Source organism: Bradyrhizobium sp. LLZ17 (assembly GCF_041200145.1).
Classification (GTDB): Bacteria; Pseudomonadota; Alphaproteobacteria; order Rhizobiales; family Xanthobacteraceae; genus Bradyrhizobium.
Map to the genome: position 1 here is coordinate 5,241,900 of NZ_CP165734.1, position 227,363 is coordinate 5,469,262.

The window sequence follows — 227,363 nt, forward strand, 5'->3', positions numbered from 1 at the left end:
CATGATCGCCAAGGTGATCAGCCATGGCGCGACACGCGAAGAGGCGAGGGGGCGGCTGATCGCCGGGCTGGAGCAGATCACCGCGTTCGGCGTGATCACCAACCAAGCGTTCCTGATGTCGTGCCTGCGCCATCCCGGCTTTGCCAGGGGTGAGGCGACCACCGCGTTCATCGGAGCGCATCGCGACGAACTGCTTGCGCCGCGCGGGGACGCTGCTTTCACCGCCGCGCTTGCGGGTCTCCTGCTCTACGTCACCAACCCGCAGGCGCCCATATGGCGCAGCGGCCGGAGTTTGTCGGCAACGTTCGCACTGCCTGTGAAATTCGAAATCGCCGGCCACACAGTTGAACTCGAAGTCACCCGCGAGCGCGATGGCGGGTACATCGTCGCCGTCGGCGAGCGCCAGGACAGGTTCGAGATCGACCAGCTCGATCACGATGTTGTCCGCTTCCGCCACAATGGCGTGATGGACAGCGCAAGATTCTTGCGCGACGGGGACCAACTCTACCTTCAGCACCGCGGCATTCCGCTCGCGGCTAACGATCTCACTCTCGCCGCACCAAAGGCTGTCACCGCGAACGGCGGCGACGGAAAAGTCCGCGCCGTGCTGAATGGTCGCGTCGTCGCCGTGCTGGTCAAGCCCGGCGATCGCGTCACCGCCGGGCAGCCGGTCTTGACGCTGGAAGCGATGAAGATGGAGCACGTCCACAAGGCCGGCATCGACGGCCTGGTCGCCGCGATCGACGTCGCCGAGGGCGAGCAGGTGACGACGGGGAAGATCGTGGCGGAGATCGGGGCGGGGTAGCGGCGGCTCCGTCATTGCGAGCGCAGCGAAGCCAGAGTCTTTCCGCGGAGGGATTCTGGGTTGCTTCGCTGCGCTCGCAATGACGATGTGGGGGCGGTGTTGCCTCAAACCCAACTCGTCCGGACGGCGGCGGACTTACTGCCCCCGCCCTGTCCCCTCGTTCAACAAACACGCCACCTGGTGTCCATCACCCGCTGCCACCAGCGCGGGCCGCTCCGTCTTGCACCGCTCCATCGCAAACCGGCAGCGCGTGTGAAACGCACAGCCCGGCGGCGGATTGACCGGGCTCGGCACATCGCCGTCGACCAGTGGTGCGAGCTTCCTGGCAAGTGGGTTGGCAACAGGCACGGAGGCCAGCAGCGCCTGCGTATAGGGATGGCGCGGGTTGCGGAATAGCTCGTCCTTGCCGGCGATCTCGACGATGCGGCCGAGATACATCACGGCGACGCGGTGGCTGATATGGGCGACCACGGCGAGGTCGTGCGCGATGAAAAGGTAGGAGAAGCCGTGCTGCCGTTGCAGGTCGATCAACAAATTGATCACCTGCGCCTGGATCGAGACGTCGAGCGCGGAGACCGGCTCGTCGCACACGATCAGGCGCGGCTCCAGTGCAAGCGCCCGTGCGATGCAGATGCGTTGGCGCTGGCCGCCGGAGAATTGATGCGGGAAATTGCGCATCTGGTCGGGCCGCAGGCCAACCTGCTCGAACAGTTTCGCGGTGCGCGCCTCAAGCGCCTTGCCGCTCGCGAGGCCATGCACAGCCAGCGGCTCGCCGACAATGTCGCCTGCGGTCATACGCGGATTGAGCGAGGCGAACGGATCCTGAAATACGATCTGCATCGCGCGGCGATGCGAGCGCAACGCGGACTTGGAAAGATGCGTGATGTCCTCGCCCTTGAGGCGGATTTGGCCGGAGGTCGGCTCGACCAGCCGCAGCACGCTGCGCGCCACCGTCGACTTGCCGCAGCCGGATTCGCCGACGAGCCCCAGTGTTTCCCCGACGCCAACCGAGAACGAGACACCGTCGACCGCATGGACGGTGCCGACCTGTCGGCGCAGCACGCCGGCGCGCACCGGATAATGCTTTTTGAGATCGGTGATTTCGAGCAATGCCTCCGTCATGCCACCTCCGCCACTTCGGCCGCACGCCAGCAGGCGGCGAGATGGCCACCGCCCCAATCCGTCAGCGGCGGATATTCGGCCTCGCAGCGCTTGATCGCGAGCTTGCAGCGCGGCGCGAAGGCGCAGCCCGGCGGCAGCCGGACCAGCGACGGCACGGTGCCGGGAATTTCGTTGAGCCGCGCCTGCGCCGCGACGCCGGTTGCCGGTACCGCAGGGATCGAGGCCATCAGCCCGCGCGTATAGGGATGCTTTGGCGCGGCGAACAGCGCCTCGACGCTGGCCTCCTCGACCTTCCTGCCCGCATACATCACGATGACGCGCTGCGCGGTCTGCGCGACGACGCCGAGATCGTGGGTGATCAGCACGAGGCCGGTGCCGAGTTCCTTCTGGAGGTCGAGGATCAGCGCCAGGATCTGCGCCTGGATGGTGACGTCGAGCGCGGTGGTCGGCTCGTCCGCGATCAGCAGCGCCGGCCGGCAGGCCAGCGCCATCGCGATCATCGCGCGCTGGCGCATGCCGCCGGAGAGCTGATGCGGATATTCCCGCGCGCGCCGGGCCGGCTCGGAATCCGCACCAGCCGCAGCATCTCGACCGCGATCTCGTGCGCTTCTCTGGTCGGCATCGCCCGATGCAGCCGCACGGCCTCGACGATCTGGTCGCCGATCCGCATCACCGGATTGAGCGAGGTCATCGGCTCCTGGAAGATCATGGAGATGCGGTTGCCCCGGATCGCACGCATCGCCGTCTCGTCCAGCGCCAGCAGATCGGTGCCTTCGAGCGAAACCGAGCCGCCGACGATGCGCCCGGGCGGGTCGGGCACCAGCCGCATCAACGACAGCGCCGTGACGCTCTTGCCGCAGCCGGATTCGCCGACGATTGCCAGCGTCTCGCCGCGCCTGACAGTGAACGAGATGTTGTCGACGGCCTTGAACAGCCCCGAATTGGTGAAGAACACCGTTCTGAGGTTCTTCACCTCGAGCACGAGATCGGATGTATCAGCCATCAGCCGCGCTGCCGGGGATCGAGGATGTCGCGCAAGGCGTCACCGAACAGGTTTGCGCCGAACACCGCGAGGCTGATCGCGATGCCCGGAAAGATGACGAGCCAGGGCGCGGTGCGGACGTATTCGGCAGCGGATTCGAGAGCATGCGGCCCCAGGATGGGTAGGGCTCGGGGATACCGAGGCCGAGGAACGACAGCGACGCTTCGGTGAGGATGGTCGAGCCGAGCTGGGCTGTGGCCAGCACGATCAGCGGCGCCAGCGTGTTCGGCAGCACATGGCGAAGCGCGATGCGCACCTCGCTCATGCCGATCGACTTGGCGGCTTCGACAAACGGCTGCTCGCGCAGCGCCAGCGTATTGGCGCGGGTGACGCGAGCAACTGTCGGGATCAGCGGGATGGCAATGGCGATGATGACGTTTGGCAGCGATGGTCCGAGCGCGGCCGTCATCACCAGCGCCAGCACCAGCAGCGGCAGCGCCTGGAGAACGTCGGAGACGCGCTGGAACACGAGATCGACCCAGCCGGAGAGATAGCCGGAGGTGAGGCCGACGATGACGCCGATCGAGCCGCCGAGCGCGGTCGAGCCGATTCCGACCGCCAGCGAAATCCGCGCGCCATGGATGATGCGGCTGAACACGTCGCGGCCGAAAGAATCCGTGCCCATCCAGTGCGCCAGGCTTGGGCGGGCAAGCGCATGCGCCGAGTCGATCGTCAGGGGATCGTAGCGCGCGATGACGTCCGCGAAGATCGCGGTGAGCACGAACGCGATCATGATGACGAGCCCGGCCGCGCCCAGCACATGCCGCTGCGCCAGAAACAGCACGCGCCGCCATCCACCGGTCGCATGCGCCCCGGCGCGCCTCAGTTCGAGATCATAGTCGATCGTTGCCAAGCAGGTCTCCTAATCCGTGTACCTGATCCGCGGGTCGAACACCGCGTACAGCATGTCGACGATGAAATTCGCGCTCACCACCACGACGGCAATCAGCATCACGAGGTTCTGCACGATCGGATAATCGCGCCAGCGGATCGCTTCGACCAGGAAGCGTGCGACGCCAGGAATGTTGAACACGGTCTCGGTGACGATCAGCCCGCCGATCAAAAATGCCGCCTCGATGCCGATCACGGTGATGACGGGCAGAATCGCGTTCTTGAGCGCGTGCTGATAGTTCACGGCGGCTTCCGACGCGCCCTTGGCGCGCGCCGTGCGGATATAGTCCTGCCGCAGCACCTCCAGCATCGAGGAACGGGTGATGCGCATGGTCAGCGCCGAACTGCGGAACCCGACCACCATCGCCGGGATGCAATAGGTCGCAAACAGCTCGCCAAAACTCTGCGGGTTGGGGTTGAAGAGAGGCATCTGACCGAACATCGCCACCGAGACGGTGAGGACCAGCAGCCCAAGCCAAAATGACGGCAGCGACAGGCCGGAGAGGCTCACCACGCGCAGCGCATAATCCAGGCGCGTGCCCTGCTTCACCGCGCTGATCACGCCAAGCGGAATGCCGATGGATGCGGAGAACAGCAGCGCCAGCCCGGCGAGCCGTGCCGTGATCGGAATCCGCGGCAATATCTCCTGAAGCGCCGGCTTCTCCGAGACGTAGGAGTAGCCGAAATCGCCGCGCAGGAAGCCGCTGATCCAGTGCCAATATTGTAGGATCAGCGGCTGGTCGATGCCGAGCTCCTTCTCCAGATTGGCCTTGTCGGCCGGATCGACATAGCCGGCCGCGGCGAACAGGATGTCGACGATGTTGCCGGGCACGACGCGCAGCAGGAAAAAGATCACGATCGAGATCCCGAACAGGGTCACGAGCATCAGGAACAGGCGCCGCACCAGATAGGCAAACATCATTCGCCTCCGTCGAGCCTGCTAGCCGCCCACCCGGCTCGTGCTACTTGTCGAGCCACAAATCCTCAAAGCGAAAGCCGTTATAGGAGCTGTTCGACATGATCGTGACTCCCTTGACGTAGGGCTGCCAGCAGGTGCCGGCCCGCGCGTGGAAGATGATGGGGCGGGCGACGTCCTCCTGCAGTTTCTTGTCGATCTCCCAGACCAGTTGCTTGCGCTTGCCGAGGTCGGTCTCCTGCGATTGGAGGTCGAACAGTTTTTCGATGTCCTTGTTGCAGTAGTTGGTGTAGTTGCGCTCCGAGCCGCAGGAATAGTTCTCGTAGAAGGACTGGTCGGGATCGTCGACGGCATTGCCGGTCAGATTGAGGCCGAGCATGTAGTCCTTGCGTGCAACTTTCGGGAACCAGTTCGCGGTCTCCACGACGTCGAGCTCGCCGTCGATATAGATGCTCTTGAGCTGGTCGATCAGGATCACCGCGGGATCGCGATATTCCGCGAGGTTGCGGGTGGAGACCTTGACCGCAAGGTGCTTGTCGGGGCCGTAGCCCGCCTTTTGCATCAGCTTCTTTGCTTCCTCGCGGTTCGCCTTCACGTCCGGACCGTAGCCCGGAATGGTTTCGAGCATGTTCTTGGGCATGCCCCAGATGCCTTGCGGCGGCGGCTGCATGGTGCCGCCGATGTCGGCCTGACCTTCGAACAGGATGTCGACGAAGGCCTTGCGGTCGAGTGCGAGCGCCATCGCCCGGCGGATATCGATGTTGTCGAACGGCGGCGAGCTCGAGTTGACGATGATATTGGTCGAAACGTTGTCCGGCTCGACGACGCAGACCGCGTTCGGCGCCTGCGATTTGATATCCTTGAGCAGCGGAATCGTGATGTGCGTCGGGAAGGTCATGTCGAACTTGCCGGCGACGAAGGCGAGAATGGCGGTCGAGCGGTTGGGGATGATCGTGTACTCGATGCCGTCTAGATACGGCAGGCCCTTCTTCCAGTAGTCCGGGTTTCGCGTCAGCTTGATCGATTCATTGGCTTTGAACTCGACGAACTTGAACGGTCCGGTCCCGATCGGATGGGTGCGCATCTCCGCCGGCGAGACATGGCAGGGATACACCGGCGTATAGCCGGAGGCGAGCATCGCCAGCAGCGAGGGTTGCGGCCGCTTCAGCTCGAACGACACCTCGAAATCGCCGTTGGGCGTGACGTCGTTGACTTCGTTGTACCAGGATTTGCGTGGATTCTGCCGAAGCTTCTGCTGCGATTTGCCCATGAGCAGATCGAAGCTGCACTTGACGTCGGCTGACGTGAACGGCTTGCCGTCATGCCACTTGACGCCCTGGCGCAGCTTGAACGTCAGCTTCTTGTTGTCGCTGCTCCATGACCAGCTCTCGGCCAGCTCGGGCCTGATCGTGTCAGGGCTGTTCTGCGCCATATGCTGGTCGTAGATGACAAGGTTGTTGAACACGCCCATGAACGGCACGTTGACCGAATAGGTCGCGCCCTCGAGAATGGAGGCGTTCGCCGGGCTGTCACGGTGGTAGATCCGCAGGATTCCACCCTGCTTGGGCTCGCCGGCATATGTGTTGGTCGAAAACGCCAGCAAAGATAGCGCCGCCGTCGCGGCGAGCGCCCATACGCTCCGCATCCTCGGTCCTCCCTGGACATCTGCCTTTTTGGCCTGTTTGTCAGAACGATAGCCACGCACGCGCGGCGAGGCAACCGGCAAGGCCGCTCACTCTCTTGGCAATTCGGATGACGAAGGGCCGCAGAGGTTTCCTCTGACAATGTGAGGATGCGGGGCGTCGGCGAGTTCCTGCGCCGGTGTGGGTCTCCAATTGTCTCAACAAGCCTCGCCGTCGTCCCGGCGAAGGCCGGGACCCATACCGCGTGATCTATCGGTTGCGGTAGGTCCAAGTACCGAACCACAGATCTTCGCCAAACCACTCCCTGAGATTATGGGTCCCGGCCTTCGCCGGGACGACACTGATTGTTTGGTTACGACCTCACACGATCCTGGACGTCTTGTTCCCCCAGTACCGATCCCGCAGCAGCCGTTTGTACAGCTTGCCGGTCGGCAGTCGCGGCAACTCCTTCTCGAAATCGACCGAGCGCGGCACCTTCTGCCGCGACAGGGATTGGCTGCAGAAGGCGATCAGCTCTTCGGCAAGCGCCTCGCCCGGCACCACGCCCGGCATCGGCTGCACCACCGCCTTCACCTCTTCGCCGAGATCGGGATTGGGCACGCCGAACACGGCGGCATCCGCGACCTTCGGATGGGTGATCAGCAAGTTCTCGCATTCCTGCGGATAGATGTTCACCCCACCCGAGATGATCATGAAGGTGGCGCGGTCGGTCAGATAGAGGAACCGATCCTCGTCGACATAGCCGACATCGCCGACCGTGCTCATGCTGCCATCGATCGAGCGCGCCTCTCGCGTCTTCTCGGGATCGTTGAAATATTCGAATGGGGTTGCCGTCTTGAACCACACCTGGCCCGGCGTGCCGGTCGGGCACGGCCTCATGTTCTCGTCGAGAATATGGAGATCGCCGAGCAGCACCTTGCCGACCGTGCCGCGATGGGCGAGCCATTCCGCGCTGTTGCAGGCCGTGAAGCCGAGGCCTTCGGTCGCGCCGTAATATTCATGGATGATCGGCCCCCACCATTTGATCATATCGTCCTTGACCAGCGCCGGGCAGGGCGCGGCGGCGTGGATCGCGATCTCGAGCGACGACAAATCGTAGCGGCCGCGCACTTGCTCCGGCAGCTTCAGCATGCGCGAGAACATTGTCGGCACCAGCTGGGTGTGGGTGATGCCCCATTGTTGCACCAGCTGGAGATACCGCTCCGGATCGAAATTCTCCATGATGACCACGGTGCCGCCCATGCGGATCGTGAGATTCACGGCGGCCTGCGGCGCCGAGGTGGTAGAGCGGCGCCGGTGACAGATAGACCATGCCCTCGCGGTACAGCCAAAGCTTGGTCAGGAAATCGAACAGCGGCAGATTGTGCTTCGGCGGCTCCTCCGGCAGCGGCCGCAAGATTCCCTTCGGCCGTCCGGTGGTCCCGGACGAATAGAGCATCGCCGTGCCCAGCCACTCATCTGCGATCGGCGTCTTCGGCATGTCGGCCGTCACCTCTGCAAGGCCGACGATGCGGTCGCTCTCGCCCGGACCGTCGGCGACGATGCAGAGCTTGACCTCAGGACACGCCTGGATCGCCTGGCGGGCGATCTCGAGCTTTGCCACTGAGGTGATCAGGACCTTGGACTGGCTGTTGACGAGGAGATAGGCGAGCTCGCCCGCGGTCAGGAAGGAATTGATGCAGGTGTAATACAGCCCGGACCGTTCGCCCGCGCCGCAGGCTTCGAGGTAGCGGGAATTGTTCTCCATGAAGATCGAGTAGTGATCGAGCCGCTTCAAGCCCAGCTTGCGGAACAGATGTGCCAGCCGGTTGCTGCGCGCATCGAGCTCGCGATAGGTGACGGTCTCGCCCGTCGCCGCCATGATGAACGCCGGTTGCAACGGGCGCAGGCGGGCATGCTGACCTGGGTACATCAATCCTCCGGCTAGAAATTATGCGGCGAGAAGCAGGATTTCGCGCAGCTGCGCAGGGCTGTCGATCTTGCGCGGATTGCGCGGCACCCACGGCGTGCGCATCGCCTGTTCGGCGATGGTGTCGAAATGCTCGGGCGAGACGCGCACGTCCGACAGGCTGCGCGGCATGCCGAGCGAGCGGATGAAGGCATCGAGCACGTCGGCGGCATCGCGGCCGGGAAATCCCATCGCTGCGGCGACCACCATCTGCTGCTCGGCGTTGTCGCGCGCATTCCAGCGCATCACCGCGGGCAGCATGACGCAGGAGGTGTAGCCATGCGGCACGTCGAAGGCCGCGCCGAGCACGTAGCCGATGCCGTGGCTTGCTCCCATCGGCACGCCGGCCGAAAGCGCGCCCATCGACAGCCACGTGCCGATCTGCGCATCCATCCGCGCGTCGAGATCGGCAGCGTCGGCCTTCACCCGCGGGAGCGCGTCGGCGAGCATGGCCAGACCCTTCACCGATTGCGCGTCGGCGTAAGGGTGGGTCTCGCGCGAGCAGATGGCCTCGACGCAATGGTCGACCGCACGGATACCGGTCGAAAGAAACAGCCATTCCGGCGTATGCACGGTCATGGCGGGATCGAGGATGGTCGCGCGCGGCACCGTGAGCGGGTGCCGCAGCATCTGCTTGACGTGGGTGGCGCGGTCGGTCACCCCCGCAATCGAGCTGAACTCACCGCCGGCAATCGTGGTCGGCACGCTAATCTGGCGCACGGCCGGCGCCTTCATCTCGGGAGCGACGCCCTTGTGCACGCGGATGCGCTCGATGCCTTCGATATCGTCGATGCCGTTGGCGAGGCAGAGTTGCACCGCCTTGGCGCCGTCAGTGATTGAGCCGCCGCCGACGGTGACGATGAGGTCCGCGGCTGCCTCGCGCGCCGCATTGGTCGCCGCGATCACCGCCTCGCGCGGCGTATGTGCCGGCATCGCGTCGAAGACCCCAGCGCAGCGGGAGCCCAGGGCGTGTCTGATCTTCTCGATTTCGCTGGTCTGCCGGTTCAGCGTGCCGGAAACCATCAGGAAGGCCCGGCGCGTCCCCAGCCGGTCCATCTGCGCGACAATGGCCTCGGCCGCGGGATGGCCGAAAACAACCTCTTCGATCGCGCCGTAAACGACACGTCCCTGATACACGCCTGTCCTCCCGGGACAATTGCTCTTGTTTTGTGGGACTAATCTAGCCGAGCGGCCCGCCTTCGTCATGTGCGAAGGCGCTGGCTCACGCGCGCTCTCTCCCTCTCCCCGTTCTTACGGGGAGAGGGTCGGGGTGAGGGGCTGCCTCCGCAATCACGGTCAGCCGGATTCGCGGAGGCTCCCCCTCACCCGGATCGCTGTCGCGCTCCGGCCTCTCCCCGCAGGCGGGAAGAGGCGAAGAAGACGTCCCTGTCAACCCATCATCCGGCTAGGGCATTTCCCCAAGCATTGCGCTCGGCGTCGCCTTGAAGATTTCATCATGCTGACCCATCTTGTGTCGCCCGCAGGTACGCGCGTACCCTGATGTTTCTGCGGCTTTGATGCGAGGACCTGGGATGGGCGGACCGGACGGAAGCGAGCAATTTGTCAAAACGCACGATTTCGTTCAGCCGCGGCCCCGCGCAATCGCCGGACTTCTGGCCGCGGCATTCGCCCTCGCCGGCTGTGGACAGCCCGCCTCGCAGGCGGCCGCCCCGCCGCCTCCGGCGGTGACAATTGCCCAGCCGGTCAAGCGCACGGTCACCGATTGGGACGAGTTCACCGGCCGCTTCGAGGCGGTCGAGGAGGTGCAGGTCCGCCCGCGGGTCGGCGGCTATGTCAACTCCGTCGAGTTCCAGGACGGCGCGATCGTGCACGCCGGCGACCTGCTCTATGTGATCGACCCGCGTCCGTTCGAGGCGGTGGCGGAGCAGGCCGACGGCCAGCTCTCGGACGCCCGCGCCAAGGTGGAGCTCGCCAAGCGCGAGCTCGACCGCGGTCTCAACCTGGTGCAGACCAGCGCCGTCTCGGAGCAGGTGGTCGATCAGCGCCGCCAGGCCTTGCAGGCCGCGCATGCCGCCGAGACGCAGGCCGAAGGTGCGCTGAAGGCGGCCAAGCTCAATATCGAGTTCACCCATGTCACCGCGCCGATCACCGGGCGCGTCAGCCGCCATCTCGTCAGCGCCGGCAATCTCGTGCAGGGCAGCGATAGCGGGACTTCGACGCTGCTGACCTCGATCGTGACGCTCGATCCGATCTACGTCTATTTCGACATGGATGAGACGACATTCATGAAATACAGCAAGCTGTGGTTCGAGGGTAAGCGTCCAAGCTCGCGCGATACCGCAAATCCGGTGCAAGTGACGCTCGCCGGCGAGACCAAGCCCTCGCATGACGGCACCATCAACTTCCTCGACAACCGCCTTGATGTCTCGACCGGCACGCTGCGCAGCCGCGCCGTCATCAAGAACACCGATCTCTCGATCCTGCCCGGCCAGTTCGGCCGCGTCCGCCTGATCGGCAGCGCGCCCTATGAGGCGCTGCTGATTCCGGACGTCGCGGTCGCAACCGACCAGTCGCGCAAGATCGTGTTCGTGGTCAAGCCGGACGACACTGTCGAGGCGCGTCCTGTGACGCTCGGGCCACTGGATGATGGCCTGCGCGTGATCCGCGAAGGATTGAAGGCGGACGATCGCGTCATCGTCAACGGCATCCAGCGCGCCCGTGTCGGAGCCAAGGTCGCCCCGTCTCCCGCCCAGGCACCGGCTGCTGGCAAGCCCGGTGACAAATCATGAATCTTGGCCGTCTCTCCATCAACCAGCCCATTCTCGCGATGGTGCTGTCGATCGTGCTGCTGATCGTCGGCGCGCTCGCCTACACCACGCTGCCGGTCTCGGAATATCCGCAAGTGGTGCCGCCGACCGTCGTCGTCACCACGCAATATCCCGGCGCCTCGGCGCAAACCGTGTCCGACACCGTCGCCGCCCCGATCGAGCAACAGATCAACGGCGTCGAGGACATGCTGTATCTCTACAGCCAGGCGACCTCGAACGGCCAGCTCACCATCACCGTCACCTTCAAGCTGGGGACCGATCTCGACAAGGCGCAGGTGCTGGTGCAGAATCGCGTCGCGATCGCGCAGCCGCAACTGCCGGACGAGGTGCAGCGCAACGGCGTCGTCACCCGCAAGAACTCGCCCGACATCCTCATGGTCGTGTTCATGCTGTCGCCCGACGACACCTTCGACCAGCTCTACATCTCAAACTACGCGCTGCTCCAGGTTCGCGACCAGCTGCTGCGGATCGACGGCGTCGGCGACATCCAGATCTTTGGTGCGCGCGATTATTCGATGCGGCTCTGGCTCGATCCCGACCGGATCGCCAATCTCGGTCTGACCTCGGACGAAGTGCTCGGGGCGATCCGGGCGCAGAACGTGCAAATCGCAGGCGGCCAGCTCGCCGAACCGCCGATCGCCGACCGCGCCTTCCAGCCGAACCTCACCTTCACCGGACGCTTGAAGGACAAGAAACAGTTTGAGGACATTCTGATCAAGGCCGGCTCCGACGGGCGGACGGCGCGGCTGCGCGACGTCGCCCGCATCGAGCTCGGCGCGCTGGCCTACTCCACCAACAGCTTCCTGTTGCGCAAATCGGCGGTCGCCATGCTGGTGACGCAGCGGCCGGGATCCAACGCGCTCGCGACCGCCAAGCATATCTCGGACACGATGACGAAGCTCAAGGAGAGTTTCCCGAAGGGCCTCGACTACAATATCGGCTACAACCCGACGGAGTTCATCGCTCAATCCGTCCACGAGCTGATCAAGACCATCTACGAGGCCATGCTGCTCGTGGTCGTCGTGGTGCTGGTGTTCCTGCAAGGATGGCGGCCCGCGATCATCCCGATCATCGCGATACCGGTCTCGCTGGTCGGCACGTTTGCGGTGATGGCGGCACTCGGCTTCTCCATCAACAATCTCACGCTGTTCGGGCTGGTGCTCGCGGTCGGCATCGTGGTCGACGACGCCATCGTCGTGGTCGAGAATGTCGAGCGGCATCTCGAGCACGGCATGAGCCGGCGCGACGCTGCGCTGAAAACCATGGAGGAGGTTGGCGGTGCGCTGGTGTCGATCGCGCTGGTGTTGTGCGCCGTGTTCGTCCCGACGGCGTTCCTGGGCGGCATATCCGGGCAATTCTTCCAGCAATTCGCCGTCACCATTGCGGTCGCGACCGCGATCTCCTGCTTCTGCTCGCTGACGCTGTCGCCGGCCTTGGCTTCGCTCCTCCTCGTTCCGCACGAGGAGAAGCGGCCGCCTGCGCGCTGGAATGTCCTCGCGCGCGGCTGGGGCGCGTTCACCGGCGCCTTCAACCGTGTGTTCGAGCGGCTGGCGCATGGCTATGCCGGCGTCGCCAATTTCGTGATCCGGCACTCGGTGGTGATGATCCTGGTCTATGTCGTGCTGATCGGCAGCGCCGGCTGGCTGATCGGGACCACGTCGCAGGGCTTCATTCCGGCGCAGGATCGCGGCTACGTCATCATCTCCGTGCAATTGCCGGGCGCGGCGTCGCTGGCGCGCACCACGGAGGTCGTGCGCGAGATCGAGCGGATCGCGCTGGACACGCGGGGCATCGTCCGCGTCGCCGCCTTCGCCGGCTTCTCGGGCGCGACCCGCACGCAGGCCGGCAACGCGGCGGCGCTGTTTCCCGTGTTCGACGAACCCGAGGCGCGGATCAAGAAAGGACTATCCGCCAACGCCATCACCGCCGAGTTGCGCAAGCGCCTCGCCACGATCCAGGGCGCCTTCATCATCGTCATTCCGCCGCCGGCGGTGCCCGGCATCGGCACCGGCGGCGGCTTCACCATCCGCATCCAGGATCGCCAGGGCCGCGGTCCGGAGCTGCTGGCAGCGGCGACCGACGAACTCGTCGCCGCCGCGCGCAAATCGCCCTCGCTCTTCGCCCCCTCGGTGTTCTCGCCGTTCTCGGCCAACACGCCGCAGCTCTTTGTCGATATCGATCGCACCAAGGCGCAGAAGTTAGGGGTGCCCATCGCCAATATCAACGACACGATCCAGACCTATTTCGGATCGACCTATGTCAACGACTTCAACCTGTTCGGCCGCACCTATCACGTCACCGCCCAGGCCGATTTCCCGTTCCGCAAAGAACCGGCCGACCTCGCACGCTTGCGCACGCGAAATGCCTCCGGCGACATGGTGATGCTGGGCAGCGTGGTCGACTTCAAGGATGTTTCGGGTCCGGACCGCGTCGCACGCTACAATCTCTACGCGGCGTCCGAATTGCAGGGCGAGCCGGCGCCGGGTACCAGCTCGACCACCGCGCTCAACGCCATCAAGAAGCTCGCCGACGAGACCTTGCCGAGCGGCTTCAGCTTCGAATGGACCGATCTGTCCTATCAGCAGATCACCGGCGGCAATGCCGGTCTTTACGTTTTTCCAATCTGCGTACTGTTCGTCTATCTCGTACTCGCCGCGCAATATGGCAGCTGGACACTGCCGTTCGCGGTGATCCTGATCGTACCGATGTGCCTGTTGGCGGCCACCATCGGCGTGCGCATCATGGGCCAGGACGTCAACATCCTCACGCAGATCGGCTTCGTCGTGCTGGTGGGGCTGGCGGCAAAGAACGCGATCCTCATCGTGGAGTTCGCGCGCGACATCGAGCTCGAAGGCAAGCCGCGGCTAGAGGCTGTGATCGAGGCCTGCCGATTGCGCCTGCGGCCGATCCTGATGACGTCCTTTGCCTTCATCCTCGGGGTGCTGCCGCTGGTGATCTCGTCCGGCTCCGGCTCGGAGATGCGGCAAGCCGTCGGCGTCGCCGTCTTCTTCGGCATGATCGGCGTCACTTTGTTCGGCCTGGTGTTCACCCCGATCTTCTATGTCGTGGTGCGGAACCTGGCGGAGGGGCGGAACGAGGGGAAGCCGAAACCTGAGGTCGCTGCCTGATTGCCGTTGGTTGCAGGCGCTTCAACACCCACGGTGTCGTCCCGGCGAAGGCCGGGACCCATAACCCCAGGGAGCAGTTGTGACGCGAATCTGGTCACAACGAGTCTTCGCCAAATCCAATCCTGTGGCTATGGGTCCCGACCTTCGCCGGGACGACACGTTTTGTATGGCATCCGCCCATACTAACCGCCTATCTGAAATGGATGGGCAGCGACGGCGTTCTTCACTACTATTCGCGCGATTTCAAAACAGAACAATGCTGGGAGACAACAGATGAAATCAGCACTTTTGGCCGCTGTCGCAATGTCGGCGCTGTTGCTGGCCGCGCCGGCCTCCGCGCAAGGCGTCAAGATCGGCATCCTCAACGATCAGTCCGGCGTCTATGCCGATTACGGCGGAAAGTATTCGGTCGAAGCGGCCAGGATGGCGATCGAGGATTTCGGCGGCGAAGTGCTCGGCCAGAAGATCGAGATGGTCACCGCCGATCACCAGAACAAGCCTGATCTGGCCACCTCCATCGCGCGGCGCTGGTATGACGCTGACAATGTCGACATGATCACGGAGCTGACGACGTCGTCGGTGGCGCTCGCCGTGCAGGACCTGTCGAAGGAAAAGAAGAAGATCGACATCGTGGTCGGCGCGGCCACGTCGAGCATCACCGGCAGCGCTTGCTCGCCCTACGGCTTCCACTGGGCGTTCGACACCCATGCGCTCGCGGTCGGTACCGGTGGCGCGCTGACCAAAGCGGGCGGCGACACCTGGTTCTTCCTCACCGCCGACTACGCCTTCGGCTATGCGCTGGAGAAAGACACCAGCGAGATCGTGACCCACAATGGCGGCAAGGTGCTGGGCTCGGTTCGTGTGCCGCTCAACTCGTCGGACTTCTCCTCGTTCCTGCTGCAAGCGCAGAGCTCGAAGGCGAAGATCGTCGCCCTCGCCAATGCCGGCCAGGACACCACCAATTCGATCAAGCAGGCGGCCGAGTTCGGCGTCGTCTCCGGCGGTCAGAAGCTTGCAGGCCTGTTGATGACACTCGCGGAGGTGAACGGGCTCGGCTTGCAGGCCGCGCAAGGCCTGGTGCTGACGGAAGGCTTCTATTGGGACCATGACGACACCACGCGCGCGTTCTCCGAGCGGTTCTTCAAGCGCACCGGCCGGATGCCGAGCATGATCCACGCCGGCACCTATTCGGCGACGCTGAGCTATCTGAAGGCGGTGAAGGCCGCCGGCACCAAGGACAGCGACGCGGTCGCCAGGAAGCTGAAGGAGCTGCCGGTCGACGACGCCTTCGCCAAGGGCAAGGTGCTGGAGAACGGCCGCATGGTCCACGACATGTATCTGTTCGAGGTCAAGAAGCCCTCGGAGTCGAAGAAGCCGTGGGATTATTACAAGCAGCTCGCGGTGGTCCCCGGCGACCAGGCCTTCTTCACCGCCAAGGAGAGCGGCTGCCCGCTGACGAAGTGAGAGGAAGGGGCGGCGCTGGCCCTACAGCCGCCGTGTCGTCCCGGACAAGCGCGCCACAAGCGCGCACAGATCCGGGACCCATAGCCACAGGTGGAGTTGGTTGTGGAGACTCTGAGTGACCAGTTCGAGCCACGACTCCCCTCCGTGATTATGGGTCCCGGACATGCGCTTCGCTTCGCTGCGCTTTTCCGGGACGACAGCGGTGATTAAGGCTACACCAACCTTAACACCACCGCCCCCAGAGCTCCCGCCCACAACACGATGGCCGCGATGCCCTGGATGAAGAATCCCGGGCCGCGCTTCGCGGCCGCCTTCGAATAGCCGATGAAGTAGACGATACGGCCGATGATCCACACCGCGCCGATCCCGCCGGCGGCGGCGTCGCCGATATAGACCGCGAACAGCCACAACGACGGCAGGAAGATCGGCATCCACTCCAGCGTGTTCATCTGGATGCGGAAGGCCCGCTCGAAATCCGGGTGGCCCGACATCGCCGGCGCCTTGACGCCGGTCCTGGTGCGCGAGCGCGACACGTTCATGGATGTGAAGAAGAAAAACAGGATCGCCAGCAGCGTGACGAGCGCAGTGAGGTGGTACATGGCACATCCTTTTGAGCAGACTGCGGTTCAATAGCCGGTCAGCTCGAGATAGCCAACGCCATTATGCGTGCCGGCGAAGCTGATCGGTCCTTCCCAATAGGAGAAGCCGGTCCCCATCCAGGCCTTTGGGTTGAGCGGCTTGCAAACGATCGAGAATGATCGCGACGGGATCGTGATCTGCCATTGCACCGGCAGCCTGCGTCCCGCGACATCCGCCGTTGCCTTTGGTGTCATCTGAATGTCGTTGCCCGCAATCATCTGCGTTCGGCCGTCGGCGAAAATCCAGTTGCCGAACGGATAGTCCTTGCCATCCTTTTGACGGAGCCGGTACAGCATCAGCTTGTCGCCGGAGGCGAGATGCAGCGACAGCCAGTCCCAGCCGGTCTGGTCGGTGTCGAGCGGCTGGCTGCTCCATTCGCGGTCCATCCAGGCCTGGCCCGAGACATCGACCGGCTTGTCGTCGATCGTGATGCTGCCGCGAGCGTGAAAAAACGGTTGGCTGTAATAGTAGGACGCCTGGCCGCGCTCCGACTTGCGGCTGTAGCCGCCGTCACCTTGCAACACCACCGGACGATCCGCTTCGAGCGTCAGCGCATAGCTGAAGTCAGCGCCCGCGGCTTTCAGGGTCAGCGGCGACAAGGTGCGATCGTCGGTGCGGTCAGTTGCTTTCATCTCCCAATCGTCGATCCATGCCGCGAATGGCTTTGCCGCGACGCCGGCCTGGCCGATGCCGCCGCGCGAAAACCGCTCGTTGAAACGATGGGTATCGGCCCGCGTCACCGCGGCATGCGCCATCCAGATCTGTTGATTGGCCCAGCCCTCGCCCTGCGGCCCCGGCCGGGTCGCCTGGCGGAACAGCGTCCATTGCAGCCCGCAAGGAGCGCCGTTGCTGTCGACGAGGTTCGCGGTGAGATACCACCATTCGATGCGAAACGCCGGATGCGGCCCGTGATCGGCCGGAAAGGAGAACATCTTTCCCGGCGTCACCTGCGCGAAGCCGTCCGCCTTCTCGCCGAGCCCGGCATAACCTTGCGCGGTTGGGCGGCGCGCAAGCGCGAGCGCCGCGATGCCGCCGACAAGGGCGCGTCGCGAGATGCCGTCAGCGCTCATTGGCGAACACCTTGACGAGCGCCGCCGGCTGCATCCGCGCCAGCCGGATCATCGGCAGCAGCGCCGCAAGCAGCGACGCGACCAGTGCGACCGCGACCAGCTCGACCAGTTGCAGCGGAAACACGTGGAACGGCAGTCGCCAGCCGAACGCCTTCACGTTCACGATCGCAATCAGGCACCACGCCACCAAGAGTCCGAGCGGCACAGCCAGCAGCGATGTGAACAGCGCAACCGACAGCGTCTTGGTCAACTCGATCGCGGCGAGCCGCGGCCGCGTGATGCCGATCGCCCAGAGCGGCGCGAGCTGCGGCAGGCGCGAATTCGCCAGCGTCAGCAGGCTGGTCAGCAGCGCGATGCCGGCAACGCCAAGCGTGAAGGCGTTCAGCGCCGAGGTGACCGCAAAGGTGCGGTTGAAGATCCGGATCGACTCCGCCTTCACCGTCGCCTGGTCGGCGACGCTGCGATCGTCGAGCGAAAATTGCGCCTGCAATGCTGCGATCAATCCGGCAATCTTGTCGCGCGGAACAATAAGGCCAATCCGCGTCTGCGGCGTCTGCGGAAACTGCCGGATCAGCGCCGCGACATTGACGGCAAGCTGCCCCTTGGGATTGCCGTAATCGGCATAGATGCCGACGATGTCGAGCTCCCATGTTCCGCCCGGCGCCGGCACGTCGATGACATCGCCGACCCGGACATTCAGCCGCCGGCTCAATTGCTCGCTGATGAAGGCGGCATTGCCCGGGATGAGCTGCGTCCAGGCGCGCGGCGCGGTCTCCAGCAGCGGCCAGCGCTCGCGATAGAGCGCGTGATCGGGCAGGCCGAGCAATTCCACCGGCTGGCCCTGAACTTGAGTCTCCGCGCGGCCGCCCGACAGAATGGCTTGCACGTCGTTGCGGTCCTTCAGCCAGTTCCGGATCGCAACGGCTTGGGCGTTGTCGGAGGCGCTGATGTAGACATCAGCGGCAAGCCGCCCGTTGAGCCAGCCGACAAAGGTGCGGCTGAAGGTTTCCACCATGGTGGAGACGCCGACATTGACGGAAAGCGCGAGCAGCAGCGCCATCAGCGCCAGCGATAGTCCCGAAAGCTGTTGCCGGCTATCCGCCCAGAACCACAGCGCGAGCGGCCCTCGCGCGGTGCGTTGGCCCACGCGCAGCATGATCTCGAGCAAAGCCGGCAGGATCAGCGCTGCCCCCAGCATCAGTGCCGCCAGCACCCCGAAGCCCGCGATCAGCGAGTAGCCATAGCGCAGCAACAGCAGCGCCACCGCGAACACGGCGCAAGCAGCGACGCTTTGCAGGATCAGCCAGCGGCGCTGCCGTTGCTGCCAGGCATACGGCTGCGCCGTCGCCAGCACCGGCATCCGGATCGCCTTGATCAGGCTGGTTGCCGCCGCAACAAGCGCGCCCGCAATGCTGATGCCGATGCCGGCGAGCCACCATTCAGGTCGGAGCGTGAGCTGCCCCGGAATCTGCGCGCCATAGAGCCCGCGCAGCGACGCCGCGACGTCGGGCAACAGGGCCGCCGCGATGAAATAGCCGCAGACCAATCCGATCAGGCCGGCGACCAGTGCCAGCGCCACCAGCTCGACCACGAGCACCGTGTTGACCAGCCGCGCCGAGGCGCCGCAGGCGCGCAATGTGCGCAGCATCGGCAGCCGCTGCTCGAAGGCGAGGCCGACGGCCGAATTGACGATGAAGAGACCGACGAAGAACGACAGCAGTCCGAAGGCGGTGAGGTTGAGATGGAAGCTGTCGGTGAGGCGTTCCAGCTCGGTCTCGGCGTTCGGCTCGACCAGCTGCAGCTGGTCGCCGACGACGCTTGCGAGCGGCGCGGGCTTGCCCTTTGGCTTGCCGATCAAAAGCCGCGACACCTGATCCGGTTTGTTGAGCAGCCGCTGCGCCACGCCGATATCGACGACCAGCACCTCAGGCACGAGCTGGGGCTGCACGTGCAGCGGCGGCAGTTTTGCGCCATTGCTGATGGAGGGTGTTGCGCCTTCCGGTTGCTGCAAGTCCGTCAGCGTCTCGCGCGCCACCAGCGTCTGGCCCGGCGCGTCGACGAAGCTGCTCAAATCCGCGGCCCCAAGGCGCGGCGCATTGCCGACATCGCTCGGCAGCGTCACCGGCTCGATGCCGAGCAGCCGCACCGAGCGGCCGTTGAGCTGCACGCGGCCTTCCAGCACCGGCGAGACCGGCCAACCCGCGCGCCGGAGCTTGACGAAAAACTCTTGCGGGAAGGTCGCCGCATTCGGCACGACCAGCATCGCCGTGCGCACGCCGCCAAATGTCGCCGCCGCGCGGTCATAGGCGTTGCGGGCCTGCTGATTGATCGCCTGCACTCCGCTCCACAACGCAGTCGCCGCGATCAGCCCGATCAGCAGCGTCGCGAACTGCATCTTGTGGCGCCGCCAATGGCTGAGCAGCACGGCGAGCACCCACAGCGCGCGCCTCATGCGATCCGTCCCGCATGCAGGATGACGTGGCGGTCGAGCGTACCGGCGAGATGCAGGCTGTGCGTCACCATCAGGAAGCCGCAGCCGGTGCGCGCGACGAGGTCGCGCGTCAGCGCCAGCACGTCATTGGCGGTGGCTTCGTCGAGATTGCCGGTCGGCTCGTCCGCGAGCAGCAGCGACGGCTTTGTCGCCAGCGCCCGGCCGATCGCGACCCGCTGCTGCTGGCCACCGGACAGTTGCTCGGGGTAACGCTTCAACAGGCCGCCGAGCCCGAGGCGCTCGACCAGTTCCGTGTGCCAGCTCGCATCATGCCGTCCGGCGATCCGGGCCTGGAAGGCGAGATTGTCCGCGACCGAGAGGCTCGGGATCAGGTTGAACTGCTGAAAAACTAGGCCGATCCGGTCGCGCCGCACTGCGGCGCGGCCCGCGTCCGACAGCTTGCTCACCTCAATGTCCTCCAGCCGGATCGTGCCGTCATCAGCGGCATCCAGCCCCGCGATCAGGTGCAACAGCGTGCTCTTGCCGCTGCCGGATTCGCCGGTCAGCGCAACGCGCTCACCGGCCTTGAGCTCGAGATCGACGCCGCGCAACACGTGCACCGGCTCGCCGGCCGATGCGAAGGTTTTTGAGAGGTTTTTGATGCTCAGCAAGATGAATGGCGCCGGACGGAATTAACGGAAATGCTGCGTAGCACAGTTGATGCGGAAATGCCGGGGTTGCGTTGCCGTTCAAGCCGTTGTTAGCTTCAACAACGGCCAAATCAAAAAGTACCAAAGACAGACGGGGAGAATGATGAGCGCTCAGGGAACGCCCATGGTGGCGGGCAAGACGGCGGGGGCAGCTGCGGCGACTCCGAAGCACGCTTGGACCGTTACCTTTCTCCTGTTTCTGTTCATGCTGGTGAACTTCGCCGACAAGATCGTCGTCGGCCTCGCCGGTGTTCCGATCATGACCGATTTGAAGCTCGATCCGGAGCAGTTCGGCCTGCTCGGCTCCTCGTTCTTCTTCCTGTTCTCGATCTCCGCCATCGTGGTCGGCTTTATCGTCAACAAGGTGGCGACGCGCTGGGTGCTGCTGACCCTGGCGGTGATCTGGGCACTGGCGCAGTTTCCGATGGTCGGTACCGTCAGCTTCACCACGCTTCTGATCTGCCGCATCGTGCTGGGTGCCGGCGAAGGCCCGGCGGCTGCGGTGGCGATGCACGCCGTCTACAAATGGTTCCCCAACGAGAAGCGCACGCTGCCGACCGCGATCCTGTCGCAGGGTTCGGCCTTCGGTGTCATCCTGGCGGTGCCGGCGTTGAACTGGGTGATCGTCAATCATTCCTGGCACTATGCTTTCGGTGCGCTCGGCGTTGCCGGCCTGATCTGGGTCGCGGCCTGGCTCGCGCTCGGCAAGGAAGGTCCACTGGACACCGATGAATCCGCGGTTGCCGAGCCCAAGATCTCCTATGTGCAGCTCCTGACCTCGCGCACCTTCATCGGCTGCGTGGCCGCGACCTTTGGCGCCTATTGGGCCCTGTCGCTGGGCCTCACCTGGTTCACGTCCTTCATCATCAAGGGACTCGGCTTCTCGCAATCGAACGCCGGCTGGATCTCGATCCTGCCCTGGGTGTTCGGCGCGACCATCGTGATCCTGACCGGCTGGATATCGCAGGTGATGACGGCGCGCGGCTACACGACGCGTGTCTCGCGCGGCGTGCTCGGCTCGGTGCCGCTGATCATCGGCGGCCTGATCCTGGCGGCAATGCCGTATGTCCCCGGCGTGGGCCTGAAGATCGTGTTGCTCGTGGTGGGCCCCGGGCTCTGCGGCGCGATCTATGTCGTGTGCCCGGCGATGCTCGGTGAATTCACGCCGACGTCGCAGCGCGGTGCGATCCTCGCGATCTACGGCGCGCTCTATACGCTCTCGGGCATCATTGCACCCAGCGTGATGGGCACCGTGATCCAGCGCGCCGGCAACATGGTCGACGGCTACATGACCGGCTTCACCATCAATGCCGTGATCATGGTCGGCTCCGGCCTGCTCGGGCTGCTCCTGCTCTGGCCGAATACAGAGAAGGCCAGGCTGACGCGCGGTGCGGTTCCGCAGGCCGCAGCGCTGAAGGGTGTGGTGTCGCCGACGTAAGAAGGCTTGGCGCCGCCTCAGACCTCCTGTCGTCCCGGACAAGCGCAGCGAAGCGGAGCGCAGATCCGGGACCCATAACTACAGGGGAGGTGTTTGGCGAAGACTCAGAATTGCCAGTCTCGCGCCACAACTGCTCCTTGGGGTAATGGGTCCTGGCTTTCGCCAGGACGACCACTGAATTTGTAGCTACGCCTTGCCCTGCGCCCGCCGCTCCGTGAACGGCGACAGCACCACCGTTGCCACCATGAAGATCACCGAGGCGCCGAACACCCAGTGCGGCGCACTCTGGTCCATGATCCAGCCGAACAGCAGCGGGCTGACGATGCCGCCGAGATTGAAGCCGGTGGAGACGATGCCGAAGGCGCGCCCCGCAGCACCGGGAGGCGCGGCATTGCGCACCAGCATGTCGCGCGAGGGGGCGATCACGCCGGAGAGGAAGCCCGCGGCGGTCATAGTCGCGGTGAGCGCCCAGCCGGGCAGCGCCACAAGCGCGATCAAGAGCACGATGGCCGCATTCGCGGCAAAGCAGGCGGCTGCGACATAGCCGTGGCGCTCGGTATGATCGGCGAGGAAGCCGCCCGCAAGCACGCCGGCGGCGCTGGCTGCGAGAAAGGCGGTCAGCGCGACATTGGCGGCGGAGTAGGACGCGCCATAGCCGCTCATCAGCGCCACCACGCCGAAATTGTTGATGCCGGCAACCGACAGGCTCAGCAGCATGAACAGCGCGGTCAGCGTGATCAGCGCCGGGGTGATCACGGCCTGCTTCGGCGCGTTCGCGCTGGCCGGCTTGTTCTTGTGCGCGCCGGCATCGGGAATGTTCATGGTGACCAGCAGCAGGGCCACCAGCAGGCCGATGACACCCGACGCGATCAGCGCGCCGACGCCGCCAGACACCGTGACCAGCGCAGCGACGATCGCGGGTGCAACCGCGCCGCCGAGATAGCCGGCAAAAGTGTGGATCGAGAAGGCGCGGCCCATCCGCGCCTCATCCATGTGCTCGGCCAGGATTGCGTAATCGGCGGGATGATAGACGCTGTTGGCGAGCCCAAGCAGCACGGCGCAGGCGATCAGCGAGGCATAGCTCAGGTGCACACCGAGCAGCATCAGCGCGAGCCCGCCAAGCGTCAGTCCACCCAGCAAAATCCTGCGCGCACCGAAATGATCGACCAGATAGCCGGTCGGCGCCTGCGTCAGCCCGGATACGACCGCAGATACGGTCAGCGCGAAGCCGAGCTCGACATAGCCGACCCCAAGCTGGCTCTTGAGGAACGGAAACAGCATCGGCAGGACCAGCAGATGGAAATGGCTGACCCAATGCGCGATCGAGATCCCGGTCAGCGTGCGCAGCGCGCTGTCCGCCTTGCCCTGTTGCGGTGCAGCGAGAACGTCGACCATTGCAGTTCCGTTTCACTCCCGAGGGAGCGGAAACTATCGGGCAGAGCGGTTATTTGTCCATGAACGCGGGCGCATGGCAGGTAGTGCGGGTGGGGGCGTGAGGGTCGACTGGTCGCCTCCACATCGCCCCTCCCGGCGAAGCGCGAGCTCCATCCTCAATGTCGCCCCGGCGAAGGCCGGGACCCATAACCCCAGGGAGCGGTTTGGCGAAGACTCGTCGTTCGGTACTGCGACCGACCTCAATCGAAGGATCACGCGGTATGGATCCCGGCCTTCGCCGGGACGACACGGAAGATGTCGCGCGAGCGCGTTGTCAAAACGCGCGTCGCCGCTAGCCTCACAACGGCTCGTCATCCGGCCCGTATCGATCGCGCTTCGGCGTGGCGATGTCGCCGTCCTCGTACTCGTCGTCGTTGTCGCGCGGCGGCGGAGGCTTCTTCGCCTTGTCGTCCGGCCTCTTGGGCGGTTCGGCTGGTTTGGCGGTCTTGGCCATGGCTGTTCCGGACGGTGATGCTGCATCCGATGCTACCCGCAAAACATATGCGGTTGCTGACTTATCTCAAGCCGCGATCACAGCGGTCAGGTGCACAGCACCGGCCCACCCGCCTTCTTCCAGGCGTCGATGCCGCCGGCGATGTGGGCAGTATTGGTGAGGCCGGCGTCCTTGGCCGCAGCGACGGCCATCGCCGAACGCTCGCCGAACGCGCAGAAGAACACGATGCGGCGACCGGTCGCGGCCGCGACCTCGCGCAGCATGCCGCCGGGCTTGAGGCTCTCCTCGACGGAGGGATAGGGCGTGTGCAGCGCGCCCTCGAGCGTGCCGTGCTTGGCGCGCTCGTTGCTCTCGCGCAGATCGACCAGCAGCAGGTCCGGCCGGCCGAGGATGCGAATCGCCTCCGCCGCGCTGAGCGCGCGCCCCTCTTTCTCCAGTTCCTCCTGATGCAGCCCGACATGCATGTTGGCCGGCACCGCCACGTCCATCATCTTCGGATTGGGCAGCTTCAGATTGGCCATCAGCTCGATATATTCGTCGACCGATCGCACTTGCAGCCGCGGATTGTAGCGCTTCTCCTCGCCGATGGTGGAGACGGTGTCGCCCTTGTAATCATGCGCCGGGAACACCATCGTCTCGTCCGGAAGCTTGAGCAGACGGTTGAAGATCGATTCGTATTGCGCGCGGGAAGAGCCGTTCTGGAAATCGGTGCGCCCAGTGCCGCGGATCAGCAGCGTGTCGCCGGTGAAGACGCGGTCGCCCATCAAATAGGAATAGGAATCGTCGGTGTGGCCGGGCGTGTACATCACGTCGAGCGACAGGCCCTCGATGGTCACCTTGTCGCCGTCGGCAACTCATGGCCACCACGTCGGCCTTGGTCTGATCGCCCATCACGGTCATGCAATGGGTGCGGTCGCGCAGCTCGCCGAGGCCGGTGACGTGGTCGGCATGCAAATGGGTGTCGACCGCCTTGACCAGCTTGAGGTCGAGCTCGCGCAGCAGCTGGCAATAGCGGTCGACCTTCTCCAGCACAGGATCGAGGATCAGCGCCTCGCCGCCGGCGCGGCTGGCCAGGACGTAGCTGTAGGTGCCCGAAACGCTGTCAAAGAGCTGGCGGAAGATCATGGCAAGGCCCGGCGTGAATTGATTTCGAAATTCTACTACGGGGCGGGCCAGAAAGAGAAGCAATGTGCTGTTGAAACAGGATAGTTTAGAAGATTATTGTTGCACCGCCCACGGCCGTCATTCCCCGCGAAAGCGGGGAATCCAGTACGCCGCGGCCTCTCCGTATCCCTCGCTGTCTCTGGAATACTGGATCGCCCGGTCAAGCCGGGCGATGACGGCGAGTGTGTTGCGCGGGCGTGCCCTGCCCCAGCGTGCCGGAAGACCCCTACGGCCTCACTACCGTGTAGCCATTCTCCGCCAGAAACAGGATCTGCCCGACCCCGACCTGCACCGGCGCGGCAGCGGGAATGAAGTCCGGCCGCTTTCCGGTTTCCCGTTCGATGGTGTCGACGGTGTTGAGGCAGATGTCGAAACGGACGCCCTGGGCGATCAGGCTTTCGACCTGCTTGCGGCGGTCGCTGCCGGCGAGCAGAAGGTCGATGCCGGGACCGAACGTCACCACTTCGATCGCGACCTTGTCCGGGTCGTAGAACTTCAGGAGGTTGTTGGCGACGCTCAGCACCAGCGCCTGCTTCTTCGCGTCATTGTCGGACAGTTGCAGCACGATCTTGTGCTCTGCGAACGGCTTGTCCTGGAGCGGCACCTGTTGCGCCAAGCTCTGCTGCGCCAACGCCCGATGGCTCACGGCCAGTAGCATCGCGCTTAAGGACAACAGCGCCAGCATGATCGCGCGAAAGAGTTGCAAGCGCGTCACCCCTGTCCCACAATTCCCGGATTGCCCTCGACGCCCTTCAGAGTGACGCCGGATCCGAGCCGCTCCGGCATCATCCGGCCGGAGCGCAGATAATTACTCACCACATCCCAAGCCGGCGCGCCCTGCTGCGCGTTGACGGAAGCCCAGCCCGCGACCTTGTAGCGATGGGCGGCGAGCAATGTCTTGCCGCTGTCGAGCTTCAGGTCCGAGATGTGGCTGCCGATCGCATTGGTCGGCGTGCAGGTGTAGCTGAGACCGCCGGCGCGGACCATGTCGCCGCCCTGCTGGTAGTAGGGATCGGTGTTGAAGAGATTGTCGCAGACGTCTTCCAGCACGTTTTTGATCTCGGCGCCGGTCATCTCCTGCACATAGGTCTCGGAATAGGTGATCGCGGTTTCCGCGAGCAGATCCTCCATCGTCAGCGGCTGGCCGGGCAGTGCGGTGACGCCCCAGCGGAAGCCCGGCGACAGCGCGATCTCGGCGTCGAGCTCGGTGCGCAGCGCCGTGCAGATCAGATCGTCCACCGGGCCGGCGAAATTGTCGCGGCGATAGAGCAGGCGGTCGGGTGTTGCGATCTTCTCCGACCAGTCCGTCGCGAACGGCGCGCGCACCCGGCCGATCAGCTCGGCCATCGCGGGATCGGGTTTCAGCAGCTCGGAATAGACCGGCAGCAGATGATATTTGACGTCGCGGACCTTGCCCTTGTCGAGCGCGAGATCGAGCACGGCCAGGAATTTTCCGTTGGAGCCGGCATTGGTGACCAGCGTCATGCCGCTCGGGTTCTTCACCGCAACAGGCTGCGGAACGGCGTCATGGGTATGGCCGCCCAAGATGACGTCGATGCCGGTCACGCGGCTCGCGAGCTTGAGGTCGACATCCATGCCGTTGTGCGAGAGCAGGATGACGGCATCGACCTTGTCGGCGCCACGCAACGCATCGACGTGCTTCTGCAACTCCTCCTCGCGAATGCCGAAGGTCCAGTCCGGCGTGAACCGCTTGGGATGCGCGATCGGCACGTAAGGAAAAGCCTGGCCTATGATCGCGACGCGGTAGCCGCCGAGCTCCTTGATCGTCGAGGGTTTGAACACGCGGCCGCTCGCTCTGTCGAAGGCGGGGGCGTCGTTGAACGCGGCCTCCTCGGTCAGGAACACATTCTGCGCCAGAAACTCGCCCTTGAAGCGCTCAAGATTGTTGCGCAGCGTCTGCTCGCCATACGTGAATTCCCAATGCCCCGTCATCGCCTCGACGCCGAGCAGGTTGGCGGCCTCGACCATGTCGCGGCCCTGCATGATGTTGGCAAGCCCCGTGCCCTGCCAGAGATCTCCGCCGTCAACCAGCACGGAGTGCTTCTCGCCGGCATCGCCGCGGAGACGATCGATCAGGGTCTTCAGATGCGCGAAACCGCCGAGCTTGCCGAAGCGGGTTGCGGACTTCTCGAACTCCACGCAGGTGAACGCATGCGCATCCGCACTGTCGGGCCGGATTCCGAATCGCTCCAGGAACGCGCGGCCGACCAGATGCGGAGGCCGTCCTGCCATCTCGCCGATACCGATATTGACGCTGGGCTCGCGGAAATAGACCGGATTGAGCTGCGCATGAGTGTCGGTGAGGTGCAGGATGCGCGCATTGCCGAAGCGCTCGATGTCGTAAATGCTCGCGGCCTCGGCGGCACGCGCAAGCCGCGGCACGCCGAGCGTTGCGGCGGCAGCGGCTGTGCTCTTCAGGAAATCGCGGCGGCGGATCGCCATCCAAGTTTCTCCGCGCCTATTCTCGGCAGTTCGACGGTTCCATCGCGATTTAGTCTAGCGGATTTCCATGGCCTTCCAGGCCTCTTTTTCAGACCTGGCCTGGAAGATCGACGCTTTCGCCAGAGCTTCGGCCTCCTTGGCGGCCGCCAGGGCGCGGTCGAAATCGCTGCTGTCGGCGGCCTTCTTCGCAGCAGCCAGGGTCGAGACGGTGGTGGTCCACTGGTTGCGCAGGTCTGCGGCCTCCTTGAATGCGGCTTCTGCGGCGGCATAGGCCGCCTTGTAGTCCGTCTCGTTTGCGGCGCGCGCGGGCGGCGCGACGGTCAGCGCCAGCAGCATGGCGAGAGCAAGTGACCGCTTCATGGCCGCGCTCCCGGCCCCGAAATCGGCAGGCCATTGGCGACGTAAGAGAGGAAATATTCAACGTCCCGATATTCATCCGCCTGCGGCTCCAGCGGGACCGCGCGGGTCTGGCTGTTGCAGGTGATGAAGCGGCGGCTGGTCGTGCCCATGCCGCTCCATTCGGAGCGGTAGATCGGCATTGCGTTGAGAATGCCGAGAGCCGGCGCCAGCACCTCGGCGCGGATGCGCTCACCCGGGCTCTGCACATGACAGCTCGCGCAGGAGAAATTCAGCTGGCCGCGCCTTGTGTAGAAATAGCGCTTGCCGTTCTCGAAGGCCTCGAGCGCGCGGGGATCATCGGGAATCCTGATGTCCATCGGCTTGCCGCGCGAGGTGAAGGCCATGTAGGCGGTCAGCGAGGCCATCTCGTCCTTCACATAGGAGTAGGGCGCCTCGCCATTGGCCTCGCGGCAACGGTTGAGCGCGAGCTCCAGGGTGACGACCTTGCCTTCTTTCGTGTCGAAATAGGGATAGTTCTGGCGAATGCCGATGCCGCCATTCGGGAAGCAATCGGCGTAGGTTTTGCCGTTCTTGAACGGTGTCGAAAACATCTCCTTGCCGGCATCGAGCGCGAACTCGTAGGGCGGAAACTCTTCCTTCTCCTGCCACTGCCGCTTCATGTCCTCGTTCATGGAATAAGGACCGTTGACGAAATCCTCGTGCTTCACATTTGGAAATTTCCGGAAGAAGAAATTCTGGAACGCCTTTGCGTCGGCGGCAGGGTCGACCTTGTCGGCGGCGCTCACGCCCGCAGAGGCGAGCGCGACCGCGACAAGGGCGGCGCTCAAGGAGCCAAATAGGAGAGTGAAGCGGGCCTTCATCACGAAATCTTCGCGGTGGTCGTGTCCGACCCACCCTTGTTGTCGGTCCAGGAGATCTTGAGATCGTCGCCCTTCTTGGCGCCCTTGAAGCTGAACTTGACGTAAGGGTCCTTGGAAACCGCGGTGCCCCAATTGGCGACGAAAACGTCCTTGCCGTTACATTCGAACTTCAGCTCCTGGATGTAGTGCGCGGGGATCAACTCGCCCTTGGAATCCTTGACCAGACCGGTATCCATGGGGTGCTGGATCAGCGTCTGCACCTCGGTGATATCGCCGTTGGACGTTGCGCGGACGCGAATGGTGGATGCCATCTCGGTTCTCCTTAGCCGCCACAGCCGCCGACGGTGACCTTGACCTCTTTGGTCGCGCTGTAGAGCTTGCCGTCGGCTTCCACGATTGCGACCACGTTGCTGGTCTTGGCCATCTTCAGGCGGTTGGCGACGCTCGGCACCGTGCCGTCGGGAATCCTGTAGGACGCCGCAAGTGCGTTCGGGTTTTCGGCGACGAAGAACGAGATCGAGGTCACCTTGTCGAGCGTCGTCGTCACCGAGATCGGCACCACAGCGCCATTCTCGGCGATCTCGGGCGCATCGAGCTTGACCTTGTCGGAGGGCTCGGCGGTCTTGCCGTAGAGCGCCTTGATCGCGTCGGCCTCGTTCTTGAGCTTGAACGCCTCTTCAGGATATTTGTCGTTGGCTGCGGCGTGCGCGGGCGCGAACGGCAGATTGCCGAGGCCGATCAGCGCGACCGAGGCCGCGCCCTGAAGGATCAGGCGTCGCGTCGGATGAGGGCCGGTGGGTGTGGTCATCTAAACTCTCCTGGGCCCGCCGTTACAACGTTTGCAGGAAATCAACGATGGCGTTGATCTCCTGTTCGGTCAGAATGCGGTTGCGGCCGAACGGCGGCATCATGGTCTGCGGATTGCGCTTGGTCTCGTCGAACAGGATCGCGACCAGCTCGTTGCGATCGGGGTATTTCGCCTTGAGGCCCTTCAGCTCCGGCCCGATCGTTCCCGGCAGGTCGCCGCCCTTGATGACATGGCAGGTCAGGCAATTGCCCTTGCCGCGGTCGAACGCGAGTTTCTGGCCCTCGGCCACAGCGGACTGGGCCCATGCCGGTGCGGCGGCCAAGTTGGCGAGGGCGACCAGCGTGAGCAGCAGGGCCGGCTTGCAAGGAAAGGCGGTCAAGGCGTCGTCCTGAAGCGTTATGGGTACGGAAAACATAGTGCTCAAAAGCACACCCGGCATGTCCTGACAATCAAGACTATGCGGGCTGCAAAATGGAGTTAATATCTTCCGCATTGCAATTGAAGGGATTATTTTGCTCAGGATTCGGTCCGTGGGCGCGGGCCGGTGATTTTGGAGCGTTTGGGCGCTCGTTCTGTTTTCATCTTCGTTCTCCAGTTTTCAGGGGACCTCAATTGGCTGATTATGTCGTCGAATTTGGCCGGGACGGCGGTCGGGTCGAATCCGACGGCCGGCTCGATGCGCCGGCCTTTCACCGCAACCACGAGCCGCTCTGGGCGGTGCTTGAAAAGCACCTTGCCGGGAGCGCCGGCGACGCAGTCGAAGTCGGCAGCGGAACCGGCCAGCACGTGGTCTATTTCGCCCGCCATACGCCCGATCTCGTCTGGTGGCCCAGCGACCTCAACCAGCGGCACGTCAAGAGCATCGAGGCGTGGCGGGTGCATTCCGGCCTGCAAAACATCCGCACGCCGCTGCGGATTGATCTGTCCGATCCCGACTGGTGCCCGGAGATGAACAGCGGGCAGGGACCGAAGAGCCTCGCGGCCGTGTTCTGCGCCAACGTCATCCACATCGCGCCCTGGGCCGTGGCCGAGGGCCTGTTCGCCGGCGCCGGCCGTTACTTGCGCCCCGACGGCAAGCTGTTTCTTTACGGCCCGTTCAAGCGCGACGGCAAGCACACCACGCTCAGCAACGCGGTGTTCGACACCTCTTTGCGCGACGGCAATCCCGATTGGGGCGTGCGCGATCTCAGCGACGTCGAGAAGCTGGCGCGAGGCGTCGGCCTCAACCTGATCGAAGCGACAGACATGCCCGCGAACAATCTGACGCTGGTGTTCGGGCGCTAAGCCACGAAGGCAGTGATCTCCCTCCCCCGCCTGCGGGGGAGGGCTGGGGAGAGGGTGTCTCAACAACGGGACATCCCCTAGAGGAGAAAACCCTCACCCGCCGCGCGCGGGACGATGCTTCGCATCGCCCGGGGCGCGTCGACCTCTCCCGCAAGCGGGAGAGGTAAGCGGCGCCCGCGGCCTGCACTTTTCGAGACGCCGTCACGCCTCGCCATCGCGCCACCCGATCTTGTCCTTCAAAAACTGAAATCCAAGCACCTCGAAGCCGGCGCGTTCCTTGTTGTCCTTGCCGTAGCCGTGGCCGCCTGCTCCCGGCTCGTAGAAATAAGCCTCGTAGCCCATCGCCTGGAGCTTTGCCGCCATCTTGCGCGCGTGGCCGGGATGGACACGGTCGTCGCGCCGCGTGGTGGCGATCAGGATCGGCGGATAGGGCTGTCCGGGCTTTGCATTGTGATAGGCGGAGTAGGTCTTCAGCCAGTCCCACTGCTCGGGCTTGTCGGGATCGCCATATTCCGCGATCCAGCTCGCGCCGGCGAGCAGCCTGGTGTAGCGGCGCATGTCGATCAGCGGGATCGTGCAGAACAGCGCGCCGAAGCGCTCGGGGTAGCGCACCAGCATGTTGGTGATGAGAATGCCGCCGTTCGATCCGCCCTGCGCCGCGATGCGTTTCGCTTTGGTGACGCCGCGGCGCACGAGATCGGCGGCGACCGCCGCGAAATCATCGTGCGACAATGTCTTGCCGGCGAGCCGGCCGGCATCGTGCCAGCGCGTGCCGAACTCGCCGCCGCCGCGCAAATTCGCCTGCACGACGGTGCCGCCGCGCTCCAGCCACAGCTTGCCGAGAGCGGAGTTGTAATAGGGCTTCACCGCGAGTCCGAAGCCGCCATAGGCGGTCATATAAACCGGCGCATCGCCGGTCTCCTCAGCGGGACCGGTCTGCACATAGGGAATGCGCTCGCCGTCGGTCGAAATGGCCTCGTGCTGCGTCACCACGAGGCCCTCGGGATTGAACGTCTTCGGCGCCTGTTTCAGCACGGTCGGGCTTTCGACGCCGCGCTCGATCAGCAGCAGCGACGCCGGCGTCAGCGGGTCCTGCACATTGGCAAGCAGATCGCCATTGCTCTCGGATTCGTGGTGATCGAGGCTCCAGACGTCGACCACGCCAATGTCGGGCAGTCCTTGCAGCCGCTGCCGGTTCCAGCCTGCTGCCGACGGCGTGCAGATCTCGAACACCGGCCGCAACTCGTCGAGGATGGACAGCACAAGCCTGCCGCCGCTCCAGGAAAACCCCTGTAACGCGCGCCGCGATCCCGGCTCGAACAACACGGTGAAGTCGCGGCTGCCGGCCAGGAACGCGGAGAGCGAAATGCCGAGCATCGCGTCGGCGGCGTAAGTGTGTCCCGCGACCGACCAGGTCTCGCGCGGCTTGATCGACAGCCAGTCCTGGTGCGCTTGCATCCAGATGTTGCTGGGCAGGTCGAGTTTTGCGATTGCGCCGGCTGTGGTGCCAATCGAGGAGCGAAAATTGAAGAAGTCGGATTGGTCGATGAACCAGATACGCTGTGCCGGCACGGTGTCGTCGACGTTGCTATAAACTCGCATATGGTCGGGCGTCGTCTCGAACACCACTGGCGCCTGGTCGACGCTGCTCCCGCGCCGCCACAGCCGCACCGTCCTCGCGTAGCCCGATGTCGTGGCCATGCCCTCGCCAAGCGCGCTGGAGAGCAGCAGCGTGTCGGCGTCGACCCAATCGACGCTGCTCTTGGCTTCCGCCAGAAAGAAGCCATCAGCCACGAAGCTCTTCGTCTCGACCTCGAATTCGCGCAACGTGACGGCATCGCTCCCGCCGCGCGACAGGCTCAAAATGACTCGAGAGCTTCGGGGTCGCGCGGCCACGCCGCCAAAGAGCCAGTCCTCGCCCTCACTCGCGGCGAGTTGGTCGATGTCGAGCAGGATCTCCCAGGACGGTTCAGGCTTGCGAAACTCTGCAAGCGTGGTGCGCCGCCACAGCCCGCGTGGATGGCCGGCGTCCTTCCAAAGATTATGGAGCCAGCCGCCGCGACGCCGCACATAGGGAATGTTGTCGGGACGATCGTAGATCGCGGCGAGCGCGTCGCGGTCGCGCTCGAATGCTGCGCCACCGAATGCTTGCAGCGTCAGACGGTTCTGCCGCTCGACGAAATCCAGCGCCGGTGCGCCTTCGATCTCCTCAAGCCAGAGCCAGGGATCGTCGTCGGGCTTGTCAAGCGTAGGCTTGTCGTCGATGGACATGATCGAAACTCCGAAACGTCGCGGCGGATAGGATTTGATCGAGCGCAAGCCGTCAAGACCGCGGCCCGGTATCATCGGTCCGATTGCGTCAGAGGCATGGCCTGCGCCCATTTGCGCCGGTTGCTCACCCTTCCACGCCTCTCCATAGTGCCGGGAATCAACGAGCCCCTTGAAGGCCCTTTGGGGCGGAAATGCCGATGATCGACCTGACCTCAGCCGACGAAATCGCCGACGACGCCCGCGTGCGCACCAATGTGGTGCGCCTTGCCGCGGCCCAGGCGCTGACCGGCGCCAATTCGGCGGTGATCTTTGCCACCGGCTCGATCGTCGGCGCCACGCTCGCGCCCGACATGTCGTTCGCGACCGTGCCGATCTCGATGTATGTGGTGGGGTTGGCCGCCGGCACGCTGCCGACCGGTGCGATCTCGCGCCGGTTCGGCCGCCGCGTGGCTTTTATCGTCGGCACCGGCTGCGGCGTCCTCACCGGCGTGCTCGGCTCGTTCGCGATCCTGCATGCCTCGTTCGCGCTGTTTTGTGTCGCGACCTTCCTCGGCGGCCTCTACGGCGCCGTCGCGCAGTCCTATCGCTTCGCCGCCGCCGACGGTGCCAGCGCCGCCTACCGGCCGAAGGCGGTGTCGTGGGTGATGGCGGGCGGCGTGTTCGCCGGCGTGCTCGGTCCGCAGCTCGTGCAGTGGACCATGGATGTCTGGTCGCCTTATCTGTTCGCCTTCAGCTTCCTGGTTCAGGCCGCGGTCGCGCTGGTGGCGATGGGCATCGTCGCGGGCGTCGACATGCCGAAGCCTGCGCCCGCGGATCTCCGCGGCGGGAGGCCGCTGCTGACGATCGTCCGCCAGCCGCGCTTCATCGCGGCCGCGCTGTGCGGCGTCATCGCTTATCCCATGATGAATCTGGTGATGACGTCGGCGCCGCTCGCCATGAAGATGTGCGGCCTCAGCGTCAGCGATTCCAATTTCGGCATTCAATGGCACATCGTCGCGATGTACGGCCCGAGCTTCTTCACGGGCGCGCTGATCGCCCGTTTCGGCGCACAGAGGATCGTCGCCGCGGGCCTGCTGCTCGAAGCAAGCGCTGCCACGATCGGTCTTTCCGGCATCACCGCGATGCATTTCTGGGCGACGCTGATCGTGCTCGGTGTGGGCTGGAACTTCGCCTTTATCGGCGCCTCCGCGCTGGTGCTGGAGACGCACCGGCCGCAGGAGCGCAACAAGGTGCAGGCCTTCAACGATTTCCTGGTGTTCGGGATGATGGCGATCGGCTCGTTCTCGTCGGGGCAGTTGCTGGCAAATTACGGCTGGTCGGCCGTGAACATGGTGGTGTTCCCGCCGGCGGCGCTCGGCCTTGCGGTGCTCTCGTTCGCCTCCTTTGCCCGCCGCCGCAGGGCCCGGCTGAACGCGGCCATGGGTGAGTTCCCGGATGCGATCTAGCGCATGATCCGGAAAAGTGCGTAGCGGTTTTCCGAAAAGATCATGCTCAATAGGTTGGCAGGAGGCTGTCAGCAGGGTTGATAGTTCGATCGCTGTCGAAGTGATTTTCGGATGCGAGTTATTAGTTGATGCGTCATGGCCGGGCATAGGCGAGCGGAAGCGACGCCGTCCTTCAGACGGCTATGCCCGGGCATGACGGAGTACGCGGCAATGCTCGACAACCCTCAACACCCAGCCCTCGACGAATCCTCCTTCCGCTACGAAGGCTGGCGCATCGTTGCGGTCTGCTTCCTGCTCGCGACCTTCGGCTGGGGGCTCGGCTTCTACGGCCAGAGCGTCTATGTCGCCGAGCTTCAGCGCGCGCGGGGCTGGCCGGCGTCGCTGATCTCCTCGGGCACGACGTTCTTCTATCTGTTCGGTGCGCTGCTCGTCGTCTTCGTCGGCGAGGCCGTCAGGACATATGGCCCGCGGCTCTGCCTGATCGCCGGCACGCTGGCGATGGCGGCCGCCGCGGTCGCGATCGGCGCGGTGCGCGAGCCCTGGCAGCTCTATCTCGCCAACGCGGTGCTCGCCTTCGGCTGGGCCGGCACCAGCCTGGCCATGATCACCAACACCATCAGCCTGTGGTTCGACCAGAAGCGCGGCATGGCGATCAGCCTGGCACTGAACGGCGCCAGCTTCGGCGGCATCGTCGGCGTGCCGCTGCTGGTGAGCTTGATTGGCCATATCGGCTTCGAGAACGCGATGTTGATCGTTGCCGGCGCCATGCTGGTGCTGCTCGTGCCGGTGATCCTGTTGGCGATCGGCCGTCCGCCCGAACTCCATCGCTGGCAGGCGGCGACGAAGCTGAAGCCGCAATCATCGGCGGAGATCCGTAAAGCTGCACTGCGCGACGTCGGCTTTCTCACGGTGACGATCGCCTTTGCCTTGGTGCTGTTCGCCCAGGTCGGCTTCATTGTGCACCTGATCTCGTTCCTCGATCCCATCATCGGGCGCGAGCGTGCCGCCGTCGCGGTCGCGGTGCTGACGGCGATGGCAGTCATCGGCCGGGTGCTGTTCTCGCTGGTGATCGACCGGCTCAACCAGCGCGTGGCCTCGGCGCTGTCGTTCCTGAGCCAGGCCGCGGCGCTCCTCGTCGTCATCAATTTGCACAATGACTACTTGCTGATTGCGGCCTGCGCGGTGTTCGGCTTTTCGGTCGGCAACCTCATCACGCTGCCGTCGCTGATCGTGCAGCGTGAGTTCGATTCCGCCGCGTTCGGTGTGCTGATCAGCCTCAACACCGCGATCAACCAGGTGACCTATGCATTCGGCCCGGGCGTCGTCGGCTTGCTGCGCGATGTCTCCGGCGGCTATGCGCTGCCGTTCTATCTCTGCATTGCGCTGGAGGCGGTGGCGGCGGGGTTGATCATGGTGCGTGGGAAAAAGGTTTCGTAGGGTGGGCAAAGGCGCATAGCGCCGTGCCCACCATCTCACTCACCGCTGACGCTGCAAGAAATGGTGGGCACGCTGCGCTTTGCCCACCCTACGGAAGTCATAGAGACGCGACGGCGCCCCAACACACGCCGTCATTGCGAGGAGCCCTTGCGACGAAGCAATCCAGGCTGTCTCCGCGGACACGATTCTGGATTGCTTCGCTGCGCTCGTAATGACGCGGGGAGACAGCGGAGCCTCACACTTCCCGCTGTCGCAGCAGCTCCTCCACGTCCAGCCGCTTGGTGATCATCGCAAGCTTGCCGTCCGGCCCGAACGGCCACTGCTCCTTCGGCCGGTCCCGATACAGCTCCACGCCGTTCTGGTCCGGATCGCGCAGATACAGCGCTTCGGACACGCCGTGGTCGCTCGCCCCGTCCAGCGCGATGCCGGCCGAGAGCACGCGATGCAGCGCGTCCGCGAGCGCAGGGCGGGTCGGATAGAGGATCGCGGTGTGATAGAGCCCGGTCGTGCCCGGCGGCGGCGGCGAGCCGCCCTTGCTCTCCCAGGTGTTGAGCCCGATGTGGTGATGATAACCGCCTGCAGAGATGAAGGCCGCGCCGGAGCCCATCCGCTGCATCAGCTCGAAGCCGAGCACGCCGCAATAGAAGCCGAGCGCACGATCGAGATCGGCGACCTTGAGGTGGACGTGACCGATCCTGGTGCCGGGATTCACGGGTGGATTCTGGGACATGTGGCTGCTCCATTGATCAACTCCAGATAGGGCGAACCCCGGGGCGGCGCTACAGGCCAATCCCGAAACCCAGTGTTTCCTAATCCGAAACTGCGCATCGGGTCAGGCCATCAAGCGAGCTCCGACACCTCGCCCTCCGGCAGCCCGAACTCGAACGTGTTCAGCGTCATCGACACCAGCGTGTAATAGCCGCACAGCCCGATCACCTCGACGACGCCGCGCTCGCCGAGCAGCTTCACGGCCTCGTCATAGAGGCCTTTCTCGACGCCGTGACCCTCATGCAGCGACTTTGCCACATCGTAGATCATCCTGGCCACGGGATCGTCGAACTCCGGCGTGCGGCGGTCGCGGATCGCGTCGATGATGTCCGGCTTCAGGCCGCCCGCAAGGGCGAGGCGCTTGTGCGCGTACCATTCGTAATGCGCGGTCCAGTGCCGTGCCGTCACCAGGATCGCGATCTCCGAGAGCTTGGCGGGAAACATCGTGTCGAAGCGCAGCACTTCGCCGAGCCGCGTGGCATGCCGGGCCATCTCCGGGCTGTTGAGCCAGGCCATCATCGGCGCCGGCGGCTTGCCGCGCTTGCCGGCAATCGATTCGTCATAGGTCTGCCGCTGGCTCTCGTTCATTTCGCCAGGCGAAAGAAATTTCAGGCGCATCGTTGTTTCCTCTTTGTTTTCAACCGTCGCCGCGGCGGAGAGTATAGCCGAATGCTGTCGGGCGTGCGCAGCCGTACGGCATCGAAGAGGTTGAATTCCGCAGTGCGATGGCTCAGAGTCGTGCGCAACAAGTCGATTGCGATGGATGGAAACGACCCATGACTGACCTAAAAGCCAGCGATTCCGAGACCGCCGATCTCGAAGAATTCCGCAAGCAAACACGCGCTTGGCTCGAGGCCAATTGCCCGCCGGAAATGCGCAAGCCCGCGACGTCGGATGCCGACGTGTTCTGGGGCGGGCGCAACGCGAAATTCGCCTCCGAGCCGCAGCGCATCTGGTTCGAGCGCATGCGCGACAAGGGCTGGACCGTGCCGGACTGGCCGAAGCAATATGGCGGCGGCGGCCTGAGCGCGGCCGAGCACAAGGTGCTGCGTGCGGAGATGGCAAAGATCGGCGCGCGCCCGCCGCTGTCGAGCTTCGGCATCTGGATGCTCGGGCCGGCGCTGCTCAAATATGGCAACGAGGCGCAGAAGCAGGAGCATCTGCCGAAGATTGCAGCGGGCCTGATCCGCTGGTGCCAAGGCTATTCCGAGCCCAATGCCGGCTCCGATCTCGCTTCGCTCCAGACCCGCGCCGAGAGCGACGGCGACGATTTCGTCATCACGGGGTCGAAGATCTGGACGTCCTACGCCAACTACGCCGACTGGATCTTCTGTCTAGTGCGTACCGATCCAACCGCGAAGAAGCATGACGGCATCAGCTTCATCCTGTTCGACATGACCTCGAAGGGCGTGACGACCAAGCCGATCCTGCTGATCTCGGGGTACTCGCCGTTCTGCGAAACCTTCTTCGACAATGTCCGCGTGCCGAAATCGCACGTGGTCGGCACGATCAATCGCGGCTGGGACGTCGCGAAATATCTGCTGCAGCACGAGCGCGCGATGATCTCGGGCATGGGCGAGCGCGGTGTCGGCCGCCCGCTCGGCCAGATCGCCGCGGACTCCATCGGCACCGATGCGCAAGGCAAGCTCGACGATGCGATGCTGCGCGGCCGGATCGCCAGCTTCGACGTCGACGAAGCCGCACTCGCGGCCTGCGCCGAGCGCGCGGTCGATCTCGCCAAGGCAGGACAGGCGCATCCGGCGTTTTCATCGGCGATGAAATATTACGGCACCGAGCTCAACAAGCGCCGCTACGAGATTTTGATGTCGGCCGGCGGCGTTGATGCGCTGGAATGGGAGAGCGAGCGTTCCAGGCAAGGCGCCCGTCCGCGCGCCTGGCTGCGCACCAAGGCCAACTCGATCGAGGGCGGCACCACCGAGGTCATGCTCGGCATCGTCGCCAAGCGCATTCTCGATCTGCCGGGGGCGTGAGGCACACTCTCACCACACGTCATTCCGGGGCGCGACGGAGTCGCGAACCCGGAATCCATTCGTCCACCAACTCTGCTGCTTGATGGATTCCGGGCCTCCGCCTACGGCGCAGCCCGGAATGACCGAGACAAAATAATTTTCGGAACCGGAAACATCACCATGGCCCTCGTCCTCACCGAAGAACAATCGATGCTCCGCGACAGCGCGCGCGGGCTGATCAGCGACAAGGCGCCGGTGTCGCATCTGCGGCATCTGCGCGACGCTAAGGACCCCACCGGCTTCTCCAGGGAGCTTTGGCATTCCTTCGCCGAGATGGGCTTTGCCGGCCTGCTGGTGCCGGAGGAGTTCGGCGGCAGCGGCCTCGGCTTTGTCGAGGCCGGCGTCGTGATGGAGGAGATCGGCCGCACCTTGATGCCGTCGCCGTTCCTCGCCACCGGCGTGGTCGCGGCCTCGGCGCTGAGCCGCGGCGGCAACGCCGCGCAGAAGTCGGAGTACCTGCCAAAGATCTCCAATGGCTCGCTGCTCGCGACCTTGGCGATCGACGAGGGTGCAAAGCATCGTCCGCTGCAGACCAGTTTGCAGGCCGTGCGCGCCGGCAACGGTTTCAAGCTGTCCGGCGCCAAGGCGCTGGTGGTCGACGGTCATGTCGCGGACCTCTTCATCGTCGCCGGGCGCACCGCAGGCTCTGCCGGCGAGCGCGACGGCTTGACGCTGTTCCTGGTCAATCCCAAGGCCAAAGGCGTTGCGATCGAGCGCACCATCATCGTCGACGCGCACAACGCGGCGCGCATCGAGCTCGCCAATGTCGAGGTCAATGCCGACAGCGTGCTCGGCGAGGTCGACCAGGGCGCTGCCTTGCTCGACGGCGTGCTCGACATCGGCCGCGGCGCGGTCGCCTCCGAAATGGTGGGCTTGAGCGAAGAGGTGTTCAACCGCACCGTCGAGTACCTCAAAAGCCGCAAGCAGTTCGGCAAGCTGATCGGCGAATTCCAGGCGCTCCAGCACCGCGCCGCCGAGCTCTATGTCGACATCGAAATCACCCGCGCCGCCGTGATGAAGGCGCTGCAAGCGCTCGATACGGATGTCGCCAAGGCCGCATCAAGCGTCGCAGTGGCAAAAGCCCGCGCCGGCACCACCGCCACGCGCGCGGTGCAGGAAGGCGTGCAGATGCATGGCGGCATGGGCATGACCGACCAGTTCGACATCGGCTTCTTCATGAAGCGCGCGCGGGTGTGCGAGGAGCTGTTTGGCGATGCCAATTACCACACCGAGCAGCTGGCGCGCGCGGGGGTATTGAGGCGCGGAGCGTCGTTTAACACGCGGTGTCGTCGCCCGGCTTGACCGGGCGACCCAGTACGCTGCGGCCCCTCGATTGATCACAGCCGGGTCTGGAATACCGAATCGCCCGGTCAAGCCGGGCGATGACAGTTGAGAGGGGGAAAGCGCCTGCCCCAAGCTCGTCATTACGAGGAGCACTTGCGACGAAGCAATCCAGACTTTGTCCGCGGAAAGACTCTGGATTGCTTCGCTTCGCTCGCAATGACGGCGGAGGGGACTCCTACCGCATCGGCGGTGCGTACTGCACGCCGCCGGCATTCCACAGCTGGTTCATGCCGCGCGGGATCTTCAGCTTCGACTTCTCGCCGATGTTGCGCTCGTACATCTCGCCGTAATTGCCGACGTGGCGGATGACGCGGACGGCCCAGTCCTTGGTGAGGCCGAGCTGCTCGCCGTAATTACCCTCGGTGCCGACCAGCCGCATCACCTCGGGCTTCTTCGACTTCAGGGCCTCGTCGATGTTCTGCGAGGTGACGCCGAGCTCTTCCGCGTTGATCATCGCGTAGAGCGTCCACTTCACGATCATCATCCAGTCGTCGTCGCGCTGGCGCACCACGGGAGCGAGCGGCTCCTTGGAGATCACGTCCGGCAGGATCATGTGGTCGCCGGGCTTGCCGAGGTTGAGCCGCAGCGCATAGAGCTGGGAAACGTCGGCGGTGAGCGTGTCGCACTTGCCGGTGTCGTAGGCCTTCACGACGTCTTCCAGCTTGTCGAACTTCAACTCTTCATACTTCATGTTGTTGGCGCGAAAATAGTCGGCGAGGTTGAGCGCCGTCGTGGTGCCCGACTGCACGCAGACCTTGCTGTCGGCGAGGTCCAGCGACGTCTCCTTGTTGCGGGAGCGCGGCACCATGAAACCTTCACCGTCGTAATAAGCGACGGCGGGGAAATAGAGGTCATAATCGAGCTCGCGCGCCATGCTCCAGGTCGAGTTGCGGGAGAGAATGTCGACCTTGCGGCTCTGCAATTCCTTGAAGCGCTCGCTGGCGTCGAGCGGCACGAACTTGGCCTTGCCCGGATCGTCGAAGATCGCGGAGGCGACCGCGCGGCAGAAATCGACGTCAAAACCAGTCCAGTTGCCCTTGTCGTCGGGGATGGAGAAACCGGGCAGGCCCTTGTTGACGCCGCACAGCACTTCGCCGCGTCGGACGGTGCGCTTCAAGGTGCGGGTGTCATAGAACTCGTAGGTGATGGCGAAGGCGGCGACCAGCACGGCGACCGCGAGCCCGATCAGCAGGCCGCCTCGAAATGTGCGCATCATGTTGCTCTCTCGAAATAATCGGGAAAAGGAGTTTTGGCGAAGGTGGGACGCATGATCCGGAAAGTGCGAAGCGGCTTTCCGGAACGATCATGCGCGAACGAGTGGCGTTAGAGTTCAGGCTTCTGCCGGATGACCACCTTGGTCCCGACCGGGACGCGATCGTAGAGATCGGCGACATCGTGGTTGACCAGCCGGAAACAGCCCGAGGAGACCTTGGTGCCGATCGTGTCGGGGCGGTTGGTGCCGTGGATGCGATAAACGGTGGCGCCGAGATACATGGCGCGGGCGCCGAGCGGGTTGCCGGGGCCCCCGGCCATGAAGCGCGGCAAATAAGGCTGGCGCTGGATCATCTCCGGGGGCGGCGTCCAGTCCGGCCACTCCTTCTTGTTGCTGATGCTCACCAGCCCCTGCCACTGGAAGCCATCGCGGCCGACGCCGATGCCGTAGCGGATCGCGCGCCCGCCGGGCTGCACCAGATAGAGGTGGCGCTCCGAGGTCGAGATGATGATGGTGCCCGGTGCTTCGGTCGTGCGGTAGTACACGACCTGCTTCTGCCATTCCGGATCGAGCTCGTAAGCATCGTCGGCGACCAGGCCGGGCTCGTCGCCGCGGTCGGGCTGCTGGGCGAAAGCTTGCGGCGCAGACAGGATCAGGCCCATCGCAGCCAACAACGCCCCGGTCAGGCGACGAAAATCCGTCATTTCAAGCTCTCCCCGCTGCCACAGCGCAAATCGTTAGGATCCATCTGAACTCAGGGGCAGCTTCGTGGCAAGTTGATGGCGCGCCAAATCGTTATGTCACGAGAATGCTTTGGTTTTTTGACGGAGCCGGGCAATGCCACAAACAGGGGATGGCGCGAAAAGCGCAGAGTTGTGCTCGCTGCGCTCTCCCCGCCTGCGGGGGAGAGCGGGGGAGAGGGTGTCTCCGCAACGGGGCACTCCCGATGTGGTGAGAACCCTCACCCGGCGCGCGGGACGATGCTTCGCATCGCCCGGACGCGCCGAGCTCTCCCGCAAGCGGGAGAGGCGCAGACCGAACTCGCGGTGAGATCAACGTGCACCATAGGCCACTGTGTGCCAGTTAAATCCGGTTGCTTTCCGCCCCAATCCCGAGTCGCCGGACGATTTCGGCCGCCACCGCACGCGCCTCGTTGCGCGAGCCGATGCGGGGACTGCGAAACCTTTGTCCCGACCGCAATCGGATCACGACGATGCAGTGCTCGTCCTCGGACCGGCCGCGCCGCTCGACCGTGATCGTCTTCACATCGTGTCCCTCGATATGGTCGGCGCGCGGCTTGCCGTCTCCCGACAGGCGTTCAACGCGAATATCGCGTCGCCGGATGATCCAGAAGGCGCCGGTCGCGAGATTGGCAAACCTGTAAACCGCGAACGCGGCAATCGCGCCGAGCGGCAGCAGCATGAGGTCGATCGGGCCCGGTGACAGGCCACGCCAGAGCCGGTAGGCGTAGGGAACGGCAGACAATGTGGCGACGATCAGCGCAACGATCCGGATGTCCCTTGCGGAAAACGGCTCGACGGGGTCGCCGAGATGCATCTCGGGATTGCTGGCGTCGAGCGGATTGGCCGGCGCCTCGACGTCGGGAACGTCGAATTGCGCGGCGATCCGCGCCACTGTATCGCAGACATGCGTGACGTCGGAAATCGGCGGCGAGGTCAGGCGCTCCCCGAGGCCAGCGTGAAGGCCAGTTGGAAACGGGCCTTGGCCGCCTTGCTGCCGGCAACCTTCAATCCCCGGATGTCGTCTCTTGCGACGATCCTGGTGCGGAGCTTGCCGAAGGGACGTTGCTGCCCGATCAGGATTTCATCCGGCGTGATGATCCACACCACCGCGGGCGCCAGCATGATCCCGCCGACAAACGCCGCGCCGAGCAGCAGCGCCGCCGCGGAGATGACAACTTCCAGGGCATCGTGCGTGAACAGTCCCGGCGTGAAGCACAGCGCAACGGCCGCCGCAGAGCCGGCTATGACCAGCCGCTGCGCGATCGAGGCGCCTTCGCGAAGGCGAATGTCGTTGCTGGCGGTCGTGTCGTCCATTGCGGGCGGCTGATTTTTCGGTTGCGAACCTCCACGGACCGGTCCGTGGAGTCAAGCAACATCGGCGGCCGCCGCATGCGACGTCAGCTGTTGGCGTTCAAGAGCCGCGCCACCGTACGGTCGATCTCGTCATAGCGGCCTTCGCCTGCGTGCTGGAACACGATCTTGCCGTTCTGGTCGATGATGTACTGTGCCGGCCAATACTGGTTGCTGTAGGCATTCCAGGTCTTCGAATCGTTGTCCTGCGCCACCGGATAGGTGATGCCGTGGCGCTTCAGCGCGGCCTGCACATTGGACGCCGAACGCTCGAACGGGAATTCCGGCGTGTGCACGCCGACCACGATTAGGCCCTTGTCCTTGTACTTGGCGTAGAGGTCGGTGACGTGCGGCAGCGTGTTGACGCAGTTGACGCAGCCATAGGTCCAGAAATCCACCAGCACGACCTTGCCGCGCAGGTCGGCGAGGTTCAGCGGTTTCGAGTTGAACCAGTTATTGATGCCGGTGAAGTCGGGCGCGGTCTGCTGGCTTGCGGCAGCGACGGTGATCGGCGCCGCGCTGGCGACCTCGTCGCAGATGCCGGGAATGACGGCGCCGGTCACGGCAAAGGCCAGCAGCGCGGCGGAGACGGCGAGTAGCTTGGGCGTCATGGAACATTCCTCCGGTGGGTTTGGGATGATCACAGGCCGATCTGACCGGTGGGATAGAATCCGGTGAGCCACGCCACGATCAGCGTGTCGTACTGGAAGTAGGCGGCGGCCGCGAAGGCGATCACGATGACGCCAAAGCCCTGTTGAAGCCTGGGCGAGATGCGCGCGAGGCTGCGCACGCGCGTGGTCGCGGCCTGCCCGCCGTAGGCGATCGCCAGCATCGGAATTGCGGCGCCGATTGCGTAGCCGATCAAGAGCGTGCCCGCCCAGCCGGCGTTGTTCGAGGTCGCCACCAGCGTCAGGATCGAGCCGAGCACCGGGCCGGCGCAGGGCGTCCAGACCAGACCGAGCGTGGTGCCGAGCACGAGGCCGCCGAGCGCGCCCTCGCGTTGCGTGGCGCTGGAATTGCCGAGATCGAGCCAGCCATTGAGCCGGATCGACAGCCATTCGAACGGCGCCGGCCACAGCATCAGCAGGCCGAAGCCGAGCAGCAGGATCGAGGCGGCTTCGCGCAGCACGTTCGGATCGAAATCGAACAGCCGTGTGAGCGCGCCGAGCAGCAGCGCCGTTGCGGAGAACGAGAGCACGAAACCGAGCGCGATCATCGCGGGCCGCAGCCGGCCGGCGTGGCCGATCGAGGCGCCGAGCAGGATCGGCAGCATCGGCAGCGTGCATGGCGCGGCAATGGTGAGGATGCCGGCAAGGACAGCGAAGATCAGGTCAAGCATCGGGCCACTCGTGAAGGGGGTCACGAGGGTTGTTCGGGGTGGGTGCGCGGATTGTTACGAGCGTCACGCGTTCGTGACGGCGGTCGTGCCGCGACCTCGGTGCGCTCCCTCCCCCGCTGGCGGGGGAGGGCAGGGGAGAGGGTGCCTCCGCAATGGGACACTTCCCAAGAGGAAACAGCCCTCACCCCCGCGCGCGGGACGATGCTTCGCATCGCCCGGGGCGCGTCGGCCTCTCCCGCAAGCGGGAGAGGCGGGAGCCTGCCGCTACGTCTTTGCCCCCAAATACAAAACGACCCGGAGGGGGGCATCCCGTCCGGGTCGTTGGAGGTCTTGGGAGGTTTAAGCGAAACCGTATGTGAGCTTTATAGGGATGAAGTTTTTCCGCCTGATGTTGTGTTTTGTTTCAATTGTTTCGTCGGCGGTAACTCTTTTGTGTCCGGTGATGGGGCCCGAAATCCGGTCCTATCTCCTTGAAATCTTTGTGTTTCAGGCGGCGAAGCGTTCGACGCCACAGCTCTTGAGCAACTCGGCCAGTTGCTTGCGGGCGTAGAACATCCGGGTCTTCACCGTGCTCTGGGGGATGCCGATGATCTGCCCGACCTCCTCCACCGACTTCTCATGGTAATAGACGAGGGTGATGATCTCGCGATGCGCGGGCGACAGTTTTGCCACGCAGGCGCGCAGGATCGCGCTGGTGTCGCTGCGGTCGAGCGAGGTCTCCGGCGTCTCCGCGCCATCGGGAATCTGGCGCACGTCTTCCTGGTCGATGTCCTCGAAGCGGCGCTGGCGCATCGCGGTCAGCGCCTTGAAGCGGGCAATCGAGAGCAGCCAGGTCGAGACCTGCGAGCGGCCCTGGAATTGGCCGGCGGTCCGCCACACATCGAGAAACACCTGGCTGACCAGGTCTTCGGCCGCGGTCGCATCACGCACGATGCGCAGGATGAAGCGGTAGACGCGCACGTTGTGACGGCAATAAAGGATGTGCATCGACGTCCGGTTGCCGTCGGCAATGCTTTCGAGAAGCATATCGTCCGAGGTCGCCTGAGCGGCAATGATGCTCTGGCTGGCTTGGGCGTTGATGGCGATGACGTTCGGCATTGACCTGGCTCCCCGTAGCGCCGCAACCGAGCGGCGTTTCCTTGGACCAAAGTGTTAATGAGCCAACGTTTCGGGACGTCTGCACCAAAAGCGGAAAATGGTTTCGTGCGCCGTCAAATTGTTTCGTCGGAGACGGGCCGACGAAACATCCGGGGTAAAAAAGCGTGGAATTTCAACGTACGGGAAATACGGGGCGGGCGGTTTTGCGGGTGAGGAACGAAGTTGGGGTGTTTGTGTTCGCCGCCGCACTAATCCCGACGTCGTCCCGGCGAAGGCCGGGACCCATAACCACAGCGAGACGTTTTGCGAAGACCGGTCGTGAAGAGCCTTTGCCGGTACCGGCACATGCAATTCACCGATAGATCACGCGGTATGGATCCCGGCCTTCGCCGGGATGACGGCGGAATTTGCCGCGCACGCCTTACGCCCTCGCGTCCCCTACGCCTTCTCGCCCGCGGGCGAGAACAGGTAGCCGCCGCCGCGGATGGTGCGGATCACGGCGGGCTTGGTCGGGTCGGGCTCGATCTTGCGGCGGATGCGCATGATGCGCAGGTCGACGGCGCGATCGAACGCTTCGGCGTCGCGCGCATTGGCCAGTTCCAGCAGGCGCTCGCGTGACAGCACGCGCTTCGGATTGGCCGCGAACACCTTCAACAGCCCGAACTCGGACGCGGTCAGCGGATGCTCGTTGCCCTCGTCGTCGCGCAGCGCTTGCGCTTCGAGATCGAGCCATTTTGTCCCAAAGCGTACCAATTGATCCTTGTCGGATTTCGCAGGCGCCGCTTCGGATGCGGCGAGCTTGAGCGGCGTGCTCCGCCGCAGCACCGAGCGAATGCGCGCCATCAGTTCGCGCAGCTCGCACGGCTTGGCCACGTAATCGTCGGCGCCGAGCTCGAGCCCGACCACGCGGTCGATCGGGCTCGCGGTGGCCGTGAGCATGATCACGGGAACGTTGATGCGGCTCTTGAGGTCGCGGATGATCGAGAGACCGTCTTCTTCGGGCATGTTGAGGTCGAGCACGACGAGATCTGGCATGCTGCCGTCGATCGCGGCGCGCAAGCTCTTTCCGCCGTCGCACAGCGTCACGGTGAAGCCGTGCATCTTGAGGTAATCGCCGACCATCTCCCGGGCCGGGGCCTCGTCGTCGACGATCATGATGTGCTGGCTTTGGGTCATGGGGTCATAGCATTTCGGCTCAGTGCATTTCAGTCGCGGGAAGCGTGATGGTGAAGGTCGATCCCTTGCCGGGTCCGTCGCTCTCGGCGGTCACCTCGCCGCCATGCATGTCGATAATACGCTTGACGATGGACAACCCAAGCCCCGTCGAACTCTCGCCGGCGGTCGGTTTTGCCGACAGTCGCTGGAATCGGCCGAACAGGCGGCCGAGATCCTCCGGCGACAGCCCGGCGCCTTCGTCGGTGACGCGGATGACGGTGTCGTTGGCCTCATGGGTCACCGCGACAATGATCTTGCCGGCCATCGGTGAGTATTTGATGGCGTTGCTGATGAGATTGTCGATCGCCTCACGGATGCGGTCGGTGTCGCACATGGTGACGATGTTGGACGGCGCGGTGACGCTGATCGTCTGCTGCTTGTTGACGGCGAGCGGCTGGTTGGCTTCGGCGACCTCTTTCACCAGGGCCGCGACATCGACCGGCTCGCGGCGAATGGTGATGTCGAAGGCATCCGCCATCGCGTCCGAGATCAGGTGATCGACCATCGTGGTCAGGCGCTTGGTCGCATCGCGGATGTGATCGACTTGGGCGCTCACGCCGCTCGCGGACGCGCCGGTCGAGATCAGCTCCTTCAGCATCTCGGTGCGGCCGAGAATGACGCCGAGCGGGTTCTTGAGGTCGTGGGCGACGGTGCCCAAAATCTCGTTCTTGAAGCCGTTGGCGCGCTGCAGCCGCAGCCATTGCGCCGAGAGGCGGCGGTTGGCCTGCATCAAGGCGCGGGTGCGCTGGGCCACGCGGTCTTCCAGCTGCGTATTGGCGTCCTGGAGCTGCTGATAGAGGATGACGTTGTCGAATGCGATCGAGAGCCGGCTGGAGAAGATCTCGACCAGCGAACGGTCGGTCCCGGACAGCTCGCGTTCGGCCTGGAGCAGCACCACGACCTCGCGGCCGCTACCGGTGCGCAAATAGATCACGCTGCGGTGGTCGGCGAATTCGTTCTTGCGGCCCTGGAACGCCGCTTCCACCATCGCGCGCAGATCGGGGTCGAGCGCCTTCGACGAGGTCGTGCCGATGAAGCGGCTGTAGCAGCCGCTGCCCGCAAGCACCGACAGCTCGGGATCGACCCCGCCATTGTCGCGCAGAACCAGGATGCCGGCGCAATCGACATTGAGCAGCGAGGCGAGCTGGGTCAGCACGCCCTCGGCGAGCCGCTGCATCGACTTGAAGTCGTACAGAGTCGAGGCGGCGTCGATGATGATCTCCAGCCCGCGTCGGGTCTGCACCATGCGCTCGAGCTGCTGGTAGGAGCGCAGCGCCGCGGTCAGCGAGGTGAACAGTTTGTCGGCGGTGAGCTCGGTCTTGGCCTTGTAGTCGTTGATGTCGTATTGCACGATGACGCGGCGCTCGGGCGCCTGGCCGGGCTGTCCGGTGCGCAGGATGATGCGCACGGTCTCGTTCTTGAGCTCGTTGCGAATGAACTCGACCAGCTCGAGCCCCGCGACATCCGTCTCCATGATGACGTCGAGCAGCACCGCGGCGATGTCGCCGTGCGCGGCCATCAGCTTGCGACCTTCGGCCGCGGAATGCGCCGAGAGGATTTCCAGGCCCTGGCCGTTGAGAGAATAGTCCGAGAGCGCAAAACGCGTGCCGTCATGCACGGCCGGATCGTCGTCGATGACGGCGATCTTCCACTTCCTCGTCTCCGTATCCTCCGACGCGGTCCCGGTATCGTCGATCAGGTGGAGGACATCGTCCTGTTCGGCCATTGAGAGGTCCCGTCAGTCTCTGTGCTTTGCGTGGCGCCCTTGGCGACCCGGGGCATGATAATGCGAAAAGTAGTGCCTTGTCCCAGCTTGGATTCCAGCATCATCCGGCCGCCGAGCTGCTGGGTGACGAGGTTATAGACGATATGCAGGCCGAGTCCCGTGCCGCCTTCATTGCGCCGGGTGGTAAAGAAGGGGTCAAAGGCCTGGCGCTGCACGTCGGGGGTCATGCCGGCGCCGTCGTCGGCGAAGATGATCTCGATGTCGTCGGTCCCGCGCGGTCGCGCCGAGATCGTGATGGTGCCGGCCCGCCGGTCGGCAAAGGCGTGGTTGGCGGCATTGAGGAACAGATTGGTCAGGATCTGGCCATAGGAGCCGGGATAGCCGTCCAGCAGCAGCCCCTCGGGCACGTCGACCTGGAGCGTGGTCGGCGAGCGCTTCAGCACGGGCCTGAGGCTCGCGATGATCTGGTCGGTAGCTTCGCTCAACGAGAATTGCCGGCGCTCGGCATGGGAGCGGTCGACCGCGACCTGCTTGAACGACTGGATCAGCTCGCCGGCGCGCGTGAGATTGGCGACGAGCTGCTGCGAGGCGTCGCGCGACGACTGCACGAATTCCTCCAGCTGCGAGCGGCGCAGCCCGCCATCGCCCTTGAGCTGGGCCTCGAACATTTCGCTGCGCCGGGCCAAACTCGAGGCCACGGTCAGGCTGATGCCGATGGGGTTGTTGACCTCGTGGGCGACGCCGGCAACGAGGCCGCCCAGCGCCGCCAGCCGTTCGGCGTCGATCAGATTCTGCTGCGCGGCATTGAGCTCGAGCAGCGCGCTCTCGGCCTTCTCCTTGGATTCGCGCAGCTCGTCCTCGGTCTGGCGCTTGGCGATGGCGTTCTCGCGGAACACCTCCACCGCGCGCGCCATGGCGCCGACCTCGTCGCGGGCGCCGGTGCCCTGCACCGCGCGGCCGAGATCGCCGAGCGTGATCGCGCGCATCGCCGCCATGATCTGCTGCAGCGGCAGCCGGATCGACAGCGCGATCAGCACGCCGGCGGACAGGATGATGCCGAGGAAGATCACGGCGATCGACAGCACCCGCCGCGAAATGTCCGCCAGCGTGCGGTCGAAGGTTGCCTGCGCCTTTTGCTCGCGCTGGCGCATCTTGGTCGAGAGGTCGTCGATGGCGCCGATCGCCTCGGCCTGACTGGCGTCGATGGTGTTGCGCAGCAAGTCGGTGCGGCTGGTCAATTGCTCGGAGAGTTTTGCAAAGCCCTCGCGCAGCGCCGTGGTGCGGGTCGCGAGCTTTTGCAGCGCCATGCGCTGGAGGTCGTTGTCGGCGAGATCGATCATCACCGGGATGGTTTTCTCGATGGTCTCGGTGTTGCGGCGCGCGTCGTCGGCGGCACCCGGCGACAGCGACAGATAGTAGGAATTGGCCGCGACCAGCATCGCCGTGAAGGCCTCGCGGGACTTGCCGAGCGAGGGCCAGATCAAGGCGTCGCGATGGCCGGTGGCGCCCTCGATGATGGAGTAGAGCCCCGCCATGTCCCTGGCCGGGCCCTGCACCTGCTCCTCGTAGGTCTTGGCGATGGTCGCCTGCACGGCGCGCAGCTCGCCAAAACCGTTGAGGAAGCGGTCGGTGGTGCGCTCCAGCTCCTCGACCGAGCCCGCCAGCATCGGGTCCTTGGCGGCGCGATCGGTCAGCGTGCCCAGCACCGCCTCGCGCAGCAACAGGATTTCGGCGAACAGGTCCGGACTCGGCTGGTTGATATAACGGTGGATCAGGTTCTGGAGGCGCCCGGTCTCGCTTTCGAGCAGCGCCAGGATCCGGTCGGATTCGCGCACCTGGCGCACGTCGTCCCAGGCCGAGCCCAGCACCTGCGCGCCGTTCCAGATCATCGCCACCAGCACGATCACCACGGCGGAGTTCAGCGCCGCGATCGACAGGATGCGCCAGCGGATCGGCACCGCCCGCAGCAGGCCGACCAGACGCGCGCGCAGCCGCCCGATCGGGCCGGGCGGCCTGTCTGCGAGCTCGCTGTGTCCGGGCGCAGCCAAAAACCTCACTCCACCTTGCGAATGCGTTCGATCAGCGCGGCCGCGGCGGGATCGCGCCCGGCCTTGGCGTAGATTGACGCCATCGCGTCCTCGAACGGCTTGCGGTCGATATCCCTGACGATGGTGACGCCCGCGGCCTGCGCCTTGCGCTGCGACTGCTCCTCGAGGTCGCGCCATTTCTCGCGCATGAAATTGCCGGAGCGCGCCGCGGCCTCCCTGAAGATCTGCTGGTCCTCAGCCGACAGGCTGCGCCAGGCCTTGAGCGAGATCACCAGCACCTCCGGGCTCATCGTGTGCTCGGTCAGCGTCAGGTAGCCGGCATATTTGTAATGGTCCGTGGTCACGAAGGAGGGCCAGTTGTTCTCCGCGCCGTCGATCAGATGGGTCGCAAGACCCGTGAGCACCTGCCCGTAGGGCAGCTCGACAGGCTCGGCGCCGAGCGAGCGGATCATCTCACTCATCAGCTCCGATTGCTGCACCCGGATCCGCAGGCCCTTGAGGTCGGCGATGCTCTTCACCGGCCGAACTCCGTTATAGATCGAGCGCGCCCCCGAATCGTAGAAGGCGAGCCCCACGAAGCCGTAGGGCTCGAAGCTGTTCAGGATCTCGCCGCCGATCGGCCCGTCCAGCACCTTCTGCATGTGCTCGATGGACCGGAATAGGAACGGCATGGCCAGCACGTTCATCGCCGGAACGAAATTGCCGATCAGCGCCACGTTGGTCCGGTTGAGGTCGATCGCGCCGGCCCGGGTCTGCTCGATCGTCTCCTTCTCCTCGCCAAGCTGGCGGGAGTGAAACACCTTGATCTCGTGGCGGCCGGCGGTGCGCTCGGCGATCAGGGCGCTCATGTAGCGCAGCGCCTGCACGGTCGGGTAATCCTCAGTCTGGGTGTCGGCAGCGCGGAACTCGCGCGCAATCGCGCCCGTCGCGCACATGCCCATCGAGACTGCGGCGAACAAAAGCGCGACGAACACCATCCCGGTCCGCGAGAATTCGGCACGGTTCAACACTGGCACACTCAACCCCTTGGTGATGGAGTCTAGGGCGGAAGGAAAAGGTTCAATCCAATCTAGCAGATGGTAAAGGGAAGGCCATCCCGGTCCGCCGGCAGCGCGATTGTGCGGCGCGGCCACGGCTCATTCCCGGTTGAAACCGCGAATGCCGCGCCTTAAGCAGGATCGGTCGCCTTTTGCCGCGCGAGAGGGAAGAGCCAAATTGATTTCAGCATTGCGCCTTTTGCAGATCGCCGCCCTCTCTTTCTTGGCCCTCTCCTTGGCGCCGCTCGCGCCGGCGCGCGCTACCGACATCGCGCTGTGGCACGCCATGTCGGGCGAGCTTGGCAAGCAGCTTGAAAAGCTCACCTCCGACTTCAACGCCACGCAGCCGGATTACCGCATCGTACCAACTTACAAGGGCAGCTACACCGAGACGGTGACGGCTGCGATCTTCGCCTTCCGCTCGCGCAGCCAGCCCGCGATCGTCCAGGTCAACGAGGTCGCCACCGCCACCATGACCGCGGCCAAGGGCGCGATCTATCCCGTCTACAGCATGATGCGCGACATGGGCGAGCCGTTCTCGCTCAGCGATTATCTTCCCGCCGTCTCCGGCTACTACACCGACGCAGCCGGCAATCTGTTGTCGTTCCCGTTCAATTCGTCGACGCCGATCCTCTATTACAACAAGACCATGTTCCGCGACGCGGGCCTCGATCCGGAGACGCCGCCGAAGACCTGGCCCGAGCTCGGCGCCGCCGCAAAGCGCCTGCGCGAGCACGGCGCGGTCTGCGGCTTCACCACGTCGTGGCCGTCCTGGATCCATGTCGAGAATTTTTCGGCGTTTCACAATCTGCCGCTGGCCACCCGCGCGAACGGTTTTGCCGGCCTCGATGCACAATTGACCATCAACAATCCGGTCGTGGTCAAGCACGTCGCCCAGCTCGCCGAATGGCAAAAGACGAAACTGTTCGACTATAGCGGCCGCGGCCAAGCGGCCGAGCCGCGTTTCCAGAACGGCGAATGCGGCATCTTCATCGGCTCCTCGGCGACGCGTGCCGACATCAAGGCGAATTCGAAGTTCGAGATCGGCTACGGCATGATGCCGTATTGGCCCGACGTGAAGGACGCGCCGCAGAACTCGATCATCGGCGGCGCCACGCTGTGGGTGCTGCGCGATCGGCCGCGCGACGAATACAAAGGCGTGGCGCGGTTCTTCGCCTATCTGTCGCAGCCCGGCGTGCAGGCCGCCTGGCACCAGAACACCGGGTACCTGCCGGTCACCCGCGCCGCCTTCGAGCTGACGCGGGCGCAGGGCTTTTACGAGCGCAACCCGGGCTCCGCGATCTCGTTCGAGGAGATCACGCTGCATCCGCCGACCGAGAATTCCAAGGGCATCCGGCTCGGCTCCTTCATCTTGATCCGCGGCGTGATCGAGGACGAGCTGGAGCGAGCCTTTGCCGGCCAGAAGGGCGCGCAAGCCGCGCTGGAGTCCGCCGTCGAACGCGGCAACAAGCTCCTGCGCCAATTCGAGCGCGCCAGCCCGGAGCGGTAGCGATTTTGCCATTGGATTCCGCTATTGCCGCCGACGAGGTGCGCTCCCTTCCCCGCCTGCGGGGGAGGCATAGGCGGCCTACGGCCGCCGTTCTTAAAGGACGCCGATGCGAAGCATCGGCTATGGGAGAGGGTTGTCTCCGCAACGGGACACTCCCCAGAGGAGAAAACCCTCACCCGACGCTACGCGTCGACCTCTCCCGCAAGCGGGAGAGGTGCAGCGCGTCCTGGGCTCGCATCGAGATCAACGAAAACGCTCCGGGGTGAGCGGGCAACGATGACCAATGTTATGTCGCAACACCTGCCGGCATTCACCGACTCAAAAACCTTCCGCGCCTTTCGCTCCGATCCGGCGCGATGGCTGCCGATCGCGCTCGACATCGCCCGCAGCCACGGCATCGACGTCGGTTCGCCGCAGGTGTTTTCGACCGGCACCAACCTCGTCGCAGGCCTCGATGATAAGCTGATCGTGAAACTCTTCCCGCCGTTGTTGCGCGCCCAGTTCGTCTCCGAGCGCGGCTCGCTGACACAGCTTGCCGGTCGCCTCCACCTGCCGATTCCCGAGATCGTTGCCGAAGGCGAGCGCGACGGCTGGCCTTATCTGATCATCACGCGCCTCGCCGGCACGCTCGGCTCGGAGATCTGGCCGCAGCTCGCGGAAGCACAGAAGGAGCGCGTGCTGCGCCAGATCGGCGCGACCATCGCCGCCGTGCAGCGCGCACCGCTCGGCCCGCTGGCGCAGCTCGACCCGCGCTGGGATGCGTTCACGCGCGCGCAGATGCAGGGCTGCCGCGACAGGCACGAACGGCTCGGTCTTGCGCCGAAATTCCTCGCCGGCCTCGACGATCTCCTGCGCGATGCCGCTGAGCTCATTCCCATGGACGCGCCGCCGGTGATTCTGATCGGCGAGTACATTCCAGAGAATTTTTTGCTGGCCTGCGACAACGGCGATTGGTCGCTCGCCGGCCTGTTCGACTTCGGCGACGTCAAGGCGGGATGGCGCGACTACGATCTGCTCGGCCCCAGCGCCTTCATGGCGGCGGGACGGCCCGGCCGCGTGCGCAGCCTGCTCGAAGGTTTTGGCTATGCGAAGCCGGACTACGCACTCAAGCGGCGGCTAATGGCCCTGATGCTGCTGCACCACGCCAGCGATCTCAACAGCCACATCTGCATCGAGGGCTGGCAGGAGAGGGCGAATGATCTGATCGAGCTCCAGGAGCTGATCTGGGCGGAGTAATTCACCGCTGCCGACCTCATCAACGCCGTCGTCCTGGACAAGCGAAGCGCAGATCCAGGACCCATTACCCCCGGAGGGGTTTTGCGAAGACTCGTGGTTGCCAGCTTGGCGCCGCAACTTCTTCCTGGGGTAATGGGTCCTGGCTTTCGCCAGGACGACGGCGGTTCAATAAGCCGCCTGCCAAACAAGCGAAGCTCGATTCAGCTTATTTTATAAGCAAATGCGTATCTTTGTATGCAACGCCCCAAAGCTTGGCCTTTGATCGACGGTCCGATCAATAGCTGTTTCATGTAAATATATCAGCGGCTTATGCTGGTTCAAACCCTCATTAAGCCTTGGCATGAACCTTGCGAATCCAGTTCCAACCAGAAACTTTTGCGTTGGAGCATTTTCATGAAGCGCCGCGATTTTCTGAAATCCGCCACCGGATTGGCCGCTGGCGCGGCGCTTCCGGCGATGCCCGCCGTGATCTCTTCGGCCAGGGCCGATGCGCGCTCGGAGACGCTGCTGATCGTGTCCGAGGGCGGCCCCAACAATCTCGACATCCACGGTGTCGGCACCAACGTGCCCGGCTATGAGGTGTCCTGGAATTGCTACGACCGGCTGATCAGCCACGAGATGAAGAGCGGCCCCGGCGGCGTACCCTATTACGACCGCGACAAGTTCAAGGGTGAGCTCGCCGACGACATGAAGATCGACGACATGTCGGTCACCTTCAAGCTGAAGAAGAACGCCAAATTCCACGACGGCGCGCCGGTCACCGCCAAGGACGTGAAGTGGTCGCTCGACCGCGCCGTCACCGTCGGCGGCTTCCCGACCTTCCAGATGAGCGCGGGCTCGCTGACCAAGCCCGAGCAGTTCGTCGTGATCGACGACAACACCGTGCGGGTCGATTTCGCGAAGAAAGATCGGCTGACGATTCCCGATCTCGCCGTGATCGTGCCCTGCGTCATCAATTCCGAGCTCGTGAAGAAGAACGCCAGCGAGAAGGATCCCTGGGGCCTCGAATGCACCAAGCAGCAGACCGCCGGCTCCGGCGCCTACAAGGTGACGAAGTGGACCGCGGGCACCGAAGTCGTGATGGAGCGCAACGAGGATTGGGTCGGTGGCCCCTTGCCGAAGATCAAGCGCGTGATCTGGCGCATGGTGCCGCAGGCCGGCAACCGCCGCGCGCTGCTGGAGCGCGGCGACGCCGACATCTCCTACGAATTGCCGTTCAAGGATTTCCAGGAGATGAAGGCGAGCGGCAAGCTCAACGTGGTGTCGCTGCCGTTCTCCAACGGCATCCAGTATATCGGCATGAACGTGACCAAGCCGCCGTTCGACAATGTGAAGGTGCGGCAGGCCATCGCCTATGCGCTGCCCTATCAGAAGATCATGGACGCGGTGCTGTTCGGCCTCGCCAATCCGATGTTCGGCGCAGCTGCGGACAAGCCGACCGAGGTCGCCTGGCCGCAGCCGCACAAATACAACACCGACATGGCGAAGGCGAAGGCGCTGCTCGCCGAGGCCGGTTACGCCAACGGCTTTGAGACGACGATTTCGTTCGACCTCAATTTTGCCGGCGTCAACGAGCCGCTCTGCGTGCTGGTGCAGGAATCACTCGCGCAGCTCGGCATCAAGACCACCATCAACAAGGTGCCCGGCGCCAACTGGCGCACCGAGTTGAACAAGAAGGAGATGCCGCTCTTCACCAACGTGTTCTCGGGCTGGCTCGATTACCCCGAATACTTCTTCTACTGGTGCTATCACGGCAACAATTCCGTCTTCAACACCATGAGCTACAAGTCGGCGGCGATGGACAAACTGATCGATGGCGCGCGCACCGCCGCCGCGACCGGCGACATGGCGACCTACGACACCGACGTGAAGGGCTTCGTCGATCTCGCCTATGCCGACATCCCACGCATCCCGCTCTACCAGCCCTTCGTCAACGTCGCGATGCAGAAGAACATCAGCGGATACGAATACTGGTTCCACCGCCGCCTGGATTATCGCGCGATGGCGAAGGGGTGAGGCGTGATGAGCGCGCGCGACAAGGCCGCGTCTCCAGGTTTTTGCCGATCAGGTGAGGCGAGTGCAGCTCTCTCATTCCCTCTCCCCTTGTGGGAGAGGGTGGCTCGCCGCGCAGCGGCGAGGTGGGTGAGGGGTAGCCGCGAACTCCGATCTCGCTTGGGGTTACCCCTCACCCCAACCCTCTCCCACAAGGGGATAGGGGGCGCAGCGGAGTATGCGGCGCTATCTCATTTCCACATCAGGAGTGCAGCCCCATGCTGACCATGATCGGCAAGCGGCTGATGTTCGCGATTCCGTCGCTGATCGGGGTCATCATCGTCACCTTCCTGCTGACCCGCGCGCTGCCGGGCGATCCGGCCGCGTATTTCGCCGGCCCCGCCGCCACGAAGGAAGCCGTCGAGCAGATCCGCAAGAAGCTCGGCCTCGACAAGCCGCTGATCGAGCAGTTCTTTCGCTACACCAACGATCTCGCCCATGGCGATTTCGGCAATTCGCTCACCACGGGCCAGCCGGTCGCGGCGGAAATCCGCAATCGCCTGCCGGCCTCCGCTGAACTCACGCTGATCGGCCTGATCGTCTCGATCGTGATCGCGATCCCGCTCGGGGTTCTTGCGGCGACGCGGCCGGGATCATGGGTCGATCATCTCTGTCGGGTGACGACGACGGCCGGCGTCTCGCTGCCGGTGTTCTTCACCGGCCTGGTGCTGGTCTATGTCTTCTATTTCCAGCTTGGCTGGTCGCCCGCGCCGCTCGGCCGTCTCGACGTGTTCTACAGCGCGCCGCCGACGCTGACCGGCTTCTACCTGATCGACACGCTGATCGCCCGCGACTTCGAGGCGTTCCGTTCGGCGCTGAGCCAGCTCATCTTGCCGGCGACGACGCTGGCGATCTTCTCGCTGGCGCCGATCGCGCGCATGACGCGTGCCTCGATGCTGGCGGTGCTATCGTCGGAATTCGTGCGGACCGCGCGCGCCAGCGGCCTGTCGCCGGCAACCGTCATCGTCACCTACGCCTTCCGCAACGCGATGCTGCCCGTCATCACCACGCTCAGCATGGTGTTCTCGTTCCTGCTGGGCGCCAACGTGCTGGTGGAGAAAGTGTTTGCCTGGCCCGGCATCGGCTCCTACGCGGTGGAAGCATTGATCTCGTCGGACTTCGCGCCGGTGCAGGGCTTCGTGCTGACCATGGCGGTGATGTACGTGCTGCTCAATCTCGTGATCGACATTCTCTATGGCGTAATCGATCCACGCGTGCGGCTGGAAGGGTAGAGCATGATCCGGAAAAGTGGGCACCGGTTTTCCGATCAGATCATACTCAAAAGGATAGAGTCATGAGCACCGTTGCGCCTGCTGTTGAACCCGTTGGTCCCGCGCGGACGTCGGGATTTGCTGCGCTCATCGAGCAGACCCGCTACGTCCTCGGTGAGAACAAGGTCACCGGCTTTGCCTTCGCGCTGTTGATCGTGATCCTCATCGCCGCGATCTTCGGGCCCTATGTGGTGCCCTATGATCCGCTGGCATCCGATACCGCGGCGTCGCTGAAGCCCCCGTCCGCCGCGCACTGGTTCGGGACCGACCAATTGGGCCGCGATATCTTCAGCCGCGTCGTCGTGGCGACGCGCCTCGATACGTTCATTGCGGTCGCCTCCGTCGTGCTGGTGTTCTTGATGGGCGGGCTCGCCGGCATCGCCGCCGGCTACTTCGGCGGCTGGACCGACCGCATCGTCGGCCGCGTCGCCGACACCATTATGGCCTTCCCGCTGTTCGTGCTGGCGATGGGCATCGTCGCGGCGCTTGGCAACACCGTGCAGAACATCATTCTGGCCACAGCCATCGTGAACTTCCCGCTCTATGCCCGCGTCGCGCGCGCCGAGGCCAACGTCCGCCGCAACGCCGGTTTCGTGCAGGCCGCGCGCCTCTCCGGCAACGGCGAGTTTCGCATCCTGCTGGTGCACATTTTGCCGAACATCATGCCGATCATGATCGTGCAGATGTCGCTGACCATGGGCTACGCCATCCTCAACGCCGCCGGCCTCTCCTTCATCGGCCTCGGCGTCCGCCCGCCGACCGCGGAATGGGGCATCATGGTCGCCGAAGGCGCGGGCTTCATGGTCTCCGGCGAATGGTGGATCGCATTGTTTCCGGGGCTCGCTTTGATGATCGCCGTGTTCTGCTTCAACCTCCTCGGCGACGGCCTGCGCGACATCGTCGACCCGCAGCGGAGGACGTGATGGCTGGGTTGCGCGTAAATTTCCGCTCAAAATTCTCCAATAAAATCAATCCAGTTCTACTGTGCATGGGGTTGTTTTCGACCTTCTTGCTTGGGAGGCACCCGTGACCGCCCAGCCTCTGCTCGACGTTCAGGACCTCACCGTCGAATTCACCACCCGCCGCGGCATCGTCAAGGCGGTGCGGCACGTCAACATCTCGGTCGCGAAGGGCGAGACGCTGGCCATCGTCGGCGAGTCCGGCTCGGGCAAGTCGGTGACGTCCTACGCGGTGATGCGCATCCTCGAGCGTGCGGGCCGGATCGCCGAGGGCTCGGTGATGTTCTCCGGCATCGACGTCAAGGCCGCGAGCGAAAACCAGATGCGCGATCTGCGCGGTCGCGAAGTCTCGATGATCTTCCAGAATCCGCGCGCCGCGCTCAACCCGATCCGCAAAGTGGGCGACCAGATCGAGGACGTGCTGCGCACCCATGTGCAGCAGGCCATGGTCGCCGATCGCGGTGAGAAGGCGATCGAGGCGCTGGAGCAGGTCAAGATCGCCCGGCCGCGCGAGCGCTACCACGCCTATCCGTTCGAGCTTTCGGGCGGCATGTGCCAGCGCGTCGTCATCGCGCTCGCGCTCGCCTGCAATCCGCAACTGCTGATCGCGGACGAGCCGACCACCGGCCTCGACGTCACCACGCAGAAGGCGGTGATGGACCTGATCGTCGAGCTGACCAAGCGCAAGTCGATGTCGACCATCCTGATCACGCATGATCTCGGGCTCGCCGCCGCCTATTGCGACCGCGTCGTGGTGATGGAGAAGGGCCGCGTGGTCGAGACCGCGAAGGCCACCGACATCTTCGCCAACCCGCAGCACCCCTACACCAAGAAGCTGATGCGCGCGACGCCACGGCTTGGCGTCAGCCTGCGGGATCTGTTGCCGGAAGAGGAAGGCGCTGCACCCACTGTCGCGAGCGTTGCGCCCGCGGAATCCGCTCCGACCGCCGCAGCCGGCCAGACGCCCCTCCTCCTCATCGAAAAGCTCATCAAGGAATATCCCCGCCAGGGCGCCACCGCGACGCTCGGCAAATTGTTCGGCCGCAAGCCGCCGGTCGAGCCGGATGTCTTCCGCGCCGTCGACGGCATTAGCTTCTCGATCGGTCATGGCGAGAGCGTCGGCCTGGTCGGCGAATCCGGCTGCGGCAAATCGACGACCTCGATGATGGTGATGCGGCTGCTCGACCAGACCTCCGGCCTGGTTCAGTTCGACGGCGAAGACATCGGCGCCATTCAGCCCGCCTCCTTCGCCCGGCTGCCGCAGCGCAGCCGGATCCAGATGGTGTTCCAGGACCCGACCGACAGCCTCAACCCGCGCTTCACCGCCGTGCGCGCCATCGCGGACCCGATCATGCAGCTCGGCGACATCAGGGGCCGCGACGCGCTCCGCGCCCGCTGCGAGGAGCTGGCCACCATGGTCGGCCTGCCGCTCAACCTGCTGGATCGCTTCCCGCATCAATTGTCCGGCGGCCAGAAGGCCCGCGTCGGCATCGCGCGGGCCATCGCCCTGCATCCCAATCTCGTCATCCTGGACGAGCCGACGGCGGCGCTGGACGTCTCGGTCCAGGCGGTCGTGCTGAACCTGCTGCAGGCCCTCAAGGCGCGGCTAGGTATGAGCTATCTGTTCGTCTCGCATGATCTGAACGTAGTGCGCTTGTTGTGCGATCGTGTCATTGTCATGCGGTCGGGTCGAATCGTCGAGGAAGGGACTTCCGAGAGGGTGTTGAGCGATCCGCAGGACGACTACACCAAGGAGCTGCTGACGGCGATCCCGCATCCGCCGTTGCGAGTCCACTGAGAGCCTGTTTGGGAGCGTGATGGCCGAACCGCTGGACGATTATATCGACGCTGTCGCGAAAGCATTGGCGTTGCCGGTCGAGGAGGCCTGGAGGCCTGCCATTCGCGCCAATCTCGATGTCTCGTTGCGGCTCGCCCGCATGGTCGACGATTTCGCGCTGCCGGACGAGACCGAGCCGGCGCCCGTGTTCGCGCTGCCATGACCACCAAGCCCGATGCAACGGCTGCCGAGATCGCCAAGGCGGTGGCCGGCGGCAAATTGTCCGCGCTCGATTCGATCGATGCCGCGCTGGCGCGGATCGAGCAGCACGACGGCGTCCTCAATTCCTTCACCGCCGTCACGGCCGATCGCGCCCGCACCAAGGCGTGCGCGATCGATGCCGATATCGCCGCCGGCAAGACGGTCGGCCCGCTCGCCGGCGTTCCCTTTGCGGTGAAGAACCTGTTCGACGTTGCTGGCCTTTCGACCCGCGCCGGCTCGAAGATCAACCGCGATCTCGCGCCCGCCAAGCGCGACGCCACTTTGATTGAACGTATGGAAGCCGCCGGCGCCGTGCTGGTCGGCGCGCTCAACATGGGCGAATACGCCTATGATTTCACCGGCGAGAACGTGCATGACGGCCCCTCGCGCAATCCGCACGACACGACGCGAATGAGCGGCGGCTCCTCCGGCGGTTCGGGGAGCGCCGTCGGCGGCGCGCTGGTGCCGATCGCGCTGGGATCGGACACTAACGGTTCGATTCGCGTGCCGTCGTCGTTCTGCGGCATCTTTGGCCTGAAGCCGACCTATGGCCGGCTGTCGCGCGCGCGCTCGTTTCCGTTCGTCGCGAGCCTCGATCACCTCGGTCCGTTTGCGCGCAACGTCACCGACCTCGCGCTCGCGTATGATGCGATGCAGGGGCCGGATGCCGACGATGCGGCCTGCACCAATCGTGGTCTCGAACCGACGACGCCGCTGCTCGCCAATCCGGTTTCCGACCTGCGCATCGCGATCGCCGGCGGGTACTTCCAGAACAATTTGTTTCCGGAAGCCGTAGAAGCCGTCGCTCGCGTCGTCAAGGCGCTCGGCGCAACGCAGATCGTCGAGATCCCCGAAGCCGCGCGCGCCCGCGCGGCGGCCTATGTCATCACCACCACCGAAGGCGCCTCGCTGCATCTCGATCGCCTGCGCAAGCGCCCGAACGATTTCGATCCGGCGGTGCGCGACCGGCTGATCGCGGGCGCCATGGTGCCGGCACCGATGGTCGATCGCGCGCAAAAATTCCGCCGCTGGTATCGCGCGCAGCTCGCCGAAATCTTCAAGTCGGTGGACGTGCTGATCGCGCCGGCAACGCCCTGCACCGCGCCGAAGCTCGGTCAGGTCAATTTCAATCTCGGTGGGGTCGAATTGCCGGTGCGTGCCAATATCGGCATCCACACCCAGCCGATCTCGTTCATCGGCTTGCCCGTGGTGGCGGTGCCCGTGCCGCTCGAGCCGCTGCCGATCGGCGTGCAGATCATTGCCGCGCCCTGGCGCGAGGACATCGCGTTGCGCGTCGCATACGCATTGGAACAGATGGGCGTTGTGTCGGCGCCCGCGCCGAGAGGATTTTGAGATGGAGGTCGATCTCCCGGATGTGCTTGCGGAAGTGAAGGCGGCGTTCGAGCGCTACGAGCAGGCGCTGGTCACCAACGACGTGGCTGTGCTCGGTGAGCTCTTCCGCAATGATCCCCGCACGCTGCGCTACGGCGTCGGTGAAAATCTCTACGGCTACGACGCGATCTCCGGCTTCCGCGCCGGACGCTCGCCGATCGGCCTCAACCGCCGCACCGCGAAAACCGTGATCACCAGCTACGGCCGCGACACGGCCGTGGCCTCCACCCTGTTTTATCGGGACACCTTGCCCGGCAAGGTCGGCCGGCAGATGCAGACCTGGGTCCGCTTCCCGGAGGGCTGGCGCGTTGTCGCCGCCCATGTCAGCATCATCGACGAGCCGAAAGAGATTTGACCGTATGACGCTTGACGATCTTCCGCCCGGAACGCTGCCGACCGAGCCGGTGGTGCCGCGCGTCGACCGGGCGTCGCCTTCGGTGCAGAAAGTCACGCGCGCCGAGGAACTGCGTCTTCAGCTCGCGGACGAGATCGTGCGCGGCGCTCTCGCCCCCGGCGCGCCGCTGGACGAGACCGATATCGCACGTCGCTTCAGCGTGTCGCGTACGCCTGTGCGCGAGGCGCTGCGTCAACTGGTCGCGAGCGGCCTGGTCGAAGCGCGCGCCCATCGCGGCGCGGTCGTCGCGCAGCCCTCGTTCGAGCGGCTGACGGGCATGTTCGAGGCGATGGCAGAGCTCGAAGCGCTCTGCGCCGGCCTCGCCGCCGAGCGCATGTCTGTCACCGAGCGCCACGGCCTCGAAGCCATCCATGAAGAGCTGCGCGTGTTGAGCTACGCCGGCAATCCCGATCGCTTCCACGAGGTCAACGAGCGCTTTCACAATGCGATCTATGCCGGCTCGCAGAACGGCTACATCGCCGAGATCACGCTCGCTACGCGCGTGCGCGTGCAACCGTTCCGCCGCGCCCAGTTCCGCAATCTCGGCCGCCTCGCCAAATCGCAAGCCGAACACGACCGCGTCGTCGTTTCCATTATGCGCGGCGACAAGCAAGGCGCCGCGGCCGCGATGCGCGCGCATATCGAATTGGTGCGCGGGGAGTATGAGATTTACGCGGTGTCGGTGTAGGCTGCGCGCTCGGTGCCGTAGGGTGGGCAAAGGCGCAAAGCGCCGTGCCCACGATCCATCCGCACCGCTGGTGTAAAGGGTGGGCACGCTTCGCTTTGCCCACCCTACGAGAGCTACGCTGTCGCGGCTTCCGCCATATACTTCCGCCACCCACCATACGCGCTGATGTCGCGGGCTTCGCCCAGCACCTCCGGCTCGACAAGAAAGCCCTTGACGCTGCGGCCATCGGCAAGTCGGATCGTGCCGATCGCCATCGGCGCAGGAATCGCATTGACGAACTTGCCGAAGGCCGATGACGACAGCGACCAGATCTCAAGCTCGATCGATGCGCCCTTGCCGGCCTTGACGCGCAGCATGCCCGGCTTTGGCGGCGTGGTCTGCAGCGCATAGAGCTTGTAGTCGGGCGCAGTCGTGGTCGCCTCGATCAGCTTTCCGTTGAGGGCCTTCAGCTCGCCGTTCAGCGCCATGCCGGAGAGATGCGCGCCCACCACCGCGATCGGAATCTCGTCGGCCACGTGTTCGGGAAGCGGCGCCAGCGGGCTTGCGCCACGCCCTTGGCGCCAAGGGTCAGTCTGGTGTCGGCGTGGAAGACGCGGCCGATGCTGGCGAGAAGCGCGTCACGTCCTGCGGGGGCGAGCAGCGTGATCCCAAATGGAATGCCGTCGCCACGAATCGCAGCCGGCAGCGCGAGGCCGCAGAGATCGAGCAGGTTGACGAAGTTGGTATAGGTCCCGAGCCGGCTGTTCAGCTCGACGGGATTGGCAAGCACCTGTGCGGTCGTATACGCCGTCGGTGCCGTTGGCAGCACCAGCGCGTCGATATTGGTGAAGGTGCGCTCGGCGATCTTGCGCAATCCCTGCAAGCGGTAGAGCGCGGAGAAAGTTTCGGCTGCCGTCAACCGCGCGCCGGCAGCGGTGATCTCGCGGGTGACGGGATGGATCGAGTCCGGTGCCGAGGCGAGCAGATTGCGGATCACGAGATAGCGTTCGGCGACCCACGGCCCCTCATAGAGCAGCCGCGCGGTTTCGTAGAACGGCTCGAGGTCGAACTCGACCAGCGTTGCGCCAAGTGACGTCCAGCGCTGCAGCGCCTCGCCGTAAGCCGCTTCCGCTTTTTTGTCGCCGAAGAAGATCAGTTGCCCGTTGCGCGGCACGCCGAGACGCATCCTGGCCGGGAACGGCGTGATGGCGCCAAGCGGCCGGTCGCGCGAGAACGGATCGGCCTGGTCCGGCCCAGCCATGACCGACAGCGCAAGCGCGGCATCGTCGACCGTGAGTGCGAATACCGAGATGCAGTCGAGCGTGCGGCAGGCCGGCACGAGGCCCGCGGTCGAGATCATGCCGAGGCTCGGCTTCAGCCCGACGATGTTGTTGAGCATGGCCGGCACGCGGCCGCTGCCCGCGGTGTCGGTCCCCAACGAGAGCGGCACGAGGCCTGCGCCGACGGCGGTCGCCGATCCCGAGCTCGAGCCGCCGGGAATGAGATCGTCGCGGATCGCGTTTTTGGGAATGCCATAGGGCGAGCGGACGCCGACAAGACCGGTCGCGAACTGGTCGAGATTGGTCTTGCCGATGATGATCGCGCCGGCAGCGCGCAGGCGCTGCACCGCGGTGGAATCATGCGCCGGCGTGTAGGAGAAGGCCGGGCAGGCCGCCGTGGTCGGAAAGCCCAGCGCGTCGATATTGTCCTTCACTGCGACCGGGATGCCGTAGAGCGGCAGGTTTGCTGCGTCTGGCCGCGCAGCAAGCTTCTCGGCCTCCGCGATCGCGTCCGTCTCGTCGCGCAGGCTGATGAAGACGGCGGGATCGTTGTGGTCGCGGACGCGCTGGTAGGTTCGCGCGACCGTCTGCGCCGGCGTGACCGTGCCTGCGCGATGTGCGGCCACAATCGCGGCGATCGTTTCAGGCTGCTCAGCCCCCATGGTGACAAAACTCCGGCAACGTGTCCTCACCTGGATTGAAGCAAGCGATGTGCCATTGTGTACAGAATCCGGGCACGCCCGCCGTTCCGGATATTATAGAAGGATCAGTGACTTGGTGGATATTTCGATTGTCCCATGCACTATCGGGCCGACGCCCTGTTCCGGGCATATGCTCAAATCGTGGGCAGTCCGGATCAGGTGAAGCAGGCGTGCATTTCGAGCCGCCGCTGCTGGTTCGTCGTTCGAGGTTGGCGAACAGACGTACCAGCCGGGCGCGCTCGATCCCCAGCCCGCTGGCGCTGATCCCGCTGTGGACGACAATAATTGCTATACTCAACTTCATGGCCAAGCAGCCCGGGACGAGGCTGCGGCCGCTCCCGGCTCGCCGGGCGAGGAGGAAACCGATGACAACCGCCCTTCGCGGTGACGCTGCAAGCCTGTTCGCCACGCCAAAGACCGTCGCCGAGCATCGCGCCGACGGCAGCATCGTGCTGCGATCGTCCGAGCCCTTGCGCGACAGCGCGCGCTGCATCGGCGACTGGCTCGAGCAATGGGCGCGGCAGGCACCCGATACGATCTTCCTCGCCGAGCGCGGCAACGCCGAAGCACCCTGGACCACCGTCACCTACGCGCAGGCGCTGCGGCGGGTGCGCGGGGCAGCATCGTGGATTTTGGCGCAGGGTCTCGGTGCTGAACGCCCGCTCGTCATCCTCTCCGACAACAGCATCGACCATGCGCTGCTCGCGCTTGCCGCCCAGCATGTCGGCGTGCCCTCGGCCGCGATCTCGCCGGCCTATTCGCTGATGTCAAAGGACTTCGACAAGCTCAAGAGCATGATCACGCTGCTGCAGCCCGGCGCGATATACGTTTTCGCGACCAGGCCGTACGCGGCGGCGCTGGCCGCGATCAAGCCTCTGCATCGGGCCGAGATCATCAGCGGCAATGCCGATGATGCCGACGCGCTTGCGTTCCGGACCATCGCGGCAACGCCGGAAACTTCCGGCGTCGCAACAGCGTTCGCCGCGGTGACGCCGGACACGATCGCAAAATTCCTGTTCACCTCGGGTTCGACCGGCACGCCGAAGGCCGTCGTCAACACCCAGCGCATGCTGACCTCGAGCCAGCAGGCCAAGGCGCAGACCTGGACCTTTCTCGCGCAGAGCCCGGGCGAGCTTGTCATTCTCGATTGGCTGCCCTGGAGCCACACGTTTGGCGCCAACCACAATTTCAATCTCGTGCTGCGCAATGGCGGATCGCTCTATATCGACGGCGGCAAGCCCGTGCCCGGCCTGTTCGCAACCTCGCTCGCAGATCTCAAAAGCGTCATGCCGACCGTCTATTTCAACGTGCCGCGCGGCTTCGACATGCTGATCGCGGCGCTGCGCGGCGACGAGGAGCTGCGCCGCCGTTTCTTCGGTGAGGTGAAATTCGCCTTCTATGCGGGCGCGGCACTGCCGCAGAACCTCTGGGATGCGCTCGAACAGCTTTCCGTCGAGACCATCGGCCGCACGCTGCCGATGGTGTCGGCCTGGGGCTCGACCGAGACCTCGCCGCTTGCAACCGACTGCCATTTTCTCGCCGAGCGCTCCGGCAATATCGGCGTGCCGATTCCAGGGACGGAGCTGAAGCTCGTTCCCTCCGGCGACAAGCTGGAGGTTCGCGTGCGCGGCCCCAACGTCACACCCGGCTATTGGAAGGCGCCGGAATTGACGCAGCAGGCTTTCGACGCGGAGGGCTTCTATCTGATCGGCGATGCCGTGAAATTCGCCGATCCCGCGCGGCCCGAGCGCGGGCTGTTTTTCGACGGCCGCGTCGCGGAAGACTTCAAGCTCAATTCCGGCACTTGGGTCAATGTCGGCACGCTACGCGTCGCCGGCATTGCCGCGCTGGCGCCGCTCGCGCAGGATATCGTCGTGGCCGGTCACGGGGGAGACGAAGTGCGCTTCCTCGTTTTCCCGAACATTGCCGCTTGCCGTGCACATGCCGGCCTGCCCGAGGCGGCGGCCATCAATGATGTACTTGGCCATGACAAGGTCAGGACCGCGATCGCGCAGGGTCTCGCGAAGCTGAAGCAGCAGGGCGCCAACTCCTCCGGCCACGCCACCCGCGCGTTGCTGCTGGCGGAGCCGCCGTCGGTCGATGGCGGCGAGATCACCGACAAGGGCTACATCAACCAGCGCGCGGTGCTCACGCGCCGTGCCGATGCTGTGGCGCGGTTGAATGATGATGCCTCGGAGGAGTGGAAACGGCAGCTCTTCGCGTTAGGTGGGCGGCCGTAGGCCACCTCTCCCTGTTGTCATTGCGAGCGCAGCGAAGCAATCCAGAGTCTTTCCGCAGAGGGGATTCTCGATTGCTTCGCTTGCGCTCGCAATGACGGGGCCGAAAACAGCGCGCCAATACGCCAGCAAACCTGCCGCATTATCCTGCAGGATTCTTTTGTTGCCTAAGCAACTAATTTGTGTGCATCGTTCCGGACAAGATGACGGCGGGAGAACCGCTGCGTCGAATCTCGGAGGAAGCAATGCTCGGCCGGATCGGTGCCGTCGGCAAACGCCGGCGCATAACGGGAGACGATAGGGGACCGCGCTTGATGCGCGACCGGTCAGGCCCCGCTGCCGTCGGTCACCGCGCCGAGATTTTCATGCAGCCGGCGCAACAGGCCGATCAGGACCTCGCGCTCGTCCTCGCCGAGGCAGGACAGCAGCCGCCGTTCGCGCTCCAGCGCCGCGACGATGACTTTATCGTGGGCGGCGCGGCCCTTCGCCGTCAGCGCGATCGAATGGGTGCGGCCGTCGTTCGGATCGGTGCGGATCGACACCAGCCCGCGCTTTTCCAGACCGGCAAGCGTCCGGCTCACCGGGCCTTTATCGAAGCCGATAACTTGGCAGATGCGGGAGGCCGGAATGCCCGGTTCGATCGCCAGCAGCGACATGATCCGCCACTCTGTGACGTTGACGCCGAACTGCCGCTGATAGAACGCGGTCGCGCTATTGGACAGCTTGTTGGCGATGAAGGTGATGATCGCCGGGACGTAGCGGTCGAGATCGAGCGTCGGTCCCAGCTCGGCGGGCGCAGGCTTCTGGCGAGGTCTGGAAGGCGGCGGCATGTCGGGATTCTGACTCGCGGGATGTTCGCAGACCTAAGGGTATGCGGCGAGCTTTCACAAGATCAAAATGAGGGAGAACTTCAATGAGCGCATCCGGCTCCCCAGCATCAAGCGGTCCGTCGGTCGTCCCCCATCTCGACGTCGATCCCTTTGCGACGAGTTTTTTTGCTGATCCCTATCCCACGCACGAGCTGCTGCGGGAGGCGGGGCCGGTCGTCTATCTCGACAAGTGGAATGTCTATGGCGTAGCGCGCTTCGCCGAGGTCCATGCCGTGCTGAACGATCCCGCGACCTTCTGTTCCAGCCGCGGTGTCGGCCTCTCCGATTTCAAGAAGGAAACGCCGTGGCGGCCGCCGAGCCTGATCCTAGAAGCCGATCCGCCCGCGCACACGCGGACTCGCGCCGTGCTGTCAAAAGTGCTGTCGCCGACCGTGATGAAGGGGCTGCGCGACCGTTTTGCGGCAGCGGCCGAGGCGCGGGTGGACGTGCTTCTCGACAAGCGCAGTTTCGATGCGGTCACGGATCTCGCGGAAGCCTATCCGCTCTCGATCTTCCCGGATGCGTTGGGGCTGAAGCCGGATGGCCGCGAGCATCTCATCCCCTATGCGAGCGTCGTGTTCAACGCCTTCGGTCCGCCCAACGAGCTGCGTCAGGAGGCAATCGCGCGCTCGGCGCCGCACCAGGCCTATGTCACCGCTCAATGCCAGCGCGACAATCTCACGCCGGGCGGCATCGGTTCCTGCATCCATGCCCAAGTCGACGAGGGCGCGATCACGGCGGCGGAGGCGCCGTTGCTGGTGCGCTCGCTTTTGTCGGCCGGCCTCGACACCACCGTCAACGGCATCGGTGCTGCCGTCTATTGCCTCGCGCGCTTCCCGGAGCAGTGGCGGCGCTTGCGTGGCGATCTCACGCTCGCGCGCAATGCTTTCGAGGAGGCAGTGCGATTCGAGAGCCCGGTGCAGACATTCTTCCGCACCACGACGCGTGAGGTCGAGCTGTCCGGCGCGAGCATCGGCGAGGGCGAGAAAGTGCTGATGTTCCTCGCCGCCGCCAATCGCGATCCGCGGCGCTGGGATAATCCCGACAATTACGACATCACGCGCCGCACCTCGGGCCATGTCGGCTATGGCTCGGGCATTCACATGTGCGTCGGCCAGCTCGTGGCGCGGCTCGAAGGCGAGACAATGCTGACAGCGTTGGCGCGCCGTGTCGCGAAGATCGAGATCACGGGCGAACCGAAGCGCCGCTTCAACAACACGCTGCGCGGGCTCGATAGCCTGCCCGTCGCCATCACGCCGGTTTAAAGGGGGAAATCATGAAGCATCTGAAGTGGACGCTTGCGCTGGCCGCAAGCCTTGTGAGCGGCGCCGCAAGTGCCGAGATATCCGACAATGTCGTGCGTGTCGGCGTGCTCAACGATATTTCCGGTATCTTCCAGGACACCAATGGCATGGGCTCGGTCGAGGCCGCGCGCATGGCGGCGGAAGACTTCAACGGCGGCGGCAAAGGCATCAAGGTCGAAATCGTTTATGCCGACCACCAGAACAAGGCTGACGTGGGCAACGCCATTGCGCGAAAGTGGCTCGATGCCGACGGCATCGACGCTATCGTCGACGTGCCGAACTCCGCCGTCGGTCTCTCGATCAACACGCTGCTGCGCGACAGCCGCATGACCTTCCTGGCCTCGTCGACGGCAAGCTCCGATCTCACCGGCAAGGCCTGCTCGCCCAACACCATCCAATGGGTCAACGACGCATGGGCGACCGGCAACACCACGGCAGCCGCGATGATGTCGCGCGGCGGCAAGGACTGGTATTTCCTCACAGTCGACTACGCGCTGGGCAAGGGCATCGAGGCCGAAGCACAGAAATACATCGAGGCGCACGGCGGCAAGGTGATCGGCTCCTCGAAACATCCGCTCGGCACTTCCGACTTCGCCTCGTTCCTGTTGCAGGCGCAGGGTTCGAAGGCGCAGGTGATCGGGCTCGCCAATGCCGGCGGCGACACCATCAATGCGGTGAAGCAGGCGGCCGAGTTCGGCATCCAGCAGGGCGGGCAAAAGCTGGTGGCGTTCCTGCTCTTCATCAACGACGTCCACGGCATGGGCATCAAGGTCGCGCAAGGGCTCCAGCTCATGGAGGCCTTCTACTGGGACATGAACGACGACACCCGGGCGTTTGCAAAACGCTTCGCCGCGCGGCCCGGCATGAATGGCAAGATGCCGAGCGGTAACCAGGCGGGCGTCTATGCCGCCACGCTCGCGTACCTCAACGCGATCGCCGCGACCGGCAGCGACAATGCCAAGGACGTCGTGCCCGAGATGAAGAAGTTCAAAGGCAAAGACAAGCTGTTCGGCGATACCGCCATCCGCCAGGACGGCCGCGTCGTGCATCCGATGTATCTGTCGAAGTGAAGAAGCCGGAGGAGTCGAAATATCCGTACGACTATTACAAGCTGGTCTCGACGATTCCTGCCGATCAGGCGTTTCGTCCGATGGCGGCAGGTGGCTGTGAATTGGTGAAGTAGTGGCGGCCAGCACCGTTTGCCTCTCCCGCCTGCGGGGAGAGGCCGGAGTTTGCGGAGGCGGCTCCTTACCCCGACCGTCTCAGCGCGAGCGAAGCTCGTCACGGCCCCGTAAGAACGGGGCGAGGGCGAACAAGCGTCAGCCCACCACCTTGCTGCTTCCCTGCGTGATCAACCGCGCGGCGCGCTGGTCGCGGGCGTAGATCCAGAGCCAGCTCAGCGCGACGCTGAGCCGGTGGCGCAGGCCGATCAGGAAGTAGATGTGGGCGATGCCCCAGATCCACCATGCGATCGTGCCGCGCAGCTTGATGCGGCCGAAGTCGATCACCGCAAGCCGCTTGCCGATCTGCGCGAGGCTGCCGGCGTGCTTGTAGCGGAATGGCCCTGCGTTCTCTCCGCGCAGGCGTGCCTTGATGCTCTCGGCGACATGGCGGCCCTCCTGCTTGGCGGCCGGCGCGATGCCGGGCACCGGCTTGCCGTTCCAGGCGTTGATGGTCACGGTATCGCCGATCGCAAAGATCTCTGGATGGCCCGGGATGGTCAGGTCGGGCTCGACCTCGACGCGCCCGGCGCGATCGGCCGGCACGCCGAGCCATTCGGCGGCGGGCGAGGCGCGAACGCCGGCGGCCCAGATCTTGGTCTTCGCGTTCAGGCGCTGGCCGCCATAGACCACGCCGTCGCGGTCGATCTCGGTGACCGCCTGGCCCAGCACGACCTCGACGCCGATCTTTTCCAGTGACGCCTGCGCATAGGCCGAGAGCTCGTCGGCAAAGCCGGCGAGCACGCGCGGGCCTGCCTCGATCAGCACCACACGGGCTTTTCGCGTGTCGATGTTGCGGAAATCGTCGGGCAATGTGTGATGCGCCATCTCGGCGATGGTGCCGGCGAGCTCAACCCCAGTCGGGCCTGCGCCGACGATGACGAAGGTCAGCCGCGCCGCGCGTCGCGCTGGATCGGTCTCGCGCTCCGCGCGCTCGAACGCCACCAGGATGTGACGGCGCAAAGTCGTCGCATCCTCCAGCGTCTTCAGCCCGGGCGCGAACTGCTCCCATTCGTCATGGCCGAAATAGGCATGGTGCGCGCCGGTCGCGAGCACCAGCGTGTCGTATGGCACCTCGCTGCCGTCATCGAGCAGCACAGCGCGCCTGCCGGCATCGACGCCGCTCACTGTCGCAAACAGCGTCGTCACGTCGCGCCGGTCGCGCATGAGATGGCGCACCGGCCAGGCAATCTCGCTGGTCGCAAGCGAGGCCGTTGCCACCTGATAGAGGAGCGGTTGAAACAAATGATGGTTGCGGCGATCGATCAGCGTGATCGCGACCGGGCTGCCGGCGAGCCGGTAGGTCGTCTCCAGCCCGCCGAAGCCGGCGCCGACGATAACGACGCGATGGGGTGTCGTGGTCATGGAAGCTGCCCTCGGGTCTGACGAGACATTCTCGCCCATCATTTAAGTGCGGAAACTGGTCCGCGGTCCAATAGCCGTCATCAATGGTGGAATAGGCGATGGTATCGACGCCCGCGGAAAAGCGCCGCAGGCGCCGCCGAAGGGAGTAGAACTATAGTTCTTGCCATTAACGATCAGGGCGAATTATGGTGCAGGGCAGGGGCCGAGGCCATTGGCGGCTCGACAGATTTTGCGCTCTAAAGAGACCAGTCCGGGGCGGCGATCACCCCGCTTCCGGGACAAAGAGAATTGAGGAGGGGAGTGGTTATGAGGACAGCATTCTGGCTGGCGGGCGCAGCTGCGCTGACGCTGGCAAGTCCGGCTTTCGCCGGCGACACCATCAAGATCGGTTTCGTATCGACCTTCAGCGGCCCGACCGCCGTGATCGGCAACGACATGCGCAACTCGTTCGAGCTCGCGCTGGACCATCTCGGGCGCAAGATGGACGGCAAGCCGGTCGAGGTGATCTACGAGGACGACGGGCAGAAGCCTGATGTCGGCAAGCAGAAGACCGAGAAGCTGGTGCAGTCCGACAAGGTTGATTTCATCGTCGGCTACATCTGGTCGAACGTGCTGCTCGCCTCGCTCAAGACCGCGGTGGATTCGCAGACCTTCATGATCTCGGCCAATGCCGGCCCGTCGCAGCTCGCGGGCGAGCTCTGCAGCCCTTACGTGTTCTCGACCTCCTGGCAGAACGACCAGACGCCGGCCGCGATGGGCCTCTACATGAACGCGAATGGCGTCAAGAGCGTGTTCCTGATCGGCCCGAACTACGCCGCAGGCAAGGACATGCTCTCGGGCGTCAAGAGCACTTTCAAGGGCGAGATCAAGGGCGAGGAATATACGGTCTGGCCGAGCCAGCTCGACTTCTCGGCCGAGCTGGCGAAAGCCCGCGCCTCCGGCGCCGAATCGATCTTCGTGTTCTATCCCGGTGCGGCCGGCGCACAATTCCTCAATCAATATGTCCAGGCCGGCATGAAGACCACCATGCCGCTCTACACCGCCTTCACCGTCGACGAGACGACGTTGCCGTTGCAGAAGGAGAATGCGTTCGGGGTGCCCGGTGCGCAGGAGTGGGTGAACGATCTCCCGAACGAGCAGAACAAGAAGTTCGTCGCCGACTACCGCAAGAAATATCCGGGCGCCAGGCCGAGCTATTACGGCGCGCAGGCCTATGACGCGGCGCAGCTGATCAACAGCGCGGTGGTCGCAGTCGGCGGCGACACCAGCAAGAAGGATGCGATGAAGGCCGAGATGGAGAAGGCCAACTTCAAGTCACTGCGCGGCGCCTTCAAATACGGCAACAACCACATCCCGATCCAGAACTTCTATCTGCAGGACGTGGTGAAGGGTGCCGGCGGCGAGCTCTCGCTGAAGACCGCCGCCACCATCGTCACCGACGACCAGGACCGCTTCCACGACAAGTGCCCGATGAAGTGAGCTGAGTCAGCCACCAGTGACGTAGCCCCTTCTCCCCTTGTGGGAGAAGGTGGCGCGAAGCGCCGGATGAGGGGGTCTATCGGCGGCGTGACTGATGTTGAGGTGTACGCGGAGAAAACCCCTCACCCGTCTCGCCGCCACGCGGCGAGCCACCCTCTCCCACAAGGGGAGAGGGTAAGAGCACCTACACCCGCGGCATGCTCACCGGCCCGACCTCGCGGGCTTGCGCTGCGAGCCGAATCCCGGCATTCGCGGCGCCAAATCCCTGATAATTCCTTCGCTCGACGATCTCGAAGAAAAACCGTTCGTCGAAGATGTGGGTGTAGACCTGGAAGAATTCGCCGTCGCCCTCGCGGTCGTAGAGGATGTGGTTGGTGCGAAGTTGCGCCATCCGTTCGGGGGCCAGATCGTACTTGGCTTCGATGTCGTCGTAATAATTGTCCGGAATATCCAGGAAGTCCGCGCCGCGGGCGCGCATCGCGGCGACCGTCGCGAAGATGTCCTTGCATGTGAACGCGATGTGCTGGACGCCTGAGCCGAAAAACTCCGAGATGAAGCGCGCCGGCAGCGTGCGGTTGGCGGAGGAGCCGTTGAGCACGAAGCGCAGGCTCTGGTCGCCGTTGGTCACGGCCTGGCTCTGCACCAGCCCCCTTGGATCGGCGATCTCCATCTGCGGTAACCGCCTCAGGTCGAGAATGCCGGTGTAGAACAACAGCCAGGACAGCATCTCGTCATACGGCATCGACTGCGCGATGTGATCGACGGCGAGCAGGGCGTCGGCCGCGGCGTCGCTTGCGACCGGCTCGAAATCCGTGTCCCAGTTCCTGCCGGCATGGTCCAGGAAATAGAGAAGACTGCCGCCGACGCCGTGGATCGCCGGAATTTCCAGCTCGCCCGGCCCGACCGGCTGGTAGAAGGTGCGCGCCTTCAGCGTCTCGGCGCGCTGCATGGCGCGGGATGCATCGTCGACGTCGAGCGCGATGGCGCAGACGCCGGGGCCATGCGTGACGTAATGCGAATGTGCAAAGCCGTCGGTCTCGGAATTGATCACGAGCTCGACCTTGCCCTGTGACCAGCGCTCCACCGCCTTGCTGCGGTGCTTGCCGGTCTTGCGAAAACCGAGCTGTGAGAACAGGCGGGCGAGCTCGCCGGCCTTGGCCTCGTTCACCGCAAATTCGATGAAGCCGGTGCCACGGCTCTTCGCCTTCGGCGCCAGCGGCTCGCCGACGCGCTTCGGCCAATCCGGTGCAAGCTGGTCCTCCAGCAGGATCAGCGAGCGCAGGCCGTCCACCGCGGTTTGCGCGGTGGAGCCGGCGCGAAACTGGTCGTTGAAGATTTCCAGCGACAGCGGGCCGGCATAGCCGGTCGCCGCGATCGCCCGCATGAACTCGCCGATCGGCAGGTCGCCCTGACCGGGGAAGGAGCGGAAGTGCCGGCTCCACGACAGGATATCGAGCTCCAGTTTCGGGGCGTCGGCAAGCTGGACCAGAAAGATCTTGTCACCCGGGATCGAGGCCATCGCGCGGGTGGGAAAACCCGGTGCCAGCGCATGAAAACTGTCGAGGATGATTCCGATCGCCGGATGATCGGCCCGCCGCACGATTTCCCAGGCGTCACGGTAGTCGTTGACATGCCGTCCCCAGGCCAGCGCCTCGTAGCCGACGCGCAAGCCACGCTTGGCCGCGCTGTCGCCGAGCTCGCGGAAATCGTCCGCGGCGCGGTCGATGCCGCCGAGCGAGTGAGGTGAGACATTGGAGCAGATCAGCAGCAGATCGGTGCCAAGCTCCTGCATCAAATCGAACTTGCGCTCGGCGCGGGCAAAATTGCGCGTCCGCTGCGGCTCCGGCATGCCTTCGAAATCCCGGAACGGCTGGAACGCGCAGATCTCCAGATTGAGATCGCGGCAGAGCTTTGCGATGTCGCGCGGACCTGCGCCGAACGACAGCAGGTCGTTCTCGAAGATTTCGACGGCCTCGAAGCCGGCGGATGCGGCGGCGCGGAGCTTTTCGTCCAGCGCGCCGGAGAGAGACGGTCGCGATCGAGCGCTTGTTCATGCTGCGTTGTCCTCCATGGCGCCACCCAGGAATAATTGGCCGATGCGTGGATCGTTCAGGATGCGCTTGGCGCCGTCGAACATGCGGGTCTGGCCGAGTTCGAGCACGATGCCGAAATCGGAGATCTCCAGTGCCGAGCGCGCGTTCTGCTCGATCATCAAAATGGTGACGCCGCCGTCGCGCAAGCGTTTGAGGATGTCAAAGGTCTGCTGCACCATCAGCGGTGACAGGCCAATCGAGGGCTCGTCGATCAGCACGAGCTTCGGTTCGAGCAGCAGCGAGCGCGCGATCTCGAGCTGCTTCTGCTCGCCGCCCGACAGCGTCGAGGCCTGCTGCGTGGACTTGCGGCGAAGCGCCGGAAACAGGTCGAGCGCGGCTTCGATCCGCCTCGGCAGGTCGATGCCCTTGCCCGCGGCGACGCCGCCGAGCTCGATATTGTGGCGGACCGAGAGCTCGGGAAAGATGTTGCGGCCCTGCGGCACGTAGCAGATGCCGGCATTGAGCAGTGCGCGCTGGCTCAAATTCGTAATGTCGCGGCCTGCAAAAATGATGTTGCCCTCGCGCAGCTTCAACAGGCCGAAGATCGCCTTGAACACCGTCGACTTGCCGGCGCCGTTGGGGCCGATGATGGTGGTGATCGTGGCCTGCGGCACGGCGAAACTCGTGCCGTTCAGGATCGTCATCTTACCGTAGCCGCCGACGAGGTTTTGAACCGAGAGGATCGTGTTGCACATGCTCCCGCTCTCCCTAATGTCCGAGATAGGCTTCGATCACGGCGGGGTTGTTGCGGACCTCGTCCGGCCGTCCCATCGCCAGCACCTTGCCCTCCGCCATCACCATCACGCGCGAGCACAGCGACATCACGAACTCCATGTTGTGCTCGATCACGACGAAGGTGGCGTTCTTCTCGCGGTTGATCGCGACCAGTCGTTCCTTGAGATCTGTCAGCATCGAGGGATTGACCCCGCCGGCGGGCTCGTCGAGCAACACCAGGCGCGGCCCACCCATGAAGGCCATGGCCGCATCGAGCAATTTTTGCTGGCCGTAGGAAAGAGCGCCGGCCGGCTCGGCGGCGAGGTGGTCGAGCTTGAAGAAGCCGATCATCTGGTTGGCGATATCGGTCAGCCCGGCGTCGGAGCGACCGACCAGGCGCGAAGCCATGTTGCCCTGGTGCTCCTGCCCGGCGAGGATCAGGTTCTCGCGCACCGAGAGTTTTGGAAAGACCTGCAACAGCTGGAAGGTGCGGCTGACGCCGAGCTTGTTGAGCTCGGCGGGGCGCAAGCCCGTGACCACCTTGCCGTCGAGCTTGACCTCGCCGCCGCTCGGCGTGAGCTGGCCGAGAATGCAGTTGAACAAGGTGGACTTGCCGCAGCCGTTCGGTCCGATCAGGCCGAGGATCTCGCCTTCGCGGACGTCGAAGGAGACGCCGTCGACCGCGGTGATGCCGCCAAAGCTCTTCTTGATGTCGGTGACTTCGAGCACCGCGGTCATTGCACCGTCTCCATTCGGGACTTTGCGACGGCGCGCAACGCGGATGCGGCCTTGGTGCGGCGCTCGGCGAGATAGCGGTCGAGGATTCCCAGGATGCCGGTCGGCGACCAGATCAGGAGCAGCATCACCGCGACCGCGTAGAGCATCAAATAATAGCCCTCCGTGAAGCGCAGCCATTCCGGCAGCAGCACTGCGATCATCGCGCCGAGGAACGGGCCGAAGTAAAAGCCGGCGCCGCCGACGATCACCATCATCAGGAGGTCGAGCGAGAGCGACAGGTTGAACGGCACCGGATCGATATATTGCGTCAGCGGCGCGTAGAGTGCGCCGGCGATACCGCCCAGCGCCGAGCCGATCGCGAACGCCATCAGCGTGTAGCGCCTTGTGTCGATTCCGAGCGATTGCGCGCGCAGCGGATTTTCGCGCAGCGCCAGGAAGGCGCGGCCCCACGGCGAGCGGATCAACCACCACACCGCCAGCGACACGATCGCGAGCGAGCCGAGGCAGAGATAGTAGAAGGGCAGCGGCTTGTTGGTCGCGATCCCGAAGATGTGCGGCCGCGGAATATTGGAGATGCCGTAGATACCGCCGGTCAGCCAGCTCTCGTTGCGGAACACCAGGAAGGCGAGCGTCGAGAAGGCCAGCGTGACGAAGGCAAGGTAATGGTGTTGCACGCGTAGCGCGGGGTAGCCGAGGACCCAGCCGACTGCGAAGCTCAAGGCAATGGCGACCACAATCGCGGCCGGCAGCGGCCAGCCATGCGTGGTCATGATTGCCGCCGCATAGGCACCGATGCCGACGAAGGCGCCTTGCGCCAGCGAAACCTGACCGGCATAGCCGAGCGTGAGGTTGAGCCCCATCGCGGCGATCGTCATCACCGCCCACTGGCTCAGGATGAACAGGCCGTAGCGGTTGAAGTTCATGGGCACGATGATCAGGCCGGCGATAACGGCGAGCCCGAGCGCGACCTTGAGAGGCTTGGCAAAGCCGGTCATACCGTGCGCTCCTCGGCGCGGCCGAGCAAGCCTTGCGGCCGGAACAGGATGACGAGGATCAGGAAGATCAACGGCACCGCCGCGCGATACTGCGTCGAGACATAGGACGCCGCGAGATTGTCGAGCACGCCGATCAGCAGGCCGCCGACGATCGCGCCGCGCACCTGGTTGAAGCCGCCGACGATCGCCGCGATGAAAGCGGCCTGGCCCAGCACCTCGCCCGAAGCGAATTTTGCCAGGTAAATCGGCGTGATCAGCAGCGAAGCCAGCGCCACCAGGACAGCGTTGATCAGGAAGGTCAGCAGAATCATGCGCTCGACCGGCACGCCGATGATGCGCGCCACCGTCGGGTTTTGCGCCGCCGCCTGCATCTGGTGGCCGAGCGAGGTGCGATTCAGCAGCATGGTCAGGCCGAGCACGGCGAGGATGGCGAGGGCAAGCACGCTGATGCTTTGCAGCGAGACAACATGGCCGAGGACCGAGATGTCGCCGGTCGGCACGATCGAGGGGAACGGCGAGGCCTCCGCGCTGAAGAACTGCTTCACGGCCTCCTTGATGCCGATCGCCAGCGCCATGGTCGCGATCGCGAGCGGCAGCACGCCGTGGCGCATCATCGGATCGACCAGCAGCATCTTGAAGGCGAGGCCGAGCAGGATCATCGAGAGCAGGATGCCGAGGATGATCGCGAGCCAGAACGGCGCGCCGGCATGCATCGCTGCCAGCATCAGGAACGCCGGCAGCATCACGAACTCGCCTTGTGCGAAATTGATGGTCTGTGAGGTCTGCCACAACAGTGTGAAGCCGACCGCGACCAGCGCATAGATCGCGCCAGTGGCAAGTCCCGCGACCAGAAGATCGAACAGATTGGACATGGGTTCTCTTTGATCGTCAGCGCCCGAGTGAACTGGATCGACACGAATTCAGATCTATCGCTCCCTCTCCCCGCGAAGGGCGGGGAGAGGGAGGAAGAGAGCCTCACTTCAGCTTCGGTAGCACCTGCTTCACCACTTGCTTGCCTTCGACCACCTCGACCAGAAAGCTCTGGCGATCGATGTCGCCATTCTGGTCGAAGGTGACGTCCATCAGAATGCCCGGCTCGTCCGCGGCCTTGATGGTCAGGCCGTGCAGCGTGTCGGCAAAGGCTTTGGAATCGACCTTGCCCATCTTCTCGGTGGTGGCCTTGACCATGTAGACGGCGAGGTAGCCCTTCAGCCCGTTGTGGTCGGGCACGTAATTGTACTTCTTCGCAAACCTGTCGCGGAACGCCTTGATGAGGTCGACCGGCGCGTCGGTGGTGAGGCCGACATGGCCGCGCGCCCCGTTGGCGGCGTCGCCCGCAAGCTCGATCACCTTCTGGCCGATCAGCGTGGTCTCGCCCATCAGCGGCGCGGTGACGCCCTGGCGTTTCAGCTCCTTGAGGATGCGCGCGCTCTCTTCCTCGTTGAGATAGACGAACACGGCATCGGGATTGGCGGCCTTGATCTTGCCGACGTCGGCAGCGAAATCGGCCTGGCCTGCCTCGGTCGAGAGATCGGCGACCACCTTGGAGCCGAGCCTGTCGAGCTCCTTGATCACGACGTCGCGTCCGCCGCGGCCGAAATCATTGTTGACCCAGACCACCGCGACCGTCTTCGCCTTCATGTCGTCGTGGATGTACTTTGCGACTTTCGGCATCGAGGATTGCTGGCCGAACGAGGTGCGGAACAGGAATTTGTTTCCGGCCTGCGTCAGCTCGGCGGCTTCGCCGCCCATGATCTGCGTGATGCCGGCTTCGGCCGCGAGCGGCGCGGTCACTTTCACCGAGCCGGAATAGCCGGGTCCGAGCAGCACGTAGGGCTCGGCATCGAGCGCCTTCTGCACCTGGGCGCGAGCGACGCCCGGGTTGGATTGCGAGTCGGCGTGGGTGACCTCGAGCTTGCGGCCGAGCACGCCGCCCTTGGCGTTGATCTCCTCGATCGCGAGGTCGATGCCGTTCTTCCAGTTGGTGCCGACGGTGGCGCCGCCGCCCGAGAGCTCGGCGACGTCGGCGAGCTTGATGGCCTGGGCGTGGGCGCTGGTTGCGGCGGCGAAGGCAAGCAGGGCGCCTGCCAGTAGTGTGGATTTCATCTCATTCCTCCTTGGTTTCTTCAGTTTTGTCGACGGCCTTGTGTCCGGCCGCTTAGGTTACGCTGCGTTGTAAGTCGAGCTTCGCTGCGCCATGACGCCGTCAAAAGCCTCTCCCATGACCTCCGTGGAAGGTGCAAGCCCGGTGAACAGCTCGAAGGCATCGGCGGCCTGGTAGATCGCAAGCTCGCGCCCGGTCATGATCCGCGCGCCCATCCCTTGCGCTGCGGCGAGCAGCGGCGTGATCAGCGGCGAATAGACGGCATCGGCAACCCACAGGTTTTCGCGCAGAAGCGCCGGCGGGACCGGGATGTCCCGGTTCGGCAGCATGCCGACCGGCGTGCCGTTGACGAGGCCGGTTGCCCCGTCGAGCGCGTCCTCGACGCTTCCGGCCACCCTCGCGCCGCCATGCCGGGTCAGCAGCGCGGCGAGTTTCTCGGCCCGCGCCGGCTCGCTGTCGAAGATGCGGAGGTCAGACACATTCAGGCTCGCCAGTGCAAAGGCGATCGCCTTGCCGACGCCGCCGGTACCAATCACGGCCACCGCATTTCCGGAAGGAGCCAGCAGCGGCTTGACGGCGCGCGCAAAGCCGGTGGTATCGGTATTGTGGCCGATCAGCCGGCCGTTCTTGACGACGACGGTGTTGACTGCGGCCATGGTGGCCGCGGTCGTGGCCAACTCGTCGAGCAGCGGGACCACCGCCTCCTTGTAAGGAAAGGTGACGTTGACGCCCGCAAAGCCGAGCCGCCGCACGCCCTCGAGCATCATGCGGAGCCCGGCGGCGTCAGCTCCGGCAACCTCGATGAGCTGGTAGTGGCCGCGCAGCCCGAGCGCCTCGGCGGCGCGCTCGTGCATGGCGGGAGAGGCGGAATGGGCGATCGGGGCGCCGATCAGGCCGGTCAGGAGTTTCTTGGATGCGGCAGGTCCGCGCTTTGACATTGATCCACTATCGCTTGATGATGAGCGTTGATTTCCGGCCATTAGCCGCCAAATTCGTGCAATTCCAAGGGGAACGATAGACTTTCCCCCGCCTAACACAAATTACCCATTTGTCTGGCAAACCTAACCTGATGTTATTTCTTGCGTCCGCGTGTTGAAGCGCTCTTGCCGTTGCTACGGGACGGTTCGACCGCGCGCATTTCGGCGCGCAGGGATTCGATGAAATACTCGACATGGAGCGACAGCGGCGCGCCGCGCTTCACCGCAATATAGGTGTCGAACCGCGTCGGCTCGGTGATCTTCAGTAGCTCGATCCCGGGGTAGCCGCCATGGGCCACCGTGAACTGGTCGATGATGGCGATGCCGAGCCCCGCCTTCACCAGCGCGCACACCGTGGTGCCGAAGCGGGCGCGGATGGTGATGTTGTAGGCGAGCCGGTGGCGCGCGAACATCTCCGCCATGATCCGTCCGTAGGGATCGGTGGGATCGATGCCGATCAGGGGATAGCGGGTGATCTCGGCGGCCGAGACCTGCTTGCGGCCGGCAAGCTCGTGGCCGGGCGGCACGATGCAGTAGAGCTCGCCCGAGGCGAGCGGCATGAAGTCGAGCCCGGAATGTTCGAGCCGGTAGCTCATCGCCACGCACTCGCCGCGGCCGAGCATGAGATAGTCGATGGCCTCCTCGAGCTTGAGGATGTTGATGTCGATGCCGAGATCGGGATAGCGGCGCCGCACCCGTTCGATCGCGCGCGGCACCATCACCTGCGAAATGCTCGGCACCGAGCCGATGCGCAGCTCCGAGAGGCCGCCGCGGCCGATCTTGGAGATGATCTCGGAGAGGTCGTCGACCTTCTTGTAGACGCCGTTGATCTGCTCGAAAATGTTCTCGGCTTCCGGCGTCGGGAAGTAACGTCCGTTCTGGCGCTGGAAGAAGCGGATGCGGAGCGAGCGTTCGGTGTATTTGACCAGACGGCTGATGCCGGGCGCCGACACGTTCAGGAGCTTCGCCGCGCCGCCAATGGTGCCCGTCACCATCACGGCCCGGATCACTTCAACCTGGCGTAGCGTCATCATGTCCTGGACTTCCCGAAAGACGATCGTGGTCGCGATCATGTCACGAGAGAAGCGATGTCATCCAGCGGTAAGTGTGCGTCGAGGTGGACGGAGCGGACGGGATTCATCCGTGTCCCGGAAGCGGAGAATGGAAATCGGCTTCGCGGTTGGATTGTTGTTAGCTTGATCAGGAATTCGAATGCAAAGGAAGTCGCAGCGGCGTGATGCATTCGCACCGTTCGCTTCTGTGAGTAGCTTCAGCTCGCCGGTCCTTCCGGCGACGCGCTGCCCGGCCGCTCGTCGCGCTCGCCTTGCAGCACTTCGCGCGCGAACTCGATGATCTTCTGCTTGTTTGCCGTATCGCGGACGGCAAAAAACACGCGGTTCAATTCCAGACCGAGCACGCTGTTGAGGGCGATGTTCTCGTCTTCCATCGTGGCTTTCCCGCTTCAGGCGCGTAGGTGTAACTTGACGTCACTTCCTCCACAAGTAGTTAAATCCCTGGCGCAGGCGACACGCCGGCAAACTACGGACGCGCGAATTGAGGCAGCCCCCAAAGACGTGCTATACGGAGCGGCGAGGGTCAGGAAACGCACCGATGTCCGCCGTGGATTATGGCCGGGAAGCGCTGGACTTCATCGAAGGGCTGCAGGCCTATCGTATGGTTCCGGACGCAATGAATGCGCTCGAAGGGGCCTTCGGGCGCTTCGGCTTCGAAACCATCATCGTGACGGGATTGCCGAATCCCGATCAGCGGTTCGAGCAGATGGTGCTCGCCAAGCGTTGGCCGGCGGGATGGTTCAGCCTCTACACCGACAAGAATTACGACCGCGTCGACCCGGTGGTGCGGATGTGCCGGCAATCGGTCAACCCGTTTGAGTGGTCGGAAGCACCCTATGATTCCGAGCTCGATCCGGGAGCGGCAGAGGTGATGAACCGCGCCTCCGATTTCCGCATGTCGCGCGGCTTCATCGTCCCGATTCACGGGCTTACCGGATATGAGGCGGCCGTCTCGCTCGGCGGCATCCATCTGGATCTCAACGCCCGCAGCAAGCCGGCCCTGCACCTGATGGCGATGTATGGCTTCGATCACATTCGCCGTCTGCTCGATCGGGCACCGCAGCAGATGGCGCGCCTGACCCCTCGCGAGCGCGAGGTGATCGTCTGGGCCTCGCAAGGCAAGTCGGCCTGGGAGATCGGCGAGATCCTCCACATCACGCAGCGCACGGCAGAGGAGCATCTCGCAACTGCCGCGCGCAAGTTGGGCGCCGTCAACCGTACGCATGCGGTCGCGCTGGCGATACGCCACAAGATCATCAATCCCTAAGCGACGTACTGGGAAATTTCCCAATACCGAGCCTGTCTGTTTTCGCAGAGGCTCCCCCATTGCGGGACGAATGGGGGTTTTCATGATTCATGCAATTTCCGCGGTCAACCGTCACCTTTACGAGGACGTGCTCGATCAGCATTTCCGGTTGCGTCACGACATCTTCGTCGAGGAGCGCCACTGGGAGACGTTGCGCAAGCCGGACGGCCGCGAGATCGACTCCTACGACAACGAGGACACCGTTTATCTGCTTGCGCTGGAGGGCCGCCGCGTCGTTGGCGGCCACCGGCTCTATCCGACGACCAAGCCCTCGATGATGAGCGAGGTGTTCCCGCATCTGGCGGCCGTGCGCGGCTGCCCCGCGGATCCGCTGGTGTGGGAATGGTCGCGCTATTTCGTGGTCCGTGATCGCCGCGATGGCGCGCTCAACCTGCAGCTCATGGCGGCCGTGCAGGAGTTCTGCCTCGGCCAGGGAATCGCGCAGGTCAGTGCGATCATGGAGACCTGGTGGTTGCCGCGCTTCCACGAGGCCGGCTTCGTCGTGACGCCGCTTGGCCTGCCGGCTCTGGTGGAGGGCGCATGGACCATGGCGGCGACCATCGACATCCGCAGCGAGACAGTCGACGCGCTGCACGATCGCGTCGGCATGGTGTCGGTCGTGCGTCAGGACGGCCCGCATCTGGACGCCGTCGCCCGTGCCAACCTCTGCGGTCTTGCCACCGCGCAACGAAAGAGCGCCTGAGATGTCGAACATGATGCGGGACAGCCAGATCATGGCGCAGATCAAGGACGAAAATCTCGGGTATATGTCGGACATGGCGCTCGAGCTGGCGCAGATGGCGGAAGACAGCGGATTGGCAACCCTTGCCTATCTGTTCCGGATGGCGGCGCTGGAGGCCTCGACCGCAAACACCGAGTTCGCCGAGCCGGATGAGTTTCCCCACCAGCTGACGTCGCACTAGAGGCATCCATTATTCTGAACTGGTTCGCACCCTCTCCCGGCGACGGGGAGGGCTATCGCATATGCGTGAGAGTTCGGGGCGATGAAGCTTCCACAGCGTCATGGCCGGCATAGCCGTCCGAAGGACGGCGTCGCTTCCGCTCGCCTACGGGTGTGACAGGCTGACCCACCCGGGCGGCAACATTCTTGCGGCGCACACGCGATCACATGCAGCGGCATGCAACAAAGTGCATGTCTGGAGTCGAATCGCTCTTGCCTCGGAACGATACTGCCATTACCCATTTTTGGCCTTGAAGAGGCGGGGGAGCTCTTTCACTGATGGCGACTGTGTCCGAACATCGGCGGGCGTCCGCGTGCGCCTGAAAGAGTTTTGATGCTGCTCGTCGTCGAACAGTTCTTGAACGGATTGCAGTTCGGTCTGCTGCTGTTCCTGCTCGCCGCCGGCCTGACGCTGGTGTTCGGGATCATGGATCTCGTCAACCTCGCGCATGGCTCGCTCTACATGATGGGCGCTTATTTCGCCGCGACCTTTGCGGCCTGGACCGGCAGCTTCCTGCTCGGCGCGCTGCTGGCGCTCGGTGCGACGCTGGTGCTCGGCATCGTGCTCGAAATGACGGCGCTGCGGCATCTCTACGGGCGAGACCATCTCGATCACGTGCTCGCGACCTTCGGCCTGATCCTGTTCTTCAACGAAGCGGTGCGGCTGATCTGGGGCCCGGCTGGTCTCGCGCTGCCGCTGCCGGTCTGGCTCACCGTGCCGGTGCCGATCCTGCCCGGCATTCACTATCCCGCTTATCGCCTCGCCATTATCGTGGTGGCGCTGCTGGTGGCGCTGCTGCTCTATCTCGGCGTGATGCGCACCCGCGTCGGCATGCTGATCCGGGCCGGCGCCTCCAACCGCGAGATGATCGGCGCGCTCGGCATCAACATCAAGCTGCTGTACACGCTGGTGTTCGGCTTGGGGGCCGCGCTCGCCGGCCTTGCAGGGTTGATGCAGGCGCCGATCCTCACCGTGCAGATCGGCATGGGCGAGAACATCCTGATCCTCGCCTTCGTCATCATCGTGATCGGCGGTATCGGTTCGATCCGCGGCGCGTTCCTGGCCGCGATTTTCGTCGGCATGATCGACACGCTCGGCCGCGCCTTCCTGCCCAATTTGCTGCGGCAGGTGCTGAGCGGCGCCGCGGCTTCCACCGCCGCGCCCGCGCTGTCGTCGATGCTGATCTATCTGTTGATGGCGATCGTGCTGGTGGTGCGCCCGGAGGGGCTGTTTCCGGCCAACCGTCGATGAAGGCTTTCACCGTGAGAAAGGCCGTTACGGCCCTGATGCTGGCCGGGCTAGTGCTGCTGCCGCTGTATTCGCAAGTATCGGGCAACATCTTCATCCTGACGCTGTTCACCCGCATCGTCATCCTCGCGCTGGCGGCGGCGAGCCTCAACCTCATTATGGGTTTTGGCGGCATGATGAGCTTCGGCCATGCCGCCTATCTCGGCATCGGCGGTTACGCCGTCGGCATGCTGGCGCAGGAAGGCGTCGGAAGCGGCTTCATCCAGTTCCCGGTCGCGCTCGCGGCGTCCGCGCTTTATGCGCTGGTGATCGGCGCGCTGAGTTTGCGCACCCGCGGCGTCTATTTCATCATGATCACGCTCGCCTTCGCGCAGATGGCCTATTACGTCGCCTCCGGGCTGGCGCGGTACGGCGGCGATGACGGCCTCACCATCTACAAGCGCAGCGATTTCTCCGGGCTGGTCAACCTGTCGAACCGCACCCAGTTCTACTATCTCTGCCTCGCTTGCCTGTTCGGTGTCATCTTCCTGATCTGGCGCATCGTCAATTCGCGCTTCGGTCTTGTCGTGCAGGGGCTGCGCTCAAACGAGCAACGCATGCAGGCGATCGGCTTTCCGGCCAAGCGCTACCAGCTGGTCTGCTTCGTCATCGCAGGCACCATGTGCGGCCTTGCCGGCGCGCTGCTCGCCAACAACACCGATTTCATCAGCCCGGCCGTGATGTACTGGACCCGCTCGGGCGACCTCATGGTGATGGTGATCCTCGGCGGCATGGGGACGCTGTTCGGCCCGGTCATGGGCGCCGTGGTCTATCTGCTGCTGGAAGAGTTCCTGTCGCAGATCACCGAATATTGGGCGCTGATTATGGGCCCGCTGTTGTTGCTGATCGTGCTGTTCGGTCGCGGCGGCATCATGGGCCTGCTCGGGAGGCTCAACCGTGGCTGAACCCTGCTCCGCGTCGAAAAGCTGGTGCGCCGCTTCGGCGGCATCCTTGCGACGGACAACGTCTCGCTCGATGTGGCGGCCGGAGAGCTGCACGCCATCATCGGCCCGAACGGCGCCGGCAAGACCACGCTGATCAGCCAGCTCACCGGACATCTCGAGCCGCATTCCGGCAGCGTCTCTCTCGGCGGTCGCGACATCACCTATTTGCCGGCCTACCGCCGCTGCGCGCTGGGATTGGCGCGTTCGTTCCAGATCACGTCGCTGCTGCCCGACTTCACCGCCGCCGACAATGTCGCGCTCGCGGCCCAGGCGCATGCAGGCCACTCGTTCCGCTTCTTCGCCAATGCGCGCAAGGAGAAGGGCCTGCGCGACGCCGCGCATGAAGCGCTCGACCGCGTCGGGCTGCTGCATCGCGCCGACATCGTCGTGGCGAGACTGAGCCATGGTGAGCGCCGCGAGCTGGAGCTTGCGGTGGCGCTGGCGAGCAAGCCGAAGCTGCTGCTGCTCGACGAGCCGATGGCCGGTCTCGGCGTCACCGAGTCGCAGCGCATGGTGAAGCTGCTCCAGGAGTTGCGCAAGGAGGTCTCGATCGTGCTGGTCGAGCACGACATGCCCGCGGTGTTCGCGCTCGCCGACCGCATCTCGGTGCTGGTCTATGGCCGCGTCATTGCGTCGGGCGATCCCGCTGCGATCCGCGCCAACGAGGACGTCAAGCGCGCCTATCTCGGCGACCAGCACGCGGTGACACACCATGGCTGACGCGCTGCTCGAGGTCGACGGCATCGAGACCTGCTACGGCCTGTCCCAGGTGCTGTTCGGCCTGTCGCTCTCGATCAAAGCCGGCGAGATGGTCTCGCTGATGGGCCGCAACGGCATGGGCAAGACCACCACCATCCGCTCCATCATGGGCCTGACGCCGGCGCGCGCGGGTAGCATTCGCTTCGCGGGCACCGACGTGCGGCAGTTTCCGTCCTACAGGATCGCGCAGCTCGGCGTCGGCCTCGTGCCGGAAGGGCGTCAGATTTTCCCCAACCTCACCGTGCGCGAAAATCTCGTCGCCGCCGCCGCCGACCGCTTTGGCAGTGCCAATCCCTGGACCTTGGCCGCGATCTACGTGCTGTTTCCGCGCCTTGCCGAGCGGGCCTCCAACATGGGCAACCAGCTCTCGGGCGGCGAGCAGCAGATGCTCGCGATCGGCCGCGCGCTGATGACCAACCCAAAACTCCTGATCTTGGATGAAGCGACCGAGGGCCTGGCGCCGCTGATCCGCGAAGAGATCTGGAACTGCCTGTCGATGCTCAAAAGCCGGGGTCAGTCGATCCTGGTCGTCGACAAGAATGTCGACCATCTCGCCCGCATCTGCGATCGCCACACCATCATCGAGCGCGGCAAGACAGTGTGGAGCGGCACGTCGGACCAGCTGATGGCCGAGCCGGATCTGCAGCATAAGTATCTGGGGATTTGAGACGGTGAGGGGCGCCACGCTGGTGCCGCTCACTCGGTGTCGTCCTGGCGAAGGCCAGGACCCATACCGCAAGGTCTGTCCATTGTGGACGGTATCAGTCCCGAACGGTCCTCGCCAAACCCCTTCCTGGGGTAATGGGTCCTGGCCTTCGCCAGGACGACATCCGGGCTCTCACCAATAAATCCCATGCCGGTGCAGTTCGCGGATCACGCGCGCCTCGGTGGACGGCTGCCGGCGTTTCGGCTTGGCTGTTTCGGTCGTCCTGGCAATTGGCGCAGCGGTCGCCTGAGCAGGCGCCGCGGCCGGAGCTGTTGTTGCCGGCGGAGCTGAAGCGGGTGTGGTGGTCGCCGTCTGGACATTTGCCGCTGGCGTCGTCGCCGGGACCTGTGTTGCCTGCGGTGCGGCCGCCGGCGGTGAGGCCGGTTGTTCGGCCGCCTGCTGGCTTGCGTTGGTCGCCGCGAGGCTGAGGCTTCGCGGGCCGCCGGCATGCGCCTGCGTTGCGAACAGCGACACAGTTGCGATCAGGATCAGCTTGCGCATGGAAAATCCCCGTTATCTGGTCAGCTCGTCTTACCTAAGCCGCCCGTTAGCGCGCCAAACGGTGCGTGCCGATGTCAATGAGGGTGGCGCGGCAGGACAGGCGATAGATCAGGCTGAATAATTGACCGAACATGACCGAACTCCATTGTTGATCACGGTGGTCACCCTACATCCGCTGTCTTTCCGCCGGTTTTCGCGGAGCAGGGAAAATGGCTTCGTCGGGAGCGGTCAAATGTCGTCGGAACAGAGCGGACGAAGTCGCCTCACGAGGAGGTGAGGCGCACCCGGCTCAAAACATCTCGAAATACTCCCGATGTTCCCAATCCGTCACCTCGGCCAGGAAGCGGTCGATCTCCGCATTCTTGATATGGGTGTAATAGTCCACGAACTCCGCGCCGAGTTTTTCGCGGAAGAACGGATCGTCCTTCAGCGCGCTGACCGCGTCGCGCAGGCTCTTCGGCAGCAGCGGTGCCTTAGTCTCGTAAGGCGTATCGGCGGAGAGGCCGGGGTCGAGCTTGCGGTCGACGCCGTCAAGGCCGGCTAGAATCTGCGAAGCCATGTAGAGATAGGGATTGGCGGCCGGCTCGCCGACGCGGTTCTCGAGGCGCGTGGCGGCGTCGCCGGCGCCACCGAGCACGCGGATCATCACGCCGCGATTGTCGCGGCCCCAGATCGCGCGGTCCGGCGCCAGCGAATAGGAGCGATAGCGCTTGTAGCCGTTGATGGTCGGCGTGGTGAACACGGTCGAGGCGCGGGCGTGGTCGAGCAGGCCGGCGAGATAGCCATGGCCGAAGGCGCTGAGCGGCTCGCCACCCTCTTTCGCCATGAATTGGTTCTCGCCGCTCGTGCGCGAGACGATCGATTGATGCAGGTGCCAGCCGCTCGCCAACGTGTTCGGCAGTTTCGGACGGCACATGAAGGTGGCGTGATAGCCGTGGCGGCGCGCGATCTGCTTCACGGCACTGCGGAACAACACCATGTTGTCGGCGGGCTCCAGCCCCTTTTTCGGCGCGAAGGTGAATTCGCACTGGCTCGGTCCGAACTCGACCTCGACCGAGCGCAAGGGCAGCCCCAGCGCGACGATGTCGCGGCGCAGGATTTCCAACGCCGGCTCCATCTGATCGAAGCGCTGCTCGGTGAGATATTGATAGCCGTGGCTGAGCAGGCTCACCGACGGGGGCGTCCCGGGCTGGCCGGCGTCCTCGGGCCGCATATGCGGATCGTCGAGCTTGAAGATGTGGAATTCGACCTCGAGACCTGCGACGAAATCGTAGCCGCGGCTCGCGAGCTCATCGAGCGTCTTGCGATAAATCCCACGCGTCGCGAACGGCACGGGACGGCCGTTCGCGAAGTAGAGATCGCATAGCACCCAGCCGGTCGCCGGCGCCCAAGGCAGCACGCGAAAAGTTGTGGGGTCGGCGACCATCAGCACATCGGCCGCGCCCTCCATCTCCTTCATGCCGAACCCGCCGCCGGCGGTGAACACCGGAAATACCGTGCGGTGCGAGGTGTCCTTCGCAAGCATCGTCGTGGTGATGGAGCAGCCGCTCTCGAGCGAAGCGAGCGCCTCGGCGGCGATGATGGTCTTGCCACGCAAGATGCCGTGCTGGTCGGGGAAGGCGAGGCGGATGACCTCGAGATTCTTCTCCTCGACGATCCGACGCATCCGAGTTGCCGCGTCCCTCTGCTCGTCCGACCACAGCGCATGTCGCGCGACGAAAGTCACTTTTTCACTCCCCAACTGCCGTAGGGTGGGCAAAGCGAAGCGTGCCCACCACGTCTATCGCCTTCGTGGAAGCATGGTGGGCACGGCGCTTTGCGCCTTTGCCCACCCTACGGGAGCCGAGCACGATCGTCACTCCGCCGCCGTCAGCCGATGCACATTCTCCGCGATCTCCTTCGGCACCGGTGCGGTCCAGGGGCGCCGCGGCGGCGCTTGACGTCGACTTCCATCCAGTAGGTTTCCCAGCCCCGCGTCGGCCCGATGCCGTCCATGGTGGCCGGACCCTGGATGCTGCACGCGTTGGCCGCGTCGAGAAACAGCATCGGCTTCTCGCCGCCCGCGACCTTCTCGATTTCCTGCCGCAGCAGGCGGCGATATTGCACGATGGCCTTGTCGCTCGTGCCGAGATGCTCTTTCGTACGGTCCTGGATCGCGCCCATCGACTCCACCGCCCACTGGTCGTGCACGTTGATGTCGCTGCCCATGCCGGTGTAGGTCGCGGTCTGCTGCTCGTGCGGATCGAAACCGTAATCGTTGCCGCTGTTCTTGCGCGATTTGTAGTCGGGCAGCTCGTAGAGCTCGAGCCGCTGCTCGCGCATTTTCTGCTTGTCGACCGGGTTCGCGTAGCTGGTGAAGATCGCGTACCAGTAACAGTTCCCGTCATCGATCGGGACGTGCCACTGCGTGATCGTCATCTCCGTGCTCATGGGAATGACGAAGCCGTGCGGGAAGAGCTGGTTGGTGACGCGTACATGGGTACGCTCCTCGTCGATCTCGCGCAGCGCAATCAGCCGCAGTCCGTATTCGGTGTGCTCGACATTGATGATCGGGCGGTCGAATTCACGCAGGATCTTCGTCATCGGCAGGTCGCTACCTGCGGACGCGCCGCGGAACTGCCTGCCGTAGGCGGTGGAGGTGTCCTCGTCCTCGAAGAAACGATGCAGATAGGACGCATGCGCGGGATCGATGCCGACCTCGAGCGCCTGCAGCCAGTTGCAGGCCATGTGGCCCTTGAAGGCGAAGGTGTGCGTGCCGGGTGCGATGAAGCAGTCGAGTTCTGGAAAGGCCGGCGGATCGCCCTCGCCGAGATAAGCCCACAGGATGCCGCTCTTCTCCACCACCGGATATGAGCGCTGCCGGACGTTCTGGCAGAGCTTCGAGTCGTTCGGCTCGGCCGGGGTCTCGATGCATTGGCCGGTCGCGTCGAACAGCCAGCCGTGGAAGGCGCAGCGCAGGCCGCCATGCTCGAGCCGTCCGAAGGCGAGGTCGGCGCCGCGGTGCGCGCAGTGGCGGTCGATCAGGCCGTAGCGTCCGCCCTCGTCGCGGAACAGGACCAAATTCTCGCCGAGCAGCTTGACGGGGCGGATCGGCCGCGCGCCCTCCAGCTCATCGAGCAGCGCCGCCGGCTGCCAATAGCTTCGCATCAGTCTGCCGCAGGGCTCCTTCGCCCCAGTGCGGGTGATCAGGTCGTTCTGCTCCTGGCTCATCATGGCGAGTGCATCCTCGTGGAGTGACGTTTGTTCGCCTATTGAACGAATGGGCGAATTATGACATGCCTTGGTCCGGCAGCAAGCACTATTTTGCAGGAACGTCCCGACATGCCCAAACTGAAGCGGAGCGAGAGCGACGAACGCGCGACGGATTTCGTCGAGAGTCTCGATCGCGGGCTACGCCTGCTGCAGTGCTTCGGCACCAATGCGGGCCCGATGACGCTCAGCGATCTGGCCCGCGCCGCCGGTCTTCCGCGCGCAACCGCGCGGCGCATGCTGTTGACGCTCCAGTACGGCGGTTTTGTCAGCGGCGATGGAAAACTGTTCTCGCTGACGCCCCATGTGCTGACGCTCGCGGCGTCGTATCTGCGGTCCAACCAGCTTGTCACGGTGCTGCAACCGGTGCTGGATCGTGTCGCGACCGCGGCGAACGAAATCTCCTCGCTCGCAGTGCTCGATGGCGATGACGTCGTGTTCATCGCCCGTGGTGGCCCGGCGCGGGTGTTTTCGAGCGGACTCGAGATCGGCTATCGGTTGCCGGCCTTCTGCACCTCGGTCGGCCGCGCCATGCTCGGGCAACTCGATGATATCGAACTTCTCGAACGCCTGAAGAGAATGAAGCGCGAGGCGCTGACGCCGCAGACGGTGACCGAGCCGAAGGCATTGCTCGCGCGCATTGTCGCCGACCGCGTGCAAGGCTATGCGCTGGTCGACCGCGAAGCCGAGCCGCATTTTCGCTCGATCTCCGTCCCCGTGCGCCGCTATGACAATGTCATCGTCGCCGCCATCAACATGGGCGCCCACGTCGATCGCGTGCCGGCCAAAGAGTTGGTCGTGCGGTTTTTGCCGTTACTGTGTGAAGGCGCGGAGTCCGTCGGTACGCAGCTGTTGTAGCCTGGATGGAGCGAAGCGAAATCCGGGGATATCACCGCGGGCGAGATCTTCCCGGATTGCGCTTCGCTGCATCCGGGCTACTGCGCGGCTAGCGGTTGCGCATCCAGTCGGCGAGGCCCGACAGGGCGCGATCGAGGTCCTGCCGCGCCGCGGCGTCCACAACCGTCTCCTCCAGCGCCCAGCGCATGCAGAGCAGCCAGGCGTTGCGCTCGGCGTCGCCGATGGCAAAGCCGATGTGGCGCTGACGCAGTCGCGGATGGCCCTTCTCGACTGAGTACAGTTTTGGGCCGCCGGTCCATTCGGTGAGATAGCGCTTGAGCACGTCCCGGATCAGGCCGAGGTCGTCCGCATGCATCGCGCGGATGATGTTCGCTTGCGGCAGCGTGTCCATGCGGTCGTAGAAACGATCGACCAGAAGGTCGATGGCGGCGCTGCCGCCGATCCGCTCGAACATCGACGTCGTGACATCGCTGTCGGTCATAGCTACAGCGCCACGCTGCGCAGCCCGAAGCTGCGGGCTTCGTTTTGCAGCACCGGGCGCACCGCGTCGATCAGCCGTGCGGCGGCGGCGTCCACCGACAGCCCTGCCGTATCCACCACCGCCGTCGCGCGCGCATATAGCGGCTCGCGGCTGAGCAGGATGTTGCGCAGTTCCGCCATCGCGGAACGGTCGTCCGCCATCGGCCGCAGATCGCCCTGGCGGCGCACGCGGGCCATGTGCTCTTCCGGCTCGGCTTTCAGCCAGATCGTGTAGAACGACGAGAGAATCTGGTCGAACGTCAAGGGCTCCGAGACGATGCCGCCGCCGGTCGCCAGCACCATCAGCTCGTTGCGTGCGAGAAGCTGCTGGAGCGCGGCCTGCTCCATGCGGCGAAAGCCTTCCTGACCGTAGAGCGCGATGATCTCGGCGACCGAGAGACCGTTTTGCTGCTCGACCTCCTTGTTGAGTTCGACGAAGCTCCAGCCGACCTTCTTCGCCAAGATCTTGCCGAGCGTCGATTTGCCGGCGCCGCGCAGGCCGATCAGCGCGATGCCGCAGAACGGCGCGCGGCGCGGCGTCGATGCGCTGCCGCCAGCGAGCAGATCCTTGGCCTGGGCGATCTGGGCAGGCGTCGCCTTGCGCAGCAGGTCGCGAAACATCTGCCAGTCCGGTGTCGGATCGGCCGAGGGCAGCAGGTCTTCCAGATGTGCGCCCATCGCATCCGACACCCGGCGCAGCAGCACGATGGAGACATTGCCCTTGCCGCTTTCGAGCTGAGCAATATAGCGCTCCGATATGCCCGAAACCTTCGCGAGCACTTTTCGCGACATGCCGCGCAGTGCGCGCATCGTGCGCACGCGCTGGCCGAGTTGTTCGAGGAAGCGGGATTCGGCGTCGGGACTGTCGGTCATGGGCCTTCTTTAGCGGGTGCCTTCTTTAAAGGATGTCCTGCGGCGCATTTTAATGAAACATAATGCGTGATAGCATTGACAGCAAGCCAATGCAGTGTCTTTCTATGAATTATAATTCTAAATTCGGGGGAGACGACCGTGAGCGAGGGATCCTACAACGCGGTGACCTGGCTGCTCGACCGTAACGTCGAGGAGGGCCGCGGCGACAAGGTCGTGTTCGACGACACCGTCTCGCGGCTCACCTATGGCGAGCTCCAACAGCAGACCTGCCGCGCCGCCAACATGCTGCGTCGTCTCGGCGTCCGCCGCGAAGAGCGCGTGGCGATGATCATGCTGGATACGATCGATTTCCCGATCGTGTTTCTGGGCGCGATCCGCGCCGGCATTTTGCCGGTGCCGCTCAACACGCTGCTGACCGCGGATCAATACGCCTACACCCTCGCGGACTGCCGCGCGCGCGTGCTGTTCGTGTCCGAAGCGCTCTATCCCGTCATCAAGGATGTGGTCGGCCGGATGCCGGATCTCGAGCATGTCGTGGTGTCCGGCGCCAAGATGAACGGCCACAAGCAGCTCGCTGAAGAACTCGCGCGCGAAAGCGATCGATTCGCGACGGCCGCGACGCATCCGGACGAGCCGGCGTTCTGGCTGTACTCGTCGGGCTCAACCGGCATGCCCAAGGGCGTGCGCCATCTGCATTCCAACCTGCAGGCGACGGCCGACACCTACGCCAAGCAGGTGCTGGGCATCCGAGAGACCGATATCGGCCTCTCCGCGGCAAAGCTGTTCTTCGCCTATGGCCTCGGCAATGCGCTGACCTTCCCGATGTCGGTCGGCGCCACCACGATTTTGAACAGCGAGCGGCCGACGCCGGCGCGGATGTTCGACCTGATGAATCGCTATAATCCATCGATCTTCTACGGTGTACCGACGCTGTTCGCGGCGATGCTGAACGACGAGGCGATGAAGAACGAGCGTGGCGGCAAATCGCTGCGCATCTGCACCTCCGCCGGCGAGGCGCTGCCGGAATCCGTCGGCAACAGCTGGAAGGCCCGCTTCGGCGTCGACATCCTCGATGGTGTCGGCTCGACCGAGCTGTTGCATATCTTCCTGTCGAACGCGCCCGGCGACATCAAATATGGTTCGTCCGGCAAGCCAGTGCCGGGCTATGCGGTCCGGCTCGTCAATGAAGCGGGCCAGGACGTGGCTGATGGCGAAGTCGGCGAACTGCTGGTCGACGCGCCCTCCGCCGGCGAGGGTTACTGGAATCAGCGCCACAAGAGCCGCCGCACCTTTGAAGGACCGTGGACCCGCACCGGTGACAAATACATCCGGGACACTGAGGGCCGCTACACCTTCTGCGGCCGCGCCGACGACATGTTCAAGGTCTCCGGCATCTGGGTCTCCCTGTTCGAGGTCGAAAGCGCGTTGATCACGCACCCGGCCGTGCTGGAGGCCGCCGTCGTGCCGGAGGCCGATCGGGAGGGCCTGTTCAAGCCCAAGGCCTTCGTCGTGCTGCGCCCCGGCGCAAAGACGACGGAGTTGCAGGAGATGCTGAAGGAGCACGTCAAGCAGAAGATCGGCCCCTGGAAATATCCGCGCTGGATCGACGTGGTGGAGTCGTTGCCGAAGACGGCGACGGGAAAGATCCAGCGGTTCAAATTGCGCGACGGGGCGAATTAGTCAGCTCGTCATTCCGGGGCGATGCGAAGCATCGAACCCGGAATCTCGAGCCGCAAAGACAATATCGAGATTCCGGATCAACTCGCTTTGCGAGTTGTCCGGAATGACGGAGTGAATTGGAAACTCAGCATGACCGACCTCACCCCCACCGGCTTCCTTAGTATCGGCAACACCAGTCTCGAATACAAATGGCTGGCGCCGCATTCTGCGGACGCGCCGAGCATCGTCATGCTGCATGAAGGGCTCGGCTCGGTCGGGCTGTGGGGCGAATTCCCGGAAAAACTTCGGGAGGCGACCGGCGCCGGCATCTTCGCTTACTCGCGTGCAGGCTATGGCCAGTCGAGCCCGGTGATGCTGCCGCGGCCGCTCGACTACATGCAGCGCGAGGCGCTCGACGTGCTGCCGAAGGTCCTTGACGCAATCGGCTTCAAGCGTGGCCTGTTACTCGGCCATTCCGACGGCGCCTCGATCGCGGCGATCTATGCGGGCGCGCATCAGGATCACCGGCTCTGGGGCCTCGTGCTGATGGCGCCGCATTTCATCGTCGAGGACATCTCGGTGCTGTCGATCGCGGCGATCAAGACCGCCTATGAGACCACGGACCTCAGGCCAAAACTCGCGCGCTGGCACAAGGATGTCGACAACGCCTTCTATGGCTGGAACGGCGCCTGGCTCGATCCGGCATTCCGCGCCTGGGACATCTCGGAATATCTCGCCTACATCCGCGTTCCCGTGCTGGTCCTACAAGGCGTGGACGACCAGTACGGGACGCTGCGTCAGGCCGAGATCGCGCAGCAAGAATGCTATTGCCCGGTCGATTTGAAAGTCCTTTCAGGCGCTGCGCATTCTCCGCATCGCGAAGCTCCGGGGCAGACGCTTGACGCGATTGAGCAATTTGCAGCAGCGGCCCTGCGCCAAGACATGAAACAACAAGACATGAAACAAAATGCATGTACGTCTCGATAACGGGGTAGACGCGCTCACGAATATGCATTATTGTGCATCCAGCGGTTCAAACCGAAGATCAAAATCAAGCTCAAGGGTGGCCCATGGCCGGGGAAGATCGGCGCCTCGCAGGCGGCGCGACATTCATCGATTTCCAGACCGACCCGTCGCGGTACCGGCACTGGAAGCTCGCGGTCGAGGGTGACGTTGCGACCCTGACCATGGACGTCGACGAGAATGGCGGCCTGTTCGAGGGGTATCTGCTCAAGCTCAATTCCTACGATCTCGGCGTCGACATCGAACTCGCGGACGCGGTCCAGCGCCTGCGCTTCGAGCACCCCGAGGTGAAGGTCGTAGTGATGCGCTCGGCCAAGAACCGTGTGTTCTGCGCCGGCGCCAATATCCGCATGCTCGCCGGCTCGACCCACGCCCACAAGGTCAATTTCTGCAAGTTCACCAACGAGACCCGCAATGGCATGGAAGACTCCTCGGAGAATTCCGGCCAGCGCTTCATCACGGTTGTGAACGGCTCGGCCGCTGGCGGCGGCTATGAGCTCGCGCTTGCCACCGACCACATCATGCTCGCCGACGATGGCGCGTCGGCGGTTGCGCTCCCCGAGGTGCCGCTGCTCGCGGTGCTGCCGGGCACCGGCGGGCTGACCCGCGTCGTCGACAAGCGCAAGGTGCGCCGCGACCACGCGGACTTCTTCTGCACGATCGAGGAAGGCGTGAAGGGCAAGCGCGCCGTGCAATGGCGTCTCGTCGACGAGATCGCGCCGAATTCGAAACTGGAGGCCAAGATCACCGAGCGCGCCCGCGAGTTTGCGGCGGCCTCGAAGCGCAATGGCAGCGGCAAGGGCGTTGCGCTGACGCCGCTCAAGCGCGTGATCGACGCGACCAGCCTGCGCTATGGCTTCGTCACGGTCGACATCGACCGCGCTGCCCGCATCGCCGCCATCTCGATCAAGGCGCCGGAGACCGCGCCGCCTGCCGACATCGACGGCATGATGGCGCAGGGCGCCGCGTTCTGGCCGTTGCAAGTGGCACGCGAGCTCGATGATGCCATCCTGCACCTGCGCATCAACGAGCTCGAGATCGCGATGCTGCTGTTCAAGAGCCACGGCGACCGCGCCCACGTGCTCGCCTGCGACGCCTTCCTCGAAACCAATAAGACCCACTGGCTGGTCAACGAGATCCGCCATTACTGGAAGCGCGTGCTCAAGCGCATCGACGTCACCTCGCGTACGCTGGTCACACTGGTCGAGCCCGGCTCGTGCTTTGCCGGTACGCTCGCCGAGCTCGTGTTCGCCGCCGACCGCTCCTATATGCTGATCGGCACCCGTCAGGGCGACAACCGCCCGCCGCCGTCGATCGAGCTCTCCGCGATGAACTTTGGCCCGTATCCGATGAGCCACGGCTTGACGCGCCTGCAATCGCGCTTCCAGGCCGATCCATCCGATGTGAACCGTGCGGAAGACACTATCGGCACGACTCTCGATGCCGAGGCCGCCGAAGAACTCGGGCTCGTCACCTTCGCACTCGACGACATCGACTGGGACGACGAGGTCCGCGTTTTCCTGGAGGAGCGCGCCAGCTTCTCGCCGGACAGCCTCACCGGCATGGAAGCGAGCCTGCGCTTCGTCGGCCCCGAGACGATGGAATCGAAGATCTTCTCGCGCCTGACCGCCTGGCAGAACTGGATCTTCCAGCGCCCCAATGCGGTCGGCGAAGAAGGCGCGCTGCGCCGTTACGGCAGCGGCCAGAAGCCGAAATTCGATATGACGAGAGTGTAACGACATTCACTGCGTCATGGCCGGGCAAAAGCGCGAAGCGCGTCTTCGTACAGATGTCCCGGCCATCCACGTCCTTGGCTCAGAAAGCAAGAACGTGGATGCCCGGTACAAGGCCGGGCATGACGGAAGAGATCGCAAGGAGTACGGCCATGAACATCATGAACGTCGACTACTCGACCAAGATTCCGAACAACGTCAATCTCGCCGAAGACCGCCAGGTCTTGAAGGCGCTGGAAGGCTGGCATCCCGGCTACATGGATTGGTGGAGCGACATGGGGCCGGAGGGTTTTCAGGAATCGCTGGTGTATCTGCGCACGGCCTACTCGGTCGATCCGCGCGGCTGGGCCAAGTTCGACTACGTGCGCATGCCCGACTATCGCTGGGGCATTCTGCTTGCGCCGCAGGAAGAGAACCGCGTGGTGCCGTTCGGCGAGCACTTTGGCGAGCCGGCCTGGCAGGAAGTCCCAGGCGAGTATCGCGCCATGCTGCGCCGCCTGATCGTGATCCAGGGCGACACCGAGCCCGCCTCGGTCGAGCAGCAGCGCCATCTCGGCAAGACCGCGCCTTCGCTCTATGACATGCGCAACCTGTTCCAGGTCAATGTCGAGGAAGGCCGCCATCTCTGGGCGATGGTCTACCTGCTCCAGAAATATTTCGGCCGCGACGGCCGCGAGGAGGCCGACGATTTGTTGCGCCGCCGTTCCGGTGACGCGGATTCGCCGCGGATGCTCGGCGCTTTCAACGAGGCGACGCCGGACTGGCTGTCCTTCTTCATGTTCACCTATTTCACCGACCGTGACGGTAAGATGCAGCTGCACTCGCTGGCGCAGTCGGGCTTCGACCCGCTGTCGCGCACCTGTCGCTTCATGCTGACTGAGGAAGCGCACCACATGTTCGTCGGCGAGACCGGCATCACCCGCGTCGTGCAGCGCACCTGCGATGCGATGAAGGAAGCGGGTATCTCCGATCCGACCGACATTGCGAAAGTCCGCGCGCTCGGTGTGATCGATCTGCCGACGATCCAGAAGAAGCTGAACCTGCACTATACGCTGTCACTTGATCTCTTCGGCTCGGAAGTCTCGACCAACGCGGCCAACGCCTTCAACACCGGTATCAAGGGTCGCTATCATGAAACCCAGATCGACGATGATCACCAGCTCAAGAACGCCACCTATCCGGTACTCAAGTTCATCGACGGCGAGATCAAGCTGGTGGATGAGCCGGCGCTGACCGCGCTCAACATGCGCCTGCGCGACGATTACAGCCAGGATTGCGTCAAGGGCATGCTGCGCTGGAACAAGGTGATCTCGACCGCGGGATACGACTTCCAGCTCAAGCTGCCCAACGTCGCCTTCCACCGTCACATCGGCGAGTTCAAGGACATCCATGCCACGCCGGACGGTCTGTTGATCGACGATGCGACCTGGGCGAAACGCAAGGATGAATGGCTGCCCTCGATCGCGGACGGCGACTTCATCACTTCGCTGATGCAGCCCGTCACCGAGACCGGCCAGTTCGCCTCCTGGATCTCGCCGCCGAAAGTCGGCATCGACAACAAGCCGGGCGATTTCGAGTACGTGAAGATCGAGTCGTGAGGGGCTGCTAGCGAGACGCAACGGCAGCGAGTCACACTCACCTGTCGTCCCGGCGGAGGCCGGGACCCATAACCACAGCGAGTTGTTTGGCGAAGACTCGTCGTTCGGTACTCCTACCCAGCCGCCATCGCGAGATCACGCGGTAGGGGTCCCGGCCTTCGCCGGGACGACAGCTGAATGTGCGGCGAGAGCGCCGCCTCTACCCCGCGATCTCCAGCCCCGCGTTGGCGTACACCACGCCGCCGTCCACCGCGATGGTGTTGCCGACCACGTAGTCGCCCGCGCGCGAGGCGAGATAGATCGCCAGCCCCGCCATGTCCTCATCGGTTCCGATGCGCCGCGCCGGAATGCGCTTTGCGACTTCGTCCGAATGGTCGCGCGCGGCCCGGTTCATGTCGGATTTGAATGCGCCCGGCGCGATCGCGGTGACGTTGATATTGTCCTTGATCAGTTTGGTCGCCATCCGTCGCGTCAGATGGATCACGGCGGCTTTGCTGGCGGCGTAGGAATAGGTCTCGCCCGGATTGACGAAGATGCCGTCGACCGAGGCGATGTTGATGACCTTGGCGGGGCGCTCGCGCGAAGCTGCGGCGCGCAGCGGCTTCGCCAGCGCCTTGGTCAGGAAGAACAGCGACTTGACATTGAGGTCCATCACCTTGTTCCAGCCGCTCTCCGGGAATTCGTCGAACTCCGCGCCCCAGGCGGCGCCCGCATTGTTGACGAGGATGTCGAGCTTCGGCTCCAGCTTGATGATCTCGGAGGCGAGCCTGTCGCAGCCTTCCACCGTCGAGATGTCGATCGGCAGCGCGATGCACTCCCCGTCATATTGAGCTGACAGCTCTTTCGCCGTCGCCTCGCACGGCCCGACCTTCCGCGCGGTGATGTAGACCTTCGCTGCGCCGGCGCTGAGAAACCCCGCCGCGATCATCTTGCCGATGCCGCGCGACCCGCCGGTCACGAGCGCGACGCGGCCTTTGAGCGAGAACAGATCGTTGAACATGATGCCTCCCTTGGTTGGGGACGTTTTGATGCGGGCGGGAAGGGGAGTCAAGGAAGGCGCGACCACGAGACGCGATAGCCGTCCAACCAACTCGCTGTCGTCCCGGCGAAGGCCGGGACCCATAACCCCAGGGAGAACTTTGGCGAAGGCTGGTCGTTCGGGATTAGCATTAAACGCAATCGACGGATCACGCGGTATGGGTCCCGGCCTTCGCCGGGACGACGGTTAAGCCGCAGCAAACCGTCGAAAGCCGTTCCACATTGCCGTCGCCGCACCCGAAGTCAGCACGGGCAGAATTCGCGTGTCCTGGTAGTTGCCGTTGAGCGAGACGCGCGGCAGCGCGGTCATGTGGCCGGCATTCTCGGCGAACAGCATGCCGGGCCGTGTCGTCACAGCAGTCTTGAAGCCGGCCGACGCGGCCAGGGCGAATTCGCGGATCCCGGCGGAGTCGCGGTCGCCATAAGGATAGGCGAAGTGCAGCACGGGGCGCTCGAGAGCGTGCTCGATTCGCGCGCGGCTCACGGCCATCTCCTCTGCGGCAGCCTGCTCGCTCTGCCTGGCAAGATTGCAATGGCTGATGGTATGGGCGCCGATCGTCACCAGCGGATCGGCGGCAAACCGTTTCACCTCGTCCCACGACAAGCAGAGGCCGCGGCACAGCGCAGCCATGTCGACACCGTATTTGACGCAAAGCGCCTCGATCTCGCGCTTGAGATCGTGCTCGCCCGGCAGCGCGCGCAGCCAATCGTGCAGGCGGTCGAATGCCGCCTGCTTTGCACCTGGTGTGGTTGCATCGAGCCGCAGCGCGGAATTGCCGATCTGGATCTCGATCTGCTCGGTCCTGGCGATCACGGCTTCCAGCGCGGCCCACCATAGCCGTCCCGTGCCCTCCGCGAAATCGCTGGCAATATAGACGGTCGCGGGCGCGTCGAATTCGCGCAGCACCGGCAGGGCATGGTCGCGATTGTCACGATAGCCGTCGTCGAGGGTGAAGGCGGCGAAGCGGCGGTCGAACCGGCCCTGCACCAGCCGTTCGTGCAGCTCGTCCATGCCGACGATGTCGATCTCGCGCGAGCGCAGATGATTCAGCGTCGCGCGCAGGAAGTCGGGAGTGACTTCGAGGTGCCGGTTCGGCTGGAACGCGTCCTCACGGGCCGGCCGCACGCGGTGGAGCATGAAAATGGCACCGACGCCCGACAGTAGCGGGCGCAGCAGATGGTGCGCCCCGCTGAAATAAAGTGCCCCCAGGCCGGCGCGGATGACGTTGTTACGCAGTTGTTTCATGGCCGCATGGCCGCCCCCTGGCATTCCGCCCTCAACTTAGGGTGACACCCTTGAAGAAAAAGTTATTCCAATTGTCGGCGCAACATCCCCGGAGGGGGGTCATTTCCGGTTTGACAGCCCGCCAAGGGTTTGTTTTGTCTCCGGTTCCAGAGTTCGGGTCGTCGCATGCAGAAGCTTTTCAGGTGGGCCAGCAAATGGTGGCTGGGGTTGATCCCGCTGGCCCTCATGTGGGGAATTGCGGCCTGGAACAACACCTTGCCGGTCGAGGCGGACCTCTCGGCACGCAGCGCCGCCGCGCTCAAGGACACCGTTCTGGACAAGACCCGGATCGCGGTTGACGGCCGGGACGTCAGCCTGGCCGCGGATGCCTTCTCGGAGGAGGGGCGGCGGGATGCGGTCACCGCGGTCGAAAATGTTCCCGGCGTGCGTCTCGTCGACGACGCGACCGGCCTTGTCGCCGAAGCCAAGCCTTTCGTCTGGAACGCCGAACGTGACGTCGTGCGGGTGACGCTGTCCGGCTCCGCGCCGCTGCCGTCGATGAAGGGCAGGCTGACGGAGGCGGCGCGCAAGGATGTCGGTGGCGCCGAGGTCGCTGACCAGATGGGCCTGGCACGCGGCGCGCCGCCGCGCTTCGAGGCCGCCGCGATGCTCCTGCTCGAGCAGATCGGCAAGCTGAAGGACGGCAAGATCACGATCTCCGATACCAAGGTCAATCTGTCCGGCATGGCGCGCGATATCGGTGGCCGCGAGGCGATCGCGGCCGCGCTCAAAAACCTGCCCGAAGGTTTTTCGCTCGCCGCCAATGAGATCAAGGCGCCGCCCTACATCTTCCAGGCCTACAAGGACCCGGTTGCAGCGACGCTGACGCTGACCGGCTACGTACCTGACAACAACGCCCACGCCGCCATCGCGATGGCCGCGTCGCGAAAGTTCTTCAACGAGAAGGTCGTCGACAATCTCAAGGCCAGCGTCGGTGCACCCGGTGCCTTCAACAGCGCCGTGGTCGCGGCGCTTGGCGCGCTGTCGCGGCTGTCGACTGGCACGCTCGTCGTGTCCGACCGCGAGGTGAAGCTGTCGGGCGACGCGCTGTATGAAGGCGCCGCGAACGACATCCGCGCAGGCCTGGGCAAGGACTTTCCCAAGGCCTGGCAGTACAAGCCCGAGATCACGGTGAAGCCCGCAGCAGGCCCGGTCGACGGCAGCGTCTGCCAGCAATTGTTCTCGGAGCTCCTGGCCAAGGGCAGGATCCGCTTCGAGCCCAAGCGCGCCGACATCGACCCCGATTCCACCGGCATTCTCGACCATCTGATCGAGACGGCGCAGCGTTGCCCCACCACCGATATCGAGGTCGCCGGCCACACCGATTCCGATGGCGAAGATGGCTTCAACCGGGCGCTCTCCGAAAAGCGCGCGCAGGCGGTGATCGATTATCTCGTCAAGGCCGGCCTGCCCGCCAACCGCTTCACCGCGGTCGGTTATGGCAGCACCCAGCCCGTTGCCGGCAACGAGACCGACGACGGCAAGGCGCAAAACCGCCGCATTGAATTTCTGGTGAGGTGAGGATGCCCTATCTGGTCTCGTTTCATTTGGGCTGGTTGATCGGCTCGCTGCTGCTGGGCCTTGCAATGGGCTGGATTTCGGTGGTCCAGCGCGGCAACGGCACCTCGAAGGTGACCGCGCGCTGGCTGGCCGTACTCGCCGCCGGCCTGGTCGCGGCCTCCTTCGCGCATGTCGTCCCGGGCCGCTTCGGCTACTGGCTCGACCTCGGGCTGACGATGTTCGCCTGCTATCTCGTCGGCTGCACGATCGGTGCGTTGCTGCGCGACCGGGTGGTCTCGCGGAGCATGCCACCGGCCTGAGTCCGAGGACCGGCGGGCGGGCTGTCGGGCGGCCGTCCGGCCCCGTTTTGGAGCACCAGCCCACCTTCACATTTCGGCGGATCGGAAAGTCAGGGACCAACGGTCGGATCGCCCCCTCTTTCAACAGGCGGGTGCGGTCCATAGATTGACGTCAGCTTAAAACGTGACGGAACATTGTGCGGCCGAAATCATCAAAATTTCATGGCCCCTGCGCAGGATCGCCATGGAGATTCGCGTCAGCCTTGCCGCCGAAAGCGCCAAACCGTGCACCCTAAGCCCGCAAACCTGCCTAAAATATTGAAGGCACGTGTTTTTGTACATATTGGCGAATTCCACTCCGCCCGAAAACGCGCTAGTGGAGGGGCGAGGGGCATGCGCGAGGCCAGAGCCGGCGGCGAGGGTTCGTTGAGTGCCTGTGCGTCGTCCGCCTGTCCGCCGGCCGCCCTGGCCGCTGAAGCGTTGTTCGAGGTCTAGATGCTGGTAGCCATACGCAGAGCGATGTCGTTTCTGCGCCAGAAGCAAATCCTGCATAAGCTTGGAGTTGCGATCAGCGTCGCGGTCATCGGCATCGCTTGCTATGTGCTCTACCACATGCTGCGCGGCATCGACACCAACGAGGTGATCGAAGCGATCAAGAGCACCGAGCCGCGCCAGATCGCGATGGCGGCGCTGTTCGTGGCGGCGGGCTATTTTACCCTGACCTTCTACGACATGTTCGCCACGCGCGCGATCGGCCATACCCACGTGCGCTATCGCATCAATGCGCTTGCCGCCTTCACCAGCTATTCGATCGGACACAATGTCGGCGCCAGCGTCTTCACCGGCGGCGCGGTGCGCTACCGGATCTATTCGGCCCACGGCCTGAACGCGATCGACGTTGCCAAGATCTGCTTCCTCGCCGGCCTGACCTTTTGGCTCGGGAACGCCGCGGTGCTGGGCCTCGGCATCTCCTATCATCCGGAGGCGGCGGCTGCGATCGATCAGCTTCCGCCCTGGCTGAACCGGACGTTCGCGATGATGATCATCGTGGGGCTGGTCGCTTATGTGGTCTGGGTCTGGACCCAGCCGCGGGTGGTCGGACGCGGCCCCTGGACCGTGGTGCTGCCGGGCGGCCCCCTGACGCTGCTGCAGATCGCCATCGGCATCATCGATCTCGGCTTCTGCGCGCTGGCCATGTACGTACTGGTCCCCGACGAGCCCAATCTCGGCTTCGTCGTGGTCGCGGTGATCTTCGTCTCGGCGACGCTGCTCGGCTTCGCCAGCCATTCGCCCGGCGGGCTCGGCGTGTTCGACGCCGCCATGCTGGTCGGGCTTTGGCAGATGGACCGCGAGGAGCTGCTGGGCGGCATGCTGCTGTTTCGGGTCCTCTATTATCTTTCCCCCTTCGTCATATCTGTAATCTTGCTGACGTTTCGCGAAGTTATCATCGGCGCTCGATCGAAACGCCTGCAACAGGCGGCGCTCAAGCTCGATCCAGGTCCGGCGCCGAAAGCCGCCTATGTGAGAGAGCGCCGCGACAGCGGCGCCTGACCGGCGCAAGTCTCCAGGAGAAGCCCGCCCCGATGGCGATCGACGCCCCATCTTCTCCCTCCGCCCAGCCCTGGTCCGACCGGCTGCGGCACTCGACCATCATCCTGATCGCCGCGGCGCTGGCGCTGTCGGTGGTGGTCTCGCTCGGCGAATTGTCGGTGATGCGGGCGGCGACGGTGTTCCTCTGCATCGCGGCCGCGGCGCTCATTCCCTGGCGGCTGCATGATACCGCTGCCTCGCGCGAGGACACCCGCCGCGTCAATCCGGTCGAGAGCGCGGCGGTGGCCGCAGTCGTTGCCGGCATGCCGGATCCGGCGGTGCTGCTCGACCGCGCCGGCCGTGTCATCCATCTCAATGCTGCCGCCGCCCAGCTTGCGCCGGCGCTGCGCCGGAACGAACTTGCCCAGTTCGCGCTGCGCTCGCCGGAGATCATCACGGCACTGCGCGAGTCGATCGCGACCAGCGAGCCGCGGCGCACGACCTATCTCGACCATGTGCCGGTCGACCGCTGGATGGAACTGACCATCACGCCGGTGCCGGTGCCGACCACCTTCGGCGGTGCCGACAAATGCATGCTGATGACCTTCCACGACCAGACGCCGCTGCGCCGGGTCGAGGAAATGCGCGCCGATTTCGTCGCCAATGCCAGTCATGAACTGCGCACGCCGCTCGCCGCGCTCTCCGGCTTCATCGATACGCTCCAGGGTCAGGCCAAGGACGATCCCAAGGCGCGCGAGCGCTTCCTCGGTATCATGCACAACCAGGCCACCCGCATGGCGCGCCTGATCGACGACCTGCTGTCGCTGTCGCGGGTGGAACTGTCGGCCCATGTGCGGCCCGACACCCTGGTCGACCTGCTGCCGATCATCCTGCAGGTCGCCGACGGGCTCGAACCGCTCGCGCGCGAGCGCCAGGTCGATGTCGAGACCCATTTGCCGCAGGCGCCGGTGATGATCGCCGGTGACCGCGAGGAGCTTCTGCGCCTGTTCGAGAATCTGATCGAGAACGCCCTCAAATACGGCGCCTCCGGCGGCCGCATCATCGTGTCGCTGACCGCGGCACCGGCGACTGATGGAACTCAGGAAATCCGGGTCATGGTGCGCGATTTCGGCCCCGGCATCGCGCCCGAGCATCTGCCGCGGCTGACCGAGCGCTTCTACCGGGTCGACGTCGGCGACAGCCGCTCCCAGGGCGGGACGGGGCTCGGATTATCGCTGGTGAAACATATTCTTAACCGCCATCGCGGCCGGCTTTTGATCGAAAGCGTGCCCAAACAGGGCGCCACTTTCACCGCCTGTTTTCCCCAGGCCAAGCCTGCGGCTTCCGCGTGAAATCGTAACCGCTTCAGCGGGTTAAGACTGTCATCGGACTGTCACCAAACCTTCGTAAAAGCACAGCCGACCGCTCTTAAAGGGGCGGCACGGGAGCGCGATCGGGCGCGGAATGCGCTTCGCTCCCCTGTATGGAGACCAGCATGAATTTCCTCAAGACGATCGTCGTTGCCGGCATGGTCGCCGCATCGACTTCGGCCTTCGCGGCCGACATCACCGGCGCCGGTGCGACATTCCCGTTCCCGGTCTATTCCAAATGGGCCGACGCCTACAAGAAGGAGACCGGCAACGGTCTGAACTACCAGTCGATCGGTTCGGGCGGCGGCATCAAGCAGATCCAGGCCAAGACCGTGACCTTCGGCGCCACCGACGCGCCGCTCAAGCCCGAGCAGCTCGAGAAGGACGGCCTCGCGCAGTGGCCGATGGTGATGGGCGCGATCGTTCCCGTCGTCAACCTCGAGGGCGTCAAGCCCGGCGAGCTGGTGTTCGACGGCGAGACGCTTGCCAACGTCTATCTCGGCAAGATCACCAAGTGGGATGATCCGGCGATCAAGAAGCTCAATCCGAACGTGAAGCTGCCGTCCGACGCGATCACCGTGGTCCGCCGCTCCGACGGTTCGGGCACCACCTTCAACTTCACCAACTACCTCTCCAAGGCCAGCGCCGACTGGAAGAGCAAGGTCGGCGAGGGCACGGCCGTCGAGTGGCCGGTCGGCGTCGGCGCCAAGGGCAACGAAGGCGTTTCCGGCAACATCAGCCAGACCAAGAACTCGATCGGCTATGTCGAGTACGCCTATGCCAAGCAGAACAAGCTGACCTATACCGGCCTCGTCAACAAGGCCGGCAAGACGGTGCAGCCGACGGTCGAAGCCTTCCAGGCGGCCGCTTCCAACGCCGACTGGGCCAAGGCTCCGGGCTACTACGTCATCCTGACCGACCAGCCCGGCGACAAGTCCTGGCCGATCACGGCGGCGACCTTCATCCTGATGCACAAGGACGCGACCGACAAGGCGGCCTCGCAGGAAGCCATCAAGTTCTTCCGCTGGGCCTTCAAGAACGGCGACAAGGCGGCTGAGGAGCTCGACTACATCCCGATGCCCGACAGCGTCGTCCAGCTGATCGAGAAGACCTGGGCTGCCGAGATCAAGAGCTGAGTAAACTACGCGCGTGTCCCGGATGCCGTGCGGTGTCAATGCCGCTCCGCTGATCCGGGACCCACAAGAATGAGGCCCCGGATCAGCGTCGTGCTGCATCCGGGGCGCAAGAGCGACAACAAGCGTATATCATTTGGTACAGGGGATCGGCGTGGCAGAGATGGCCGTTCAGAGCGATATCGTCGACCACGCCGGACCTTACGACCGCGCCAAGGCGCTGAACGCGTTCAAGCTCGGCGATGTCACCTTCTACTGGATCACGCGGCTGAGCGCGATCTCGGTGCTTCTGATCCTCGGCGGCATCATCCTGTCGCTGATCGTCGGCGCCTTCCCGGCGATCAAGGAATACGGCTTCGCGTTCCTATGGACGCAGCGCTGGGCGCCGTCGGCCGATCCGCCCGTGCTTGGCGCGCTCGGGCCGATGTACGGCACGCTGGTCACCTCCTTCATCGCGATGCTGATCGCCATTCCCGTTGGCCTCGGCATTGCGATCTTCCTGACCGAGCTCTGCCCGCAATGGCTGCGCCGCCCGATCGGCATGGCGATCGAGCTGCTCGCCGGCATTCCCTCGATCATCTACGGCATGTGGGGTTTCTTCGTGCTGGGCCCGTTCCTGGCCAACACGTTCCAGCCGTTCATGATCAAGATCTTCGACGGCGTCCCCGTGCTCGGCGCGATCTTCGCCGGCCCGCCGTCCTATCTCAGCCTGTTCAACGCCGCGCTGATCCTCGCCATCATGGTGCTGCCCTTCATCACGTCGATCTCGGTCGACGTGTTCAAGACCGTGCCGCCGGTGCTGAAAGAGGCCGCCTACGGCGTCGGCTGCACCACCTGGGAAGTCGTCCGCAGCGTGGTGATCCCCTACACCCGGGTCGGCGTGATCGGCGGCGTCATGCTGGCGCTCGGCCGCGCGCTCGGCGAGACCATGGCGGTGACCTTCATCATCGGCAACTCGTTCCGCATCTCGCCCTCGATCTTCGCGCCGGGCACCACGATCTCGGCGGCGATCGCATCCGAATTCGCCGAGAGCGACGGCCTGCACCAGTCCGGCCTGATCCTGCTCGGCCTGCTGCTATTCGTGCTGACGTTCTTCGTGCTCGCGGCGGCGCGGCTGATGCTGATGCGGCTGGAAAAGAGGGCGGGGAACTGAAGCCATGAACCCGATCTATTCCCGCCGCCGCCGCAAGGACATCGTCATCCGCGGGCTCTGCATCGCCGCAACCGCGTTCGGCGTCACCTGGCTTGCGCTGATCCTGATCACGCTGCTCTACAATGGCCTCGCCGGACTCAATTTCCAGCTCTTCACCGAAAATACGCCGCCACCCGGATCGAACGAGGGCGGCCTGCTCAACGCCATCGTCGGCTCGCTGATCATGACCGTGATCGGCGTCGGCATCGGCGCGCCGCTCGGCATGTTCGCCGGCACCTATCTCGCCGAGTATGGCCGCAACGACCGGCTGACCTCGGTGATCCGCTTCATCAACGATATCCTGCTCTCGGCGCCCTCGATCATCATCGGCCTGTTCATCTACGGCGCAGTGGTGGTGCCGATGCGCGGCTTCTCGGCAATCGCGGGTGCGCTGGCGCTCGCCGTGATCGTGATCCCGGTGGTGCTGCGCACGACCGAGGACATGCTGCTCCTGGTGCCGAATGCGCTGCGTGAGGCAGCTTCCGCGCTCGGCCTGCCGCGTTCGCTGGTGATCAAGCGCATTGCCTATCGTTCTGCCCGTTCCGGTCTCATCACCGGCGTGCTGCTCGCCACCGCCCGTGTTGCCGGCGAAACCGCGCCGCTGCTGTTCACCGCGTTGTCGAACCAGTTCTTCAGCCTGGGCCTGAACAAGACCATGGCGAACCTGCCGGTCACCATCAACAACTTCGTGCAGAGCCCCTATGCCTACTGGAAGCAGCTGGCCTGGAGCGGCGCGCTGCTCATCACCCTGACCGTTCTTGCCCTGAATATTGGCGCGCGCATTCTTGGCGCCGAGAGGACCGCAAAATGAGTGATCTGTCCGTATCGATGAGCGCGGCCGGTGGACTGCCGCACGCGCCGGTGCTGCCCGAGGCGCCCCCCAAGGTGACCGTGCGCAACCTGAACTTCTACTATGGCGAGCACCACGCGCTGAAGAACATCAACCTGACGCTCGGCGCCAACCGCGTCACCGCGTTCATCGGCCCGTCGGGCTGCGGCAAGTCGACCCTGCTGCGCATCTTCAACCGGATGTACGATCTCTATCCGGGCCAGCGCGCCACCGGTCAGCTCATGCTCGACCAGACCAACATCCTCGACGGCAAGCTCGACCTCAATCTGCTGCGTGCCCGCGTCGGCATGGTGTTCCAGAAGCCGACGCCGTTCCCGATGACGATCTACGAGAACATCGCTTTCGGCATCCGCCTTTACGAGAAGATCTCGAAATCGGAGATGGACGACCGCGTCGAGAAGGCGCTGCGCGGCGGCGCGTTGTGGAACGAGGTCAAGGACAAGCTCAACGCCTCCGGCCTCTCGCTGTCCGGCGGCCAGCAGCAGCGCCTCTGCATCGCCCGTACGGTCGCGGTGCGACCCGAGGTGATCCTGTTCGACGAGCCCTGCTCGGCGCTCGACCCGATCTCGACCGCCAAGGTCGAGGAGCTGATCCAGGAATTAGCCGAGAGCTACACGATTGCGATCGTCACCCACAACATGCAGCAGGCGGCCCGCGTCTCCGACAAGACCGCCTTCATGTATCTCGGCGAACTGATCGAATTCGACGACACCAGCAAGATCTTCACGTCGCCGACCGATCGGCGTACGCAGGATTACATCACCGGCCGGTTCGGCTGAGGAGACGGGACATGGGTTCTGAACATACCGCAAAGGCCTTCGATACCGATCTCCAGGAGCTCACGCGCCTGGTCGCCGAAATGGGCGGGATCGCCGAGCGCATGATCGTCGATTCCGTCGACGCCCTGATCCGCCGCGACGTCGCGCTCGGCCAGCGCGTCGTCACCACCGACGCTGAGCTCGATACGCTCCAGAGACGCATCGAGGAGCGTGCGGTGCTCACGATCGCCCGCCGCCAGCCGATGGCGGTCGACCTGCGCGAGATCGTCGGCGCCATGCGCGTTGCGACCGATCTCGAGCGCATCGGCGACCTCGCCAAGAACATGGGCAAGCGCGTCGCGGCGCTGGAGACCGATTTCCATCCGCTCAAGCTGTTCCGCGGGCTCGAGCACATGACCGATCTCGTGCAGCAGCAGGTCAAGTCGGTGCTCGACGCCTATGCCGCGCACGATCTGCCGGCGGCGATGGCGGTGTGGAAGGGTGACGAGGAAGTCGACGCCATCTGCACTTCGCTGTTCCGCGAGCTCCTCACCTACATGATGGAAGATCCGCGCAACATTTCGTTTTGCATCCACCTGATGTTCTGCGCCAAGAACATCGAACGGATCGGCGATCACGCCACCAACGTCGCCGAGACCGTGTTCTACATGATCGAAGGTCAGGCCATGACCGACAAGCGGCCGAAGGGCGACATGACAACCTTCGCCACGACCCTCCCGAATATTTGAATCATCAAGGAGCGACGGCACCATGGGCGCACGCATTATGGTGGTTGAGGACGAGGAAGCTCTGACCGAGCTTCTCCGCTACAACCTCGAAGGCGACGGCTATGACGTCGAGACGGTGATGCGCGGCGACGACGCCGATACCCGTCTCAAGGAGCATCTTCCCGATCTGATAGTGCTCGACTGGATGCTGCCCGGCCTCTCCGGCATCGAACTGTGCCGTCGGCTGCGGGCGCGATCCGACACCAAGCAGTTGCCGATCATCATGCTCACCGCGCGCGGCGAGGAGAGCGAGCGGGTGCGGGGATTGGCGACCGGCGCCGACGACTACATCGTCAAGCCGTTTTCGGTGCCCGAGCTGTTGGCCCGCGTGAAGGGCCTGCTCAGGCGTGCAAGCCCCGAGCGGCTCGCCACCGTGCTCGCCTTTGGCGATATCGAGCTCGACCGTGACAAACGGCGTGTGGCGCGCTCGGGCCGGCCGATCGATCTCGGCCCGACCGAATATCGCCTGTTGGAGTTTTTCCTGGAGCATCCCGGCCGCGTGTTCTCGCGCGAGCAGCTGCTCGACAGCGTCTGGGGCCGCGACATCTATATCGACGAGCGCACCGTCGACGTCCATATCGGCCGCCTGCGCAAGCTGCTCAATCTCGGCCGCGAGCAGGACCCGATCCGCACCGTGCGCGGTGCCGGCTATGCGCTGGATGATCGCTTTGCGAAGGCGGAGCAGGCGTAGGGTTTAGTGGGTGAGTTTGAGTGCGGCTGGGGCCACAATCCCAGCCGTCGTCCCGGACAAGCGAGCTAGCGAGCGCTGATCCGGGACCCATAACCACAAAGAGTGGTTTGGCGAACACTCGGGGTGACCACTTCGCGCAATCATTGCGCCTGGTGGCTATGGGTCCCGGATCTGCGCGCGCTTGAGGCGCGCTTGTCCGGGACGACATCGAGTTTGTTGGAGCCGTCATCAATGACGGCCGCCGTCTTGAACGTCAGAACGACTTCACCGCGACGGCTTCACCGGCGCACGGCGGCGATCCGACGCCGGCTGGTAGGCGACGCGCGAGTGCTGGGCGCAATAGGGCAGGCCCGAGAGCGCCCTGCCGCCGCAGAAGAAGAAATCCGCGCTCGAGGGATCGCCGACCGGCCAGTGGCAGGTTGCCTCGTTCAATTCAAGCAGCGACAGCCGCTGGCTCATCGGCACCACGTTGTCGTAGGTGACCGGTTCGGCCTCCATCTCGACCTCGAAGGCCTGCGCCAGCGCGGTGTTGCCGCGCGCGACGGGGCGGCTCACCCGCATCATATGCTGCGCGGGACGCGCCTTGCGCGGCCGGGGAGCAGCTGAAGACGGGCTCTTGGCGCGGCCGGACAGGCCGAGCCTGTGCACCTTGCCGATCACGGCGTTGCGGGTCACGTTGCCGAGCTCTGCCGCGATCTGGCTGGCCGAAAGTCCGGCCTCCCAGAGCTTTTTCAGCTGTTCGACGCGATCGTCGGACCAGGTCAAAACCGTCATTGCACCCTTTCCTTCGCCGCGCGCCAGCCATCCTGGGGCACACAGCGAATGCTAAGCCTCGAAAAACCCGTGCCGTCAGAATCCCTTAAGGCTCGCCGGGCGCGCCTAGAACGCCCGAACGCTTACGCCGGTACATGAGGACTTAGAGATCAGAACCGCTGCACGAGATGTCGTATCTGACAAGCCAAACGCTACAATATGGCGTGACTCACGCGCAAGAGTCTGCCGACTCGCTTCCACATGTTCCGTGGGCAAAACCCGCAAATTCGGCACCGCAAGACTACGGATTCAGCCTTTCGCGAGGCTTTCCGGCGGCATTGACACCCGTGGTGCCAAGCATAAGATAGTGACACGTGCCGCCCTTAAAAGGCGGCACGTTTCGTTTTCCGGACCAATGATGCGCTGCGCAAGGCGCGTTCAGGCCGTCTGAAACATCCAAGAGACCATCATGACCAACAGCGCCGCGCCGCATTTGCTTCCCGTTTTCGCCAGGGCCGAGATCGGCTTCGAGCGCGGCGAAGGCTGCTGGCTGATCGCCACCAACGGCGACCGCTATCTCGATTTCACCTCGGGCGTGGCGGTGAATGCGCTCGGCCATGCCCATCCCGCGCTGGTGAAGGCATTGCAGGAGCAGGCCACAAAGCTCTGGCACATGTCGAACCTGTTCCAGAGCCCGGACGGCGAGAAGCTCGCGGCCCGCCTTTGCAGTGAGAGCTTTGCGGACTTCGTGTTCTTCTGCAATTCCGGCGCCGAAGCGCTGGAATGCGTGATCAAGGTCGTGCGCCGCTATCAGGCCGTGAAAGGTCACCCCGATCGCTATCGCATGATCACGTTCGAGGGCGCCTTTCACGGCCGCACGCTCGCAACGCTGGCTGCGACGGGCTCGGCAAAATATCTCGAAGGTTTCGGTCCGCCGATGGACGGTTTCGACCAGGTCGCTTTTGGCGACCTCGACGCAGTGAAGAAGGCGATCGGGCCGCAGACCGCGGGCATTCTGATCGAGCCAATTCAAGGCGAGGGTGGCGTGCGTTCGGCGCCCCCGGCGTTCTATCGCGCATTGCGCCAGCTTTGCGACGAACGCGGCCTGTTGCTGGCGTTCGACGAGGTCCAGACCGGCATGGGCCGCACCGGCGACCTGTTTGCGCATCGACGTTTCGGCATCACGCCGGACGTGATGTCGCTGGCCAAGGCGCTTGGCGGCGGCTTTCCGATCGGCGCCTGCCTTGCGACGGCGGAGGCCGCTTCCGGCATGACGCCCGGCTCGCACGGCTCGACTTTTGGCGGCAATCCGCTCGCAATCTCGGCAGCCAATGCGGTGCTGGACGTCATGCTCAAGCCCGGCTTCTTCGACCATGTGCAGAAGATGTCGCTGCTGCTCAAGCAGAAGCTCGCCTCCGTGATCGATCGCCATCCCAACGTTGTCAGCGAACTCCGCGGCGAGGGCCTTCTGATCGGCATCAAGGCCGTGATACCCTCCGCCGATCTGGTCGCCGCGCTGCGCGACGAAAAGCTGCTCACCGTCGGCGCCGGCGACAATGTCGTGCGCTTCCTGCCGCCGTTGATCGTCACCGAGGCGGAGATCGAGGACGGCGTCGCCCGGCTCGAGCGCGCCTGCACCGCGATTTCGGCAGGCCAGACCAAGCGGGCGGCAAGCTGATGAGCAAGACACCAAAGCACTTCCTCGACATCAACGAGCTGCCGTTGGCGGAGCTCGAGAGCATGCTCGCCGCCTCGTCCGCCATGAAGGCGAAGCAGAAGGCGCATCAGCCGGTCAAGCCGCTCGAAGGCAAGACGCTGGCGATGATCTTCGAACGCCCCTCGACGCGGACGCGGGTGTCGTTCGACGTCGCGATGCGCCAGCTCGGCGGCGAGCCCATCATGCTGACCGGCGCGGAAATGCAGCTCGGCCGCGGCGAGACCATCGCCGACACCGCGCGCGTGCTGTCGCGCTATGTCGATGCCATCATGATCCGCATCCTCAACCACGAGGCGCTGCTGGAGCTTGCGGCGAACGCGACCGTGCCCGTCATCAACGGCCTGACCCGGCAATCGCATCCCTGCCAGGTGATGGCCGACCTCATGACCTATCAGGAGCATCGCGGCCCCATCAAAGGCAAGACCGTGGCTTGGACCGGCGACGACAACAACGTGCTGGCGTCCTGGGCCCACGCGGCCGAGCGCTTCAAATTCCAGCTCAATGTCGCAACGCCTCCGGAGCTCGCGCCGAAGAAGGCGATGCGCGACTGGATCAAGGCCACCGGCGCGCCGATCGTGCTCGGCACCGACGCCGAAGCCGCCGTGCGCGGCGCCGATTGCGTCGTCACCGACACCTGGGTGTCGATGGGCGACAAGGAAGGCCAGCATCGCCACAACGTGCTCAAGCCTTACCAGGTCAATGCGAAGCTGATGTCGCTGGCCAAGCCCGACGCGCTGTTCATGCACTGCCTGCCCGCGCATCGCGGCGAGGAGGTCACCGACGAGGTGATCGACGGTCCGCAATCGGTCGTGTTCGACGAGGCCGAGAACCGCCTGCACGCGCAGAAGGGCATCCTGGCCTGGTGCTTCGACGCGGTGAAGTAACGCGGGCCGCGGTGAAGTAGGTTTGGATCGTCGTCCTGGCGAAAGCCAGGACCCATTACCACCGGCTTTCGTCTGACGAAGATCGGCAATTGCCATCCCATGCCGCAACTCCTGCCTGGGGTAATGGGTCCTGGCTTTCGCCAGGACGGCACTGAGTTTGCCGTGCTTGCGTGCGATCCAATCGTTGTCCGGAACACCGCGCTCCACGCCCCCCTTCCATTTCCCTCCTCCGACCCCAGATAAAGCGCCATGGTTTCCCAATCCCCTGACATGAATACCGGGCTCGAGGGCCCGGTTCGCGCGCCATCCGCGGTTCCGATCGATGACGCAGTGCTGCCTTACGAGGTTGACGCGCTCGATGTGCGCGGGCGGCTGGTGCGGCTTGGTCCGGCACTCGACGAGATCCTGACCCGGCACGATTATCCCGCGCCGGTCGGCAAGCTGCTGGGCGAGGCCATCGTGCTGACGACGCTGCTCGGCTCGGCGCTGAAATTCGAGGGCCGTTTCATCCTCCAGGCCCAGACCGACGGTCCGGTGTCGTTCCTGGTGGTGGACTACAACGCGCCGGATCGCTTGCGCGCCTATGCCCGCTATGACGCCTCGCGCCTTACCGGGGCAAAGGATTCCGGCGCCTTGCTCGGCCACGGCCATCTCGCCATGACCATCGACCAGGGGCCAGACATGAGCCGCTATCAGGGCCTCGTCGCGCTCGACGGCGGCAGCCTGGAAGACGCCGCCCACGAATATTTCCTGCGCTCCGAGCAGATCCCGACGCGCGTCCGCCTCGCGGTCGGCGAGGAGTGGCGCTCGAACGACGGCGGCAAGCATCGCTGGCGCGCCGGTGGCATGCTGATGCAGTTTTTGCCGAAGGCGCCGGAGCGCGCGCGGCAGGCCGACCTGCATCCCGGCGATGCGCCCGAAGGCATCGAAGTGCACAGCGTCGCCGAGGACGATGCCTGGGTCGAGGCGCGCTCGCTGATCGAGACCGTCGAGGACGTCGAGCTGATCGATCCGGATCTCTCCGGTGAGCGGCTGCTCTATCGCCTCTTCCATGAGCGCGGCGTCCGCGTGTTCAAGCCGCTGAGCCTGAAAGCGCAATGCTCCTGCTCGCGTGATGCGGTCGCCTCGATGCTGAAGAGCTTCTCGCCCGACGATCGCGCCGCGATGGTTAAGGACGATAAGGTCGTGGTGACCTGCGAGTTCTGTAGCTCGGTGTATGAATTCACACCGCATGATGCGGGCGTGGAAGACGCGTAAGGCGTCATTCTCCGTCATTGCGAGGCACGCATTCGGTGTCATCGTCCGACTTGATCGGGCGATCCAGTACTCCGAAACGTCAGTGATCGAGCCGATAGGCCGCGGCGTGCTGGATTCCCCGCCTTCGCGGGGAATGACAGGTAGGCTAGTTCAACACCCTCTTGTTGTCCGGGCTGTCCAGCGAGAACGTCGGCACGTCGATCTCGAAACGCTCGCCGCTTTCGCTGACCATCTGGTAGCGGCCGGTCATGAAGCCGGAGGCGGTCGTGAGCGGGACGCCGGAGGTGTATTCGAAGCTCTCACCGGGCGCCAGGGTGGGCTGTTCGCCGATCACGCCTTCACCCTTGACCTCCTGCTGCCGGCCGGAGGCGTCGGTGATGATCCAGTGCCGCCGCTTGAGCTGCACGGTCTCGTTGCCGGCATTGGTGATCACGATGGTGTAGGACCAGAAATAGCGCGAGAGCTCGGCCGACGACTCCTCCGGAACAAAGTTCGGCTCGACGGTGACTTCGATCTGGCGGGTCATGGCGCGGTACATGGCTGCCATCATAACGAAATCCTGGCCGGGAACCAAACGCCGCAACCGCCTTTCGCGACATCGTGCCGCCAGAATTGGCAGGGAAGTACACGCCCAGGGAATTGCACCTTATGTGATCCGGCCGCTTTGCGAGGCGGCGACTGGACCTGTACACTCCTCCCACGTCGCGATTTGCAGAAGGGTTTTGGGCCCCCGATGACCATTGCCGATCAAGTGACGGGATCGACGATCGCGGGAACCGCGGGTGCCAAGCCCGTGGAAGCGAGAGCCGTGGAAGCCAAGCTGCGCGCCGGCGCGCCGGCCATCACGCTGCCCGTCATCGGCGAGCGCGAGCTGCGGCTCGATCTGTTCCGTGGGCTGGCGCTGTGGCTGATCTTCATCGACCATTTGCCGACCAACCTGCTCACCTGGTTCACGATCCGCAATTACGGATTCAGCGACGCCACAGAAATCTTCATCTTCATCTCCGGCTACACCGCCGCCTTCGTCTACGGCCGCGCGATGCTGGAGTCCGGCGTCGTCATCGCCACTGCGCGCATCCTGCGCCGGGTCTGGCAGATCTATGTCGCCCACGTCTTCCTGTTCACGATCTTCCTCGCCGAAATCTCCTACGTCGCGACCAGCTTCGAGAACCCGCTCTACACTGAAGAGATGGGCATCATGGATTTTCTCAAGCAGCCCGACGTCACGATCGTGCAGGCGCTGCTGTTGCGCTTCCGCCCCGTCAACATGGACGTGCTGCCGCTCTACATCGTGCTGATGCTGGCGCTGCCTTTGATCCTGTGGTCGATGAAATGGAAGCCCGACCTCACGCTCGGCTTCTCGGTCCTGCTCTACGCGCTGACCTGGCAATACGACCTTTATTTCTCGGCCTATCCGAACGGCTTCTGGGCGTTCAATCCGCTGGCCTGGCAATTGCTGTTCGTGTTCGGGGCATGGTGCGCGCTTGGGGGTGCGCGCCGCATGTCTCGCATTCTGGTGTCCCCGGTGACGATGTGGATCTCGATCGCCTATCTGGTCGCGGCGTTCTACGTCACGCTGACCTGGTACGTGCCGCAGCTCTCGCAGTTCATGCCGAAGCGGCTCGAGCAGTGGATGTATCCGATCGACAAGACCGACCTTGACGTGCTGCGCTTCACGCATTTCCTGGCGCTGGCCGCGCTCACCGTGCGCTTCCTGCCGCGGGACTGGCCGGGCCTGAAATCACCGTGGCTGCGCCCGCTGATCGTGTGCGGCCAGCATTCTCTCGAGATCTTCTGCCTCGGCGTCTTCCTCGCCTTTGCCGGCCACTTCATCCTGGCCGAGGTCTCCGGGGCGCCAGCCATGCACGCGCTGATTAGTCTCTCCGGAATCCTGATCATGTGGGCGATGGCGTGGGTCATTTCGTGGTACAAGCGCGTGGCCGACAAGAGCGGGTCGAAAACCAAAAGCGCCGTCGGCAGCGCCGATATGGCCGGAGGGGGCTGATGAAGGCGAAGGTTCTCCTGAGCCTGATGCTGGTATGCGGGTGCCTCGCCGCGCCCCCGGCGCGCGCGAACGATGCTGCGCCAGCCGCCGAGCCTGCCGTGCCCGCAGCCTGCGAATTGCCGTCCTATCTGCTCACCAGCGAAAGCCGGCTTCCCAAGGTGGCCGAGGCCATCAAGGCCGGCAAACCGCTCGAAATTCTCGTGATCGGCAGTCGCTCAACGACGATTCCATCGTCGGAGAGCAGCTCGTATCCGGCGCGCATGGAGATGATTCTCAAGGAGAAGCTGCCGCCATCGGAAGCCGTGCACGTCTCCGTAGAAATACAGAGCAAGAGAACCGCGGAGGAGGCCGCGACCACCTTTGTTAAGCTGATGGAAGCAAAAGCACCTACTTTGGTCATCTGGCAGACCGGGACGGTAGATGCTATCCGATCCATTGATCCCGAGGATTTTCGCAGCGCGGTGACCGACGGGGTTACTGCGTTGCAAAATGCGGGGGCTGACGTCGTGTTGATGAATTTGCAGTACAGCCCGCGTACCGAAACCATGATCTCGGCGCCGCCCTATCTCGACAATTTGCGGGTGGTGGCGCAGGAGCATGATGTGCCGCTGTTCGACCGTTTCGCGATCATGCGGCAGTGGAATGATCAGGGCCAGTTCGACCTGTTCAGCCCGTCCCGCGGGCCTGAACTGGCGAAGCAGGTCCATGATTGCCTTGGCCGGGCGTTGGCGCAGTTCGTGATCGACGCTGCCCATCTGGAGCCGGCCCAGCAGCAAAATTGAGGTCTAGCGTTAATGAGTTCTCTCCGCCCTTTTTGCCTGACGACATGGCTGGCTGCAGCCGCAGCGGCGGCGCTGCTGTTGCTGGCGCCGGTCTCGCTGGCACCAGCTCACGCACAAGCCGCGCAAGCAACGCCGGCCCCGGCACAGACGGCTGATTCCGCTCCTGCATCATCAGCCCAGACCACGGCCGCTGCGGCCAGCCAGCCGCCTGCCGAGCAGCGCGGCCTCACCTCGCGCGCCATCGATAAAGTGAAGCAGGTCGCGAAATCCGCTGGCGACATCTTCAGCCGCGTACCCTGTCTGGCGCCGAAGGGCGCAGCGAAGGCGATGGGCTCGCTGCCGCATGTCGCGAACAAGCTCGTCGCCGGAAAGCCGGTCGTGATCGTCGCGTTCGGCTCGTCGTCGACCGCAGGTTACGGCGCGAGCTCACCGGACTTCAACTATCCGAACCGTCTCGCCGCGCAGCTGCGCCGGCAGTATCCGACCGCCGACATCTCCGTCATCAATGCCGGCGTCGGCGGCGAGGACGCGCCCGAGATGATGAAGCGCCTCCAGAAGGAGGTGATCGACGTACATCCGGATCTCGTGATCTGGCAGGTCGGCACCAATGCCGTGCTGCGCAACCTCGATCCCGGCGATACCGCCAAGATGGTCGGGGACGGCATCTCCCGCATCCAGGCCGGCGGCGGCACCGACGTGGTGCTGGTCGATCCGCAATATTCGCCGCAGGTGACGCAGCGCGCGGAGAGCGCCGGAAAAATGGTGAAGCTGCTCGGTAAGGTCGCCGAGCTCCGCCACGTCGGCATCTTCCCGCGTTTCGAAGTGATGCGCGACTGGCACGAGAAGCAGGCGATTCCGGTCGAGAGCTTCGTGATCTCCGACGGCTTGCACATGAACGATTGGGGCTACGCCTGCTTCGCCCAGCTGCTCGGCGACGACATCATCCACTCGGTCGGCCAGATCAAGCTCGGCGTAAACGTGCCGGCGGATGTGCGGACCTACCGGCCGATGTAGGTGCCGTAGCAACCATTAGGTTGGCGTCCGATTTCCGCGAGCATGACGCCGCGCTTGCGGCCGTCAAGGCGTGGCCTGGCAGCAGCGGATGTGAGGAGAGATTTGAGCGACGGCCAGCCTTGACGACCGCGGCGCGCGGCGTCGTTGTGGCGGCAGGTCGGGACGAAGAAACGGTCGCCTGATCGAACAAAGAAACGCGGTCAGACGGCGGGCAGCTTGGCGAGTTGAGGCGCCTCGGCGACCCAGGGAGTTCCGCGGGCGACGACGGCGTTGATCGTGACCAGCAATTTCCTGGCGCAGGCGATGAGCGCGCATTTGTGGCATTTGCCGGCGGCGATCAGACGGCTGTACAAAGCCTTGAGCTGCGGATTCCAGCGGAAGGATGCCGCAAGAGCCGCGTTGTAGAGCGCCCGGCGCAGGCGTTCGCGGCCACCTTCGATGTGACGGGCACCGGCGCGATTGCCGCTGTCGTCGTCGTAAGGTGCCAGCCCGCCGAGAGCTGCGGCAGGCCCGCGCGTGATGTTGCCAATCTCAGGCATCCGGATCAGGACGGCAATCGCGGTCGGCAGGCCGCAGCCGCCGACGCTGTGGATCAGATCGAGCCGTGCGGCAAGATCAGGGTGCTTGCGGATCGCCGCCAGCAGCGCCTTGAGCTCGGCTCGTTTGGACTTGGCCAGGAGCGCGATCTGCGCCTTCCAAACCCCTTGAATCCGCTTGTCGCGGCAACTCTCGAGCCGGTTCTTGAGCCTTGCGATGTCTTCCGTGATCTGGTCGATCATCGTCAGATGCTCGGCAAGGGGCTGCAGCCGCGGATCCGGAGCGGGATGGATGGTCTTGATCGCAGCAGTGCACATCGCGATCAGCGCCGCGTCGATCTTGTCGTTCTTGGCCAGCAGCTGATGGAACGTGGCAAAAGCACGGACCTGCTTCGGCTGAAACAAGACGACGACGAACCGCTTGCGCCGCAGCTCGGCGACGACCGCCTGCTCGTAGCCTCCACTGGCCTCGATCCCAACCCTCTTGACCTTGATGCGCTTCAGCCACTCTACCAAAGCCTGGTGGCCTTCCATCGTGTTGTCGACCCGCAACTGTTCCGAGCTGCCGTCGACCGCCACGTCGAGCTTATGTTTGCCGGTATCGATCCCGGCACAGATCATGATACGCTTGGCCATCTTCCTCGACCCTCCCTTGTTATGCGAACCTGAAGTTCGTTCAACCATGCGGGTCCCGATGAAGTGCCGACCGCGATCTTGCTACGAAACGCAGCCCTCAAGGCTTCGGTGGGCATCGATCCGATCGATCGGCGGCCCAGCTCGGGCGGCCACCCGGGCTGGGCCATTCCTCACGGAACGAGGCCATTATAATCCGGCGCGCTAATACAAGGGTGGGCAAAGGCGCGCTCTTTGCGCGCCGTGCCCACCATCTATCGGCAGCGTGATCGTGAATGGTGGGCACGCTTCGCTTTGCCCACCCTACGATTCCGAGCCCTTGGCGCCCTTTACGCCTTCTCCAGCGCCGCGGTCAGATCCTCGATCAGATCGTCCGGATGCTCGAGCCCCGCGGAGAAGCGGATGAAGCCCTCGCTGATGCCGAGCGCGGCGCGATCGTCCGGCTTCAGCCGCTGATGGGTCGTAGTGGCCGGATGCGTCACTAGGCTCTTGGCGTCGCCGAGATTGTTGGAAATCTTGGCGAGCTTGAGCTCGTTGAGCACGCGGAACGCGCCCTGCTTGCCGCCCTTGACCTCGAAGCCGACCAGCGTCGAGCCGCCGCGCATCTGCTTCTTCACCAGCTCCGCCTGCGGATGATCGGCACGGCCGGGATAGACCAGTCGCGAAATCTTCGGATGGCTCGCCAGCACGTCGGCAATGCGTGCGGCCGTCTCGGTCTGCGCGCGCACGCGCACCGCCAGCGTTTCGAGGCCCTTGAGCAGCACCCAGGCGTTGAATGGCGAGATCGACGGGCCGGTCTGGCGCATGAAATTGTGGATGTGCTCGGCGATGAAGGCTTCCGAGGACAGGATGACGCCGCCGAGGCAGCGGCCCTGGCCGTCAATGTGCTTGGTCGCGGAATAGACCACGACGTCGGCACCGAGCGCGAGCGGACTCTGCCAGATCGGCGTTGCGAACACGTTGTCGACGATGAGGCGCGCGCCGCCGCTGTGCGCGATCTCGGCAATCGCGGGGATGTCGAGCACGTCGAGAGTCGGATTGGTCGGGCTCTCCAGGAAGAACGTCTTGGTGTTCGGCTTGAGCGCGCGCTGCCACTGGTCGAGGTCGAAGCCGTCGACCAGCGTGGTCTCGATGCCGTAGCGGGGAAGCAGATCCTGAATGACGTAGAGGCACGAGCCGAACAGGGCGCGCGAAGCCACCACGTGATCGCCGGACTTCAGCGGCGCGAGGATCGCGGTTGTCACCGCGGCCATCCCGGTCGCGGCGGAGCGGGCGGCCTCCGCGCCTTCGAGCTCGATCATGCGGCGCTCGAACATTGCGATGGTCGGGTTCGAGTAGCGCGAATAGATGAAGCCGGGATCCTCGCCCTTGAACCGCGCCTCGCATTCCTCGGCGCTGTTGTAGACGTAGCCCTGGGTCAGGAACAGCGCCTCGGACGTCTCGCCATATTGCGAGCGCAGCGTCCCGGAATGGACCAGGCGGGTATCGGGACGGTAGTTGGCAGGCGACTTCGACATAGGTACCTCCGCATGACCATCTTGTCGAAAATGGTCACAAAAAAACCGGCCTGGAAATCTCCACTGGCCGGGATCACAGAGGTCCCCGGCCTGTTTAGCGATTTATTTAACGTGGCTGCAAGCCGGCCGGCTCAAATCACCACGGGATAAGTCATGCTCTTATTCCGCAATACCCTTTCCGTCAAGACATCCATCGGCTAGCCGTAAAAAACTGTATCTTGCATGTCTGGATGCACGCACCCCCTGATGAGGACCCCCGGTTGACGTTCACGGTTGCCGCCGACGCCAATGGTATCCTGCCCGACCGCATGATCGCGGCGATGGCGGAAGCGGGGCTCATCCTGCCTTCGTACGACTTCGTCGAAAGCCAGATCCAGCCCGCGAGCCTCGACCTTCGTCTCGGCGACATCGTCTACCGTGTCCGTGCGAGCTTCCTGCCTGGCCCGGGCGCAACGGTGGCCGAGCGCATCGACGAGTTGAAGCTGCACGAATTCAGCCTTGCCGACGGTGCGGTGCTGGAGACCAACTGCGTCTACATCGTGCCGCTGCTCGAAAGCCTCGCGCTGCCGCCGGAGATTGTCGCGGCCGCAAACCCGAAAAGCTCCACCGGCCGGCTCGATGTCTTCACCCGCGTGATCGCCGATGGCACCCGCCGCTTCGACATGATCGGCGCCGGCTATCACGGCCCGCTCTATGCCGAGATCAGCCCGAAGACGTTTCCGGTCCTGGTCAGCGAGGGCTCGCGCCTCAGCCAGGTGCGCTTTCGAACCGGAGACGCCATCCTCAACATCGAAGAGCTCGAGGCGCTGCACGCGGCCGAGCGTCTCGTCGACGTCGACGATGCCGATCTCACCGGTGGCGTCGCCGTGTCGGTCGATCTCTCCGGCGAGAAGAGCGGCGGCTTCGTCGGCTATCGCGCCAAACGCCACACCGGCGTGGTCGATGTCGATCGTCGCGCCGGCTATGCGGTCGATGATTTCTGGGAGCCGATCGCGGCGCGTCCCGATGGCCGCCTGATCCTCGATCCCGGCGAGTTCTACATCCTCGCCTCGAAAGAGGCCGTGCAGGTCCCGCCCGACTACGCCGCGGAGATGGTGCCGTTCGATCCGCTGGTCGGCGAATTCCGCGTGCACTATGCCGGCTTCTTCGATCCCGGCTTCGGCTATGCCGGTGCCGGGGGGCGCGGATCGCGTGCCGTGCTTGAAGTGCGTTCGCGCGAAGTGCCGTTCATTCTCGAGCACGGCCAGATCGTGGGCCGCCTCGTCTATGAGAAAATGCTGGCGCGCCCCGATGCCATGTACGGCCAGCGCATCGGCTCGAACTACCAGGCGCAGGGCCTGAAGCTGAGCAAGCATTTCCGGGTTTAATTCCGCAGCCCGGATGGAGCGCAGCGAAATCCGGGAACCCTCGCCGGGAAGCAGAACCCGGATTGCGCTGCGCTGCATCCGGGCTACATTTCGTCCGAGGTGGCGAGATGACAGATCAACCTGAACTCGATGCAAAGATCCTCGACGACGTCGCGGACGCGCTGATCTATTCGGATCGCTCCGGCACGATCATGCGCTGGAATCGCGCATCGTGCGCACTGTTCGGCTTCTCCGCCGAGGAAGCGCTAGGCCAAAATCTCGACCTGATCATTCCCGAACATCTGCGCGCCGCGCACTGGAAAGGCTTTGAGGCCGCGCTTGCCAGCGGCGCGATGAGGCTGGCCGGGCGGCCTACACTGACCCGCGCGCTGCACAAGAGCGGTCGCAAGCTCTACATCGAGATGACTTTCGCATTGGTGCGCGACGCCGGCGGAGCAGTGCAGGGATCGGTGGCCATGGCCCGCGACGTGACCGAGCGCATCGAGCGCGAGCGCGCGGCCAAAGCTGCGCAAAACTAAGGCTGCGCACAACTCGTGATGCGGAATTGGCGGGCGGCGTGCAGGGTGTCATGCGTGCCGCTCAGGTTGTGTGTCGGCGAATGCAGTGACACACTCGATCAAAACAACGATCGGGAGCGAACATGACCGCCGCCGCAGACTCCGCGCAGCAAGCCGAATGGACACGCTGGCGCGCGGTCGCCGATCTCTACCACGCCTACTTCACCGGCCTGATCCTCACCGTCGTCACGCGGCGCGGCACGGCGGATGCCGCGGAGTTCGTCTTTCGCGTGTTTCGCCGCCAGCAGCAGGAGCGCTTCCTGCCCGGACTCGAAAAGCTCGGGCTCAGCCATCTGCCGCCGGCGGTCGCGGCTGCGCAATATCACTATCTCTCCAACTGGATCGGCGGCGTGCATGTCGAATACATGCATGAGAGCGACCGCAAAGCCTGGATCCGCTATCCGCCGCCGCGCTGGATCTGGAAGGGGCCGGCGATCTGCGGCGTGCCCGGCGAGGTCAGCCGCGCGATGCTGCGCGGCTGGCACGCCAACAATGGCGTCGCGCTCGGCGATCTCAGGCTCGGCTTTGTCTGCACCAAGCAGAGCGTCGATGGGCAAGACGGGCTCGAGGGCTATTATTATCAACATGACCAACCGCTCGAACTCGACCAGCGGCTGGTGTATGCGCGACATCTCGAAGCGCCGCTGTTCGATGTGGCCGCGGCTCCGGCTTTGCCGGTCGCAAGCTGGCCGAAACCGCGGCTGGAGAAAGCCTATCGCAACTATGCGATGGAATACGTCCGCACTGCCGCGCCGGTGATGGTGCAACTGTTCGGGTCGGAAGATGCCGGCTACCTGCTGCGCCTGACCGGCAAGCTCATCGGCATGCAATTCTTCGACGACACTGCCGGGGCACTCGCGATGGGTCGTGGCGGGGCGCGCGAGTTCGCGTCATTCCTCGGTGCGCTGTTCGCTGCTCAGGACGACGCGGTCCACATGGCGGAGTCCGAAGGCACGTCCGAACTCAGCCAGCACAGCTGGAAGCTGATGGACGATGTCGCCGACTATCACCCCGCCTGCACCAAGGTGCTGGAGGGCTTGTTCGAGGGCCTGGCTGCCGGTTGCGGCCGGCATATTGGCGTGCACGTGAGCCCGGCTCCGGGAGGCCGGCCGCCGCTGGTCTGGACCGTCGGGTAATTCCACCACTTGAAATGCGCTGCCGCAGGGCACGCCTGCACCTGACGCAGGAGGAATCGCTGCGTGCCGTGCTAACAAGCCCGTCGTTGCGCGTTTTGCGCGAACCAATCAATTGGCACACCTAGTCATTGCCGCGCCGCAAATGGCGCTTGTGCCCGGGAGAGGAAATGTCCGACATCGCCGAAATCCCGGTCGATGAACAAGAGCGTCCGTTGCCGCCACCTCCGCGGCCGATGATGAGCGCGCTGACCGACGGTCCGATCCTGCGCACGCTGCTCGGGCTCGCCTGGCCGAACGTGGTCGCGCTCTCCGCCGGCACCTGCGTGGTGATCGCGGAGACCTCCTATATCGGGCGGCTCGGTGTCGAGGCGCTGGCTGCGATGGCGCTGGTGTTTCCGACCGTGATCTTGACCATGACCATGTCCGGCGGCGCCATGGGCGGCGCGGTGGCTTCGGCTATCGCGCGTGCGCTCGGCGCCGGCGATCGCGAACGCGCCGGCACGCTCGCCGCGCACGCGCTGCTGATCGGCATCACCTTCGGCCTCGTCTTCATGCTGGGCATGCTGATCTTCGGACCAGAGGTACTCGAGATGCTCGGTGGTCGCGGCAATGTGCTGGCGCATGCGGTCGCCTACACGCAGGTGTTCTTCGGCGGCGCGGTGCTGCCCTGGCTGCTCAACACCATGGCGGGCGTATTGCGCGGCACCGGCAACATGAAGTTGCCGTCGCTGCTGATCCTCAATTCAGCGGTCTGGCAGGTCGTGCTGGGCGGGACGCTGGGGCTCGGGCTTGGGCCGGTGCCGCAGTTCGGCATGCGCGGCGTCGCGGCCGGCTCGCTGATCGCCTATTCCATGAACATCTGCGTGATGGGCTGGTACCTGTTCTCCGGCCGCGCGCGCGTCGTGCCGAAGCTGCGCGGGCTTCGCATCCAGTGGGCGATGTTCTTCGATATCCTGAAAGTGGGCGCGATCGCCTGCTTCTCGCCGCTGCAATCGGTGCTGACGATCTCGATCTTCACCCACATGCTGGCGAAATTCGGCACCGCGATCCTCGCCGGCTACGGCATCGGCGCGCGCCTCGAATTCCTGCTGACGTCGATCGCATTCTCGTTCGGCATCGCCTCGGTGCCGATGATCGGCATGGCGATCGGCGCCGGCCGCATCGCGCGCGCTCGCCGCATCGCCTGGATCGCAGGTGCGTCCGCGTTCGTCGCCGTCGGAGCGCCGGCGTGCCTCGTCGCGCTGTTCCCGGACGTTTGGGTCAATATTTTTACCGACAGCGCAACGGTGCGCGCCACAAGCCATCAATATTTGTCGACGGTGGCGCCGTTCTACGCCTTCATCGGCCTTGCCTCGACGATGTATTTCTCGTCGCAAGGCGCGGCCAAGGTGATCGGGCCGGTGCTGGCGCAGACCGCGCGGCTCATCTACATCGCCGCTTGCGGCTGGTGGCTGTCGACGCACGACGCCACCGCGCAAAACTTCTTCTGGCTCGCCGCGAGCTCGATGATCGTGCTCGGCCTGCTGTCATGTTCGAGCGTGGTGCTGACGCGCTGGGGACCGCGGGAGAAGAAGCCCGCCGTTCGCCCGGCGCTGTCGGCAGCTATCGACTAGCGATGCCTATGGCGGCGGTGGCCGCCACCGCCGACATTGGCGAGCCGCATCAATTGCGGGATCATCGCCATCATGTCGCCACCGCCGGCACCGCCGAGCATGCCCATGATGTCGCCGCCTCCGCCCATCGGCGCGTAGCCACCGTAGCTGGGCACACTGAAGCCGCCGCCGATATCGCCACCCATCATGCCGCCGCCGTTCTCCATCATGCGGCTCATCATCGGGCCCATGGTCTGCATCATCATGGCGAAGCGGCGCTTGCCCATCTTCGCCTTCATCATCTCCAGCATCGGCGCCATCTGCGTCATCATGTCCTCGCCGACGGCGCCTGTGCCGCCGAACCCTGCGAATTGCGCCTTTGCCGGCGCGCCCGTGACGGACAGCAACAGCAGCACGGCGGCTGCCTGGCAGATCACCTTGTCAGCACCTCTCATGGCATGGTCCTCGCGTGCGTGACGCCGCCGGGAGAGCGGAGCCGACCGGACGCACGCGGGCATGGTTACGGTCGATGAGGGCAGGGCTCCGTGAGAAAGATCACGCAGCGGCGGTTGGGAATGCCTTCTGCATCGCGATCACGGCCTCCTTGGTCTGCTCCTGGACGTAAGCTGCAAGCTCGTTCGGCAGCATGTCGATGATCCAGACCAGGCGGCACCTCGCTTCGCTCTCCGCGATCACCTGCACCGAGGCGCTGTAGTGCTTCAGGCGCTCATTGTTGATGGCATAGACCAGCCGCTGCCGGGCTTCGTCGCAATCGACCAGCACTTCGCGCGCCACCGAGCCATTTGCGAAGGTGACGATGCGCGCATCGCCGTCAACCGAGCATGCGGTGACGAAGCCCGGCACCAGCCGCCGATGCAGCGCGCCGAAATCGCGCACCGCGTCCCAGACGTCGTGGGCGGAAGCGTTGAGAGGAATGTCGTTGTGGATGGAAGCCATGAAGGTGTCCTTGATTGAGAAGTTCGTAGGGTGGGCAAAGGCGCGCTCTTCGCGCGCCGTGCCCACCATTCATCGCCACGGTCGCATGTGACGGTGGGCACGCTACGCTTTGCCCACCCTACGAGTGCTCGTGCGCGGCGCTTCTACACACAAACCGCCTCGACATTGTTGCCGTCCGGATCGATCAGAAACGCCGCGTAGTATGTCGGGCTGTAATCCTTGCGCGGGCCGGCGCCGCCATTGTCGCGGCCGCCGCTCTTCAGCCCCTCGCTGTGGAACGCCTTGACCGCGTCGTGATTGCGGGCGCGAAACGCGATGTGGGCGCCGTCGGCCTTGCGGCCTTTGTTCAGATGCAGCCATAGCGCTGGTTCGCCCTTCGGCCCAAAACCGGCGTAACCGTCGCCGCTCGAGCAGAGCACGTAGCCGAGCGGCGCCAGCACCGCGCTGTAGAAGCGGGTGGCGGCATCGAGGTCGGCAACCCGCAATCCGATGTGGTCGTACATGATCGTCTCCATTTGCCAAGCGCGCCACGTGATGGCGCGCGCCGGAGACGAATCTAGTCAGTTCAGGGCGAGCTGCTCTTGGAGAATCTTGCGCTCGCCCTTCGAGGCCTGCCGGAACTTGGTCGGCGAGACGCCGGCCGCGCGATGAAAGGTGCGGACGAAATTGGAGAGATCGCCGAAGCCGACGTCATAGGCGATATCGGTGACCGCGATGGCGTCGTCGGCGAGCAGCCGCGCGGCGTGCCGCAGCCGCGAGCGCACCAGGTATTGATGCGGGGTGACGCCAAGCACCTGCGAGAACAGCCGCAGGAAATGAAACGGGCTCAGGCCCGCCTGGCGCGCGGCCTGTTCGAGGTCGATCTCGCCATGTGAATTGTCGTCGATCCACAGCGCCGCCTCCACCGCACGGCGGCGATCACGCGCCGAAGGCCGCGCAGCTTTGCGCGGCTTGCCCGAGACGACATCGACAAAACGGCCGGCGAGGATCTGGCCGACCTCGTCGAGACCGATATCGCTATTGCCATCTGCCGCCGTCTGCGCCAATTCGCCCAACACCATCAGTTCCGGCAGCGGCGGCGTCGCGCCGACCTGCCAGACCTCGCGCCGCCCGCCCAGCGCCTCGACCAGATCCTCTTCGAAGAAGAACGACAGGCAGACGTCGCCGCTGACATGCTCATGCGTGCAGGTGTATTCGTCGCCGGGAGCGCCGACCAGCACCGAGCCCGCCACCAGCTCGAAGAACCCTGCGCGGCAATGGCAGCCAAAGCTGCCGGCGCGGACATAGGCGATGGAATGACCGGAGCGACATTCGGCGAATGGCTCATCGCCCGGTCCCGCATCGCAGCGGAACTCGGAGACCGTCATCGATCGTGACGTCAACAGCGTGGTCGCATCCATCCAGGCTATCTAGGTGGGAGACCTCGGCGGGGCAACCGGCAGCAGCACTTCGAACAGCGTCTTGCTGGCGACCGGATGGGCGCCCTCCAGCGCGAGCAGCCGCCGCTTGGAGATCACTCCGCCGTAAGGCGATTGCCGGTCGGCGTAGTTGCCGGTCTCCAGCACGCGGTGGCAGGGCACGATCAGCATATAGGGGTTTTTCGCGATCGCCTGCGCCACCGAATGCGCGGCGCCGGAGGCGCCCAGCGCCTTGGCGATCTCGTAATAGGTGCGCGTCTCGCCGCGCGGGATGGTGCAGGCGTACTCGTAGACCCGCCGGTTGAAGACGGGCACGTCGCTGCAATCAAGGCTGACGTCGGAAAAATCGGGGTCGCTGCCTTGCAGCAACGCCGCGATGCCCTCGATCGCAAGCTCGGCATTGAGCGGAACCGGCTGCTCGCGCGCCTCGGGATGGACCTGGAAGATCCGGCGGCGGGTGTCGATCTCCCGCGCCTCCGGCAATTGCACGGCCACCACGCCGGAATTGCTCCAGACGATGCCGCAGCGGCCTATGGCCGTGTCGAATATTGCGTAAGCACGCCCCACCATGCGCACGCCCCACACGCTGTACGTCTTCTCAACCCGGCAGCGATCATAACACCGCCACAATCCGGCGCACCTGGAATCTTACCAGGACGTTAACAACCGTCCGGCCGGGCGCGCCAAAGCGCTTGGCGCAAGGCGCCGTCTCGGGTAATCAAGGCGAGCGTCGGCCACCGCGCATCCCGCGGGCGTAGTTCAATGGTAGAACGGCAGCTTCCCAAGCTGCATACGAGGGTTCGATTCCCTTCGCCCGCTCCAATCCCTGCCTTGTGGCAGGGCGCTTCGCAGGACTTTGATCTTTCGACAGCGCGAACAGGATGCCCCTTCGAAGTTTCAGCGGAGAGGGGCACGGATGTTGTCGTCGCGCACCGCGCCAACATTCCAATATATTAGCCTCTCGCTTCCGGCGTTCGCCGCTGCCCGCGCTAAGCTCCCTCATGCGCCGGCAGATGCGGTCCTTGCGCCGGGCAACGTTCGGATCAGAGGTCATGGATCAGCAAAAGCTCGACCGCGCGATCGGTCGCCGATTGAAGACGGTGCGGACGCAAGCCGGCATGACGCTGAACGAGCTCGCGGCGCGCTCCGGCGTGAGCCGGGCCATGATCGGGCGGGTGGAGCGGGCGCAGAGCAGTGCGACGGCGTCGCTGCTCAACAAGCTCTGCGCGGCCCTCGACGTGTCCTTGAGCGATGTGGTGGCGCTCGCCGAGAAACCGCCGGAGCGGCTGGTGCGGCTTGCCGACCAGCCGCTCTGGCGCGATCCCGACAGCGGTTATCGCCGGCGCCACGCCTCGCCGACAGATGCGGCGAGCGGCATCGAGGTCATCGTGGTGGATATGCCGGCCGGCGCGCGGGTGCCCTACAGCCCCTGGGGCCGCAACGCCTTTACCCAGCAACTCCTGATGCTGGAAGGCACGATCGCCGTGCATATCGACGCCAAGACGGTGCGCCTGCGCGAGGGCGATTGTCTGGATTTCGACGTGATGCGCGCGGTCACCTTCGAGAACGAAACCAGACAGGATGCGCGCTACGTCATCATCACGCGGCGCGGCACCTCTTACGGAAAGATGTGAGGCCCTGACGATGCAGATCCGCACCGGTGACACCTTCGATCCGCGCGTGGTCGCGCTGCTCGACCATCACGTTGCGGCCGCGCGAGCGCAGACCGCGCCGGGCAGCGCCCATGCGCTTGATCTCGCCGGGCTTCGTGTGCCAGAGGTCGCGTTCTGGACCGGCTGGGACAGCGAGACGCTGGTCGCCACTGGTGCGCTGAAGGCGCTGTCGGCGGCGTATGGCGAGGTGAAGTCGATGCATACGCTGCAAACCGCGCGGCGGCGCGGCTATGGCGGCGAGATGCTGCGCCATATCATTGCGGAGGCCCGCGCACGCGGCTTGCATCGGCTCAGCCTCGAAACCGGATCGTGGGACTATTTCAAGCCGGCGCACGCGCTGTACCAGGCGCACGGCTTTGTCCCGTGCGGTCCATTCGAGGGCTATGCCGAGGACCCCAACAGCCTGTTCTTGACGCTCGATCTGAGCGGCGGCTGACCTCGGCACGCTGCGCCTTCGGCACAGACCGGTCCGAAAATGACGTCGTCCCCCTCAAAATGAGTTGCGTACCTCAGAACACCTCTGCTAGCGTTCAGCCATGGCTCAGGACACGCTCACGGCGACCGCGCTGACGCTGAAGGATATCGCCCGTCAGGCGGGCGTCAGCCTTGCGACGGTCGATCGCGTCCTGCACAACCGCCCGGGCGTGCGGCCGGACACGGTCCGTCGCGTCCAGGAGACGATCGCGCGCAACGCGTTCCAGCCGCATGTGGCCGCAGCCGAGCTGGCCCGCGGCCGCGCCCGCCGCTTTGCGTTCGTGATGCCGTCGGGGCCGAACCCGTTCATGCAGCAGATCGAGGACTATTTCGGCGAGATGTCGGCCTGGCTCTCGGCCCGCCGCCTCCATGTCGAGACGGTCGCAACCGACGTGTTCGATCCGTCCGTGCTTGCGGCCTCGCTGGAAGCGTTGTCGGGAGATTACGACGGCGTTGCGGTGGTGGCGCTTGACCATCCCCGCGTCCGCGCCGCGATCAACGATCTCGTCGATGCCGGCAGCAAGGTGGTGACGCTGGTGTCGGACGTGCCCTCGTCGCGCCGTCATCATTATATCGGCATCGACAACATCGCCGCCGGCCGAACCGCCGGCGCGCTGGTTGGGCGACTGGCCGGACAAAGATCCGGCAAGGTCGCGATCGTCGCCGGCTCGCAGGGCCTGCGGGACCACGCCGAGCGCATTTTCGGCTTCAACCAGGTAATGGCCTCGGAATTTCCAGGTCTCAGCGTACTGCCTGTGCTGGAAGGGCGCGATGAGGACGCGCGTACGGAGCAGCTTCTGGCGCGGCTGTTGGGCAAGCATGCTGACATTGTCGGGCTTTATAACGTCGGCGCCGGCACGCAGGGTGTCGCCAACGCATTGGGCGATGCCGGACGCGACAAGCAGGTGGTGTTCGTCGGGCACGACGTTACGGTGCTGACGCGAAAGCTGTTGTTGCAGGGCGTGATGGATGCCGCGATCTCGCAGAATCCGGGACACGAGGCGCGCGCCGCCGTGCGCGTGCTGCTCGCGCTCGCCCGCGGCGAGCCGATCTTGCGCGAACAGGAGAAGATCAGGATCGACATCGTGATGAGGGACAATCTGCCGTAAGCCCAGGGAGCAAACGATGGGCTGAACGGCGCGAATTTCAAAACCGCCGTTGCGGGAAGAGGCGACGCAAGCTCGCCCGCCGCAACGGAAACGAAAGGGAGGACGGCGTGTATCTCGGAATGGACATCGGCACGTCCGGTGTGAAGGCGGTGCTCGTGAGCGAAGCCGGCGCGATCGTCGCGACAGCCGCGCGCGAGCTTGCGCTCTCGCATCCCGCGCCGTTGTGGTCCGAGCAGGATCCCGATGCCTGGGTCGATGCGGCGATCGGCGCGGTCGATGATCTCGCGGCCCACCATCCGCGTGAGGCCGCGCAGGTGCGCGGCATCGGCCTGTCAGGTCAGATGCATGGCGCGACGCTGCTCGGTGAGGACGGCCGCCCGCTGCGGCCAGCGATCCTCTGGAACGATGGCCGCTCGCAGGCCGAATGCGGCGAACTCACGCGGCGCTGTCCGTCGCTTCACGGCATTGCCGGCAATCTGGCGATGCCCGGCTTCACGGCGCCAAAGCTGCTCTGGGTCGCGCGGCACGAGCCCAAAATCTTCGAACGTGTCGCAAAGGTGCTGCTGCCGAAGGCCTATGTCCGATTCCGCCTCACCGGCGAGATGGTCGAGGACATGTCCGATGCCGCCGGCACGCTGTGGCTCGATGTCGGCCGACGCCGCTGGTCGGCCCTGCTGCTGCATGCCACCGGTCTCGATCTCCACCACATGCCGCGTCTCGTCGAGGGCAGCGAGGCGAGCGCGGTGCTCGCGCCGGAATTGGCCCAGCGCTGGGGCATGGCGAACCAAGTCGTGGTCGCCGGCGGCGCCGGAGATTGCGCGGCGAGCGCGATCGGGCTCGGTGCGATCGCGCCGGGCGATGCGTTTCTGTCACTGGGAACCTCGGGCGTGGTGTTCCGCGTCACCGATCGCTTTGCGCCGGCACCGGCCTCGGCCGTGCACGCCTTTTGCCACGCACTGCCCGGGCTCTGGCACCAGATGGGCGTGATGCTGTCGGCCGCGGCCTCGCTCGCCTGGCTTTCCGGCGTCATGGACGTGCCCGCCGCGGCGCTGCTGGCGCCGCTCGGCGAACGCGTCGACGGGCCGAGTCCGATAAAATTCCTGCCCTATCTCGACGGTGAGCGTACACCGCACAACGACGCCGCCGCGAGCGGGGCCTTCGTGGGCCTGCGGGGTGCGACCGGGCGCGCCCAGATGGTTCAGGCCGTGCTCGAGGGTGTCGCCTTCGCGGCGCGCGACAATCTCGCGGCACTAAGTGCGGCGAGCGGGCCGATCGCCGAGGTCGATCTCGTCGGCGGTGGCTCGCGCTCGCCGCTATGGGCGCAGATCTGTGCCGACGTGCTCGGCATTCCCGTTCACCGGGTCGAGGAAGGTGAGGTGGGCGCAGCACTCGGTGCTGCGCGGCTTGGCCTGCTTGCGGTCACCGGCGAAGACCCGGCGCAGGTCTGCACGCGCCCGCGGCGGCTCGCAACCTTCGCCCCTCGCGCATCCGTCGTTCCCGCCTATGACGAGGCCTATGGCCGTTGGCGTAATCTCTATCCCGCCTTGAAGGAGCGTGCTTAAGTGAACGTGTCAGCCAAATTCTTCGACGCAAGCGCGCCGATTGCCTTTGAAGGCAAGGACGCCAAGAGCCCACTTGCCTTCCGCTGGTACGACAAGGACCGGCTTGTGCATGGCCGCCGGCTCGAAGACCATCTGCGCTTCGCCGTCTGCTACTGGCATTCGTTCTGCTGGCCCGGCGGCGATCCGTTCGGCGGCGAGACGTTCTTGCGCCCCTGGCATCACGGCACCGACCCGATGGCCATGGCGCGGGCCAAGGCCGACATCGCCTTCGAGCTGTTCCGCCTGCTGGATGTGCCCTTCTTCACCTTCCACGACGTCGATGCGGCGCCGGAAGGCAACTCGCTCGCGGAGTCCGTCGCCAACCTCAACGCTATCGCCGATCTGTTCGAACAGAAGATGGCATCAAGCAAGGTTCGCCTGCTCTGGGGCACCGCGAACCTGTTCACGCATCGGCGCTACATGGCCGGCGCTGCGACCAATCCGGACCCCGAGATCTTCACCTATGCCGCCGGCCAGGTCCGCGCCGCGCTGGAAGTGACGCACCGGCTCGGCGGCCAGAACTACGTGCTGTGGGGCGGGCGCGAGGGCTACGAGACGCTGCTCAACACCGATCTCAAGCGCGAGCTCGACCAGCTCGGCCGTTTCGTTTCGATGGTCGTCGAGCACAAGCACAAGATCGGCTTCAAGGGCCCGCTCCTGATCGAGCCCAAACCGAAGGAGCCGACCAAGCATCAATATGATTTCGATGTCGCCACCTGTTACGGCTTCCTCCAGCGTTACGATCTGTTGCAGGACGTCAAGCTCAACATCGAGCAGAACCACGCCATCCTTGCCGGCCACTCGTTCCATCACGAGGTCGCGCTCGCCGAGGCGCTCGGTGTCTTTGGCTCGCTCGACATCAATCGTGGCGACGATCTGCTCGGCTGGGACACCGACCAGTTCGCCATGAACGTGCCGGAGCTGGCGCTGGTGTTCCACGAGCTGCTGCAGCGCGGCGGCTTCTCCACCGGCGGCCTCAATTTCGACGCCAAGATCAGGCGCCAATCGATCGATCCGGACGACCTGATCCACGCCCATGTCGGTTCGATGGATGCCTGCGCGCGGGCGTTGCTGGCCGCTGCCGACATGCTCGATGCCGGCGCGCTCGCAACGCCGCTCGCTGAACGTTATGCGGGGTGGGCGGGGGCCGAAGGTCGCGCTATCCTTGGGGGCCAACGTACGCTCGCCGATCTCGCCGACCGCGCGCTAGGCTCCGGCTTCGATCCGCAGCCGCGCTCGGGACGGCAGGAATATCTGGAATCGCTGGTCAACCGCTATGTTTGAACGAGGCCGATCATGAGTACGCCTGCCGCAACCCCCGTCCTGCAATTGACCGGCATCGGCAAGGAGTTCGGCGCGATCCGCGCGCTGCACGACGTCGACATGCGGGTCGAGCCCGGCGAGGTCGTCGGCTTGATGGGCGACAACGGCGCCGGAAAGTCGACGCTGGTGAAGATCATCGCCGGCAATTTCCGTCCCAGCCACGGCGAGATCCGTTTCGCCGGCTCGCCGGTTCATTTCTCTCGTCCGATCGATGCCCGCACCGTCGGCATCGAGGTGGTCTATCAGGATCTCGCAATCGCCGACAATCTGACGGCCGCGGCCAATGTCTTCCTCGGCCGCGAGCTCAAGCGCAAGATCGGCCCGTTGTCGCTGCTCGACCACAAGGCGATGGCGGCGCGCGCGCTCGAGCTATTCGGCGAGTTGCGCTCCGAAACGCGGCCGCATGATCTCGTCAAGCTGATGTCGGGCGGCCAGCGCCAGGCGGTCGCGATCGCCCGCACCCGGCTCTCCAACGCCAAGCTCGTGATGATGGACGAGCCGACGGCCGCGATTTCGGTGCGCCAGGTCGAGCAGGTGCTCGGCCTGATCCATCGCCTGAAGGAACAGGGCGTCGCGGTGATGCTGATCTCACACCGTATGCCCGACGTGTTCGCGGTCTGCGACCGCGTTATCGTCATGCGTCGCGGCGAGAAGCGCGCCGACAAGCCGATCCGGGACACCAGCCCCGAAGAGGTGACCGCCCTCATCACCGGCGCGAAGGAGGCTGCATAAATGGCGATGCCCTTGGAATCTCCGATCACCTTCTCGAATATCGGCAAGATCAGATGGTGGCAGCGCGGCATCTTCGCCTCCCAGACCGGCTACGTGCTGATCGCGCTGGCGGTGCTGCTGGTGGTCATGCATTTTGCGAGCCCCTATTTCTTCACCGAAGGCAACATGCAGAACGTGGCGAAGAACTTTTCCTTCATCGCCATCGCCACCCTCGGCATCACCTTCGTCATCATCACTGGCGGCATCGACCTCTCGGTCGGCTCGATGATGTGCTTTTCCGCCATGATCACCTCGATGGTCATGGTCGAGCTGTCGGCGCCCGGATCGCCGCTCGTCCACCTGGCCGCCGACGGTAAGACCGCGATCGCCAATGTGCCGGGCCTGATCCTGCTGCTGTCGGTGCTGGCCGGGCTTTTGGTCGCGCTGCTCGTCGGACTCGTCAACGGCTTCTGCATCGCGGTGCTGGGACTATCGCCGTTCGTAACCACGCTCGGCATGCTCTCGATCGTGCGTGGGCTCGCCTATGTCGTCTCGAACGGTCGCGGCAGCTTCCCTGGCGGCCCCGATGCCGACTATTTTTATGCGCTCACCTCGGGCGACATACTCGGCGTGCCGATGCCCTTCATCTACCTGCTGATCCTCGCCGCGATCATGGCGGTCGTGCTGCATCACAGCTCGTTCGGCCGCCATGTCTTCGCGCTCGGCGGCAACGAGAAGGCGGCCGAGCTGACCGGCATCCCGGTCGTGCGCGTCAAGATCGAGGTCTATGTGATCTGCGCGGTCGCCGCAGGGCTGCAGGGCATCATCATCTCGGGCTGGCTCGGATCGGCGCCCGCGAACATGGCGACTTCGTATGAGCTGAACGTGATCGCCGCGGCCGTCATCGGCGGTGCCAACCTTGCCGGCGGCGTCGGCGGGCCGCTCGGTGCCATCGTCGGCTGCGTGCTGCTCGAGGTGATCCGCAACGGCCTCGTGCTCGCGCAGGTCAACTCCTACTGGCAGCAGACGCTGGTGGGCGTGATCATCATCCTGGCCGTGCTGGTCGATCGGATCCGGTCGCGCATGACTTGAGAACGACTTTTCCGGGAGAATAACGATTTATCGTCTATCCGCCTCCCGGAAAGTTTCAAAGGATAGGCATCACAGTGTGGAGGGAAACTATGAGGAAACTACTTCTGGCCGGCATGGCCGTTGCGATGATGGCAACGCCGGCATTCGCGCAGACCTACAAGTTCGCGGTCGTGCCCAAGGCGATGAACAATCCGTTCTTCGACGTGGCGCGCGACGGCTGCCTCAAGCGCGCCAAGGAGCTCGGCAACGTCGAATGTATCTACAAGGGGCCGATCGAGCACGAGCCGGCGACACAGGCGCAGATCATCCAGGACTTCATCACGCAGAAGGTGGATGGGCTTGCGATCTCGGTCGCCGACGTTGCGGCGATGACCAAGTCGATCGACGCGGCCGCCGCGGCCGGTATCCCCGTCATCACGTTTGACGCGGATGCGCCGGGCTCCAAGCGCCTCGCCTATATCGGCACCAATAACAAGGACTTCGGTCTCGCGCTGGGCAAGCAGCTGCTCCAGCTCCGGCCCGAGGGCGGCAAATATGCCATGGTCTCCGGTGGTCCGGGCGCCAAGAACCTTGCCGAGCGCGTCGACGGCGTGCGCGAAGCGCTCAAGGGTTCGAAATGGGTCGAGGTCTCTGGTTCGCCGACCTTCTGCAACGACGATTCCGCGCTTGCGGTTCAGCAGATGGCCGACCTGCGTACCGCGACGCCGGATCTCGCGGCAATCGTGCCGGTCGGCGGCTGGCCGATGTTCGCGCCCGAGGGCTACAAGGCCTTCGTCAACAAGAACAAGAAGGACATCGATGCCGGCAAGTTCACCCTTGTCGTCGCCGATACGCTGAAGATGCAGCTCGAACTGCTGCGCGACGGCTATTCCAACGCGTTGACCGGGCAGCGCCCGTTCGAGATGGGCGAGAAGTCGATGGACACTCTGCTGGCGATCAAGAAGGGCCAGAAGGTGCCGGAGATCATCTATACCGGCCTCGATCTCGTGACCAAGGACAACGTTGCGAAGATGCTGAAGTAGGAGCGGCCCCAGCCCCTCGCTGAGAGCCTCTCCCGCTTGCGGCTTCCGCAAGCGGGAGAGATCAATCGGAAGTTTGAACGAATGGGAATGAAACGATCGCGGCTAGGCTCCGTCGACGTTACGTCAATCGGCCTCGGTTCCGCTCCGCTCGGCGGATTGTTTACGCCGGTCAGCGCGGCCGATGCGGAGGCGACGCTGGAGCGTGCCTGGTCGCTGGGGGCGGAGCGTGAGCCATGATCATCGACGCCCACCAGCACTTCTGGGACCCGACGCACGCCGACTATCCCTGGATGGACGCGCCGGAACTCGCGCCGATCCGCCGCGCCTTCGCTCCCGCCGATCTCGGCCCGTTGTTGAAAGCAAACGGCATCGACGCGAGCATCCTGGTGCAGTGCCGCTCCGCGCTCGCTGAGACCGAGCAATTCCTGCGCATTGCGCGCGACACGCCTTTCGTCGCTGGTGTCGTCGGCTGGGTCGACCTGACTGATGGTTGGGTTGGCGAAACGCTCGATCGTCTGCGCGTCATGCGGGGCGGGGACAAGCTGGTCGGCATCCGCCACCAGGTGCACGACGAGCCAGACCCGGATTGGCTGTTGCGCGAGGACGTTCGGCGCGGACTGACCGCGGTGTTCGCCCATGATCTCGCCTACGATTTCCTGGTCCGGACCCGCGAACTGCCGGCCGCGATCGCGACCGCGCAGGCGTTTCCGCACGCGCGCTTCGTGCTCGATCACGCCGCCAAGCCGCCGATCGCCGATGGCTGGCGCCCGGAATGGGCGGATCACATCGCAGCACTTGCTGCCTGCGGCAACGTCTGGTGCAAGATCTCGGGGCTGGCCACGGAAGCGGCCTGGAACGATTGGGATGCCGAGCGGCTGTTTCGGTTCGTCGAGCACGCCGCGAAATATTTTGGCGAGGATCGCCTGATCTTCGGCTCCGATTGGCCGGTGTGCTTGCTGGCGGGGAGCTATGGCGAGATCAAGAGCGCGCTGGAGACGTGCCTGGCGAAGCTCGGGCCGCAGGCGCGGGACAAGGCGTTCGGGGTGAATGCGAAGGCGGCGTATCGGTTGGCGATCGTGTAGGCCATGTGCTCGGTTTCCCTTCTCCCCTTGTGGGAGAAGGTGGCGCGAAGCGCCGGATGAGGGGTCTCTCTCCGCAAGCCTCACTCGCATGATCATGCGCGGCGAGAACCCCTCACCCAAGTGAGCCTGTGTCTCCCAGCAGAACCGCCCTCTCCCACAAGGAGGGCTTTGCACAATCGGCTGCACGTGATTCTTTGAATCATGGCTGATTCTAGCGAGGTGAGCCAAGCATGGTCGAGCGCAATGTCGGTCAAATGAGCTTGGCGGATGTCCTGGTTCGGGCACGCCGAGGCAGCATCCTGGATGAGGTGGAGGCTGTTGTGGATTGGGCGCCGCTGCGCTCGCTTCTTGGCAAGCGGGGTGGCGATGGTGCCGGTAACAGCAGCTATCCAGCGGAAGTCATGCTTCGCTGCTTGCTCGCCGGGATCTGGCACAATCTGTCCGATCCGGCGCTGGAAGCCGCCATTGCGGACCGGCTGTCGTTTCGTCGCTTTGTTGGTCTGAGCCTGCACGATCAGACCCCGGATCACACGACATTGTGGCGGTTTCGGCAGGAACTCGCCAAGGACGGTCTGATCGAGAAGGTGTTCGCGGAGATCAATCGGCAGTTGGAGGCCAAGAAGCTGATCCTCAAGCAGGGGACGCTGGTCGACGCCTCGTTGATCCCGGCCCGAGCCACTCCGCCCCGCAAGGCACGCAAGGATGGCGAGGATACGCCATCTGCGGATCGCGATGCACGCTGGGGCCGGAAAGGCAAAAAGAGCGTGTTCGGCTACAAGATCCACACGGGTGTGGATGCCGGTCACACCATCATTCGTCGTGTCCACATGACGGATGCCTCGATCACTGATACAGAACCGGCGGATCGTCTGTTCTGTGGTGATGAGGAAGCGGTCTATGGCGATCAGGCCTATTACACGCATGCCCGGCACGCGCGCCTGACCGAAGCCGGTATCAAGGATCGCCTGATGCGTCGTCCGAACAAGCATCATCCCGAACTGCCGCCACGACAGAAGCTGCGCAACAAGCTGATCGCGAAGATACGCTCAGCCGTGGAGCGACCGTACGCCGTGTTCAAGGAGCATTATGGTCTGCGGCGGATGCGCTTCTTCAACTTCGCGCGCAACCAGACGCACATCGTGCTGGCCTGTTGCGCCTACAATCTGCGTCGCGCGGCCGGCGCCTTGGCCGCGCAACGCCCAGAGTCCGTCTCCGTTTGAAAAAACGGAGGACAACAGGGGTGAAATGAGCAAAATGCCGCTCACTGCAGCGGGCTGACAGCAAAAAAGCCCGCGACGCACCTCAAGCGCCCGCTCGCCCCTCTGTGCAAAGCCCTCACAAGGGGAGAGGGCGCAGCAACGCGCATCGCTTTCCTCACGCGCCGGCGGGCACCTGGTCCAGGAATCCCGTGATGCTCTTGATCCGGCCGTCCTTCAGCACGGCAAAATCGGTGCCCTTGATCGGGCTGTCCACATCATCAGGGCCGAGGCCCCAGGAAAAGCGCACGTGAAAGCGCGCGTGAACGCCGTAGCCGCTCGGCTCGCCGATCAGCTTGAACTTGAAGTCGGGAAAGCGCTGTTGCACGCCGGCGATCAGCGCGTCGACGCCGTCATGGCCGTCGCCCTTCATCAGGGGATCGACATAGCTCGCGTCCGCGGTCCAGTTCTCACTGAGCAGTTCGCGCCGGCGATTGTGTGCGCGCTCGTTCCAGACATCGATGTAGCGGCGGGCGACGGTGATGGGGTCGATCATGGTCTTCTCCTTCGATGGCGCCGTGTTCGGCTGACCGTCACTATCGAAGGTTCACGCGCGCTGATCGATTACCTCGCAGGTCATCAGCGCGCGTGAATTTTTACTTCGCCGCGGTCACCATGATCTCGACGGTGTATTGCGGCGCCGCCAGCTTGGCTTCGACGGTGGCGCGCGCCGGGGTGTTGCCGGGGGAGACCCAGCCGTCCCACACCGCGTTCATTTCCTGGAACGTCTTCATGTCGGTGATGTAGATCGTGGCCGATAGCAGCTTCGACTTGTCGGTGCCGGCCTTGGCGAGATGGCCGTCGATGGTCGCCAGGATGTCCTGGGTCTGCTTGGTCACGCTTTCGCCGGCGGCGTTGTTGGCGACGACACCGGCGAGATAGACGGTGTTGCCGTGCACGACCACCTGGCTCATGCGCGGGCCGGTTTCAAAACGCTGAATGGTCATTGGGATCTCCTGTAAATGGCGGCCCTGTCTAGCCCAGCGCACTATGCTGTGCCACCCCAGGCACGCATGCGTTGCCGGCGAAGCATGCGCGGCCCGACGGAAACCGGCTGAAGCACATCCAGATCGTCTCGGCGCCGTCGATGTCCGCGTTCTGCGGTCCGAGAGGTGAGCCGCGGTCTTCGGGAAGCGCGCATCGGGAGAGAAGCCTGGCATGCGGTGGCCGCCCTGGTTGAGGCGATCGAGCACGACGTCGTCTCCGCGTGACTGTGGACTGGTCTGCGGGCCCCCTGTCGGCATGTCGGTCACCGCAGCGCCGCCGGTCTCGCAGCCGTTGAGCTTGCGCCAGAAGGCCAGCGTCTCCTCCGTCGATCAGAAACCGTCCGCGGCAAAATAGCTCGATCCGCGCCTCGTGGGGGACCAGCGGGTCGGCCGTGCCGTTGATGATCAGCATCGGCCGCGGCCGTGGCAAGTAACCGTGGCCTCTTCGATGAGATTCACGCTCGCACCTGCCGCAAACAGATCGGCGGGGGGCGCGAACGAGCGTCATTGCCATGGCGCCGCCATTGGAGGTGCCGGCGACATAGATGCGCTTTGGGTCGGCTGTACCGTTCGCGACCAGTCTCTCGACCAGCTTGGCGATGAAGGCGACGTCGTCTGTGCCTTTGGGTGGGCCGCGGGTTCGGCCTAGGTCCTCGCATCGGCCCAGGCATGGTTGAGCCCGTCAGGAAAGACGACGGCGAAGCCTTCGCGCTTTGCAACCTGCGGCCAGGCTGTCCGCGCGATCATGTCGGCGCCATCCTGGGTGTTGCCATGCAGCACGACCATAAGCGGCGCCGGCTTTTTCGCCGGCAACTGCGCGGTGTAGGAGCGCTTTGTGCCATCAACGTCGATCGTATCGGCCGCTGCGGGATGGGCGAACCAGATCGCCGCCATGGACAGCAGAACGGGCAGCCAGTCTGGTCGCGTGGTCAAGGCCATGATGCACGTCCACTACGGTCGTCACCGCTTCAAAGCGGCATTATCGCCGGCGCGGGAGCCTTGCACAAAAAAGATGCAGGGCTAAGGAGACGAGAGCCGTGAGCGTCATTGAGTTCCAGCAAAGACAGGTGTTCAGTCTTTCGACAATTATTGGTTGAAAATGAATTTTCGCAACGGGGCCTGCTGTGCTTCAGTTGGAACAATTTCTCAATTTGCCGGACCTATTTGTTTTCATTGAAGAAAAAATTGGTATCGGGATCTGGCGCATTGATGCTGCGGGCCAGATGCAATGGTCGCGCGGGGTGTTCAGCCTGTTGGGGCTGGATCCGCGCAGAACCACTCCGTCTTTTGCGGCGTACGAGAGACGAATTCATCCGGAGGATCGCCGGTCGCCAGGTGCTCCGGGGGAATTCCTGTTCGATCGATCCTTGTTTGATGGCGAATTTCGCATCATCCGGCCCGGCGGGTCCCTGCGCTGGATTCGTGTCGAGTCCGAGGTGCTGCTGGATAGTGCCGGCGAGCCGGACTGTGTCCTCGGAGTCGCAATCGACATCACCGAGCAGCACAGGCTGCTGCAACCCTTCAAGGAGGATGCAGGGCGCTACGCGGCTCTCAGCCAGGTCGTGGATGGCTTGTTGTGGATTGGCAATTCCGACGGCAGGATCACGGCTCTGGTGAATGGGCCGAAGATATCGGAAGCCGACAAGTTCCTTGGCAGGGGCTGGGTTGATCTGGTCCACGAAGAGGAGCGCGAAGCAGCCCTGAAGAGTTGGGCGACTGCAGCCGAAACGGGACGGCCCTACAACGTAGAACACCGGTTGCGGCAGCCCGATGGATCCTATCGGTTGCACCGCTGCAAGGCCGTGCCGGTCGTGCATTCGGATGGCAGCATTCGGGAGTGGCTGGGGACTTCCACGGATATGCAACAGCCTCAACTCTCAATTCAGCACGGGGCGACATCGAGGCTGACCGGAGCACAATTGCGGGCGGCCCGTGGCATGCTGAACTGGTCGGTGAAGCAGTTGGCGGCGCGAACCGGGATCTCTGCCGCCGTTATCCGCGGGCTGGAGGAGCGGCATGGCTTTTTGCGACTGCCCGAGGAGACGCTCAGCACACTTCGCGACACCCTCTCGGGCGCAGGCATCGAGTTCATCTTTCCGGCGGTTGGTCAGCCTGGCGTTCGGCCGCGATAAGCGCGGAAAATTTTCGCAACCGCCTTCGTATTTTTCGTGGTCTCGATACGAACTTTAGTTCGCTCGACCGCAATTCTTGGATGGCGGCCCGCCGGGCTTCTCGATAAACCGCAGAAACTCTCCTCGCTCTCGCGAGTCTCGAGGCGCTTGCGGCAGCAAACCCAAATTTTGCGCGTCCTTCGGGCGCTGCCGGCAAATTTTTCTTAATCCCGCAGCAAGCATTTTTTTCCACCATCCGGATGCACGCAAAGGTGGGGATCTTGCGGTTATTTGACCGACGGTAGCATCGGGGTGATTGAGAGGCGCCGCGGCCGAGCGGGCTGGATAAGCCTCGAAACCGAGGTGACGCCATTCGGTCGCCGTGGTGCGCGCCAGCACCGTCGCAATCAACTCGCCGCACCGCGTCTGATGATCGCGACTGAAACATCATCTTCCGCGGCCTGACCGGCACGTGTCGTTCCTGGGACGTATCGCCAGGGGATATTGAGATACTGCGGAGACATTGCCTATGTCTATTTTTCAACTTCGGATTCGCGGCAAATTGATCGCCGGATTTGCGGCAGTATGCGCGATCATCGCGCTTTCGGTCGGCTACACCGTGTTTGCGGTCGGCGGAATCGCCGGCACCGTCGATCGCATGGTGAACCTCCGCGTGCCCGTCGCGCTCGCGAGCACCGAACTCGTCGGCAATCTCTATTCCACGCTGGCAACCTTGCGGGGCTATCTGCTGACGGGAAACCCTCAGGGCAAGCTTGATCGTGCGGCGATGTGGAAAGAGATGGATGCGACCGTCGCTGCGTTCGACGACAAGGCCAATCAATTCACCAATCCCGAGAACAAGCAGAAATGGGAGGAGGCCAAGACGCGGCTCGCGGAGTTTCGCGTGGCGCAGGACAAGGCCGAAGCCATCGCCTTTACCCCTGATGCCTATCCGGCGACCAAGCTGCTGACGACCGAAGCGGGCCCGCGCGCCGAAACGATCTTTCAGGAGATCACCAAGATGATCAATGAGGAGGAAGGTCTGGAGGCAACGGTGGAACGAAAGAAACTGCTCAAGGCCATGGCGGATACGCGAGGCAATTTTGCTTCCGCCACGGCCCAGCTCCGCATGTACCTGCTTTCAGGCGAGCAGGCCGACAAGGAGAAATTCTTCAAGCCGTGGGAGTCCTTTGAGAAAGGTTATGCCGCGGTCCATTCGCGCAAGGACCAGCTTACCGCCGCACAGCAGGCCGCCTTCGACAAGATCACCAAGGGCAAGACCGAGTTTGCGCCGTTGTTCGAGAAGATCTTCGCTGTTCGGGAGTCTCCGGGCTGGAATGCGCCGGTCTACCTGCTCGTGACCGAGGCCGCGCCCCGTGCAGTCAAGCTACTTGCCCTGCTCGACGGCCCGAAGGGCGGCGACGGGACGCGTTCGGACGGAATCAAGACCAACCAGAAAAAGATGCTGGTCCAGGAAGCCGGCGACGTGCAGTCGGGTATTTCGCTCCTGAAGCTGGTGTTGTGGGTCCTGCTTGCGGTCGGGCTTGCCCTCGGCGGAGCCATTGCACTGTTCACGTCGCGCTCGATCGCCGGCCCGGTTCGGGACATGACCTCGGCCATGGGCAAGCTCGCTGCTGCCGACATGGCCGTCGCGATCCCGGGCTTCGGCCGCGCCGACGAGATCGGCGAGATGGCCGGCGCCGTCCAGGTCTTCAAGGACAACATGATCGAAGCCGATCGCCTGCGCGCCGAACAGGCGCTGGCGGAATCGCGCGCGGCTGCCCAGCGCAAGGCGGACATGCACGAGCTTGCCGGCCAATTCGAGAATGCGGTCGGGGACATCGTCAAGACACTCTCGTCGTCCTCGACCGAGCTTGAAGCCTCGGCCAGGACCCTGAGCAAGACGGCCGAGACGACGCAGCAGCTGTCCGGCATAGTCTCTGCCGCCTCAGAGGAGGCCTCGACCAACGTCCAATCGGTTGCCTCCGCCACCGAAGAGATGAGTTCGTCGGTCACCGAGATCAGTCGCCAGGTCCAGGATGCAGCCAGAATTGCCGGGGTGGCTGTCGATCAGGCGCAGCGGACGAATGATCAAGTCAACAAGCTGTCGCAGGCCGCAGCCCGCATCGGCGACGTGGTCGAGCTCATCAACACGATTGCTGGGCAGACCAATCTGTTGGCCCTCAATGCGACGATCGAAGCGGCGCGTGCAGGCGAGGCGGGACGCGGCTTTGCCGTGGTTGCCTCGGAGGTCAAGGCGCTTGCGGAGCAAACGGCGAAGGCGACCGGAGAGATAGGCCATCAGATTGCCGACATCCAGGCCGCGACGGAGGACTCGGTGGTTGTCATCAAGGAGATCAGCGGAACGATCGGCCGGATTTCCGAGATCTCCTCGGCGATCGCCTCCGCGGTCGAAGAGCAAGGCGCTGCCACGCAGGAGATTGCCCGCAACATCCAGCAGGCGGCGCAAGGTGCGGACCAGGTGGCTGCCAACATCACCGAGGTGAAGCACGGTGCGGCAGAAACCGGCTCGGCTTCCACTCAGGTACTTTCCTCTGCGCAGATGCTGTCCCAAGACAGCGCGCGGCTGAAAGCGGAGGTCGATCGGTTTCTCACGACGGTGCGCGCGGCCTGACACGTGAACGCGGCCAGCAACGCGCCATTGGGGCAAGCGGGAAGCAATGAACGGCCAGATTGTGGACGTATCGTTCGAGCCGGAAGCGGCAACGTCGTCAGCTTACCGCACGGCGAGCCGCCAAGGCAGCTCGCCGGCGCCCCGAAGCGATTTCGATCATGCGCTATCCCACCGCCTTCGCCGCGGCGCGGCCCGCATTGCGGCCCGAGAACAGGCAGCCGCCGAGGAACGTGCCCTCCAGCGAGCGATAGCCATGCATGCCGCCGCCGCCGAAGCCCGAGGCTTCGCCGACCGCGTAGAGTCCGGGGATGATCCGGCCGTCCTCGCCGAACACCCGCGAGTCGAGATCGGTCTCGAAGCCGCCCAGCGTCTTGCGGGTGAGGATATTGAGCTTGACCGCGATCAGCGGGCCCTGCGCGGGATCGAGAATGCGGTGCGGCGGCGCCGTGCGGATCAGCCTGTCGCCGATGTAGCGGCGCGCATTGTGGATGTTCATCACCTGCGCGTCCTTGACGTAAGGGTTGGCGATCTCGCGGTCGCGCGCCTCGATCTGCATCTTGACGTGCTCGAGCTTGAGCAAGTCGTTGCCGGCGAGCTTGTTCATCTCCGCGACGAGATCCTCGATCCTGTCGCGCACGATGAAGTCGACGCCATGACGCTTGAACGCCTCGACCGGCGCCGGCGCGCCCTTGTTGGTGGCGCGGCGCAAGGTCATGCGCCAGCTCTTGCCCGTGAGATCGGGATTCTGCTCCGATCCCGACAACGCGAATTCTTTCTTGATGATGCTCTGCGTCAGGATGAACCAGGAATAATCATAGCCGGTCGACATGATGTATTGCAGCTGGCCGAGTGTGTCGGAGCCGGGAAACAGCGGCGCCGGCAGCCGCGTGCCGGTGGCGTCGAACCACATCGAGGACGGCCCGGGCAGGATGCGGATGCCGTGGCGCGGCCAGATCGGCGACCAGTTCTGGATGCCCTCGACGTAATGCCACATGCGGTCGCGGTTGATCAGCCGCGCGCCGGCCTTTTCAGTGATGCCGATCATGTGGCCGTCGACGTGCTCGGGCACGCCGGAGATCATGAATTTCGGCGGCTCGCCCAGCCGCTTCGGCCAGTTCGCCCGCACCAGCTCATGGTTGCCGCCGATGCCGCCGGAGGCGACGATCACGGCCTGCGCCTTCAGCGCAAACGCGCCGACCACATTGCGCGCCGAACTCTTGCCGCGCTCTGAATCGTCGGTCGCGAGAACGGCGCCGCTGACGCCATCCACCGTGCCGTTGGTGATCGAGAGCGCATCGACGCGATGGCGGAACTTGAACGTCAGCCGGCCGCTCCTGGCGGCTTCGCGCGCCCGGCGCTCGAACGGCTCGACGATACCCGGCCCGGTGCCCCAGGTGACGTGAAAGCGCGGCACCGAATTGCCGTGGCCCATCGCATCATAGCCGCCGCGCTCGGCCCAACCGACCACGGGAAAGCTGCGATGGCCCATCGTGCGCAGCCAGTCGCGCTTTTCGCCCGCCGCGAACGCCACATAGGCCTCCGCCCATTTGCGTGGCCAGAGATCCTCGTCGCGGTCGAACCCGGCGGTGCCGAGCCAGTCCTGCATCGCAAGCTCGTAGGAGTCCTTGATGCCGAGCCGGCGTTGTTCCGGCGAATTGACCAGGAACAATCCGCCGAACGACCAGAACGCCTGGCCGCCGAGCGACTGCTCGCCCTCCTGATCGACCACGATGACGCGCTTGCCCGCGTCGGCGAGCTCGGTCGCGGCCACCAGTCCCGATAATCCCGCGCCGACGATGACGACGTCCGCCTGCTCGCTCATGAGTTCCCCCTGTAGTTATCCGGATTGAAGCCGGCGGTTGCAGCTGAGATCAAGGGCTTGTCGCGTAAGACATCGTTAACTTGTTCCAGTTTGGGACCGGGCTTGGGGGCGAATACCTGCCAAGTGCAGCGCCGACGCAACACTGGATTTGAATTTGTTTTGAACGAGCCAGCGTGCCTAGACAAAACCGCAGAGTCGACAGACGCTGTGCCTGCATCACCACCTGACACACAGATCCGAATTCGACTGGGGCGGGGGATAATGAAGTTTCTGACGGGGTTGCTCGCGACAGTTCTGCTGATCGCGTGTATGGGGGGCTTCCCACGCAGTGGTTCGGATCGCGGATGACCGCGGCGGCCGGATCGGAACCTACGTCGACAAATATCAGGACCTGCGCCAGTCCGGCGATACCGTCATCATCGACGGTCTTTGCGCCTCGGCCTGCACCATCGTCCTCGGCGCCATTCCCCGCGACCGGATCTGCGTCACCTCGCATGCGACGCTTGGCTTCCACGCCGCCTGGGATTTCGGCAGCAACGGCCGCGCCGTGACCAATGCCGAAGCGACCCAGATGCTCTATGCGATGTATCCCTCGCAGGTGAAGCGCTGGATCAGCCAGCGCGGCGGCCTCACCCCGCACATGCTGTTCCTGCGGGGTAGGCAGCTCCAGTCCATGTACAAGCCCTGCTACCTCGACGCACAGGCCGCGGCCAGCAGGCCTTTGCGCGGATCTCCTCCGCCAGCGGAAGGTCTGGAGTCCGCCCGGGGGCAGTTGCTGCACTGATCAGCGCGACGTGATGGTTGACCCGCCTGCGGCGCTTGTCCGCTGGCGGGCCAACGCCTATTTGAGGGGCAGGAACCCGGCGCTTCCGGCCGATCATTGTCCCGATCATCTTGATGGCTCAACCACTGCACCCTGCGCATCCGTTACAGGACAATCCGTCCACTGCCGGCCGGACGGCGTCCGTGCTGCTGTTCGCCGGTGCAGGCGTCGGCGGGCTGATCGTGCTTGGAGCGCTGGCGCTCTGGTTCCACTACGGCAGTCAGGTGTTCTTCGAAATGATCAGGACCGGCTTTGCCGCCTGCTTCTGACCCGCGACAGGAAATTTTCCGCTCATGAGCTCCACCGCCCGTCCGTTGGTGATCGCGACCGCCTTCGCCGCAAGCCTCGTCGTCGGTCTGCTCGTGCTGTTCTGGGCAATGGGCGGGGTCAGCAAGGTGGCCCAGCCCGCCGCGATCGGCGGCCCGTTCCAGCTCACCGACCAGAATGGCAAGGCCGTCACCGACGCGAGCCTGAAGGGCAAGCCGACGCTGATCTTCTTTGGCTACACCCACTGCCCCGACGTTTGCCCGACCTCGCTATTCGAACTCTCGGAAGTGCTGCGCGCGATGGGCAAGGATGCCGACAAGGTCAACGCCGTCTTCATCTCGGTCGATCCCGAGCGCGATACGCCAGCGACGATGAAGGATTATCTCTCGAGCTTCGATCCGCATCTCGAGGGCCTGAGCGGCGATCCCGCCGAGACCGCCAAGGTGATCACGTCCTACCGGGTCTACGCCAAGAAGGTCCCGACCAAGGACGGCGACTACACCATGGACCACACCGCGCTGATCTATCTAATGGACCGCGACGGCCACTTCGTCTCGCCCTTCAATCTGAAGCGGAGCCCCGAAGAGGCGGCGACCGAGCTGAAGCGGTATTTGTAAGTTCGGCGGACTGATCGCGCGGCGTACTCGGTAACCTCTCCCGCTTGCGGGAGAGGTCGGCGCCTCCGGGCGATGCGAAGTATCGTCCCGCGCGCCGGGTGAGGGTTCTCTCCTCTGGGGGATTATCCCTCTGTGGCAAGACCCCTCTCCCCGACCCTCCCCCGCAAGCGGGGGAGGGAGCGCACCCCGGCCGCAATCCCCGTTCGCGTTCCCGGCGGGATGGTCTATAAGGCCCTCCGATCTCAATGAAATTCGTTCATTTCCCGCCGATGGCCGCATCGCGACAGCTAAAATCGCCCAAAATCATGCACCGCGTCCTGCTCGGGCTGGCGGCCGGTGCTTGCCTGCTGGCGGGATTGCCCGGTGCGAAGGCCCAGGCGCCGGCCAAGCAGCCCCCGGCGGTGCCGCAAGCCGCGCCTCAGCCGCGCCCGCAAGCCGCCCCGCAGGCGGTGCCCGGTTTTGGGACCCGCGGCGACGTCCGGAGCGGCCGGACCTGTCGCGCCTGACCGTGATCCGCTTCCTGACCGAGACCGACTATCCGCCGTTCAACTACACCGGCGCAGACGGCAACCCGGCCGGCTTCAACGTCGATTTCGCCCGCGCGCTGTGCGAGGAGATCAAGGTCACCTGCACCGTGCAGATGCGCCGGTTCGAGACGCTGGTCGATGCGCTCACCTCCAACCGGGGCGATGCCGTGATCGCCTCGATGGCGGTGAGCCCGCAGCTCCGCGCCCGCGTCGACTTCACCGACCCCTATTACCGTGTGCCGGCGCGCTTTGCCTCGCGCAAGGACGCGGTGATGCCGGAGATCCGGCCCGAATATCTCGAGGGCAAGAAGGTCGGCGTCATCGCGGGCTCCGCGCACGAAGCCTACCTCAAGGCGATGTTCACCGACGCCGAGCTGCACCCCTATCCCAATGACGAGGCCATGCGCGCAGCCTTGCGCAAGGGCGAGGTCGATTTCATCTTCGGCGACGCCATCTCGCTGGCGTTCTGGATCAACGGCACCGATTCCGGCGATTGCTGCGCCTTCTCCGGCGGCCCCTTCGTCGAGAGCCGCTTCTTCGGCGAGGGCATCGGCATCGCCGTCCGCAAAGGCAACGACGTGCTGCGCCAGGCGCTGAACTGGGCGATGTTCCGCGTCTGGGAAAAAGGCCGCTACACAGATTTGTGGCTGCGGTATTTTTCGGTGAGCCCGTTTTAGCCATCGATTGTCATTCCGGGGCGTGCGAAGCGCGAGCCCGGAATCTCGAGATTCCGGTTCGATGCTGGCGCATCGCCCCGGAATGACGATCAAGTCCATTTTTGCATTCTGCCGGGAAATCGCTATTTTCCGCGGCCCGGAGGCCCCTTGATGTCCGTTATCGATCCCCACATGAGTCCCAGCGATCTGCGCGCGCTCGCCGAACAATCCAACGCCTGGCCGTTCGAGCAGGCGAAGGCGATTGTCGCGCGGCTGAAGAAATCGCCAAAGGACGAGGTGCTGTTCGAGACCGGCTACGGTCCGTCCGGCCTGCCGCATATCGGCACGTTCGGCGAGGTCGCGCGCACCTCGATGGTGCGTCACGCCTTCCGCGTGCTCACCGAGGACAAGATCAAGACGCGCCTGCTCGCCTTTTCCGACGACATGGACGGCTTCCGCAAGGTGCCGGACAACGTGCCGAACAAGGATCTGCTGGCGCAGTATCTGGGACGTCCGCTCACCGCCGTGCCCGACCCGTTCTCGAACGAATATCCGTCGTTCGGCGCGGCCAACAACGCCCGCCTGCGCGCCTTCCTCGATCATTTCGGCTTCGACTACGAGTTCGCGAGCTCGACCGATTACTACAAATCAGGCCGTTTCGACGCGACGCTGTTGAAAATGCTCGCCGCCTACGATCAGGTGATGGCGATCATCCTGCCGACGCTCGGGCCGGACCGCCGCGCCACCTATTCGCCGTTCCTCCCCATCAGCAAGACCACCGGTGTCGTGCTCCAGGTACCGATGATCCGCCGCGACGTCGCCGCCGGCACGATCACCTATGTCGATCCCGATACCAACCAGGAGGTCGAAACGCCCGTCACCGGCGGCAACGTCAAGTGCCAGTGGAAGGCCGATTGGGCGATGCGCTGGGTTGCGCTCGGCGTCGACTACGAGATGGCCGGCAAGGACCTGATCGACTCCGTGAAGCTGTCCGGCGCCATCGCCAGAGCACTCGGCGCGACGCCGCCCGAAGGCTTCAACTACGAGCTCTTCCTCGACGAGAAGGGCCAGAAGATCTCGAAGTCGAAGGGCAACGGGCTCACCATCGACGAATGGCTGCGCTACGCCTCGCCGGAATCGCTGTCGCTGTTCATGTATCGCGAGCCGAAGGCGGCGAAGCGGCTGTATTTCGACGTCATCCCGCGCAATGTCGACGACTACCAGCAGTTCATCGACGGCTTTGCCAGGCAGGACGCCAGGCAGCAGCTCGGCAATCCCGTCTGGCACGTCCACAGCGGCCATCCGCCGAAGGGCGACATGCCGGTCACGTTCCAGCTGCTGCTGACGCTGGTGTCGTCGTCGAATGCGGAGAATGCCGAAACGCTGTGGGGCTTCATCGGCCGCTACCGCCCCGGCGTGTCGCCGCAGACGCACCCGAAGCTCGACGCGATGGTCGGCTACGCCATAAATTATTATCGCGACTTCGTGGCGCCGACCAAGCAGTTCCGCGAACCGACCGATACCGAGCGCGCCGCCTTGCAGGATCTGCGCGATGCGCTGTCGCAGCTGCCGCAGGACGCCTCGGCCGAGGAGATCCAGAACGTGGTCTACGAGATCGGCCGCCGCGAGCCTTTTCTCGACCAGGTCAAGAAGGGCAAGGACGGCCGACCCGGCGTGACGCTCGACTGGTTCAACATGCTCTACCAGGTGTTGTTGGGACAGGAGAAAGGACCGCGCTTCGGCTCGTTCGTAGCGGTGTACGGCATCCAGAACGCGATCAACATGATCGACGGCGCGCTGGCACGGAGTGCGTGAGAGGACGCGTAGCCCGGATGGAGCGTAGCGAAATCCGGGGTCTTCGCGACTTGCACCGGCCGCCCCGGATTGCGCTCCGCTCCATCCAGGCTACGGACCTCCGTTGCAGGCGCACCTATCTCCTCATCGTCGTCCTGGCGAAAGCCAGGACCCATAGCCACCGTCGGATGTGGTTACGGGGAATGGGAGTTGCTTACGTCACGCGACAACATCTCCCTGGGGTAATGGGTCCTGGCTTTCGCCAGGACGACACTGAGTTTTTGCCGCGTGTTGCGCCTCCTCACTGGCTCGCCCACACGATCCTCGCGATCCACGCCACCTCGCTCGCCGCGACACTCCGCTCGGCCGGCGTCGCACCGAGCGGCTGCAGCTCCAGCGCCTTCGCCGTGCGGCGCTTCAGCGTCGCGACCACCACCTCGCCCGCCCGCATCTTCGCCACCACGCGGTCGCCCTTGCGGATCGGTGCGCCGGGCGAGACCAGGACGACATCGCCGTTGCGATAGGCGGGTTGAAGCGCATCACCTGAGATCTCCAGCGCAAACAAATGGCTGTCCTCGGCGCTGGGAAGCGCGATCTCGCTCCAGCCCTTGCCGGATGGAAAGCCGGATTCGTCGAAGGCGCCGCTGGCGCCGGCCTGTGCGAGGCTGAGCAGCGGCACGCAGCGGCCGTCGCCGGCGCCATCACCGATCAGCCTCACGAAGCTCTCCATGGAGCAATCGGCAGCCGCCAGCGCCTTCGCGATCGATTCGGTCGAGGGCCAGCGCTCGCGGCCGTCGGGGGTGATCCGCTTGGACTTGTTGAACGTGGTGGGATCGAGCCCGGCGCGCTTGGCAAGGCCGGACGGCGACAGCCCGGCGTGCGCCGCCAGCCGATCCAGCGCGCCCCAGATCTGGTCGTGGGTCAGCATCCTCTGCGCTTTGGCCTGCCTGACCATGGATGGTCCAGCCCGTCGCAACTCAGGAAAACTATCCTCAAATCAACCGGTTTTCCGTTTTTCGCGCAAGAGGCGAGGCCAAGTCTTGAGTTCGCGAGATGCGGCCTTTACGGTCGCGCCCGGGATTTGAAGACCCGTCAGAGACGAAAAACCCCAGACGACTCAACGAACTGACTCGACGGGCAAACAGGACTCCGCAACCGGTGGTCAAGATCTACAAAATCTGTCCGGCTTCGGCCTGGCGCGAAGCGGAGCGGCAGGGCGTGTATCGCGGCAGCGCCGACGACGCGCGCGACGGCTTCATCCATTTCTCGACCGCCTCCCAGGTTCCAGAGACCCTGCGCAAGCATTTCTTCGGGCAGCGCGCGCTGTTCCTGGTCGAGGTCGATGGCGATGCGCTCGGCGGCGAATTGCGCTGGGAGCGCTCGCGCAATGACGAGCTGTTCCCGCATCTCTATGGCGAGCTCGATCTCGGTGCGGTGATCTCTGTGATCAATCTCAACATGCGCTCCGACGGCAGCCACGACGTTCCGGAGCTTCTGCCGTGATCCGCGCGTTTGACGCCTTCTCGCTGCCGGTGCTGCGCTGGCTCGATCCGGAGGATGCGCATCGCCTGGCGATCCAGGGCCTGCGCTTCCTGCCGCCGGGCAAGCCGCGGCCGGACGATCCCAGCTCGCGGTGCGCGCGTTCGGGCTCAATTTTCCCAATCCGGTCGGCATGGCCGCGGGCTTCGACAAGAGCGCGGAAGTGCCCGACGCGCTGCTCCGGCTCGGCTTCGGCTTCGTCGAGATCGGCTCGGTCACGCCGAAACCGCAAGCCGGCAATCCGCGGCCGCGATTGTTTCGTCTCGAGCGCGACGAGGCCGTCGTCAACCGCATGGGGTTCAACAATGCCGGAGCGGAGGTCGCGTTGCGCAGGCTCGCCGCGCGCGCGCAGAATGGCGGCCTGGTCGGCGTCAACGTCGGCGCCAACAAGGATTCTGCCCGACCGCGTCGGCGATTACGTCAAGCTGATTGAGACCTTTGCGCCGGTCGCGAGCTATTTCACCGTCAACGTTTCCTCGCCGAACACGCCCGGCTTGCGCAATCTGCAGGAAGGCGCGCTGCTCGACGATCTCCTCGGCAAAGTGATCGATGCGCGCGAGCGGGTCCGGCAGAAGGCCGGCGACACGCCGGTGCTGCTCAAGATCGCGCCGGACCTCAGCCTGGCCCAGCTCGACGACGTCGTGCAGGTCGCCCGTTCGCGCCGTGTCGACGGCATGATCGTGTCGAACACGACGATCGCGCGGCCGGGCACGCTGCGCGAGCAGATGCGCGCCAAGGAGCAGGGCGGCCTGTCCGGCCGGCCGCTGTTCCGCCTGTCGACCCGCATGGTCGCCGAGACCTATGTGCGCGTCGAGGGCGCATTCCCGTTGATCGGCGTCGGCGGCGTCGATTCCGGAGGCGCAGCGCTGACGAAAATCCGCGCCGGCGCGAGCCTGATCCAGCTTTATTCCTCGCTGGTCTACAAGGGCCTCGGCCTCGTCGACGAGATCAAGCGCGATTTGAGCTCGACCCTGCTGCGCACCGGCCGGGATTCCCTGTCCGAGATCGTCGGCGCCGACGCGGCGACGCTGACGGCGGAAGACTGGCCCGGGATGTAGCGCGGTCTCGTAGCCCGGATGGAGCGCAGCGCAATCCGGGAGTTGATGCGCGCACGCGACGGCCCCGGATTGCGCTGCGCTCCATCCGGACTACGGCTCTTCTACGATTTCGAAAACGTCGCCCGAAACAGCGCCGGATAGCGTGCGCCCTGCAAGCCGCCGCGCGCGACGTAGAACGCGATCAGCGCCCACCACAGTCCGGCATTGCCGAACGATTGCAGCGCCCACCACGCCGCCAGGAAAATCGCGAGCGAAGCCAGCATCAGATTGCGCATCTCGCGCGCCCAGGTCGCGCCGACATAGATGCCGTCGAAGCCGAAGGCGAATACGCCGGGCACCGGCGCGAGCACGATGAACACCAGGAAGTCGCGCGCGCTGTGGCGGACGTCCTCGCTCGCGGTCATGAAGTTGATCAGGTTCTGCCCGAACAGCGCGAACAGCACCGCGACCACGATCGCGAAGCCGAGGCCCCAGAGCAGCACAAGCCGGGTCGAGTCCGCAAATCCCTTGGAGTCGCGCGCGCCAAAGCTGCGGCCGCAGAGTTGCTGCGCCGCGTTGGCAAGACCGTCAAGGAAGAAGGCGCTGACCAGCAGGAAATTGTTGAGCACGGAGTTGGCGGCGAGCGTCACGTCGCCGGCGCGCGCGCCCTTGGCCGTGAAGAACAGGAACACGACGATCAGGGCCGCGGTGCGGATCATGATGTCGGAGTTCACCGCCAGCAGCCGCATCAGCTTTGCCCGGTCGAACAATGTCGCACGCGGCACGGCAAAGCCGCTCCGGGCATAGCGACGGCAGACGATCATGCCGAGCACGAAGCCGGTCGTCTCCGACAGCAGCGCGGCGATTGCCGCACCGGCGATGCCGAAATCATAGACCAGCACCAGCAGGATCGTCGCCATCATGTTGATGAGGTTGACGAGGATCTGAAGCAGCAGCGCCGGATTGGCGCGGGCCTGTCCCACCAGCCAGCCAAGAATGACATAGTTGGCGAAGGCGAACGGCGACGACCAGATCCGGACCATGACGTAGGTTTTGGCCGCGCGCGTCACGCCTTCGCTGCCGCCCATCAGGTCGAACAATGCGGCGGTCAGCGGCAATTGCAGCGCGATCAGCGCGGCGCCGATCACACCTGCGACGATGAAGCCGCGCATCAGAATCGCGGTCAGCTCGCCTGTTTCGCCGGCGCCGAGCGCCTGCGCAGTGAAGGCGAGCGTGCTCATCCGCAGAAAACCGAACAGCCAGAACAGGCAGTCGAAGATCACCGAGGCCATCGCGACGCCGCCGAGCAGAGCGGCATCGTCGAGCCGGCCGATCGCGGTGGTCGAGACCACGCCGATCAGCGGCGTGGTCAGGTTCGCGACCATCGCGGGACCGGCGATGGCGAACACCTGGCGGGAGCCGACTTTGGGATGAACGGGCGCGTGCATCGCTTGCGTCTACCCGACCCACCGCCCGATTGCACCATCATGGCCGACATGGCGCGATTGCATCGCCACGCGCTCTTAAGCTACCTGCCGCGCGGTGTGCCGAAAACGCGCATCAACAGCCAGATCGGGATCACGATCACTGCGCCGAGCAGGAAGTAGCGCCACAGCCAGTTTACGGTGTCGAAGCCGAGATCCCACAGGCGCTGAAACAACAGGCGGATGCTGTAGATGATATTCCAGGGATCGATCCGATCGCGGCCAGCACGACGCCGACCAGGATCGAGAGCAGGATCAGTCGAAATGCGACCGCCAGCGGCGAGCCGCCGAGAAACCGGTTCAGGCCGTCACTGCGGCCAGCCGGCAAATCTCTGACGTCGTGGGCCATCGCAAAAAACTCCTCGTTGGATTCGACCCCATTATAGGGCACGGCGACGCACATGGGGAACCCGCAACGGTGCGTCAATCGGCTTACGGGATTTTAATTCGGTGGGGCACGCCGCGGGCTCGCTAACCTTCCCCGCAAGCGGGCAGGGCTGAGCGCATATGCTGTTGGCCGGCCTGAGCGCGCGCCTCGTCCTTCGAGACGACCGCTTCGCGGTCTCCTCAGGATGAGGCTAAGCGGCATCGGCGGCGGAAACTGCTACCGCGCACTCCGCCCTCATCCTGAGGAGCGCGCTCTTGCGCGCGTCTCGAAGGATCGGCCGCAGGGAGCTCGCGCTCAAATGCGATCGTTCTGCGCAAGCGGGCGAGGGGCGCACCTTCGCTCTCGGGACAACAGCCCTCCCGCGGGGCGCTTCACGCCTCGACCTCCGCTGCCTCCGCCTTCAACATCCTTTCCAGCGTTTCCAGCCTATCCGCCTCTCGCGGCGGCTTGTCCCAGCGCAGGCGGCTGATACGGGGAAAGCGCATCGCGACGCCGGATTTGTGCCGCGGCGAGCGCTGAAGCCCCTCGAAGGCGACTTCCAGCACCAGGCCCTTGTCCGCCTCGTGCACGACATGGCGGACGGGGCCGAATTTTTCGGTGGTGTTGCGGCGGACGAAACGGTCGATCTGGAGCAGTTCCTCGTCGGTGAAGCCGAAATAGGCCTTTCCCACCGGCACCAGTTCGTCGCCGTTCTCGCTATGGGTCCAGACGCCGAACGTGTAATCGGAATAAAACGACGAGCGCTTGCCGTGGCCGCGCTGCGCATACATCAGCACGGCATCGATGATATGCGGATCGCGCTTCCACTTCCACCATTGGCCTTTCGGCCGTCCGGGCAGGTAGGGCGCGTCGCGCCGTTTCAGCATCACGCCTTCGACGGCCTCTGCATCCTCGCCGGCGCCCGCGCTTGCGGGATCGGCGCGTGCCGCGGTCAATGCCTCCCAGCTTGCAAATGGCACGGTCGGCGACAGATCGATGCGGGGATCGTCGAGCTTGCCGACGAAACTTTCCAACCGTTCGCGCCGATCGGCGAACGGCAATTCGCGCAGATCGTTCTCATCGTCGCCGAGCAGATCATAGGCGCGCAGATGGATCGGGAATTCCTTGATCAGCTTCGGCGACACGATCTTGCGGTTGAGGCGCTGTTGCAGAACGTTGAAACTCTGCACGCGACCTTCGCGCAGGATCAGCAGCTCGCCGTCGATCGCGCCGGGCAGGCGCAGCGACGACACCAGATCCGGAAAGCTTCCCGTGATGTCCTCCCCGGTGCGCGAATAGAGCCGGGCGGTGATGTGGCCGCGCGCATCGCGGCCGGCCACCGCCTGCACGCGGACGCCGTCCCATTTCCATTCGGCGATGTAGTCGGTGGGGTCGAGGTTCTGGAAGTCGGTCTCCTCGATCGCATGCGCCAGCATGACGGGGCGGAACGGCGCCGGATCGCGATTGACGGGCTTCTCGTCCCGGCCTTCCAGCCAGGCGAACAGGTCGAGATAGGGCGGGCTAAGCCCCGGCCAGATCAGCTCGATCTCATGCGGGTCCTTGTCGCCAAGCGCCGCGGCTGCGGTTTTTGCCAGACGCGCGGACACACCGATGCGAAGCGCGCCCGTGACCAGCTTCAGCAGTGCCCAGCGGCCGGTTTCATCGAGCTCGTCGAGCCAGCGTTCGAGTTGCTTCGGCATCTCGGTCTTGCCGAGCGTGCGCAGCGTGGTGACGACCTCGGTGAGGGTTGGAGGTGGTGGGTTGTTATGGGCGGCCATCGCGGTTTTCGGCCACATCAGCGCCACCGTCTCAGAGAGATCGCCGACATAGTCCCAGGATAGCCCGAACAGCACCGGATCAGTCCGCGACGAGATCAGGTCGCGGATCAGCGCGGGCTTGGCGTGCTTGAAGCTGAGCGCCCCTGTCAGCGCCGCCAGCGCATAGCCTCGATCGGGATCGCCGACCTCGCGAAAATAGCTGGTGATCAGCCGCAACTTGTTGTTGCGGCCGGGCTCGTAGGCGAGGCGGTCGAGCAGTTCGGCGAAGCGATTCATGCCTCGGCCTCGCCGGCGAGTGGCTCGTTCTCCTCCTCGCCATAGCCGACCAGATCGAGCGGCCGCGCGCGAAGTCCCTTGCTTTGGCACCAATGCACCAGCGCGTCTTCCTGGCCGTGGGTGACCCAGATCTCGCCGGCCCCGGTCGCAGCGATCGTGGCGGTGAGGCCGTCCCAATCGGCATGATCGGAAATCACCAGCGGCAGCTCGATGCCGCGCTGCCGCGCGCGGGCGCGCACGCGCATCCAGCCAGAGGCGAACGCGGTAACGGGATCGGGAAAGCGCCGGGTCCAGAGATCTGCCGTCGCCGACGGCGGCGCCAGCGTGATGGTGCCGGCGAGCGCGGCCTTCTTCACGCCCGCCACAGCTCGCAGCTCGCCGAGCGCGATCCCGCGGCTCTGATAGTAATGCGTGATCTTCTCCATCGCGCCATGCAGATAGATCGGCGCGTCGTAGCCGGCCTGCCGCAGCAGCGCGATCACGCGCTGGGCCTTGCCGAGCGAATAGGCGCCGACGAGATGCGCGCGTTCGGGAAACAACGCCACCGAGGCGAGCAGCTTCTTCACCTCGTCGGCGGCATCGCCATGGCGAAACACCGGCAGTCCGAACGTGGCCTCGGTGATGAAGACGTCGCAGGGCACGAGCTCGAACGGCGCGCAGGTCGGATCGGGCGCGTCCTTGTAGTCGCCGGAGGCGACGATGCAGGTGTCCTTGCAGGTCACCGCGATCTGCGCCGAGCCCAGCACGTGGCCTGCGGGGCGAAATTTCACGCTGACATCGCCTAGCCGGATCTCCTCGCCATAGCGAACGGCTTGGGTCGATCCCGCAAAGTGGTCGCCATAGCGCAGCCGCATCATGTCCAGCGTTTCCTGCGTTGCCAGCACCGCGCCATGGCCGGCGCGGGCGTGGTCGGAATGGCCGTGGGTGATCACGGCCCGCTCCACGGGGCGGACAGGGTCGATGTGGAAGCCGCCGGGCTTGCAGCACAGGCCGGCAGTAACTGGCAGCAGGATGTCTTGCGGACGCATGCCTGTTATATAGGTTGCACCCACGCGCGTTCGAGTCACCCGCCGCTCTGCTCCCTGGTTCCCAATGCCGCTCCGCCTGTTCCAGTCTTCCGGCGATCTCATGGCCGACCGCCGCTTCGAGTTCGCGCGCGACCTCCAGCTCAAGGGCGATCTGCCCGCCGCCGCCGACCTGCTCGAGCAGGCGCTCGAGCTTGCGCCGAACTTCACGTCGGCCTGGTTCACGCTCGGCGAAATCCGCAGCCTGCTCGGCGAACGCGACAAAGCCATCGCGGCCTTTCGAAAATCGCGCGAGTCCGATCCCGACGACCAGCATGGCGCCCATTTGCATCTGATACGCCTCGGCGACGCGCAACTCTCCGAAATGCCCAAGGCCTATGTGCAGGCGTTGTTCGACCAATATGCGCCGCGGTTCGAGCATGTCCTGATCAACGATCTCGGCTACCGCGCGCCGTCGCTGATCTTCAAGGCGGTGTTGGCTGCGCGCGGCGCCGCGAACAAGCCCGCTCTGTTCAAGCGCGCCATCGATCTTGGCTGCGGCACCGGGCTTGCGGCGGCCGCCTTCGCCAAGCAAGTCGATCATTTCACCGGCATCGATCTGTCGCCGGGGATGATCAAGGAGGCGCGTGCGACGGAGCTCTATGCCGAGCTCGAGGTCGCCGACATGATCGAAGGCCTGCGCGGCAAGGCTGACGCGAGTGCGAACCTCGTCGTCGCGGCGGATGCGTTCGTCTACCTCTCCGATCTCGCGCCGGTGCTGGGCGAAGCCAGACGCGTGCTGGCATCCGGCGGCGTGCTCGCCTTCACGCTGGAGACGCATGGCGGCAGCGGCATCGTTCTCGGTGAGGGCCTGCGCTATGCCCATGCAGCGGAATATGTGCGCGGCGCGATCGCCCGGGCCGGGCTCAAGCTCCTGACACTTGAAGCGGCCTCGCCGCGCATCGAGAACAACGAGCCGGTGCGCGGCCTGGTCATCGTGGCCGAGAAAACTTGAGTCCAGGCGCTACGGCTTTACCAATTTAGCGTCATTGCGTCGCAAAGCGACGACTTCCCACTTGCGAGCCGTGCGGCGATACCAGCACAATGCGCGCACCAGGGAGAGAAACAACATGACCAAGAATCCATCGCGGCGCGACGTCAGCGCTGCCGCGCTCGCCGCCATCGCCGCATCCGTCCTGCCCGCCCCTTACGTCTGGGCCGCCGAGAAGAAATACGGTCCGGGCGCCAGCGACACCGAGATCAAGATCGGGCAGACCGTGCCGCATTCCGGTCCCGGCTCGCTCTATGGCGTGCTCGGCCGTGTCGGCGAAGCCTATTTCCAGATGCTGAACGAGAAGGGTGGCATCAACGGCCGCAAGGTCAAATTCCTCACCATGGATGACGCCTATAGCGCGCCGAAATGCGTCGAGGCGACGCGGCGCCTGGTCGAGCAGGAGGAGGTGCTGGCGCTCTACGGTTCGCTCGGCACCGCGCCGCAGACCGCCGTGCACAAATACCTCAACTCCAAGGGCGTGCCGCAGCTCCTGCTCAACACCGGCGCATCCAAGTGGAATAATCCCAAGGAGTTCAAGTGGACCATGGCGGGCCTGCCGCTCTATCCGACGGAGGCGCGCATCCTGGGGCGGCACGTCGTCAATGTGAAGCCGAATGCGAAGGTCGGCATCCTCTACCAGAACGACGATTTCGGCCGCGACTTCTTGGGTCCGTTCAAGAAGGTGCTGGCCGATGCCGGCGGCACCGCGCAGGTGATCATGGAGCAGACCTATGACCTGACCGATCCGACCGTGGATTCCCAGCTCATCAATCTCTCGAAATCGGGCGCCGACGTCTTCTACAACATCTCGACCGGCAAGGCATCGTCGCAGTCGATCCGCAAGGTGGCCGAGCTCGGCTGGAAGCCGCTGCAATTGCTCTCGGCCGGCTCGACCGGAAAGTCCATCCTCAATGCCGCCGGCTTCGAAAATGCCAAGGACATCGTTGCGATCAGCTATTCGAAGGATGCGGGGCCCGGCCGTTGGGAAAAGGATCCCGGCCCGATGGCGTTCGAGGAGCTGCGCAAGAATTATTTGCCGAACGTCGCTCCCGACAACACCATCGCCTATGCCGGCTACGGCCAGGCCGTCACCATGGGCGAGATCCTGCGCCGCTGCGGCGACGAGCTCACGCGCGAAAACGTGCTCAAGCAGGCCTCGACCCTCGACGGTTTTCACTCGCCCTTCTTCCTCGACGGCGTCAGCTACAGCTACACGCCCGACGACTACACGCCGATGAAGACGCTGTTCATCCAGGCCTTCAACGGCAAGGACTGGGACGTTTCCGACAGGCCCGTGACGGAGTAGACGCCAGCCGCAAGCTGCCGTGCGTCGCGCATCAGTGAAGTGTGCGCGACAGCTCGGCAAGTCTGTCGGCGAGCCATTTCCGCTCCGCCGGCGGCGGCTCGAGCGCAAGGACGACTTGATAGGCGGCGCGCGCCTCCGCGGTGCGTCCGAGGCGGCGAGCAGGTCGGCGCGGACCGCATGGTAAGGCCCGAACTGCTGCAAGCCTCTCGCATCGAGGGTATCGAGTTCGGCCAGCGCCGCATCTGCGCCGTCGAGCTCGGCAACCGCAACGATCCGGTTCAGACGCACGATCGGATCGTCGCGGACGGCGAGAAGCAGGTCATAGATCTGCTTGATGCGGTCCCGTGGTGCCGGCTCGCTGCGATTGCTGCGCGCCCACCAACAGGCCTGCAGTCTCGCCTGAAGCGTTCGCGGCGCGTTCGGAGACAGCCGGATGGCCACGGCCAGCAAGGCATCCGCCTTGTCCACGAGGTCACGGCGCCAAAGCGCCGGATCCTGCGAGGACATCCTCATGGGCTTTGGAATAGGCGACCTCGACGGTCGACATGACCGCCTCGAGACGCTCGTCCCAATGTTCCGGCGCCGGCAATTCGAACGGGCACGGCCGCATCGGCGATCTTGCGCTTGGCCCGGACCAGCCGCTGCGCCAGCGCCGTCTCCTCGATCAGAAAGGCGCGCGCGATTTCGTTCGTGGTCAGGCCGCAGACCAGACGCAGCGTCAGCGCCGCGCGCGAATCCGGCGCGACCGCCGGATGGCAGCAGATGAAGATCAGGCGCAGTCTTTCGTCCGGTATGAGATCAGCAGTGCATATTTCATGTCTGGTTCCTCTCGTCTCGAAATTTAGGTCAATGGGCCGCAATGTGCGACTCCGCAGGGGAGACGCCCGCCGGCAGGCCGAATCGATACCGGGCAAAACTTTTTTTCCGAGCCGTCAGGGGCGCCAATCGAGCTGGCCTCTACGGAATGGCTGCCGCGCCATACGGCATCTTCTGCGGTCTCGGCGACGCATGGCGTGGTGCAGGCAAGCCATGCCCGAATAACATAGTAACACAACAGAGCTTTGCCTCGCCGACGCCTGCTCATGGCCCGATCCCGTCTTGCGTAGCGAACCGCCACGGCCCGCTTGCGTGAAAGACGTCCGGGCAGCGCCGCTTTCGACAGGTCCCGCCAAAATTTCTTTCCGCGGCGGGCAACGCCTCCGTCCCCCTCGACGAAGCCACTCCCGCGGCTTACCTGTGATGCCGTGCCGCCCCGCATCCTCAAAATCCCGGCCGAGAGGCCAGCGCTGCTGCCCGAGCGCTTCCAGCAATGGTTCGCGGCCCGCGGCTGGGCGCCGCGCGCGCATCAATTGGCGCTGCTGGAAAAGGCGCGCGACGACGCTAGCGCGCTGCTGATCGCACCGACCGGGGCCGGCAAGACGCTGGCGGGATTTCTGCCGACGCTGGTGGAGCTGAGCGCTGCGCCTGTCCCTTCCGCGAAATCCGTAGTCTCCACCGGCCGAAGCCTGCAGCGCAGCGGCGGCCTGCACACGCTCTACATCTCGCCGCTGAAAGCGCTGGCCGTCGACATCGCGCGGAATCTGGAGCGGCCGGTCGCCGAGATGGGGCTGCCGATCAAGATCGAGACCCGCACCGGTGATACGCCGGTGTCGCGGCGGCAGCGGCAGCGGCGCTACCCGCCGGACATTCTGCTGACGACACCGGAGCAGCTTGCGCTGTTGCTCTCCTCGGACGACGCGCCGTTCCTGTTCGCCTCCTTGAAACGCATCGTGCTCGACGAGCTGCATGCGCTGGTCACCTCCAAACGCGGCGATCTGTTGTCGCTCGGGCTGGCGCGGCTGTGGCGGCTGGCACCGCAGCTGCGCGCGATCGGCCTGTCGGCGACGGTGGCCGAGCCCGAATCGCTGGCGCGCTTCCTGGTGCCGCAGCCAAAGGACAGGCCCGAGTCGGCCGACATCGTCATTGCCGGCGGCGCGGCGCCGCCGCTGGTCGAGATGCTCGACACGCGCGAGCGGCTGCCCTGGGCCGGGCACAGCGCGCGCCATGCGCTTCCCGAGATCTATGAGCTGATCAAGGCGAACAAGACCACGCTGGTGTTCGTCAACACCCGCAGCCAGGCCGAGATGCTGTTCCAGAGTCTCTGGCGCATGAACGACGACAACCTTGCCATCGCTTTGCATCACGGCTCGCTCGATGTCGCCCAGCGCCGCAAGGTCGAGGACGCGATGTCGGCAGGAAAGCTGCGCGGCGTGGTCTGCACCTCCTCGCTCGACCTCGGCGTCGACTGGGGCGACGTCGATCTCGTCGTCAATATCGGCGCGCCGAAGGGATCGTCGCGGCTGATGCAGCGGATCGGCCGCGCCAATCACCGTCTCGACGAAGCCTCGCGCGCGGTGCTGGTGCCCGCCAACCGCTTTGAAGTGCTGGAATGCCGCGTGGCGATCGATGCTATCGCCGAGAACGCGCAGGACACGCCGCCGCTGCGGATTGGTGCACTGGACGTGCTGGCCCAGCACGTGCTCGGCTGCGCCTGCGGCGAACCGTTTCTCTCTGACGAGCTCTATGACGAGGTCCGCACCGCCGCGCCCTACGCCGAACTCACGCGGCAGGATTTCGACGACGTCGTCGATTTCGTCGCCACCGGCGGCTATGCGCTCAAGACCTATGAGCGCTTCGCCCGTATCAAGCAGGACAAGGAGGGGCGCTGGCGCGTCGCCAATCCAAAAGTGCGGCAGAGCTATCGCATGAATGTCGGCACCATCGTCGAGGATGACATGCTGAAGGTGCGCCTGGTGCGCTCGCGCGGCGGCGGCCCGGGAAAAGCCACCGGCTCGACCGGCGTGATCGCGCGCGGCGGCCGATTGCTAGGCGAGATCGAGGAAGCGTTCATCGAGGGCCTCAGCCCTGGCGACACTTTCGTGTTCTCGGGCGAAGTCGTGCGCTACGAAACCCTGGTCGAGGATCAGGTCTACGTCTCCCGCGCCAATGACAAGGACCCGAAGGTGCCGTCCTATATGGGCGGCAAGTTTCCGCTCTCGACCTATCTCGCCGAACGCGTGCGCCGCCTGCTCGATGATGGTCGCGCGTGGAATGGCTTGCCGGAGCAGGTGCGCGACTGGCTGTCGCAGCAAAAGGACGTGTCGCGCGTCCCCGCGGTGCGCGAGCTCCTGGTCGAGAGCTTTCCGCGTGCCAACAAGCACTACATCGTGTTCTACCCGTTCGAAGGACGCCTCGCGCACCAAACGCTCGGCATGCTCCTGACGCGCCGGCTGGAGCGCGCCCGCGCCCGTCCGCTCGGCTTCGTCGCCAACGAATATGCGGTGGCGATCTGGGCGCTGGGCGACATGTCGTCGATGATCCGCAACGGCAGGATCGACCTCAACGCGCTGTTTGATCCAGATATGCTCGGCGACGACCTCGAAGCCTGGCTCGCCGAATCCGCATTGATGAAGCGCACCTTCCGCAACTGCGCAATCATCTCCGGGCTGATCGCGCGCCGTCACACCGGCGAGGAGAAAAGCCGCCGCCAGGTGCTGTTCTCGACCGATCTCGTCTACGACGTCCTGCGCAAGCACCAGGCCGATCACATGCTGCTGCGCGCCGCCCGCGCCGATGCCGCCACCGGCCTGCTCGATTTGCGCCGCCTCGGCGACATGCTCACCCGCATCCAGGGCCGCATCACCCACCGGGAACTCGACCACGTCTCCCCGCTCGCCGTCCCCGTGATGCTGGAAATCGGCCGCGAGTCAGTTTATGGCGAAGCTGGAGACGAGCTGCTGGCCGAAGCCGCCGACGAGCTCGTCAAAGAGGCGATGGGATAAGAGCAGGTTTGGACGCGCTGGTTTCAGGGGATGTCGAGGACATGCGCGTTTCGAAGGTCACCATTTCCGGCATGACGTTCCACGCCGATCTGTCCGGCGCACTGTTCTGGGAAGAGCAGCGCCTGCTTGTCGTCTCCGACCTGCATCTGGAAAAAGGCTCCAGCTACGCCACGCGCGGCGTGCTGCTGCCGCCCTATGACACGATCGCGACGCTCAGCCGGCTCGCTGCTGTCATCTCCCGCCATGATCCACGCGTCGTCATCGCGCTCGGCGACAGTTTTCACGATCGCACCGCGCATGGACGCCTGTCGGGGGATGATCGCGATGGCCTCAGTGCGCTCCAGTCAGGGCGCGACTGGATCTGGATCTCCGGCAATCACGATCCGGCCCTGCCGCGCGATCTCGGCGGCACCGTCGCGGACGAAGTCGCGATCGGCCCGGTCACCTTCCGCCACGAGCCGACCGGCGCGCAGGGCGAGATCGCCGGCCATCTGCATCCCAAGGCCCGCGTCTCCGCGCGCGGCCGTTCGATGGAGCGCCGTTGCTTTGCCTCGGACGGGGTGCGCGCGGTGATGCCCGCCTTCGGCGCCTATGCCGGCGGCCTCAGCATCCGCGACGCGGCCTTCGCAAAAATCTTTCCGCAGACCAGCTTCACCGCGCATCTCCTCGGCGACCGCCGCGTCCACGCCATCGCCGCGTCGCGGTGTTGTTGAAGGCGGGTTTCGTAGTTTCGCAAGGTGGGCAAAGCGACTTGTCCGCCGTAGCTCGAAGAGCGAAGGGGGAAACGTGCCCACCATCTGCCACATCCGCTGAAGGATGGTGGGCCCGGCGCTTTGCGCCTTTGCCCACCCTGCGCATCTCGCAAGATCACGCCGCCTTGGCCTGCACATCATCGCAGAACTCCGCGAGCCGATCCGCGAGCCGCAGCGTTGCGGGGCTGGCGCCGGGGGCGGCCATCAGCGCCACCTCGGTCCGGTTGATCGGCGCAAAGCCGTCCTTCGCGGTCAGCACGCGATGATCGGATTGAATCGACATCTCCGACAGAATGCTCAGCCCCATGCCGGCGGCGACGGCTGCCTGGATGCCGGCGAGGCTCGATGAGGTGTAGGACATGTGCCAGACGCGTCCCGCGCTTTCCAGCGCGTGGATGGCGCCGGCGCGGTAGAGGCAGCCGAGTGGAAAGCCGATCAGCGGCACGGAGGCGACATCCGCGTGGATCGGATGGCTCTTGCTGGTGACCCAGTGCACCCGCTCCGGCCACACCGCGATGCCGCCCTTCTCCCCGGCTTCGCGCTTGAACAAGGCAAGGTCGAGCTCACCGCGTTCGAGGTCGCGGGCGAGATTCTTGCTCTGGTCGGCGCGCACATCGAGCCGCAGGCCTGGATGCGAGCGCGCGAAGGTCCCCAGCAGCTTTGCCAGTTGATAGGCCGCAAAATCCTCGGGGATGCCAAGCCGGATCGCGCCTTCGCTGTCGGGCTCGCGCAGCACGTCGCGCGCCTCTTCGGCCAGCGTGAGCAGCCGGCGCGCATACGACAGTAGCCGTTCGCCGGCTTCGGTCGGACGCACATCCTTGCCGTCCCGATGCAGCAGCATCTGGCCGACATCCTCCTCCAACCGCTTGATCTGCTGGCTCACCGTCGATTGCGTGCGGTGGACGCGCTCGCCGGCTCGGGTGAAGCCGCCGGCCTCGACCACCGAGACGAAGCTGCGCAGGAGCTCGAGATCGAGCATGGGTGCCTCATTCGAAAATCCACTGATCTCAAGTTAATCATTTAATTTCCAAATGACAAGCGGCGCCCCTAGATCGAGGGCTCAGGAGAATGCCCCGATGTCGCTTGCCCCCTCGATTGCCGTTCCCCGCAGCCGCTTCAACACCCTGCCGCTCGCGATCGGCCTGTTCTGTCTGCTCTGGAGCTATGCCTTCGTCGCCGGCAAGATCGGCGTCACCCATTGCCCGCCTCTGATCCTGCTCGCCGCCCGCTTCGCGCTGGCCGGCATCCTCATCATCGGTGCCACGCTGATCCGCGGCGACGGCTGGTCACTGTCGTGGCGCGACGTCGTGATTTTTGCCGTGCTCGGCATCGCCAATAACGCGCTCTATCTCGGGCTTGGCTACACCGGCCTGCAATCGGTCTCCGCCGGCCTCGGCGGGTTGATCGTGTCCGCCAATCCGGTGTTCACGGCAGGCCTGGCCGCGCTTTTCCTTGGCGAGGGCATGACCTGGCGCAAGGCCGGCGGCCTCCTGCTCGGCATCATCGGCGTGACGGCGATCGTCTGGCACCGCCTCTCGGTCGGCACCGACTCACTTCACGGCATTGTCTTCACGCTGGCGTCGCTGGCCTCGCTGGTCGCCGGCACCATCCTGTTCAAGCTGCTGGCGCCGAAGGGCAGCCTGTGGATCGGCAACGGCGTGCAGAACCTCGCCGCGGGAATCGTGCTGACGCCGGTCGCGCTGACCTTCGCCGATATCCATGCGATCGATGCCACCCCGGGCCTGATCGGCGCGTTCGGCTTCCTCGTGCTCGGCGGCTCGATCCTCGGCTACTGGCTCTGGTTTCATCTCCTGAAAGTGTGTGGCGCGACGGCCGCCAGTGCCTATCATTTCCTGATGCCGCCGCTCGGAATGCTGTTCGCCTTCATCGTGCTCGGGGAGCATGTCGAGGCCCGCGACCTCCTGGGCATCGTGCCGGTCGCGCTCGGCATTTATCTGGTGACGCGTCCGGCCAAATCGTAGCGATCCGGTTTCGAGAAGAGGAGTTGCCCATGCCCATTTCCATCACCCTGATCGGCGGCCCGACCGCGCTGATCGAGATCGACGGCTTTCGCCTGCTCACCGATCCGACCTTCGATTCCCCGGGCGCCTATCAGCTGCCGCACGTCAAGCTGGAGAAGACGATCGGACCCGCTGTGAGGCCCGATGCGATCGGCCCGGTCGATGCGGTTCTGCTCAGCCACGACCAGCATTCGGACAATCTCGACAATTCCGGTCGCGAGTTCCTCAAACATGCGAAGCGCGTGCTGACGACGGAAGCCGGCGCCAAGCGCCTCGGCGGCCATGTCGAAAGCCTCGCGCCCTGGGGCACGACGCATATCGGGGATCGCGACGGTAATTCGCTGACGATCACTGCGACGCCGGCGCGCCACGGCCCGGCCGGCATCGAGCCGCTGTCCGGCGATGTCATCGGTTTCGTGGTGTCGTCGAGCCGCAAGGACACGCGCCCGATCTATATCAGCGGCGACACGACCTGGTTCGACGGCGTCGCCGAAGTCGCGCGCCGCTTCAAATGCGGCGTGGTGATGCCGTTCGCGGGCGCCGCGCAAACGCGCGGCCCGTTCCATCTCACCATGGACACCAACGACACCATTGAGACCGCGCGTGCCTTCCCGGATGCGATGATCGTGCCGGTGCACACCGAGGGCTGGGCGCATTTCCGCCAGAACAGCGAGGATCTCCGCAAGAGCTTCGACGTGCTGGGCTTCGGGCCGCGGCTGCGCCTGCTGGAGCCGGGCGTACCGACGGTGGTGGAGGCGCCGTAGCCCCAACTGTCATGCCCCGGCTTGACCGGGGCATCCAGTACGCCGCGGCGGTCGTTGTGAGAGCGAGCTACCCAACGCAGGCCTCTGGAATACTGGGTCGCCCGGTCAAGCCGGGCGACGACGAGAGGAGAGAGCGTAGCCCCTCAATCCTTCCTGAACACAATCGCCGCCATCCACCCCGTCATCAGCGCCATCGCCGCCGTGACCAGGCCGTAGATCAGTCCGTTCTGCCGTGCCCTTGTCGCGACGAACTGCTCGAAGCCGACCTTGACGATCTCGAACGCCGTCTCCGTCTTGGTGACGAACGCGCCGTTGGCGAACAGCTTGATCTCGACCTCATAGGTGCCGATCGGCACCTCTGCCGGCAGCGGAATGCCGGTGCGGAACAATGTCGGAGTCAAGAACGTCACCGCGCTCGCATCCTCGCGATAGAGTCCGCGCGCCGTGCGCAGCCGGATGAAGGCGGAGCGGAACGCATCGTTCGGCACCACGTCGGCAAAATCGCCGCTGACGCGCTGGGTCAGCAGCACGTTGTCGAGGCCGATCTGCTGCCGCCGCGCGATCTCGGGCGAGGTGATGTGGTCGAACGGGCGGTTGGCGAACAGCGCGAGATAGCTCGGCACCTGCAGGAACTGGCGGTAATCGGTGTTGATCCAGATGCCGAAAGTGCGCTCCTTGCGCCGCGTCACCATGTCGGCGCGCGGGCCCATCACGGTGACCACGAGATCATAAGCCGTGCGCTCGGCGGGTGTGGTCGCGTCCTTCTCCACCGAGCCGAACAGCACCAGTTCCTCGCCGGAATAGTTCGGCGTCACCGTCACGCGGTGGTTGGAGACGGACACGATCAGCCGCTCCGCCCGCGCGGCACCGCTGAGCAACAGGACGACGACAGCCGCAACAAGCCCGCGCCTCATCCGCTCGCTCCTATCTCGCGGATGGTGAAGAGATCCTCGGGCCGTATCACCAGTTCGACCGCGAAGCGGATGCCGACCGACAAGATCAGCAGCCCCAGCAGCAGCCGCAACTGCTCGCCGCGGATCTTCTGGCCCGCGCGTGCGCCGAACTGCGCGCCGGTGACGCCGCCGACCATCAGGATCAGCGCCAGAACCGCATCGACCAGATGGTTGGTCACGGCATGCAGCAAGGTTGCGAACAACATGGTGACCAGCGTCAGCATCATCGAGGTCCCGATCACCGTCGCGGTCGGGACTCTAAGCAGATAGATCATGACCGGCACCAGGATGAAGCCGCCGCCGATGCCCATGATGGCGCCGACGAAGCCGATCACGAGCCCGACGACCACGACGGGAATGACCGAGAGATAGATCTTCGAGCGCTTGAACCGCATTTTCAGCGGCAGCCCGTGGATCCAGTTGTGCATGCGCCGCGGCGGAACGGCGCCGCGCCGGGTTCGCATCAGCGCGCGCAGGCCTTCGGAGAACATCAGGCTGCCGACGGTGCCGAGCAGCACGACGTAGGAGAGCGCGATCATCAAATCGAGCTGTCCAAGCGCGCGAAGCTGCGTAAAGGTCCACACTCCGAGCGCGGTGCCGGTCACGCCACCGCACAACAGCACGCTCGCCAGCGCCGGATCGATCGCGCGCCGCCGCCAATAGGTGAGGGCGCCGGAGAAGGAGGACGCCGCGATGTGACTTGCGACGGAGGCGACCGCGACCGCCGGCGTGATGCCGATGAAGATCAACAGCGGCGTCATCAGGAAGCCGCCGCCGATCCCGAACATGCCGGACACGAAGCCGACCGCGGCGCCCATCGCCAGCACGAGAAACACGTTGACCGGCAGATCGGCGATCGGAAGATAAAGCTGCATGGGACCGACGCTCCGGCGAGACGATCGATTTCGCGGAATGCTCGCAGGCAGCGCAGAACGATTGCCGCGCCCTTCAATAGCCGAATTCACTGGTGGGTGGATCAGGAATTTTGGGCGTGGTGAATGGGCTAAGAGGATCAGATGGCTGCTTCATTGCGCGATCTTGCCGCCTTCTCCGCTGTCATGCCCCGGCTTGACCGGGGCATCCAGTACGCCGCCCCCGTTGTTGTGAGAGCGAACTCTTCAACGCCGGCCTCTGGAATACTGGGTCGCCCGGTCAAGCCGGGCGACGACAAGAGGAGGGAGCCTATACTAAACCGATCAATGCGCCGCTGAGGCCGAGCGCTTGGTGGCGACCGGCTTCGGCGCGGGCTTGGCACCGGCTTGCGCGGGCGCGCTGTCCCAGCCGCCGGCGGGCGCCGCGACGTTGACGGCGTCGTCGGGCTGCGGTTCGGCGCTGAAGGTCTGGATCGCGAGCTTGGCGGCGGCGAGCGATTGCGGGTCGAGGCGCTTGGCGACGTCGTCGCGCTTGACGGCCGCATCCGCGTCACCCTGGGCGGCCGCAAGGGTGAACCATTTGTAGGACTCTGCGAGGTTCTGCTCCACGCCGATGCCGCGGGCGTAGAGGATGCCGAGGTTGAACTGGCTGTCGGCGACGCCGCGATCGGCGGCTTTGCGGAACCACTGCGCCGCGCTCTTGTAATTGGCGCCGCGTCCGCCGCCATCGGCGTCGAGCACCGCGAGATTGTGCATCGCCTTGGCGTTGCCGCGCTCGGCCGCCTGCGTGTAATAGCGGCGGGCGATGTCGGCGTCCTTCTTCACGCCAAGGCCCTTCTCGTAGAGCGTGCCGAGCCGGAAGGTCGCGGGCACCACGCCGGCCTGCGCCGCGCGGTCGTACCATTTCGCGGCTTCGTCGTAATTCGCAGCGACGCCCTTGCCCTCGGCAAAGCGCACGCCGATCTCGTAGGCCGCGCTCGCATCGCCCTTCATCGCGGCGGTGCGCAGGCCCGGGCCGGCGATGCCGTCAGGCAGCTTTTCGTTCGACGGCACCTGGACCGTTCCGAGCCGCACACGGCTCGCGCCCGACAGCGCGCCGGTGACGTCGCTGGCCGGAGGCGGTGTTGGCGCCGCGGCGGGGGCGGGCGGGATTTCGACCGAAGCCGTCCCGCCGGAGTTCGCTGCGGGATTGTTCAGGGACTGCTTTCCGATCGGCGTCGGCGAGGTCATCGACGGCGTGACCTGTTCGGGCGCGGCGGGCTTGGTCTCGGCCGGCGGCAGGCCTGCGGCGCGCGTTCGCTGGAATTCTCCATCGCCTGCGGCGCCGGCGGCGCATTGCTGCCTTCGAGCAGGTTCATGGCCATCTTGAAGGTGCCGAGCACGATCACGACCACGCTCGCGCCGACCAGCAGCGAGCGGATTTTCGAGGTGATGGTCGAGCCGCCGTCTTGGCCCTTGTCCTTGCCACGGCCGGCGGTAGCCGCCTTGGCGCCGCGTGCGGGCTTCTCGGGCTGCGCGGCAGCGGCCTGGGCTGCACGGCGCGCGGCTGCGATGAAGCTCGACGACGACACCGGCTCCTTCGACGCGGCCGGAATTTCGCTGATCGCGCTTTCGGACGCCGCAATGCGCTCCGACGGCGTGGCGACGCGTGCGCCCGGCCGCGTGCCCGGCTCAAGCGGATGATCCGGCGGCAATTCAGGAGCAAGCGCGGCGCGGGCAGGCGCCGTGTGCGGCTCCAGGATCTCGCTGATCGCGCGCGGCGGAACCGGCGGCGCCATCGGCGCCGGCGCGGCAGGCGCCGCGGCATGGAATTCGCGCGGCGCGGCTGCGAAAGCAGCATGTGCTGATTGCGCCGCGGCCGGATTTTGCAGCTCTGGCTTCGGATCGTATTTCGACAGCTCGGGCTGCGGCCGTTGCTCGCGCGCCATCGGCGCCGGCTCGAGCGGCGCAGCCATCGCCGCGGGCCCGTGCATCGGCATCGACTGCGGCGCGGGCGCCGGCGGTGCGGTGCGCACCGTGCGCAGATCGCCCTCGATCATCGCAAGGCGGTCGACGACATGGCCGAGTGTGTTGTGGACGGCCTCGAGCGAATCCTGGGTGTTGCGGGTGGTCTCGGCCTGACTGAAGCGGATGTCCGACAGCTCGCGCTTGACGAGATCGACGACACCGGAATCGGATGGCGGTGCCGAGCTGCGGCTCTCGGCCAGCGCGGAATAGGTCGCCTGCTGTCGCTCGAGATGGCGCAGGATATCATGCAGCCCGTCCTCGACCCGGCTCAGATTGCCGCCGCGCGAGTCGGAGGCGGCTTCGATCCGCTCCAGCAGATAGGAGACGCGCTGTTCGAGATGCGCAAACGTCGAGGCGGAGTCGCTGCCGACCTGCATGCGGTCGAAGCGGTCCGACAGCGCGCGGATGGCGCTTTCCAGATGCTCGGTGCTTTCCGAAGGCTGCGGCCGCTCGCGCGTTTCCAGCGCGGCGGTGAGCGCCGCGATGCGCTGCTCCAGCACGGCGAAGCTGTCGCTGTGGCCGGAACCGCGGGTGACCTGGTCGACCTTGGACGACAGCAGCTGCACGTCCTCGGAGAGGCGTGCCAGCGCTTCGTTGGAGGCAACGTTGGAGACGATGCCGCGTAGCGCCGAGATCGCGCCTTCGAGCTGGCGCACCGTCGTGGGATCGTCATTGGCGCGCAAGATCAGGTCGAGCTTGGTGCCGAGATTGCGGATGGCCTCGTCATAGCCGGTGAGCTGCTCGGCCGGGGTCAGCGTGCGCAGCACCTGCTTGATGTCGGACAGCGCGCGCTCGATGCCGGCGAGGGCCTGCCCGTCGGTGCCGTTGGAGCGGGTCTCGTCGATGCGACGATGCAGCGAGCGGATCTCGTTCTCGATCGATTCGATGGCGCGGCGCGGCATCGCCTCGGTGATGGCGTGGCGGATCTCCGCAAGCTCGCTACGGAAGCCGTTGATCGCCTGCTCGGTATTGTCAGGGCGCTGGAGCGATTCGATCTGGCTCGTGATCTTGAGCAGATGCCGCTCGAGCGACGAGAAATCCGGCCCCGGCTGCGCTGGCGGCGGGGCGTAGGCGGGCGTGGGCGGCGCCATCGAGGCCGCGAAAGCAGCTGCCGTGGGCGCAATCGGCGGCGCGGCGCGCGGCGGCAGCTGCCGCGGTGACAATCCGTCGAGCTCGCTTTGGCGTGCCGTGATCTCGGCCACCGCGACGTCGAACGAAGCGGGGTTCAGCGGCGGCGAGCTGCGATAGACTTGCGCGGCCGCGCGCTCGACCGCATCGGCCTGGCGCTGGCGCGTCTCGACCGGAGCAGGGCGCGGTGCTTGGGGCGGCTGCGGTTGAGCCCGCTGCGGTAGCGATTGCTGCGGCTTTGAGATCTGCGACAGCCGGGCATCGAGGCGCGAGATCGCGTCGTTGAGCTGGCCTGCGACGCCCTGCTCGCGCAAGACGTCCTTTTCGCGCGCGGCGTCCTGGCGTGGCGCGGGCTTTGAAATCCGTTCGATCTGCTGAGTGATCGCGTCGAGCCGCTGGTGGATGTCGGCGACTTCGCGGCTTTCCTGGCTTGGGGCAATTGGGGCTTGCGGGCGCTGTTCGTAAGCTCCGCGAAGCTGTGGCGGGGCAGTCTCGCCGAGCGTGGAGTTCAGCCAATCGTTGAGCGACATCCCGGCCCGGCGCGCAGCAGCTTCGGCCCGCTCCCTCACGGATGGATCGATGCCGTCAACACTCCACGATACGCGCGAATTCATGACTCTGTCCGGTTCCGACTCCGGCGCCCCACCCGGCGCCTCCAGTCTCCCCACGCGTGCCGCTTGCAAGACAATCGAATTCGGCGCGGGTCGTCTGCCTCGAAAATCGACTTTTGTCCGTTACGGTAAATAACGGGTTAAGGATCGGCTCGCCGGTGTCTTAAAGTTGGGCGGCGGGAACCCGGCGCGGCGCAGAAACCCGTTCGTGCCGAGCACCTGGCTGATCCGGTCGAGGTCGAGCATCTCGGGCCATGAGGCGCGCGTCGTACCATCCGCGGCGAGCGGGAACCTTGGCGTCGTTGTGGGTATCTGACCGATAGATTCCGGGACCTGCCCGATGCCGGATGACAGGTGCTGGACCTTGTCGCCGCCGAACTGAGGGACCGGGCGGCGAGCCCGCCGCAAAACTCGATTTCCTGATCAAGGGCCGACAATGGCGCAATGGACTTTGCCAGAGCGATTCTCGTTCGAAGGGCAGGCGATTGCCTGGGGTGCGATCGGAGAAGGGCCGCCAGCCGTTGTCATCCACGGTTCGCCATTCTCCTCGCGCGAATGGCGACGTATCGCGCCCTGGCTCGCTCGGCACCGGCGCGTCTTCTTCTATGACCTTCTGGGTTACGGCCAATCGGCCAAGCCCGATGCGGACGTCCTGCACGGTGCCCAGAACCGGTTGCTCGCAGCTCTCGTGGAGCATTGGAATGTCGACCCGCCCGACATCGTCGCTCATGATTTCGGCGGTTCGGCTGCGCTGCGCGCGCATATTTTGAACCGGCTCGATTACCGCAGCCTCATGCTGATCGATCCCGTGGCGATCAGCCCGCAAGGCTCAGTGCTGGTCCAGGCAGCGAAAGCGCACCCCGAGGTGTTCTCCGGTTTGCCCGCCTGGATCCATGAGGCGATCCTGCGCGCCTACATTCGTGCTTCGGTCAAGCACGCCCTGCGCGAGGACGAGATGCGTGCGTACCTTGAGCCATGGCGTGGGGAGCAAGGCCAGAGGGCCTTCTGGCGGCAAATCGCACAGATGGACGACAAGTATTCCGAGGAGGTGGAAAGGCGCTACGGCGAAATCCGGTGCCCGGTCGCCATTCTATGGGGCACCGAAGACGAGTTCATTCCGTTGAACGACGGCGAGGAACTTGCCCGCCGTATTCCCGGCGCGTCATTCACCGCGATCTCCGACGCCAAGCACCTCGTCCAGGAGGATGCGCCCGAGGCAATCGTCGCCGCTGTTCTCGACTTTTGGCAGCGGCTGGAGGCGCATCCCATCACCGCCGAACAGTGACCCGCCCTTGCGAGGAACGGGAGCGCGGAAAGGGCGTTTCCGCCGAAGTATGGAGGTGCCGAAACTCGATGCACCACAGCTTCCGAAGCTGCCATGCGCAACTTCGCGAATCATCTTCAACCGAAGCAGCTGTGACGGACCTCCCGTCCAGGGTGTGAAGCGAATCCCTAGGAGAAACAAGCGATGGATTCAGTGCAAGAGAGGCAGAAGATCCCGGGCTATGACCACGGAACCGACAAGGTCGCGGAATCGCCGATCACGATGGAGGAATGGGAAGAACTCAAGAAATCCGCTTTGTTTTCCGAAGAAGACGTCGTCTATCTTAGAATGTCGGAGGAGATACTTGCCGATCAGGTCGAGGATCTGCTGAAGGTCTGGCGGGGTGTGATTTTTGATCATCCGCATCTTCGGGCCTACGATGAAGATCCCAAGACACACAAGGTCGACACCGAATATGCAAGCGCCGTTGCAAAGAGGTTTGGGCGTTGGGTGACCGATACGGCCCGCGCGAAGTACGACCAGGCCTGGCTCGATTATCAATATGAGATCGGGCTGCGGCACCACCGGACAAAGAAGAACAAGACCGACCACGGACATACGCTCGGCCACATCCGCGCGCGTGATCTACTTGCGTTTTGTTCGACGATCGTCGTGCCGATGCGGCCGTTCCTCGCCAAGCACGGTCATCCACCGGACATCGTCAACCGAATGTACGACGCATGGTGGAAATCAATGATTCTTCAGGCGACCCTGTGGGTCCAGCCATACATACGAGAAGGCGACTTCTGACCAATAAGCAGATCTGAATCCATTCGACAGGAACTGTGGGGGTGGCCAGGAAAATGGAGTGAACAAAAATGGATGAGAAAACACTGCCCAGGAACCTCGTGACCGCCGGGTCGACGCCGATCGAACGGATGTATTTTGCCTGAATGATGCGCTGTCGCATAACGACGCGGATGGGTTGCTGGCGCTCTATGCCGAAGACGCCTGGTTCGAGAGCCCGCTCGTGCCGCACCTGCTGGGCATCGACCGCGGTTATCTTCGCGGGCACAAGGAAATCCGACCGCTGTTCGACATTCTCGCGATCCGCAAGCCTCCGGTGCGCCAGTATTCCCGCACCGGTTATCTCACCGATGGCAAGCGCTTGATCTGGGAATATCCGCGCGACGCCGGCAAAGGCGAGCAAATGGACTTCGTTGAGGCGATGGATCTCAACGATGATGGTCTCATCCAGCGCCATTGTGTCTACTGGGGCTGGTTTGGCTTCCGCGTTCTCCAGCGCAATGAATATCACAGCGGCCCTGACGCATGACAAAAGGCGGACAGCGCTGATGTCTTCCGCCACAGCGGAGCCGGCGTTTCAACCCTTCCCCTCGCGCTTGCCCTCCTCGAGCGGCACCACAGTCCCCTTGCCGCTCATCGCCGAGAGCGCCTCGAGCGCCTCCTCGCAGAAGTCCGCCACCATCTGCTCGTGGCGGGCGCCGAGTCGGAGCAGCAGCAGGTTTCCGAGGTCGAGCCGGCCCTCCGCCGTGCCGTCCGGGAAGCGCTTCTTCAGGATCCGCTCGTAATTGGCGTGGCGGTCGCGGTGGTGCTCGAGCCGGGCCATCAAATCGGTGCGCATCGGCTCGAGGCCGATGCTGTCGAGCGCATGCAGGCGCACCAGGAGGTCGTCCTTGATCGACGGCGGCGTGCTTGGCCGCGCGGCCCAGTGCCGCAGCGCTGTTCGGCCCTCGGGAGTGAGCGTATAGATGAGTTTGTTGGGCTTGCCGGATTGCACGACCTCGCGGCCCTGGATGTAGCCGCGGTCGCGCAGCTTGGAGAGCTCGCGGTAGATCTGCTGGTGGTCGGCCTTCCAGAAGAAGCCGATCGAGGAGTCGAACGTCTTTGCGAGCTCGTAGCCCGTCATCGGACGTTCCGTCAGACATGCGAGGATTGCGTCGCCCAGCGCCATGACCGGCCTCTCTGTCTTGGGTCTTAAGTGTCTTGAGTCCTAAGTCTTGGGTCTTAACCAACCGGCTTGACTTTATGCGCATCGGCGCATATGCGTCAATGTGCATATAAAAAGCTTGCGGGCGGGGCCACCGAGCCGCTCCGAAGATCCAGCGAAATCAATGATTTCGCTACTGTGCATGGGGTTGTTTTCGCAGTTTTGCGCAGGCCTTTAGGGAGGCACCTGAGAATGACCGGCCTCGATTCCTGGTACGGCTACATGAGATCCCATGACCGCGCAGCGCTCTGGGACCTGTTGCACCCCGATGCCATCTTCGAAAGCCCCGTCGTGCACTCGCCGCAGCGCGGACGTGAGATCACCTTCAAATACCTGTCCAGCGCCGAAAAGGTGCTCGGCGGTCCCGGCTTCACCTATGTCGGGGAGTGGACGAGCGAGCGCGGCGCCGTACTCGAATTCAAGACCATCATCGATGGCATCGAGATCAACGGCGTCGACATCATCGCTTTCGACGACCAGGGACGCATCACGCATTTCAAGGTGATGGTGCGTCCGCTCAAGGCGATCAACATGCTGCATCGCCTGATGGCGGAACAGCTCGCCGCCCAATCATAGTCACTTCCAAGGACCATGCCGGGAGACCACCATGCCGATCTATAAAGCCCCCGTCGAAGACGTGAACTTCCTGCTCAACGACGTCTTCCAGATCGACCGCTACGACAACCTGGCCGGCTTCTCCGATGCGTCCAGCGACGTGCGCGAGGCGATCCTGGGCGAAGCCGCCAAGCTCGCCGAAGAAGTGCTGCAACCGCTCAATCGTGTGGGCGATCTCGAAGGCTGCAAGCGCGCCGATGACGGCAGCGTCACCACGCCGAAGGGCTTCAAGGAAGCTTTCAAGCAGGTCGCGGAAGGCGGCTGGCTCGGTCTCTCCGCGCCGACGGAGTTCGGCGGGCAGGGCCTGCCGGTGACGCTGAGCCAGGCGGTCAATGAATTCCAGATCTCCGCCAATATGGCGTTCTCGATGTATGGCGGTCTCACCATGGGTGCGACCGCGGCGCTGATCGTTCACGGTACGTCGGAGCAGAAGCAGACCTATGTGCCGAAGATGGTGGCGGGCGAATGGACCGGCACCATGAACCTGACCGAGCCGCAATGCGGCACCGATCTCGGCATGCTCCGCACCAAGGCGGTGCGGCAAGCCGACGGCAGCTTCAGGATCACCGGCACCAAGATCTTCATTTCGGCCGGCGAGCATGACTTGGCCTCCAACATCATTCACCTCGTGCTCGCCCGCATCGAGGGCGCACCCGCCGGTATCAAAGGCGTGTCGCTGTTCGTCGTGCCGAAATTTCTGGTCAATGCCGATGGTTCGGTGGGGCAGCGCAACGGCGTGGCGTGCGGCTCGATCGAGCACAAGATGGGCATCCACGGCAACTCCACCTGCGTGATGAACTACGACAGCGCCACCGGCTGGCTGATCGGCGAAGAGAACAAGGGCATGCAGGGCATGTTCGTGATGATGAACGAGGCCCGCCTCGGCGTCGCCGTTCAGGGCCTCGCACAGTCCGAGGTCGCCTACCAGAACGCGGTCGCCTATGCCCGCGAACGTATCCAGGGCCGTTCGCTCACCGGCACCAAGGCGCCGGACAAGCCGGCCGATCCGATCATCGTACATCCCGACGTGCGCCGGACGCTGCTCTCGATCCGCGCCTTCAACGAGGCGGCGCGCGCCTTCGTGATGTGGACGGCGCTGAAGAGCGACGTCGCGCATCGCTCGGAGGATCCGAAGGACCGCCAGGCCGCCGACGACCACATGGGCCTGATGACACCTGTGCTGAAGGGCTTTCTCACCGAGTATGGCTTCGCCAACGCGGTGCAGGCGCAGCAGATGTATGGCGGCCACGGCTACATCGCCGAGCAAGGCATGGAGCAGTTCGTGCGCGATGCCCGCATCGCCATGATCTATGAAGGCGCCAACGGCATCCAGGCGCTCGACCTCGTCGGCCGCAAGCTGCCGCGCGACGGCGGCCGTGCCATCATGGCGTTCTTCGGCGAGGTCATGGCCTTTGCCAAGGAGAATGGCGGCGACGAGGCGCTGAAGCCGTATGTCGCCCCGCTCTCGACCGCGCTCGGCCATCTCCAGCAGGCCACCACCTGGCTGATGCAGAACGCGATGGCGAAGCCGGACAATGCCGGCGCCGCCGCAACCGATTATCTGCATCTGTTCGGCTTCGTGGCGCTCGGCTACATGTGGGCGAAGATGGCCAAGGTGACGCAGGCCAAGATTGCCGCAAGCGGGGCGACACCCTATCTCTCGACCAAGCTCGTGACCGGCCGTTTTTTCATGGAGCGGATGCTGCCGGAGACCGCGGCGAACCTCGCGCGCATCCAGGCCGGCTGCGCCACCGTGATGGAATTGCCGGCGGAAGCTTTCTGAGGATTTTCGCGTAACCAATATCCCGATCGCGTCGCGGTCGTCACCTATAACAGCAATCAGGAGGCTCACATGGCAGATGCCTATATCTACGATCACGTCCGCACTCCCCGCGGCCGCGGCAAGGCCGACGGCGCGCTGCACGAGGTCACGGCGCTCGCGCTCGCCACAGTGCCGCTGAAGGCGTTGAAGGACCGCAATAACCTCCCCGAAGATTCCGTCGACGACGTCATTCTCGGCGTGGTCGATCCGGTCGGTGAAGCCGGAAGCGACATCGCGCGCTTCGCGGCGCTGAAGGCAGGACTCGGTGAAGCCGTGCCCGGCGTGCAGATCAGCCGCTTCTGCGCCTCCGGTCTCGATGCCGTGAATTTCGCCGCAGCCCAGGTGATGAGCGGCCAGCATGAACTCGTGATCGGCGGCGGGGCCGAATCGATGAGCCGCGTCGGCATCGGTGCCTCCGGCGGCGCCTGGCCGATGGACCCCTCGATGGCGGTGCCGTCCTACTTCATGCCGCAGGGCGTCTCGGCCGACCTGATCGCCACCAAATACGGCTTCTCGCGCGACGATGTCGATGCCTATGCGGTGCAGAGCCAACAGCGCGCAGCCAAGGCCTGGGACGAGGGCCGCTTCGACAAGTCCGTCGTATCGGTGAAGGACATCAACGGCCTCACCATCCTCGCCAAGGACGAGCACATGCGTCCCTCGACGACGATGCAGTCGCTGGCCCAGCTCCAGCCGGCATTCACGATGATGGCGCAGATGGGCGGCTTTGACGGCGTCGCGGTGCAGTCGCATCCCGAGATCGAGCGCGTCAATTACGTCCATCACGCCGGCAATTCGTCCGGCATCGTCGATGGCGCCGGCGCCGTGCTGCTCGGCAGCAAGGAGGCGGCCGGCAAGTACGGGCTGAAGCCGCGCGCGAAGATCCGCGCCTTCGCGAACATCGGCTCGGAGCCGGCGATGATGCTGACCGGCCCGGTCGATGTCACCGAGAAGCTGTTCGCGCGCTCCGGCATGAAGAAATCGGACATCGACCTGTTCGAGCTCAACGAAGCCTTCGCCTCCGTGGTTCTGCGCTACATCCAGGCCTTCGACATCGACAATGCCAAGATCAACGTCAATGGCGGCGCCATCGCGCTCGGCCATCCGCTCGGTGCCACCGGCGCGATGATTTTGGGCACCGTGCTCGACGAGCTCGAGCGCACCAACAAGTCGACTGCCCTGGTGACGCTCTGCATCGGCGGCGGCATGGGCACCGCGACCATCATCGAGCGCGTGTAACGAGCTGCCGTAGGGTGAGCAAAGCGAAGCGTGCCCACCACTGAAATCTCCGCGAAAGATGGTGGGCACGGCGCAAGGGCGCCTTTGCCCACCCTACGAGATCACCACGAGATCACAGTCAACCGCCGCGCCTGAGATCGGCTGCGGCTCAGAGGGAGCGCCACATGGCTTACAAGAACTTCAAGGTTGAGACCGATTCCGACGGCATCGCGCTGGTCACCTGGGACATCCCGGGCCGTTCGATGAACGTGCTCGACGAGACCTCGACCAGCGAGCTCGACGCGATCGTCAAGGAGACCACCGCTGACGCCGCGGTGAAGGGCGTCGTCATCACCTCCGCGAAAGAGGCGTTCTGCGCCGGTGCCGACCTGTCGATGCTGGAAGGCATGAACCAGGCCTACGCAAAGCTCTTCAAGGAGCAGGGCGAGACCGCAGCGAACCAGATGCTGTTCGAGCAGAGCCGGCGCTTCTCGCAGGTGCTGCGTTCGATCGAGACCTCCGGCAAGCCGTGGGCGGCCGCGATCAATGGTCTCGCGCTCGGCGGCGGCTTCGAGATCACGCTGTGCTGCCACTATCGTGTGGCGGCGGAGAATCCCAAGACGCGGCTCGGCCTGCCCGAGGTCAAGGTCGGGCTGTTTCCCGGCGCCGGCGGCACGCAGCGTGCCGCGCCTGGTGCCGCCGCAGGACGCCATGACGATTTTGCTCAAGGGCGATCCGGTCACGGTCGAGAAAGCCAAGCAGCTCAATCTGATCCACGCCATCGTTCCGGCGGCTGACCTCATCAAGGCGGCAAAGGACTGGATCAAGGGTGGCGGCAAGGCCGTCGCACCCTGGGACGAAAAGGGCTTCAAGCTTCCGGCCGGCCCGGTGTTCTCCAAGGCCGGCATGATGATGTTCCCGGCCGGCAACGCGATCTATCGCCGGGAGACCTACGACAATTATCCGGCGGCGCGCGCGATTATGAGCTGCGTCTACGAGGGTCTGCAATTGCCGATCGACGCCGCGCTGCGCGTCGAGTCGCGTTACTTCACCTCGGTGCTGCGCTCGAAGGAAGCGGCCGCGATGATCCGCAGCCTGTTCCTGTCGATGCAGGAGCTCAACAAGGGCGCGCGCCGTCCGAAGGACGTGCCGGCAACCAAGGTGAAGAAGATCGCCGTGATCGGCGCCGGCTTCATGGGCGCCAGCGTCGGCTATGTCTCGGCCCGTGCCGGGCTCGACGTCGTCCTGATCGACCGCGACCAGGAGAGCGCTGACAAGGGCAAGGCGCACGCGCAGAAGGTGATCGAGGACCAGATCAAGAAGGGCCGCGCCAAGGCCACCGATGCCGAAGCGCTGCTTGCGCGCATCACGCCGACTGCGGATTACGCGGCGCTCAGGGATGTCGACCTGGTCATCGAGGCCGTGTTCGAGGACCGCAAGGTCAAGGCGGAGACGTTTGCCAGGGCGCAGGACTATCTCAAGCCGGACGTGGTCTTCGCCTCCAACACCTCGACCCTGCCGATCACCTCGCTCGCGGAATCCTTCAAGGACCAGGGCAAGTTCGTCGGCATCCACTTCTTCTCGCCGGTCGAGAAGATGATGCTGGTCGAGATCATCAAGGGCAAGAACACCGGCGATCTCGCGCTCGCGACTGCGCTCGACTACGTCCGGCAGATCGGCAAGACGCCGATCGTGGTCAACGACTCGCGCGGCTTCTTCGCCAATCGCTGCGTCGGCCGCTATGTCGCCGAAGGCAACGAGATGTTTCTGGAAGGTGTGCCGCCGGCGATGATCGAGAACTGCGCCAAGATGGCCGGCATGCCGGTCGGTCCGCTCTCGCTGTCCGACGAAGTCGCGCTCGACCTCGGGCTGAAGATCATGAAGGCGACGGAGGCCGATCTCGGTCCGAACGCCATCAATCCCGATCAGAAGAAGCTGATGGTCGACATGGTGGAGAAGCAGGGTCGTCTCGGCCGCAAGAACGGCAAAGGCTTTTACGACTATCCCGAGAAGGGGAAGGGTCAGAAGAGCCTGTGGCCGGGCCTGTCGGCCTTGCAGCCGAAGCAGCTCGATCCTGACACGCTCGATATCGAGGAGCTGAAGCAGCGCTTCCTGGTGGTGCAGGCGGTGGAAGCCGCGCGCACGGTCGAGGATCACGTCATCACCGATCCGCGCGAGGCGGATGTCGGGTCGATCCTCGGCTTCGGCTTTGCGCCGTTCACCGGCGGCACCTTGTCCTACATCGACTTCATGGGACCTAAGACCTTCGTCGAGCTCTGCCACAAGCTCGAAGCGAAGTACGGCTCGCGCTTCACGCCGCCGAAACTTCTCGAGGAGATGGCCACGAACGGAGAAACCTTCTACGGCCGCTTCGCGCCGAAGAAGGCGGCGGCCTAAGACGACCCGTCATTCCGGACAGTCCGCAACGCGGACTGATCCGGAATCTCGATCGGCGTGCAACAACTGCGAGATTCCGGGTTCGCCGCGTCGCGGCGCCCGGAACGACGAAATCACTTCGCCTGCGCCAGGCCTTCCTTCCTCAGAGCCTCCTGCACCTTCGGCCGCGCCGCGATGCGGGCTTTGTAGGCGGTGAGGTTCGGCATCGCCGACAGGTCGAACTTCATGCGGTCGCCCCAGGTGAGCATCGTGAACAGATAGCCGTCGGCGACCGTGAACTGCTTGCCCAAGAGGTAGTCGCGACCGGCCAGCTGGCCGTCGATGTATTTCAGCTTGCCCATGACGCGGTCCTTGAAGAACGCCTTGGCCTCGTCATTCAGCGCCGGCGCGAACAGCGGGCCGAAGCTCTTGTGGACCTCCGAGGTGAGGAAGTTGAGCCATTCCAGCAGCTTGTAGCGTTCGGAACTGTCGCGGGCGGGCGCCAGCGCCTTGGCCGCGGCCCGGTCGGCGATCATCTGGACAATGACCGGGCCTTCGGTCACGATCTCGCCGCTGTCGAGCCCCAGCGCAGGGACCTGACCCTTCGGATTCACCTTCAGATAGTCGTCGCCGTTCTCGAGCTTCTTGGCCCGGAGATCGACCTTGACCAGCTCATAGGGCAGATCGGCCTCCAGGAGCGCGATGTGGGGGGACAGTGAGCAGGCGCCGGGCGAGTAGTACAGTTTCATGGAATTTCCTCCTCTTTTGGCTTGGCTCTGGCGAAACTACGCCTACATGCACGTGCATGGAACAGCAAGATTGATGCAGGTGCATCGAGTGGGTTAGAAGCGGGCGGCGAGTTTTGAGCGGGACCATGAAACGCAAACCATCGACCGAGGCAACTGCCGCCTGGATCCGCCTGATGCGGGTGCAGAGCCGCGTGCTCGACTGCGTCGAGCAGGATCTGAAGAAAGCGGGCTTCCCGCCGCTGGCCTGGTACGACGCGCTGCTCGAGCTGTCGCGGGCGCCCTCGGGCGAGCTGCGGCCGGTCGAGCTCGAACGGCAGATGCTGCTCCCGCAATACTCCACGTCGCGGCTGATCGACCGGCTGGTCGACGAGGGGCTCGCCTCCAGGCGCGAGTGCAAGATGGACAAGCGGGGCCAGTTCGTCGAGATCACGGAGGCCGGCCGCGAGTTGCAGAAGCGGATGTGGGGCGCCTATTCAGCCGCGATCGAGAAATATGTCGGCTCGAAACTATCCGACGCCGATGCCGTCAAGCTCAGCGGTCTGCTCGACCGGCTGGGCTGCTCGTGCGGCGAGATGAAGCTGCCGCCCGTCGTCAACGTCAACGAAAGCACGCCGTCGCGATGATCGCGCGGCAAACCAGCATGTCCGCGCGCCCGGTGGGTTCGCGGACCATCCCCGTCACCCGCGCGCGTTCGGCCGAAGCGCTTTTGATTAGAGTTTGATATGGCGCGAGACCAGATCGATATGACGCCGCTGCAATCGCGCGACGAACTCGTCGCGTGGTTCGAGGAAGGCTGCAAGGCCCCGTCCGAATTCCGCATGGGCACCGAGCACGAGAAAACGCCGTTCACGCTCGAAGGACATCGTCCCGTGCCCTACGAGGGCGCGCGCGGCATCGGCGCGTTGCTCGAAGGCATGAAGCTCCTGCTCGGCTGGGAGCCGATCATGGAGAAGGGCAACATCATCGGCCTCTACGACGTCACCGGCGGCGGCGCGATCTCGCTCGAGCCCGGCGGGCAATTCGAGCTCTCCGGCGCGCCCGTCGAGAACGTCCACCAGACCCAGAGCGAGGTGATGGCGCATCTGGCGCAGGTGCGCGAGATCGCAACTCCCCTCGGCATCGGCTTCCTTGGGCTCGGCATGACCCCGTCATGGTCGCGTGCCGAGATTCCGGTGATGCCCAAGGGCCGCTACAAGATCATGACCAACTACATGCCGAAGGTCGGCCAATACGGCCTCGACATGATGTACCGGACCTGCACGGTGCAGACCAATCTCGACTTCTCCTCGGAACGCGACATGGTCAAGAAGCTGCGCGTGTCGCTCGCGCTTCAGCCGGTCGCAACTGCCTTGTTCGCCAATTCACCGTTCACCGAAGGCCAGCCGAACGGCTTCCTTTCGTTCCGCTCCGAGATCTGGCGCGACACCGACAACGCGCGCTCGGGCATGATGCCGTGGGCCTTCGAGGACGGCATGGGGTTTGAGCGCTATGTCGACTACGCGCTCGACGTTCCCATGTATTTCGTCAAGCGCGGCGAAGACTACATCGACGTGTCGGGGTCCTCGTTCCGCGCTTTCTTCGACGGCCGCAACAATAATTTGCCTGGCGAGCGTCCGACGCTGTCGGATTGGGCCAACCATCTCTCGACGATTTTCCCGGAGGTGCGGCTCAAGCGCTATCTCGAGATGCGCGGCTCCGATGGTGGCCCGTGGGGCCGTCTGCCGGCACTCTCGGCATTTTGGGCAGGGCTACTTTACGACGACGTATCGCTCGATGCCGCCTGGGACCTCGTGAAACACTGGACCGCGCCCGAGCGCCAGGCCCTGCGCGACGACGTGCCGCGCTTCGGCTTCAAGGCGCGGATCAAGGACCGCTATCTGTTCGAGATTGCCAAGGAATGCCTTGTTCTGGCACATGCCGGCCTGCGCCGGCGTGGCCGAATCGACCAGCTCGGCCGCGACGAGACCCGGCATCTGGAGCCGCTTGATCGCATTATCGATTCCGGCCGGACGCCGGCCGAGGAAATGCTCGAGAAGTTCAACGGCGCCTGGCACGGCTCGGTGGAACCGGCCTACGCGGAATACGCTTTCTAGTTCGGTAGACCGACGATCAGGTTTCGCGCCGTTCATCGCCCATACAGGTTTGCGGCGATCAAATGACCGGCCAAAAAAACCTGAGCGTCGTCAATAACTCGAAAGCTGTTTTGATGGGGAATGGCCGCCTGCCTGGGGCCGTCATGGCAAGCGTCGTGGCCTGTGCCGCGCTGCTTTCGCTCCTGTTTGCGTGCGGGCCTGCGCATGCCCAGACGGCGTTCGATCGGCCCGGCGGCGACTATTTCAGCACGCCGGTGACATCGGGCGATCCCGAGGATTGTGCGCTGCTGTGCGAGCGCGATCGCCGCTGCCGCTCCTGGAGCTTCAGCTACCCCGATATCGACGGCGCCGCGGCGGTGTGCTGGCTCAAGAACGTCGTGCCGCCCCGGGTGCCGGGCAGTTGCTGCATTTCCGGCGTGCGCGGTGCTGGCGTGATCGAGCCGCGGGTCGAGGGCGTGGAGACCTCGATCGATCGCCCCGGCGGGGACTTGCGCAATTTCGAGCTCAAGAACGGCGAGGGCGAGGATGCCTGCAAGGCCGCCTGTACCGCCGACAACAAATGCCGCGCTTTCACCTATGCTCGCCCCGGCTACACCGGCCGCGAGGCGCGCTGTTTCCTGAAAAAGGAAATCAAGCCGCCGCGTCGCAAGGCGGGATTCACATCGGGCGTGGTGAGGTAGAAAAGATCCCGTAGGGTGGGCAAAGGCGCGAAGCGCCGTGCCCACCATCTCTGCAATCACGTTGGTTTTGGTGGGCACGCTGCGCTTTGCCCACCCTACGGGATCTCACTCCGCATTATCGTTCGCCTGCGCCGCTTTCGATGCGAGCGCGCGCCAGCGCCGCCGCAACAGCGGTTCGACGATCGCGCGCTTCGCCTTGGACAGGCGGATCAGTACGATCGGATAGTCGGCGTAGTGATCGGTGAAGTAGAAGATTTTCGACTGGCTCTCGATGAGCATCGCGCGCTCGTCGATCGGGACATCCGGCATCACCAGGCTGTCGCCATCTTCCTTCAGGCGCGCCAGCAGCTTCTTGCGGACCTTCAGTGCCGGCGTGCCGTAGGAGGTGCCATCCTCGACCTCCGGCCACGTCAGCGCAAATTTTCTGACATCGTCGAAGGTCATTTGATCAGGGTCTTGGGCTCAGCTCAGTGCACGGCGGTGAAGAACCGCGTGAGCCGGAAGCCGGAGAGCCAGGTCCACACCGGCTGGCCGCGCATGCCGAGATCCCAGGAGCCGAGCACGGCGTCGGCACGGCCGACCAGATTGTCGACCGGCAAAAGGCCGACCCCGCCCGAGCGCAACGGCACGCGGCTGTCGGCCGAGTTGTCGCGGTTGTCACCGAGCACGAAGAGATGGCCGGCCGGCACCGTGACCTCCTGCGTGTTGTCGAGGGGACCGTTGTCGCGCATCTTGAAGATCAGGTGCGACACGCCGTTCGGCAGCGTCTCCACATAGCGATACGCCGGTTCGCTGCCGCCATTGTCGTCCTCGGCAGCACCGACGCCGTCCGGCTTCAGTTCGGCCGGGCGGTCGTTGATGAAGAGCTGGCCCTGCCGCATCTGAATGCGGTCGCCGGGCAGTCCCACGACGCGCTTGACCCAGGCCTGCGAGCGATCGCCGGGCCAGCGGAACACCACGACGTCGCCTTGCTTCGGCGTCTCCGCGAAGACCCGGCCGGTTTCCGGCAGGTTGATCTGGATCGGCAGCGACGAGGTGCCGTAGCCATAAGGGAATTTCGAGGCGAGCAGCGCGTCACCGATCAGCAGCGTCGGCTCCATCGAGCCCGACGGCACATAGAACGGCTCGGCCAGCGCGCCCTTGGCGATGAACACGGCGGCGACGATGCCGGCGAGCTGGACGAGTTGTCCGGCCCAGCCGCTGCTCTTCCGCTTGGTGGTGCCAGTTACCTTCTCAACGCTCATGCGCCCGTTCCACCTACAGTAATGCGTTCCATCAGCAGCGACGGCTGGCCGACGCCGACCGGCACGCCCTGGCCGTTCTTGCCGCAAGTGCCGATGCCGGTATCAAGCGCAAGGTCGTCGCCGATCATGCGGATGCGATGCAGGTCGGTCGGCCCGTTGCCGATCAGCATGGCGCCCTTCAAGGGCGCGCCGATCTTGCCGTTCTCGATCTTGTAGGCCTCGGTACACTGGAACACGTATTTGCCCGAGGTGATGTCGACCTGTCCGCCACCGAAATTCGCGGCGAACACGCCGTTCTTCACCGAGGCGAGAATCTCGGCCGGGTCGCGATCGCCGGCAAGCATGTAGGTGTTGGTCATGCGCGGCATCGGCACGTGGGCATAGCCCTGGCGGCGACCGTTGCCGGTCGGCTTCATGTTCATCAGTCGCGCGTTCTGGCGATCCTGCATGTAGCCGACCAGAACGCCGTCCTCGATCAGCACGGTGCGGTTGGTCGGTGTGCCCTCGTCGTCGATCGACAGCGAGCCGCGGCGTGAGGCCATGGTGCCGTCGTCGACCACAGTGACGCCCTTGGCCGCGACCTGCTGGCCCATCAGACCGGCGAAAGCCGACGTCTTCTTGCGGTTGAAATCGCCTTCGAGGCCGTGGCCGACCGCTTCATGCAGCATCACGCCGGGCCAGCCTGCGCCGAGCACGACGTCCATCTCGCCGGCGGGGGCGGGAATCGATTCCAGATTGACCAGCGCCTCGCGCAATGCGCCGTCCGCGGCATCACGCCAATTCTTGCTCTCGATGAATTCCGCATAGCCGGCGCGGCCGCCATAGCCCTTGCTGCCGCTCTCCTGGCGGTCGCCTTGCCCGGCGACCACGGAGACGTTGACGCGCACCAGCGGGCGGATGTCGCGATAGCTTTCGCCGTCGGGCCGCAGGATCTCGACCACCTGCCAGGTCGCGCCCAGGCTGACGCTGACCTGCCGCACCCGCGGGTCCTTGTCGCGCAGATAAGCGTCGATCTCGGCGAGCAGCTTGACCTTGGTCTCGAAGCCCGGCGCATCCAGCGGATTGTCGTCGCCATAGAGCCGCACATTGCTGTGCGGGGGCGGCGCCGCGAAGCTGCCGGAATAGCCGCCGCGCACGGCGGCAACGGCATCGGCGGCGCGAATCAGGGCCGGCAGCGACACGTCCGAGGAATGCGCATAGCCCACCGCGTCGTCCTTGACGGCGCGCAGGCCAAATCCCTGCGAGGTGTCGTAGGTCGCCTGCTTCAGCCGCCCATTGTCGAACGTCAGCGCTTCGGTCTGACTGTATTCCAGGAACAATTCGCCGTCGTCGGCGCCCGCAAGCCCGCGCGCGACCTCGTGGCGAACCTGGTCGCGGTCGAGATTGGCGCGGTCGAGCAGGGACGTCGTGGCAGGGTTGGTCATGAATCCGTCCATTATCTGGAGATGTGCGGCAAGATAATGGTTTCGGACCCGTTCCGCGAGGGGCGCGCCCTCACATTACGGAAACAATAGAATGGGATTGGCGCGTGAGTCCCCTGAGCCGGAACGCCGACGCCAATGCTGTATCGAGTGCGGATTGATGCTATGCTACGTCCATGAAATACCAAGACATCATAGCCATTGAACCGGGCAAGCGCGGTGGGCGACCCTGCATTCGCCATATGCGGATTGCCGTGGCGGATGTGCTCGGCTGGTTGGCCGCCGGCCAGACCCACGCTCAGATCCTCGATGATTTCCCCGAATTGACCGAGGACGATATCCGGGCCTGCCTGGCCTACGCCGCCGACCGTGAGAGGCGGTTGGTGACCGCTCCGATATGAGGCTGCTGTTCGATCAGAACCTCAGCTTCAAGCTTTGCCAGACGATTGCCGACTTGTTTCCGGATTCCAGCCACGTCCGGCCTCATGGACTAACCGAAGTTCCGGATCGCGCGCTTTGGGATTTCGCGAAGGCAAATGGCTGCGTGATTGTGACCCAGGACGTCGATTTCGCCGAGCTTGCAGCCTTGTTGGGTTGTCCGTCCAAAGTCATCTGGCTGCGGGCCGGCAATCAAACGACCGCGCCACTGCCGCACTGCTTCGCAGACACGTACAAACGATTAAATCCTTCGAGGGCGATGACGGCGCGGCGTGTCTTGAAATCTACTGACCGGTCCCGGGCCCCTACGGCAGCTTGTCGTACCCCTCGCCGAGCCCGTTCAGGCTGAGCGGGAAGCCGATGCCCTCTTCCGGGGTCTCGAAGATGATGAAGGTCGCGGTCTTGGCGCTGCGGAGCTGGCCGAGCAGCTTGTCGTCCATGACGACCTCGGCGACGCAGCCATTAGGCAGGCAGCGGACGAAACCGGCGCGGCCGACGTCCTGGTTGTCGAGCTTCAGCCCGAGGCCGGAGGGCAAGAGCACGCCGAGCGGGGCGACCACCCGCATCAGGCGGCTCTTCTGGTCGGCCGTTTTCAGCACGATCACCGTCAAGCCGGCATTCGAGCGGTCCTCGGCCACCACGCTCTGGATCAGGGCGCATTGCTCGGCCTGGGCGCCCGGCGGGGTGTCGCAGCGGATCTGCCAGTCGCCATGAACGGAGCGCACCGCGCCCTGCGCATGGGCGAGGCCCGGCAATGCAAGGATCGGCAAGGCAAGGAAAAGGGGAATGGCCAGGCGGCCGATCAGCGTCCTGAGGCTGTTATCCGGCCCTGCCATCCATCTCGAAAGCCCCATCGGGGTCGGTCCCTCTGCTCGCTTCGGTCGCTCGCGCCTTGCGGATTGATACGGGAATGACGGCGGCTTGAAGGCGATTCGCAAGCAAATCCCGCGCCGCCTCGGTCCGCCTTCGCTGGCACGAATCAGGTTCCCGCGTAACTGTCCGCCAGTGCCTACCGCGGGCAATTCCGCTGTCAAGCCGCGGCATCCCGGGAAACGGTATTTTTGTCTGATGTTGCTGGGAAATATCTTGCGGGTGATGGCTGACAGAGGGGCCCCAAGACTGCATTGCGATAGATCAAGAATTATGGTTTGAGAAGCTTGATTTCGGCGTTCTAGCGATCTGGCCCAATTCCTCTTAGAGGTATTCTTGAGCGGCTGTTTGTCAGACGGGCGGATCGAATAAGCATTTCCCGGAAATAGGGGGATGCACCTGGGGTGATTTCGTTAGGGGAGCGCGAACGGCATGAAGATGTCGATAGGTCAGGTGGGCCGGCAATTGCTGGGATTAGCCACCATCGCCATGGTGGCGGCTGGCATCACGCTGGCGACGGGCGGCGCGGCGTTCGCCGAGCTCGGGCAGCCGTCCCCGTGGGAATGGCACCTTCAGGGCTCCGCGTCTCCGGTAATGGACAATATTGTCTGGTTCCACGACTTCTTGTCCGTGCTCGTTATCGTGATCACGCTGTTCGTGCTGGCGCTGCTCGTGGCCGTGGTCGTGAAGTTCAATGCGAGGGCCAATCCAGTGCCGTCGCGGACCACGCACAACACGCTGATCGAGGTAGCCTGGACCCTTGTCCCGGTGCTGATCCTGGTCGGCATCTCGGTGCCGTCATTCCGGCTGCTGTTCCTCGAACTCGATGTGCCGAAGGCGGACCTGACCATCAAGGCGACGGGAAAGCAGTGGTACTGGTCCTATGCCTATCCGGATAACGGCAAGTTCGAATTCGACTCGCTGATGGCCCAGGACAAGCAGCCGCGGCTGCTCGGCGTCGACAACGAGATGGTGGTTCCGGTCAACAAGGTCGTTCGTGTCCAGACCACCGGCGCCGACGTCATTCACTCCTTCGCGGTGCCTGCGTTCGGCATCAAGATCGACGCCATTCCCGGCCGGCTGAACGAGACCTGGTTCAAGGCAACCAAGACTGGCATGTTTTACGGTCAGTGCTCTGAACTCTGCGGCAAGGATCACGCCTTCATGCCGATCGCGGTGCGTGTGGTGAGCGAGCAGGATTTCGCCTCCTGGGTGGAAACGGCGAAGAAGAAGTTTGCGAGCGGCGGCACCAGCACTTTCGCCTCGGCGGCCGGCCCGGCGCAGTAGCGTCGGGTGAAGGCTCAGGTGGATTGAAGGCGACATAAAGGGCGGGACCTCCGAAGGTCCGAATGGGACGCAAGGCAGGATTTGAAAATGGCAACGAGCGCAGCAGCACACGGCGAACACGCGCAAGACCACGGACATGACGAGCACGCCCATCCGACCGGATGGCGGCGCTACGTCTATTCGACCAACCACAAGGACATCGGCACGATGTACCTGATCTTCGCGGTCATCGCGGGCGTCATCGGTGCCGCGATGTCGATCGCGATCCGTGCCGAGTTGATGTTTCCGGGCGTGCAGATATTCCACGAGTCGCACACCTATAACGTCTTCGTGACCTCACACGGCCTGATCATGATCTTCTTCATGGTCATGCCGGCGATGATCGGCGGCTTCGGCAACTGGTTCGTGCCGCTGATGATCGGTGCGCCGGACATGGCGTTCCCGCGCATGAACAACGTCTCGTTCTGGCTGCTGCCGGCGTCCTTCGCGCTGCTCCTGCTGTCGACTTTCGTCGAGGGCGAGCCCGGCGCCAACGGCGTCGGCGCCGGCTGGACCATGTATGCGCCGCTGTCGACCACGGGGCATCCGGGCCCCGCGGTGGACTTCGCGATCCTGTCGCTCCATCTGGCGGGCGCCTCCTCGATTCTCGGCGCCATCAACTTCATCACCACGATCTTCAACATGCGCGCGCCGGGCATGACCCTGCACAAGATGCCGCTGTTCGTCTGGTCGATCCTGGTGACGGTGTTCCTGCTGCTGCTGTCGCTGCCGGTGCTCGCCGGCGCGATCACGATGCTGCTCACCGACCGCAATTTCGGCACCACCTTCTTCTCGCCCGACGGTGGCGGCGATCCCGTGCTGTTCCAGCACCTGTTCTGGTTCTTCGGCCATCCCGAGGTGTACATCCTGATCCTGCCCGGCTTCGGCATGATCAGCCAGATCGTCTCGACCTTCTCGCGCAAGCCGGTGTTCGGCTATCTCGGCATGGCCTACGCCATGGTTGCGATCGGTGGCATCGGCTTCGTGGTCTGGGCCCACCACATGTACACGGTCGGCATGTCGTCGGCGACGCAGGCTTATTTCGTCGCCGCCACCATGGTGATCGCGGTGCCGACCGGCGTGAAGATATTCTCCTGGATCGCCACGATGTGGGGCGGCTCGATCGAGTTTCGCGCGCCGATGATCTGGGCGGTTGGCTTCATCTTCCTGTTCACGGTCGGCGGCGTCACCGGCGTCGTGCTGGCGAATGCCGGCGTCGACCGCGTGCTCCAGGACACTTATTACGTCGTCGCGCACTTCCACTACGTGCTGTCGCTCGGTGCCGTGTTCGCCATCTTCGCCGGCTGGTACTACTGGTTCCCGAAGATGACCGGCTACATGTACAACGAGACGATCGCGAAGGCGCATTTCTGGTTCACTTTCGTCGGCGTCAATCTGGTGTTCTTCCCGCAGCACTTCCTCGGCCTGTCCGGCATGCCGCGCCGCTACGTCGACTATCCCGACGCGTTCGCGGGCTGGAACCTGATCTCCTCGATCGGCTCCTACATTTCCGGCTTCGGCGTGCTGATCTTCCTCTACTGCGTGTTCGACGCCTTCATGAAAAAGGTCCCGGCGGGCGACAATCCCTGGGGTGCCGGCGCCACCACGCTGGAGTGGACGCTGTCCTCGCCGCCGCCCTTCCATCAGTTCGAAGTGCTGCCCCGCGTGCAGTAAGCGAGATCCCGCGGCGCCCGTCACGGGCGCCGCGGCCCTACAGCGAAGCAAGCAGGTTTAAGTGTCCGTCCTCGATCACAACGCCATCGATTTCAATCCCAGGATCTCCGAAGCGGAGGTCGGCGATTACATCACGCTGCTCAAGCCGCGGGTGATGTCGCTCGTGATCTTCACCGCGCTGGTCGGGATGGCGTTGGCACCGGGGCATTTCCACCCTGTGCTCGCAATCACCTCGCTGCTCTGCATCGCCGTCGGCGCCGGCGCCTCCGGTGCGCTCAACATGGCGCTTGAGGGCGACATCGATGCCAAGATGTCGCGCACGGCGAACCGGCCGATCCCGCGCGGCCGCGTCACCCGGCCCGAGGCGATGACGTTCGGGATGACGCTCGCCTTTTTCTCGGTGATGACGCTCGGCATTCTCGTCAACTGGATCGCGGGCGCGCTGCTCGCCTTCACCATCTTCTTCTACGTCGTGATCTACACCATCGGCCTGAAGCGCTGGACGGCGCAGAACATCGTGATCGGCGGCGCCGCCGGCGCGCTGCCGCCGGTGGTGGCCTGGGCTGCCGTGACCGGCACGGTCGATGTCGAGCCGCTGCTGCTGTTCGCCATCATCTTCTTCTGGACGCCGCCGCATTTCTGGGCGCTGGCGCTGTTCCGCTCCGACGACTACGCCCGCGCCGGCATTCCCATGCTGCCCAATGTCGCCGGTCCCGACGCGACGCGTCTCCAGATTCTGCTCTACACCGTCGTGCTGATCGCGGTCGCTGCCGCACCGTGGGCGCTCGGCTATTTCGACGCCATCTACGGCGTCACCTCGCTGGTGCTCGGCGCCGGCATGCTGGTGCTCGCCATCAATGTCTACTTGCGCCGGGAGCGCAGTCAGTCGCTGCGCGCCACCCGCAAGCTCTTTGCTTTCTCCATCCTTTATCTGTTCGCGCTGTTTGCGACGTTGCTCGCCGAGGTCGTGTACCGGGCGCTCGCTCCGTTGGCTGGGGGCGCATGAGAACGGGATGGCTGACAAACCCGAGCCAGATGGAATCGTCCTCACCGAGGCGCAGAAGAAGAGCCGTCGTCAGCGCTCGATTGCCATCGCGCTCGCGCTCGGTGTGCTGGTCGTGCTGTTTTTCGCCGTCACCCTGGTCAAGGGACCCGCGGTCCTAATTCGCCCGATATGAGGAAGATGGATCAGAAACCGACCATAGCGCAGGACGTGACGCCGAAGCCGCCGGCAGCGGTGCGCCGTGGTTTGGGCCGCGACGCGCTGGTCGCCTCGATCTGCGGCGGCGTGGTCGCGTTGATGGTCGGCGCATCCTATGCCGCCGTGCCGTTTTACAACTGGTTCTGCCGCTCCACCGGCTTCAACGGCACGACCCAGGTCGCGACCTCGGCACCTGCGAGCGGCCCGATCGCGCGCAAAATCTCGGTGCGCTTCGATTCCAACGTTGCGCCTGGCCTGCCCTGGAAGTTCGAGCCGGAGCAGAGCGAGGTCGAGGTCAACATCGGCCAGGTCACCACGATCTACTACACCGTGACCAACCAGGCCGCGCGCACAACGTCAGGCCAGGCTGCCTATAATGTCGCGCCGCTGACGGTCGGCTCGTATTTCCAGAAGATCAACTGCTTCTGCTTCACCGAGCAGACCATGGCGCCCGGCGAGAAGCGAGAGATGCCGGTTGTGTTCTACGTCGATCCGTCGATCGTCAACGACCACGACAATGACGGGCTCAGCACGATCACGCTGTCCTACACGTTCTATCCGGTGCGCGATCCGGTGGTGAAGCCGGTCGCAGCCGGCGAGGACGACAAGCGCAAGGGAAATCTCTGACCGCCGGGTTGATCGCCCGGGTGTCGGAGTAAGGGGATAAGTGCCGCACAGGCACGGGATTGAGGAGAGAGACCGCAATGGCTACCGCGCAAGGCAAGCATCACGACTACCACCTGGTCGATCCCTCTCCGTGGCCGGCGGTCGGCTCCGTCTCGGCCTTCATCATGGCAATCGGCGCGATCACCTGGATGCATCACATGTTCTCGGCCGCGCCGATCATCTTCGGTGTCGGTACCATCGGCGTGCTCTACACCATGGCGAGCTGGTGGGGCGACGTGATCAAGGAAGCCCAGTACAAGGGCGACCACACCCGCGTCGTGCAGATCAGCCATCGCTACGGCATGATCCTGTTCATCGCCTCCGAGGTGATGTTCTTCGTCGCCTGGTTCTGGGCCTATTTCAACGCGGCGCTGTTCCCCGCTGATCCCGTTCACGCCACCCGCGAGGCGCTGTTCGGCGGTGTCTGGCCGCCGCATGGCATCGAGACTTTCGATCCCTGGCACCTGCCGCTCTTGAACACGCTGATCCTGCTCACCTCCGGTACCACGGTGACCTGGGCGCATCATGCGCTGCTCGAGAACGATCGCCAGGGTCTGAAGTACGGCCTGATCCTGACCATCCTGTTGGGCGCGACCTTCACCTGCGTGCAGGCCTACGAGTACAGCCATGCGGCGTTCTCGTTCGCCGGTAACGTCTACGGCGCCACGTTCTTCATGGCGACCGGTTTCCATGGCTTCCACGTCCTGGTCGGCACGATCTTTCTGATCGTGTGCCTGGCGCGCGCCTATGCCGGCCATTTCACGCCCACGCAGCACCTCGGCTTCGAGTTCGCGGCCTGGTACTGGCACTTCGTCGACGTGGTCTGGCTGTTCCTGTTCCTCTGCATCTATGTCTGGGGACACGGCGCCGAGACCATGGCTCACGGCGCGCACTGAGCCGCGGGAGATCGATTGGCAAAGGGCGGCCGCAGGGCCGCCCTTTTGCTTTGCCGCTGAAGAGGTTTCTCCAGGAAGTGTGGTAGATTAGCTTGTCATGAACCAAACCACCGGCACCTCCGAGACCCAGACCTCCGTCCTGCAAAGCGCGCTGCGCGGGCTCGCCTGCAAATGCCCGCGCTGCGGCGCGGGCAAGCTCTATGCGGGCTTCCTGACGCTGGCGCCCGCCTGCGAGCGCTGCGGCCTCGACTACGCCTTCATCGATACCGGCGATGGTCCTGCGATCTTCATCATCATGCTGGCCGGTGCGATCGTGGTCGGCTGTGCGTTGGTGGTCGAGGTCAAGTACCAGCCGCCGTACTGGTTGCATGCGGTGCTGTGGCTGCCGCTGATCCTCGCCACCACGCTCCTGCCGCTACGCGCGATGAAATCGCTGTTGATCTCGTTGCAATTCCACCACAAGGCGGCGCCGGGCCGGCTGGTCGACCGCGAGAAATGAGCGAGACAGCGCGCAAGCCCCGCGTGGCCGGCTTCGCGCTGTTCACGTTGTTGCTGACGGCGGCCTTCGTCGCGCTCGGCGTCTGGCAGCTGCAGCGTCGCAGCGCCAAGCACGAACTGATCGCCGCACTCACCGAGCGTCTCGCGCAGCCGCCGATCGCGCTGCCGCCGCCGGCACAATGGGGCGGCCTGAACGCCGCGCGCGACGAATTCCGCCGCGTCAGCTTCACCGCGACCTACGCGGCCTCGCCGGATGCGATGGTTTATTCGCCCGGCTCCGCCGTGCGCAAGGATGCCTCCGGCCCCGGCACCTGGGCCTTTCTGCCGGCGCGGCTGCCGGGCGGGGAGATCGTCGTGATCGATGCGGGGTTCGTCGAGAACACGATGCAGGATCGCGGCGTCGAGGATCGCGCGGTGAAGAAGCTCGTCACCGGCACGCCGCTCGCGCTCACCGGCTATCTGCGTTTTCCGGAAGCGCCGGGATGGCTCACGCCCGCGGAGAATCGCGACAAGCGGCTCTGGTTCGTGCGCGATCACCTGGCGATCGCAAGCGCACTCGGCTGGGGCACGGTCGCGCCGTTCTACATCGACCTGGAGCAACCGGTCCCCGCGAACGGCATTCCGCGTCCGGGTCCGCTCGATGTGCATCTGAAGGACGACCATCTGCAATATGCCATCACCTGGTTCACGCTCGCAGGTGCGGTGTTGATCGCCTTCGCCCTCTGGGTGAGGGGACGGCGGCAGAGCGGAGCGACGCCGTAGGTTCCCGGACGAAACCCGGAATCGCCCGGGGTTTATTGTTCAGGACATATTCACGACTGTGATCCTAAGCCGCCTTGAGATTTTTCCGCGGCAGACAGGATTGCAGCGTGAGCGATTTTGATCAGATGGGAATAGTCGTCGATTGGGTGGATGCCTGCCGGAAGGGCGACCTTGCGGCGTTGCTCGACCTCTATACCGACGACGCCGAGCTCGAATGCACGTGCAACGGCAAGCACAGCTATCGCGGCCGGAGCGAGCTCGAAGCCTTTTGGAGGCCGCAGCTCAGCGCCTTCCCGTCGGTGCGCTTTGGCCTCGAAGAGATCAAGCCGGTGCCACAAGGCGTCGATCTCGAATATTCCGTTGCGGGCGCGCTGCGCATTCGCGTCTCGTTTCGGTTCAGCCCGGGAGGCAAGATCTACAGCATGGTCTGCGAGCCGGCGCAGCAGAGCTCTCACAATTGCGCCGCGTGCTAGCCGGAGCGCGGTACGTCCCGCGTCTTCTCGATCGGCAGGCGGCAGCGCACATAGGTTCGTTCGTCGGCACGCAGCAGTGACAGCGACCCGCTGAGCGCGCGCACGCGCTCGTGCATGCCGGTGAGGCCCCGGCCGAAGACATTCTCCGCGGGAAAGCCGCCGCCGTCATCGGAGACCTCGATGGCGAGGGCATCGCCGGCGACGGCTGCCTGCACGTGGGCGTTGCGCGCGCCGGCGTGGCGCAGCACGTTGGTCAGCGCTTCCTGGATCACCCGGTAGACGGTCTGGGCCAGCGCCCCGCCGATCCCGTCGAGCGCAGGATCGATCGTTGCCGTCACGGCGATATGCGGTGCCTGCCGGCGGAAATTCCGGAGCAGCGTCTGCACGCTGCTCTCGAGCCCCAATTCCTCGATGTACAGCGGCCGCAGCCGGTCGAGGATGCGGCGGTTGGCCTGCTGAAGTGCTTCGACCGATTGCAGCACCTCCTGCGCGGAATCGCCGAGATGTCCCGAAGCCGGCACGGCCTCGACCAGGGCGATCGTGCCGACGCGGATGCTGAACAACAGCGGCCCGAGCTCGTCATGCAGTTCGCGGGCGAGAACGCGCCGCTCGTCGTCCTGGAGCGACACCAGACGGTGCAGGAGATCGCGATTGTCCTGGCTCAATTGCGCGAGTGTTGCGGCGAGCGCATTGGCCTCCTCGCAGCTCTGCCGAATCTCCGGCGGCCCTCCGATCGGGATCAGGTTTGCGTAATCGCCGCGGCGTATCCGCGTCAGCCCTTCGCCGAGATTTTGCAGGGGATGCAGCGCCGATCCCGCGAAAACATAGGCGACGATTGCGGTGACCGCCGTCAGCACCGCGACGAGACCGATCAACGCGAGAAAGCCGACCCATTTCTCGAACACATCGGCCGACAGGTCGGGCCGGAACACGATGTCGCCGACGCGCGAGCCGCCGATCATCACCGGGGATGTCTCGTTCACGTCGGGAACACCAAGCAGGTCGATGAACCATCGTGGTACGCCATGCAGGGTGTGCAGGGCGTCATCCGCGGAAGAGGTGGGGACCTGCCTCCGCCGGCCGGAATTGGATATCCGAGGCCGTATCCATCGCGTGGACAAAGGCCTCGAGCGCCTGCCCAGGCTTGTCGGAGGCCCGCAGGGTGGCGTTGAGCGCGGCCGCGACCATCCTGGTCGAGCGCCGCCCCGCCTCGTTCTCGTCGGCAAGCTGGCCGGTCGCGAAGGTCTGGAGCAGCACGGCGCCCATGACCAGTGCGGCGACGAAGCTGACGCCGAGCGGAAGAAACAGTTGCGTCCTGAATGGGAGCCGTTGCCACATTAGGTCAATTCTAACGGGCATCAGCGGAATTTGCTCTTTCCATTTGTTCCCGGCGGCTTATGAGTCGAGAAAACAGAGAGTTACGATGCAAGATACCGCCAAGCCGGCAACCAGAGTACTGATCGTCGACGATCATCCCGTGGTGCTGTCCGGTTGCCGCACCCTGTTTGCGTCCGACCATTCCATCCGCATCGACGAGGCAACCGACGCCAAGTCCGGGCACCGCGCTTATATCAGCAAGCGTCCCGACGTCACGGTCATCGACATCAGCCTGCCCGACGTCTCCGGCTTCGAACTGATGCGCCGGATCCGCAAGGACGACCCGGACGCCAAGATCATCATGTTCAGCATGAATGACGATCCGGCTTTCGTGGTGCGCGCGGTCGAACTGGGCGCACAGGGCTATGTCTCCAAAGGCGACGACCCCAGGATCCTGCTCAAGGCAGTGCGCAAGGTGATCGCAGGCGACAATTTTATCTCGCCGCAGCTCGCGGAGGCCGTGACGTTCTCGGGCGCGGCCATCAAGGCCAATCCAGCCTCGCAGATGACCCCGCGGGAGCTGGAAATTCTCCGCCTGCTCGGGCGCGGCAACAAGATCGTCGAGGTCGCCGAGGCGCTCGGCATCTCCTACAAGACGGTCGCCAACACCACGTCCCTGCTCAAGCAGAAGCTCGGCGCCAAGAACCATTCCGACCTGATCCGGATCGCGGTGGAAATCGGGATGAACTGACGTTCGTCAGGGGACCGAACCGGCTGCTCCAGAATGCCGCCGGTCCGGCCGACGGAGTGGCGTCGCCGTGCGTCTGGGCAATGTGGGGACGAACGGCTGGTACCATCCGTCGACACAATGGGCCGACGAGATGTTCGTTCCCAGGTTGGCGCGACAGGCCGGGAAAACGAAGCAATAGCGTCCGCTGCCAAGCTGTATGAAGCTCAGCACCAGCCGTAGCGTATCGGGAAAAACCGGAACATTTGGCTGCCCCCGTCGTTTTTGTCCTTGACGATCCCTGGACAGGCGACGATAGCTCGAACGAACGATGTCAGGGGGTGGCGACACCCGACGCGAAAACCGGTCTGCACACAGTAACGACAGACCTTCCAAGAGAAGGGCTGCGGCATCGCCGCAGCCCTTTTTCGTTGGCCGGTTTCCCGATGCCGCAAAACACTCTATGGTGCCGCAAAGCCTCTGGCTGCAAACTAGGAACATCGTGAAATCAAAGGCTTAAGGCCCGGATTTCAGGCCGGGCCGGCCTTTGGAGGGCAGTTTGACTCGTTATATCTCGACCCGGGGCGAGGCCCCTGAGCTTGGCTTCTGCGACGTGATGCTGACCGGGCTTGCTCGCGACGGCGGCCTGTATGTGCCGGTCACCTGGCCGCAGCTCTCCGCTGAGACGATCACAGGTTTTTTCGGCCGCCCCTATTGGGAGGTTGCGGTCGACGTGATCCGTCCCTTCGTCGGCGGTGAGATTTCGGACGCCGACCTTGGTCGCATGGCGAACGAGGCCTACGCCACCTTCCGCCATCCGGCGGTGGTGCCGCTGCGCCAGATGTCACCGCATCAATTCGTGCTGGAGCTGTTCCACGGTCCGACGCTCGCGTTCAAGGACGTCGCGATGCAGCTGATCTCGCGGCTGATGGATCATGTTCTCGCCAAGCGCGGCCAGCGCACCACCATCGTGGTCGCGACGTCGGGCGACACCGGTGGCGCTGCGGTTGACGCGTTTGCAGGGCTGGAGAACGTCGATCTCATCGTGCTGTTTCCGCACGGCCGCATCTCCGAGGTGCAGCAGCGCATGATGACGACGACAGGCGCGGCCAATGTTCACGCGCTCGCCGTCGAAGGTAATTTCGACGATTGCCAGGCGCTCGTGAAGGGGATGTTCAACAACCACCGCTTCCGCGATGCGACCTCGCTGTCCGGCGTCAATTCCATCAACTGGGCGCGTATCGTCGCGCAGGTGGTCTACTACGTCACCTCGGCGGTTGCCGTCGGCGCGCCCGCGCGCGCGGTGGATTTCATCGTGCCGACCGGCAATTTCGGCGACATTTTCGCGGGCTACGTCGCCAAGCGCATGGGTCTCCCGATACGGACGCTTCACATTGCCGCCAACGTCAACGATATCCTCGCCCGCACGCTCAAGACCGGGATCTACGAGGTGCGCGAGGTGCATGCCACCGCGTCGCCGTCGATGGACATCCAGATCTCGTCGAATTTCGAGCGGCTGCTGTTCGAAGCCGGCCGGCGCGATGCGGCCGGCGTGCGCCGGCTGATGGAGCAGCTGAAGCAGTCGGGGCGCTTCGTGCTGCCCGACGCCACGCTGGCTGCGATCCGCGAGGAATTCGACGCCGGCCGCGCTGATGAGACCGAAACCGCGGCCGCGATCCGCGCTGCCTGGCGCGAGGCTGGCGAGCTCGTCGATCCCCACACGGCCGTCGCGCTCGCGGTCGCCGACCGCGATACCACCGACACGACCGTGCCGAATATCGTGCTCTCCACCGCCCATCCGGCCAAGTTCCCGGATGCTGTGGAGGCGGCCTGCGGCCAGCGGCCGCAACTGCCGGCTTGGCTCGACGGTCTCATGACCAAGTCCGAACACATGAAGGTGATCAAGAACGACCAGGCCGAGGTCGAGCGGTTCGTGCTGTCGGTCAGCCGCGCCGCAAAACAAGGAGTTGCCGGATGAGCGTCGAGATCTCCAAGCTTGCCTCCGGCCTGACCGTCGTGACCGACAACATGCCCCACCTCGAGACCGCGGCGCTCGGCGTCTGGGCCGGCGTCGGCGGCCGCGACGAGAAGCCGAACGAGCACGGCATCTCGCACCTTCTGGAGCACATGGCCTTCAAGGGCACGACAGGGCGATCCTCGCGCGAGATCGTGGAGGAGATCGAGGCGGTCGGCGGCGACCTCAACGCCGGCACCTCGACGGAGACGACCTCCTATTATGCCCGGGTGATGAAAGCCGACGTGCCGCTGGCGCTCGATGTGCTCGCCGACATCCTGGCCAATCCCGCCTTCGAGCCCGACGAGCTCGAGCGCGAGAAGAACGTCATCGTGCAGGAAATCGGCGCCGCCCAGGATACGCCCGACGACGTCGTGTTCGAGCATCTCAACGAGCTCTGCTATCCCGACCAGCCGATGGGGCGCTCGCTGCTCGGCACCGCCAAGACGCTGAAAGGCTTCAACCGCGACATGCTGCGCGGGTATCTCTCGACGCATTACCGCGGGCCCGACATGGTCGTGGCGGCCGCCGGCGCCGTCGATCACACGCAGGTTGTCGCCGAGGTCGAGAAGCGCTTTGCAAGCTTTGAGGGCAACGCCGGGGCCGAAGCCGCAGGCAGCCCAGTTCGGCAAGGGCGGCATCAAGGTCGTACACCGCGAACTCGAGCAGGCGCACCTGACGCTGGCGCTCGAAGGCGTACCGCAGACCGATCCGGCGCTGTTCTCGCTGCAAGTCTTCACCAACATCCTCGGTGGCGGGATGTCGTCGCGGCTGTTCCAGGAGGTGCGCGAGAAGCGCGGCCTCTGCTACTCGATCTACTCGTTCCACGCGCCCTATACCGACACCGGCTTCTTCGGCCTCTACACCGGGACCGACCCCGCCGACGCGCCCGAGATGATGGAGGTCGTCATCGACGTCATGAACGATTCGGTGGAGACGCTGACCGAAGCCGAGATTGCCCGCGCCAAGGCGCAGATGAAGGCCGGCCTCTTGATGGCGTTGGAGAGCTGCTCGTCGCGCGCCGAGCAGCTTGCCCGTCACGTGCTCGCCTATGGGCGGCCGCAAACGGCGCAGGAGCTGGTGGCCCGGATCGACGCCGTCAGCATCGAATCGACCCGCGATGCCGCGCGTGCACTGCTTCGCGCAGCCGCCCTGCGGTGGTTGCATTGGGCAGCGGCAGGGGTCTGGACACGGCGGTGTCTTTTGCGGAAGGATTGACCCGGGCGCGCACCAAGGCGCAGCTGCATTAGGAGCCGCGCACGGACCGCCCCGGGAAGCATCACCATGGCCCTGTTTCGCCTGCCATCCAGTGGACCTGCCGCCCTCGCGCCGCGCGGCAACGGGCTCTTGCTGCGCGCACCGCAGATGTCCGATTTTCTGCAATGGGCGCATCTGCGCGAGACCAGCCGCGATTATCTGACGCCGTGGGAGCCGATCTGGCCGTCGGACGATCTGACCCGGTCCGGCTTCCGCCGCCGCCTGCGTCGCTATTCCGAGGATATCGCCGCAGACCGCTCCTACCCCTTCCTGATCTTCCGCGAGCTCGACGGCGCTATGGTCGGCGGCATCACGCTGGCCAATGTCCGCCGCGGCATCGTGCAAGCGGGGACCATCGGCTACTGGGTCGGCCAGTCCCATGCCCATCGCGGCTACATGACGGCCGCGCTTCGGGTGCTGCTCCCGACGATGTTCGGCGAGCTCAATCTGCACCGGGTTGAGGCCGCCTGCATCCCCACCAATGCGCCGTCGATCCGGGTGCTGGAGAAATGCGGCTTCTCCCGTGAGGGCCTGGCGCGCCGCTATCTCTGCATCAACGGGATCTGGCAGGACCATTTGCTGTTCGGCCTGCTGCACGAGGATTTCCGCGGTTGAGCGCCGGTCTCCGCGCGGGCCAAACTCAGCTTTTTCGTGCCTTGGGATCGCCGATTTTAGCGATATAAGCGCACCAAGCTGGCGACCTGCCAGGATGGTGTCACGGAGTACGGGCGTTCATGAAAGAGCTTTGGTCATTGCGGAATGCGCTGCGGCGAGGTCCGGTGATCGGGCTGGCGCTCTCGGTCTCACTGGCGGCCGTCTCGCCGGTCGCGGCGCAGTCGCTGACCGACCGCTTCAAGAGCCTGTTCGGCGGCAAGTCCGACGAGCCGGCCGAGTCGAAGCCTGCGCCTGCGCCGGGTCAACGGCCGGCCGACGATGAGCTCGAATGTCCTCAGGTCACCGTGCGCGCCGGGGCGTCCACCTATGGGGTCGGGGTGACCGGTAAACCGGCCGTCGGCAACGACGTGCGTTTTCAGGCCTCCATCACCAAGATGGCGCGCGAATGCGCCCGCAACGGAGGCGAGATCACGGTGCGCGTGGGCATCCAGGGCCGCGTCATCGCAGGCCCCGCCGGCGCGCCCAGCACGGTCGATGTCCCGCTGCGCGTCGCGGTGGTGCAGGGCGGCGTCGGCGAGAAGGTGATCGCCTCCAAGGCCTACCGGACCACGGTCGAGATGTCGGAGGGCGGCAGCGTGCCGTTCACCTTTGTCGCCGAGGATCTGTCCTATCCGGTGCCCTCGGCCGCGGTCGCCGACAACTACATCTTCTATGTCGGCTTCGACCCGCAGGCGCTCGCGCCCGAGCCGAAGGCGCGGGGGAAGAAGAGGTAGGTCGCGGCAACTTCAGCTGTCATGCCCCGGCTCGACCGGGGCATCCAGTACGCCGCGGCGTATCGATCAATCACAATCGTCTCGGAGTACTGGATCACCCGCTTTTGCGGGTGATGACATCGAGTTTGCGGTTGTCGTGTCGGCCAAACAAAAAAGCCGGCGCTCGTGGCGCCGGCTTTTTGATTGTTGGCGAGAGCCGTTGCCCTCAGTTCAGCTTCTGCCGGACTTCGGTGATGCCCTTGGCCAGCAGATCGTCGGCGACCTGGCCCTTGACCGACTGCGACAGGATCGTGGAAGCGGCCTGGACGGCGGCTTCCGCGGCTGCGGCACGGACGTCGGCGAGCGCCTGGGCTTCGGCGAGCGCGATCTTGCCCTCGGCAGTCTTGGTGCGGCGGGCGACGAAATCTTCCATCTTCGCCTTGGCCTCCGTCGCGATGCGCTCGGCTTCGGCCCTGGCGTTGGCGATGATGTCGGCGGCCTCGCGTTCGGCCGAAGCAGTGCGCGCCTTGTAGTCGGCGAGCACCTTGGCGGCCTCCTGCTTGAGACGCATCGCGTCGTCGAGCTCGGCCTTGATGCGGTCGGCGCGATGGTCGAGCGCAGCCATGGCCTTCTTGAAGACCCCGAGATAGCCGAACACGACCATCAGGATCACGAAGGCGACGGCGACCCAGAATTCAGGTTCGAAGAACATATCGACTAACCCTTCAACGACGCGTCAACGGCGGCATTGACCGACGCCGCATCCGGAATGACGCCCGTGAGCTGCTGCACGATCGAACCTGCCGCATCGGCCGCGATGCCGCGGACGTTGCTCATGGCGGTCGTGCGGGTCGAGGCGATGGTCTTCTCCGCCTCGGCGAGCTTGGCCGCCAGCTGCTCTTCCAGCACCTTGCGCTCGGCTTCCGTCTGCGCATTCGCCTTGTCGCGTGACTCGTTGCCAATCGCCTGCGCACGCGCTCGCGCCGAAGCGAGCTCGCTCTCGTAGGCTTTCAGCGAAGCATCGGACTGATCCTTCAGCTTCTGCGCTTCGGCGAGATCGCCCTCGATCTTGTTCTGACGCGCCTCGATCGCGCCGCCGACGCGCGGCAAAGCGAGCTTGGACACGATCACGTAAAGCACGACGAAGAAGATCGCGAGCGACACCAGCTGCGAAGCAAAGGTGCTGCTCTCGAACGGCGGAAAACCGCCACCGTGACCGCCTTCGGCCTCGGTGTGGGCGCCCGCCGCCGGACTTTTCGCCCCGCCATGACTCTCAGCCATGGAGTACTCCTGTTGCTGTCAGGCGCGCCGCTTCGGTCGAAGCGGCGCGAAACAAATCGTCCTCAGAGCGGAACGAACAGCAGCAGCAGCGCGATCAGCAGCGAGAAGATGCCGAGCGCTTCGGTCACGGCGAAGCCGAAGATCAGGTTGCCGAACTGGCCCTGAGCGGCCGACGGGTTGCGAACGGCTGCGGCGAGATAGTTGCCGAAAATCACGCCCACGCCGACGCCCGCACCGCCCATGCCGATGCACGCGATGCCCGCGCCGATAAGTTTTGCTGCTGCCGGATCCATTTTTGACCCTTGGAGGAAAGATTGGGTTGTGGGTGGAAATTCCCCGGACCGCTCAGTGTCCCGGATGAATGGCGTCGTTGAGATAGATGCAGGTCAGGATCGCGAACACATAGGCTTGCAGGAACGCGACCAGGATCTCGAGAGCATACAGCGCGATCGTGAGCGCCAGCGGCAGCACGCCGCCGACCCAGCCGAGGGCGCCGAGCGAGAAGCCGAGCATGGCAACGAAGCCCGCGAACACCTTCAGCGCGATGTGGCCGGCCAGCATGTTGGCGAACAGACGGACGCTGTGGGAGACCGGCCGCAGGAAGAACGACAGGACCTCGATGAACATCACCAGCGGCAGGATGTAGATGGGGACGCCGTGGGGAACGAAGATCTTGAAGAATTTCACGCCGTTCTTGACGACGCCGTAGATCAGGACGGTGAAGAAGACCAGCAGCGCAAGCGCTCCGGTCACGATCAGGTGACTCGAGATCGTGAAGGTGTAGGGGATGATACCCACGAGGTTCGAGACGCAGAGGAACATGAAGAGCGAGAAGATCAGCGGGAAGAACTTCATGCCTTCCGCGCCGGCGGTCGAACGGATGGTCGATGCGACGAACTCGTAGGAGATTTCCGCGACCGACTGCAGGCGCCCGGGAACCAGCTGCCGGCCGCTGGCAAGCATCAGGAACGAGATGATCGCCACCGCAACCAGCATGTAGAGCGAGGAATTGGTGAAGGCGATCGTCTGATTGCCGATATGGCCGATCGTGAAGAGAGGCTCGATGTTGAACTGGTGGATCGGATCGATTTTCATCGGCGCGGCATCTCTTGGTCTGCCGGGCTAGCCGGCTGGTCTCGGTGTGCCGGTGCGGGCCGGCCCGCACCGGCGAAGCCGGCGCGATCATTCCTCTCCAGTTTGGATTGGCTACGAACCACCGCGCCTGTTTTGACCCGCGCCCGCCGTTCTCACCACGTTCACCACGCCGGCCACGAAGCCCAGCAGCAGGAACACGATAAATCCGAAAGGCGATGTCGACAGCAAGCGGTCGAAACCCCAGCCAATCCCCGCTCCGACAACGACCCCGGCGACCAACTCGGAGGATAACCGGAAACCAAGCGCCATCGCCGAGGCTCTGGCCGCTTTGTCCTCACCGTCACCTGCGGGTTGCTCGGTCTTGACGTGGCGGCCGCGAAATTCGCTCAACCGCTGATCAAGATTCCCGAGCCGTTCGGAAAGCGCAGCTTCCTCGGGCGATCTATCGCGATCTCCATTCTCGCCGCGTCCCGTGTCCTGAGCCATGCCACGAAGACCCGAAACGCTGCGGTTGAATGGAAATTACGCCCGCCACCCTCAAAAGCCGCGCGGACCATACTGACCGCTCATAATCAAGTCAAGCCGAGTCACGATTGCGTCGTGTTCTGTTATCTATTTGATCTATATGGCAATATTGCCTTGCGCGCCGGCGCTGCACACAGCTTGACGCCGCACCGCAGCAGCTGTCCTCGCGATCCGCCGACGTCGCCGACATTTCGCCGCCGCCCCGGGATCAAACGGACCGCCGCGATCGTTGATTTCGCGGATGCGTTTCGGGCGGCGGATTTGTTGGACGAAGCTATGCGCTACCGTCCGCGGAGGTGTAGAATTCGGGATGCGCCACCTGCGCGTCGTGGCGGAGAGCGCGATGAGACCAGCAAGATCATCCACTGCGTCATGGTTTGCGACGGCGGCAATTGCCGCGGTGACGACAGCCAGCGGCGGTCTGGTGGCCGCCCAATCGGCGCCCGATAGCGAAAACGGCCGCTACACCATGACGCCGATCCCGCAGGGCGTGCTGAGGCTCGACACCCGCACCGGCACGGTCTCGACCTGTACCAGGAATGACGCCGGCTGGGCTTGCTACGCGGTTCCCGACGAACGTTCCGCGCTCGATGCCGAAATCGGCCGGCTCCAGGCCGAAATCGAGCAGCTGAAGGGGCAGCTCGCCGCCGGGCCGACCGTCTCGGGCAAGGTCGACGAGGCGTTGCCGAAATCGGATTCGCTGAAGAAGGCTGAGCCGAAGGTCGCCGAGGGCGACCGCAGGATCGAGATCCCGCTGCCCAGCGACCAGGACCTCGACCGCGCGATGTCGTTCCTGGAAAAGGCCTGGCGGCGGCTGATCGACATGGCCAACCGCGTGCAGAAGGACGTGTCGGGGAAGATTTAGCGCGTGGCGGGACGCTTTCGCAGTTGAGAGAATTTTCATGACCTCAATCAAAGCGCAGACTCGCTCGACACCGTCGACGGTGCACGCCACGAGCATCAGCACCGCGACGCTGACGCTGCAGACCCCAGGCAGCGGATTCTTCGACTTCACGCCCGAAGCCGCGAAATTCATCGCCGACGTTCATGCGCGGGACGGTGCGCTGATGCTGTTTATCCGTCACACCTCGGCATCGCTGACAATCCAGGAGAATGCCGATCCGTCCGTGCTGGTCGATCTCACCACGGTGCTGGCGCGGCTCGCGCCCGACGATGAAGATGCAGGCTGGACTCACGACACCGAAGGGCCGGACGATATGCCGGCGCACATCAAGACCATGCTGACGGGGACCTCGTTGCAGGTACCGGTGCTCGGTGGCGCGCTGGCGCTGGGCACCTGGCAGGCGATCTATCTGATCGAGCACCGCAGCCGTCCGCACCGGCGCGAGGTCGTGCTGCAATTCATCGGCGCGACCTCGTGACAAAGCAAAACCGGCCGCGGGGGATCCGCGGCCGGTTTGTTTTTGGCCAGCGCCGGCGTGAACGCCGGTACCGGTCAGGTCGTCTTGATATCGACGTCCTTGGTCTCAGGCAGGAACAGGAAGCCGACCACAGCGGTGATCACCGCGAACACGATCGGGTACCAGAGGCCAGCATAGATATCGCCGGTCGAGGCCACGATCGCGAATGCGGTCGCGGGCAACAGGCCGCCGAACCAGCCGTTGCCGATATGGTAAGGCAGCGACATCGAGGTGTAGCGGATCTTGGTCGGGAACAATTCGACCAGCATCGCCGCGATCGGGCCGTAGACCATGGTGACGAAGATCACCAGGATGAACAGCAGCCCGATGATCGCTGCGACCTGCGGGCGGAAGATGTCGAACGGATTAGACATCTTCACGATACCGGTGTCGCCCGCCTTGGGATAGCCGGCCGCCTGCACCGCGGCGAGGACCGCCGGGTTGCTGTCCTTGGCGTTCGCGTAAGCCACGTCCTTGCCGTTGACGACGACCTTGACGCCGGAGCCGGGCGCGCCGCTGGTCGTTGCGTACTTGACCGACGACTGCGACAGGAAGGCGCGTGCGGTGTCGCAAGGCGAGGTGAAGACGCGGGTGCCGACCGGGTTGAACAGATCGCCGCAGCCTGCGGGATCGGCCACCACCTCGACCTTGGTTGCTTCGATCGCCTTCTCCAGCGCTGGGTTGGCGTTGGTGGTGATCATCTTGAAGATCGGGAAGAAGGTCAGCGCCGCAATCAGGCAGCCGCCGAGAATGATCGGCTTGCGGCCGATCCTGTCCGACAGCGCGCCGAAGACGACGAAGAACCCGGTGCCGAACAGCAGCGACCATGCGATCAGCAGGTTTGCCGTGTAGCCGTCCACCTTCAGGATCGATTGCAGGAAGAACAGCGCGTAGAACTGGCCGGTGTACCAGACCACGCCCTGACCCATCGTGCCGCCGAGCAGCGCGAGCAGCACGAGCTTGCCGTTCTGCCAGTTGGCGAACGCCTCCGTCAGCGGGGCCTTCGAGCTCTTGCCCTCGTCCTTCATCTTCTGGAAGATCGGCGATTCATTGAGGCGGAGCCGGATCCAGACTGAGACGCCGAGCAGCAGCACCGAGACCAGGAACGGGATGCGCCAGCCCCACGCCGCGAAGTCGGCTTCGCCGGTCGCGGAACGGGTGAACAGGATCACCAGCAGCGACAGGAACAGGCCGAGCGTCGCCGTGGTCTGGATGAACGATGTGTAGTAGCCGCGCTTGCCGTTCGGGGCATGCTCGGCCACATAAGTCGCCGCACCGCCATATTCACCGCCGAGGGCGAGACCCTGGGCGAGGCGCAGTGCGATCAGGATGACTGGCGCCGCGAAGCCGATCGTGGCCGCGCTCGGCAGCAGGCCGACGATGAAGGTCGAAAGACCCATGATCAGGATGGTGACGAGGAAGGTATATTTGCGGCCGACGATGTCGCCGATGCGGCCGAACACGATGGCGCCGAACGGGCGGACCAGAAAGCCCGCGGCAAACGCCAGCAGCGCAAAGATGTCGCGCGTCGCCGGCGGATAGGCCGAGAAGAATTGCGCGCCGATGATCGAAGCCAGCGATCCGTACAGATAGAAGTCGTACCACTCGAAGACGGTACCGAGCGAGGAGGCGAGAATGACGAAGCGTTCGTCCTTCGTCATACCTCCTGTGCGCGCCTGAGACACAGCCATTGTCGACATGTTGCGATCGCTCCCCGAAACGTGTTTCCTCTGTCCCCGACGTCCGGATCCTCCCGGATCGACCAGGGCCTTGCGGTTAAAGTAACATCGCCGTGAAACCCGCCCCAATACGACTTTCGGCCTTGCCCACTGACGCTCGCCTGACGCGCGGGTATCCGGTACCGCACAGCGGCAGGTGGTTTCGGGATTAACCCCCTTTCGCGCAAAGGGATAATGGGCACTTGCATGCCACGGCCGGCCGAGGAACAATTGACCATCGCGGGGGTCCGGATTACTGGCCCGGTGCAAACCACAGCAAGAGATCGATGAACGCTCCTACGCCCCACCTCGTCATTGCAGATGACCATCCGCTGTTCCGTGATGCGCTGCGGCACGCGGTGGCCGGCGTCCTGAGCACGGCGAAGATCGACGAGGCCGGATCGTTCGAGGATCTGACGAAACTGCTGGAGCAGACCTCCGACGTCGATCTGGTTCTGCTCGATCTCTCAATGCCCGGCATCTCCGGCTTTTCCGGCCTGATCTATCTGCGCGCGCAATATCCGGCGATTCCGGTGGTGATCGTGTCGGCCTCCGACGACAGCGCCACGATCCGCCGCTCGCTCGATTTCGGCGCCTCCGGCTTCATCCCGAAGCGGTTTGGCGTCGAGACGCTGCGCGATGCCATCCTCAAGATCATGGACGGCGACGTCTGGGTTCCCGCCGACACCGACCTGTCGGCCGCCGCAGACCCCGACATGACGCGCCTGCGCGACCGCCTGGTGACGCTGACGCCGCAGCAGGTGCGGGTGTTGATGATGCTCTCGGAGGGGCTGCTCAACAAGCAGATCGCCTATGAACTCGGCGTCTCCGAGGCGACCATCAAGGCGCATGTCTCCGCGATCCTGCAAAAGCTCGGCGTCGAGAGCCGGACCCAGGCGGTGATTGCCGCGGCCAGGATCGCAGGCGGGCAGTGGAAGCAGGGCACCCCGACCGGGTGATTGGCTACAGCGTCTCCAGGAACTCGTTTGCGGCCCGGATATCGGCGGTCTCGGAACCCGTGACAAAGCCATCGAGCGCCGATTGAAGCAATAGCTTCGCCTCCTGGCCCTGGCCGCGTTCGGCAAAGAGGTTTGCAAGATCGATTGCGGAGCGCAGCTCCCAGGCTTTTGCGCCCTTGCGACGGCTCAGTTCAAGCGCGTTGCTGAGCGAGGCTTCCGCTTCCTCGCCCATCGGCCGCGGCAGGGACAGCAACACCTTGCCCTTCATGCGCAGCAGCTCGGGCATATAGAGGTGATCGCCGCCTTGCGTGACGAGCCGGATCGCGTCGTCGATCACGCGCGCGCTCTGTTCGATCTGCCCAAGCGCCAGAAGGCCGTGAACCAGCGCGATATTGAAGGTCGTGGTGAGCAGCTCATAGCCTGCGTCGTGCAACTCCTGCAGGCTGCGCCTGATCGTCTCCACGCCGCTCCCGGCGTCTCCGCGCCGGATCGCAAGCTCGCCTTTCACGCCCCTTCCGACCGCGAGATAAGGTCCCATCGAGCGCGATTCGGCGTGAGTGATGAATCGATCGATGTTCTCTTCCGCGCCGTCGAGGTCACCGCTCCAGAGATCGATCGAGACCGCCCATATCAGAGCGATGCAGAGCGTGATCGGATGATCCATTTGCGCGGCATCATTGACCGTCTGCCGCGCCAGTTGCCGCGCATGTGAGGGCTGACCCTGTAGCCAAAGCTCTCGCGCCAGCGAGATGCCGGCCCGGTTGCGATGATCGAAGCCGTAGACCGTGCTGATCCGCTCCGTGCCGGGCCCTTGCCAGGCAGCCTCCAGCATCTTCATCGCGTCGCGATGTTCACCGCCCAGATGCAGCGAGACGCCGACGAGCGATTGCGCGAGGGCGACGGAGGCGGCGTCGCCCAACGCTTCGGCAACTGCGAGACTCTGCTGCGCATAGCCGAGCGCGGCATCGAACCGGCCGATCCGCTCGTGGAAGATGTGCATCCGGCCGAGCAACTGGAGCTGGTTCGGCGCGTCGCCAAGAGCCTCGGCAATCGCAAGGCTCCTGGTCAGGGCGTTGCGCGCGGCTTCACTGCCACCGCGGGTGAACATCAAGCTCAATCCGAGCGCGGCTTGAATATGCATTTCCTCGGCGCTGCCGCGCGAGGCGGAATCGATCGCAAGCAGCGCCCGCTCGGACCAGCGCCGGCATTCGGTGAGCAGGGACATCGCCAGGAAAACTGGCGCCGCAGCAGCGGCGAGCGCAATGCCGATGCCGACGTCGCCGCGCGGGCCGAAGCACCAGTCGAGCGCGGCACGGACATTGTGAAGCGCGGAAAAATGAATGGCGCGCTCGTCGGCGCTCGGCACCGTCGCCCATTTGGTGCCGGCCTGTTGCAGCCATCGCCAGTAATAGGTGGCGTGGCGGGCGGCGAGCGCCGATCCGTCGTCCTCGATTGCGAGCAGATAGGCGCGCGTCGTGTCGAGAAGGCGGTAGCGCATCATGGCGCCGATCGGCCGCGGCGCGACCATCGACTTGGCGACGAGGCTGTCGATGGCATCGAACAGCCGGGAGCGGTCGATGTAGTCGTCGGGCACCACCTCGAGCGCGGCGTCGATGGTGAAATGCCCGGCGAAAACCGCAAGCCTGCGCAGCACGAGGCGTTCGAGATCGGACAACAGGCCGTAGCTCCAGTCCAGCGTGGCCTGCAACGTTTTCTGTCGCGGCGGCGCGGTCCGCTGACCCTGCCAGAGCAGGTTGAGGCGCTGGTCCAGCAAGGCCGCAGTCTGCTCCAGGCCGTAGGCTTCGACGCGGCCCGCGGCGAGCTCGATCGCCAACGCCATGCCGTCGAGCTTGCGGCAGATGCCCGCAGCGATGGCGGCACTGGAATCGTCGAGTGCGATCCGCGCGCCGGCGGCTTCCGCACGTTCGAGGAAGAGTTCGAGCGCGGGATAGGTCCGGGCAGCCGCAGCCGTCAGTTCTGGGCCGTCGGGTGGAACGGCAAGCGGCGCCAGCCGGTAGACCTGCTCGCCTTCGACGCGCAGGGCCTCCCGGCTTGTGGCCAGGATATGGACGTGCGGCGCGGCGTGAAAGACCTCAGCGGCCAGCGGGGCTGCGGCCGCCATCACGTGCTCGCAATTGTCCAGGATCAGCAGCATCTTCTTGTCCTGCAGATGCGCAAGCAAGGCAGGCATGGGATCGTCGGCCTGGGCCGGCAGACCAAGCATCAGCAGCAGCGAGGTGATCACGAGATCGGGGTCGCTGAGTGCTGCAAGATCCACGAAGTGCGCGGCATCGGCGAATGTCTCGAGCAGATCGTGCGCGATCGCCACGGCAATTGCGGTCTTGCCAACGCCGCCGGGGCCGACGATCGTGACGAAGCGTGATGCGGTGAGCTTCTCCGACACGGTGGCGCACGCGTCGGCCCGCCCGACCATCCGACGCAGCCGGTTCGGCAGTTTGACGGGCGGCAATTCGATCCGCGGCACTGGGCGTCGCTGCGCCGGAAGATCCGCATGCGAGATCGGTGCCACGAAGCAATAGCCGCGGCCCGACAAGGTCGCGATGTAGCGGGCGCCGTCCTTGCCATCGCCCAGCGCTTTCCGCAGCGCTGCGATGTGAAAGCGCAGATTGGCTTCCTCGACGGCCATGCCGGGCCAGAGCTGGGCGATCAGATCCCATTTGCTGAGGGCCTGGTTCGGCCGCGACATCAGCGCGATCAGTGTGTCGAACGCCTTTGCGCCGAGCGGCAGCGCAACGCCGTCACGCATCACGAGCCTTTCATGCGGAGCCACGGTGAAGGGCCCGAACGAGAGCGTCGTTGCCGCAGGCGCAGCCGGCTCAGTCATCACGAAATCTCGCCCATTTGCGGACCCGCATAGCCAGTCCCCGGAGATCCGGCAAGTCCGGCTTTGCATCGGCGTCAGCCCGTGCATGCAAGTCTCGTCATCGGGTTCCCGGACGGGCTCACAACTTCTCACAAGTCCAAACGGGCGTGCTGGGGCGGCGGCTGGTAGGTCATTTGCGTGACAGCAAGGAGATCCTGATGAGCCAGACGGCAAAAATCCTCTACACGGCCCGGACCCACACCACCGGTGGTCGCCAGGACGGCATGTCGCGAAGCTCCGACGGCCGCCTGGATGTGAAGTTGTCGCCGCCGGGCGGCGCAGGCATCGGCACCAATCCCGAGCAATTGTTCGCGGCCGGCTGGTCCGCCTGCTTCGAAGGCGCGATGGAGATCGCAGCTCGCAAACGGAAAATCGTGCTTCCGAGCAAATGCGCAATCGATGCCGAGATCGATCTCGTCCTCGTCAAGGGCGCCTATGCGCTCAGGGCCCGGCTCGGTGTCAGCCTGCCCGGCCTCGATCGCGAGGTCGCGCGCGATCTCATCGATGAGGCGCACCAGACCTGTCCTTACTCAAAGGCCGTTCGCGGCAACATCGACGTCAGCGTCGATCTGATCTGACGACTCGACAACCATCAATAGGATATCAAGACCATGAAACAGATCATCGACCAGCATCGCCGCCAGTTTCTCGGCGTGGCAGCCGGGACCGTCGCCGTCGGTCTCGGTGTGATCGACCTTGCGCGCGCCGAGACGGAGACACCGCGACCCTCAGTAACGAATGCCTCCTTCGGTACCATCAAGCAGATCAATGCGGGTGTGCTGAACGTCGGCTACGCCGAAGCCGGTCCCGCGACCGGCCCGGTGGCGATCCTGCTCCACGGCTGGCCCTATGACATTCACAGCTTCGTCGATGTCGCACCGATCCTGGCGCAGGCCGGCTATCGCGTGATCATCCCGTATCTGCGTGGCTATGGCTCGACGCACTTTCTCTCCAGCGAGACGCCGCGCAACGGCGAGCCGGCGGCGTTGGCGGTCGACATCATCGCGCTGATGGATGCGCTCGACATCAAGAAGGCGGTCGTTGCCGGCTTCGACTGGGGCGCGCGTACCGCCGACATCATCGCGGCGCTGTGGCCGGAGCGCTGCCGCGCGCTGGTGTCGGTCAGCGGCTATCTGATCTCCGGCCAGGCTGCGGGAAGCGCACCGCTGCCGCCGGCGGCCGAGCTGCAATGGTGGTACCAGTTCTATTTCGCGACCGAACGCGGTCGCGCCGGCTACGAGAGGTATACGCATGATTTCGCCAAGCTGATCTGGAAGCTGGCCTCGCCGCAGTGGAAGTTCGACGACGCCACTTTCGATCGCAGCGCGGCAGCCTTCGACAACAAGGACCACGTCGCGATCACGATCCACAATTACCGCTGGCGGCTCGGGCTCGCCAAAGGCGAGGCGAAGTACGAGGAGATCGAAAAGAAGCTTGCGGCAGCCCCGGTCATCGATGTGCCGACGATCACGATGGAAGGCGACGCCAACGGCGCGCCACACCCCGATCCCACCGCCTATGCCAAGAAGTTCTCCGGGCGCTACGACTATCGTCTGGTCACCGGCGGCGTCGGACATAACCTGCCCCAGGAAGCACCGCAAGCCATTGCCAAGGCTGTCATCGACGCCGATGGGGGCGCCTGATCGCTACTCCGCCGCCACCATCTGCTGCGTTCGCCATTGCCCGAGCAAAGCGCGGAGCGAAGCCGGCTTCAGCGGCTTGTTCAGCACGGCTATCTTTTCCTCGCGCGCGGCCATCTGCACGGCGGGGCTGCGGTCGGCGGTGATCAGGATCGCCGGGATGGTATCGCCGAAGCGGCGGCGGATGTCCCGAATGGCGGCGATGCCGTTGCCCCGGTCGAGGTGATAGTCGACGAGCAGGCCGGTGACGCGTTTGCCGGCGGCTTCGATCGCGGCGATGGCGCCTTCGGGATCGGCGACCGCGATCACCTCGGCGTCCCAGGCCTTCAACAGCGTGCGCATGCCGTCGAGGATCGCGGCATCATTCTCGATGCAGACGATCAGCGCGCCCGCAATCGGCGTGCGCGCCAGCGGCGTTGCACTGGTCACCGCCGCGGTGAGCGTCACCGCCTTCGCGGTCGGTACCGTCACGGAGAACAACGATCCGCCGCCGGCATTGGCGTCGATGGCGATGCCGTGGTTGAGCACGCGCGCCAGCCGCTCGACGATCGAAAGTCCCAGCCCCAGCCCGCGCGCGATCCGTGCGCCTTGCTCGAGACGGTGGAATTCCTTGAAAATCTCGCCGCGTTTGAGCGTCGGGATGCCGACGCCGGTGTCGTAGACGCAGATCTTGAGCGAGGCGCCGCGGCGGCGGCAGCCGACCAGCACGCGCCCGCGCGGGGTGTATTTGATCGCGTTGGAGATCAGGTTCTGCAACAGCCGCCGCAGCAGCAGCCGGTCCGATTCTGACCGGCAGCGAGCAGGGCACGAAGGCGAGCTCGAGGTTCTTGGCGCGCGCGACCGGAGCAAACTCGATCTCCAGCGAGCGCATCAGATCGGCCATCTTGAAGCTCGAGATCGAGGTCGTCATGGCGCCGGCATCCAGCCGCGAGATGTCGAGCAGCGCGCCGAGGATTTCCTCGATGGCCTGGAGCGACTCGTCGATGTTCTCGACCAGCCGCGTCTCCTCGCCGCTGTGCTGGCGCTCGACCAGGCTCGTGACATAGAGCCGCGCCGCGTTCAGCGGCTGGAGAATGTCGTGGCTGGCGGCGGCGAGGAAGCGCGTCTTGGAGATGCTGGCGTCCTCCGCCGAGCTCTTCGCGCGCGCCAGCTCCGAATTCAGCCGGGTCAGTTCCTCGGTGCGATCACGCACGCGCTTTTCCAGCGTGGCATTGGCGCGCTCCAGCGCTTCGGCCGCTTCGAAGGTGGGCGTGACGTCGGTGAAGGTAATGACGAAGCCGCCGCCCGGCATGCGGTTGGTCAGGATCTCGATCACCATGTGGCGTTCCGGCAGGCGCTCCAGATAGGGCTCACCGTCGGTGGTGTAGGCCGCAAGCCGCCGCTCCAGCATGGCTTCGCGCTCGACCGGATCGTCGGGATTGCTCACGCCCATGAATTCCAGGATCTCGCGTAACGGCGTGCCGAACTGGATGAAATGCGGCGGCACGTTGAGCAGTTCGCCGAACTGCCGGTTCGAGCAGATCAGTTGCAGGTCGGCATCGAGCACCGCGATGCCCTGGCGCACGTGGTTGAGCGCGGTCTGAAGGATTTCGCGGTTGAAATGCAGCGCCGCATGGGAGTCGTCGAGCAGCTTTAGCGCAGCTTTCGCCGAGACCGTCCGCTTGCGCAGCAGCAGAGACATCACGAGCCGCGAGGACGCCGCACCGATCGAGGAGGCGATCAGATGCTCGGCGTGCTGCAACAGCTCGAAATCGGCGGGTGCCGCCAGCTCCAGTCGCACATTGCGCCGGGCCGAGAACGCCTCGAAGGAATGCCGGGCGCGGTCGGGCCCGAGATATTGCGCGACCGTGGTCTGGATATCCTGCACCGTGATGGTGGTGCGCCAGCGGCGGAAGTTCGGAGCGATCGGGGCGAGCGTGATCGGCACGAACAGATCAGCCTGCACGAGCTCGATGGACGAAGGCTGCCGCGCCAGAGACAGCAGCACATAAGTGAGGATGTTGAGCGAGAGCGACCAGACGACGCCGTGCATCAGGGGCGACAGGTCGGCGCCGAACAGCGCCTGCGGCCGCAACGCCTCGATGCCGAACGGGCCATGCTGCAGCAGCAGGATGCCCGAGGTCGAGGTGTCCATGAAGCTCGGGATGAACAGCGTGTAGAGCCACACCGCAAAGCCGACCAGCATGCCCCCGATGGCACCGCGGGCGGTGGGCGCGGCGCCACAACAGGCCGCCGAAGAAGCTGGGTGCGAGCTGCGCGATGGCGGCAAAGGACAGCAGGCCGATCGCCACGAGCTGCGTATTGCCGAGCGCGCGATAGTAGAAATAGGCCATCACCATGATGGCGAAGATCGCGAGCCGCCGCGAACGCAGCAGGAAGTCGCCGAAATCAACGCCACCGGTGCGGCCGTCGGGCCTTCGCTGCAACACCAGCGGCACCACCAGATCGTTCGAGACCATGATCGAGAGCGCGACGCATTCGACGATCACCATCGCGGTGGCCGCCGACAGGCCGCCGACGAAGACGGCGACGCTGAGCAGGTTGGCGCCGCCCTCGATCGGCAGTGCGAGCACGTACATGTCGGGATCGGCAGCACCGAACGGGAACGTGATGAGGCCGGCGAGCGCGATCGGGATCACGAACAGGTTGATGGCGACGAGGTAGAGCGGGAACAACCAGCGCGCCCGGCCGACCTCGGCATCCGATGAATTCTCCACCACGCTGACGTGGAACTGGCGCGGCAGCAGCATGATCGCGCACAGCGACAGCAGCGTCATGGTGAGGAAGTTGCCGATCGACGGGGAATAGTTGATCGCCCGCACCGCCTCCGGCGTCTTCATGGCGCGCTCGATCAATTCGTGCGGCGAGAACATCCAGAAGGTGACGAAGATGCCGGCGGCAAGGAATGCGACCAGCTTGATGATGGATTCGGTCGCGACCGCCAGCATCAGGCCGTGCTGGTGCTCGGTGGCGTCGGTGTGCCTCGTGCCGAACAGCACGGCGAAGGCGGCCATCGCCAGCGTCACCATCAGCGCCACGTCGCCGATGACCGGAATATGTGAGAAGGCCTGGTCTTCGCTCAGGATGACTTCGAGCGAGGAGGCGACCGCCTTGAGCTGGAGCGCGATGTAGGGCACCGAGCCGATGATCGCGATCAGCGCCACCGTTGCCGCCACCGCCTGGCTCTTGCCGTAGCGCGCAGCGATGAAGTCGGCGATCGAGGTGATGTTCTGGGCTTTCGCAAGCTGGATCACGCGACGCAGGACCCCGGCGCCGAGCCCGATCATCAGGATCGGGCCGAGATAGATCGCGAGGAAGTCGGTCGAGGTCCGGGTGGCAAAGCCGACCGAGCCGAAGAACGTCCAGGAGGTGCAGTAGATCGCCAATGACAACGGATAGATCAGCCCGGAGGCGCGGCCGCGCCCGGCCGGCGAGCGGCGGTCACCATGGCTCGCCACCAGGAACAGGAAGCCGATATAGCCGAAGGCGGCGGCGATCACGCCCCAATCGTGGAGCATTGCGGAGGACTCTCCCAGGGCGCCACAGCTCCGCGCCCGATCTCATTGTCCAAGTAAATTTCCAAGCGAATTTCAAGCAAATCTAGCGCGTCGGCGGGCTGCAAGCGACAGCGAAATGCCTTGCAGGGGCGGGAACTGGTGTTGTCGTTAAGCCGCAAACCCCAACGTCGTCCTGGCGAAAGCCAGGACCCATAACCACAGCACATGGTGATGGGCACCCAAGTGGCGTCAGCGAGCCGCAACAATTCGCAATCGGGGTAATGGGTCCTGGCTCCCGTGCGCAATTTCGCACTAGGCCAGGACGACCCCGAGCTACTCCGCCGCCAGCGACTGTTCGCGCAGCGGCAGACCCAAGCGGTCCCACACTTGCAGCAGCGCTTCGGCGAGCCGATCGATCAGGCCGTCGTCGTGATAGGGCGAGGGCGTAATGCGCAGGCGTTCGGTGCCCTTGGCAACGGTCGGATAGTTGATCGGCTGGATGTAGATGCCGTGCTCTTCGAGCAGAAGGTCGGAAGCCTGCTTGCACTTGTCGGCATCGCCGATGAACAGCGGCACGATGTGGGTGTCGTTCGACATCACCGGGAGGCCGGCGGCATTGAGGATCGCCTTGACGCGGGCGGCGCGGTCCTGGTGGCGTTCGCGCTCCCAGTTCGAGGTCTTCAGATGCCTGATCGCCGCGGTCGCGGCCGAGCAGATCGCCGGCGGCAGCGCGGTGGTGAAGATGAAGCCCGGCGCGTAGGAGCGCACGGCATCGATGATCTGTCCGTTCGCCGCGATATAGCCGCCGAGGCAGCCGAACGCCTTGGCGAGCGTGCCTTCGAGGACGTCGATGCGGTGCATGACGCCGTCGCGCTCGGCAATGCCGCCGCCGCGCGGGCCGTACATGCCGACGGCGTGGACCTCGTCGACATAGGTCATCGCGCCGTACTTCTCGGCGAGATCGCAGATTTTTGCGAGCGGGGCGACATCGCCGTCCATGGAATAGAGGCTTTCGCAGGCGATCAGCTTCGGCCGGTTCGGACCTGCGGCCTTCAAGAGGCGTTCGAGATCCGCGAGGTCGTTGTGCCGGAACACCAGCCGTTCGCAACCGGACTGGCGGATACCCTCGATCATCGAATTGTGGTTGAGCTCGTCCGAGAGGATCAGGCAATTCGGGATCAGCTTGGCGAGGGTCGCGATGCCGGTCTGGTTCGAGACATAGCCGGACGTGAACAGCAGCGCGGCTTCCTTGCCGTGCAAATCGGCGAGCTCGGCCTCGAGCTGCACCAGCGGATGATGGGTGCCGGCGATGTTGCGGGTACCGCCCGCGCCGGTGCCGACGCGCGTCGCGGTTTCGACCATGGCGCCGACCACCTTGGGGTGCTGGCCCATGCCGAGATAATCGTTCGAGCACCAGATCACCACGTCGCGCTTGCCCTTGGGCGAGTGCCAGAGCGCATGCGGGAACCGGCCGGCGATGCGCTCGAGGTCAGCGAATACGCGGTAGCGCCGCTCGGCGTGCAGGCGATCAAGGGCGGAATTGAAGAACTCGCTGTAATCCATCGGCAAAACCTGCAACGGAACCTGATCAGGGGCTCGCATCCTCTTAGAGCTTTTCCAACTCTAATGTCTATGCGCTATCCCACATTTGAACCCGAAGGGCATTTGGGCAAAATGCCCCATCGCGGGCGCGGCGGCTTGATGTGGGTCAAAACGACCGGCGGGATCGCCCATGTTGCTGTGCGGTATCTGTGGCCATCCTTCGAGACGCCCGCCTTTGGCGGGCCCTCAGGATGAGGACCGAGTGTGCGGCAGCAGTTTCAACGAGCTCCGATTGCCGCTTAGCCTCATCCTGAGGAGACCGCGAAGCGGTTGTCTCGAAGGACGAGGCGCGCGCTCACGCCGTCCAAAATGCCACATGCGACTGCCCTGCCCCGCAAGCGGGGCGAGGTGAAGTGAGCCCTCACGTCGTCCTGAAGCGCAGTACGCCGTCCTGTGTCTCGGCCGTGAGCCTGCCCTCGACGATCATGTAGTTCACGTGAGCGACCAGTTCGCCGGCGGCAAAGCCCATCTGGTGTTCGTCCAGCACATGCTTGTTGAACACCACCGGCACCAATGCGCGCGAGGTCTGCGGCTCCTCGCGGCAGGCTTCCGCGATCAGGCGGCAGCGCTCCTCGTGGTGATCGGCGAGCTGCTTGATGCGGGTCTTGAGCCCGTAGAACGGCACGCCGTGGCCGGGCAGCACCAGCAAATCATAGGGCAGGGTGGTGGTGAGGCTTGCGAGCGAGGCCAGATATTCGCCGAGCGAATTCTGGTCCGGCTCGACCGCCCAGACGCTGACATTGGGCGAGATCTTGCTCAGCACCTGGTCGGCGGACAGGAACAGCTTGTCGTCGGCGCAATACAGCATCACCTGGTCGAGCGCGTGCCCGCCGCCGGTGATCACCTTGAAGCGACGCGCGCCGATCACGACCTCGTCGCCATGCGAGATGCGGCGGTAGGATGGCGGCAGCACCGAGACGCGCTTGAGATAATCCTGGCCGCGGCCGAGCAGCTTTTCGGTGAGCGACTCGTCCATGCCGTGGCGGCGGAAGAACAGCCGCTGCGCCTCGCGCCGTTCCTCGGTGCCGCGGTTCTGGTGATAGACCGATTGCAGATACTCGACCTGCGACATCACCAACGGGCAATTGAACCGCTCGACGATCCAGCCCGCGAGGCCGACATGGTCGGGATGCGAATGCGTCACGATCAGCCGCGTGATGTGAACGCCCTTCAGCGGACCCTCGAACAGTTTTGTCCAGGCCTCGATCGACTCCTCGTTGCCGAAGCCGGCATCGACCATCGCGTAGCCCTCGCCGTCGGCGAGCAGGTAGATGTTCACGTGGTTGAGGCGGAACGGCAGCTTCAGCCGCGCCCACAACACGCCGGGCCGCACCTCCACGACCTCTTCGGGACCGGGATGCTGCTCCCAAGGGTAGCGCAGGGCCTCGGCGGAGGACTGCGCGATATCGGTTTTTGCGTTCATGCCACCGGCTTAAACCCGCTCGCCACGGCGCGCCAGCCGAAAAAGGACGCTAAAGCGGCCCGCATAGCCGTCATTCCGGCAGTTTTCCGTAGCCCGGATTTCGCCGCGCTCCATTCCCGGCTACAGGTCCGATATCGTGGTTAAGCGGCGGTCGAGGCTGAACCTCACTGGTCTCGACCGCGGTGATCGATCCAGCCGTAGGTATAGATGGAAATATCTGGAGATCCGGTCGTCCCGTACGCGCCCCAACGGATCTGTGCTGACGTCGTGGTGTGCTTGTTGAAATCTCCCGTCAGAATTTATTACGGTGACAGTGCACTAAATTGACGCCGGCCCGGATATTACGGTGACAGTGCATTAAATTGACGCCGGCCCGGTTCGGCTGGCATGATGCGGCATGGCTCGTCTTGCTCGTGTCGTCATCCCCGGCCATCCCCACCATGTCACCCAGCGCGGCAATGGCCGGGCGCGCAGAATTACGGTGACAGTGCATTTAATTGACGCCCCACGCTTCTTCGGTCATATTGCGGCATGGCCCGTCTTGCCCGTGTCGTCATTCCCGGTCATCCACACCACGTCACGCAACGCGGCAATGGCCGCGCGCGCACGTTCTTTGACGATAGCGACTATGCCCTTTATCGCGACCTGCTCGCGGCGAGCTGCCATACGGCCGGGGTCGAGGTGTGGGCCTGGTGTCTGATGCCGAACCATGTGCATCTGATCCTCGTGCCGTCCGACGCCGACGGGTTACGCCGCGCCCTGGCCCCCGTGCATCGCCGCTACGCCGGCATCATCCACGCCCGCCGCAAGCGCACCGGCCATTTCTGGCAAGGCCGTTTCGGTTGCGTGGCGA

The 227,363-nt window shown here is 64.6% G+C and carries 192 protein-coding genes, 1 tRNA gene, 17 pseudogenes and 1 riboswitch (2 of these 211 cut by a window edge); of the genes and pseudogenes, 115 read left to right on the forward strand and 95 right to left on the reverse strand.

Going from position 1 to position 227,363, the window contains the following annotated elements; translation table 11 throughout:
* Positions 1-805, forward strand: partial view of an acetyl-CoA carboxylase biotin carboxylase subunit gene (locus tag AB8Z38_RS25215; protein WP_369720453.1) — the final stretch only. It extends 1,172 nt beyond the left edge of the window; only the last 805 of its 1,977 coding nucleotides appear in the window; its start codon lies beyond the left edge, outside the window; its stop codon occupies positions 803-805.
* A 135-nt stretch (positions 806-940) separates the two neighbouring features.
* Here AB8Z38_RS25215 and AB8Z38_RS25220 read toward each other — a convergent pair whose 3' ends face one another.
* The 7 genes and pseudogenes from AB8Z38_RS25220 to AB8Z38_RS25250 all read right to left on the reverse strand — a co-directional run bounded on the left by AB8Z38_RS25220 (position 941) and on the right by AB8Z38_RS25250 (position 9,504).
* A complete protein-coding gene (locus tag AB8Z38_RS25220; RefSeq protein ID WP_369720454.1) occupies positions 941-1,927 on the reverse strand; it encodes an ABC transporter ATP-binding protein in 987 nt (328 codons plus the stop codon).
* Positions 1,924-2,930, reverse strand: a pseudogene (locus AB8Z38_RS25225) (ABC transporter ATP-binding protein). The gene AB8Z38_RS25220 and the pseudogene AB8Z38_RS25225 overlap by 4 nt, the downstream one beginning before the upstream one ends.
* Positions 2,930-3,822, reverse strand: a pseudogene (locus AB8Z38_RS25230) (ABC transporter permease). The pseudogenes AB8Z38_RS25225 and AB8Z38_RS25230 overlap by 1 nt, the downstream one beginning before the upstream one ends.
* A gap of 9 nt (positions 3,823-3,831) precedes the next feature.
* Positions 3,832-4,779 carry an ABC transporter permease gene (locus AB8Z38_RS25235; RefSeq protein ID WP_369720455.1) on the reverse strand — a complete coding sequence of 316 codons (948 nt, stop codon included), beginning with the start codon at positions 4,777-4,779 and terminating at the stop codon, positions 3,832-3,834.
* A 43-nt stretch (positions 4,780-4,822) separates the two neighbouring features.
* Positions 4,823-6,421, reverse strand: coding sequence for an ABC transporter substrate-binding protein (locus AB8Z38_RS25240; protein WP_369720456.1), 1,599 nt, complete (start codon positions 6,419-6,421; stop codon positions 4,823-4,825).
* A 358-nt stretch (positions 6,422-6,779) separates the two neighbouring features.
* Positions 6,780-8,331: pseudogene (locus tag AB8Z38_RS25245) on the reverse strand (AMP-binding protein).
* A gap of 18 nt (positions 8,332-8,349) precedes the next feature.
* A complete protein-coding gene (locus tag AB8Z38_RS25250) occupies positions 8,350-9,504 on the reverse strand; it encodes an iron-containing alcohol dehydrogenase (protein WP_369720457.1) in 1,155 nt (384 codons plus the stop codon).
* Between the two features lie 395 nt (positions 9,505-9,899).
* Here AB8Z38_RS25250 and AB8Z38_RS25255 point away from each other — a divergent pair, with 395 nt between their 5' ends.
* From AB8Z38_RS25255 to AB8Z38_RS25265, 3 genes are all read left to right on the forward strand, one after another.
* Entirely contained in the window at positions 9,900-11,117 is a 1,218-nt protein-coding gene (locus AB8Z38_RS25255; RefSeq protein ID WP_369720458.1) for an efflux RND transporter periplasmic adaptor subunit, read from the forward strand.
* Positions 11,114-14,284 (forward strand): efflux RND transporter permease subunit, encoded by a 3,171-nt coding sequence (locus AB8Z38_RS25260; protein ID WP_369720460.1) that lies wholly within the window; start codon positions 11,114-11,116, stop codon positions 14,282-14,284. The genes AB8Z38_RS25255 and AB8Z38_RS25260 overlap by 4 nt, the downstream gene beginning before the upstream one ends.
* A gap of 273 nt (positions 14,285-14,557) precedes the next feature.
* Entirely contained in the window at positions 14,558-15,748 is a 1,191-nt protein-coding gene (locus AB8Z38_RS25265) for an ABC transporter substrate-binding protein (RefSeq protein WP_369720461.1), read from the forward strand.
* A gap of 212 nt (positions 15,749-15,960) precedes the next feature.
* Here the strand turns inward: AB8Z38_RS25265 and AB8Z38_RS25270 are convergent, their stop codons facing one another.
* The 4 genes from AB8Z38_RS25270 to AB8Z38_RS25285 are packed head-to-tail and all read right to left on the reverse strand — an operon-like array spanning position 15,961 to position 20,559.
* Positions 15,961-16,347 (reverse strand): MAPEG family protein, encoded by a 387-nt coding sequence (locus AB8Z38_RS25270; protein WP_369720462.1) that lies wholly within the window; start codon positions 16,345-16,347, stop codon positions 15,961-15,963.
* Positions 16,348-16,374: 27 nt separating this feature from the next.
* Positions 16,375-17,457 (reverse strand): lipocalin-like domain-containing protein, encoded by a 1,083-nt coding sequence (locus tag AB8Z38_RS25275; RefSeq protein WP_369720463.1) that lies wholly within the window; start codon positions 17,455-17,457, stop codon positions 16,375-16,377.
* Positions 17,447-19,909, reverse strand: a complete 2,463-nt coding sequence (locus tag AB8Z38_RS25280; RefSeq protein ID WP_369720464.1) for an ABC transporter permease — start codon at positions 19,907-19,909, stop codon at positions 17,447-17,449. Before AB8Z38_RS25280 ends, AB8Z38_RS25275 begins: the two co-directional genes overlap by 11 nt.
* Entirely contained in the window at positions 19,906-20,559 is a 654-nt protein-coding gene (locus AB8Z38_RS25285; protein ID WP_369720465.1) for an ABC transporter ATP-binding protein, read from the reverse strand. The genes AB8Z38_RS25280 and AB8Z38_RS25285 overlap by 4 nt, the downstream gene beginning before the upstream one ends.
* Positions 20,560-20,701: 142 nt before the next feature.
* Here AB8Z38_RS25285 and AB8Z38_RS25290 point away from each other — a divergent pair, with 142 nt between their 5' ends.
* Complete coding sequence (locus tag AB8Z38_RS25290) at positions 20,702-22,036, forward strand: MFS transporter (protein ID WP_369720466.1); 1,335 nt, start codon at positions 20,702-20,704, stop codon at positions 22,034-22,036.
* A gap of 186 nt (positions 22,037-22,222) precedes the next feature.
* On the opposite strand, the gene AB8Z38_RS25295 is transcribed toward AB8Z38_RS25290, so the two are convergent.
* The 10 genes and pseudogenes from AB8Z38_RS25295 to soxX all read right to left on the reverse strand — a co-directional run bounded on the left by AB8Z38_RS25295 (position 22,223) and on the right by soxX (position 29,958).
* On the reverse strand, positions 22,223-23,431 hold the full coding sequence (locus tag AB8Z38_RS25295) for an MFS transporter (RefSeq protein WP_369720467.1): 1,209 nt from the start codon (positions 23,429-23,431) through the stop codon (positions 22,223-22,225).
* Between the two features lie 337 nt (positions 23,432-23,768).
* Positions 23,769-23,924 carry a hypothetical protein gene (locus tag AB8Z38_RS25300; RefSeq protein WP_369720468.1) on the reverse strand — a complete coding sequence of 52 codons (156 nt, stop codon included), beginning with the start codon at positions 23,922-23,924 and terminating at the stop codon, positions 23,769-23,771.
* 86 nt (positions 23,925-24,010) lie between these two features.
* Positions 24,011-25,049: pseudogene (locus AB8Z38_RS25305) on the reverse strand (MBL fold metallo-hydrolase).
* A 265-nt stretch (positions 25,050-25,314) separates the two neighbouring features.
* Positions 25,315-25,746 (reverse strand): hypothetical protein, encoded by a 432-nt coding sequence (locus AB8Z38_RS25310; protein WP_369726603.1) that lies wholly within the window; start codon positions 25,744-25,746, stop codon positions 25,315-25,317.
* Positions 25,747-25,799: 53 nt separating this feature from the next.
* Positions 25,800-27,551, reverse strand: coding sequence for a thiosulfohydrolase SoxB (gene soxB / locus AB8Z38_RS25315; protein ID WP_369720469.1), 1,752 nt, complete (start codon positions 27,549-27,551; stop codon positions 25,800-25,802).
* A gap of 54 nt (positions 27,552-27,605) precedes the next feature.
* Positions 27,606-27,911: a hypothetical protein gene (locus AB8Z38_RS25320; RefSeq protein ID WP_369720470.1), complete on the reverse strand. Its 306-nt coding sequence runs from the start codon at positions 27,909-27,911 to the stop codon at positions 27,606-27,608.
* Positions 27,908-28,771: a sulfur oxidation c-type cytochrome SoxA gene (soxA, locus tag AB8Z38_RS25325; protein ID WP_369720471.1), complete on the reverse strand. Its 864-nt coding sequence runs from the start codon at positions 28,769-28,771 to the stop codon at positions 27,908-27,910. The genes AB8Z38_RS25320 and soxA overlap by 4 nt, the downstream gene beginning before the upstream one ends.
* On the reverse strand, positions 28,771-29,082 hold the full coding sequence (gene soxZ, locus AB8Z38_RS25330; RefSeq protein ID WP_369720472.1) for a thiosulfate oxidation carrier complex protein SoxZ: 312 nt from the start codon (positions 29,080-29,082) through the stop codon (positions 28,771-28,773). The genes soxA and soxZ overlap by 1 nt, the downstream gene beginning before the upstream one ends.
* Positions 29,083-29,093: 11 nt before the next feature.
* Positions 29,094-29,579, reverse strand: coding sequence for a thiosulfate oxidation carrier protein SoxY (gene soxY / locus AB8Z38_RS25335; protein ID WP_369720473.1), 486 nt, complete (start codon positions 29,577-29,579; stop codon positions 29,094-29,096).
* Positions 29,580-29,601: 22 nt separating this feature from the next.
* A complete protein-coding gene (gene soxX, locus AB8Z38_RS25340) occupies positions 29,602-29,958 on the reverse strand; it encodes a sulfur oxidation c-type cytochrome SoxX (RefSeq protein ID WP_369720474.1) in 357 nt (118 codons plus the stop codon).
* A 233-nt stretch (positions 29,959-30,191) separates the two neighbouring features.
* On the opposite strand from soxX, the gene AB8Z38_RS25345 reads away from it, so the two are divergent.
* A complete protein-coding gene (locus AB8Z38_RS25345) occupies positions 30,192-30,863 on the forward strand; it encodes a DUF938 domain-containing protein (RefSeq protein WP_369720475.1) in 672 nt (223 codons plus the stop codon).
* A gap of 201 nt (positions 30,864-31,064) precedes the next feature.
* Here the strand turns inward: AB8Z38_RS25345 and AB8Z38_RS25350 are convergent, their stop codons facing one another.
* On the reverse strand, positions 31,065-33,134 hold the full coding sequence (locus AB8Z38_RS25350; protein WP_369720476.1) for a prolyl oligopeptidase family protein: 2,070 nt from the start codon (positions 33,132-33,134) through the stop codon (positions 31,065-31,067).
* A 197-nt stretch (positions 33,135-33,331) separates the two neighbouring features.
* On the opposite strand from AB8Z38_RS25350, the gene AB8Z38_RS25355 reads away from it, so the two are divergent.
* Together AB8Z38_RS25355 and AB8Z38_RS25360 are read left to right on the forward strand one after the other, a co-directional pair.
* Entirely contained in the window at positions 33,332-34,579 is a 1,248-nt protein-coding gene (locus AB8Z38_RS25355; RefSeq protein WP_369720477.1) for an MFS transporter, read from the forward strand.
* 210 nt (positions 34,580-34,789) lie between these two features.
* On the forward strand, positions 34,790-36,016 hold the full coding sequence (locus AB8Z38_RS25360; RefSeq protein ID WP_369720478.1) for an MFS transporter: 1,227 nt from the start codon (positions 34,790-34,792) through the stop codon (positions 36,014-36,016).
* Positions 36,017-36,251: 235 nt separating this feature from the next.
* Here the strand turns inward: AB8Z38_RS25360 and AB8Z38_RS25365 are convergent, their stop codons facing one another.
* Together AB8Z38_RS25365 and AB8Z38_RS25370 are read right to left on the reverse strand one after the other, a co-directional pair.
* The gene (locus AB8Z38_RS25365) at positions 36,252-36,746 is read right to left on the reverse strand and encodes a VOC family protein (RefSeq protein WP_369720479.1); all 495 of its coding nucleotides are present in this window, start codon (positions 36,744-36,746) and stop codon (positions 36,252-36,254) included.
* A 110-nt stretch (positions 36,747-36,856) separates the two neighbouring features.
* Positions 36,857-37,402, reverse strand: a complete 546-nt coding sequence (locus AB8Z38_RS25370; protein ID WP_369720480.1) for a carboxymuconolactone decarboxylase family protein — start codon at positions 37,400-37,402, stop codon at positions 36,857-36,859.
* Between the two features lie 158 nt (positions 37,403-37,560).
* Here AB8Z38_RS25370 and AB8Z38_RS25375 point away from each other — a divergent pair, with 158 nt between their 5' ends.
* Positions 37,561-38,775, forward strand: coding sequence for an acyl-CoA dehydrogenase family protein (locus AB8Z38_RS25375; RefSeq protein ID WP_369720481.1), 1,215 nt, complete (start codon positions 37,561-37,563; stop codon positions 38,773-38,775).
* Between the two features lie 159 nt (positions 38,776-38,934).
* Complete coding sequence (locus AB8Z38_RS25380; RefSeq protein ID WP_369720482.1) at positions 38,935-40,116, forward strand: acyl-CoA dehydrogenase family protein; 1,182 nt, start codon at positions 38,935-38,937, stop codon at positions 40,114-40,116.
* Between the two features lie 217 nt (positions 40,117-40,333).
* On the opposite strand, the gene AB8Z38_RS25385 is transcribed toward AB8Z38_RS25380, so the two are convergent.
* The 11 genes from AB8Z38_RS25385 to AB8Z38_RS25435 all read right to left on the reverse strand — a co-directional run bounded on the left by AB8Z38_RS25385 (position 40,334) and on the right by AB8Z38_RS25435 (position 51,906).
* Positions 40,334-41,371: an amino acid ABC transporter substrate-binding protein gene (locus AB8Z38_RS25385; protein WP_369726604.1), complete on the reverse strand. Its 1,038-nt coding sequence runs from the start codon at positions 41,369-41,371 to the stop codon at positions 40,334-40,336.
* Between the two features lie 110 nt (positions 41,372-41,481).
* Entirely contained in the window at positions 41,482-42,075 is a 594-nt protein-coding gene (locus AB8Z38_RS25390) for a L,D-transpeptidase (RefSeq protein WP_369720483.1), read from the reverse strand.
* A gap of 379 nt (positions 42,076-42,454) precedes the next feature.
* Complete coding sequence (locus AB8Z38_RS25395) at positions 42,455-43,006, reverse strand: hypothetical protein (RefSeq protein WP_369720484.1); 552 nt, start codon at positions 43,004-43,006, stop codon at positions 42,455-42,457.
* 41 nt (positions 43,007-43,047) lie between these two features.
* On the reverse strand, positions 43,048-43,428 hold the full coding sequence (locus AB8Z38_RS25400; RefSeq protein WP_369720485.1) for a hypothetical protein: 381 nt from the start codon (positions 43,426-43,428) through the stop codon (positions 43,048-43,050).
* A gap of 83 nt (positions 43,429-43,511) precedes the next feature.
* Complete coding sequence (locus AB8Z38_RS25405; RefSeq protein ID WP_369720486.1) at positions 43,512-44,075, reverse strand: thioredoxin family protein; 564 nt, start codon at positions 44,073-44,075, stop codon at positions 43,512-43,514.
* A 29-nt stretch (positions 44,076-44,104) separates the two neighbouring features.
* A complete protein-coding gene (locus tag AB8Z38_RS25410; RefSeq protein ID WP_369720487.1) occupies positions 44,105-44,803 on the reverse strand; it encodes a cytochrome c biogenesis CcdA family protein in 699 nt (232 codons plus the stop codon).
* Between the two features lie 486 nt (positions 44,804-45,289).
* Positions 45,290-45,901 (reverse strand): sigma-70 family RNA polymerase sigma factor, encoded by a 612-nt coding sequence (locus AB8Z38_RS25415; RefSeq protein ID WP_369720488.1) that lies wholly within the window; start codon positions 45,899-45,901, stop codon positions 45,290-45,292.
* Positions 45,902-46,339: 438 nt separating this feature from the next.
* Positions 46,340-47,077: a response regulator gene (locus tag AB8Z38_RS25420; RefSeq protein WP_369720489.1), complete on the reverse strand. Its 738-nt coding sequence runs from the start codon at positions 47,075-47,077 to the stop codon at positions 46,340-46,342.
* A 19-nt stretch (positions 47,078-47,096) separates the two neighbouring features.
* Positions 47,097-48,842 (reverse strand): DUF3369 domain-containing protein, encoded by a 1,746-nt coding sequence (locus tag AB8Z38_RS25425; RefSeq protein WP_369720490.1) that lies wholly within the window; start codon positions 48,840-48,842, stop codon positions 47,097-47,099.
* Positions 48,812-50,890: an ATP-binding protein gene (locus tag AB8Z38_RS25430; RefSeq protein ID WP_369720491.1), complete on the reverse strand. Its 2,079-nt coding sequence runs from the start codon at positions 50,888-50,890 to the stop codon at positions 48,812-48,814. The genes AB8Z38_RS25425 and AB8Z38_RS25430 overlap by 31 nt, the downstream gene beginning before the upstream one ends.
* Before the next feature lie 5 nt (positions 50,891-50,895).
* Entirely contained in the window at positions 50,896-51,906 is a 1,011-nt protein-coding gene (locus tag AB8Z38_RS25435) for a TRAP transporter substrate-binding protein (RefSeq protein ID WP_369720492.1), read from the reverse strand.
* Between the two features lie 142 nt (positions 51,907-52,048).
* Between AB8Z38_RS25435 and ugpB the strand changes: the two genes are divergently transcribed.
* The 10 genes from ugpB to AB8Z38_RS25485 all read left to right on the forward strand — a co-directional run bounded on the left by ugpB (position 52,049) and on the right by AB8Z38_RS25485 (position 63,467).
* A complete protein-coding gene (gene ugpB / locus AB8Z38_RS25440; protein WP_369720494.1) occupies positions 52,049-53,437 on the forward strand; it encodes a sn-glycerol-3-phosphate ABC transporter substrate-binding protein UgpB in 1,389 nt (462 codons plus the stop codon).
* 276 nt (positions 53,438-53,713) lie between these two features.
* Positions 53,714-54,673 (forward strand): aminoglycoside phosphotransferase family protein, encoded by a 960-nt coding sequence (locus AB8Z38_RS25445; protein ID WP_369720495.1) that lies wholly within the window; start codon positions 53,714-53,716, stop codon positions 54,671-54,673.
* A gap of 393 nt (positions 54,674-55,066) precedes the next feature.
* On the forward strand, positions 55,067-56,689 hold the full coding sequence (locus AB8Z38_RS25450; RefSeq protein ID WP_369720496.1) for an ABC transporter substrate-binding protein: 1,623 nt from the start codon (positions 55,067-55,069) through the stop codon (positions 56,687-56,689).
* Positions 56,690-56,943: 254 nt separating this feature from the next.
* Entirely contained in the window at positions 56,944-57,957 is a 1,014-nt protein-coding gene (locus AB8Z38_RS25455; protein ID WP_369720497.1) for an ABC transporter permease, read from the forward strand.
* 62 nt (positions 57,958-58,019) lie between these two features.
* Positions 58,020-58,919 (forward strand): ABC transporter permease, encoded by a 900-nt coding sequence (locus AB8Z38_RS25460; RefSeq protein WP_369720498.1) that lies wholly within the window; start codon positions 58,020-58,022, stop codon positions 58,917-58,919.
* 103 nt (positions 58,920-59,022) lie between these two features.
* A complete protein-coding gene (locus AB8Z38_RS25465) occupies positions 59,023-60,753 on the forward strand; it encodes a dipeptide ABC transporter ATP-binding protein (protein ID WP_369720499.1) in 1,731 nt (576 codons plus the stop codon).
* 19 nt (positions 60,754-60,772) lie between these two features.
* The gene (locus AB8Z38_RS25470) at positions 60,773-60,955 is read left to right on the forward strand and encodes a DUF4089 domain-containing protein (RefSeq protein WP_369720500.1); all 183 of its coding nucleotides are present in this window, start codon (positions 60,773-60,775) and stop codon (positions 60,953-60,955) included.
* Positions 60,952-62,346, forward strand: coding sequence for an AtzE family amidohydrolase (locus AB8Z38_RS25475; RefSeq protein WP_369720501.1), 1,395 nt, complete (start codon positions 60,952-60,954; stop codon positions 62,344-62,346). The genes AB8Z38_RS25470 and AB8Z38_RS25475 overlap by 4 nt, the downstream gene beginning before the upstream one ends.
* A 1-nt stretch (position 62,347) precedes the next feature.
* Positions 62,348-62,740 (forward strand): oxalurate catabolism protein HpxZ, encoded by a 393-nt coding sequence (hpxZ, locus tag AB8Z38_RS25480; protein ID WP_369720502.1) that lies wholly within the window; start codon positions 62,348-62,350, stop codon positions 62,738-62,740.
* 4 nt (positions 62,741-62,744) lie between these two features.
* On the forward strand, positions 62,745-63,467 hold the full coding sequence (locus AB8Z38_RS25485; protein WP_369720503.1) for a GntR family transcriptional regulator: 723 nt from the start codon (positions 62,745-62,747) through the stop codon (positions 63,465-63,467).
* A gap of 113 nt (positions 63,468-63,580) precedes the next feature.
* Here the strand turns inward: AB8Z38_RS25485 and atzF are convergent.
* Positions 63,581-65,388 (reverse strand): annotated as a pseudogene (gene atzF / locus AB8Z38_RS25490) (allophanate hydrolase).
* A gap of 404 nt (positions 65,389-65,792) precedes the next feature.
* On the opposite strand from atzF, the gene AB8Z38_RS25495 reads away from it, so the two are divergent.
* The gene (locus tag AB8Z38_RS25495) at positions 65,793-67,667 is read left to right on the forward strand and encodes a feruloyl-CoA synthase (RefSeq protein ID WP_369720504.1); all 1,875 of its coding nucleotides are present in this window, start codon (positions 65,793-65,795) and stop codon (positions 67,665-67,667) included.
* Positions 67,668-67,990: 323 nt separating this feature from the next.
* On the opposite strand, the gene AB8Z38_RS25500 is transcribed toward AB8Z38_RS25495, so the two are convergent.
* Positions 67,991-68,494, reverse strand: a complete 504-nt coding sequence (locus tag AB8Z38_RS25500) for a MarR family winged helix-turn-helix transcriptional regulator (protein ID WP_369720505.1) — start codon at positions 68,492-68,494, stop codon at positions 67,991-67,993.
* 83 nt (positions 68,495-68,577) lie between these two features.
* Here AB8Z38_RS25500 and AB8Z38_RS25505 point away from each other — a divergent pair, with 83 nt between their 5' ends.
* Together AB8Z38_RS25505 and AB8Z38_RS25510 are read left to right on the forward strand one after the other, a co-directional pair.
* Positions 68,578-69,798, forward strand: a complete 1,221-nt coding sequence (locus AB8Z38_RS25505) for a cytochrome P450 (protein ID WP_369720506.1) — start codon at positions 68,578-68,580, stop codon at positions 69,796-69,798.
* Positions 69,799-69,809: 11 nt separating this feature from the next.
* Entirely contained in the window at positions 69,810-70,907 is a 1,098-nt protein-coding gene (locus tag AB8Z38_RS25510; RefSeq protein ID WP_369720507.1) for an ABC transporter substrate-binding protein, read from the forward strand.
* A 249-nt stretch (positions 70,908-71,156) separates the two neighbouring features.
* On the opposite strand, the gene AB8Z38_RS25515 is transcribed toward AB8Z38_RS25510, so the two are convergent.
* Positions 71,157-72,422 (reverse strand): NAD(P)/FAD-dependent oxidoreductase, encoded by a 1,266-nt coding sequence (locus tag AB8Z38_RS25515; protein ID WP_369720508.1) that lies wholly within the window; start codon positions 72,420-72,422, stop codon positions 71,157-71,159.
* Between the two features lie 306 nt (positions 72,423-72,728).
* Here AB8Z38_RS25515 and AB8Z38_RS25520 point away from each other — a divergent pair, with 306 nt between their 5' ends.
* A complete protein-coding gene (locus tag AB8Z38_RS25520) occupies positions 72,729-73,901 on the forward strand; it encodes an ABC transporter substrate-binding protein (protein WP_369720509.1) in 1,173 nt (390 codons plus the stop codon).
* Positions 73,902-74,085: 184 nt separating this feature from the next.
* Here AB8Z38_RS25520 and AB8Z38_RS25525 read toward each other — a convergent pair.
* The 9 genes and pseudogenes from AB8Z38_RS25525 to AB8Z38_RS25565 all read right to left on the reverse strand — a co-directional run bounded on the left by AB8Z38_RS25525 (position 74,086) and on the right by AB8Z38_RS25565 (position 82,969).
* Positions 74,086-75,955, reverse strand: a pseudogene (locus AB8Z38_RS25525) (bifunctional sugar phosphate isomerase/epimerase/4-hydroxyphenylpyruvate dioxygenase family protein).
* Entirely contained in the window at positions 75,952-76,689 is a 738-nt protein-coding gene (locus AB8Z38_RS25530; protein WP_369720510.1) for an ABC transporter ATP-binding protein, read from the reverse strand. Before AB8Z38_RS25530 ends, AB8Z38_RS25525 begins: the two are co-directional and overlap by 4 nt.
* 13 nt (positions 76,690-76,702) lie before the next feature.
* Complete coding sequence (locus tag AB8Z38_RS25535; protein WP_369720511.1) at positions 76,703-77,446, reverse strand: ABC transporter ATP-binding protein; 744 nt, start codon at positions 77,444-77,446, stop codon at positions 76,703-76,705.
* Entirely contained in the window at positions 77,443-78,441 is a 999-nt protein-coding gene (locus AB8Z38_RS25540) for a branched-chain amino acid ABC transporter permease (protein ID WP_369720512.1), read from the reverse strand. The genes AB8Z38_RS25535 and AB8Z38_RS25540 overlap by 4 nt, the downstream gene beginning before the upstream one ends.
* Entirely contained in the window at positions 78,438-79,313 is an 876-nt protein-coding gene (locus AB8Z38_RS25545; protein WP_369720513.1) for a branched-chain amino acid ABC transporter permease, read from the reverse strand. Before AB8Z38_RS25545 ends, AB8Z38_RS25540 begins: the two co-directional genes overlap by 4 nt.
* 103 nt (positions 79,314-79,416) lie before the next feature.
* Complete coding sequence (locus AB8Z38_RS25550; RefSeq protein ID WP_369720514.1) at positions 79,417-80,547, reverse strand: ABC transporter substrate-binding protein; 1,131 nt, start codon at positions 80,545-80,547, stop codon at positions 79,417-79,419.
* A 57-nt stretch (positions 80,548-80,604) separates the two neighbouring features.
* A complete protein-coding gene (locus AB8Z38_RS25555; RefSeq protein ID WP_369720515.1) occupies positions 80,605-81,483 on the reverse strand; it encodes a shikimate dehydrogenase in 879 nt (292 codons plus the stop codon).
* Between the two features lie 134 nt (positions 81,484-81,617).
* A complete protein-coding gene (locus AB8Z38_RS25560; RefSeq protein ID WP_369720516.1) occupies positions 81,618-82,556 on the reverse strand; it encodes a LysR family transcriptional regulator in 939 nt (312 codons plus the stop codon).
* A 236-nt stretch (positions 82,557-82,792) separates the two neighbouring features.
* On the reverse strand, positions 82,793-82,969 hold the full coding sequence (locus tag AB8Z38_RS25565; protein WP_369720517.1) for a hypothetical protein: 177 nt from the start codon (positions 82,967-82,969) through the stop codon (positions 82,793-82,795).
* A gap of 164 nt (positions 82,970-83,133) precedes the next feature.
* On the opposite strand from AB8Z38_RS25565, the gene AB8Z38_RS25570 reads away from it, so the two are divergent.
* The 7 genes from AB8Z38_RS25570 (at position 83,134) to AB8Z38_RS25600 (ending at position 88,520) form a co-directional block, all read left to right on the forward strand.
* Complete coding sequence (locus AB8Z38_RS25570) at positions 83,134-83,862, forward strand: autoinducer binding domain-containing protein (protein ID WP_369720518.1); 729 nt, start codon at positions 83,134-83,136, stop codon at positions 83,860-83,862.
* A gap of 82 nt (positions 83,863-83,944) precedes the next feature.
* Entirely contained in the window at positions 83,945-84,604 is a 660-nt protein-coding gene (locus AB8Z38_RS25575; RefSeq protein ID WP_369720519.1) for an acyl-homoserine-lactone synthase, read from the forward strand.
* Between the two features lies 1 nt (position 84,605).
* Positions 84,606-84,824: a hypothetical protein gene (locus tag AB8Z38_RS25580; protein ID WP_369720520.1), complete on the forward strand. Its 219-nt coding sequence runs from the start codon at positions 84,606-84,608 to the stop codon at positions 84,822-84,824.
* 372 nt (positions 84,825-85,196) lie between these two features.
* On the forward strand, positions 85,197-86,114 hold the full coding sequence (locus tag AB8Z38_RS25585) for a branched-chain amino acid ABC transporter permease (RefSeq protein WP_369720521.1): 918 nt from the start codon (positions 85,197-85,199) through the stop codon (positions 86,112-86,114).
* A complete protein-coding gene (locus AB8Z38_RS25590) occupies positions 86,111-87,055 on the forward strand; it encodes a branched-chain amino acid ABC transporter permease (RefSeq protein WP_369720522.1) in 945 nt (314 codons plus the stop codon). Before AB8Z38_RS25585 ends, AB8Z38_RS25590 begins: the two co-directional genes overlap by 4 nt.
* A 3-nt stretch (positions 87,056-87,058) precedes the next feature.
* The gene (locus tag AB8Z38_RS25595) at positions 87,059-87,814 is read left to right on the forward strand and encodes an ABC transporter ATP-binding protein (protein ID WP_369726605.1); all 756 of its coding nucleotides are present in this window, start codon (positions 87,059-87,061) and stop codon (positions 87,812-87,814) included.
* A complete protein-coding gene (locus AB8Z38_RS25600; RefSeq protein ID WP_369720523.1) occupies positions 87,807-88,520 on the forward strand; it encodes an ABC transporter ATP-binding protein in 714 nt (237 codons plus the stop codon). The genes AB8Z38_RS25595 and AB8Z38_RS25600 overlap by 8 nt, the downstream gene beginning before the upstream one ends.
* Positions 88,521-88,691: 171 nt before the next feature.
* On the opposite strand, the gene AB8Z38_RS25605 is transcribed toward AB8Z38_RS25600, so the two are convergent.
* The 3 genes and pseudogenes from AB8Z38_RS25605 to AB8Z38_RS25615 all read right to left on the reverse strand — a co-directional run bounded on the left by AB8Z38_RS25605 (position 88,692) and on the right by AB8Z38_RS25615 (position 92,273).
* Positions 88,692-89,060 carry a hypothetical protein gene (locus AB8Z38_RS25605; RefSeq protein ID WP_369720524.1) on the reverse strand — a complete coding sequence of 123 codons (369 nt, stop codon included), beginning with the start codon at positions 89,058-89,060 and terminating at the stop codon, positions 88,692-88,694.
* Positions 89,061-89,349: 289 nt separating this feature from the next.
* Complete coding sequence (locus tag AB8Z38_RS25610; RefSeq protein ID WP_369720525.1) at positions 89,350-90,786, reverse strand: glutamine synthetase family protein; 1,437 nt, start codon at positions 90,784-90,786, stop codon at positions 89,350-89,352.
* 129 nt (positions 90,787-90,915) lie between these two features.
* Positions 90,916-92,273, reverse strand: a pseudogene (locus tag AB8Z38_RS25615) (Rieske 2Fe-2S domain-containing protein).
* A gap of 108 nt (positions 92,274-92,381) precedes the next feature.
* Here AB8Z38_RS25615 and AB8Z38_RS25620 point away from each other — a divergent pair.
* Entirely contained in the window at positions 92,382-93,167 is a 786-nt protein-coding gene (locus tag AB8Z38_RS25620; RefSeq protein WP_369720526.1) for an IclR family transcriptional regulator C-terminal domain-containing protein, read from the forward strand.
* 88 nt (positions 93,168-93,255) lie between these two features.
* Here the strand turns inward: AB8Z38_RS25620 and AB8Z38_RS25625 are convergent, their stop codons facing one another.
* Positions 93,256-93,648 carry a group II truncated hemoglobin gene (locus AB8Z38_RS25625; RefSeq protein ID WP_369720527.1) on the reverse strand — a complete coding sequence of 131 codons (393 nt, stop codon included), beginning with the start codon at positions 93,646-93,648 and terminating at the stop codon, positions 93,256-93,258.
* A gap of 2 nt (positions 93,649-93,650) precedes the next feature.
* The gene (locus AB8Z38_RS25630) at positions 93,651-94,559 is read right to left on the reverse strand and encodes a helix-turn-helix transcriptional regulator (protein WP_369720528.1); all 909 of its coding nucleotides are present in this window, start codon (positions 94,557-94,559) and stop codon (positions 93,651-93,653) included.
* 138 nt (positions 94,560-94,697) lie between these two features.
* Between AB8Z38_RS25630 and AB8Z38_RS25635 the strand changes: the two genes are divergently transcribed.
* The 4 genes from AB8Z38_RS25635 to boxB all read left to right on the forward strand — a co-directional run bounded on the left by AB8Z38_RS25635 (position 94,698) and on the right by boxB (position 100,572).
* On the forward strand, positions 94,698-96,239 hold the full coding sequence (locus AB8Z38_RS25635) for a benzoate-CoA ligase family protein (protein WP_369720529.1): 1,542 nt from the start codon (positions 94,698-94,700) through the stop codon (positions 96,237-96,239).
* Between the two features lie 129 nt (positions 96,240-96,368).
* Positions 96,369-97,205 carry an alpha/beta fold hydrolase gene (locus tag AB8Z38_RS25640; protein ID WP_369720530.1) on the forward strand — a complete coding sequence of 279 codons (837 nt, stop codon included), beginning with the start codon at positions 96,369-96,371 and terminating at the stop codon, positions 97,203-97,205.
* Positions 97,206-97,288: 83 nt separating this feature from the next.
* Positions 97,289-98,977: a 2,3-epoxybenzoyl-CoA dihydrolase gene (gene boxC, locus AB8Z38_RS25645; RefSeq protein WP_369720531.1), complete on the forward strand. Its 1,689-nt coding sequence runs from the start codon at positions 97,289-97,291 to the stop codon at positions 98,975-98,977.
* A 158-nt stretch (positions 98,978-99,135) separates the two neighbouring features.
* On the forward strand, positions 99,136-100,572 hold the full coding sequence (boxB, locus tag AB8Z38_RS25650) for a benzoyl-CoA 2,3-epoxidase subunit BoxB (protein WP_369726606.1): 1,437 nt from the start codon (positions 99,136-99,138) through the stop codon (positions 100,570-100,572).
* Positions 100,573-100,771: 199 nt separating this feature from the next.
* On the opposite strand, the gene AB8Z38_RS25655 is transcribed toward boxB, so the two are convergent.
* Both AB8Z38_RS25655 and AB8Z38_RS25660 read right to left on the reverse strand, forming a co-directional pair.
* Positions 100,772-101,572 carry an SDR family oxidoreductase gene (locus AB8Z38_RS25655; protein ID WP_369720532.1) on the reverse strand — a complete coding sequence of 267 codons (801 nt, stop codon included), beginning with the start codon at positions 101,570-101,572 and terminating at the stop codon, positions 100,772-100,774.
* A gap of 225 nt (positions 101,573-101,797) precedes the next feature.
* Complete coding sequence (locus AB8Z38_RS25660; RefSeq protein ID WP_369720533.1) at positions 101,798-102,856, reverse strand: polysaccharide deacetylase family protein; 1,059 nt, start codon at positions 102,854-102,856, stop codon at positions 101,798-101,800.
* Between the two features lie 165 nt (positions 102,857-103,021).
* Between AB8Z38_RS25660 and AB8Z38_RS25665 the strand changes: the two genes are divergently transcribed.
* From AB8Z38_RS25665 to phoB, 10 genes are all read left to right on the forward strand, one after another.
* Positions 103,022-104,416, forward strand: coding sequence for an OmpA family protein (locus AB8Z38_RS25665; RefSeq protein ID WP_369720534.1), 1,395 nt, complete (start codon positions 103,022-103,024; stop codon positions 104,414-104,416).
* A 2-nt stretch (positions 104,417-104,418) separates the two neighbouring features.
* Positions 104,419-104,715, forward strand: coding sequence for a hypothetical protein (locus tag AB8Z38_RS25670; RefSeq protein ID WP_369720535.1), 297 nt, complete (start codon positions 104,419-104,421; stop codon positions 104,713-104,715).
* A 474-nt stretch (positions 104,716-105,189) separates the two neighbouring features.
* The gene (locus tag AB8Z38_RS25675) at positions 105,190-106,245 is read left to right on the forward strand and encodes a UPF0104 family protein (protein ID WP_369720536.1); all 1,056 of its coding nucleotides are present in this window, start codon (positions 105,190-105,192) and stop codon (positions 106,243-106,245) included.
* A 32-nt stretch (positions 106,246-106,277) separates the two neighbouring features.
* Positions 106,278-107,576: an ATP-binding protein gene (locus AB8Z38_RS25680; RefSeq protein ID WP_369720537.1), complete on the forward strand. Its 1,299-nt coding sequence runs from the start codon at positions 106,278-106,280 to the stop codon at positions 107,574-107,576.
* Between the two features lie 143 nt (positions 107,577-107,719).
* The gene (gene pstS / locus AB8Z38_RS25685) at positions 107,720-108,730 is read left to right on the forward strand and encodes a phosphate ABC transporter substrate-binding protein PstS (protein ID WP_369720538.1); all 1,011 of its coding nucleotides are present in this window, start codon (positions 107,720-107,722) and stop codon (positions 108,728-108,730) included.
* 160 nt (positions 108,731-108,890) lie between these two features.
* Positions 108,891-109,880: a phosphate ABC transporter permease subunit PstC gene (gene pstC, locus AB8Z38_RS25690; protein ID WP_369726607.1), complete on the forward strand. Its 990-nt coding sequence runs from the start codon at positions 108,891-108,893 to the stop codon at positions 109,878-109,880.
* A gap of 4 nt (positions 109,881-109,884) precedes the next feature.
* Positions 109,885-110,730, forward strand: a complete 846-nt coding sequence (gene pstA / locus AB8Z38_RS25695; RefSeq protein ID WP_369720539.1) for a phosphate ABC transporter permease PstA — start codon at positions 109,885-109,887, stop codon at positions 110,728-110,730.
* A complete protein-coding gene (pstB, locus tag AB8Z38_RS25700; RefSeq protein WP_369720540.1) occupies positions 110,727-111,548 on the forward strand; it encodes a phosphate ABC transporter ATP-binding protein PstB in 822 nt (273 codons plus the stop codon). The genes pstA and pstB overlap by 4 nt, the downstream gene beginning before the upstream one ends.
* Positions 111,549-111,559: 11 nt before the next feature.
* Entirely contained in the window at positions 111,560-112,276 is a 717-nt protein-coding gene (gene phoU / locus AB8Z38_RS25705) for a phosphate signaling complex protein PhoU (RefSeq protein ID WP_369720541.1), read from the forward strand.
* A gap of 22 nt (positions 112,277-112,298) precedes the next feature.
* Positions 112,299-113,006, forward strand: coding sequence for a phosphate regulon transcriptional regulator PhoB (phoB, locus tag AB8Z38_RS25710; RefSeq protein WP_369720542.1), 708 nt, complete (start codon positions 112,299-112,301; stop codon positions 113,004-113,006).
* Between the two features lie 264 nt (positions 113,007-113,270).
* Here phoB and AB8Z38_RS25715 read toward each other — a convergent pair whose 3' ends face one another.
* Positions 113,271-113,780 carry a GcrA family cell cycle regulator gene (locus AB8Z38_RS25715; protein ID WP_369720543.1) on the reverse strand — a complete coding sequence of 170 codons (510 nt, stop codon included), beginning with the start codon at positions 113,778-113,780 and terminating at the stop codon, positions 113,271-113,273.
* A 448-nt stretch (positions 113,781-114,228) separates the two neighbouring features.
* Here AB8Z38_RS25715 and AB8Z38_RS25720 point away from each other — a divergent pair, with 448 nt between their 5' ends.
* The 3 genes from AB8Z38_RS25720 to AB8Z38_RS25730 all read left to right on the forward strand — a co-directional run bounded on the left by AB8Z38_RS25720 (position 114,229) and on the right by AB8Z38_RS25730 (position 117,617).
* The gene (locus AB8Z38_RS25720; RefSeq protein ID WP_369720544.1) at positions 114,229-115,437 is read left to right on the forward strand and encodes an aspartate aminotransferase family protein; all 1,209 of its coding nucleotides are present in this window, start codon (positions 114,229-114,231) and stop codon (positions 115,435-115,437) included.
* Entirely contained in the window at positions 115,437-116,360 is a 924-nt protein-coding gene (gene argF, locus AB8Z38_RS25725) for an ornithine carbamoyltransferase (RefSeq protein WP_369720545.1), read from the forward strand. The genes AB8Z38_RS25720 and argF overlap by 1 nt, the downstream gene beginning before the upstream one ends.
* A 249-nt stretch (positions 116,361-116,609) precedes the next feature.
* Positions 116,610-117,617 carry an Hsp33 family molecular chaperone gene (locus AB8Z38_RS25730; protein ID WP_369720546.1) on the forward strand — a complete coding sequence of 336 codons (1,008 nt, stop codon included), beginning with the start codon at positions 116,610-116,612 and terminating at the stop codon, positions 117,615-117,617.
* A 145-nt stretch (positions 117,618-117,762) separates the two neighbouring features.
* On the opposite strand, the gene apaG is transcribed toward AB8Z38_RS25730, so the two are convergent.
* Positions 117,763-118,155 carry a Co2+/Mg2+ efflux protein ApaG gene (apaG, locus tag AB8Z38_RS25735; protein WP_369726608.1) on the reverse strand — a complete coding sequence of 131 codons (393 nt, stop codon included), beginning with the start codon at positions 118,153-118,155 and terminating at the stop codon, positions 117,763-117,765.
* 195 nt (positions 118,156-118,350) lie between these two features.
* On the opposite strand from apaG, the gene AB8Z38_RS25740 reads away from it, so the two are divergent.
* Genes AB8Z38_RS25740 through AB8Z38_RS25750 form a run of 3 tightly spaced genes read left to right on the forward strand, consistent with a single transcriptional unit; the run spans position 118,351 to position 121,418 of the window.
* Positions 118,351-119,622, forward strand: a complete 1,272-nt coding sequence (locus AB8Z38_RS25740; RefSeq protein WP_369720547.1) for an OpgC domain-containing protein — start codon at positions 118,351-118,353, stop codon at positions 119,620-119,622.
* Positions 119,622-120,404, forward strand: coding sequence for an SGNH/GDSL hydrolase family protein (locus tag AB8Z38_RS25745; RefSeq protein ID WP_369720548.1), 783 nt, complete (start codon positions 119,622-119,624; stop codon positions 120,402-120,404). The genes AB8Z38_RS25740 and AB8Z38_RS25745 overlap by 1 nt, the downstream gene beginning before the upstream one ends.
* Positions 120,405-120,416: 12 nt before the next feature.
* Positions 120,417-121,418 carry an SGNH/GDSL hydrolase family protein gene (locus AB8Z38_RS25750; RefSeq protein WP_369720549.1) on the forward strand — a complete coding sequence of 334 codons (1,002 nt, stop codon included), beginning with the start codon at positions 120,417-120,419 and terminating at the stop codon, positions 121,416-121,418.
* A 200-nt stretch (positions 121,419-121,618) separates the two neighbouring features.
* Here AB8Z38_RS25750 and AB8Z38_RS25755 read toward each other — a convergent pair whose 3' ends face one another.
* Both AB8Z38_RS25755 and AB8Z38_RS25760 read right to left on the reverse strand, forming a co-directional pair.
* Positions 121,619-122,590, reverse strand: a complete 972-nt coding sequence (locus AB8Z38_RS25755) for an IS110 family transposase (protein ID WP_369720550.1) — start codon at positions 122,588-122,590, stop codon at positions 121,619-121,621.
* Positions 122,591-122,916: 326 nt separating this feature from the next.
* Positions 122,917-124,104 carry an O-succinylhomoserine sulfhydrylase gene (locus tag AB8Z38_RS25760; RefSeq protein WP_369720551.1) on the reverse strand — a complete coding sequence of 396 codons (1,188 nt, stop codon included), beginning with the start codon at positions 124,102-124,104 and terminating at the stop codon, positions 122,917-122,919.
* Between the two features lie 73 nt (positions 124,105-124,177).
* A riboswitch (SAM riboswitch) is annotated at positions 124,178-124,257 on the reverse strand.
* A 77-nt stretch (positions 124,258-124,334) separates the two neighbouring features.
* On the opposite strand from AB8Z38_RS25760, the gene AB8Z38_RS25765 reads away from it, so the two are divergent.
* The 4 genes from AB8Z38_RS25765 (at position 124,335) to AB8Z38_RS25780 (ending at position 128,777) form a co-directional block, all read left to right on the forward strand.
* A complete protein-coding gene (locus tag AB8Z38_RS25765) occupies positions 124,335-125,471 on the forward strand; it encodes a 2'-deoxycytidine 5'-triphosphate deaminase (RefSeq protein ID WP_369720552.1) in 1,137 nt (378 codons plus the stop codon).
* Positions 125,472-125,578: 107 nt separating this feature from the next.
* A complete protein-coding gene (locus AB8Z38_RS25770) occupies positions 125,579-125,989 on the forward strand; it encodes a PAS domain S-box protein (RefSeq protein ID WP_369720553.1) in 411 nt (136 codons plus the stop codon).
* A 122-nt stretch (positions 125,990-126,111) separates the two neighbouring features.
* Positions 126,112-127,164, forward strand: a complete 1,053-nt coding sequence (locus AB8Z38_RS25775; RefSeq protein WP_369720554.1) for a hypothetical protein — start codon at positions 126,112-126,114, stop codon at positions 127,162-127,164.
* A 167-nt stretch (positions 127,165-127,331) separates the two neighbouring features.
* Positions 127,332-128,777, forward strand: a complete 1,446-nt coding sequence (locus AB8Z38_RS25780) for an MATE family efflux transporter (protein ID WP_369720555.1) — start codon at positions 127,332-127,334, stop codon at positions 128,775-128,777.
* Here AB8Z38_RS25780 and AB8Z38_RS25785 read toward each other — a convergent pair.
* From AB8Z38_RS25785 to AB8Z38_RS25805, 5 genes are all read right to left on the reverse strand, one after another.
* Positions 128,774-129,211 carry a hypothetical protein gene (locus tag AB8Z38_RS25785; RefSeq protein ID WP_369720556.1) on the reverse strand — a complete coding sequence of 146 codons (438 nt, stop codon included), beginning with the start codon at positions 129,209-129,211 and terminating at the stop codon, positions 128,774-128,776. The genes AB8Z38_RS25780 and AB8Z38_RS25785 overlap by 4 nt on opposite strands.
* Positions 129,212-129,311: 100 nt before the next feature.
* A complete protein-coding gene (locus AB8Z38_RS25790) occupies positions 129,312-129,713 on the reverse strand; it encodes an SRPBCC family protein (RefSeq protein WP_369720557.1) in 402 nt (133 codons plus the stop codon).
* Between the two features lie 143 nt (positions 129,714-129,856).
* Positions 129,857-130,216: a VOC family protein gene (locus tag AB8Z38_RS25795; protein WP_369720558.1), complete on the reverse strand. Its 360-nt coding sequence runs from the start codon at positions 130,214-130,216 to the stop codon at positions 129,857-129,859.
* 57 nt (positions 130,217-130,273) lie between these two features.
* Positions 130,274-131,113 carry a helix-turn-helix transcriptional regulator gene (locus AB8Z38_RS25800; protein WP_369720559.1) on the reverse strand — a complete coding sequence of 280 codons (840 nt, stop codon included), beginning with the start codon at positions 131,111-131,113 and terminating at the stop codon, positions 130,274-130,276.
* Positions 131,114-131,122: 9 nt separating this feature from the next.
* On the reverse strand, positions 131,123-131,701 hold the full coding sequence (locus AB8Z38_RS25805; RefSeq protein ID WP_369720560.1) for a methylated-DNA--[protein]-cysteine S-methyltransferase: 579 nt from the start codon (positions 131,699-131,701) through the stop codon (positions 131,123-131,125).
* Positions 131,702-131,879: 178 nt separating this feature from the next.
* Here AB8Z38_RS25805 and AB8Z38_RS25810 point away from each other — a divergent pair.
* The 12 genes and pseudogenes from AB8Z38_RS25810 to AB8Z38_RS25865 all read left to right on the forward strand — a co-directional run bounded on the left by AB8Z38_RS25810 (position 131,880) and on the right by AB8Z38_RS25865 (position 142,438).
* A tRNA-Gly gene (locus tag AB8Z38_RS25810) sits at positions 131,880-131,953 on the forward strand.
* Between the two features lie 230 nt (positions 131,954-132,183).
* Positions 132,184-132,765 (forward strand): helix-turn-helix domain-containing protein, encoded by a 582-nt coding sequence (locus AB8Z38_RS25815; RefSeq protein ID WP_369720561.1) that lies wholly within the window; start codon positions 132,184-132,186, stop codon positions 132,763-132,765.
* A 10-nt stretch (positions 132,766-132,775) separates the two neighbouring features.
* Positions 132,776-133,240, forward strand: a complete 465-nt coding sequence (locus AB8Z38_RS25820; protein WP_369720562.1) for a GNAT family N-acetyltransferase — start codon at positions 132,776-132,778, stop codon at positions 133,238-133,240.
* A 100-nt stretch (positions 133,241-133,340) separates the two neighbouring features.
* On the forward strand, positions 133,341-134,387 hold the full coding sequence (locus AB8Z38_RS25825) for a LacI family DNA-binding transcriptional regulator (RefSeq protein ID WP_369720563.1): 1,047 nt from the start codon (positions 133,341-133,343) through the stop codon (positions 134,385-134,387).
* A 107-nt stretch (positions 134,388-134,494) separates the two neighbouring features.
* The gene (gene xylB, locus AB8Z38_RS25830; RefSeq protein WP_369720564.1) at positions 134,495-135,949 is read left to right on the forward strand and encodes a xylulokinase; all 1,455 of its coding nucleotides are present in this window, start codon (positions 134,495-134,497) and stop codon (positions 135,947-135,949) included.
* A complete protein-coding gene (xylA, locus tag AB8Z38_RS25835; RefSeq protein WP_369720565.1) occupies positions 135,950-137,272 on the forward strand; it encodes a xylose isomerase in 1,323 nt (440 codons plus the stop codon). It begins immediately after the preceding gene.
* 12 nt (positions 137,273-137,284) lie between these two features.
* Positions 137,285-138,043, forward strand: coding sequence for an ATP-binding cassette domain-containing protein (locus tag AB8Z38_RS25840; RefSeq protein ID WP_369720566.1), 759 nt, complete (start codon positions 137,285-137,287; stop codon positions 138,041-138,043).
* Positions 138,044-139,114: an ABC transporter permease gene (locus AB8Z38_RS25845; protein WP_369720567.1), complete on the forward strand. Its 1,071-nt coding sequence runs from the start codon at positions 138,044-138,046 to the stop codon at positions 139,112-139,114.
* 89 nt (positions 139,115-139,203) lie between these two features.
* Positions 139,204-140,136, forward strand: a complete 933-nt coding sequence (locus tag AB8Z38_RS25850; protein WP_369720568.1) for a sugar-binding protein — start codon at positions 139,204-139,206, stop codon at positions 140,134-140,136.
* 87 nt (positions 140,137-140,223) lie between these two features.
* Positions 140,224-140,355: pseudogene (locus tag AB8Z38_RS25855) on the forward strand (aldo/keto reductase); the annotation flags it as partial.
* A 14-nt stretch (positions 140,356-140,369) separates the two neighbouring features.
* Positions 140,370-141,218, forward strand: coding sequence for an amidohydrolase (locus tag AB8Z38_RS25860; protein ID WP_369720569.1), 849 nt, complete (start codon positions 140,370-140,372; stop codon positions 141,216-141,218).
* A gap of 230 nt (positions 141,219-141,448) precedes the next feature.
* Positions 141,449-142,438, forward strand: coding sequence for an IS5 family transposase (locus AB8Z38_RS25865; protein WP_369720570.1), 990 nt, complete (start codon positions 141,449-141,451; stop codon positions 142,436-142,438).
* Between the two features lie 154 nt (positions 142,439-142,592).
* Here AB8Z38_RS25865 and AB8Z38_RS25870 read toward each other — a convergent pair whose 3' ends face one another.
* The 4 genes from AB8Z38_RS25870 to AB8Z38_RS25885 form a co-directional block, all read right to left on the reverse strand.
* Entirely contained in the window at positions 142,593-142,970 is a 378-nt protein-coding gene (locus tag AB8Z38_RS25870) for a nuclear transport factor 2 family protein (protein ID WP_369720571.1), read from the reverse strand.
* Between the two features lie 100 nt (positions 142,971-143,070).
* Positions 143,071-143,421, reverse strand: a complete 351-nt coding sequence (locus tag AB8Z38_RS25875) for a RidA family protein (RefSeq protein ID WP_369720572.1) — start codon at positions 143,419-143,421, stop codon at positions 143,071-143,073.
* Positions 143,422-143,449: 28 nt separating this feature from the next.
* A complete protein-coding gene (locus AB8Z38_RS25880; RefSeq protein ID WP_369726609.1) occupies positions 143,450-144,127 on the reverse strand; it encodes a PHB depolymerase family esterase in 678 nt (225 codons plus the stop codon).
* On the reverse strand, positions 144,106-144,399 hold the full coding sequence (locus tag AB8Z38_RS25885; protein ID WP_369720573.1) for a PHB depolymerase family esterase: 294 nt from the start codon (positions 144,397-144,399) through the stop codon (positions 144,106-144,108). The genes AB8Z38_RS25880 and AB8Z38_RS25885 overlap by 22 nt, the downstream gene beginning before the upstream one ends.
* A gap of 185 nt (positions 144,400-144,584) precedes the next feature.
* Between AB8Z38_RS25885 and AB8Z38_RS25890 the strand changes: the two genes are divergently transcribed.
* On the forward strand, positions 144,585-145,592 hold the full coding sequence (locus AB8Z38_RS25890; protein WP_369720574.1) for a PAS domain-containing protein: 1,008 nt from the start codon (positions 144,585-144,587) through the stop codon (positions 145,590-145,592).
* A gap of 508 nt (positions 145,593-146,100) precedes the next feature.
* Positions 146,101-148,206 carry a methyl-accepting chemotaxis protein gene (locus tag AB8Z38_RS25895; protein WP_369720575.1) on the forward strand — a complete coding sequence of 702 codons (2,106 nt, stop codon included), beginning with the start codon at positions 146,101-146,103 and terminating at the stop codon, positions 148,204-148,206.
* A gap of 163 nt (positions 148,207-148,369) precedes the next feature.
* Here the strand turns inward: AB8Z38_RS25895 and AB8Z38_RS25900 are convergent, their stop codons facing one another.
* A complete protein-coding gene (locus tag AB8Z38_RS25900; RefSeq protein ID WP_369720576.1) occupies positions 148,370-150,028 on the reverse strand; it encodes an FAD-binding dehydrogenase in 1,659 nt (552 codons plus the stop codon).
* Between the two features lie 261 nt (positions 150,029-150,289).
* On the opposite strand from AB8Z38_RS25900, the pseudogene AB8Z38_RS25905 reads away from it, so the two are divergent.
* The 5 genes and pseudogenes from AB8Z38_RS25905 (at position 150,290) to AB8Z38_RS25925 (ending at position 154,733) form a co-directional block, all read left to right on the forward strand.
* A pseudogene (locus AB8Z38_RS25905) lies at positions 150,290-150,812 on the forward strand (hypothetical protein).
* A gap of 113 nt (positions 150,813-150,925) precedes the next feature.
* On the forward strand, positions 150,926-151,120 hold the full coding sequence (locus AB8Z38_RS25910) for a hypothetical protein (protein ID WP_369720577.1): 195 nt from the start codon (positions 150,926-150,928) through the stop codon (positions 151,118-151,120).
* A 24-nt stretch (positions 151,121-151,144) separates the two neighbouring features.
* Positions 151,145-151,735 (forward strand): SCO family protein, encoded by a 591-nt coding sequence (locus AB8Z38_RS25915; protein WP_369720578.1) that lies wholly within the window; start codon positions 151,145-151,147, stop codon positions 151,733-151,735.
* Positions 151,736-152,004: 269 nt separating this feature from the next.
* Positions 152,005-152,939: pseudogene (locus AB8Z38_RS25920) on the forward strand (transporter substrate-binding domain-containing protein).
* A gap of 150 nt (positions 152,940-153,089) precedes the next feature.
* The gene (locus tag AB8Z38_RS25925; RefSeq protein ID WP_369720579.1) at positions 153,090-154,733 is read left to right on the forward strand and encodes a lysine--tRNA ligase; all 1,644 of its coding nucleotides are present in this window, start codon (positions 153,090-153,092) and stop codon (positions 154,731-154,733) included.
* Between the two features lie 280 nt (positions 154,734-155,013).
* On the opposite strand, the gene AB8Z38_RS25930 is transcribed toward AB8Z38_RS25925, so the two are convergent.
* Positions 155,014-155,667 (reverse strand): helix-turn-helix transcriptional regulator, encoded by a 654-nt coding sequence (locus AB8Z38_RS25930; RefSeq protein ID WP_369720580.1) that lies wholly within the window; start codon positions 155,665-155,667, stop codon positions 155,014-155,016.
* A gap of 203 nt (positions 155,668-155,870) precedes the next feature.
* Here AB8Z38_RS25930 and AB8Z38_RS25935 point away from each other — a divergent pair, with 203 nt between their 5' ends.
* Entirely contained in the window at positions 155,871-156,215 is a 345-nt protein-coding gene (locus AB8Z38_RS25935) for a DUF952 domain-containing protein (RefSeq protein ID WP_369720582.1), read from the forward strand.
* Positions 156,212-157,309, forward strand: a pseudogene (locus tag AB8Z38_RS25940) (quinone-dependent dihydroorotate dehydrogenase). Before AB8Z38_RS25935 ends, AB8Z38_RS25940 begins: the two are co-directional and overlap by 4 nt.
* 101 nt (positions 157,310-157,410) lie before the next feature.
* Here AB8Z38_RS25940 and AB8Z38_RS25945 read toward each other — a convergent pair.
* The 4 genes and pseudogenes from AB8Z38_RS25945 to AB8Z38_RS25960 all read right to left on the reverse strand — a co-directional run bounded on the left by AB8Z38_RS25945 (position 157,411) and on the right by AB8Z38_RS25960 (position 162,221).
* Positions 157,411-158,736, reverse strand: coding sequence for an MATE family efflux transporter (locus AB8Z38_RS25945; protein WP_369720583.1), 1,326 nt, complete (start codon positions 158,734-158,736; stop codon positions 157,411-157,413).
* An 80-nt stretch (positions 158,737-158,816) separates the two neighbouring features.
* Positions 158,817-159,121: pseudogene (locus tag AB8Z38_RS25950) on the reverse strand (DUF6460 domain-containing protein).
* 410 nt (positions 159,122-159,531) lie between these two features.
* Positions 159,532-161,193 carry an ATP-dependent DNA ligase gene (locus AB8Z38_RS25955; RefSeq protein ID WP_369720584.1) on the reverse strand — a complete coding sequence of 554 codons (1,662 nt, stop codon included), beginning with the start codon at positions 161,191-161,193 and terminating at the stop codon, positions 159,532-159,534.
* Positions 161,190-162,221 (reverse strand): ligase-associated DNA damage response exonuclease, encoded by a 1,032-nt coding sequence (locus tag AB8Z38_RS25960; protein WP_369720585.1) that lies wholly within the window; start codon positions 162,219-162,221, stop codon positions 161,190-161,192. Before AB8Z38_RS25960 ends, AB8Z38_RS25955 begins: the two co-directional genes overlap by 4 nt.
* 64 nt (positions 162,222-162,285) lie before the next feature.
* Between AB8Z38_RS25960 and AB8Z38_RS25965 the strand changes: the two genes are divergently transcribed.
* Together AB8Z38_RS25965 and AB8Z38_RS25970 are read left to right on the forward strand one after the other, a co-directional pair.
* Positions 162,286-163,212, forward strand: a complete 927-nt coding sequence (locus tag AB8Z38_RS25965; protein ID WP_369720586.1) for a methyltransferase domain-containing protein — start codon at positions 162,286-162,288, stop codon at positions 163,210-163,212.
* 115 nt (positions 163,213-163,327) lie between these two features.
* The gene (locus AB8Z38_RS25970) at positions 163,328-164,557 is read left to right on the forward strand and encodes an ABC transporter substrate-binding protein (RefSeq protein WP_369720587.1); all 1,230 of its coding nucleotides are present in this window, start codon (positions 163,328-163,330) and stop codon (positions 164,555-164,557) included.
* A gap of 509 nt (positions 164,558-165,066) precedes the next feature.
* Here AB8Z38_RS25970 and AB8Z38_RS25975 read toward each other — a convergent pair.
* Positions 165,067-165,471: a sigma factor-like helix-turn-helix DNA-binding protein gene (locus tag AB8Z38_RS25975; protein ID WP_369720588.1), complete on the reverse strand. Its 405-nt coding sequence runs from the start codon at positions 165,469-165,471 to the stop codon at positions 165,067-165,069.
* Between the two features lie 330 nt (positions 165,472-165,801).
* On the opposite strand from AB8Z38_RS25975, the gene AB8Z38_RS25980 reads away from it, so the two are divergent.
* Together AB8Z38_RS25980 and pdeM are read left to right on the forward strand one after the other, a co-directional pair.
* On the forward strand, positions 165,802-168,378 hold the full coding sequence (locus AB8Z38_RS25980; protein ID WP_369720589.1) for a ligase-associated DNA damage response DEXH box helicase: 2,577 nt from the start codon (positions 165,802-165,804) through the stop codon (positions 168,376-168,378).
* A gap of 41 nt (positions 168,379-168,419) precedes the next feature.
* Complete coding sequence (pdeM, locus tag AB8Z38_RS25985) at positions 168,420-169,091, forward strand: ligase-associated DNA damage response endonuclease PdeM (protein WP_369720590.1); 672 nt, start codon at positions 168,420-168,422, stop codon at positions 169,089-169,091.
* 154 nt (positions 169,092-169,245) lie between these two features.
* Here the strand turns inward: pdeM and AB8Z38_RS25990 are convergent, their stop codons facing one another.
* Positions 169,246-170,109 (reverse strand): LysR family transcriptional regulator, encoded by an 864-nt coding sequence (locus tag AB8Z38_RS25990; RefSeq protein ID WP_369720591.1) that lies wholly within the window; start codon positions 170,107-170,109, stop codon positions 169,246-169,248.
* 97 nt (positions 170,110-170,206) lie between these two features.
* Between AB8Z38_RS25990 and AB8Z38_RS25995 the strand changes: the two genes are divergently transcribed.
* Both AB8Z38_RS25995 and AB8Z38_RS26000 read left to right on the forward strand, forming a co-directional pair.
* A complete protein-coding gene (locus tag AB8Z38_RS25995) occupies positions 170,207-171,112 on the forward strand; it encodes a DMT family transporter (RefSeq protein ID WP_369720592.1) in 906 nt (301 codons plus the stop codon).
* Positions 171,113-171,141: 29 nt separating this feature from the next.
* The gene (locus AB8Z38_RS26000; protein WP_369720593.1) at positions 171,142-171,915 is read left to right on the forward strand and encodes an MBL fold metallo-hydrolase; all 774 of its coding nucleotides are present in this window, start codon (positions 171,142-171,144) and stop codon (positions 171,913-171,915) included.
* A gap of 143 nt (positions 171,916-172,058) precedes the next feature.
* Here the strand turns inward: AB8Z38_RS26000 and AB8Z38_RS26005 are convergent, their stop codons facing one another.
* The 3 genes and pseudogenes from AB8Z38_RS26005 to AB8Z38_RS26015 form a co-directional block, all read right to left on the reverse strand.
* On the reverse strand, positions 172,059-172,829 hold the full coding sequence (locus AB8Z38_RS26005; RefSeq protein WP_369720594.1) for a TIGR02186 family protein: 771 nt from the start codon (positions 172,827-172,829) through the stop codon (positions 172,059-172,061).
* Positions 172,826-173,743: a sulfite exporter TauE/SafE family protein gene (locus AB8Z38_RS26010; protein WP_369720595.1), complete on the reverse strand. Its 918-nt coding sequence runs from the start codon at positions 173,741-173,743 to the stop codon at positions 172,826-172,828. The genes AB8Z38_RS26005 and AB8Z38_RS26010 overlap by 4 nt, the downstream gene beginning before the upstream one ends.
* 321 nt (positions 173,744-174,064) lie before the next feature.
* A pseudogene (locus tag AB8Z38_RS26015) lies at positions 174,065-177,489 on the reverse strand (hypothetical protein).
* Between the two features lie 433 nt (positions 177,490-177,922).
* Between AB8Z38_RS26015 and AB8Z38_RS26020 the strand changes: the two are divergent.
* The 3 genes from AB8Z38_RS26020 (at position 177,923) to AB8Z38_RS26030 (ending at position 180,086) form a co-directional block, all read left to right on the forward strand.
* Complete coding sequence (locus AB8Z38_RS26020) at positions 177,923-178,771, forward strand: alpha/beta fold hydrolase (protein WP_369720596.1); 849 nt, start codon at positions 177,923-177,925, stop codon at positions 178,769-178,771.
* 183 nt (positions 178,772-178,954) lie between these two features.
* Positions 178,955-179,560 carry a protoglobin domain-containing protein gene (locus tag AB8Z38_RS26025; RefSeq protein ID WP_369720597.1) on the forward strand — a complete coding sequence of 202 codons (606 nt, stop codon included), beginning with the start codon at positions 178,955-178,957 and terminating at the stop codon, positions 179,558-179,560.
* A gap of 151 nt (positions 179,561-179,711) precedes the next feature.
* A complete protein-coding gene (locus AB8Z38_RS26030) occupies positions 179,712-180,086 on the forward strand; it encodes a nuclear transport factor 2 family protein (protein ID WP_369726610.1) in 375 nt (124 codons plus the stop codon).
* Positions 180,087-180,134: 48 nt separating this feature from the next.
* Here AB8Z38_RS26030 and AB8Z38_RS26035 read toward each other — a convergent pair whose 3' ends face one another.
* Positions 180,135-180,725: a PadR family transcriptional regulator gene (locus AB8Z38_RS26035; protein WP_369720598.1), complete on the reverse strand. Its 591-nt coding sequence runs from the start codon at positions 180,723-180,725 to the stop codon at positions 180,135-180,137.
* 228 nt (positions 180,726-180,953) lie between these two features.
* Here AB8Z38_RS26035 and AB8Z38_RS26040 point away from each other — a divergent pair, with 228 nt between their 5' ends.
* From AB8Z38_RS26040 to AB8Z38_RS26055, 4 genes and pseudogenes are all read left to right on the forward strand, one after another.
* Entirely contained in the window at positions 180,954-181,337 is a 384-nt protein-coding gene (locus tag AB8Z38_RS26040) for a nuclear transport factor 2 family protein (protein ID WP_369720599.1), read from the forward strand.
* 31 nt (positions 181,338-181,368) lie between these two features.
* Positions 181,369-183,159, forward strand: a complete 1,791-nt coding sequence (locus AB8Z38_RS26045) for an acyl-CoA dehydrogenase C-terminal domain-containing protein (RefSeq protein ID WP_369720600.1) — start codon at positions 181,369-181,371, stop codon at positions 183,157-183,159.
* 69 nt (positions 183,160-183,228) lie between these two features.
* Positions 183,229-184,437: an acetyl-CoA C-acetyltransferase gene (locus tag AB8Z38_RS26050; RefSeq protein ID WP_369720601.1), complete on the forward strand. Its 1,209-nt coding sequence runs from the start codon at positions 183,229-183,231 to the stop codon at positions 184,435-184,437.
* Positions 184,438-184,601: 164 nt separating this feature from the next.
* Positions 184,602-186,813: pseudogene (locus tag AB8Z38_RS26055) on the forward strand (FAD-dependent oxidoreductase).
* Between the two features lie 113 nt (positions 186,814-186,926).
* On the opposite strand, the gene gstA reads toward AB8Z38_RS26055, so the two are convergent.
* Positions 186,927-187,541: a glutathione transferase GstA gene (gene gstA / locus AB8Z38_RS26060; RefSeq protein WP_369720602.1), complete on the reverse strand. Its 615-nt coding sequence runs from the start codon at positions 187,539-187,541 to the stop codon at positions 186,927-186,929.
* 125 nt (positions 187,542-187,666) lie between these two features.
* On the opposite strand from gstA, the gene AB8Z38_RS26065 reads away from it, so the two are divergent.
* From AB8Z38_RS26065 to AB8Z38_RS26075, 3 genes are all read left to right on the forward strand, one after another.
* Positions 187,667-188,164, forward strand: coding sequence for a MarR family winged helix-turn-helix transcriptional regulator (locus AB8Z38_RS26065; RefSeq protein WP_369720603.1), 498 nt, complete (start codon positions 187,667-187,669; stop codon positions 188,162-188,164).
* Positions 188,165-188,263: 99 nt separating this feature from the next.
* On the forward strand, positions 188,264-189,634 hold the full coding sequence (locus AB8Z38_RS26070; RefSeq protein ID WP_369720604.1) for a glutamate--cysteine ligase: 1,371 nt from the start codon (positions 188,264-188,266) through the stop codon (positions 189,632-189,634).
* A 113-nt stretch (positions 189,635-189,747) separates the two neighbouring features.
* On the forward strand, positions 189,748-190,314 hold the full coding sequence (locus tag AB8Z38_RS26075) for a PAN domain-containing protein (protein WP_369726611.1): 567 nt from the start codon (positions 189,748-189,750) through the stop codon (positions 190,312-190,314).
* 105 nt (positions 190,315-190,419) lie between these two features.
* On the opposite strand, the gene AB8Z38_RS26080 is transcribed toward AB8Z38_RS26075, so the two are convergent.
* From AB8Z38_RS26080 to tldD, 3 genes are read right to left on the reverse strand one after another with little or no spacing between them, the layout of a single operon-like run.
* Positions 190,420-190,758, reverse strand: a complete 339-nt coding sequence (locus tag AB8Z38_RS26080) for an MmcQ/YjbR family DNA-binding protein (RefSeq protein ID WP_369720605.1) — start codon at positions 190,756-190,758, stop codon at positions 190,420-190,422.
* A gap of 23 nt (positions 190,759-190,781) precedes the next feature.
* Positions 190,782-191,558, reverse strand: a complete 777-nt coding sequence (lepB, locus tag AB8Z38_RS26085) for a signal peptidase I (RefSeq protein WP_369720606.1) — start codon at positions 191,556-191,558, stop codon at positions 190,782-190,784.
* The gene (tldD, locus tag AB8Z38_RS26090; RefSeq protein ID WP_369720607.1) at positions 191,555-192,982 is read right to left on the reverse strand and encodes a metalloprotease TldD; all 1,428 of its coding nucleotides are present in this window, start codon (positions 192,980-192,982) and stop codon (positions 191,555-191,557) included. Before tldD ends, lepB begins: the two co-directional genes overlap by 4 nt.
* 173 nt (positions 192,983-193,155) lie before the next feature.
* On the opposite strand from tldD, the gene AB8Z38_RS26095 reads away from it, so the two are divergent.
* Both AB8Z38_RS26095 and AB8Z38_RS26100 read left to right on the forward strand, forming a co-directional pair.
* On the forward strand, positions 193,156-193,380 hold the full coding sequence (locus AB8Z38_RS26095; protein WP_369720608.1) for a DUF433 domain-containing protein: 225 nt from the start codon (positions 193,156-193,158) through the stop codon (positions 193,378-193,380).
* The gene (locus tag AB8Z38_RS26100) at positions 193,377-193,766 is read left to right on the forward strand and encodes a DUF5615 family PIN-like protein (protein WP_369720609.1); all 390 of its coding nucleotides are present in this window, start codon (positions 193,377-193,379) and stop codon (positions 193,764-193,766) included. The genes AB8Z38_RS26095 and AB8Z38_RS26100 overlap by 4 nt, the downstream gene beginning before the upstream one ends.
* On the opposite strand, the gene AB8Z38_RS26105 is transcribed toward AB8Z38_RS26100, so the two are convergent.
* A complete protein-coding gene (locus AB8Z38_RS26105; protein WP_369720610.1) occupies positions 193,723-194,253 on the reverse strand; it encodes an invasion associated locus B family protein in 531 nt (176 codons plus the stop codon). The two genes, AB8Z38_RS26100 and AB8Z38_RS26105, sit on opposite strands and share 44 nt — an antisense overlap.
* Before the next feature lie 466 nt (positions 194,254-194,719).
* Here AB8Z38_RS26105 and coxB point away from each other — a divergent pair, with 466 nt between their 5' ends.
* The 9 genes from coxB (at position 194,720) to AB8Z38_RS26150 (ending at position 201,783) form a co-directional block, all read left to right on the forward strand.
* Complete coding sequence (coxB, locus tag AB8Z38_RS26110) at positions 194,720-195,574, forward strand: cytochrome c oxidase subunit II (RefSeq protein WP_369720611.1); 855 nt, start codon at positions 194,720-194,722, stop codon at positions 195,572-195,574.
* An 87-nt stretch (positions 195,575-195,661) separates the two neighbouring features.
* Positions 195,662-197,287, forward strand: coding sequence for a cytochrome c oxidase subunit I (ctaD, locus tag AB8Z38_RS26115; protein WP_369720612.1), 1,626 nt, complete (start codon positions 195,662-195,664; stop codon positions 197,285-197,287).
* A gap of 61 nt (positions 197,288-197,348) precedes the next feature.
* Complete coding sequence (locus AB8Z38_RS26120) at positions 197,349-198,293, forward strand: heme o synthase (RefSeq protein WP_369720613.1); 945 nt, start codon at positions 197,349-197,351, stop codon at positions 198,291-198,293.
* 7 nt (positions 198,294-198,300) lie between these two features.
* Entirely contained in the window at positions 198,301-198,465 is a 165-nt protein-coding gene (locus AB8Z38_RS26125) for a CoxF protein (RefSeq protein WP_369720614.1), read from the forward strand.
* Positions 198,466-198,470: 5 nt separating this feature from the next.
* Positions 198,471-199,115, forward strand: a complete 645-nt coding sequence (locus AB8Z38_RS26130; RefSeq protein WP_369720615.1) for a cytochrome c oxidase assembly protein — start codon at positions 198,471-198,473, stop codon at positions 199,113-199,115.
* 77 nt (positions 199,116-199,192) lie between these two features.
* On the forward strand, positions 199,193-200,050 hold the full coding sequence (locus tag AB8Z38_RS26135) for a cytochrome c oxidase subunit 3 (protein WP_369720616.1): 858 nt from the start codon (positions 199,193-199,195) through the stop codon (positions 200,048-200,050).
* A 97-nt stretch (positions 200,051-200,147) separates the two neighbouring features.
* Positions 200,148-200,549: a DUF983 domain-containing protein gene (locus AB8Z38_RS26140; protein ID WP_369720617.1), complete on the forward strand. Its 402-nt coding sequence runs from the start codon at positions 200,148-200,150 to the stop codon at positions 200,547-200,549.
* Entirely contained in the window at positions 200,546-201,310 is a 765-nt protein-coding gene (locus AB8Z38_RS26145; RefSeq protein ID WP_369720618.1) for an SURF1 family protein, read from the forward strand. Before AB8Z38_RS26140 ends, AB8Z38_RS26145 begins: the two co-directional genes overlap by 4 nt.
* A 107-nt stretch (positions 201,311-201,417) precedes the next feature.
* Entirely contained in the window at positions 201,418-201,783 is a 366-nt protein-coding gene (locus tag AB8Z38_RS26150) for a nuclear transport factor 2 family protein (RefSeq protein ID WP_369720619.1), read from the forward strand.
* Here AB8Z38_RS26150 and AB8Z38_RS26155 read toward each other — a convergent pair.
* Positions 201,780-203,121: pseudogene (locus tag AB8Z38_RS26155) on the reverse strand (histidine kinase). The gene AB8Z38_RS26150 and the pseudogene AB8Z38_RS26155 sit on opposite strands and share 4 nt — an antisense overlap.
* Positions 203,122-203,206: 85 nt before the next feature.
* Between AB8Z38_RS26155 and AB8Z38_RS26160 the strand changes: the two are divergent.
* The 5 genes and pseudogenes from AB8Z38_RS26160 (at position 203,207) to AB8Z38_RS26180 (ending at position 208,486) form a co-directional block, all read left to right on the forward strand.
* Entirely contained in the window at positions 203,207-203,851 is a 645-nt protein-coding gene (locus AB8Z38_RS26160; RefSeq protein ID WP_369720620.1) for a response regulator, read from the forward strand.
* 535 nt (positions 203,852-204,386) lie between these two features.
* Entirely contained in the window at positions 204,387-205,805 is a 1,419-nt protein-coding gene (gene thrC, locus AB8Z38_RS26165; RefSeq protein ID WP_369720621.1) for a threonine synthase, read from the forward strand.
* Positions 205,802-207,091: pseudogene (locus AB8Z38_RS26170) on the forward strand (M16 family metallopeptidase). Before thrC ends, AB8Z38_RS26170 begins: the two are co-directional and overlap by 4 nt.
* 34 nt (positions 207,092-207,125) lie before the next feature.
* Positions 207,126-207,713, forward strand: coding sequence for a GNAT family N-acetyltransferase (locus AB8Z38_RS26175; protein ID WP_369720622.1), 588 nt, complete (start codon positions 207,126-207,128; stop codon positions 207,711-207,713).
* Between the two features lie 119 nt (positions 207,714-207,832).
* Complete coding sequence (locus AB8Z38_RS26180; protein WP_369720623.1) at positions 207,833-208,486, forward strand: hypothetical protein; 654 nt, start codon at positions 207,833-207,835, stop codon at positions 208,484-208,486.
* A gap of 205 nt (positions 208,487-208,691) precedes the next feature.
* Here the strand turns inward: AB8Z38_RS26180 and AB8Z38_RS26185 are convergent, their stop codons facing one another.
* From AB8Z38_RS26185 to AB8Z38_RS26205, 5 genes are all read right to left on the reverse strand, one after another.
* Entirely contained in the window at positions 208,692-209,177 is a 486-nt protein-coding gene (locus AB8Z38_RS26185) for an ATP F0F1 synthase subunit B (RefSeq protein ID WP_369720624.1), read from the reverse strand.
* 5 nt (positions 209,178-209,182) lie between these two features.
* On the reverse strand, positions 209,183-209,746 hold the full coding sequence (locus AB8Z38_RS26190; protein ID WP_369720625.1) for a F0F1 ATP synthase subunit B': 564 nt from the start codon (positions 209,744-209,746) through the stop codon (positions 209,183-209,185).
* A gap of 62 nt (positions 209,747-209,808) precedes the next feature.
* Positions 209,809-210,039: a F0F1 ATP synthase subunit C gene (locus AB8Z38_RS26195; protein WP_007599451.1), complete on the reverse strand. Its 231-nt coding sequence runs from the start codon at positions 210,037-210,039 to the stop codon at positions 209,809-209,811.
* Positions 210,040-210,091: 52 nt separating this feature from the next.
* Positions 210,092-210,841, reverse strand: coding sequence for a F0F1 ATP synthase subunit A (locus AB8Z38_RS26200; protein ID WP_369720626.1), 750 nt, complete (start codon positions 210,839-210,841; stop codon positions 210,092-210,094).
* Between the two features lie 111 nt (positions 210,842-210,952).
* Positions 210,953-211,327 carry an AtpZ/AtpI family protein gene (locus AB8Z38_RS26205; RefSeq protein WP_369720627.1) on the reverse strand — a complete coding sequence of 125 codons (375 nt, stop codon included), beginning with the start codon at positions 211,325-211,327 and terminating at the stop codon, positions 210,953-210,955.
* A 382-nt stretch (positions 211,328-211,709) separates the two neighbouring features.
* Here AB8Z38_RS26205 and AB8Z38_RS26210 point away from each other — a divergent pair, with 382 nt between their 5' ends.
* Together AB8Z38_RS26210 and AB8Z38_RS26215 are read left to right on the forward strand one after the other, a co-directional pair.
* Positions 211,710-212,231 carry a hypothetical protein gene (locus AB8Z38_RS26210; RefSeq protein ID WP_369720628.1) on the forward strand — a complete coding sequence of 174 codons (522 nt, stop codon included), beginning with the start codon at positions 211,710-211,712 and terminating at the stop codon, positions 212,229-212,231.
* 37 nt (positions 212,232-212,268) lie between these two features.
* On the forward strand, positions 212,269-212,748 hold the full coding sequence (locus AB8Z38_RS26215; protein ID WP_369720629.1) for a secondary thiamine-phosphate synthase enzyme YjbQ: 480 nt from the start codon (positions 212,269-212,271) through the stop codon (positions 212,746-212,748).
* Positions 212,749-212,822: 74 nt separating this feature from the next.
* Here AB8Z38_RS26215 and AB8Z38_RS26220 read toward each other — a convergent pair whose 3' ends face one another.
* Complete coding sequence (locus AB8Z38_RS26220; RefSeq protein ID WP_369720630.1) at positions 212,823-214,448, reverse strand: MFS transporter; 1,626 nt, start codon at positions 214,446-214,448, stop codon at positions 212,823-212,825.
* 344 nt (positions 214,449-214,792) lie between these two features.
* Here AB8Z38_RS26220 and AB8Z38_RS26225 point away from each other — a divergent pair, with 344 nt between their 5' ends.
* Complete coding sequence (locus AB8Z38_RS26225; RefSeq protein ID WP_369720631.1) at positions 214,793-215,464, forward strand: response regulator; 672 nt, start codon at positions 214,793-214,795, stop codon at positions 215,462-215,464.
* 4 nt (positions 215,465-215,468) lie between these two features.
* Here AB8Z38_RS26225 and AB8Z38_RS26230 read toward each other — a convergent pair whose 3' ends face one another.
* On the reverse strand, positions 215,469-218,309 hold the full coding sequence (locus AB8Z38_RS26230) for a winged helix-turn-helix domain-containing protein (RefSeq protein WP_369720632.1): 2,841 nt from the start codon (positions 218,307-218,309) through the stop codon (positions 215,469-215,471).
* 197 nt (positions 218,310-218,506) lie between these two features.
* Between AB8Z38_RS26230 and AB8Z38_RS26235 the strand changes: the two genes are divergently transcribed.
* Both AB8Z38_RS26235 and AB8Z38_RS26240 read left to right on the forward strand, forming a co-directional pair.
* On the forward strand, positions 218,507-218,926 hold the full coding sequence (locus AB8Z38_RS26235) for an organic hydroperoxide resistance protein (RefSeq protein ID WP_369720633.1): 420 nt from the start codon (positions 218,507-218,509) through the stop codon (positions 218,924-218,926).
* 33 nt (positions 218,927-218,959) lie between these two features.
* On the forward strand, positions 218,960-219,991 hold the full coding sequence (locus tag AB8Z38_RS26240) for an alpha/beta fold hydrolase (RefSeq protein ID WP_369720634.1): 1,032 nt from the start codon (positions 218,960-218,962) through the stop codon (positions 219,989-219,991).
* Positions 219,992-219,994: 3 nt separating this feature from the next.
* Here AB8Z38_RS26240 and AB8Z38_RS26245 read toward each other — a convergent pair.
* The 3 genes and pseudogenes from AB8Z38_RS26245 to AB8Z38_RS26255 form a co-directional block, all read right to left on the reverse strand.
* Positions 219,995-223,506: pseudogene (locus AB8Z38_RS26245) on the reverse strand (NahK/ErcS family hybrid sensor histidine kinase/response regulator).
* 312 nt (positions 223,507-223,818) lie between these two features.
* The gene (gene hemA, locus AB8Z38_RS26250) at positions 223,819-225,048 is read right to left on the reverse strand and encodes a 5-aminolevulinate synthase (protein WP_369720636.1); all 1,230 of its coding nucleotides are present in this window, start codon (positions 225,046-225,048) and stop codon (positions 223,819-223,821) included.
* 400 nt (positions 225,049-225,448) lie between these two features.
* Positions 225,449-226,510 carry an MBL fold metallo-hydrolase gene (locus tag AB8Z38_RS26255; RefSeq protein ID WP_369720637.1) on the reverse strand — a complete coding sequence of 354 codons (1,062 nt, stop codon included), beginning with the start codon at positions 226,508-226,510 and terminating at the stop codon, positions 225,449-225,451.
* A gap of 531 nt (positions 226,511-227,041) precedes the next feature.
* Here AB8Z38_RS26255 and AB8Z38_RS26260 point away from each other — a divergent pair.
* Positions 227,042-227,363, forward strand: the start of a protein-coding gene (locus AB8Z38_RS26260; RefSeq protein WP_369720638.1) for a transposase. 353 nt of this gene lie beyond the right edge of the window; the window shows 322 of its 675 coding nt (coding positions 1-322); the start codon lies at positions 227,042-227,044; its stop codon lies beyond the right edge, outside the window.

Coding starts and splice junctions, on each gene's coding strand:
- AB8Z38_RS25885 (WP_369720573.1), bottom strand. CDS start 144,399: ATGGCCTTGACCACGCGACCAGACTGGCTGCCCGTTCTGCTGTCCATG.
- AB8Z38_RS25875 (WP_369720572.1), bottom strand. CDS start 143,421: ATGACCATTCAGCGTTTTGAAACCGGCCCGCGCATGAGCCAGGTGGTC.
- AB8Z38_RS26220 (WP_369720630.1), bottom strand. CDS start 214,448: ATGACGAAGGACGAACGCTTCGTCATTCTCGCCTCCTCGCTCGGTACC.
- AB8Z38_RS25715 (WP_369720543.1), bottom strand. CDS start 113,780: ATGACGGTTTTGACCTGGTCCGACGATCGCGTCGAACAGCTGAAAAAG.
- AB8Z38_RS25545 (WP_369720513.1), bottom strand. CDS start 79,313: ATGTCCAATCTGTTCGATCTTCTGGTCGCGGGACTTGCCACTGGCGCG.
- AB8Z38_RS25860 (WP_369720569.1), top strand. CDS start 140,370: ATGATCATCGACGCCCACCAGCACTTCTGGGACCCGACGCACGCCGAC.
- AB8Z38_RS25805 (WP_369720560.1), bottom strand. CDS start 131,701: ATGGTGGGGCGTGCTTACGCAATATTCGACACGGCCATAGGCCGCTGC.
- AB8Z38_RS26005 (WP_369720594.1), bottom strand. CDS start 172,829: ATGAGGCGCGGGCTTGTTGCGGCTGTCGTCGTCCTGTTGCTCAGCGGT.
- AB8Z38_RS25945 (WP_369720583.1), bottom strand. CDS start 158,736: ATGCACGCGCCCGTTCATCCCAAAGTCGGCTCCCGCCAGGTGTTCGCC.
- AB8Z38_RS26125 (WP_369720614.1), top strand. CDS start 198,301: ATGGCTGACAAACCCGAGCCAGATGGAATCGTCCTCACCGAGGCGCAG.
- AB8Z38_RS25960 (WP_369720585.1), bottom strand. CDS start 162,221: ATGCGTCCGCAAGACATCCTGCTGCCAGTTACTGCCGGCCTGTGCTGC.
- tldD (WP_369720607.1), bottom strand. CDS start 192,982: ATGACCAACCCTGCCACGACGTCCCTGCTCGACCGCGCCAATCTCGAC.
- AB8Z38_RS25385 (WP_369726604.1), bottom strand. CDS start 41,371: ATGCGCACATTTCGAGGCGGCCTGCTGATCGGGCTCGCGGTCGCCGTG.
- AB8Z38_RS25820 (WP_369720562.1), top strand. CDS start 132,776: ATGCAGATCCGCACCGGTGACACCTTCGATCCGCGCGTGGTCGCGCTG.
- AB8Z38_RS26010 (WP_369720595.1), bottom strand. CDS start 173,743: ATGCAGCTTTATCTTCCGATCGCCGATCTGCCGGTCAACGTGTTTCTC.
- AB8Z38_RS26175 (WP_369720622.1), top strand. CDS start 207,126: ATGGCCCTGTTTCGCCTGCCATCCAGTGGACCTGCCGCCCTCGCGCCG.
- AB8Z38_RS26080 (WP_369720605.1), bottom strand. CDS start 190,758: ATGACCTTCGACGATGTCAGAAAATTTGCGCTGACGTGGCCGGAGGTC.
- AB8Z38_RS25350 (WP_369720476.1), bottom strand. CDS start 33,134: ATGTCCATCGACGACAAGCCTACGCTTGACAAGCCCGACGACGATCCC.
- AB8Z38_RS25420 (WP_369720489.1), bottom strand. CDS start 47,077: ATGACCCAAAGCCAGCACATCATGATCGTCGACGACGAGGCCCCGGCC.
- soxA (WP_369720471.1), bottom strand. CDS start 28,771: ATGAAGGCCCGCTTCACTCTCCTATTTGGCTCCTTGAGCGCCGCCCTT.
- argF (WP_369720545.1), top strand. CDS start 115,437: ATGAGCAAGACACCAAAGCACTTCCTCGACATCAACGAGCTGCCGTTG.
- AB8Z38_RS26035 (WP_369720598.1), bottom strand. CDS start 180,725: ATGGCGCTGGGCGACGCAATCCTCGCATGTCTGACGGAACGTCCGATG.
- AB8Z38_RS26230 (WP_369720632.1), bottom strand. CDS start 218,309: ATGACTGAGCCGGCTGCGCCTGCGGCAACGACGCTCTCGTTCGGGCCC.
- AB8Z38_RS25720 (WP_369720544.1), top strand. CDS start 114,229: ATGACCAACAGCGCCGCGCCGCATTTGCTTCCCGTTTTCGCCAGGGCC.
- AB8Z38_RS26100 (WP_369720609.1), top strand. CDS start 193,377: ATGAGGCTGCTGTTCGATCAGAACCTCAGCTTCAAGCTTTGCCAGACG.
- AB8Z38_RS25320 (WP_369720470.1), bottom strand. CDS start 27,911: ATGAAGCGGTCACTTGCTCTCGCCATGCTGCTGGCGCTGACCGTCGCG.
- AB8Z38_RS25270 (WP_369720462.1), bottom strand. CDS start 16,347: ATGTACCACCTCACTGCGCTCGTCACGCTGCTGGCGATCCTGTTTTTC.
- AB8Z38_RS25620 (WP_369720526.1), top strand. CDS start 92,382: ATGCCCAAACTGAAGCGGAGCGAGAGCGACGAACGCGCGACGGATTTC.
- AB8Z38_RS26065 (WP_369720603.1), top strand. CDS start 187,667: ATGAAACGCAAACCATCGACCGAGGCAACTGCCGCCTGGATCCGCCTG.
- AB8Z38_RS25455 (WP_369720497.1), top strand. CDS start 56,944: ATGCTGACCATGATCGGCAAGCGGCTGATGTTCGCGATTCCGTCGCTG.
- AB8Z38_RS25515 (WP_369720508.1), bottom strand. CDS start 72,422: ATGACCACGACACCCCATCGCGTCGTTATCGTCGGCGCCGGCTTCGGC.
- AB8Z38_RS25380 (WP_369720482.1), top strand. CDS start 38,935: ATGGCCCTCGTCCTCACCGAAGAACAATCGATGCTCCGCGACAGCGCG.
- AB8Z38_RS25895 (WP_369720575.1), top strand. CDS start 146,101: ATGTCTATTTTTCAACTTCGGATTCGCGGCAAATTGATCGCCGGATTT.
- AB8Z38_RS25220 (WP_369720454.1), bottom strand. CDS start 1,927: ATGACGGAGGCATTGCTCGAAATCACCGATCTCAAAAAGCATTATCCG.
- phoU (WP_369720541.1), top strand. CDS start 111,560: ATGGGTTCTGAACATACCGCAAAGGCCTTCGATACCGATCTCCAGGAG.
- AB8Z38_RS25750 (WP_369720549.1), top strand. CDS start 120,417: ATGAGTTCTCTCCGCCCTTTTTGCCTGACGACATGGCTGGCTGCAGCC.
- AB8Z38_RS25770 (WP_369720553.1), top strand. CDS start 125,579: ATGACAGATCAACCTGAACTCGATGCAAAGATCCTCGACGACGTCGCG.
- AB8Z38_RS25470 (WP_369720500.1), top strand. CDS start 60,773: ATGGCCGAACCGCTGGACGATTATATCGACGCTGTCGCGAAAGCATTG.
- AB8Z38_RS26190 (WP_369720625.1), bottom strand. CDS start 209,746: ATGGCTGAGAGTCATGGCGGGGCGAAAAGTCCGGCGGCGGGCGCCCAC.
- lepB (WP_369720606.1), bottom strand. CDS start 191,558: ATGAGCGTTGAGAAGGTAACTGGCACCACCAAGCGGAAGAGCAGCGGC.
- AB8Z38_RS25765 (WP_369720552.1), top strand. CDS start 124,335: ATGCACGCACCCCCTGATGAGGACCCCCGGTTGACGTTCACGGTTGCC.
- AB8Z38_RS25780 (WP_369720555.1), top strand. CDS start 127,332: ATGTCCGACATCGCCGAAATCCCGGTCGATGAACAAGAGCGTCCGTTG.
- AB8Z38_RS26045 (WP_369720600.1), top strand. CDS start 181,369: ATGCCGATCTATAAAGCCCCCGTCGAAGACGTGAACTTCCTGCTCAAC.
- AB8Z38_RS25235 (WP_369720455.1), bottom strand. CDS start 4,779: ATGTTTGCCTATCTGGTGCGGCGCCTGTTCCTGATGCTCGTGACCCTG.
- AB8Z38_RS25405 (WP_369720486.1), bottom strand. CDS start 44,075: ATGACGCCCAAGCTACTCGCCGTCTCCGCCGCGCTGCTGGCCTTTGCC.
- apaG (WP_369726608.1), bottom strand. CDS start 118,155: ATGTACCGCGCCATGACCCGCCAGATCGAAGTCACCGTCGAGCCGAAC.
- AB8Z38_RS25560 (WP_369720516.1), bottom strand. CDS start 82,556: ATGATGACGCTACGCCAGGTTGAAGTGATCCGGGCCGTGATGGTGACG.
- AB8Z38_RS25460 (WP_369720498.1), top strand. CDS start 58,020: ATGAGCACCGTTGCGCCTGCTGTTGAACCCGTTGGTCCCGCGCGGACG.
- AB8Z38_RS25280 (WP_369720464.1), bottom strand. CDS start 19,909: ATGAGGCGCGCGCTGTGGGTGCTCGCCGTGCTGCTCAGCCATTGGCGG.
- AB8Z38_RS25520 (WP_369720509.1), top strand. CDS start 72,729: ATGAGGACAGCATTCTGGCTGGCGGGCGCAGCTGCGCTGACGCTGGCA.
- AB8Z38_RS25870 (WP_369720571.1), bottom strand. CDS start 142,970: ATGATCGACCCCATCACCGTCGCCCGCCGCTACATCGATGTCTGGAAC.
- AB8Z38_RS25665 (WP_369720534.1), top strand. CDS start 103,022: ATGCAGAAGCTTTTCAGGTGGGCCAGCAAATGGTGGCTGGGGTTGATC.
- pstS (WP_369720538.1), top strand. CDS start 107,720: ATGAATTTCCTCAAGACGATCGTCGTTGCCGGCATGGTCGCCGCATCG.
- AB8Z38_RS25505 (WP_369720506.1), top strand. CDS start 68,578: ATGAGCGCATCCGGCTCCCCAGCATCAAGCGGTCCGTCGGTCGTCCCC.
- AB8Z38_RS25730 (WP_369720546.1), top strand. CDS start 116,610: ATGGTTTCCCAATCCCCTGACATGAATACCGGGCTCGAGGGCCCGGTT.
- AB8Z38_RS25930 (WP_369720580.1), bottom strand. CDS start 155,667: ATGGTCAGGCAGGCCAAAGCGCAGAGGATGCTGACCCACGACCAGATC.
- AB8Z38_RS25925 (WP_369720579.1), top strand. CDS start 153,090: ATGTCCGTTATCGATCCCCACATGAGTCCCAGCGATCTGCGCGCGCTC.
- ugpB (WP_369720494.1), top strand. CDS start 52,049: ATGCCGCGCCTTAAGCAGGATCGGTCGCCTTTTGCCGCGCGAGAGGGA.
- AB8Z38_RS25265 (WP_369720461.1), top strand. CDS start 14,558: ATGAAATCAGCACTTTTGGCCGCTGTCGCAATGTCGGCGCTGTTGCTG.
- AB8Z38_RS26130 (WP_369720615.1), top strand. CDS start 198,471: ATGGATCAGAAACCGACCATAGCGCAGGACGTGACGCCGAAGCCGCCG.
- AB8Z38_RS25795 (WP_369720558.1), bottom strand. CDS start 130,216: ATGTACGACCACATCGGATTGCGGGTTGCCGACCTCGATGCCGCCACC.
- AB8Z38_RS26240 (WP_369720634.1), top strand. CDS start 218,960: ATGAAACAGATCATCGACCAGCATCGCCGCCAGTTTCTCGGCGTGGCA.
- soxY (WP_369720473.1), bottom strand. CDS start 29,579: ATGACCACACCCACCGGCCCTCATCCGACGCGACGCCTGATCCTTCAG.
- AB8Z38_RS25745 (WP_369720548.1), top strand. CDS start 119,622: ATGAAGGCGAAGGTTCTCCTGAGCCTGATGCTGGTATGCGGGTGCCTC.
- pstC (WP_369726607.1), top strand. CDS start 108,891: ATGGCCGTTCAGAGCGATATCGTCGACCACGCCGGACCTTACGACCGC.
- AB8Z38_RS26255 (WP_369720637.1), bottom strand. CDS start 226,510: ATGAACGCAAAAACCGATATCGCGCAGTCCTCCGCCGAGGCCCTGCGC.
- AB8Z38_RS25535 (WP_369720511.1), bottom strand. CDS start 77,446: ATGACCGCGGTGCTCGAAGTCACCGACATCAAGAAGAGCTTTGGCGGC.
- AB8Z38_RS25450 (WP_369720496.1), top strand. CDS start 55,067: ATGAAGCGCCGCGATTTTCTGAAATCCGCCACCGGATTGGCCGCTGGC.
- AB8Z38_RS25915 (WP_369720578.1), top strand. CDS start 151,145: ATGAGCTCCACCGCCCGTCCGTTGGTGATCGCGACCGCCTTCGCCGCA.
- AB8Z38_RS26200 (WP_369720626.1), bottom strand. CDS start 210,841: ATGAAAATCGATCCGATCCACCAGTTCAACATCGAGCCTCTCTTCACG.
- AB8Z38_RS26070 (WP_369720604.1), top strand. CDS start 188,264: ATGGCGCGAGACCAGATCGATATGACGCCGCTGCAATCGCGCGACGAA.
- AB8Z38_RS25590 (WP_369720522.1), top strand. CDS start 86,111: ATGAAGGCTTTCACCGTGAGAAAGGCCGTTACGGCCCTGATGCTGGCC.
- AB8Z38_RS25555 (WP_369720515.1), bottom strand. CDS start 81,483: ATGTCAAAGCGCGGACCTGCCGCATCCAAGAAACTCCTGACCGGCCTG.
- AB8Z38_RS25495 (WP_369720504.1), top strand. CDS start 65,793: ATGACAACCGCCCTTCGCGGTGACGCTGCAAGCCTGTTCGCCACGCCA.
- AB8Z38_RS25630 (WP_369720528.1), bottom strand. CDS start 94,559: ATGACCGACAGTCCCGACGCCGAATCCCGCTTCCTCGAACAACTCGGC.
- AB8Z38_RS26210 (WP_369720628.1), top strand. CDS start 211,710: ATGAGACCAGCAAGATCATCCACTGCGTCATGGTTTGCGACGGCGGCA.
- AB8Z38_RS25580 (WP_369720520.1), top strand. CDS start 84,606: ATGTCGAACATGATGCGGGACAGCCAGATCATGGCGCAGATCAAGGAC.
- soxZ (WP_369720472.1), bottom strand. CDS start 29,082: ATGGCATCCACCATTCGCGTCCGCGCAACGTCCAACGGCGATATCACC.
- AB8Z38_RS25260 (WP_369720460.1), top strand. CDS start 11,114: ATGAATCTTGGCCGTCTCTCCATCAACCAGCCCATTCTCGCGATGGTG.
- AB8Z38_RS25680 (WP_369720537.1), top strand. CDS start 106,278: ATGGCGATCGACGCCCCATCTTCTCCCTCCGCCCAGCCCTGGTCCGAC.
- AB8Z38_RS25605 (WP_369720524.1), bottom strand. CDS start 89,060: ATGCGCAAGCTGATCCTGATCGCAACTGTGTCGCTGTTCGCAACGCAG.
- AB8Z38_RS25550 (WP_369720514.1), bottom strand. CDS start 80,547: ATGAAATCCACACTACTGGCAGGCGCCCTGCTTGCCTTCGCCGCCGCA.
- gstA (WP_369720602.1), bottom strand. CDS start 187,541: ATGAAACTGTACTACTCGCCCGGCGCCTGCTCACTGTCCCCCCACATC.
- AB8Z38_RS26000 (WP_369720593.1), top strand. CDS start 171,142: ATGCCCATTTCCATCACCCTGATCGGCGGCCCGACCGCGCTGATCGAG.
- AB8Z38_RS25670 (WP_369720535.1), top strand. CDS start 104,419: ATGCCCTATCTGGTCTCGTTTCATTTGGGCTGGTTGATCGGCTCGCTG.
- soxB (WP_369720469.1), bottom strand. CDS start 27,551: ATGGCGATCCGCCGCCGCGATTTCCTGAAGAGCACAGCCGCTGCCGCC.
- AB8Z38_RS25900 (WP_369720576.1), bottom strand. CDS start 150,028: ATGAGCGAGCAGGCGGACGTCGTCATCGTCGGCGCGGGATTATCGGGA.
- AB8Z38_RS25565 (WP_369720517.1), bottom strand. CDS start 82,969: ATGGAAGACGAGAACATCGCCCTCAACAGCGTGCTCGGTCTGGAATTG.
- AB8Z38_RS25485 (WP_369720503.1), top strand. CDS start 62,745: ATGACGCTTGACGATCTTCCGCCCGGAACGCTGCCGACCGAGCCGGTG.
- AB8Z38_RS25585 (WP_369720521.1), top strand. CDS start 85,197: ATGCTGCTCGTCGTCGAACAGTTCTTGAACGGATTGCAGTTCGGTCTG.
- AB8Z38_RS25600 (WP_369720523.1), top strand. CDS start 87,807: ATGGCTGACGCGCTGCTCGAGGTCGACGGCATCGAGACCTGCTACGGC.
- AB8Z38_RS25355 (WP_369720477.1), top strand. CDS start 33,332: ATGATCGACCTGACCTCAGCCGACGAAATCGCCGACGACGCCCGCGTG.
- AB8Z38_RS25255 (WP_369720458.1), top strand. CDS start 9,900: ATGGGCGGACCGGACGGAAGCGAGCAATTTGTCAAAACGCACGATTTC.
- AB8Z38_RS25365 (WP_369720479.1), bottom strand. CDS start 36,746: ATGTCCCAGAATCCACCCGTGAATCCCGGCACCAGGATCGGTCACGTC.
- AB8Z38_RS26160 (WP_369720620.1), top strand. CDS start 203,207: ATGCAAGATACCGCCAAGCCGGCAACCAGAGTACTGATCGTCGACGAT.
- AB8Z38_RS25475 (WP_369720501.1), top strand. CDS start 60,952: ATGACCACCAAGCCCGATGCAACGGCTGCCGAGATCGCCAAGGCGGTG.
- AB8Z38_RS25740 (WP_369720547.1), top strand. CDS start 118,351: ATGACCATTGCCGATCAAGTGACGGGATCGACGATCGCGGGAACCGCG.
- AB8Z38_RS25760 (WP_369720551.1), bottom strand. CDS start 124,104: ATGTCGAAGTCGCCTGCCAACTACCGTCCCGATACCCGCCTGGTCCAT.
- AB8Z38_RS25775 (WP_369720554.1), top strand. CDS start 126,112: ATGACCGCCGCCGCAGACTCCGCGCAGCAAGCCGAATGGACACGCTGG.
- AB8Z38_RS25575 (WP_369720519.1), top strand. CDS start 83,945: ATGATTCATGCAATTTCCGCGGTCAACCGTCACCTTTACGAGGACGTG.
- AB8Z38_RS25310 (WP_369726603.1), bottom strand. CDS start 25,746: ATGCTACTGGCCGTGAGCCATCGGGCGTTGGCGCAGCAGAGCTTGGCG.
- AB8Z38_RS25445 (WP_369720495.1), top strand. CDS start 53,714: ATGACCAATGTTATGTCGCAACACCTGCCGGCATTCACCGACTCAAAA.
- AB8Z38_RS25910 (WP_369720577.1), top strand. CDS start 150,926: ATGGCTCAACCACTGCACCCTGCGCATCCGTTACAGGACAATCCGTCC.
- AB8Z38_RS25540 (WP_369720512.1), bottom strand. CDS start 78,441: ATGACCGGCTTTGCCAAGCCTCTCAAGGTCGCGCTCGGGCTCGCCGTT.
- AB8Z38_RS25850 (WP_369720568.1), top strand. CDS start 139,204: ATGAGGAAACTACTTCTGGCCGGCATGGCCGTTGCGATGATGGCAACG.
- hemA (WP_369720636.1), bottom strand. CDS start 225,048: ATGGATTACAGCGAGTTCTTCAATTCCGCCCTTGATCGCCTGCACGCC.
- AB8Z38_RS26235 (WP_369720633.1), top strand. CDS start 218,507: ATGAGCCAGACGGCAAAAATCCTCTACACGGCCCGGACCCACACCACC.
- AB8Z38_RS25570 (WP_369720518.1), top strand. CDS start 83,134: ATGTCCGCCGTGGATTATGGCCGGGAAGCGCTGGACTTCATCGAAGGG.
- AB8Z38_RS25785 (WP_369720556.1), bottom strand. CDS start 129,211: ATGAGAGGTGCTGACAAGGTGATCTGCCAGGCAGCCGCCGTGCTGCTG.
- AB8Z38_RS25425 (WP_369720490.1), bottom strand. CDS start 48,842: ATGGCCGAACAGGACGATGTCCTCCACCTGATCGACGATACCGGGACC.
- AB8Z38_RS26095 (WP_369720608.1), top strand. CDS start 193,156: ATGAAATACCAAGACATCATAGCCATTGAACCGGGCAAGCGCGGTGGG.
- AB8Z38_RS25370 (WP_369720480.1), bottom strand. CDS start 37,402: ATGCGCCTGAAATTTCTTTCGCCTGGCGAAATGAACGAGAGCCAGCGG.
- AB8Z38_RS26185 (WP_369720624.1), bottom strand. CDS start 209,177: ATGTTCTTCGAACCTGAATTCTGGGTCGCCGTCGCCTTCGTGATCCTG.
- AB8Z38_RS25955 (WP_369720584.1), bottom strand. CDS start 161,193: ATGAATCGCTTCGCCGAACTGCTCGACCGCCTCGCCTACGAGCCCGGC.
- AB8Z38_RS26050 (WP_369720601.1), top strand. CDS start 183,229: ATGGCAGATGCCTATATCTACGATCACGTCCGCACTCCCCGCGGCCGC.
- AB8Z38_RS25300 (WP_369720468.1), bottom strand. CDS start 23,924: ATGGCCAAGACCGCCAAACCAGCCGAACCGCCCAAGAGGCCGGACGAC.
- AB8Z38_RS25825 (WP_369720563.1), top strand. CDS start 133,341: ATGGCTCAGGACACGCTCACGGCGACCGCGCTGACGCTGAAGGATATC.
- AB8Z38_RS25360 (WP_369720478.1), top strand. CDS start 34,790: ATGCTCGACAACCCTCAACACCCAGCCCTCGACGAATCCTCCTTCCGC.
- AB8Z38_RS26205 (WP_369720627.1), bottom strand. CDS start 211,327: ATGGCTCAGGACACGGGACGCGGCGAGAATGGAGATCGCGATAGATCG.
- AB8Z38_RS25400 (WP_369720485.1), bottom strand. CDS start 43,428: ATGGACGACACGACCGCCAGCAACGACATTCGCCTTCGCGAAGGCGCC.
- AB8Z38_RS26215 (WP_369720629.1), top strand. CDS start 212,269: ATGACCTCAATCAAAGCGCAGACTCGCTCGACACCGTCGACGGTGCAC.
- AB8Z38_RS25290 (WP_369720466.1), top strand. CDS start 20,702: ATGAGCGCTCAGGGAACGCCCATGGTGGCGGGCAAGACGGCGGGGGCA.
- AB8Z38_RS25845 (WP_369720567.1), top strand. CDS start 138,044: ATGGCGATGCCCTTGGAATCTCCGATCACCTTCTCGAATATCGGCAAG.
- AB8Z38_RS26075 (WP_369726611.1), top strand. CDS start 189,748: ATGGGGAATGGCCGCCTGCCTGGGGCCGTCATGGCAAGCGTCGTGGCC.
- AB8Z38_RS25500 (WP_369720505.1), bottom strand. CDS start 68,494: ATGCCGCCGCCTTCCAGACCTCGCCAGAAGCCTGCGCCCGCCGAGCTG.
- AB8Z38_RS25240 (WP_369720456.1), bottom strand. CDS start 6,421: ATGCGGAGCGTATGGGCGCTCGCCGCGACGGCGGCGCTATCTTTGCTG.
- pdeM (WP_369720590.1), top strand. CDS start 168,420: ATGCGCGTTTCGAAGGTCACCATTTCCGGCATGACGTTCCACGCCGAT.
- AB8Z38_RS26145 (WP_369720618.1), top strand. CDS start 200,546: ATGAGCGAGACAGCGCGCAAGCCCCGCGTGGCCGGCTTCGCGCTGTTC.
- AB8Z38_RS25800 (WP_369720559.1), bottom strand. CDS start 131,113: ATGGATGCGACCACGCTGTTGACGTCACGATCGATGACGGTCTCCGAG.
- AB8Z38_RS25275 (WP_369720463.1), bottom strand. CDS start 17,457: ATGAGCGCTGACGGCATCTCGCGACGCGCCCTTGTCGGCGGCATCGCG.
- pstB (WP_369720540.1), top strand. CDS start 110,727: ATGAGTGATCTGTCCGTATCGATGAGCGCGGCCGGTGGACTGCCGCAC.
- AB8Z38_RS25530 (WP_369720510.1), bottom strand. CDS start 76,689: ATGTGCAACACGATCCTCTCGGTTCAAAACCTCGTCGGCGGCTACGGT.
- AB8Z38_RS25865 (WP_369720570.1), top strand. CDS start 141,449: ATGGTCGAGCGCAATGTCGGTCAAATGAGCTTGGCGGATGTCCTGGTT.
- AB8Z38_RS25995 (WP_369720592.1), top strand. CDS start 170,207: ATGTCGCTTGCCCCCTCGATTGCCGTTCCCCGCAGCCGCTTCAACACC.
- AB8Z38_RS25295 (WP_369720467.1), bottom strand. CDS start 23,431: ATGGTCGACGTTCTCGCTGCACCGCAACAGGGCAAGGCGGACAGCGCG.
- AB8Z38_RS25790 (WP_369720557.1), bottom strand. CDS start 129,713: ATGGCTTCCATCCACAACGACATTCCTCTCAACGCTTCCGCCCACGAC.
- AB8Z38_RS26020 (WP_369720596.1), top strand. CDS start 177,923: ATGGCGCAATGGACTTTGCCAGAGCGATTCTCGTTCGAAGGGCAGGCG.
- AB8Z38_RS25640 (WP_369720530.1), top strand. CDS start 96,369: ATGACCGACCTCACCCCCACCGGCTTCCTTAGTATCGGCAACACCAGT.
- AB8Z38_RS26225 (WP_369720631.1), top strand. CDS start 214,793: ATGAACGCTCCTACGCCCCACCTCGTCATTGCAGATGACCATCCGCTG.
- coxB (WP_369720611.1), top strand. CDS start 194,720: ATGAAGATGTCGATAGGTCAGGTGGGCCGGCAATTGCTGGGATTAGCC.
- AB8Z38_RS25390 (WP_369720483.1), bottom strand. CDS start 42,075: ATGACGGATTTTCGTCGCCTGACCGGGGCGTTGTTGGCTGCGATGGGC.
- boxB (WP_369726606.1), top strand. CDS start 99,136: ATGAACGTCGACTACTCGACCAAGATTCCGAACAACGTCAATCTCGCC.
- AB8Z38_RS25415 (WP_369720488.1), bottom strand. CDS start 45,901: ATGCCGAACGTCATCGCCATCAACGCCCAAGCCAGCCAGAGCATCATT.
- AB8Z38_RS25410 (WP_369720487.1), bottom strand. CDS start 44,803: ATGCTTGACCTGATCTTCGCTGTCCTTGCCGGCATCCTCACCATTGCC.
- pstA (WP_369720539.1), top strand. CDS start 109,885: ATGAACCCGATCTATTCCCGCCGCCGCCGCAAGGACATCGTCATCCGC.
- AB8Z38_RS25675 (WP_369720536.1), top strand. CDS start 105,190: ATGCTGGTAGCCATACGCAGAGCGATGTCGTTTCTGCGCCAGAAGCAA.
- AB8Z38_RS25755 (WP_369720550.1), bottom strand. CDS start 122,590: ATGGCCAAGCGTATCATGATCTGTGCCGGGATCGATACCGGCAAACAT.
- AB8Z38_RS26135 (WP_369720616.1), top strand. CDS start 199,193: ATGGCTACCGCGCAAGGCAAGCATCACGACTACCACCTGGTCGATCCC.
- AB8Z38_RS25510 (WP_369720507.1), top strand. CDS start 69,810: ATGAAGCATCTGAAGTGGACGCTTGCGCTGGCCGCAAGCCTTGTGAGC.
- AB8Z38_RS25625 (WP_369720527.1), bottom strand. CDS start 93,648: ATGACCGACAGCGATGTCACGACGTCGATGTTCGAGCGGATCGGCGGC.
- AB8Z38_RS25655 (WP_369720532.1), bottom strand. CDS start 101,572: ATGTTCAACGATCTGTTCTCGCTCAAAGGCCGCGTCGCGCTCGTGACC.
- phoB (WP_369720542.1), top strand. CDS start 112,299: ATGGGCGCACGCATTATGGTGGTTGAGGACGAGGAAGCTCTGACCGAG.
- ctaD (WP_369720612.1), top strand. CDS start 195,662: ATGGCAACGAGCGCAGCAGCACACGGCGAACACGCGCAAGACCACGGA.
- boxC (WP_369720531.1), top strand. CDS start 97,289: ATGGCCGGGGAAGATCGGCGCCTCGCAGGCGGCGCGACATTCATCGAT.
- hpxZ (WP_369720502.1), top strand. CDS start 62,348: ATGGAGGTCGATCTCCCGGATGTGCTTGCGGAAGTGAAGGCGGCGTTC.
- AB8Z38_RS25965 (WP_369720586.1), top strand. CDS start 162,286: ATGCCGCTCCGCCTGTTCCAGTCTTCCGGCGATCTCATGGCCGACCGC.
- AB8Z38_RS26195 (WP_007599451.1), bottom strand. CDS start 210,039: ATGGATCCGGCAGCAGCAAAACTTATCGGCGCGGGCATCGCGTGCATC.
- AB8Z38_RS26140 (WP_369720617.1), top strand. CDS start 200,148: ATGAACCAAACCACCGGCACCTCCGAGACCCAGACCTCCGTCCTGCAA.
- AB8Z38_RS25840 (WP_369720566.1), top strand. CDS start 137,285: ATGAGTACGCCTGCCGCAACCCCCGTCCTGCAATTGACCGGCATCGGC.
- AB8Z38_RS25990 (WP_369720591.1), bottom strand. CDS start 170,109: ATGCTCGATCTCGAGCTCCTGCGCAGCTTCGTCTCGGTGGTCGAGGCC.
- AB8Z38_RS26105 (WP_369720610.1), bottom strand. CDS start 194,253: ATGGCAGGGCCGGATAACAGCCTCAGGACGCTGATCGGCCGCCTGGCC.
- AB8Z38_RS26180 (WP_369720623.1), top strand. CDS start 207,833: ATGAAAGAGCTTTGGTCATTGCGGAATGCGCTGCGGCGAGGTCCGGTG.
- AB8Z38_RS25375 (WP_369720481.1), top strand. CDS start 37,561: ATGACTGACCTAAAAGCCAGCGATTCCGAGACCGCCGATCTCGAAGAA.
- AB8Z38_RS25815 (WP_369720561.1), top strand. CDS start 132,184: ATGGATCAGCAAAAGCTCGACCGCGCGATCGGTCGCCGATTGAAGACG.
- AB8Z38_RS26025 (WP_369720597.1), top strand. CDS start 178,955: ATGGATTCAGTGCAAGAGAGGCAGAAGATCCCGGGCTATGACCACGGA.
- AB8Z38_RS25660 (WP_369720533.1), bottom strand. CDS start 102,856: ATGAAACAACTGCGTAACAACGTCATCCGCGCCGGCCTGGGGGCACTT.
- AB8Z38_RS25970 (WP_369720587.1), top strand. CDS start 163,328: ATGACCAAGAATCCATCGCGGCGCGACGTCAGCGCTGCCGCGCTCGCC.
- AB8Z38_RS26040 (WP_369720599.1), top strand. CDS start 180,954: ATGACCGGCCTCGATTCCTGGTACGGCTACATGAGATCCCATGACCGC.